Source organism: Streptomyces longwoodensis, assembly GCF_001514125.1.
Taxonomy (GTDB): Bacteria; Actinomycetota; Actinomycetes; order Streptomycetales; family Streptomycetaceae; genus Streptomyces; species Streptomyces longwoodensis.
The window spans coordinates 361,401-588,918 of sequence record NZ_KQ948552.1 but is presented as its reverse complement, the minus strand read 5'-3'; the positions used below and the strand labels follow the sequence as shown (position 1 = coordinate 588,918).

The window sequence follows — 227,518 nt, the reverse complement described above, 5'->3', positions numbered from 1 at the left end:
GCTTCCCGCCCACGTTCCCGCCCCAGTTCTCGCCTCCGCCTCACTCCTGGTCAGGTCCCGCACCGCTGTCCTGACCTGGGCCTCGGCCGCCGCGCTCGCGGTCGCCACCGTCCTGGCCACCGCCCCGGTCGCCGCCGCCGAACCGGCCACCACGGCCGCCTACCCGGCCGGCGCGACCGCCACCCGGTACTCCGGGCTCGCCTTCGACGCCTGCACGGCGCCGCCGCTCACCACGATCCGCGCCTGGACCGCCTCGCCGTACCGCGCCCTCGGCGTGTACCTCTCCGGCGTCAACCGCACCTGCGCGCAACCGCAGCTGACCGCCTCCTGGGTGGCCTCCGTCTCCGCGCTGAAGTGGCGCCTGCTGCCCGTCCACAAGGGTCTGCAACCGTCCTGCGGCGCCCGCGCGAGCGACGCGAAGATCAGCACCAGCGCCACCACCGCACGCTCCCAGGGCACGGCCGCCGCCACCCAGGCGGTCACCGCCGCCAAGGCGCTCGGCATGCTCCCGGGCAGCGCCCTGTACAACGACATCGAGAACTACTCCCAGACGAACGCCACCTGCCGCACCAGCGTGCTGAGCTACGTCTCCGGCTGGACCAAGGAGCTGCACCGCCTCGGCTGGCTGTCCGGCGTGTACATGAACCTCAGCCTCGGCGCCAAGCAGCTCGCCGACGTCTACACCTCCACCGGCTACGCCCGCCCCGACGCCCTGTGGGTCGCCCGCTACGACGGGGTCGACTCGCTCAAGGGCTGGGCCGGCGTCGCCGACGGCAAGTGGGCGGTCCACCAGCGCGCCAAGCAGTTCCGCGGCGGCCACGACGAGACCTACGGCGGGGTGCGCGTCAACATCGACACCGACCGCCTCGACACCCCCGTCGCCACGGTCGCGTACCCGTACCGGACCACCGCCGCCGTCACCGCCCGCTCCGGGCCCACCACGACCGCGGCGGCCGTGACGTCGTACGCCCGGGACGCCACGGTCCGGGTGGTGTGCCAGACCAGCGGACCCAAGGTCGGCACCTCGACCGTCTGGGACAAGCTGAACACCGGCGCCTACGTGGCCGACCACTACGTCGACACGCCCTCCACGACCAGTTGGAGCCCACCGCTGCCGCGCTGCACGTACCCGTACCAGATCGCCTCGGCCACCGGGGTGACCGAGCGCGGCGGACCCGGCACCTCCTACACCGCGCTCGGCACCGCGCCCAACGGCGCGCTGGCCTGGGTGACCTGCCAGAAGTCCGGGACGGCGGTCGGCGGCACCAAGGTCTGGGACCGGCTCGACAACGGCCACTACGTCAGCGACCACTACGTCTCCACGCCCAGCGGCACGACCTACAGCAAACCGGTGCCGCGCTGCTGACCCGGCACCCCGCCGCTCAGGGGGGTCTCGTCGGTGGCCCGCCCGCTCACTCCGTCAGCCAGCCGCGCAGCTCCTGGCGCAGCGACCGCTGGAAGGTCGTCAGCAGGGCCTGCACCACCAGCGGGTGCATGTGGGCGGAGAGCGAGCGCACGTCCTCGGCGGCGCGCTCGGCGACCGCGTCCCGCAGCAGCCGGGACAACGCCTGCGCCGCCGCGCGGGAGTGCTCCAGCAGCACCTCCCGCGCCGCCAGGACGACCTCCTGCGACAGCGGCACATCCAGCAGCTCCACGCCCAGCCGCAGGAGACCGGCGTCCACGCGGTAGGAGTCGCCGTCGGGCGCGAGCACGTCCATGGCGGCGAGCCGGTCCACCTCCGCGTCGGTCAGCTCCCGCCCCGCCCGCCGGTGCAGCTCCGCGCGCCCGACGGTCTCGGCCGCCTCCGGCGCCCAGGACGCCACCACCGCGCGGTGCACGGCCAGGTCGTGCGCGGTCAGGTCCGGCGGCAGCCCGCGCAGGTACCGCTCGATCGCCGCGAGCGTCATGCCCTGCCGCTGGAGCTCCTCGATCAGTTCGAGACGCGCGAGGTGCGCGGGCCCGTAGTGGCCGACCCGGCGCGGACCGATCACCGGCGGCGGGAGCAGGCCCTTGGTGCCGTAGAAGCGGACCGTGCGCACGGTGACGCCCGCGCGGGCGGCCAGCTCGTCCACGGTGAGGACCGGCTCCTCGGTCTCGATCGTCATGAGCAGCAGTATCGCTGTCCCACCAGTGCGGTGACACTCCTGGTGCCACCGCGCCCCGCGTGTGAGAAGCGACGCTCTGTGACATGAGCCATCGCGAGCGGGGCAGGAGGTCTGGGAGACTGCTGCCTTGGTCTGTGCCCCCACCGGGTGCCGCGGGCCGCGACTGTACGGACCCGGGCGTGACCCGCCCGGGCGCACCAGAGAGTGGAACGACCCGTGAGCAAGGACGCCGTGCACACGGCCCCGGCCGCTGCCCCCGCGCAGACGGCCACGTCGCCCGCGGACGCGGGCGACGCCGGCTACAGCAAGGACCTCAAGCACCGCCCCGGAGATCGCCACGATCGCCTTCCTGCTGGCCTGCCTCGGCATGATGGCCAACGACCCGGAGGTGGGCCGCAAGACCCTCCTCCTCATCCCCGTGATCGCGCTCGCGCTGGTCGTGGGCTGGTTCGGTGTGCGCCGCCGGGTCACCCGCACCGAGAACGAGGAGCTGACGGACCTCACCCGGTAGCAGGACCCGTGCCGGAGGGGTGGTCCGGGGAGCACGCTCCCCGGACCACCCCTTGGGCCGTTGCCGGGCGGTTCCTACCGGACCGCGCCGTGCACGTCGTTCGTCGCCGCGATCCGCTTCCAGGACTTCGGCTGCACCGGCGCCGCCCCCCGGGCCGACGGCGCGACGGACGCCGCGCGCGCCGCGGGCGCGGCCGGCTTCGACGGCTGGAACAGCCAGGTGTCGAACAGCGCGGCCAGCGGCTTGCCGGACACCTGCTCGGCGTACCGCTGGAAGTCGGCCACGGACGCGTTGCCGTAGGCGTACTTCTGCGGCCAGCCCTTGAGGACCGCGAAGAACGCGTCGTCGCCGATCGCGTTGCGCAGCGCCTGGATGGCCAGTGCGCCCCGGTCGTAGACCGCGCCGTCGAACTGGTTCTCCGGACCCGGGTCACCGGGCTTCACGGTCCAGAACGCGTCGTCGGCCGGGTGCGAGGCGTAGACGTAGTCGGCGAGCTGCTGCGCCGTGCCCTCGTCCTCGTGCTCGGACCACAGCCACTGCGCGTACCGCGCGAAGCCCTCGTTGATCCAGATGTCCTTCCAGCCCTTGACCGACACGCTGTCGCCGTACCACTGGTGGGCCAGTTCGTGCACGACCACGGAGGTGTTGGCGCCGTTGGCGAACTGGCGCGGGCTGTAGTAGACGCGGGTCTGCGTCTCCAGCGCGTACCCGGTCGTGGTGTTGGGGACGTAGCCGCCGGCACTGCTGAACGGGTACGGCCCGAAGTAGCCGCTGAGCCAGTCGACGATCTCCCCGGTGCGCTCCACGCTGGCGCGCGCCGCGCCGTCGTTGTCGCCCAGGTCCTTGCTGTAGGCGTTGATCACCGGGACGCCGCCCTCGGAGGTGCCGGTCGTCACGTCGAACCGGCCCACGGCGAGCGTCGCCAGGTAGGTGGTCTGCGGCTTGTTCTCGCGCCAGTTGTACCGCGTCCAGCCCAGCTTCGAACTCGTCGACTGCAGCGTGCCGTTGGAGATCGCCTGGGTGCCGTCCGGGACGAGCACCGAGACGTCGTAGGTCGCCTTGTCGAGCGGGTGGTCGTTGCTCGGGAACCACCACCAGGCCGACTCGGGCTCGTTGGCGCCGATCCCGCCGTCCGGGGTGCGGTGCCAACTGGTGAAGCCGTACGCCTGCTTGGACGACGGCACCCCGTGGTAGCGCACCACGACCGTCAGGGCCGTGCCCTTGGGCAGCGGCGACTTCGGCGTGACCACCAGCTCGTGCTCGCCCGAGGCGGAGAAGGCGGCCGCCACGCCGTTGACCCGCACCTCGCTCACGTCGAGGAGGAAGTCCAGGTCGAAGCGCGACAGGTCCTGCGTGGTCTTCGCGAGGAGGGTCGCGGTGCCCTCCAATTCGTCCGTCGCGGGCTGGTACTTCAGCCGCAGGTCGTAGTGCGAGACGTCGTAGCCGCCGTTGCCGTAGGCCGGGTAGTAGGGGTCGCCGATGCCCGGCGCGCCGGGGGTGAAGCTCGCGGCCGACGCCGGGATCGCCAGCAGTACGGAAGCCGCGGCGAGCGCGCCCGGTGCGATGAGTCTGCGGTGCACGAATGCTCCAAGTCGTCGGAACAGCAGATCCGTTCGAAGCCTATTGACTCCCCGTGCGCGGAACCTGTCCACGGCCGCCCCTGTCACACGATCGCCATTCGGCCGTCACGAGCCCACCCTCCCCAGGGGTGCGATCCGGCCACGGCGGAACCACGCGTGCCGCACCGGATGCCCTCTTCTGCACGGGAGTTGGCGGCGGTAGCGTCCCGCGCATGCCGACACGCACGCGCTTCACGACCTGGAGACCGCTCGCGACCGCCGCCGTCACCCTCCTCCTGGCGGCCTTCCTCACCCCGGCGACCGCGAGCGCGGCGGGAACCGCCCGCACCCGCGAGAGCCTGCCCCGCTACTCCTACGCCGACGCGGTCCGTGAGGCCGTCTGGGTGGACACCGGCCTCGACGGCGACGGCGACGGGCGCACCGACCGCGTCGCCGTCGACATCGTGCGCCCCCGCGAACCCGCCGCCCAGGGCCGCAAGGTGCCCGTCATCATGGACGCCAGCCCCTACTACTCGTGCTGCGGACGCGGCAACGAGAGCCAGAAGAAGACCTACGACGCCGACGGCCACGTCGTGCAGATGCCGCTGTTCTACGACAACTACTTCGTGCCGCGCGGCTACGCCGTCGTCGGCGTCGACCTCGCCGGCACCAACCGCTCCGACGGCTGCGTCGACGTCGGCGGCCGCTCCGACGTGCTGTCCGCGAAGGCCGTCGTCGACTGGCTGAACGGCCGTGCCCGCGCGTACACGACCCGCACCGGCACCGAACGGGCCCGCGCCACCTGGACCGACGGCCGCACCGGCATGATCGGCAAGAGTTGGGACGGCACCATCGCCAACGGTGTCGCCGCCACCGGCGTGCGCGGCCTGCGCACCGTCGTGCCGATCAGCGCCATCTCCTCCTGGTACGACTACTACTTCCAGCAGGGCGCCCCGCTGTACGACTCCGGCCCCGAGTGGCTCTCCGACTACGTCGACAGCCCCGAGGCCCGCGCCCGCTGCGCCGCCGTGCAGCAGCGCCTCGTCGACGGTGCCCCGCGCACCGGCGACCTCACCGCCCTGTGGGCCGAGCGCGACTACGTCAAGGACGCCGCGAAGGTCAGGGCCAGCGTCTTCCTGGTGCACGGCATGCAGGACCTCAACGTCCGCACCAAACACCTCGGCCAGTGGTGGGACGCCCTCGCCGACCACGGCGTGCGGCGCAAGATCTGGCTCTCCCAGACCGGCCACGTCGACCCGTTCGACTTCCGCCGCGCCGCCTGGGTCGACACCCTGCACCGCTGGTTCGACCACGAACTGCTCGGCTACGACAACGGCATCGACCGCGAGCCGATGGCGGACGTCGAGCGCCACCCCGACCAGTGGGTCACCTCCGCCACCTGGCCGCCGCGCGGCACCACCGCCACCACCCTGCGCCCCGCCCCGGGCGGCGAGCCGGGCGTCGGCACCCTCGGCCTGCGCCGCACACCCGGCACCGAGACCTTCACGGACGACCCGGCGCTCGACGAGACCGACTGGGCCGCCCACCTCGACCGGTCCACCCCGGAGAAGGCCGGCTTCCTGACCGCGCCGCTCACCCGGGACCTGCGCCTCGCCGGTTCCCCGCGCGTCACCGTCACCGCCACGCCCACCACGGCGACCGCCCACCTGTCCGCCGTCCTGGTCGACGTCGGCCCCGACACGATCCGCGACTACGCGGCGAGCGGCGAGGGCATCACCACCCTCACCGACCGCACCTGCTGGGGCGCGAGCACCCCGGGCGACAGCGCCTGCTTCAAGGCGGCCGCGGCGAAGACCGTGGACGTCGGCGCCACCGTGGTCAGCCGGGGCTGGGCCGACCTCGGAACCTCCGCCGACCCCGGGCACGGCGTCCCGCTGACACCGGGCCGGGCGTACACCCTGACCGTGGACCTCGCGGCCACCGACCACGTCGTGCCGAAGGGCCACCGGCTCGCCCTGGTCGTCGCGGGCACCGACCGGGACCTCATCGACCCGCCCGCCGACCGGCCGACCCTGACCCTGGACCTGGCCCGCACCTCGGCCCGCGTCCCGCTGGTCGGCGGCCCGGCCGCCTTCGCCCGCGCCACGTCGGGCAAGCAGCAGGCGACGCCCGTCGCGCCGACCGGCGTGGCGGGGCCGCGCACCGCTCCCCGCGTGCCGTAGGCGTGCCGTAGGGCACGCGGTCCAGGAGACGACCAGGTCACCGGACCGCTCCCTGATCCGCCCTGATCGACGAGACGCCCCCTAGGAGGCGGCCGGGCCCACCAGCCCGGCCGCCTCCTCGGCGCAGCCCCACGCCACCGTCACCCCGGCGCCGCCGTGGCCGTAGTGGTGCACCACCGGGCGCCCGTCCGGCAGGGTCCCGCGCTCCAGCCGTACCGCGGGCCGCGCGGGCCGCAGGCCCACACGGTGCTCCAGCACCCGCGCGCCCGCCACCTCCGGGCGCAGGGCCGCGCACCGCCGGACGATCGCCTCGGCCACCGCCGGGTCCGGCTCCGTCGACCACGCGTCCTCCTCGGCGGTCCCGCCCAGCAGCAGCCGGCCCGGCTGCGGCAGCAGGTACGTCGGCTCGCCGTCCGCGCCGGTGGAGACCAGCCAGGTGCCGACCCCCGGGTTCTCCACCACGACCAGCTGGCCGCGCACGGGCCGCACCGCCGGGTCGGCGGCCAGCTCGCGGGCGCCCAGGCCGGAGCAGTTCACCACCACCGGGGCGTCCGCCTCGGCGAGGTCGCCCACCGCGCGCACCTCCACCGTGCCGCCGGCCGCCGCCAGCCGCTCCCGCAGCCACGGCAGGTGCGCCGGCATGTCGACGAGGGGCAGCCGCGCCCACAGGCCCCCGCCGCGCGGGTACTCCCGGGCGGTGGCCGCCCGCAGCCCGGTCAGCCGTCCGGCCGCCCACCCCTCCACCTCGGCCGGGTCCGTCTCGCCGAGCACCCCCTCGACCAACCGGACGCCGGTCCGATCAGGCCGCGCGGCCAGCTCCTCGTACACCTCCAGCGAGCGCAGCGCCCACGCCCGCGCCGACTCCACCGGCTCGATGTGGTACGGCCACCACAGGCCGCCGGCCACCGCGGACGTGGTCCGCTCGGCCGGCTCCCGGGTCCACACCCGCACCCGGTGGCCGCGCTCGGCGAGCACGACGGCCGTCGTCAGCCCGATCACCCCGCCGCCCACCACGATCACTCCGCCGCTCATCCCCGCTGCCTCCTGCCGGCCAGGTGCCCCGCCCGTCGGGACTCCCACTAGGATCTACCGTCTGTGACCGCCACCCTCGTCGCCAAGAACCTCGCCGCCGGCCACGGCGACCGCTCGCTCTTCTCCGGGCTCGACCTGGTCGTCGCCCCCGGCGACGTGATCGGGCTGGTCGGCGCCAACGGCGCCGGGAAGTCCACCCTGCTGCGGCTGCTCGCCGGGCTCACCGCGCCCGAGGAGGGCGAGCTGCGGCTCTCCCCGCCCACGGCGGCCGTCGGACACCTGCCGCAGGAGCCGGAGCGGCGGCCGGGGGAGACCGTGCGGGAGTTCCTCGCCCGGCGCACCGGCGTGGCCGACGCCCAGCGCGCCATGGACGAGGCCACCCAGGGCCTGGTGGACGGCACCCCGGGCGCCGACGACGCCTACGCGGCGAGCCTGGAGCGCTGGCTCGGCCTCGGCGGCGCCGACCTGGACGAACGGGCCGAGGAGACCGCCGACGCGCTCGGCCTGCGGGTGGACCTCGACCAGCCGATGACCGCCCTGTCCGGCGGCCAGGCGGCCCGCGCGGGCCTCGCCTCGCTGCTGCTCTCCCGCTACGACGTCTTCCTGCTCGACGAGCCCACCAACGACCTCGACCTGGACGGCCTGGAGCGCCTGGAGCGGTTCGTGACCGGGCTGCGCGCCGGCACCGTCGTCGTCAGCCACGACCGCGAGTTCCTCACCCGCACGGTCACCAAGGTCCTCGAACTCGACCTGGCCCAGCAGGCGGTCAACCTCTACGGCGGCGGTTACGCCGCGTACCTGGAGGAGCGGGAGGTCGCCCGCCGGCACGCCCGCGAGGACTACGAGGAGTACGCCGACAAGCGCTCCGCGCTCCAGGACCGGGCCCAGACGCAGCGGTCCTGGATGGACAAGGGCGTGAAGAACGCCCGCCGCAAGGCCGGCAACGACAACGACAAGATCGGCCGCAAGTTCCGCAGCGAGGCCAGCGAGAAGCAGGCCGCCAAGGCCCGGCAGACCCAGCGGATGATCGAGCGCCTGGAGGTCGTCGAGGAGCCGCGCAAGGAGTGGGAACTGCGCATGCAGATCGCCTCCGCCCCCCGCTCCGGCGCGGTCGTGGCGACCCTGCGGGACGCCGAAGTGCGGCGCGGCGCCTTCACGTTCGGCCCGGTGTCCCTCCAGGTCGACTGGGCCGACCGGATCGCGGTGACCGGGGCCAACGGCGCCGGCAAGTCCACCCTGCTGGCCGCCCTGCTGGGCCGCCTCCCGCTGGACTCCGGCCACGCCGCGCTCGGTTCGGGCGTCCTGGTGGGCGAGGTGGACCAGGCCCGCGCCCTGTTCCACGGCCCCGTCGCGCTGCTGGACGCGTTCCAGGCGGCCGTCCCCGACACCGAACCGGTCGAGGTCCGCACGCTGCTGGCCAAGTTCGGCCTGAAGTCGGACCACGTGCTGCGCCCCGCGGCCGGCCTGTCACCCGGTGAACGCACGCGGGCCGCCCTGGCGTTGCTCCAGGGCCGGGGCGTCAACCTGCTGGTCCTCGACGAGCCCACCAACCACCTCGACCTGCCGGCCATCGAGCAGCTGGAGTCCGCCCTCGACGCCTACGAGGGCACCCTGCTGCTGGTCACCCACGACCGCCGCATGCTGGACGCGGTCCACGTCACCCGCCGCCTGGAGGTGGCCGACGGCAAGGTGACCGAGCGCTGAGGGACCCACGGCGCACGGCTCCCGGCCGGGTCACGGGCTCGGCCGGGCCACGCCTCAGTCCAGCCGCGCCGCCAGCTCCGGGTAGTCCCGCACGAACCCGTCCGCGTCGAACACCACGTCGCTGCGGAAGTCGCCCGAGGCGAACCGCACCCGGGTGCCGCCGGCCCCGTCACCGAGGTGGGTGTACGTCTGCCACGACGGCCGGACCGTCAGGGCCGGCACGGACACCCAGGCCGTCAGCAGCCGCCGCTCGCCGGGGCGCCGGTGCAGCCCGTGCCGCAGGACCGGCATGGTGTTGGTGAGGGGACACCGCCCCAGGTCGCAGTCGAAGGCCGCGTCGAAGCCGGGGAGCCGTTCCCCGTCGGCCGTCCAGCCGCCCCCGTCGCCGCGCCGCAGGTCCAGGGAGCGGGTGCGGGCCGCGGTGTCCACCGTGACCCGCAGCCGGCGGGTCACGTAGCCGGGGCCCGTGTCCAGCTCGTAGGTGACCCAGTACGGCTCCGGTACGGTCCCCACCGCCCGGCCCCGGGCCCGCAGTTCATCGTCGCCGACCTCCGCCCAGGCGGTCTCGTACCCGTTGCTCGCCGTGACGTCCCAGGTCAGTACGCGCGAGATGGTCATACGGCCACTGTACGGGCGCGGCGCCGACGGGTCCGGGCCGTGACCCGGACCCGTCGGCGGGTGTCAGCCCCGGCCCTTCTTGGGGTCGAGCAGGCCCGCCCGGCGCAGGGCGTCGGCCATCGCGCCGTTGGCCGGGGCCGCGGCCGCCTGGCGGGAGCCGGAGCCCGAACCGCCCCGGCCGCCGCCGCCCTGCCGCTGCTGCGGGGGCCGGCCGCCACCGCGCCGCGGACGCTCGCCGCCCGCGGCCGGGCCCTGCGGCGCCGCCTCGTCGTCCAGCCGCAGCGTCAGCGAGATCCGCTTGCGCGGGATGTCGACGTCGAGGACCTTCACCTTCACGATGTCGCCCGGCTTGACCACGTCCCGCGGGTCCTTCACGAACGTCTTCGACATCGCGGAGACGTGGACCAGGCCGTCCTGGTGCACGCCGACGTCGACGAACGCCCCGAACGCGGCGACGTTGGTCACCACACCCTCCAGGACCATCCCGGAGGACAGGTCGGAGATCTTCTCGACACCCTCCTTGAAGGTGGCCGTCCTGAACGCCGGCCGCGGGTCGCGCCCCGGCTTCTCCAGCTCCTTGAGGATGTCCGTCACGGTCGGCAGGCCGAACGTCTCGTCCACGAAGTCCGTGGCCCGCAGCGAGCGCAGCACCCCGGTGTTGCCGACGAGGGACGCCACCTCCTGGCCGGTGGTCTTCACCATGCGGCGCACCACCGGGTACGCCTCGGGGTGCACGCTGGATGCGTCCAGCGGGTCGTCGCCGCCGCGGATGCGCAGGAAGCCCGCGCACTGCTCGTAGGCCTTGGGGCCGAGCCGGGGCACCTTCTTCAGCTCGGTGCGCGAGCGGAACGGGCCGTTGGCGTCGCGGTGCGCCACGATGTTCTCGGCGAGGCCCGAGGTGATGCCGGAGACCCGGGCGAGCAGCGGCGCCGAGGCGGTGTTGACGTCCACGCCCACGCCGTTCACACAGTCCTCCACCACCGCGTCCAGGGAGCGCGACAGCTTCACCTCGGACAGGTCGTGCTGGTACTGGCCGACGCCGATCGACTTGGGGTCGATCTTCACCAGCTCGGCCAGCGGGTCCTGCAGGCGCCGCGCGATGGACACCGCTCCGCGCAGCGACACGTCGAGGCCGGGCAGGTCCTGGGAGGCGAACGCGGACGCCGAGTACACCGACGCGCCGGCCTCGGAGACCATCACCTTGGTGAGGTTCAGCTCCGGGTGCCGGGCGATGAGGTCGGCGGCGAGCTTGTCGGTCTCGCGGGACGCGGTGCCGTTGCCGATGGCGACCAGCTCCACCGCGTGCTCCTGCGCCAGCCGGGCCAGCTTGGCGATCGCCTCGTCCCACCTGTTGGCCGGGACGTGGGGGTGGATGACGTCGGTGGCGACGACCTTGCCGGTCGCGTCGACCACGGCGACCTTCACGCCGGTGCGGAAGCCCGGGTCCAGGCCGAGCGTCGCGCGCGTGCCCGCCGGGGCGGCCAGCAGCAGGTCGCGCAGGTTCGCCGCGAAGACGTTCACGGCCTCGTCCTCGGCGGCGGTGCGCAGCCGCAGCCGCAGGTCGATGCCGAGGTGCACCAGGATGCGGGTGCGCCAGGCCCAGCGGACCGTGTCCAGCAGCCACTTGTCGCCCGGCCGGCCCCGGTCGGCGATCCCGAAGCGGTGCGCGACGATCCCCTCGTACGACGACGGCCCGTCCGTGGGCTCCTCGGGCTCCAGGACGAGGTCGAGGACCTCCTCCTTCTCGCCCCGCAACATCGCCAGGACCCGGTGCGAGGGCAGCGCGGTGAACGGCTCGGAGAAGTCGAAGTAGTCGGCGAACTTGGCGCCCGCCTCCTCCTTGCCCTCGCGCACCTTCGCGGCGAGCCGGCCACGCCCCCACATGCGCTCGCGCAGCTCGCCGATGAGGTCCGCGTCCTCGGAGAACCGCTCGGTGAGGATCGCCCGCGCGCCGTCCAGGGCCGCCTGCGCGTCGGCGACGCCCTTGTCCGCGTCGACGAACGCGGCGGCGGCCGCCGCCGGGTCCACGCCGGGGTCGCCGAGCAGCCCCTCGGCGAGCGGCTCCAGGCCCGCCTCGCGCGCGATCTGGGCCTTGGTCCGCCGCTTCGGCTTGTACGGCAGGTAGATGTCCTCCAGGCGCGCCTTGGTCTCCGCGCCGCGGATCCGCGCCTCGAGCTCCTCGGTGAGCTTGCCCTGCTCGCGCACCGACTCCAGGATCGCGGACCGCCGGTCCTCCAGCTCCCGCAGGTAGCGCAGCCGCTCCTCGAGCGTGCGCAGCTGCGCGTCGTCGAGCATCTCGGTCGCTTCCTTGCGGTAGCGCGCGATGAAGGGCACCGTCGAACCGCTGTCGAGCAGCTCGACGGCGGCCTTGACCTGCCGCTCCCTGACGCCGAGCTCCTCGGCGATCCTGCCTTCGATGGACCCTGCGCTGGACCCGGGTGTCGTCACGATCCCGTACCGCCTTCTCCACTGGGGTTGCGCGGCAATTGTGGCAGGCGCCACCGACAGCCCGGGACCAGGCCACGGACCCGGCGCGGCGGACCGCGCAGGTCCGTGCGCCGGGAGGGGAGGGGGCCGGGGTGAGGGAGCTAGGCGCGGCGCCCCCGGGCCGAGCCGGAGGCGCCGCCGAACAGGCGGCCCAGGGCCCGGAAGGGCAGCGTGACGACGGTGGCCACCGCGCCGCCGATCTGGCGCAGGACGTCGGCGATCGCTCGGAACATGGGACTTCCTCTCTCCGTGGCTTGCGTGAGGGCTTCCCGTCAGGGCTTCCCGTGGGGGTTTCCCGTGGTGGGCACTCCCTCCCTCCCGCATACCGCGCACCGCGCCGGACATGCCTGCGTACCGCGGCGCCCCGGGCCGACGGCAGGAAAGGTGGGGAACCCGTCATTGCGGCCATGAACGCCCCGCCCGAAGAATCGGGGCATGCCCCAGCGAACCGTCCTCGTCGTCCTCTTCGACGGCGTGCAGAGCCTCGACGTCACCGGCCCCCTGGAGGTCTTCGCGGGCGCCGAGCGGCACACCCCGGGGACGTACCGGATCCGCACCGCCTCCCTGGACGGCGCCCCGGTGCGCACTTCCAGCGGGCTGACCCTGGTGCCCGACGGCCCGCTGGCCGGGGCCCGCGACCCGCACACCCTGCTGGTGCCCGGCGGGGAGGGCACCCGGACCTCCGACCCGGAGCTGACCGCGTGGCTGCGGGCGCACGGCCCCCGGGCCCGGCGTCTGGTCTCGGTCTGCACGGGGGCGATCCTGCTGGCCGGGGCGGGCCTGCTGGACGGCCGCCGGGTCACGACGCACTGGAGCTACTGCGCCAAGCTGGCCCGCGACCACCCGTCCGTCACGGTCGAGCCGGACCCCGTCTACGTCCGTGACGGCCACGTCGCCACCTCGGCCGGCGTCACCGCGGGCATCGACCTCGCACTGGCCCTGGTCGAGGAGGACCTGGACCGGGACGCCGCGCTGACCGTCGCCCGCCACCTGGTGGTGTTCCTGCGCAGGCCGGGCAACCAGGCCCAGTTCAGCGCCCAGCTCGCCGCGCAGACCGCCCGCCGCGACCCCCTGCGGGAGGTGCAGCGCTGGATCACCGAGCACCCCGCCGACGACCTGTCCGTGGAGGCGCTCGCGGCCCGCGCCCGCCTCTCCCCGCGCCACTTCGCCCGCGCCTTCCGCGACGAGACCGGCACCACCCCCGGCCGCTACGTCGACCGGGTCCGCCTGGAGCACGCGCGCCGGCTCCTCGAGGACACCGCCGACGGCGTCGAGGAGGTCTCCCGCGCCAGCGGCTACGGCACCCCCGAGGCCATGCGCCGCGCCTTCGTCAAGGCCCTCGGCACGCCCCCGGCGGAGTACCGCCGCCGCTTCCGCCCGGCCCACTGATCCGACCCGTACACCACCCCTGGGAAGGGACACCCATGCAGATCGCGATCGTGCTCTACGACGGCTTCACCGCGCTCGACGCCGTCGGCCCCTACGAGACCCTGGGCCGCCTCCCGGGCGCCGAGACCGTCTTCGTCGCCGAGGAGACCGGCCCCGTCCGCACCGACACCGGCGCGCTGGCCCTGGTCGCCGACCGGACGCTCGCCGAGGTGCCGCACCCCGACGTCCTGGTCGTGCCGGGCGGCCCCGGCCAGTCCGCGCTGATGACGCACGCCCCGCTGCTGGACTGGCTGCGCGCCGCCGACGCCGGAAGCACCTGGACCACCTCGGTGTGCACCGGCTCGCTGCTGCTGGCCGCCGCCGGACTGCTCCGCGGCCGCCGGGCCACCTCCCACTGGCTCGCCCTGGACGCGCTGCACGCCCACGGCGCCGAACCCACTGGCGAACGGGTCGTCACCGACGGCAAGTACGTCACCGCGGCCGGCGTCTCCGCCGGCATCGACATGGGCCTGACCCTGCTCGGCCGGATCGCGGGCGACGAGCACGCCCGGGCGGTCCAGCTGCTCACCGAGTACGACCCGCAGCCGCCCTACGACGCGGGCTCCCCGCACAAGGCGCCGGCCCACCTGGTGGAACAGCTGCGCGCCCGGAGCCGTTTCATCCTCACCCGGGGCCCGGCACCGTCCAGGTGAAGCGCGGCCCGCGCCGCTGGAGGAACGCGGTGACGCCCTCCGCGGGGTCGTCGCTGCCGCGGGCCTGCTCGGCCCAGTGGGCGTCGCGGTCGGTGCGGCCGTCGGCGAACTCCTTCGCCGCGGCCTGCGTCAGCTGCGAGCGCGAGACCAGGACACGGGTGAACTCGGCGACGCGCTTGCCGAGTTCACCCTCGGGCAGCACCTCGTCGACCAGGCCGGTGCGCAGCGCGCGCGGCGCGTCGATCAACTCGCCCGAGAACAGCAGGTACTTCGCGGTCGCCGGACCCACCAGCGTCACCAGCCGCCGGGTGGCCGCCGCCGGGTACACCAGCCCGAGCTTCGCGGGCGTCACCCCGAACAGCGCGCCCTCCTCGGCGAACCGCAGGTCGCAGGCCGCCGCCAACTGCGCCCCGCCGCCCACGCAGTGGCCCCGGACCGCCGCGAGGGTCGGCTTGGGGAACGCGGCCAGCGCCTCCTCGGCGCGCTGCGCCAGGCGCTGCGCCTCGTCCGGCGACCCCTGGAGCGAGGAGATGTCGGCCCCCGCGCAGAACGTGCCGCCCTCCCCGGTCAGCACCAGCGCCCGTACGCCGGGATCGGCGGCGAGGCCGTCCAGCAGCGGCGGCAGCGCGCGCCACATCGCGGCGGTCATCGCGTTGCGCTTGGCGGGGTGGTGGATGACGACGGTGGCGACCGAGTCGGTGACACCGTGCAGCAACTGGGGCTCCATGGGCCGGATGCTAGCCGCCGTGGGGCGCTGACGATCACGGCGGGCGATGTGAGCGTTACGACACCACGGGGCAGGGGACCCGCAGGGGCAGGACGACGCCAGGAGGTGCGCCATGACCGCGGCAACCCCGCCCGGGGACACGACGACCCAGCTCAAGCGGGGCTTCGGCTGGCTCGCCGTGCTCGGCGCCGTCCTGGTGGCTGCGGGCCTCGTCGGGCTCGTCTACGCCGGTGTGGCCACGCTCACGTCGATGCTGCTGTTCGGCTGGCTGCTGCTGATCGGCGGCCTGGTCGGCCTGCTGCACGCGATCCAGGCGCGCGGCACCAACTTCTTCTGGCTCGGCGTCATCGTGGCCGCGCTGAACATCGCCGCGGGCGTGGTCGTCGTGCGCCGCCCGGACGCGACGGCCGCCGCGCTCAGCATGTTCGCCGCCCTGCTGTTCCTGTCCGCCGGCGTGTTCCGGCTGGTGGGCACCCTGGTCGTGCGCGGCACCCACTTCGGCTGGACGCTGGTGCTGGGCGCCTTCGACCTGCTGCTCGGCGTGCTGGTGCTGGCGAACTGGCCGAGCAGCAGCCAGTACGTCATCGGCACCTTCTTCTCCCTCGCCCTGCTGTTCGACGGGCTGGGCCTGGTCGCCACCGGCTACGGCGGGCGGCGCATCGTCGGCATGGTCTCCGAGCGGCTCGCCGGGGACACCCGTCCCGGGGACGGGCCGGGCGACGCCCACGTGAAACCCGTACAACCGGAATAGATCGCGAACGCGGCCCGCCCGGAACAGAAGCGGTCACCGGGGCGACCGGGCCGGACAGGGCGGGTCGGAAACGCTCGATACCCGCTGACTTGTGTTCAGTCGGGTGGGGGGCGGAGGCTCGTTCCCAACACTTCAGGCGTGGTGACAACCGAGCGCGAGGGTGGCGGACTGACGATGGACAACCAGGGGCGAGGGCCCGGCCCACGCCCGGAGGACGGCACGGACGGACCCCTCGGTCCGGTGGGCGACCCGGTGCCCCGGCCGCTGCCGTACGAGGGCGTCTGGCGGTTCACCGCCCCCGCCGTGGACGCCTCGGTGCCCCAGGCGCGGCACGCCGTACGGGACCTGCTGCACCGTCAGGGGGTGCCCGTCTCGGAGGACCTGGTGCAGGCGCTGTTGCTGATCGTCTCCGAACTGGTGACCAACGCGGTGCGGCACGCGGCCCTGCTGTCGCCCACGCTGGCCGTGGAGGTGGCCGTGGGGGCGGAGTGGGTGCGGGTGTCGGTGGAGGACAACCACCCCTACCGCCCGACCGCGCTGGAGAACCCGCACAGCGCCACCGGCGGGCGGGGCCTGCTGCTGGTCCGGGAGATCACCCGGGAGGCGGGCGGGGTGTGCGACGTCGAGCACACCGCGAGCGGCGGCAAGGTCATCTGGGCGGCCCTGCCGCTCAAGCCCGCCGGGGCGCCCTGACACCGGGGCGCCTGACCGGGCTCACCAGCCCGCGGAGTGCCCCGTCAGCTCGCGGATCGCGGGCCGGGCCGCGTCCAGCACCGTCATGAACCAGGCGGAGAAGGGGTCCGCGGCGTGCCGCGCCTCCAGCGCGGCTGAGGTCACGTACGCCGTGTCGCCGACCTCCTCCGGGTCGGGCCGCAGCGGGGACTGCACCAGGCCGACGAACAGGTGGTTGTACTCCTGCTCCACCAGGCCCGAGGCCGGGTCCGGGTGGTTGTAGCGCACCGTGCCCGCCTCGGCCAGCAGCGTCGGGGAGACGCCCAGCTCCTCGAAGGTGCGCCGGGCGGCCGCCGCGAACGGCGCCTCGCCGGGGTAGGGGTGGCCGCAGCAGGTGTTGGACCACACGCCGGGGGAGTGGTACTTGCCGAGCGCCCGCTGCTGGAGCAGCAGCCGGCCGCGCTCGTCGAAGAGGAACACCGAGAACGCGCGGTGCAGCTGCCCCGGCGGCTGGTGGGCGGTCAGTTTCTCCGCGGTGCCGATCGTCACGCCGTCCTCGTCGACCAGTTCCAGCAGAATCGCGTCAGCGGTGCCGTTCGACGAGCTGTGCGTCGCGGTGGCAGGTGTGATCGGCATACCCATCCTTAGCTTCGGTCCTCGCGCACCCCAGTCTGCCGCACGCCTGCGCCAGTCCCGGCGTGTCACGGCGCCGGAAGCGGGGCCCGATGGGTGATCTTGCCCGGCCGGACCGGCGGGGAACCGCTACGGGAGGGTGGTGCGGGGGGCACGCGTGCGAGGGTGCCGGCCCGCGGTGCGACTCCGGACCGGCCCGCCCCGGGAAGGCCGGTCACCGCCTCAGTGGCAGAGCCGCGCCTCGTGCTCGGCGTGTCCCACCGGCTCCAGCTGGAAGGTGCAGTGCTCCACGTCGAAGTGGTCGCCCAGGCAGCCCTGGAGCTCGTGCAGCAGCTTCTCGTGGCCGATCGCGCTCAGCACGTCCGAGCGCACCACCACGTGCGCCGACAGCACCGGCATCCCGGAGGTGATGGTCCAGGCGTGCAGGTCGTGCACGTCCTCCACCCCGTCCAGGGCCAGGATGTGCGAGCGCACCTCCGCCATGTCGACCCCGCGGGGCGCCGCCTCCAGCAGGACGTCCAGCGTCTCCCGCAGCAGCTTCACCGTGCGCGGCACGATCATCAGGCCGATCACCAGCGAGGCGATCGGGTCGGCCGCGGCCCAGCCCGTGGTGAGGATCACCACCGCGGACAGGATCACCGCCACCGAGCCCAGCGCGTCCGCGGCCACCTCCAGGAAGGCGCCGCGCACGTTCAGGCTCTCCGCCTGGCCGCGCATCAGCAGCGTCAGCGAGACCGAGTTCGCGACCAGGCCGATCGCACCGAACACGATCATCAGGCCGCCCTCGGTCCCGGCCGGGGTGAAGAAGCGCTGGACGGCCTCGTACAGCACGTACCCGCCGACCCCGAGCAGCAGCAGGCAGTTGGCCAGCGCGGCCAGGATCTCCGCGCGGGCGTAGCCGAAGGTGCGGTGCGTGGTGGCCGGGAGGCCCGCGAAGTGGATGGCGAGCAGCGCCATGCCGAGGCCCAGCGCGTCGGTCGCCATGTGGGCGGCATCCGCGATCAGCGCCAGCGAGTCCGCGAGCACCCCGCCGACGATCTCGACGACCATCACGGTCAGCGTGATGCCGAGCGCGGCCCGCAGTCTGCCGCGGTGGGCGGCGGCCGCCGTCCCGCCGGCCGGCGCGTGCGTGTGTCCGTGGTCGTGCCCAGCCCCCATGGGAAAGCCGCCTCCAAAGGTCGCCGGACGGCGGGCGCGTGCCGTCCGGGCTCACAGTGAACTACGGGTGGGGGGTATCGGGCAACGCGGCACTGAACACCGTTGTCATTGCTGTGACCTGCGGAAACGAACGACGCACCCGCAGGCGGGCCGCGCCGCAGGTCAGCGCGTCGCCACCGGGGCGGCCGGCTCGCCGCCGTGGTGCAGCCGCCACCCCCGCCAGGCCGACTCGACCATCTCGCGCACCCCGCGCCGGGCCGTCCAGCCCAGCTCCCGGGCGGCCAGCGCGGCCGACGCCACGGCCCGCGGGGCGTCACCCGGCCGGCGCCCCTCGACCACCGCGGGCCGCCGGTCCCCGGTGACCTCGCCGATCAGCGTCACCAGCTCCCGGACCGAGACGCCCTCGCCCCGACCGATGTTCACCGTGAGGTCCCCGGACGCGTCCGGCGCGGACAGCCGGCGCGCCGCCGCCAGGTGCGCCTCGGCGAGGTCGGCCACGTGGATGTAGTCGCGCACGCACGTCCCGTCCGGCGTCGGGTAGTCGTCGCCGAAGATCCGCGGGGCCTCGTCGCGGGTGAGCCGGTCGAAGACCATCGGGACGATGTTGAACACGCCCGTGTCGGCCAGCTCGGGTGCGGCCGCGCCCGCCACGTTGAAGTAGCGCAGGCAGGTCGTCGCGACGCCGTGCGCCTGTCCCGCAGCCCGCACCAGCCACTCCCCGGCCAGCTTGGTCTCGCCGTACGGGTTCACCGGCGCGCACGGGGTGTCCTCGGTGATCAGGTCCACGTCCGGGTTGCCGTACACCGCGGCGGACGAGGAGAACAGGAACCGCCCGATCCCCGCCGCGGCGACCGCGTCCAGCAGTGTGGCGAGCCCGCCGACGTTCTCCCGGTAGTAGCGGGTCGGCTGCGCCACCGACTCGGCGACCTGCTTGCGCGCGGCCAGGTGCACCACGCCGGTCACCGCGTGCTCGGCGAAGGTCCGCTCCAGCAGCGCCCCGTCCGACAGCGGGCCCGGGACCAGGGGGACGTCCGCCGGGAGCCGCCCGGGGACCCCGGTCGACAGGTCGTCCAGGACGACGACCCGCTCCCCGGCGCCCGCCATCGCCCGCACCACGTGCGCCCCTATGTATCCGGCCCCGCCGGTGATCAGCCACGTCATGGTCGTCCACCCTATGCGCGCGCACCCGGCCGGTGCGCAATGTCCCCGATGTCGGGTCCGGGGCCGCACGGTTTGTGGCGGGGACCACCGATCACCGATGATGATCGCGGCGGAGGCCGGTGCAGACGGTCTTGATCGGGACTGAACGGCCGGTGAACGACGGTTTCCCGGCATCCGATAGCCTCTGCCGACATGCCGCCCGCCGGGAGTCGCCCAGGGGCGCCCCCACCACGCAGACGACCGGCGTGCCACGCGCCGCACAGGGAGTGAGTTCGGTTGCCGACCGCCATCCTCACCGGTCAGCCGGTGCCCGGATCGTCGATCGAGTCGGACCTGCGGGACCTCGGCTTCGACGTCCGCACCGCCTCCGACCCCGCCGACGCCGAGGCACTGCTCGCCGCGGTGCCGGGCGAGGAGCGGGTCGCCCTCGTCGACGCCCGCTTCGTCGGCCACCCGCACGCCCTGCGCCTCGGGCTCACCGACCCGCGCTTCCCGCTCGCCGCGGTCCCCGGCGCCGTCACCGCCCGGGCCGAGGGCCGCCAGGCACTGACCCGCGCGCTGGCCCGCGAGACCTCCGCCGCCGGCGGCACGGCCCACGCGGGCACCCCCGCGCGGACGACGCTGAGCGTGGGGGACCCGGCGGGGGTGGACAGCCTCGCCGACCGGATCGTCACCGCGCTGGACGCCGACGGCGTCACGGTGCACCGCCCCGAGCTCGGCAGCCTGGTCGCCGCGGTCCCCGCCGACCCCCAGGCCCGCAACGAGGCGCGGCAGGCGGTCGCCGCCCTCGACGACGAGGCCGTACGCCTGAAGTCGGCCGTGAAGGCCCGCGACGGCTTCTTCACCACCTTCTTCATCAGCCCGTACTCCCGCTACATCGCCCGCTGGTGCGCCCGGCGCGGCCTGACCCCCAACCAGGTCACCACCGCCTCCCTGCTCACCGCCCTGATCGCGGCGAGCTGCGCGGCCACCGGCACCCGGGCGGGCTTCGTCGCGGCGGGCGTCCTGCTGATCGTGTCCTTCGTGCTGGACTGCACCGACGGCCAGCTGGCCCGCTACTCCCTGCAGTACTCCACGCTCGGCGCCTGGCTCGACGCCACCTTCGACCGGGCCAAGGAGTACGCCTACTACGCGGGGCTCGCGCTGGGCGCGGCCCGCGGCGGCGACGACGTGTGGGCCCTCGCGCTCGGCGCGATGGTCCTGCAGACCTGCCGGCACGTGGTCGACTTCTCCTTCAACGAGGCCAACCACGACGCCACGGCGAACACCAGCCCGACCGCCGCCCTCTCCGACAAGCTCGACAGCGTCGGCTGGACGGTCTGGGTGCGCCGGATGATAGTGCTGCCCATCGGTGAACGATGGGCCATGATCGCCGTTCTGACCGCGGCCACCACCCCGCGGATCACCTTCTACGCACTGCTGGCCGGCTGCGCCCTCGCGGCCACGTACACGACGGCCGGCCGGGTGCTGCGGTCGCTGACCCGCAAGGCGCAGCGCACCGATCGCGCAGCGCGCGCCCTGGCCGACCTGGCGGACAACGGCCCCCTCGCCGAGCTGCTGGCGCGGGTCCTGCCCGCGGGGCGCTTCCCGGCGCTGCTGTGGGCCGTGGCCGGAGCCGTGCTCCTGCCGCTCGCCGCCTGGATCGACGGACCGGGCTGGTCGGTCGTCCTGTGCGCCGTCGTCTACGTGCTGCTGTCCTCCGAGGCCGTCGCCCACCCCCTCAAGGGCGCCCTCGACTGGCTCGTCCCGCCCCTGTTCCGCGCCGCCGAGTACGGCACCGTGCTGATCCTCGCGGCGAAGTCGGACGTTAACGGAGCGCTACCGGCGGCTTTCGGACTGGTGGCCGCCGTCGCCTACCATCACTACGACACGGTGTACCGCATCCGCGGTGACGCCGGAGCGCCGCCGGCCTGGCTGGTGCGCGCCGTCGGGGGGCAGGAGGGGCGGACGCTGCTCGTCACCGTCCTCGCCGCACTGCTCACCGCGGCGCAGTTCAAGGTCGCGCTCACGGTCCTGGCCGTGGCCGTCGCCCTCGTGGTGCTCGTCGAGAGCATCCGCTTCTGGGTCGCCGCCCACCAGGGTGGCGCCCCGGCCGTACACGATGAAGGAGAACCCGCATGATCGGCCTCGTGCTGGCGGCCGGCGCCGGACGGCGTCTGCGCCCCTACACCGACAGCCTGCCCAAGGCGCTGGTGCCGGTGGGGCCCGCGGGCATAGAGGGCGAGCCCACGGTGCTCGACCTGACCCTCGCCAACTTCGCCGAGGTCGGCCTGACGGAGGCCGCGATCATCGTCGGCTACCGCAAGGAGGCCGTGTACGCGCGCAAGGCGGCGCTGGAGGAGAAGTACGGGCTGCGGCTGACCCTGATCGACAACGACAAGGCCGAGGAGTGGAACAACGCCTACTCCCTGTGGTGCGGCCGTGACGCCCTCAAGGACGGCGTGATCCTCGCCAACGGCGACACCGTGCACCCGGTCTCGGTGGAGAAGACCCTGCTCGCCGCCCGCGGCGAGGGCCGGCGGATCATCCTCGCCCTGGACACCGTGAAGTCCCTCGCGGACGAGGAGATGAAGGTCGTCGTCGACCCGGCCCGGGGCATGACGAAGATCACCAAGCTGATGGACCCCGCCGAGGCCACCGGCGAGTACATCGGCGTCACCCTCATCGAGGGCGACGCCGCCCCGGAACTGGCCGACGCCCTCAAGACCGTCTGGGAGACCGACCCCCAGCAGTTCTACGAGCACGGCTACCAGGAGCTCGTCCACCGCGGCTTCCGCATCGACGTCGCGCCGATCGGCGACGTGCCGTGGGTGGAGATCGACAACCACGACGACCTCGCCCGCGGACGGGAGATCGCGTGCCAGTACTGACCCGGCTGATCCCCTCCCCGCTCGTCGTCGACATCCGCCCCGGCGCCCTCGACGACCTGGGCTGCGTGCTCGCCGACGAGCGCATCTCCCACTCCGGCCGCCTCGCCGTCGCCGTCAGCGGCGGCTCCGGCGCCCGGCTGCGCGAGCGGATCGCCCCCACCCTGCCCGGCGCCACCTGGTACGAGGTCGGCGGCGGCACCCTCGACGACGCGGTCCGCCTGGCCGGCGAGATGAAGGCCGGCCACTACGACGCGGTGGTGGGCCTCGGCGGCGGCAAGATCATCGACTGCGCCAAGTTCGCCGCGGCCCGCCTCGGCCTGCCCCTGGTCGCCGTGCCGACGAACCTCGCGCACGACGGCCTGTGCTCGCCGGTCGCCACCCTCGACAACGACGCGGGCCGCGGCTCCTACGGCGTGCCCAACCCGATCGCGGTCGTCATCGACCTCGACGTCATCCGCGAGGCCCCGGTCCGCTTCGTGCGGGCCGGGATCGGCGACGCCGTCTCCAACGTCTCGGCGATCGCCGACTGGGAGCTCGCCCACCGCGTCAAGGGCGAGAAGATCGACGGCCTGGCCGCCGCGATCGCCCGGCAGGCGGGCGAGGCGGTGCTGCGCCACCCGGGCGGGGTCGGCGACACTGACTTCCTCCAGGTGCTGGCCGAGGCGCTGGTGCTCAGCGGCATCGCGATGTCGGTGTCGGGCGACTCCCGCCCCTGCTCCGGCGCCTGCCACGAGATCAACCACGCGTTCGACCTGCTGTACCCGCGCCGGGCGGCGGCCCACGGCGAGCAGTGCGGCCTGGCCGCCGCGTTCGCCATGTACTTGCGCGGAGCCCACGAGGAGTCGGCCCACATGGCCGGGGTGCTGCGCCGGCACGGACTGCCCGTGCTGCCGGACGAGATCGGTTTCACCACCGAGGAGTTCGTCCGGGTCGTGGCGTACGCCCCCGAGACCCGACCGGGCCGCTACACGATCCTCGAACACCTCGACCTGAAAACCGAACAGATCAAGGACGTCTACGCCGACTATGTCAAGGCCATCGGTAGCTGAACTCCGTCCGGTCGTCCACCCCGCCGGGGTGAAGGACCGGCGCAGCGGCGAGCACTGGATGGGGCGCCTCTACATGCGTGAGGTGTCCCTGCGGGTCGACCGCTACCTGGTGAACACCAGGGTCACACCCAACCAGCTCACGTACCTGATGACCGTGTGCGGCGTGCTCGCGGCCCCGGCCCTGCTGGTGCCGGGGATCGCGGGCGCGCTGCTCGGCGTGCTGATGGTCCAGCTGTACCTGCTGCTGGACTGCGTCGACGGCGAGATCGCCCGCTGGAAGAAGCAGTACTCGCTCGGCGGGGTCTACCTCGACCGGGTCGGCGCCTACCTGACCGACGCGGCCGTGCTGGTCGGCCTCGGGCTGCGCGCCGCCGACCTGTGGGGCAGCGGACGCATCGACTGGCTGTGGGCCTTCCTCGGCACCCTGGCCGCGCTCGGCGCCATCCTGATCAAGGCGGAGACCGACCTGGTCGGCGTCGCCCGGCACCAGACCGGCCGGCCGCCGGTGCAGGAGGCCGCCGCCGAGATGCGCTCCTCCGGCATGGCGCTGGCCCGCCGCGCCGCCGCCGCGCTGAAGTTCCACCGGCTGGTACTCGGCATCGAGGCGTCCCTGCTGATCCTGGTCCTGGCGATCGCCGACGCGGCCCGCGGCGACCTGTTCTTCACCCGGCTCGGCACCGCCGTGCTCGCCGGGATCGCGCTGGTGCAGACCGTGCTGCACCTGGTGTCCATCCTCGCGTCGAGCAGGCTGCGGTGAGTGCGATGGCTTCCTCCTCCCTGAAGGTCGGCGCGGTCGTCATCACCATGGGCAACCGCCCCGACGAGCTGCGCGCGCTGCTGGACTCGGTCGCCAAGCAGGACGGCGACCCCGTCCAGGTGGTCGTGGTCGGCAACGGCTCGCCGGTCCCCGACGTCCCCGAGGGCGTGCGGACCGTCGAGCTGCCCGAGAACCTCGGCATCCCCGGCGGCCGCAACGTCGGCATCGAGGCGTTCGGGCCGAGCGGCCGGGACGTCGACGTCCTGCTGTTCCTCGACGACGACGGGCTGCTCGCGCACCACGACACCGCCGAGCTCTGCCGGCGGGCCTTCGCCGAGGACCCCAAGCTCGGCATCATCAGCTTCCGCATCGCCGACCCGGACACCGGGGTCACCCAGCGCCGGCACGTGCCGCGGCTGCGCGCCTCGGACCCGATGCGCTCCTCCCGGGTCACCACCTTCCTCGGCGGCGCCAACGCGGTGCGCACCCAGGTGTTCGCCGAAGTGGGCGCCCTGCCGGACGCGTTCTTCTACGCGCACGAGGAGACCGACCTGGCCTGGCGGGCCCTCGACGCCGGCTGGATGATCGACTACCGGTCCGACATGGTGCTGTACCACCCCACCACCGCGCCCTCGCGGCACGCGGTCTACCACCGCATGGTCGCCCGCAACCGCGTCTGGCTCGCCCGCCGCAACCTTCCCGCCGTGCTGGTCCCCGTCTACCTCGGGGTCTGGATGCTGCTCACGCTGCTGCGCCGCCCCTCCCGGCCTGCGCTGAAGGCCTGGTTCGGCGGGTTCCGCGAGGGCTGGGCCACGTCCTGCGGCCCACGCCGGCCCATGAAGTGGCGCACCGTATGGCGGCTGACCCGGCTGGGTCGGCCCCCGGTCATCTGACAGGCTGCGTCCGACGGCTTCCCCCCGGTGTCCCAGGACGCCCCCGGCGTCCGACGGCGTCCTCCCGGCGTCCCCGGCAAGACGAAGGTTCCAGCTGTGAGTGAGACCCTGACCCCGGCGCAGCTCGCCGCGAAGCACGGCCTGTCCGTCAGCGGCGCCCGGCCCTCGGTCCCCGCGTACGTGCGTCAGCTCTGGGACCGGCGCCACTTCATCCTGGCCTTCTCCTCGGCGAAGCTGGCCGCCCAGTACAGCCAGGCGCGGCTCGGCCAGCTGTGGCAGGTGGCGACGCCGCTGCTGAACGCGGCCGTCTACTTCATGATCTTCGGGCTGATCCTGGGGGCCGGCCGCGGGATGCCCAAGGACGTCTACATCCCCTTCCTGGTCACCGGGGTCTTCGTGTTCACCTTCACGCAGAGCTCGGTGATGTCCGGGGTGCGCGCGATCTCCGGCAACCTGGGCCTGGTGCGCGCCCTGCACTTCCCGCGCGCCGCACTGCCCCTGTCGTTCTGCCTCCAGCAGCTCCAGCAGCTGCTGTACTCGATGATCGTGCTGTTCCTGGTGGTCGTGGGGTTCGGCAGCTACCCGGACCTGTCGTGGGCGCTGATCCTGCCGGTGCTGGCCCTGCAGTTCTGCTTCAACTCCGGACTGGCGATGATCCTCGCGCGGGCCGGGGCGCACACCCCTGACCTGGCGCAGTTGATGCCGTTCGTGATGCGCACCTGGATGTACGCCTCGGGCGTGATGTTCTCCATCCCGGTGTTCCTCGCCGACAAGCCGCAGTGGATCGCGAACGTCCTGCAGTGGAACCCGGCCGCCCTGTACATGGACCTCATGCGCTTCGCGCTCATCGAGGGGTACGGCGCCGAGAACCTGCCCGACCACGTCTGGGCCGTCGCCGGCGGCTGGGCGGTGCTCGTCGCGCTCGGCGGCTTCCTGTTCTTCTGGCAGGCCGAGGAGAAGTACGGCCGCGGCTGACCGCACCGGGTCCCCGGGCGCGTGGCCGGCCGCCGCACCGACACGCCCGGGGCCCCGCCGGAACTGCCCGGCGCGGCTCCGCGTCTGCAAAGGAAACGTCAACTCCCGCCGTCCATAGGAATCTTGACGTCAATCGGTGTGTTGTTGTGATGTGCGGGACACCCCTGCGATCACCGATGCGTTGTACAACGTAAGCTGTACCGGTCCCGAAAGGCGGCAAGTGGGGCGATAATGCGCGACACCCTCGGGCCGGGCTGCCCGGCGGGCGGCCGGGCGGCGTGTCCGAAATAGTGTGTATTGGGTCGGCGGTGTAGAACGGGAGATGTGACGGCAATGGCTACGGAGACTCCCCAGCTCGACACAGCACGTGCCGTCCCTGCCCCGGGCAGCGCACCATGACGGGACCCACCACGCGCACCGGTGACCCCGAGCGGGACACCCTCGACAAGGCCGCGCACGAGAACTTCCCCGTGGCCCCCTTCTTCCTGCCCCGCGACTGGCGCGACGACCTCATGGCCGTCTACGGCTTCGCCCGCCTCGTCGACGACATCGGCGACGGCGACCTCGCCCCCGGCGGCGCCGACGCCGCCCTGCTCGGCGTGCCCGCCGACCGGGCCGGGGACCGGCTGGTCCTGCTGGACGCGTTCGAGGCCGACCTGCGGCGCGTCTTCGACGGCACCCCCCGCCACCCCCTGCTGCGCCGCCTCCAGCCGACCGTCCGGCGCCGTTCGCTCACCCCGGGGCCGTTCCTCGGCCTGATCGCCGCGAACCGCCAGGACCAGGTGGTCTCCCGCTACGAGACCTACGACGACCTGCTGGCCTACTGCGAGCTGTCCGCCAACCCCGTCGGCCGGCTCGTGCTCGCCGTCACCGGCACCTCGACCCCCGAGCGGGTGCGCCGCTCCGACGCCGTCTGCACCGCGCTGCAGATCGTCGAACACCTCCAGGACGTGACCGAGGACCTCGGCCGCGACCGCATCTACCTGCCCGCCGAGGACATGAAGCGTTTTCACGTCCAGGAGGCGGATCTCGCCATGGCCGGCGCGAGCGCATCGGTGCGCGCCCTGGTCGCGTACGAGGCGCAACGCGCCCTCGATCTCCTGAATGAAGGCGCCCCCCTGGTGGGTAGCGTCACCGGCAGGCTCAGACTGCTGCTCGCGGGGTTCGTGGCGGGGGGAAGGGCGGCGGTCCACGCGATCGCCGCCGCCCAGTACGACGTCCTTCCCGGCCCGCCGAAGCCCGGCAAGCTCCGGCTGCTGCGCGAGGTGGGCGTGACCCTGCGAGGAAAGGGGTGATCCGGACCGTGGAGTCTCCGCCACCCGCGTCCGCACCGGTACTCGCCGCCTACAGCTACTGCGAAGCCGTCACCGGGCAGCAGGCCCGCAACTTCGCGTACGGCATCAGGCTGCTGCCCACACCCAAGCGCCGGGCGATGTCCGCGCTGTACGCGTTCTCCCGGCGCGTCGACGACATCGGCGACGGCGCGCTCGCCGCCGACGTCAAGGTCGCCCGGCTCGAGGACACCCGGACCCTGCTCGACCGGGTCCGCGCGGGCAAGGTCGAGGAGGACGACACCGACCCCGTCGCGGTCGCCCTCAGCCACGCCGCGAGCGCCTTCCCGATCCCGCTCGGCGGCCTGGACGAGCTGATCGACGGCGTCCTGATGGACGTGCGCGGCGAGACCTACGAGACCTGGGACGACCTGAAGGTCTACTGCCGCTGCGTGGCCGGCGCCATCGGCCGGCTCTCCCTCGGCGTGTTCGGCACCGAGGGCAGCGCGCGCGGCTCCGAGCGCGCCGCGGAGTACGCCGACACCCTCGGCCTCGCCCTGCAGCTCACCAACATCCTGCGCGACGTCCGCGAGGACGCCGAGGGCGGCCGCACCTACCTGCCGTCGGACGACCTGGCGAAGTTCGGCTGCTCCGCCGGATTCGACGGGCCCACCCCGCCCGAGGGCTCCGACTTCACGGGCCTCGTCCACTTCGAGGTGCGCCGCGCCCGCGCCCTGTTCGCCGAGGGCTACCGGCTGCTGCCGCTGCTCGACCGGCGCAGCGGGGCCTGTGTCGCCGCCATGGCCGGCATCTACCGCCGCCTGCTGGACCGCATCGAACGCGACCCCGAGGCCGTCCTGCGCGGCCGGGTCTCGCTGCCCGGCCGGGAGAAGGCCTACGTCGCCGTGCGCGGCCTGTCCGGCCTGGACACCCGGCACGTCTCCCGCCGCTCGCCCGCCCGGCAGGCCGCCCGGAGGCGGACCTGATGGGCGCGCCGGGCGACGCAGCGGGCCCGGACGGTCCCACCGGCGCGGCGCGGCACGCAACCCCGCGCTGCGGCGCGGCGTCCCTGAGGACATCGGTCGGTCGTGCAGGGTGTCCGCAGCACGACCGGCAGGCAGGGGAGGACGCACGATGAGCGACGGCACGCAGTCGCCCGGGGCACCGATCGCCGACGCCTCGGCGCGCGCGGGCCGCGGCGGCCCGGGCGACGGGACCACCGGCCGCGACGCCGTCGTGGTCGGCGGCGGGCTCGCCGGGATCACCGCTGCGCTGGCCCTCGCCGACGCCGGGGTGCGCGTCACCCTGCTCGAGGGCAGACCCAGGCTCGGCGGCCTGGCCTTCTCCTTCCGGCGCGGCGACCTCACCGTCGACAACGGCCAGCACGTCTACCTGCGCTGCTGCACCGCCTACCGGTGGTTCCTGGACCGGATCGAGGGCAGCGCGCTGGCCCCGCTCCAGGACCGCCTGGACGTGCCCGTGGTCGACGTGGCCAAGCCCGAGGGCCGACGGCTCGGCAGGCTGCGGCGCGACGCCCTGCCCGTGCCCCTCCACCTGGGGCGCGGTCTCGCCACGTACCCGCACCTCTCGCTCGCCGAACGCGCCCGGGTCGGCCGGGCCGCACTCGCGCTCAAGGCCCTCGACCTCACCGATCCGGCGCTGGACACGCAGGACTTCGGCAGCTGGCTCACCGCCCACGGCCAGTCCGCGCGCGCCGTGGAGGCCCTGTGGGACCTGGTCGGGGTCGCCACCCTCAACGCGGTCGCGGGCGACGCCTCGCTCGCCCTCGCCGCGATGGTGTTCAAGACCGGTCTGCTGTCCGACCCGGGAGCGGCCGACATCGGCTGGGCCCGCGTGCCGCTGGGCGAACTGCACGACCGGCTGGCCCGCAAGGCGCTCGACTCCGCGGGCGTGCGCACCGAGGTCCGTACACGCGTCACCTCCCTCTCCCGGAACGAGAACGGGCGCTGGAGCGTTCAGGTTCCCGGCGAGACGCTGCACGCCGACGCCGTCGTCCTCGCCGTACCCCAGCGCGAGACGCACGACCTGCTGCCGGCCGGGGCCCTCGACGCCCCCGAGCGGCTGCTCGCCCTCGGCACCGCGCCCATCCTCAACGTGCACGTCGTCTACGACCGCAAGGTGCTCGCCGCCCCCTTCGTCGCGGCCCTCGGCACCCCCCTGCAGTGGGTGTTCGACCGCACCGACGCCTCCGGGCTGCGCGAGGGCCAGTACCTCGCGGTGTCCCAGTCGGCCGCGCAGGACGAGATCGACGCCCCCGTGGCCGTCCTGCGCGAGCGCTACCTGCCGGAGCTGGAGCGGCTGCTGCCCGCGGCCCGCGGCGCCGGGGTGCGGGACTTCTTCGTCACCCGGGAGCGCACCGCGACGTTCGCCCCCGCCCCCGGCGCCGCACGGCTCAGGCCCGGCGCCCGCACCAAGGCACCCGGCCTGTACCTGGCCGGGGCGTGGACCGCCACCGGGTGGCCCGCGACCATGGAGAGTGCGGTCCGCAGCGGCGTGAGCGCGGCCGACGCCGCGCTCGGCGCCCTGGGCCGGTCCCGCGACCGCCTCCCGGAGTTCTTCGGGGAGGCCGCATGACAGCCGATCTGCGTGGGCCCGGCCCCCGTACCTCCGGCACCGCAACAAGAGGAGAAACAGTGCCCCCTGTGCCCCCGGCCACGACTGCCGCGGTGGACGTGTCCGCGCTGCTGGAGCGCGGCCGGACCCTGGCCACCCCGGTGCTGCGGGCGGCCGTCGACCGCCTGGCGCCGCCCATGGACACGGTCGCCGCCTACCACTTCGGCTGGATCGACGCCCAGGGCAACCCCGTGCACGGCGACGGGGGCAAGGCGGTGCGCCCCGCCCTGGCCGTGCTGTCCGCCGAGGTCACCGGCGCCCGGCCGGAGACCGGCGTGCCCGGCGCGGTCGCCGTCGAGCTGGTGCACAACTTCTCGCTCCTGCACGACGACCTGATGGACGGCGACGAACAGCGCCGCCACCGCGACACCGTGTGGAAGGTGCACGGCCCCGCCCAGGCGATCCTGGTCGGCGACGCCCTGTTCGCCCTCGCCAACGAGGTCCTGCTCGAACTCGGCACCGTCGAGGCCGGCCGCGCCACCCGCCGGCTGACCAGCGCCAGCCGCGCCCTGATCGACGGCCAGGCCCAGGACATCTCCTACGAGCACCGCGACCGCGTCAGCGTCGAGGAGTGCCTGGAGATGGAGGGCAACAAGACCGGCGCCCTGCTGGCCTGCGCCAGCTCCATCGGCGCGGTGCTCGGCGGCGCCGACGACGCGACCGCCGACGCCCTGGAGAAGTACGGCTACCACCTCGGCCTGGCGTTCCAGGCCGTCGACGACCTCCTCGGCATCTGGGGCGACCCGGAGTCCACGGGCAAGCAGACCTGGAGCGACCTGCGCCAGCGCAAGAAGTCCCTGCCGGTGGTGGCCGCCCTCGCGGCGGGCGGCGGCGCCTCCGAGCGGCTCGGCGACATCCTCGCCGCCGATGCCAAGAGCAGCGACTTCGACACCTTCTCCGAGGAGGAGTTCGCGGCCCGGGCGCGGCTCATCGAGGAGGCCGGCGGCCGCGAGTGGACCGCCGGGGAAGCCCGCCGTCAGCACACCATCGCCATCGAAGCCCTCGACGCCGTCGACATGCCCGGCGAGGTCCGGGCCCGGTTCACGGCACTCGCCGACTTCGTCGTCGTACGAAAGAGATGATCACTATCGGTCGAATAACCCTCGCGTAGTCGCCGGCCGGTGCCCCTGGGCGCCGACCCTCAGCACCGGCCGACGGCGGACCCACAGCAGCACGACTTGCACGACTGCACGAAGGGGAAGCCATGACAGCGACGACCGACGGAAGCACCGGGGCCCTCCCGCCCCGCGCTGCCTCGGCCAGCGACACCACCCGCATCACCACTGACGAGACGGCCGGGGTCCCCCGGGCCGCCGAACGCGCCATGCGGCGCGCCACCGACTTCCTGCTCTCCCGCCAGGACGACCAGGGCTGGTGGAAGGGGGACCTCGAGACGAACGTCACCATGGACGCCGAGGACCTCCTGCTGCGCCAGTTCCTCGGGATCCTGGACGAGGCGACCGTGGGGGCCGCCGCCCTCTTCATCCGCGGGGAGCAGCGCGAGGACGGCGCCTGGGCCACCTTCTACGGCGGCCCCGGTGACCTGTCCGCCACCGTCGAGGCCTACGTCGCCCTGCGCCTGGCCGGCGACACCCCCGACGCCCCCCACATGGCGAAGGCGTCCGCCTGGGTCCGCGAGCGGGGCGGTATCGCGGCGGCCCGCGTCTTCACCCGCATCTGGCTCGCGCTGTTCGGCTGGTGGAAGTGGGAGGACCTGCCCGAACTGCCGCCGGAGCTCCTCTACTTCCCCAAGTGGTTCCCGCTCAGCATCTACAACTTCGGTTGCTGGGCCCGCCAGACGATCGTGCCGCTCACCGTCGTCTCGGCCAAGCGCCCGGTGCGCCCGGCCCCCTTCCCGCTGGACGAGCTGCACACCGACCCGGCCCGTCCCAACCCGCCCCGGCCGCCGGCGCCCTTGGCGAGCTGGGACGGCGTGTTCCAGCGGCTCGACAAGGTCGTGCGCGGCTACCGGTCGGTCGCGGTGCGCCGGCTGCGCAGGGCGGCCCTGAACTCCGCGGCCCGCTGGATCATCGAGCGGCAGGAGAACGACGGCTGCTGGGGAGGCATCCAGCCGCCCGCGGTGTACTCGGTCATCGCGCTGTACCTCCTCGGCTACGACCTCGAACACCCCGTGATGCGGGCCGGTCTGGAGTCCCTGGACCGCTACGCGGTGTGGCGCGAGGACGGCGCCCGGATGATCGAGGCGTGCCAGTCGCCGGTGTGGGACACCTGCCTGGCCACCATCGCGCTCGCCGACGCCGGCCTGCCCGCCGATCACCCGCAACTGGTCAAGGCCGCCGACTGGATGCTCGGCGAGCAGGTCGTCCGGCCCGGCGACTGGTCCGTGCGCCGGCCCGAACTCCCGCCGGGCGGCTGGGCGTTCGAGTTCCACAACGACAACTACCCGGACATGGACGACACCGCCGAGGTGGTCCTGGCGCTGCGCCGGGTGCGCCACCACGACCCGGAGCGCGTGGAGAACGCCATCGCGCGCGGGGTCCGCTGGAACCTCGGCATGCAGTCCAGGAACGGCGCGTGGGGCGCGTTCGACGTCGACAACACCAGCCCGTTCCCCAACCGGCTGCCGTTCTGCGACTTCGGCGAGGTCATCGACCCGCCCTCGGCCGACGTCACCGCGCACGTCGTGGAGATGCTCGCCGTGGAGGGCTACGCCCACGACCCGCGCACCCGGCGCGGCATCGAGTGGCTGCTCGCCGAACAGGAGCCCGAGGGCTCGTGGTTCGGGCGCTGGGGCGTCAACTACATCTACGGCACCGGCTCGGTGGTGCCCGCGCTGACCGCGGCAGGACTGCCCACCGACCACCCGGCGATCCGGCGCGCGGTGACCTGGCTGGAGCGGGTGCAGAACGACGACGGCGGCTGGGGCGAGGACCTGCGCTCCTACCAGGACCCGGGCCGGTGGAGCGGCCGGGGCGCCTCCACCGCCTCGCAGACCGCGTGGGCCCTGCTCGCGCTGCTGGCGGCGGGGGAGCGGGAGTCCCGGGCCGTCGAGCGCGGCGTCGCGTGGCTGGCGCGCACCCAGCGGGAGGACGGCAGCTGGGACGAGCCGTACTTCACCGGCACCGGCTTCCCCTGGGACTTCTCCATCAACTACCACCTCTACCGTCAGGTCTTCCCGCTCACCGCGCTCGGCCGGTACGTCCATGGCGAGCCGTTCGCCAACCAGGCCGTCAAGCCGAGGACCGCTCAGCAACCGGCGGCGGCCGCCACGTCCGTCGCAGAGGCCGAGGCCGGCTGATGGGAGCGCTGCCCGCCCCGGTCCCGCCGCTGCTGGTCGCCTGCGCGCTCGGCATCGAGCACCTCGCCCTGCGCACCGGCGACCGCGACGGGGCGGGCGGGCCCGTCACGGTCCTGCGCACCGGCATGGGGCCGAAGGCGGCCGAGCGGTCCGTCACCCGGGTCCTCGCCGACCCGGCGCTCCAGGGGGCGGCGGTGCTCGCCACCGGCTTCTGCGCGGGCCTCGCCCCCGGCATGCACCCCGGCGACCTGGTGGTCGCCGAGGAGACCCGTGACCCGCGCGGGACCGTCCCGTGCGTCGCCACCGAGCTGCTCGTCAAGGAACTCGGGCGCACCCTGCCCGGCCGCACCGTCCACACCGGCCCGCTGACCGGCTCCGACCACGTGGTGCGCGGTCCCGAGCGGTCCGCGCTGCGGGCCACCGGCGCCATCGCGGTGGACATGGAGTCCGCGGCCACGCTGCTGACCGCCGTGCGCGCCGGCGGGCGCCCGGTTGCGGCCGTCCGTGTGGTCGTGGACGCTCCAGAACATGAACTCGTCCGGATCGGCACGGTACGCGGTGGAATATCGGCTTTCCGCGTCCTTCGATCCGTGCTTCCTACTTTTTTCGAATGGCACCGTAATGTGCTGCTCCCCCGGAGGTGAGCCCGATGGCCATGCCGCTGCGCCAGTCCATCAAGGTCGCTACATACCTTGCCGAACAGAAGCTCCGCAAGCGCGACAAGTTCCCGCTGATCGTGGAGCTCGAGCCGCTCTTCGCCTGCAACCTCAAGTGCGAGGGCTGCGGCAAGATCCAGCACCCCGCCGGGGTGCTCAAGCAGCGCATGCCGGTCGCCCAGGCCGTGGGGGCGGTGCTGGAGTCGGGTGCGCCGATGGTGTCCATCGCCGGCGGCGAGCCCCTGATGCACCCTCAGATCGATGAGATCGTGCGCCAGCTGGTGGCGAAGAAGAAGTACGTCTTCCTGTGCACCAACGCCATGCTGCTGCGCAAGAAGATGGACAAGTTCACGCCCTCGCCGTACTTCGCCTTCGCCGTGCACATCGACGGGCTGCGCGAGCGGCACGACGAGTCGGTGGCCAAGGAGGGCGTGTTCGACGAGGCCGTGGCGGCCATCAAGGAGGCCAAGCGGCGCGGCTTCCGGGTGACCACCAACTCGACCTTCTTCAACACGGACACCCCGCAGACCATCATCGAGGTGCTGAACTTCCTCAACGACGACCTCCAGGTCGACGAGATGATGATCTCGCCCGCCTACGCCTACGAGAAGGCGCCCGACCAGGAGCACTTCCTGGGCGTGGAGCAGACCCGCGAGCTGTTCAAGAAGGCCTTCTCCGGCGGCAACCGGCGCCGCTGGCGGCTCAACCACTCCCCGCTGTTCCTCGACTTCCTCGAGGGCAAGGTCGACTTCCCCTGCACCGCCTGGGCGATCCCCAACTACTCCCTCTTCGGCTGGCAGCGCCCCTGCTACCTGATGAGCGACGGCTACGTGCCGACGTACCGCGAGCTGATCGAGAAGACCGACTGGGACAAGTACGGCCGCGGCAAGGACCCGCGCTGCGCCAACTGCATGGCGCACTGCGGCTACGAGCCCACCGCCGTCCTCGCCACCATGGGCTCACTCAAGGAGTCGCTGAGGGCCATGCGCGAGACGGTCTCCGGGAACCGGGAGTGAGGCCGTGACCGCCGTCCCCCTCGGCGTCCCCGAGGTACCGGCCCGGCCGATCGCCGCGCGGCGCGTGTCGCGGCGCATCCACGTCGGGCCGGTGGCGGTCGGGGGCGGGGCCAAGGGGCGGATCTTCGTCAAGGGCGAGGTCATCGCCACCGTGCCCGAGTCGAGGATCGTCGAGACCCTGCTCGGCGAGGCGATGCGCATCGCCGAGCAGGGGGAACAGGACGGCGTCGCCCCGGGGGAGCCGGCCGTCACCGTGAGCTGAACAGCACGGACCGAAGGGGGCCCGAGCGTGACGATTCTGGAGAGCATCCGGCAACCACGCGACCTGAAGGCGCTGTCCGACGCGGAACTGCGTGAACTGTCCACGGAGATCAGGGAGTTCCTCGTCCAGGCGGTGGCCAGGACCGGGGGACACCTCGGGCCCAACCTGGGGGTGGTGGAGCTGACCCTCGCGCTGCACCGGGTCTTCGAGTCGCCGGCCGACCGCATCCTGTGGGACACCGGCCACCAGAGCTACGTGCACAAGCTGGTGACGGGACGTCAGGACTTCTCCAAGCTGCGCGGCAAGGGCGGCCTGTCCGGCTACCCCTCCCGCGAGGAGTCCGAGCACGACGTCATCGAGAACAGCCACGCCTCCACCGTCCTCGGCTGGGCCGACGGCCTCGCCAAGGCCCGCCAGGTGCGGGGCGAGGAGGGGCACGTCGTCGCGGTCACCGGCGACGGCGCGCTGACCGGCGGCATGGCCTGGGAGGCGCTCAACAACATCGCGGCGGCCCGGGACCGGCCGCTGGTCATCGTCGTCAACGACAACGAGCGCTCCTACGCGCCCACCATCGGCGGCCTCGCCAACCACCTGGCGACCCTGCGCACCACCGACGGCTACGAGAAGGTGCTCGCCTGGGGCAAGGGCGTCCTGCTGCGCACCCCGGTCGTCGGCGCCACGGTCTACGAGTCCCTGCACGGCGCGAAGAAGGGCTTCAAGGACGCCTTCGCACCGCAGGGCATGTTCGAGGACCTGGGCCTGAAGTACGTGGGGCCCATCGACGGGCACGACATCGGGGCGCTGGAGTCGGCGCTGCGCCGCGCCAAGCGCTTCCACGGCCCCGTGCTGGTCCACTGCCTCACCGAGAAGGGCCGCGGCTACGAGCCCGCCCTCGCCCACGAGGAGGACCACTTCCACACCGTCGGCGTGATGGACCCGCGCACCTGCGAGCCGCTCACCCCGGCCACCGGACCGTCCTGGACGTCGGTGTTCGGCGAGGAGATCGTGCGCATCGGCGAGGAGCGGGACGACGTGGTCGCCCTCACCGCCGCCATGCTGCACCCCGTCGGCCTCGGTGCCTTCGCCGAGCGGTTCCCCGACCGGGTGTGGGACGTGGGCATCGCCGAGCAGCACGCGGCCGTCAGCGCGGCCGGCCTGGCCACCGGCGGGCTGCACCCCGTCGTCGCGGTGTACGCCACCTTCCTCAACCGTGCCTTCGACCAGCTGCTGATGGACGTGGCGCTGCACAAGTGCGGCGTGACCTTCGTCCTCGACCGGGCCGGGGTCACCGGCGTCGACGGGCCCTCCCACAACGGCATGTGGGACATGTCCGTGCTCCAGGTGGTGCCGGGCCTGCGGATTGCCGCGCCGCGCGACGCCGACCAGCTGCGGCTCCAGCTGCGGGAGGCCGTCGCCGTGGACGACGCGCCGACGCTGGTGCGCTTCCCCAAGGAGTCGGTGGGCCCCCCGGTCCCGGCCGTGGACCGGGTCGGCGGCCTGGACGTGCTGCACCGCGCCGAGCGGCCCGAGGTGCTGCTGGTCGCGGTCGGCGTGATGGCGCCGGTCTGCCTGCAGGCCGCCGACCTGCTCCAGGGCCGGGGCACCGGCTGCACCGTCGTCGACCCGCGCTGGGTCAAGCCCGTCGACCCGGCCCTGCCCCACCTCGCCGCCGAACACCGCCTGGTGGCCGTCGTGGAGGACAACAGCCGTGCGGCCGGCGTGGGCTCGGCGGTGGCGCTGGCCCTCGGCGACGCCGAGGTCGACGTCCCCGTACGGCGGTTCGGCATCCCCGAGCAGTTCCTCGCCCACGCCAAGCGCGGCGAGGTGCTGGCCGACATCGGACTCACCCCGGTCGAGATCGCCGGCCGGATCAGCGCGAGCCTCGCCCTGCGGGCCGACGGGACCGACGGCGCCGAGGCCGCCGACGGCCCGCCCGCGACCCCCGCCCCGCTCGCACACCCCCCGGCGCAGCAGCCCCCCGCCGACGCGAAGCCCTCCAAGGAGACCCACGCATGACCACCGCGGAATCCGCGTCCCCGTCCCCCTCGTCGCCGTCGGCGACCCCCGGGGACTTCGACCTCGGCGCGCTGCTGGCCGACCGCGGAGCCGAACGCTACGAACTGCACAGCAAGTACCTCAATCCGCAACTGCCGCGCATGCTGCGCACCATCGGCTTCGACAAGGTCTACGAGCGCGCCGAGGGCGCCCACTTCTTCGACGCCGAGGGCCACGATTACCTCGACATGCTCGCCGGCTTCGGTGTGATGGGCCTCGGCCGCCACCACCCCGTCGTCCGCAAGGCGCTGCACGACGTCCTCGACCTGGGCCTCGCCGACCTCACCCGGTTCGACTGCCAGCCGCTGCCCGGCCTGCTCGCCGAGAAGCTGCTGGCGCACAGCCCGCACCTGGACCGCGTGTTCTTCGGCAACAGCGGCACGGAGGCGGTCGAGACCGCGCTGAAGTTCGCCCGCTACGCCACCGGCAGGCCGCGCGTGCTCTACTGCGAGCACGCCTTCCACGGCCTGACCACGGGCTCGCTGTCGGTCAACGGCGAGTCCGGCTTCCGCGACGGCTTCGCGCCGCTGCTGCCCGACACCGCCGTACCGCTCGGCGACCTCGACGCCCTCGCGCGCGAGCTGCGCAAGGGTGACGTGGCCGCCCTGATCGTCGAGCCGATCCAGGGCAAGGGCGTCCACGAGGCCCCGCCCGGCTACCTGCGCGCCGCGCAGGAGCTGCTGCACCGGCACAAGGCGCTGCTGATCGCCGACGAGGTGCAGACCGGCCTGGGCCGCACCGGCGACTTCTACGCCTACCAGCACGAGGAGGGCGTCGAGCCGGACCTGGTGTGCGTGGCCAAGGCCCTGTCCGGCGGGTACGTGCCCGTCGGCGCCACGCTGGGCCGGGACTGGATCTTCAAGAAGGTCTACTCGTCCATGGACCGGGTGCTGGTCCACTCGGCGAGCTTCGGCTCCAACGCGCAGGCCATGGCGGCGGGGCTGGCCGTACTGACCGTCATGGAGAACGAGCAGGTCGTCGCGCACGCGCGTGCGGTGGGCGAGCGGCTGAAGGGGCGGCTCGCCGCGCTGACGGAGAGGTACGAGCTGCTGGCCGACGTGCGCGGGCGGGGCCTGATGATCGGCATCGAGTTCGGCCGGCCCACCTCGCTGAAGCTGCGCAGCCGCTGGGCGATGCTCCAGGCGGCCCGCAAGGGCCTGTTCGCGCAGATGGTCGTGGTGCCGCTGCTCCAGCGCCACCGGATCCTCACCCAGGTCTCCGGCGACCACCTGGAGGTGATCAAGCTGATCCCGCCGCTGGTCGTCACGGACCAGGACGTCGACCGCTTCGTCGAGGCCTTCACCGACGTCATGGACGACGCCCACACCGGGGGCGGGCTGATGTGGGACTTCGGCCGGACCCTGATCAAGCAGGCGGTGGCGCACCGCTGACCATCCGGTCCAGTTCTTGCCTCTGGGGCAAAAAATTTGCCCCAGAGGCAAGAAGTGGGCTGAATGGACGTATGAGTACGCCCGAGTCCCCCTCCGGCGCGGACGACCTGACGGCCGTGGCCCCGCAGCTGCGGGCCCTGCGCCGCCGCGCGGGCCTCACCCTGGAGGCCGCGGCCCGCTCCGCCGGGCTGTCGCCCGCCCACCTGTCCCGGCTGGAGACCGGACAGCGCCAGCCGTCCCTGCCGATGCTGCTCGCGCTCGCCCGCATCTACGGTACGACGGTCGCGGAACTCCTCGGCGAGTCGGTCGCCGACCGGGACGCCGTCGTGCGGGCCGGCGACATGGAGCCGACCCGGGCGGGCGGCTGGACGTACTGGCAGGCCGGTGCGGCCGGGCGCGGGATGCAGGCCCTGCGCGTGCACGTCCCGTACGGCTCCCAGGGCGACATCGTGCGCGTGCACCCGGGGGAGGAGTGGCTGCACGTCCTGCGCGGGCGGCTGCGCCTGCGCCTGGGTGACAGCGCCCACCTGCTCGGGCCGGGGGACGGGGCGCACTTCGACTCGCTCACCCCGCACCGCCTCGCCGCCGAGGACCCCGACGGGGTCGACCTGCTCTTCGTCCACACCCTGCTGCAGAGCCCCACGGCCACGCTGTGCCTGGGCCCCACCCCCGGAGAGACGCCATGACCGAACGCCAGGACAGCCGCGAGGAGCGGTTCCCCCGCGCCCTGTGGATCCGGCTGATCATCTACATCGCGGTGGGGCACGTCCTCGCCGCCTTCATCTGGCTGCTGTTCGAGGTGGGCGCCAAGCAGTAGGGCACCCACGCGCGCGCCACCGGGAGCGCCGGCTCAGTCGAGCAGCCGCTCCCGCAGCCGCTCGCGGGTCTGCGGAGTGATCCCGAGCCCCTGTTCCAGGTAGGCGTCCACCCCGCCCCAGGTCTCCTCGATCGTTTCGAACGCCGCCATGAGGTACTCGGCGCGGGCGTCGAACAAGGGGCTGAGCAGCTCCATCACCTCGGGGGAGTAGGCGGAGCCGTCGCCGCTGCTGCGCCGCACCCGGTAGCGCCGGTGCTTGGCGTTGGACTCCAGGTAGTCGGCGAGGATGGCGTCGCGCTCCACGTCGAGCGCGAGCAGCGTCACCGCGACGGACAGCCCGGCGCGGTCCTTGCCCGCCGCGCAGTGCATCAGGGCCGGGACGCTGTCGTCCGCCAGCGCGTGCAGCACGCGCGCGTGCTCGGCAGTGCGCTGCCGGATGATCGAACGGTACGAGGCGATCATCCGGCCCGCTGCCCTGCCGTCCCCGAGCAGGACGCGCAGCTGCTCGATGTCGCCGTCGCGGACCATCTTCCAGAACTCCGCGCCGTCCGCCGGGTCGGACAGCGGCAGGTTCACATTGCACACGCCCGGCAGCTCGACGTCCGGGCCCTCCAGCTTCTGGTCGGCCGCGTTGCGGAAGTCGAAGATCGTGTGCAGCCCCAGGGAGGACAGGAACACGGCGTCCTCGGCGGTCGCGTGCGCGAGGTGGCCGCTGCGGAACAGCACGCCCGGGCGCACCCGCCGGCCGTCCACGGTCGGCAGGCCGCCGACGTCACGGAAGTTGCGCACGCCGGCCAGTTCGGGCTCGGTCGACGGTATCTGCTGCGTCACGGGGGCTCCCTCCCGGTCGGTCTCCGCCCACGCGGCTCGTGGTGTGGTCGGCGGGACGTCCCCCGACCCTACGACATGGATACCTCGGGCAACGGTCCGTCCAACCTGCGACAAGAAGGCTCCCCGGGCATTGCCGGGCGGCCCGTCACCCCTGATGATGTCGGAACTTGATCGTGCCTGTTGGATTCAGTGGGGGTTTGATGCCCGAGACCGTCGCCACCGGCCGTACCTGGCTCCTGTCGGGGCCCACGAGCAGCTACGCGCTCCACGTCGCGGAGGACGACGTGCTCGTGCACCTGCACTGGGGCCCGCGCATCGTCCCGGCCGACGCCGAGGCCCTGGCCGCCGCGCCGCCGCCGTCGTACTGGCCCTTCGAGTCCCCCCTCGACGGCCGCGAGGAGTACCCGGTGGAGGGCGGTCCGCGCTTCGTGCGGCCCGCCCTGTCCGTGCGCGACGAGGAACGCCGCGGCACGGAGTGGCGCTTCGAGGGCCACACCGTCGTGGACGACGGCGACGGTGAGGGCCACAGTGGTGACGGCGAGCTGCGGCTGCGCTTCCGTGACGCCGGACTGGCCGTGACGCTGCACTACCGCATGCGCGGCGACGTCGTGGAGCGCTGGACGACCCTCGCCAACGACGGCGCGACGCCCCTGGAGCTGCTGCGCGCCGACTCCGCCACCTGGACCCTGCCGCACCGCGAGGACTGGCGGCTCTCCCAGCTGCACGGCCGGTGGGCCGCCGAGTCCCGGCTGGTGCGCTCCCCGCTCACCTACGGCGAGAAGGTCATCGGCAGCCGCCGCGGCCACACCGGTCACCAGCACCTGCCGTGGGTCGCGCTGGACACCGACGCCACCGAGGAGAGCGGCGAGGTGTACGGCTGCGCGCTCGGCTGGTCGGGCTCCTGGCGGATCGCCGTCGCCCAACTGCCCGACGCGCGCGTGCAGATCACCGGCGGCGCCGGGCACGACGACTCCGGCCTGCTGCGCCTCGCGCCCGGCGAGAGCTTCACCACGCCCGTGTTCGCCGGCCTGTGGACCGACGCCGGCCACGGCGGCGCGAGCCGCGCCTGGCACGCGTACCAGCGCGCGTACGTCGTCCCCGACGCCGACCGGGACCGGCCCGTGCTGTTCAACTCCTGGGAGGCCACCACCTTCGACATCTCCGAGGAGCAGCAGCTCGCCCTGGCCCGCCGGGCCGCCGCGATGGGCGTGGAGCTGTTCGTGGTGGACGACGGCTGGTTCGGGGCGCGCACCAGCGACCGGGCCGGGCTCGGCGACTGGACGCCCAACCCCGACCGCTTCCCCTCCGGTCTCACGCCGCTCGCCGACCGGGTGCACGAACTCGGGATGCGGTTCGGCATCTGGGTCGAACCCGAGATGGTCAACCCGGACAGCGACCTGTACCGGGCGCACCCCGACTGGGTGCAGTACCAGCCGGGACGCAGGCGCACGGAGCTGCGCAACCAGCTGGTGCTCAACCTGGCCCGCGAGGACGTCCAGGAGTACCTCTGGCAGCGGCTCGACGCGCTGCTGTCCGGCGCCCCGATCGACTACGTCAAGTGGGACTTCAACCGCTGCTTCACCGACGCCGGCTGGCCCGGCGACCCGTACCCGCAGCGCCTGTGGGTGGACCACGTCCACGCGCTGTACGCCCTGCTGGACCGGCTGCGCGCGGCCCACCCGCACGTGGCCTTCGAGTCCTGCTCGGGCGGCGGCGGGCGCATCGACCTGGGGATCCTGAGCCGTACGGACCAGGTGTGGACCTCCGACAACACCGACCCGCTGGACCGGCTCGCCATCCAGCACGGCTTCAGCCAGCTCCACCCGGCGCGGGTCATGGCCGCATGGGTCACCGACAGCCCGAACACCCAGCTCAACGGCCGGGTCAGCTCCCTGCGCTTCCGCTTCGTGAGCGCCATGGCCGGGGTGCTCGGGGTCGGTGGCGACCTCACCGGGTGGAGCGAGGAGGAGCTGGCCGAGGCCGCCGGATGGGTCGCCCTCTACAAGGAGATCCGGCCCGTGGTGCAGCACGGCGACCTCTACCGGCTGCGGCCCCCGGGCCTCGCGCAGGGCGGCCCGAGCGCCGTGCAGTACGTCCGTGGCGACGAGACGGTGGTGCTCGCCTGGCTGGAGGCCCAGCGGTACGGCGAGCCGGTACCGGCGGTCCGGCTGCGCGGACTCGACCCGAGCGCGTCGTACGAATGCCGCGAAACGGGCGAAGTGCACCGGGGTGCGCTGCTGCTGCACCACGGCGTGCGGACCGGGCTCCGCGGCGATCTGGATGCGACGGTTATACGGCTACGCCGTATCTAGTCCTTCTGTCCGAATTGGCGGGCTTCCTTCCAACTCGCTGGGAAATGCGGAGTGCTGGGGCGGAGCCGCGTGAGCATCGTCATATCCGTGACGGTGCGTCGTCCGTCATGTTCACGTAATGCCGGGAGTTCGCGCGGGAATTGACGGGGGAAATGGTCTTTCCGTCGACGCTGGGTGACGGGGAATTCCGGAAAGGGATCAAGGGAAAAGCCCGGTCCGTGCAACCACCGCTTGTTTCGGTGCGTCCGGGTCGCTTACGTTCCAGACCAATCCGGACGGACGCCTAATCCTGCCGCCGTCCGGGGCCCGCACACCCACCCGTGCACGGCAGGAGCGGGGGACCCACAGGTACGACGCCTGTTCCGGTTCCCGGAACGGCTCGGGGTAAAGCCGTGTGCCCGCACACGGCCGGACATCTCCAGTCCGCACCCGACAGCTCACCTCGTAGGCGCCGGAGAGGAATTCGCCATGCCCGCGAAGGGTAAGCACCGCCGTCCCAAGATGCAGCGTTTCACCCGTTCCCTCGCCGTCGCCGGAACCGGCGGCGCCGCGCTCGCCCTCCCGCTGATGGGGGCCACCGGCGCCCACGCCGCTCCGGCCCAGTCGGCCGCGCAGTCGGTCTCCGCCGCGCCGCAGCAGGCCGACGCGCACCAGAAGTCCGCCGCCCGCACGACCTACACGGTCCGGTCCGGCGACTACCTGTCGAAGATCGCCGCCGAGCAGCACGTCTCCGGCGGCTGGCAGAAGCTGTACCAGGACAACCGCGAGGCCATCGGCGACAACCCGTCGCTGATCCACCCGGGTCTGAAGCTGTCGCTCGGCAAGAAGGCCGCGACCGGCTCCTCGACCGGGTCGAAGGGCTCCGCCCCGAAGTCCTCCGCCCCGAAGTCCTCGGCCAAGTCCTCGGCCCCCGCCGAGAAGCCGGCCGAGCAGAAGACGGCCACCCAGGCCGCCGACACCACCGGCAGCTCCTCCGGCTACACGCTCCCGGTCGCCGGCGGCACCGTCGGTACCGCCTACCACACGGCCGGCAGCATGTGGTCCAGCGGCTACCACACCGGTGTCGACTTCGTCGTCCCGACCGGCACGTCCCTCAAGGCCGTCGCCGCGGGCACCGTCGTCTCCGCCGGCTGGGGCGGCGCGTACGGCAACCAGGTCGTCATCAAGCTGAACGACGGCTACTACGCCCAGTACGCCCACCTCTCGCAGCTCTCCGTCTCGGCCGGCCAGACCGTGACCGAGGGCCAGCAGGTCGGCCTGTCCGGTGCCACCGGCAACGTGACCGGCCCGCACCTGCACTTCGAGATCCGCACCACGCCGGACTACGGCTCCGACGTGGACCCGGTCGCCTACCTGCGCGCCCACGGCGTCACCGTCGGCTGACCCGCCGGGTCGCACCACCCCCACGCCACCGAAGGCCGGGCCCCATCCCCTGGGTCCGGCCTTCGGTGTATCCACGTCAGGAAACGCAGCTTTCCGTCCGGGTCGCTTATTCCCCGGTTGGCAAACTCTTTAGGGGTGTCTTATCTCACCGCCCGTCAACCCCCGCTTACGGTCGCGTAGGTCACATTCGAAGGAGGATCATCACCTGACGTGGCAGACGATTCGAAGAGTGACAGCAGATCAGTGATCGGGTCGTACGTGGCGGTGGGCGACAGCTTCACCGAGGGCGTCGGCGACCCCGGACCCGACGGTGCGTTCGTCGGCTGGGCCGACCGGCTCGCGGTGCTCCTCGCCGACCGGCGGCCCGAGGGCGACTTCACCTACACCAACCTCGCCGTGCGCGGGAAGCTGCTCGACCAGATCGTGGCCGACCAGGTCCCGCAGGCGGTCCGTCTCGCGCCCGACCTGGTGTCGTTCTGCGCGGGCGGCAACGACATCATCCGCCCGGGCACCGACCCCGACGAGGTCGCCGAGCGGTTCGAGCGCGCGATCGCGGCCCTGACCGCCGTGGCCGGCACCGTCCTGGTGACCACCGGCTTCGACACCCGTGGCGTCCCGGTGCTCCGGCACCTGCGCGGCAAGATCGCCACTTACAACGGACACGTGCGCGCCGTCGCCGACCGCTACGGCTGTCCGGTGCTCGACCTGTGGTCGCTGAGGTCGGTGCGCGACCGCCGGGCCTGGGACCACGACCGGCTGCACCTGTCCCCGGAGGGGCACACGCGCGTGGCGCTGCGCGCCGGACAGGCCCTCGGCCTCCCGGTGCCGGCCGACCCGGAACAGCCCTGGCCGCCGCTGCCGCCCCGCGGCACCTTCGAGGTCCGCCGAGACGACGTGCACTGGGCGCGCGAGTACCTGGTGCCGTGGATCGGGCGCAGGCTGCGCGGCGAGTCCTCGGGCGACCACGTGACCGCCAAGGGAGCGCTGTCGCCGGACGACATCAGGGTGCGGATCGCGACGGTGGCCTGAAGGCCGCAGGGTACGGCTCGCGGACGTGTGGCCCTCTCCGCCGGGGGAGTGCCACGCGTTCCGGGTCGCTCCCGCCGGCGACGCCGCCGATGCGCTTCTGAGCGCCACGCGTCACGGGCAGCTCCCGCCGGGGAGTGCCACGCGTCCTGGGCAGCTTCCGCCGGGAGTGCCACGCGTCCGGGCTGCTCAGCCCTCCCGGCTGCCCGACGCCGTTGCGGCCAGGCCGAGTTCGCGGGCCAGCGCCTCCTCGACCCACTCCTGCGCACGGGTGCGTGACACCGCGCCGCCGTAGGACGTCAGCTGGACGGCGAGGCCGTCGAGCAGCGCCGTGAGCCGCAGCGCGGTGGCGGCCGGGTCGGGGCAGGTGAACTCGCCCGCCGCGACGCCCTCGGCGACCACCTCGGCGAGAGCCGCCTTCCACGCCCGGTCCAGGTCCTGGGCCACCTCGCGCAGCGCGGGCTCGCGCAACGACACCGCCCACCCCTCGATCCACAGCCGCCAGCCCTTGGCCGGGCCCGTGGGCGCGTACCAGCGCACCGCCGCCCGCAGCCGCCGCAGGGCCGTCGTACGACGCCCGAGCAGCCCGCGCAGATGGGCGAGGTCGTCCTCGGCGGCCTGGGCGAACGCGGCGGCGACCAGCTTCTCCTTGGTCGAGAAGTGGTAGAGCACCAGCGCGTTGCTCACGCCGAGCGCCGAGGCCACGTCGGCGATCCTGACCGCCGCCGCACCCCGCTGCTCGATCTGCTCGATGGCCGCCCGCAGCAACTCCCCACGCCGCTCGGCCACGCTCAACCGGACCCTCGCCACGGCGTCACCCTACACAGCGTCGCTTATCCGGCCACTCTCGCGCTGGCCGACTTCTACGTCCGCAACCGCATCATCAAGAAGAATCGCTACGTGGCGTGGGTCAAGTAGCAGGAACTCCGACGAAGGGATGCGCATGAGCGGCGAGGTCGAACGGGGCAATAGGCAAGTCCCAGTCCACTACCACCAGTTCAAGATCAGCGATTAGGAGGGACCCGTCGCCGCGGATCTGGCATGCGAGCACAACGGGGCTCGTCGAGGTCGCGGACGGCGCCGCGTACATCCGCACCGGCATCCACACCGGCGACGTGGAGGTCACCGTCACCCTGCACGAGACCGCCCCTTCCAGGTGTGGCCGGCAGCTGCGGCCCCCGTCACCGTGCTCCGCCAAAGCGACGACTACGGCGCATCGCTACGCTCCAGCTGAGTACTTGCGGCTTGCCGGCCCATGGAGTGGTGCGCGGCCAGAGCCGTGCTCAGTGTGTCGGAGTGACGACCGGTGGTCCGGCTTCTTGTAACTGTGTCGTCTGGATGACGAGAGCCGGCCGGTCGGCACGCGCTCCGACTTCGTGCGCGGAACCGACGGCAAGATGCAGGGGTGGCGCGACCACGGTCGGCTCTACCGCTACAGCGCTGTGACATGAGCAGGTGTCAGCCCCGCGGTCGGTACTCGCTGGGCAGGGGCGTGGGGTCCGGCATCGCGCGGCGACTTCGCCGATGATCGCGGCCGTCGGCAGGGTGAAGGCCCGTGTTGACACGGAGGAGGCGGGCGCCGGGTTCACCGCGCCCGCCGTTGTCACGCGGTGGGTGTCACGGGTGCCGTATATGTCGCTGGGCGCTCGGCCGAGTCCTCGATGAAGGCCTGTGCTGCCGCCAGTTCGGCGGTGCCCGCGGCCTCGGCCGCTTCCAGGAAGGTGTAGGCGTCCGCGCCGATCGGTACGCGCAAGGGGGCCGTGGGTGACGCCACCAGGCGTAGGACGTGGTGGGCAAAGACTTCGGGGTGGGTCAGGTCGGGGTTGGTGGACATGCCGCGTAGGCCCGCCTCGACGTCTCCGGTGCTTTGCGCGTAGGCCGGGATGCGGTGGGCGGCCTCGGTCAGTGAGGTGCCGTAGCGGGTGGCGAAGCCGCCGGGCTCGACCGCGTGCACCCGGATGCCGAAGGGGGCGACCTCCGCCGCGAGGGCCTGGCTCATGCCCTCCAGTGCGTACTTGCCCGCCACGTAGGCGGAGAGGCCCGGCAGTCCTATGCGGCCGGCGATCGAGGAGACGTTGACGATGTGGCCGTAGCCCTGACGGCGCATCAGGGGGAGCGTCAGGCGGGTGAGTCGCCATGGTGCGACCGTCAGTACTTCGAGTTGCTCGCGTAGTTCGTCGTCGGATACTTCCTCGACCGCGCCGAACAGTCCCGATCCGGCGTTGTTCACCAGTACGTCGACGCCGCCGAAGCGGTCCACCGCGTGGGCGACCGCCGCTTCGCACTGGTCGGCGTCGCACACGTCCAGCGCCACCGTCGACAACCGGTCGGGGTAGCGGTCGACCAGGTCGTTCAGGGTGGCGGGTCTGCGGGCCGTGGCGATCACCAGGTCGCCGGCCTCCGCGGCGGCGTCCGCCAGCGCCCGTCCGAGCCCCGAGGAGCACCCCGTCACCAGCCATCGCCGCGTCATGCGTCCCCCCCCCGTCGCCGTGGCCGTCAGCCGAGCAGGGTGATGGTGGCAGCTTCGCGCTCCGGGCAGGAGGGGCGCGCGGAAGCACGAACGGCGCGTATCCGGGTTAAGGGGAGGCGGGCCGGTCCTCGCTGCGCCCTGCATCCGGTGGCTGGTTCTCGCCGGTGTGTGGTCCTCGCCCGGTGCGCCACAATGACCGTTCCGTCCTGTTGTCGTACGGACCGAGGGGCCGGACGTGACGAGCAAGCGTTACCGGCCGCGTGCGGCGAGGGCCACGGGCGCCGTCGTTGTCGTCTCGGCCGCCCTGGTGTTCGGTCTGTCCGCTTGTTCCAGCGGTGAGTTGGACACCGAGTGCACCGGTGGCGCCTACGAGGTGGAGTGCCATCCGGTGGCGCCCCGGCCTTCGGGTACGGCCACTGAATCCGGATCGCCGGCCGTCGCGGCGCCGACGCCTTCCCTCTCGTGCCCGACGGACTGGGCAGAGGTGTGGCAGCGGATGGAGGCCCGGACGTGGGACCTCGCCTGCCCTCTCCCGGCTTCACTGGAGACCGTCCTGCCGACTCCGAGCCTTTGAGACGCGGACGTTGTCGGTGGTGGCCGGTACGTTGCGGTCATGGGTATCTATCTGGTGAGTGTCGCCGCGCAGGACTGGTCGCAACCGGGGGAGGACGGGTACGGGGACGTCGCCGCCGCGCTCGACACCGAGTTGGAGCGGCGCGGGCTGCCCCCTTACGAGCCGCAGGAGGCCGTGCGGGAGGCGCCGGGCTGGTTCGAGGAGAAGGTGAGCCCGTCCATGGACGGCTTCGTGGCGCTGTGCACGACGCACCTGACCGACGCAGAACTGTCGACCCTGCTCGACTGGAGCGTGCTGGTGCCCCTCGCGCTGGAGGAGGAGATCGTCCTCCCCGTCGGCACCGCGTACTCCGGCGACGAGACGACGGTCGCCGGGGCCGCGCGGGTGCTCGCCCTGGCCGAGCGGTTGGCCGCTGCCATCGCACTGCCCGTGGACGCGATACCGGCCGGCGAGAACCTCGCCCTGAGCCTGTGGTTCCTCGAGGGCGAGGCCGAACGGGCCGCGCAGGTGTGGCCGGGACCCTGGGCGGAGGACCTGGACGCGGCCTTCTACGTGGCGTTCTACCTGCGCGCCGCGCAGTACTGCCTGCGGAACGGCTGCCCGATGACCTACTCCTGAGCCGGCCAGGGCCAGGGGCAGGGGCAGTGCGACGGCGGTGGTCCAGGGCCCTCCCCGCGGGCGTGGTTCAGCAGGCGCCCTCGTCCTGCCACGGGCCCCACTGCGAGGCGCCGGGCACCTCGTTCTGGGTCCACCACTTGGCCTTCCAGTTGTGCTTGCCGTAGGAGACCTCGTTGCCCGCGGTGTACACCGCCGATGCACTCCATGCCGTCTTGCAGGAGGTGGAGGTCGGCGTGGGCGTGGGCGTCGGCGTCGAGGTGGGAGGGGTGGTCGGCGGGGTGGCGCCCGCGAACTTCACCGAGTACGCGGCGAAGTCCCAGGAGTTCTGGGCGACGCTCGAGCAAGTGCCGGACGTACGGCCGCCGTTGTCGGGAGGACTGCACTGCCGGTCCCGGTTCAGCGACCAGAACGTGAACCGGTCCATGTGGTGGCTGGTGGCGTAGTCCAGCACCGTCTGGAAGTCGGCCTGCGTGAAGATCTCGCCCGTGTCGCTGCGGCCGTTCATGCCGGAGAAGCCCTCGTGGGCGTAGGCGGTCGCCTGGTCCCAGCCGAACGTCGACTGCAGGATCGAGTTGAAGTTGGTCAGCGCGCTGGTCTGGCTCGCCGCGCCGTTGAAGCCGCCGTCGAACGGCATGATCGAGAAGTTGTTCGGCGTGAATCCCTGGGACTTGGCCTCCAGCAGCATCTGCTTGCCGAACCAGCCGGTGCCGTCCGCGGTGCCGGCCGTCGTCACGGAGACGTACAGGCCGGGGTTGTTCTGCTGGAGGATCTTGGCGGCGCCGATCTCGTTGTGGATGGCCGCGGTGTTCTCGTACTCCGGCTCCTCCAGGTCGAAGTCGATGGCGTGCAGCCCGTACTTGGTGATGACCTGCTGGTAGGCCGCCGCCGTGGACGCGGGGTCGGAGCAGGCCTGGCCGAGCTTGGTGCCGCCGTAGCCGCCGATGGAGACGGAGACGTCGCCGCCCTTGCCGCGGATCGTGTTGATCACCGACTGCACGGCCGTGTCGGAGGAGACGGGGGCCGTACCGTCCCAGGTCGGCGAGCAGCCGCCGCCGTTGGGGGCCAGGACGAAGGCCAGTTGGAACGCCTTCAGGCCGGTCGCGTCCATGATGGCGGCCGGGTCCGGCGGGTTGTTGTCCAGCGGCATCAGGTACGGGGCGGCGGCGTACCAGCGGTTGGCGAGCGCGGTGGTCGCGCCCGAAGCGCTGCCCGCGACGAAGGCGGTCGCGCCGGCGGCGGCCAGTGCGACGGCCGCCGCCGCGCCCAGACAGGCCCTAAGGGGTCTCATGACGTGCCTCCCGGAGGGGTGGGGTGGAGGGAGCCGCCCCAGGCTCTGGGAGGTGTTGGGGTCACGTCAATGAGTTGGACTAGACCAACCGTCACTTTGGACTAGACCATGCGATGTCTTTGCCTGCCGTCGACCGTCGACCGTCGACCGCCGCAGGGCAGGGCGTGGTGTCACCCGGCCCGCTGGGTCGTCTCCCCGGCCTGGGCGGGTACCGCGGGCAGCGCGACGGTGCAGGAGGCGCAGCGTCGGGCCTCGGCCGGGACGGGGCTGAGGCACTCGGGGCAGTCCCGCTTGGGAGCCTGGACGTCGTGGTGGGGAGCGAGGCGTTCGTGCAGCTTGTTGATGGGGAGGACGACGAGGAAGTACAGGGCGCTGGCGACGAGGAGGAAGCTGATCGCCGCGTTGAGGAAGGCCCCGTAGGGGAACTTGGTGGCGCCCACGGTGAAGGTCTTGCGGGCCATGTCGCCGGTGGCGCCGGTGGCCAGTCCCACCAGCGGGGTCAAGAAGGCGCTGACGAAGCCGTTCACCACGGCGGTGAACGCCGCTCCGATGACGATGCCGACCGCCAGGTCGACCACGTTGCCGCGCAGGATGAAGCTGCGGAAACCCTTCACCTCTCACCCCTTCTCCGCCCGTGACGTCGACGGACGCATCCCGACCTGTCGCCCCACCCCGGATGCCCTACCGCGTCGCACCCATGCCTGCCGGGCCGGCGGCACCGCGGCCGCCGGCCCGGCGAGGCGGTCGTCCGGATCGGCAAGACACCCCCTAGGGCGCCGGTGCCTGCGGCGGAACGCCTCGCAGGCCGGCGTTCGGGGCTTGGTCCGGTAGTGCCGACAGAAGGGTCGGCCACCACGCGGGATGTTCGTGCAGCAGATGACGCAGTACCGGGCTGCTGCGGATGGTGTGTCGGCAGTAGTCCGCCCATGGGCCGGCGCTTTGGCTGTCCGGGATGCGTTCGTGGACGTGCACACCGCTGGCGAGTACGTCGGCGAGGAGCTCGCCCAGGGTGAGGACCTGGTCGCGCTCGGGCCCGTCCCCGGGCAGCGGCTTGTCGCTGTAGAAGTAGGCGCGCATCCCCTCGTGCTGAAGCATCATGGCGTGAACCTCGCGCAAGGACCGCAGCACGGTGTCGTTCGCGGCGGCAGCCGCCACGGCGTTGCTGACCTTGGCCTGCTCCATGGCTACGACGGTCTGTCGCGTGGCCGTTCCGGTCTGCCGGGCCAGGTAGAACATCGACCACGCGTTCAACGCCGGCGCCAGACCCGCCACCAGTGCGCCCACGGCCTCCGCCGACACGCCGCTCCCCTCGCCGCACCTGTGCGAGGACAGTACCGCCGAGTGCCCGGCGTCGTCCGTGACCCGGGCCCATTCCCAAGTCACGGCCGAGGCGGGGCGCCGGTTTTCAGTCACGTGACCCGCGTGATGGTTGGGGTGACGGCCCGCGCTCATGCGCCAGCCGGCCGCTCCCTGCGGGCAGTTGTCGGCTCACCGCTCCCGCGGGATGGAGCGGGACAGGCGGACCGCTGACACCAGGAAGAAGATTCCGCCGAGCGTGGCGTACCCCGCGAGGGCGGTCAGTGTGGGGTCGTCCTGGGCCGCGCCGCGGAGGAAGCTCGCGCCCGCGAGGACCGAGATGCCGCCGCTGAGGATCATGGCCCACTGGCCGCCCATCGACCGGCGCGCCAGGCCCACCAGGAGCTGGACGAGGCCGGAGACGATCGCCCATGCGCCCCAGACCCGCAGCACGTCCGCGACGCTCGACGTGCCGGCGACGGCGACCCCGACCGCGGCGAGCGCGCTCACCGCCATGTTGGCGTACAGGCCCTTGAGCGGTCCGGCTGCGCGCGCCGACCTGGCGTCCACGACGGCCGCCGCCACGTCGAACGCGGGGTACAGGGCCAGCAACAGTTGGACGCCCAGGGTGAGTTCGGACCCGCCGAGCAGGAGGAGCGCGGCCCATGCCACGGCGAAGACGAAGCGGACGACGTACAGCCTGCGCAGGGCGGGCGTGGTGCCGGCCGGCTCCGCGGGGGCCGGGGCGGGAGCGGGTGCGGTGGATGCCATGGGGTCCTCCAGAAGCGCATGACGAGTGGTGGGTGTGGCGGGTGGTCAGTGGCGAGGTGCACGTGACGACTGCGGACTTCGCTAGTAGAGAGAACGGTCTCTCTACCTTGATCTCCCGACAGCCTGGCACAGCACCCCCCTCCAAAACAAGAGAGAGCGTTCTACCCGCTACGATGGCCGTATGACGAGGACGGAAGCCGGCGCAGGTACCGGCAGGCGGGTCTCCGAGGCCCGGGAGCGACTGCTGAGGACCGCCGGGCAGCTCTTCTACGCGGAAGGCATCCACACCGTGGGCGTGGACCGCCTGGTCGCCGAGGCGAAGGTCACCAACGCGACCTTCTACCGCCACTTCCGCAGCAAGGAAGACCTCGCGGTGGCCTACCTCGGCAGCGTCGACCAGGCGATCCGCGGCCAGATCGCCACCCTGACGGCCGAGGACGTGCCGACCGACGCCATCCTGCGGGGCATCGGGGAGTCGTTGGTCGAGCAGATCCGTTCGCCCGGTTACCGCGGGTGCGCCTTCCTCAACGCGGCAGCGGAGTTCCCCGACCCGGGGCACCCGGTCCACCGGGCCGTCGTGGAGCACCGCGCGTGGTTCCTGCAGACGGTCACGGGGCTGTTCGCCGACATCACCCCCGCGCAGGCCGAGCACGCCGGACGGCACTTCGTCATGCTCCGCGACGGCGCGATGAGCGCCGGTTACCTCGGCGACCCGGTGGCGGCCGGCGAGACCCTGCTGCGCGGCATCGAAGGGCTGCTGCGGGTCCACATCGCGCGCCGGGCCGACCAGGGCTCCGCCACACCGGCGCCGTCCGACCGCCTCCCCGCCGAGGCCGCCCCCGTCTCCGGCATCGACTGCTCACCTCCCCGCGCTTGAGCCCAGCGGACGGCACTCGGCGTCCCCACCCACCGTGCTCACGGTGAGTGGCGGGTGGCCGGGCCCAGGGTGAAGCTGGAGGTGGCCGGCGGGCGTCGGCGTCCAGGAGCGGTGCCCGTGCATCCGTGCGGCTGCCCTTTCCGCTCCACCCCTCGGATGCGGTCGGGGTGACTCGAAGGCCCGGATTGGGGAACCGGAAGGGGTGCCCTGACCCACGAGGAAGCCGGGTGCCCGGCTCTCCCCCGGAAGAAGGACAAGGATGGCGCACGAAGAGGACGATGGGCGCACCGGCGGCGACGGTGTCGTACGCCGCCGTCCGCTGCGCGAGCGGCACGTCGAGGAGACGGTCGAGATCGCGGTGCCGGTCCGCACGGCCTACAACCAGTGGACGCAGTTCAAGACGTTCCCGCGCTTCTCGGCCGTGGTGCAGGGCGTCGAGCAGGTTCGGCCCACCGTCACCGCGTGGACCATCGGCTACGGCCCCCTGCGCCACCGTTTCTCGGTGGAGATCCTGGAACAAGACCCCGACGCCTACCTGGCCTGGCGCGGCCTGGAGCAGCACCCCACCCACGAGGGGGAGGTCGAGTTCCGGCCGACGGAGTCCGGCGGCACCGCGATCACGGTCCGGATGTTCCTGCGGCCGCCCGGACCCGCGAAGGCCCTCATCCGCTCCTCCCGGGTCACGGAGCTGACCGCCCGCCTGGTGCGCGGGGAACTGGTCCGCTTCCAGCACTTCATCGAGGGCCTCGGGCAGGAGGGCGGTGCCTGGCGCGGCACCATCCGCAACGGCCGGGTCCAGCACGACACCCCGGAACCGCCCAGGAGCCGTGTCGCCCAGTGGCCCGTCGGCTGACCCGCGTACCGCACACGGCAACAGAAAGGCCAAGCGATGCAGAACCCGCCCGGTGAGGAGCCGGAGACCTCCCTCTCCGTGACACCGCCGAAGAAGTGGGCGGCCGGGGTCCCCGCCGTCGTGCACGCGCTGGAGTACTCGCTGGAGCAGACCTCCCCGCGCAAGACCGGCGTCGACCTGCTCACCATGAACCAGGTGGGCGGGATCGACTGCCCCGGCTGCGCGTGGGCGGACCCCGCCCCGGGCCGGCGCCACCGCAACGAGTACTGCGAGAACGGCGCCAAGCACATCAACGACGAGGCCACCACGCGCCGGATCACCGCCGACTTCTTCCGCGAGCACAGCGTGTCCGACCTGGCGGCCCGTTCCGACATGTGGCTCAACCAGCAGGGCCGGCTCACCGAGCCGATGTTCAAGCGGCCCGGGTCGGACCACTACGAGCCCATCGGCTGGAACGACGCCCTGGGCGTCCTCGCGCAGGAACTCAAGGGCCTGGACTCGCCCGACGAGGCGGTCTTCTACACCTCCGGCCGGGCCAGTAACGAAGCCGCCTTCGTCTTCCAGCTCTTCGCCCGCGCCCTGGGCACCAACAACCTGCCCGACTGCAGCAACATGTGCCACGAGTCCAGCGGCTTCGCCCTGAACGAGACGCTCGGCGTCGGCAAGGGCACCGTGAGCCTCGACGACCTCCACCACGCGGACCTGATCTTCCTGGTCGGGCAGAACCCGGGCAGCAACCACCCGCGGCAGCTGTCGGCCCTGGAGGAGGCCAAGCGCAACGGCGGCCGCATCGTGGCGGTGAACCCGCTGCCGGAGGCGGGCCTGCGACGCTTCAAGAACCCGCAGAAGCCGCGCGGGGTCGTCGGGCGCGGCACCCAGATCGCCGACCGCTTCCTGCACATCAAGCCGGGCGGGGACCTCGCCCTGTTCCAGGCCCTGAACCGGCTGCTGCTGGAGGCGGAGGACGCGCGTCCCGGCACCGTCCTGGACCACGACTTCATCGACGCCCACACCTCCGGCTTCGAGGAGTTCGCCCGGCACGCCCGCACCGTCGACTGGGACGACGTGCGCGCGGCGACGGGGCTGACCCGTGAGGAGATCGAGAAGGTCCGCGACGAGGTGCTGGGCAGCGAACGCGTCGTCGTGTGCTGGGCGATGGGCATCACCCAGCACAAGCACGGCGTGCCCACGATCCGGGAGATCGTCAACTTCCTGATGCTGCGCGGCAACCTGGGGCGCGCGGGCACGGGCGTCTGCCCGGTGCGCGGCCACAGCAACGTCCAGGGCGACCGCACCATGGGCATCTGGGAGCAGATGCCGGACAGCTTCCTGGACGCCCTGCAGGAGGAGTTCGGCTTCGACCCGCCGCGCCCGCACGGCCTGGACTCGGTGAAGTCGATCAAGGCGATGCTGGAGGGCCGCGTCAAGGTCTTCCTGGCCCTGGCCGGCAACTTCGTGCGCGCGGCGCCCGACAGCGACGTCACCGAGAAGGCGATGCCTTCGTGCCGGCTGACCGCCCACATCTCCACCAAGCTCAACCGCTCGCACACCGTCTGCGGCGACACCGCGCTGATCCTGCCGACGCTGGGGCGCACCGAGCGCGACGTGCAGGCCGATGGCGAGCAGTTCGTCACCGTCGAGAACTCCATGAGCGAGGTGCACACCTCCCAGGGGCGGCTGGAGCCGGCCTCGCGCATGCTGCTGAGCGAGGTCGCCATCCTGTGCCGGCTCGCCCGGCTGAGCGTCGACGGCGTGGGGGACATCCCCTGGGCGAAGTTCGAGGGCGACTACGGCACCATCCGCGACAGCATCTCCCGGATCGTGCCGGGCTTCCACGACTTCAACGCCCGGGTGACCCGTCCGGGAGGCTTCCAGCTGCCCAACCCGGTCAACGAGGGCGTGTTCCGCACCGAGACCGGCAAGGCCCGCTTCACCTGCAACGACCCGGTGGTCCCCCGGGCCCCCGAGGGGCACCTGCTGCTGCAGACCCTGCGCTCGCACGACCAGTGGAACACCGTCCCGTACACCAACAACGACCGCTACCGCGGCATCCACGGCAGCCGCCACGTCGTCCTCGTCAACCCGGCCGACCTGTCCGCACTCGGTCTCGCCCAGGGGGACCGGGTGGACCTGGTGAGCGTCTGGGAGGACGGCACCGAGCGCCGGGCCGAGAACTTCGAGGTCGTGCCCTATCCGGCGGCCAAGGGCTCGGCCGCCGCCTACTACCCGGAGACCAACGTCCTGGTGCCGCTGGACAGCGTCGCCGACATGAGCAACCAGCCCACGTCCAAGGGGCTCGTGGTCCGGCTGGAGCCCGTCGGCGACCGGGTCAGGGACGTTCGTACAACTGGAGCAGGCCGGCCACGCTGAAGCACCCGGCGCCCAGCAGCGTGCCCCAGTCGGCGATGTCGGCGTTGACCAGGCTGCCGGTGGCCGGGCGGGTGTAGGCGGCGACCGCCGAGACCATGAAGAGGACGGAGCCGAGCTGGTTCACGGCGGTGATCCACCAGCCGAGGCTGCGCGAGCGCAGGCAGGGCCGGGCGCGGTGGCAGATCTCGACGAACGCGAGGTGGCCGGAGATCAGGAACAGCAGGCAGCCGATCACGTCCGGCGCCCAGACGAGCCGGTTGACCTCCTGGACACTCAGTCCGCGCAGGAAGGAGTCCAGCAGGTCGACGGCGAACACCAGCGTTCCGGCGAACAGGACGAAGGTGCTCAGCCAGTCGACCCGCGCCGGCTCGTAACTCCACCAGCGCCAGCCGCGGGTGACCAGGCGGCCCTCGCCGCCGGGTTCGTGGCGGGGCGCGTTGACGACCTGCAACAGGGAGACGTAGCCGCCGGTGTTGAAGAACAGGCCGCCGGCGAAGTAGATCGAGGCGCAGGTGGTGGCGTCGCCGGAGCCGAACTGGGCGACGGCGGCACCCGCCGCGAAGAGCGCGCCGCCGAGGACGAAGGCGGTCGCGGCGAGGGCGTTGAGCCGGCGCAGCCGGCCGAGCGTGACATCGTCGACGCTGACGTTCCGTCCGGCCGGTGCGCCGGACGGGCGGACCGCGATGACGCCGCGGCGCCGGGCGGGCCGTGACTCCCACACGGCGGTGCCCCCGCCGGGCGGCTGCCAGGTGAGCCGGGTGGTGAAGGGCCCCGCGCCCTCGGCGCGCGGCTCGGCGGACGTCATGCGACTGTCCGGGGCGCCGTGCTCCGCGTGGCGGCCTGGGCCGCCTCGTGCGTCACTCATGACAAGTCCTGGTTCTTCAGGCCGATGGGCGTGCAGGCTTCGTGCGTCCCTCCCCACACGCGTCGACTCTGCCAGAGCACACCGCGCACGACGGCCATTGCCCGAGCGTCGGTCCGCGGTGTCCGCTGCGGACCCGTCCCGCGCGGGCGCCGGGCCGGTGCTGTCAGAGGGGCGGACCATAATGGGAACCCTCGGCGATTCCCCTGGAGGTACCGTGGCCGGTTTCCGTTCCCTGAGCTCCGGGCTCCGCGCGCTGGTGCCCGAGGCCTTCGGCGCGGACCCGAGCGGTGAGCGCCTGGCGCGCATCCGCAGATCCCCCCACTTCGCAGACGGTGTCTTCCAGAACCCCGGTGGTCTCGCGCGCACCCGCCCCTCGGGCTCGGCGCTCGAGTTCGCCAAGGTGTTCTTCGACCGGGAGACCCGGCCCCGCCGCGTGCCCTCGGGCACGGTCCCCGTGCACCCGACCACCGTCGCGGACCTGGCGGAGCCGCCCGCGACCGGGCTGCGGCTGACCTGGATGGGGCACTCCAGCGTGCTGGCGGAGATCGACGGTCAGCGCGTGCTGTTCGACCCGGTCTGGGGCGAGCGCTGCTCGCCGTTCCCGTTCGCCGGGCCCCGGCGCCTGCACCCGGTCCCGCTGCCGCTGGCCGCCCTGGGCGAGGTAGACGTGGTGGTGATCTCCCACGACCACTACGACCACCTGGACTGGCCCACGATCAAGGCGCTGGCCGGCACGGACACCCTGTTCGCGGTGCCGCTCGGCGTCGGCGCCCACCTGGAGCGCTGGGGCGTGTCCGAGGGCCGGGTGCGCGAGCTGGACTGGCACGAGGAGACCAAGGTCGGCGGCCTCACCCTGACCGCGACGCCGGCCCGCCACTTCTGCGGCCGCGGCCTGCGCAACACCCAGCACACGCTGTGGGCGTCCTGGGTCGTCGCCGGCGCGGAACACCGGATCTACCACAGCGGCGACACCGGCTACTTCGACGGCTTCCGGGAGATCGGCGCCGCGCACGGCACCTTCGACGCGACGATGATCCAGATCGGCGCGTACAGCGAGTTCTGGCCCGACATCCACATGACCCCCGAGGAGGGCCTGCGCGCCCACCTCGACCTCCAGGGCGGCGAGCCCTCGGGTGTCCTGCTGCCGATCCACTGGGGCACGTTCAACCTCGCCCCGCACGCGTGGGCCGAGCCGGGGGAGTGGACCAAGGACGCCGCCGAGGCCGCCGGGCAGGCGGTGGCCCTGCCCCGGCCGGGCGAGCCGTTCGAGCCGGCCGGGAAGGTGCCCGCGGAGGCGTGGTGGCGCGGGGTGTCCGCGCCCGTGGTGCGTTCCTGGGACCGTGCGGAGCGGTCGCCGCGTGCCGCGTCCGAGGTGCGGGAGGGACTCGACCTCGCCGGAGAGCGCTGAACGTCCGTCGGTCCCCGGTCCGAGCGAAGGCCACACCCCATACGCTGAGTGACGGGCGTGGGTGTCCTGACTCCTCGCAGGCACCCTCGCGCGGCCCCACCCCGCCCGACAGCGGCCCCGTCGCGCCCGGCAACAGGGCCGCCGCAGCGTGCTCGGTCTCCCGTTCGAGGCGTCATACCAGAGCGGGACGCCGTGCGGGGGACTTTGTCAACTGCCCGCCGCACATGAGGCGTACGCGACTACCGTGAGTGTCCGTCGGACCACTCGGCGCCGTGTTCCGCGGTCCCGTCGGCCCGACACCACGAAGCCGCACACCCGGCTCGCGCCCCCACGCGCGGGGACCGGGCCCGACGGACCAGTACGAGGACACCGATGTCTCACCTCCGCGCACCGGCCGCCCGCGCAGACCGCCGCGAGGGCGGGCGGCACGGGCGACCGGTCGCCCGCCCCGCCCCCGCGCCGGCCGAGACACACATACGGCCCCAGCTGATGCGGCTCGCCCTGTTCCCGCCCGTCGCGGTCGCCCTCGCCGCGGGAGCCGCCGTGCTGGTCGCCCTGCGCGCCGGGCGCCCGCAGGGCGGCCCCACCCTGTGGGCGGTGCTCGGCTGCGCGGTCGGTGTGAGCCTCGCGGGCATCCTCATCGCGGCCGTCGCCGCCGACCGCACCGCCCGCTCCATGGGCGACCGCATCACCACCCTGCGACGGCACAGCGCGCGCCGCGAGGCCGACCTCCACGCGCTGGTCGAGGCACTGCGCCGCGGCGACACCCCGCCCCGGCGCGGCACGCGCGGCCGCCCGCCCGCCGACGGCGACGAGTTCGACGCCCTCGCCGCCGACCTGGCGAGCGCCCACGACGGGGCCGTCGCCGCCGTCGTACGCGCCGCCCAGCTGTCCAGCCAGGCCGGGAGCGAACAGAAGCTCGAGGTGTTCGTCAACCTCGCCCGCCGGCTCCAGTCGCTGGTGCACCGCGAGATCTCCCTGCTCGACGAGCTGGAGAACGAGATCGAGGACCCCGACCTGCTCAAGGGGCTCTTCCACGTCGACCACCTGGCCACCCGCATCCGCCGCCACGCCGAGAACCTCGCCGTGCTCGGCGGCGCCGTCTCCCGGCGCCAGTGGAGCAACCCGGTGTCCATGACCGAGGTGCTGCGCTCCGCCATCGCCGAGGTCGAGCAGTACTCGCGGGTCAAGCTGGTGCCGCCGGTGGACGGCGAACTGCGCGGGCACGCCGTCGCCGACGTCATCCACCTGCTCGCCGAACTCGTCGAGAACGCCACGGTGTTCTCCGCCCCGCACACCCAAGTCCTGCTGCGCGCCAACCTCGTCACCTCCGGGCTCGCCGTCGAGGTCGAGGACCGCGGCCTCGGCATCCCCGCCGACGAACAGCAGCGGATGAACGCCCTGCTCGCCGACCCCGACCAGGTCAACGTGGGCCGCCTGCTCGCCGACGGCCGCATCGGGCTGTTCGTCGTCTCCCAGCTCGCCCGCCGCCACGGCATCAGGGTGCGCCTGCAGAACAACATCTACGGCGGCGTCCAGGCCGTACTCGTCGTCCCCCAGGCCCTGTTGGGGCCGACGCCCGGGATGCCGGCGCCGACGGCGCGAGGTGCCGCCCCCCGACAAGCCGTGGCGCAAGGAGACATCTCACAAGGTGCCGTGGCGCAGGGGCCCGTACCGTCGACGGCGCCGCGCCGGGAACCTGACCCGACCGGTGCCCACCACCTGACCCCACCCGCGCCGCCCGCACCCGCTCACGCACCCGCCCCGGCTCCGGTCCCGGTCCACGACACGACCGGCGCCCACGCCACCGTCGTCCCCCTCCCGGCGCCGGACCCGGCCGGCGGGCACGACGGGCCGGCCACCCCGGCCGAACCGCACACGCGGCCGGCGCCGCTGCCCCTCCGTGGCGCGCACCGCGACCGGCCCACGCCCGCCCACGCCCTGCCCGGGGTGCGGGCCGACGACCGGCAGGCCGCCGAGGGCGCCGCCGGGCACGTGTCCGTCCCCCGGACCGGCGCGGTGCGCGGCACCATGGGGCGGCCCCAACTCCCGCGCCGCCGCGCCCAGGAGCACATCGCGCCCCAGCTGCGCGGCGGCCCGCTGCCCCGCCAGGACGGCGAACCCGCCGGGCACGACCCCGGGTTGATGGCCGCCTTCCAGCGCGGCATCGGCCTCGCCGAGTCCCGGCTGGGCCTGGAGGACGGCTCCCCGCCGCCGGCCCCCGCCCCCCTGTCCGAGGCGTACCCGGCGCACACGGCCGCCGCCGTCGAGGCGTACGGCGTGCGCGGCGTCCCGGCCGCGCCCGGACCCGACCACCCCACCCCCCGGCACGACGGGAGCGCACCCGCCGGATGACCACCCCACCCCCCAGCGCTTCCGCGGACCCACGGACCCCAAGGAGTCGATCCACCATGCCGAGCGACGCGCCGACCGGCCACGTATCCGACCTCGACTGGCTGTTGGGCGGCCTCGTGCAGCGCGTACCGCACACGGCCAGCGCGGTGCTGCTGAGCTGCGACGGCCTCGTGAAGTCCGTCCACGGCCTCGATCCCGACAGCGCCGACCACATGGCCGCCCTGGCCTCCGGGCTGTACTCCCTGGGCCGCAGCGCCGGCGTCCGCTTCGGCGACGGCGGCGAGGTGCGGCAGGTCGTCGTCGAACTCGACTCGACGCTGCTGTTCGTCGCCACCGCCGGCTCCGGCACCTGCCTGGCCGTGCTGGCCGGCCGGGAGGCCGACGCGGCCGTGCTCGGCTACGAGATGGCGATGCTCGTCAAGAGCGTGCGCCCCTACCTGGCCACCGAGCCCCGCCGGCCCGCCGTCGAACCCCCGGTGATGAGGTCTTGAGCGTGGCGGCGGCCGGGGACGGCCCCTGGCTCGACGAGGCGGCCGGCCGGCTGGTGCGCCCGTTCACGGTCAGCAACGGCCGGACCCGGCCCAGCGTGGCCCTCGACCTGCTGTCCCAGGTGCGGACCACCGGTGCCACCCCGCCCGGCCCCCTCGGGCCCGAGCACGCGCAGGCCCTCGACCTGTGCCGCTCACCGGTCCCGGTCGCCGAGGTGGCCGCCCACCTCAAGCTCCCGGCGGTGGTCACCAAGGTCCTCCTGTCGGACCTCGTCGACTGCGGCGCCCTGACCACCAAGCCCCCCGAGTACCAGCACAACCCCACCGACCGGGCCCTACTGGAGGCAGTGCTCGATGGACTACGACGACAGCTCTGACCACGCGGGCCACGACGACCCCGAACTGTTCCCCACCGCGCTGAAGATCCTGGTCGCGGGCGGGTTCGGCGTCGGCAAGACCACCTTCGTCGGCGCCGTGAGCGAGATCGCGCCGCTCAGCACGGAGGAGCTGCTCACCACGGTCGGCGCGGCCACCGACAACCTCGACGGCATCGAGAACAAGGTCGAGACGACCGTGGCCATGGACTTCGGCCGCATCACCCTCGACCCCCGGCACGTGCTGTACCTGTTCGGCACGCCCGGACAGGAGCGGTTCTGGTTCATGTGGGACGAGTTGTCCGAGGGCGCGCTCGGCGCGGTCGTCCTCGCCGACACCCGGCGCCTGGAGGAGTGCTTCGCCGCCGTCGACTTCTTCGAGGAGCGCGGACTCGGATTCGTCGTCGCCGTCAACGAGTTTGACGGCGCGCACCGCTACGGCCCCGAGGAGGTGCGCGCCGCGCTCGACCTCGACCCGGCGATCCCCGTCGTGCGCTGCGACGCCCGGATCTCCGCGTCCGGCGTGCAGACGCTGCTCACCCTCGTCCGGCACCTCATCGCCCACGCGCCCGTCGTGCCCGAGCCGACCCGCGGCGCGCGCCGGTGACTCCCGACCCCCGCCCGCGCGTGCCGGTGACCCCCGACCTCCCGCCCCCGGAACCGCGCATGCCGTACGACCGCACCGAGGGAGCCCGGACATGAGCTACGACCCGCCCCGCCCGGCCGGGCGGCTGCTGCTCACCCCGCAGGACCAGGAGGCCCCCGCCCGCGCCGCCCGGCTGCGCCGGCTCGGCCTCGGCGGACGCCCCGAGCCCGCCCTGGACGCCTTCGCCGACCGCGTCGCCCACCTCACGGGCGCCCCCTACGCGATGGTCAACTTCATCGGCGAACAGGGGCAGTTCTTCGCGGGACTGCACATCGGCCCCCACGTCGCGCGCGGGGGCAAGCCCGAGCTGGGACGCCACCTCCCGCGCGACTACGGCTACTGCCCGCACGTCGTCGTACGGCGCCGGGCGCTCGTCCTGGACGACGTGGCCGACTTCCCGCGCTTCGCGTGCAACCCGGTCGTCGACGAGTACGGCGTCCGCTCCTACCTCGGGGCACCGCTCGCCGACAGCACGGGCATGGTGCTGGGCACGGTCGGTGCCGCGGACCTCGCGCCGCGGGCCTGGGGGAGACCCGGCCTGGAGACCATCAAGGCCGCGGCGGCCGACCTGGTGGCCCGCATCGAGGCGGGCGCCCGGGACGGGCTGCCGCTGTAGCGGCCGGCGGTCCTGGCCGGCGTCAAGCGGAGCTGTGGCACCGTGTGAAGCGGAGCTGTGGCGGCGTTTAAGAAAACCTCGATGGACCGCGGTGGGGGACGTACGGCAGATTGCTCGTCGAATCCACCCCTCTCCCCGGCTGCGGGCTCCTTCGGCCTGCCCGCGCGCCCGGGACCTCACCACAGGAGCCGTCGCGTGAAGGCGCTGGTCAAGGAGAAGGCGGAGCCCGGGCTCTGGCTCGCGGACGTCCCGGAGCCGCAGATCGGCCCCGGTGACGTACTGATCAAGGTGCTGCGCACCGGCATCTGCGGCACCGACCTGCACATCCGGTCCTGGGACGGCTGGGCGCAGCAGGCCATCCGCACCCCGCTCGTGGTCGGGCACGAGTTCGTCGGCGAGGTCGTGGAGACCGGGCGGGACGTCACCGACATCGCCGTCGGCGACCGGGTCAGCGGCGAGGGCCACCTGGTGTGCGGCAAGTGCCGCAACTGTCTGGCCGGGCGCCGCCACCTGTGCCGGGCCACCGTCGGCCTCGGCGTCGGCCGCGACGGCGCGTTCGCCGAGTACGTCGCACTGCCCGCGTCCAACGTGTGGGTGCACCGCGTCCCCGTGGACCTCGACGTGGCCGCGATCTTCGACCCGTTCGGCAACGCCGTGCACACCGCGCTGTCCTTCCCGCTGGTCGGCGAGGACGTGCTGATCACCGGCGCCGGACCGATCGGCCTGATGGCCGCCGCCGTGGCCCGGCACGCGGGCGCCCGCCACGTCGTCGTCACCGACGTCAGCGAGGAGCGCCTGGAGCTGGCCCGCAAGATCGGCGTCAGCCTGGCCCTGAACGTCGCCGGTTCCTCGATCGCCGACGGCCAGCGCGCCCTGGGGCTGCGCGAGGGCTTCGACGTCGGCCTGGAGATGTCCGGCCGGCCCGAGGCCCTGCGCGACATGATCGCCAACATGACGCACGGCGGCCGGATCGCGATGCTGGGCCTGCCGGCGGAGGAGTTCCCGGTCGACTGGGCCCGGATCGTCACCTCCATGATCACCCTCAAGGGGATCTACGGCCGCGAGATGTTCGAGACCTGGTACGCGATGTCGGTCCTGCTGGAGGGCGGCCTCGACCTGGCCCCCGTGATCACCGGCCGCTACGGCTACCGCGACTTCGAGACGGCGTTCGCCGACGCGGCGAGCGGCACCGGCGGCAAGATCATCCTCGACTGGACGGCGTAGGCCTGTCGGACAGGCCCCAGTTCTCGTGGCCCGGTTCGCCCGGCCCTGACGTACCCCTTTGGAGTCCCCATGTTCGACACCGTGCGCGACGACCTGCGCGCCACCCTCGACGAGATCCGTGCCGCCGGGCTGCACAAGCCGGAGCGGGTGATCGGCACCCCGCAGTCCGCCACCGTCAACGTCACCGCGGGCGGGCGTCCCGGTGAGGTCCTGAACTTCTGCGCCAACAACTACCTCGGCCTGGCCGACCACCCCGAGGTGGTCGCCGCCGCCCACGAGGCGCTGGACCGCTGGGGCTACGGCATGGCCTCCGTGCGCTTCATCTGCGGCACCCAGGAGGTGCACAAGGAGCTGGAGGCGCGCCTTGCGGCCTTCCTCGGCCAGGAGGACACGATCCTCTACTCCTCCTGCTTCGACGCCAACGGCGGTGTCTTCGAGACGCTCCTCGGCCCGGAGGACGCGGTGATCTCCGACGCCCTCAACCACGCGTCGATCATCGACGGCATCCGGCTGTCCAAGGCCCGCCGCTTCCGCTACGCCAACCGCGACCTCGCGGACCTGGAGCGGCAGCTGAAGGAGGCGGCCGGGGCCCGCCGCAAGCTGGTCGTCACCGACGGCGTGTTCTCCATGGACGGCTACGTGGCGCCGCTGCGCGAGATCTGCGACCTGGCCGACCGGTACGACGCCATGGTCATGGTCGACGACTCGCACGCCGTCGGCTTCGTCGGTCCCGGCGGCCGCGGCACCCCCGAGCTGCACGGCGTGATGGACCGCGTCGACATCATCACCGGCACCCTCGGCAAGGCGCTCGGCGGGGCCTCCGGCGGCTACGTCGCCGCCCGCGCGGAGATCGTCGCCCTGCTGCGCCAGCGCTCCCGGCCGTACCTGTTCTCCAACACCCTCGCCCCGGTGATCGCGGCGGCCTCGCTGAAGGTCCTCGACCTGCTGGAGTCCGCCGACGACCTGCGGGTCCGGCTGCGGGAGAACACCGCCCTCTTCCGCCGCCGGATGACCGAGGAGGGCTTCGAGGTCCTCCCCGGCGACCACGCCATCGCCCCGGTGATGATCGGCGACGCGGCGAAGGCGGGCCGCCTGGCCGAGCTGCTGCTGGAGCGCGGCGTCTACGTCATCGGGTTCTCCTACCCGGTCGTCCCGCAGGGCCAGGCCCGCATCCGCGTCCAGCTGTCGGCCGCGCACTCCACGGACGACGTGAACCGCGCGGTGGACGCCTTCGTGGCGGCCCGGGCCGAGCTGGAGGGCTGAGCGGGAGCACACGGGGGCATTTGAGACAATCGATCGCATGATCGAAGCGCGGCGGCTCCACATCCTGCGTGCGGTGGCCGACCACCGTACGGTGACCGCGGCTGCCGCCGCGCTGTACCTCACCCCCTCCGCGGTCTCCCAGCAGCTCGCCGCCCTGGAGCAGGAGACCGGCCACCGCCTGGTCGAGCGTGGCGCCAAGGGCGTGCGCCTCACCCCGGCCGGGGAGATCCTGCTCAGCCACACCAACGCCGTCCTCGCCCAACTGGAGCGGGCCGAGGCCGAGTTGGCCGCCTACAGCTCGGGCCAGGCCGGGACCGTCACGGTCGCCGCCTTCGCGACCGGCATCGCCCTGGTCGTGGCCCCGGCGGTCGCCCGCCTCGCCGGGACCGCCCCCGGCATCCGCATCCGGGTCCAGGACGCCGAGGGCGACGCCAGCCTGCCGATGGTCCTGGACCGGCAGGTCGACGTCGCGGTGGCCGTCGAGTACCGCGGGGCGCCGCCGGCCGACGACCCGCGCCTCACGCACGTCCCGCTCTACGCCGAGCCCTTCGACGCGGTCGTCCCGGTGCGCCACCGGCTGGCCGACCTGGCCGAGGTGCCCCTGGCCGACCTGGCGAAGGACACCTGGATCGGCCCCTACCCCGGCAACCCCTGTCACGACGTCGTCGTCCTGGCCTGCGAGCACGCCGGCTTCCAGCCCCGCCTGGAGCACTCCTCGGACGACTTCCGCGCCGTTGTCGCCCTCGCCTCGGCAGACGCCGGCGTGGCCCTCGTCCCGCGCTCGGCCCTGCGCGGCATGGACCTCACCGGCGTCGTCGTGCGTCCGGTGGACGGCGTCGCCCCGACCCGCCGCGTCTTCGCCGCCGTGCGCCGCGGCGCGGAGGACCACCCGCTGATCCGTCCGGTGCTGGACGCGCTCGGCGAGGCGGCGGGCACGGAACGCGCGGAGAGCTTCCGTTAACACGGGCGTCTCATATCAGGGATAGGTTCCCGGATATGAGAACCGAGGAACTCGCGGACCCGCCCGCGGACAACGACGACAGCGACCCGGACCCCGACGCCGTCGACGCCCGACTCGCCGCCCGGCTGGCCGAGTTGCGGGCCGAACGGGGCTGGACGCTGGAGGAGCTGGCCGACCGCAGCGGCGTGAGCCGGTCCACCCTGTCGCGCGCCGAGCGGGGCGAGACCAGCCCGACCGCCGCCCTGCTGAACCGCCTGTGCCACGTGTACGGGCGCACCATGTCGCGGCTGCTCGGCGAGGTCGAGGCCGCCTCCGCTCCGGTGCCGGTGCTGCGCGCCGCCGACCAGCGGGTCTGGGAGGACCGCGCCTCCGGCTTCGTACGGCGCTCGGTGTCGCCGCCGCACGCGGCGCTGCGCGGGGAACTCGTGGAGGGACGGCTGCTCCCCGGCGCCGACATCGCCTACGACCGGCCGCCCGTGGCCGGGCTCGAGCAGCACGTCTGGGTGCTGGACGGGACGCTCGCCGTCACCGCCGACGCCACCGAGCACCGCTTGGACGCGGGGGACTGCCTGCGGCTGCGGGTGTGGGGCCCGACGCGTTTCCGCTGCCTCGGGGACACCGGGGCGCGCTACGTGCTGGCGGTGGTGCTGCCGTGAGGGTGACCCGGCTGCACGGCGACCGACTCCGGTCCGCCGTGGGTGCGTTGGCCGACCTGCTGGTCGACACGGTGGCCGGCGGCGCCTCGGTCGGCTTCCTCGCGCCGCTCGACCGCGACGGGGCCGTGGCCTGGTGGACGGAGCGCGCGGCGGCCGCGGCCGACGGACGCCTCGCGGTGTGGGCCGCGTACGACGGGGACCGCGTCGTCGGCACGGTCGGCCTCGCCCTGCCGGACAAGCCCAACAGCCGCCACCGCGCCGAGCTGGTCAAACTGATGGTGCACCGGGACGCCCGCGGCCGGGGCCTCGGACGCCGGCTCCTGGCCGTGGCCGAGGAGGCCGCCGCCGCGGACGGGTTCACCCTGCTCCACCTGGACACCGAGACGGACAGCCCCGCCGAGCACCTGTACCGCGGGGCCGGCTGGACGCGGGCCGGGGTCATCCCCGACTACGCGGCCGCCCCGGACGGGGTGCTGCGGCCCACCACCCTGTACTACAAGCGCCTGGTGGGCGCCGGCGGGTGAGTGTCAGTGGCAGGGGCTACGGTGCGGGACATGCCGGACGCCGAAGACGTACGCCGTATCGCCCTGTCCCTGCCGGACACGACGGAGAAGACCGCCTGGAACATGCCCACGTTCCGGGTGGCGGGCAAGATGTTCGCCACGCTGCCCGAGGACGAGACCTCCCTCGCCGTGCGCTGTCCCAAGGAGGAGCGCGACGAACTGGCGCTCGCCGAGCCGGGGAAGTTCTGGATCGCCGCCCACGAGGCCCAGTTCGCCTGGGTCCGGGTCCGGCTGGCGGCGCTCGACGACGAGGCGGAGCTGCGCGACATCCTCGCCGACTCCTGGCGGCAGGCGGCACCGCAGCGGCTGCTGGAGGCGTATCCGGAGCTGGGCGTGACCGGCGGGCGGTGAGCCGTCACCGGTCGGTCCGGTCCGCGGCGTCACCCGGCCACCGGCACCCGCCCCCCTGCGAGGAACGCCCCGATCCGCTCCCGCAGCGATCCCGCGTCCAGGCCGTGCGCGGCGACGTGTTCCTCCACGGTGCCGTACCGCCGGAGCTCCCGGCGGCCGACGCCGAGGCCCAGCACCCGGTGGGGCACGTCGGCGAGGGCGTCGTTCGCGGCGGCCGTCGAGGTGCCCGCGAGGTACGGCTCCACCAGTACGACGTCCGCCGTGGCGTGCTCGGCGGACCAACGCAGCGCGGCGGCGTCGAAGGGGCGCACGGTCGTCGCGTACAGCACCGTGACGTCGAGGCCCTCCGTCGCCGCGAGCACCGCGTCGAGCATCGGCCCGACGGCGAGGACCACCCCGCAGCGGCCCTCGCGCACGACCAGGAACCGCTCCCCGTCCACGGGCAGCGCGGTGCTGTTGGCCTGCACCGACAGCCGCACGTACACCTTGCCGTCGGCGCTGGGGTCGCCCGGCCGCACCGCGTGCCGCAGCAGCGTCTCGGCCTCGTCCGGATGCCCTGGCACGTGCACGGTCCAGCCGTCGAGCGTGTCCAGCAGGGCCACGTCCCCGGGTGCCATGTGCGTGAAGCCGCCGGCCGGCCAGTCGAAGGACGCGGCGGCGCTGACCAGCACCGCGCCCGCGTCCTGGTGGCCGAGGTCGAGCTTGACCTGCTCGAAGGGCCGCTCGACGAGGAAGCTGGCGAACGTGTGCACGACGGGCCGCATCCCGGTGAGCGCCAGCCCGGCGCCCGCGCCGATCAGCAGCTGCTCGCGGATGCCCACGTTGATCACCCGGTCGGGATGGCGGGCGCGTGCCCCGTCCAGGGCGGCGGCGCCGATCTCGGCGACCACGACGGCGACCCGGGGGTCCTCGTCGAGCATCCGGGAGACGGCGGGGGCGAAGCGGTCACGCATGGTGTCCATGGAGGGCCTTTCGGAGCCGGTCGACGGTGGAGGAGGGGGTGGAGGAGGTGTCGTCAGTCGGACTTGGGCTCGACCCGGGCGACGACCGCGTGCGGGCGGCCCGGGTGCGGGGCGGTGAAGGCGGCGTACAGGGCCTCGTGGTCGCGGCCGTCGACGGGCGCCGTCGACCACCCCGCCGCCTCGAAGCGCGCGACGATGCCGCCCGGCCGGGCGTACGTGGCCGAGGAGTTGTCGACCACGACGGTGTGCAGCCGCTCCAGACCGGCCGGGCCGGCGAAGGCGATCGCCTCGTGGTTGCTGCCCTCGTCCAGCTCCGCGTCGCCGACGAGCACCCACACCGCGGGCCCGCTGAGCCCCTGGGCGCGCAGCCCCAGCGCCGTGCCCACGGCGATCGGCAGCCCGTGCCCGAGGGAACCGCTGCCGATCTCCACGCCCGGCACGAGGGTCCGGTCCGGGTGGTGACCGAGGGGCGAGTCGTAGGAGCCGAAGCCCGGGAGCCAGGCGGCCGGCACGAAGCCCTTGGCGGCGAGGACCGCGTAGTAGGCCATCGGGCCGTGGCCCTTCGACAACAGGAACCGGTCACGCTCCGGGTCGTCCACGCGCTCGGGCGCGACCCGCAGCACCCGGTCGTGGAGCACCCACAGCACGTCGAGCGTGGAGGTGGCGGCGGGGCCGTGCTTCTCGTCGCCGGTCATCCTGCGCATGAGGTCCGGCAGGTCCGCGTAGCTGTACGCCCGACGGCGTTCCTCGGTGATCGTCATGCGGTCGATCGTGCAACCTCGACCAAACTTGAGGTCAAGTGCGGCACGGCCGAAACGGGTGCGCGACCACCGACCCGAGTGCGGTATTGTTTCCCTGCGCGTTCGGCCAGGGGAAACCCCAGGTCAGACGGCACCGGGACGTGGCGCAGCTTGGTAGCGCACTTGACTGGGGGTCAAGGGGTCGCAGGTTCAAATCCTGTCGTCCCGACGGTGTGGTCCGGCGGGCCTGTCGACAACGACAGGCCCGCCGGACTTTTTCGTGCCGCCGCTGGCCATGGTGGCGTCACCGTCCGCGGCGCAGCCGCCGCAGCTCGTCCAGTCGCCGCCCCCCGCCAGGTCGGGGTCGGTCGCGAAGCCTGCCGTGTCCGGTGGACTACGAGGAGGCGGGCGGCGGTCCGGTCTCCGTGCGGCGTCGGGTGGCGTGCAGGGAGCCGAGGAGGCCGAGGGCCCGGGCGCTGGGGCTGCCCGGTTCGGCGTGGTAGATGACGAGTTGCTGACCCGGGGCGTCGCGGACGTCGAAGGCCTGGTAGGTGAGGGCGAGCGGACCCACCTCGGGGTGGTGCAGGTTCTTGGCGTCCCGGCTCTTGCCGCGCACGCCGTGGGCGCTCCACAGGCGGCCGAACTCGGTGCTGTGAGCGGTGAGTTCCCCGACCAGCCGACGCAGGTGAGGGTTGTCCGGGTCGAGGCCGGCGCCCTCGCGCAGATTGGCCACGGCTGCCTGGGCCGCCCGCTCCCAGTCGGCGTAGAAGTGCCGCCCCGCGGGGTCGAGGAAGATCATGCGGGCCAGGTTGTCCGCCGGGTCGAACGGGATGAAGAGCGCGTCGGCCAGGGCGTTGGTGGCCAGGACGTCCAGGGTGCGGCCCAGGACGAAGGCCGGGGTGTGCGGGTAGCCGTCCATCAGCTGGCGCAGGGCCGGACTCACCCCGGCCGCCGTGTGGACGGAGGCTTCCGCACCGGACGCGCCGCCGGCCAGGCGGAACAGGTGCGTGCGCGCGTCGCCGTCCAGTCGCAGGGCGCGGGCGAGGGCGTCCAGGACCTGGGGGGAGGGGTTGCGTTCGCGGCCCTTTTCCAGGCGGGTGTAGTAGTCGGCGTTCACCCCGGCGAGGACCGCGACCTCCTCCCGGCGCAGTCCGGCGACCCTGCGCGTTCCGTGGCTGACCATGTCCACGTCCCGTGGCGTGAGGCCGGCCCGGCGGGCGCGCAGGAAGGCCCCCAAGTGGTTGTCGTCCATGCACCACAGGCTAGGCGGCTGTCCGCCGCGTTGCCTGGGTGTGCCGCACCCAGGCGACGGGCGTCCTGGTCCGGTGCGGGCCGTCCGCACAGACTCGGTGGCGCAGTCAGCCGACTGCGGAGCCACCCCATGGAGGACATCGTCATGACGCAGACCACCAAGGTCGTCCTGGTGACCGGCGCGAGCAGCGGGATCGGTGAGGCGACGGCCCTGCGCCTGGCCGCCGACGGCCACCGGGTGTTCCTGGGCGCGCGCCGCACCGAGCGCCTGGAGAAGCTGGCCGGGCGGATCGCCGCCGACGGGGGCACCGCGGACTTCCGGCGGCTCGACGTCACCGACGCGGCCGACGTACGGGCCTTCGTCTCGGCCGCGACCGAGCGCTGGGGACGCGTGGACGTGATGGTCAACAACGCCGGAGTGATGCCGCTCTCGCCCCTGTCGGAGCTGAGGGTGGACGAGTGGGACCGGATGCTCGACGTGAACGTCCGCGGCGTGCTGCACGGCATCGCGGCGACCCTGCCGGTCATGCGGGAGCAGGGCGGCGGCCACATCGTGAACGTCGCCTCGGTCGGCGCGTACGAGGTGGTGCCGACGGCCGCCGTCTACTGCGCCACCAAGTTCGCCGTGCGCGCCCTGTCCGAGGGACTGCGCCAGGAGTCGGCCGGGGACATCCGGGTCACCGTGGTCTCCCCGGGCGTCACCGAGTCCGAACTCGCCGACTCCATCTCCGACCCGCGTGCACGCGAGGACATGAAGACCTACCGCTCGGTGGCCGTCCCGGCGTCCGCGATCGCCGACGCCATCGCCTTCGCCGTCTCCCAGCCCGCCGAGGTCGACGTGAACGAGCTCGTGGTGCGCCCGGCCGCCAGCGCGCAGTAGCGGCGGGCGTGTACAGGGCCTCCGTACCGTCGCCGAATGGGGTTCGGCAGCAACTCGAGCGCTGAGGTGGGGTGTTGCCCTGGCCCGCGGTGATCACTAAGGTCGGTCGCGTGACTGCCGGGTCGGCCTTGGGCCATGCACGAGGGGTACTCCCGGCCTCGGCGTGAGCCCGAGGCGGGCCAGAGGCCCGCCCCCTCCTCCGCGTCTTTGCTCCCGGCGCCCACGCAGGGCGCCTTCCGCACGGAACCCGAGACCGGAGACCCGCCACTGATGTCCTCCCACCAGCCCTACCCCCATGCCGGCGTCCAGCTGAACCACACGGCTGTGTACGCGAGCGACCGCCACCTGTCCGCCGAGTTCCTCGCCGCGATCCTTGGCCTGCGGGTCGGCGCGCCGTTCGGGCCGTTCCTGCCGGTCGACCTGGGCAACGGCGTGACGCTCGACTACTGCGAGAAGAGGGACGAGCCGATCCAGCCGCAGCACTACGCCTTCCTCGTAGCCGACGGGCAGTTCGACGCCGTGATCGCCCGTCTCGAGGCGGTCGGGGTCACCTACTACGCGGACCCCGGCCATACCGACCCCGGCCGGGTGAACGATCTGTTCGGTGGCCGAGGCGCCTACTTCGCCGACCCGGACGGTCACAACATGGAGGTGATGACCCGGCCGTACGCCCGCCCGTAGAACGGGACGATGCCCCTGGCGATCACCAGCGTGATCACCAGGGGGCACCGGGGCCGGTGTCAGCCCAGGCCCACATGGGCCAGGGCCTGGCGGAGGAGGAAGCCGTGGCCGCCCGGCATCTCGCTCAGCACCTCGGGCGAGGCCGCCTCGTGCGGGCTGAACCACACCAGGTCCAGCGCGTCCTGCCGCGGCCGGCAGTCACCGGTCACCGGCACGATGTACGCCAGCGACACCGCGTGCTGGCGCGGGTCGTGGTACGGCGTGATACCGACCGTCGGGAAGTACTCGGCGACCGTGAACGGCTGGAGCGAGGTGGGCACCCGGGGCAGCGCGACCGGACCGAGGTCCTTCTCCAGGTTGCGCAGCAGGGCGTCCCGGACCCGCTCGTGGTGCAGGACCCGGCCGGAGACCAGCGTGCGGCTGACCGTCCCGTCCGGGCCGATGCGCAACAGCAGTCCGATGCTGGTGACTTCGCCGCTGTCGTCGACGCGCACGGGCACGGCCTCGACGTACAGGATCGGCATGCGGGCACGGGCCAGTTCCAGCTCGTCCTGGCTCAGCCAACCGGGCGTGGTCTCGGTCATGTCAGACATTGCTTGATCATACTTTCAGTGTCCGGAAGGGAGCCGGTAGACCCGGCGGGCGTTGTCCGCTCCCGCCCAGCGCGCGAGGCGCAGCGCGTCGGACAGGTGCAGTTCGTCGGCGTCGACCCGGTCCTGGAGCAGGTCGCCCAGTCCCCGGCGGAACGCCAGCGCGCCGAGGTGGTAGAACTCGGCGACACCGTAGGCGTCGGAGCTGTACAGCAGTTTGCGGAACGGTGTGATCTCCAGCGCCTCCTCCAGCACCGCCCGCGCCCGCGCCGGACCCACGTGGTGCAGGGTGAGCCCGACGTCCAGGTACACGTGCTCGAACACCGCGGCCAGGTACGCCGCCCGGCGCTGGTAGGGCCAGCAGTGCAGCAGCAGCACCGGGACGGCGCCGCCGGTCGCGTGCAGCCAGTCGGTGAGCAGGCTCGGGTCGGCCCGGTGCAGCCGCAGGTCGGCGTCGCCGAAGCCGGTGTGCAGCTGCAGCGGCAGCCCCAGGTCCACGGCGGTCCACAGCAGGTGCCGTACGAGGACCGGGTCGTCGAGCCGGCCGCCGCGCGCCAGCCAAGTACGGGCGGCCCGGGTGACCTCGGCGTCCGAGGGACGGGCCGGGTCCAGGTCGAAGCCGGTGCGGTAGGCGGCCACCGACTTCACCCCGACCACGCCCGGGCGGCGCACCGCCTCCAGCGCGGCCGCGCGGAAGGCGTCCGCGTACGCCCCCGCGTCCACGCCCCGCGCGGCCACCGCCTCCCCGACCCCCTCCAGCCGTACGACCTCGTGGGCGGTGCCGCCCCCGGCGCGGGCCAGGGCGGCGGGCGGGGTCAGGGGGAGCGGGGCGTACCCGGTGTCCACGCAGAAGACGCCGGTGCGGGCGGCCGACAGGAAGCGCCGGGTCACCTCCCGGGCGCCCAGCTCCGCGCGCCGGGCGACGTAGTCCTCGGGCGGCGCGTGGCGCGGCAGGTCGAGCACGGGCGCGCAGTGGCGGCGGACGGCCACCCCGGCGGGCGTGTCGAAGGGGGACAGGCCGGGCCACCGGTCGCCCTCGGTGAGCAGCGACTCGAACCCCGGCCCGTCGAGGTCGCCGGCGGCCACCCCGTGGCAGTGGTGGTCGACCAACTCCAGCGCGGCCAGCGCCTCGTGGACCGGTCCCTCGGGGGCGCCCACGTCAGTACCGCCAGCGGTAGGCCGCCGCCACCCGCTCGTCGTCCAGCCCCGCCACGCCGGCCGACTCGCCCTCCCGTACGGCGCTCACCGCGTCGGCGAGCACCGGGCCGAGCGCGGCCCGCAGCACCTCGTCCCCGCGGAACGCGGCCACGGCCTCGTCCAGCGAGGCCGGCAGCCTGTGCACGCCCCGTTCCGCCGCGCGTGCCGCGTCGAGCCGCACCGGGTCGCCGGTCGTCTCCACGGGGAGCCGCGCGCCCGACCCGACGCCGTCGAGTCCGGCGGCGATCAGACAGCCCAGGGCCAGGTACGGGTTGGCGGCCAGGTCCACCGGCTTGACCTCCAGGTTGGCCTGTTCCTCGCCGTGGCCCGCGGTCCCCGGGACCAGGCGGATCGCCGTCTCGCGGGTCTCCAGGCCCCACGCCGTGAACACCCCGGCCCACTGCGACGGCTTCAGCCGCAGGTAGCTCGCCGGGCTGGGCGCCGTGACGGCGGTCAGGGCGGGCAGCCGGCCCAGGATCCCGGCCGCGAACGCCTCCGCGTCCGCCGTCAGACCGTGCCGGCGGTCGCCGCCCGTGTGCAGGCTGCGGCCGTCGCGCCAGGCCGACAGGTGGACGTGGCCGCCGTTGCCCACCCCGCGCGCGGACACCGCGGGCGAGAACGACACGCGCAGGCCGTGGCGCCGGGCCACCGCCCGGATCGTCTGGCGCACCAGCACGCTGCGGTCCGCCGCCGCCACCGGGTCCAGCGCCCCTACCGACATCTCGAACTGCCCGGCCGCGTACTCGGGGTGGAGCTGGTCGACGTCCACGCCCTGGGCCGCGCACGCGGCGAGCAGGTCGGCGAGGCAGTCGCTCAGCTCGACCTGCCGGGTCGCGCCGTACGCCGGGCCGGCCGCCGCGGGCACGAACGCGCCCTCGGGCGCCGTGTCCAGGCCCACCGACCACTCGATCTCCAGCGCCGCCCGGAAGGTGAGTCCGTGCAGCTCCGCGGCCCGGGCGACGGTCCGCCGCAGGAACGTCCGCCCGCACCCGGGGTGCGGGGTGCCGTCCTGCGCGATCCGGTCGACGGGCGCCCACGCCCAGCCCGGCTGCGCGGCCAGCACCGTCAGGTGGTCGAGGTCCGGGTACAGCCGCAGGTCGCCGTCCGGGCCGCCGAGCACGTCCGTGGTGACGCTGCGGTCGTCGGCCAGGAAGGTGTCGAACACCGGGGACATCCCGACGCCCCACGCCGCGGCCGACGCCAGCTTCGCGGTCGGCACCGTCTTCACCCGGGTCACGCCCGCGGTGTCGACGTAGGCCAGCACGATCCCGTGCACGCCCCGCCCGGACAGCTCCCCGCCCAGTGCGGTCGCCCGCTCGACGTCGCCGGGGCGCCCGCCGGGCACCGGGTCGGCCAGGGTGGTCATGGGCACGCGCCCCCTTCCGGGCTCCCGTCCACCGGGTTCCCGCCGGTCACGCGGCCCATTGTGCCCCCGGATGATCGGCATGTCCGGGAAATCGGGCGAGGCGGATGGTCCGGGGCCCGGGGCAGGGGGTGGCCACCCCTCGGCGCCCCCCGGAGGCCCCGGGTCGCCCCGGTAGGGTGGCGAGGGCCCTCAGGGGCCGGCCCGTACCGAAAGCTCCGCGCCCGTCACGCCGCGGCCCGGGCCCGCACAGAAGGCAGGACATGCCCTACTCCTCCTCGCCCCTGGACCCCGTGGACGCCCTGACCGAGGCCACGCCGTGCGCCGCGCCGCCCGCCGACATCCGGCTGGTGGTCACGGACATGGACGGCACGCTGCTCGACGACGACAAGCGCGTCCCCGCCGGGCTGTGGGACGCGCTGGCGCGGCTGCGGGAGCGCGGGGTGCTGTTCAGCCCGGCGAGCGGACGGCAGTACGCCACCCTGGCACGGGAGTTCGCCGAGGTCGCCGACGGCATGGTGTTCATCGCGGAGAACGGCACCTACGTGGTGCGCGACGGCGAGGAGCTCAGCTCCGACCCGATGGACCGCGCCGTCGCGGCCGACGTGGTCCGGGCTGTACGAGGCCTCGCGGCGGGCGGCGTCGACGTGGGCGCCGTCGTCTGCGGCAAGCGGTCCGCGTACGTCGAGCGGTCCGACGAGCCCTTCCTGGCCGAGGTGCGCCGCTACTACCTGCGCCACGAGGTCGTCGAGGACGTCACGGCCGTGGACGACGACGTCATCAAGGTGGCCCTGTTCGACTTCGGCTCCGCCGAGCGGACCACGGCCCCGGCCCTCGCGCCGTTCGCGGGCACGCACCAGGTCGTCGTCTCCGGCGAGCACTGGGTGGACGTGATGAACCGCACCGCGAACAAGGGCGCCGCCCTGCGCCGCCTCCAGCGCGAGCTCGGCATCACCCCCGCCCAGACCATGGTCTTCGGCGACTACCTCAACGACCTGGAGATGCTGGACGCCGCCGACTGGTCCTTCGCCATGGCCAACGCCCACCCCGAGGTGATCCGCCGGGCCCGGCACCTCGCGCCGTCCAACAACGACAACGGCGTCCTGCGCACCCTCGCCCGCGTCCTCGGCCTCCCCCTGGACCCGCCGCTGGACCCGCCGCTGGACGGCGCCGGGACGGACGCCGCGTGAGCGCCCCGTCCGCCGTCGCCCGCCTCACCCGCGACCTGACCGACGGGCTGGACGGCGCGGACCTCGAGGACTTCTACCGCGACCTGCACCGCCACCCCGAACTGGCCTTCCGGGAGCACCGCACCGCCGCCCGGCTCGCGACACGCCTGCGGGCCGCCGGGTACGAGGTCACCGAGGGGGTCGCCGGGACGGGCGTGGTCGGCGTGCTCGCCCACGGGGACGGCCCGGTGGTGTGGCTGCGCGGCGACATGGACGCGCTGCCGGTGTCCGAGGCGACCGGGCTGTCGTACGCCTCCACCGTCGACGGGGTGATGCACGCCTGCGGGCACGACCTGCACGTGACCTGGCTCGCGGCGGCCGCCGAGGCGCTGGCGGCCGGCCGGGACGCCTGGTCGGGCACGCTGGTCGTGGTCGGGCAGCCCGCCGAGGAGGCCGGCGGCGGTGCGGCGGCGATGGTCGCGGACGGCCTGCACGAGCGCTTCCCGCGCCCCGACGCGCTGTTCGGGCAGCACGTGGCCCCCGGCCCCGCCGGGTTCTACCCGCACCGGCCCGGCCTGGTGATGTCCGCCTCGGACGACATCGACGTGGTCGTGCACGGACGGGGCGGCCACGGCTCACGCCCCGAGGCGGCCGTCGACCCGGTGGTCACCGCCGCGTACGTCGTCACCCGGCTGCAGACCGTGGTGGCCCGCGAGGTCGCCGCGCGGGAGCAGGTGGTGCTCACGGTGGGCCGGTTCCACTCCGGCACCACGCACAACACCATCCCCGCCGACGCCCGCCTCGCGCTCAACCTGCGCACCCAGGACCCCCAGGTCCGGGCCCGCGTCCTGGACGCCGTGCGGCGGATCGTGGAGGGGGAGTGCGCGGCGGCGGGCTGCCCCCGGCCGCCGGAGGTCACGGTGGCGTCCGGCTACCCGACCACCGTCAACGACGCCGCCCTGGACGCCCGGGTGGCCGCCGTCCACCGCGAACTGTTCGGCGACGGCACGGTGTTCGACGTCGGCCCGGTGATGGGCAGCGAGGACTTCTCCCTGCTGGCTCCCGCGGGCGTGCCCTACGACTACTGGCTCGTGACCTCGACGCCCACGGCGGTGTGGGACGCGGCGCCCGGCGAGGACCTGCTGACCCGGCTGGACAACGTCCCCGCCAACCACAGCCCCCTGTTCGCCCCCGACCCGTCGGTCCTCCTGCCGGGCGTACGCACCCTGGTGTCGGCGGCACTGGCCCGGTGGGCGGAATGACATCGCACGGCGGGCTGACATCCGGCGGCTGAGCCGTACCTGGCGACCCCTCAGGACGACCCCTCAGGCAGCGGCTCTCCGCGCCGCACCGCGGGCCCGGCGTCCGCCCGCCGCGCGCAGCAGGTCCGCGCGCTCCGCCTCGTCGGTGCCGCCCCAGACACCCGTCGTCTGGGCATGGGCCAGGGCGTAGGCCAGGCAGTCCGCGATCACCGGGCACCGCGCGCAGACCCGCTTGGCGGCGGCCACGTCCTCCAGGGCCGGTCCTGTCGAGCCCACGGGGAAGAACATCTCGGGGTCCTCGCCCACGCAGGCAGCTTTGGTCAACCACATCATGCGGGCGCGGGTGTCCCGGGCCGACGGGTGCAAACACCCCCGTGCGCCATGACTCCCGCGAGCCGGGAGGCGCGCCGCCCCGGATCTTCCCAGCACCCCGGTGGGCGGTCTATAGTCCGAAACTAGCAGCGCTAATTAATCACGGCCGGCCCCCGGGCCGGGCAGCGTCGGTAGGAGTCCTGTCGTGCGTCCCGTCCACTTCGCGGCCGCCCGCCGCACCCCCATCGGCAGACTGCGCGGAGCCCTGTCGTCCGTGCGGCCCGACGACCTGGCCGCGGGCGTGATCCGCGCCCTGGTCGCCGACGTCCCCGCGCTCGACCCCGCCCGCATCGACGACGTGTACTGGGGCGCCGCCAACCAGGCGGGCGAGGACAACCGCAACGTCGCCCGCATGGCCGCCCTGCTCGCGGGACTACCGGAGTCCGTGCCGGGTGCCACGGTGAACCGGCTGTGCGCCTCCGGCCTGGAGGCGGTCACCACCGCGGCCCGCACCGTCGCCGCCGGCGAGGCGGACGTCGTCCTCGCGGGCGGCAGCGAGTCGATGAGCCGCGCCCCGTTCGTGCTGGCCCGCCCCGACGAGGCACTGCCGCACCGCGTCGAGACCGTCGACACCCGGCTCGGCTGGCGGCTGGTCAACCCGGCGATGAAGGAGCTGCACGGCCTGCTGGCCATGGGCGAGACCGCCGAGGAGGTCGCCGAGCGGTACGGCGTCTCGCGCGAGCGGCAGGACGAGTTCGCCCTGCGCAGCCACCGGCTCGCCGCCGAGGCGCGCAAGAACGGCCACTTCGACGACGAACTCCTGCCCGTCGAGCGGCCCGACGGGGTGGTCGTCGACGCCGACGAGGGCATCCGCGAGGACACCTCGTACGAGAAACTGGCGTCCCTCAAGCCCGTGTTCCGCAAGGGCGGCACGGTCACCGCGGGCAACGCCTCGCCGATGAACGACGGTGCCGCGGGCCTGCTCCTGGTGAGCGAGGAAGCGCTGAACGACCTGGGCCTGGAGTCGCTGGGCCGCTACGTGGCCGGTGCCTCGGCGGGCGTCCACCCGGACGTCATGGGCATCGGGCCGGTCCCGGCGACCCGCAAGGCGCTGGCCCGCGCCGGGTGGGGCGTCGACGACCTTCAGGAGGCCGAGTTCAACGAAGCATTCGCCGCGCAGGCGCTCGCCTGCGTCGACCAGCTCGGCATCGACCCGGACCTGGTCAACCCGACCGGCGGCGCGATCGCCCTCGGCCACCCGCTGGGCTGCTCCGGCGCCCGCATCCTCACCACCCTCCTGCACCGCATGCGCCGCACCGGCGCGGAGCGCGGCCTGGCCACGATGTGCGTGGGCGTGGGACAGGGGAGCGCGGTGCTGGTCGAGCGGCACTGACCCCGAGCGGTTCAGGGACGGGCCTCCTCGGGCTTCCACCCCCACGCCGTGAGCATCCCGGCCGACAGGGCGGCACAGTCCGCCGAGCCGAGGTAGCGGACCGCCTCGTCGACGGCCGCCGCGTCGACCAGTCCTGTGGCCAGCATCGCCGGCCGGCTCCGCTCCCAGGTGTCGGCCCAGAACCGGCTGAGGGGAGAGCCCGGCACCAGCGGCGGTACGTGCACCTCGGCGGCGACGGACCGGAGCCCGGCCTCCCGCAGCAGCTGCGGGTAGGACGGCACCCAGGTGACGTCCGTGCCGATGGTGTTCCTCAGCCCTTGCCACATCGCCGCCATCGCCGTGGTGTACGGCGTGGCCGGCGTCCGGTCGCCGGTCAGGTCGACCGCGTCGCTGAGGACCAGGACGCCGCCCGGTTCGACGAGTGCGGCCAGGGCGGCGATCACGCGGCGGTACTCGGGCAGGTGCATCAGCACGAAACGGGCGTGGACGAGCCGGAACCGTCCGGTCACGAACCCCTCGGTCGTCACGTCGGCCTCGCGGACGTCGAGCCCGGGCACACGCCGTGCGGTGAGGAAGCGCGCGTCGCGGTCCACGGCGACCACGCTCGCCACCCCGCACTCCTGAAGGAGCCGCAGGGACACGGTGCCGGTGCCCGCACCCACGTCCAGGCAGCGCCATCCCGGGCCCACGCCGAGGGCCCTCAGCCGTGCGACGGTGATGTCGTCGTAGGCGAGGGCACCGAAGTCGATGCGTTCCCCCTCGCCGCCCTGGTCGGGACGGAAGACGGCCTCGCCGTAGCGGCCGGCGCCCGGCGCGCCCGCGCCGCCGTCGGCGGTCACGGGGCGACCGCCACGTCGGAACGGCCGTTCCACCGTCCGGACGGGAGTCGGGCCGGGGCGCCGTGCAGGGCGTCGTCGAAGGAGTTCAGCACCGGACCTCCAGGCGCGGGGGAGCGGGAGCGGACGGCCCGGAGCGAGGCCGTCCGCCGCCGATCCTCCCCCGGCAGCCGCCCGCACCGTCGAGGCGCGCCGCTCCGCATCGGAACGGCCGACCGGGTGTGCCCCGACGAGCCGTAGGAAGGGGTCACTGGGCGGGACGGTGCTGACCCCGTGGATGCGTGCGCATAGCATCGGTGCCCGCATGAACATCATCTCCTCGTGGCACATCACCGGCTGGGAGTTCGCCGCCCTGGCCTTCGCGGCGCTGCTCGTCGGCTTCTCCAAGACCGCCGTCAGCGGCGCCAACACGGTCAGCCTGGCGATCTTCGCGGCCGTGCTGCCCGCCCGCGCCTCCACGGGCGTGCTGCTGCCGGTGCTGATCGCGGGGGACGTCCTGGCCGTCCTCACCTACCGCCGGCACGCCCACTGGCCCACGCTGTGGCGGCTGTTCCCGGCGGTCGCGGCCGGGGTGGTCGTCGGCACGCTGTTCCTGGTGTGGGCCGACGACGCGGTCGTACGGACCTCGATCGGCGCGATCCTGCTGCTGATGGCGGGCGTGACCGTCTGGCGGCGCCGCACGGCCGAGCGGACCGACGACCCCGACGCCGTGGTCACCCGCGCCGGCCGCGTCAAGGCCCGCTCCTACGGCGTCCTGGGCGGCTTCACCACCATGGTCGCCAACGCGGGCGGCCCGGTGATGTCGCTGTACCTGCTGTCGGCGGGCTTCAGGAAACTGGGCTTCCTCGGCACGTCCGCGTTCTTCTTCCTCATCGTCAACGTCTCCAAGGTGCCCTTCAGCGCGGGACTCGGCCTCATCGACGGCCGCTCACTGCTCCTGGACGCCGCACTGGTCCTGTTCGTCGTCCCCGGCGCGCTCCTCGGGAAGTGGGCGGTGCACCGCATCAACCAACGGCTGTTCGAGCAGCTGGTGATCGCCGCGACGGTGGTGGGCGGACTGCAACTGCTGCTCCGCTGACGTCCGTCGGGCAGGTCAGTTCCGGCGGGCGTCGCGGATGCGCTCCAGCCACTCCCGGGCCAGGCGGTGCCCGTCGGGGTACTGGTCGTCCCGGTCCCAGCGCCATGCCGTGACCATCGCCAGGACCAGGGTCCGGCAGGCGCGCAACAGCCCCTGGTCGAGCCCGCCGTAGTGCGCGCCGACCTCCTCGGGGGCGTGGGCGACGTCGAACGCGACCGGCCCGCGGCAGCACGTCTCCAGGTCGACGAACAGCGGCCCGTCCCCGGTGGCGAGCAGGTTGCCCGGGTGCGGTTCGCCGTGCAGCAGCTGCTCGGCGCCGCCGTGCCCGACGATCGTGCGCCGCAGGTCGCGCAGCGTGCCGGCGAGCAGCGTCCGGTCGGCGTCGGCGAGGGCCGGGGTGCGGTCGCGGTCCGCCACGAGGCGCTGCGCCTGCGCGACCCGGTCGGTGAAGTGCGGCACCGCCACGTCGAGCGTGCGCATGCCTCCGTGCAGCCGTTCCAGCGCGCGGGCGTAGTCGGCCGGCGCGACCTGGCCCGGCGCCACGGGCGCGTGGTACGTCCACAGCGTGACCACGAAGCCGTCCCGCTCCAGGACCCGCGGCCCCACCCGGGGGTCGGGCACGGCCACCGGGCACACCGACGCCGCCAGCCGCCCGGCGAGTTCGACCTCGAACCGGGCGACCTGCTGCGCCTCGGGCGCCACCCGGGCCAGGACGTCGCACGGCAGCAGTCGCAGCGTGAGCTTGTTGGAGTCGTGCAGGACGACCGCGTCCCGCACCGCGAGCCCGCACGAGACGGCGGCCGCCCGGGCCGCGGCGACCGCGCGCCGTCCCTCCGCAGTGTCCACGCCCCTCCGCCCCCTTCCTCGCCGGACCTGAGCCCCGGACGTCCCGTGCCTCAGGCGGTGGCGGGAGCCGGTGCGGGGACCTGGGCGCCCGTGCGGAAGGCGGCGGCCCAGTCGGACGTGGCTCCTATGCCGCCGAACGTGTAGAAGTGCAGGCCCAGTTCGCCGTGGCGGCCGGGGTCGTGGCGCTCGGCCAGCGCGTGCACGAACCGGTCGGGGCCGGCCGTGCCCATCAGGTTGGTGAGGGAGAAGCCGTACTTCTTGGCGATGCCCGCGCTGGTGCCGACGCCGAAGCGCGCCGCGTACCGCAGCAGCCGCCGTATCCCGGCCGGGCCCGGCACGCCGACCCGCACCGGCAGGTCCACGCCCCGGTCACGCACCGCCTCCAGCCAGGCGAGCACCGGCTCGGGGTCGAAGCCGAACTGGGTGATCACGCTGCCGGTGAGGCCCTCCTCGCGCAGGACGGCCGCCTTCTCCTCGATCGCCGACCACAGCGCCGGCTCGCTGATCGCCGGGTGGCCCTCCGGGTAGCCGCTCACCCCGACGTGCCGCACGCCGTACTCCTGCAGCAGGCCCGAGCGCAGGACGGCGAGCGCGTCGTCGTACGGGCCGAGCGGCACGGACGGGTCGCCGCCGACGACGAAGACGTGGTCGGCCGCGCCGGCGTCCCGCAGGGCGGACAGGAACGCCTCGAGCTCCGCGCGGGAGCGCAGCCGGCGCGCGGACAGGTGCGGTACGGGCACGAGCCCGAGCCGCCGCACGGCCCGTACGGCGGCCAGGCGCAGCTCGGTGTCCTCGGTGCCGAGGAAGGTGACGTTGACGCGGGTGCCGTCCGGGATCGCGGGCCGGGCCGCCTCCAGCGCGGCCACGTCCTTGCCGGTCATCTCCAGCGAGTAGCCGTCCAGCAGGTCACCGGCGGCCGGGCGGGGGAGAGGGGCGACGACGTCCATCGGTGTGCGCTCCCCGTCCCTCGTGTCGTGTGCGTGCGGCCGTGACCGCGGTCCCGCTCCGCTGCCGGACCGCGCCGCACAGGGTAACAACCGGCCCCGCACGGCCCTTCCCCCGCGTCCGGTGACACGGGCCGCCCCCGCGGCGGCGAAAGGCGCCCCCTAGGCTCGGCGCCATGTCCCCGCACGTCCTGATCCTCGGCGGCACGACCGAGGCCCGTGAGCTGGCCGCCGTCCTCGCGGCCCGGCCCGGCGTCCGTGTCACCACCTCGCTGGCGGGCCGGGTGTCCCGGCCGGGGGCGCTCGACGGCGAGGTGCGGACCGGGGGGTTCGGCGGGGCCGGGGGACTGGCCGCGTGGATCCGCGACCAGGACGTGGCCACCGTCGTGGACGCCACGCACCCCTTCGCCGCCGGCATCACCGCGAACGCGGCCCGCGCCGCCGCGGACACCGGACGCCCGCTGGTGGTGCTGCGCCGCCCCGGCTGGTCGCCCGGGCCCGGCGACCGCTGGCACGACGTCCCCTCCCTGGAGGCGGCGGCCGCCCTGCTGCCGTCCCTGGGCCGCCGCGCCCTCCTGACCACCGGACGCCTGGGCCTGGCCACGTTCGCCCACGTCACGGGCGTGCACTTCGTCGTCCGCTCGGTCGAGCCGCCCGAGCCGCCGCTACCCCCGGACACCCGGCTCGTGCTCGCGCGCGGCCCGTTCACCCTCGACGACGAACTGGCTCTGCTGCGCACCCACCGCGTGGACGTCCTGGTCACCAAGGACAGCGGGGGAGCGGCCACCTCGCCCAAGCTGACGGCCGCCCGCACCCTGGGCCTGCCCGTCGTGATCGTCCGCCGCCCCGCCCTCCCGGACGGCGTGACCGCCGTACCGGACGTGGTAGGCGCCCTGGACCGCCTGGGCCTTGCCGCGCCGTGACCGGACGGCCCGCGGCAGGCGCCCCTACGGGCGGTCCGGGTTGCGGCGCAGCAGGTAGGTGTCCATGATCCAGCCCTTGCGCTCCCGGGCCTCCGCGCGCAGCCGCTCGATGCGGGGCGCGGCCTCGGCGAGCGGACCGGCGACCAGGATCTCGTCGGGCGTGCCGATGTACGCCCCCCAGAAGATGTCCATGTCCTCGTCGGCGTACCGCCGGAAGGTCTGGTGGGCGTCCAGCATCACCACCACGTCGTCCACGCCGTCCGGGAAGCCCTCCGCGAGCCGGCGCCCGGTGGTGATCTGCACCGGCCGCCCCACGCGGTTCAGCCCCGTGCGGTGCCGGGCGACGAGCGCCGAGACACTGCTGATGCCCGGCACGACGTCGTACGCGAAGTCCACCGTGCCGCGAGCCCGGACCTCCTCCAGGATGCCGATCGTGCTGTCGTACAGCGCAGGGTCGCCCCACACCAGGAACGCGCCGGTCTCCTGCTCGCCCAGCTCCTCGGCCATCAGCCGCTCGTAGATGTCCGCGCGGGCGCTGCGCCAGTCCCCGACGGCCGGCGAGTACGCCGTGCCGCCCGCGGTGCGGTCGCGCTCCGGGTCCCGGGCCTCCACCACCCGGTACGTGCCCTCCGGCACGTGCGTCGCGAGCATGTCCCGGCGCACCTGCGTGAGGTCGCTCTTCACCTCGCCCTTGTCCAGGACGAAGAACACGTCCGTGTCGCGCAGCGCCCTGACGGCCTGGAGGGTCAGCTGGTCCGGGTCGCCCGCGCCGATGCCGATGACATGAATGGTTCGCACGCACCGAGTCTGCCGTACGGCACCGACCGTGACCGCACCGGTCCCGCACGCGCGCGGGGACGGCGCCGGGACGGGTCAGCGCAGGTGGGGCGCCCGGGCCCGGGCGTCCACGGGGGCGTCCGTGCGCTCGACCTCGTCCGCCAGCGCCCGCGCCCAGGCGATCACCCCGGGCAGGTCGATCCCGTACGGACGCGCCTCCCCGTCCCGCGCGGCCCACTCCTCGGCCGCCCCGGCGCCCCGGCGCAGCAGCCGGGCCCCACCGGTCCGGTTGCCGCGCGCCGCGTGCGTGAGGCCGACGGCCAGCTGGGCGAGGCCCCGCCACAGGGCCCGCTCCTCGTCCGGGCCCGACTTCCAGGCGTCCTCGAACACCTCGTGCGCGTGGAACGGCTTGCCCGCCGCGAGCAGGTCCTGTGCCTCGGCGACCGTCTCGTCCGGGGTGCGCACCACCCCCTCCGGCTGGCGCTCCACCCCGGGCGCGCCGTACGGCAGGGGCCGCCCGAGCCCGTCCCGGGGCCGCGCGTTGCGCGCCCGGCCCTCCTGGTCCCGGTCCCGTGCCTCGCCGTCCGTCGCCCTCGTGCCGCTCATACGGCGATTGTCCCGCCCGGCGGCCGCTTTCGGCGCACCGCCCGGTGTGGGGTAGAGTTCGGTACGCGCGATCACGCGGCTCCGGCCGCGGAAGCGCACCGGGACGTGGCGCAGCTTGGTAGCGCACTTGACTGGGGGTCAAGGGGTCGCAGGTTCAAATCCTGTCGTCCCGACGGTGCGAAGGGTCTTCGCGGGCAGCAGCCCGTGGGGGCCCTTTTTGCATGTGCGATGTGCGGGCAGTGGCCCGTGGGGTCCTTTCCGCATGTCGGCCCAGCTGGTGGACCGATTGGGGCCCGAGACCCCGTCGCGTTCAGCCGAGCGGAACGCCCGTGTGCTGCTCCAGCGCGTGCAGCAGGCGGGCCTGGAACTCCTCGTCCAGGGCCGCGGGATGGGGAGCCCGGGTCTGCCGGTGGTACCAGTAGCCGCCGGTCGCCGGGGTCACGTCGGGGTGGGTGGCCAGCCAGACCTGGGTGCGGTGCCCGGCGACCAGGTCGTCCGGCGCGCTCGCGCCGCCCATGCGCGTGGGCACCCAGCCGGGGTCGACCGCGTGGCTGGTCGTCCCCGGCCAGCGGGCCGCGCACGCCTGCGACAGGGCGGTGACCCACAACTTGGTGTCGCTGTAGGAGGCCGTGCCCCGCGTCAGCCCGCGCAGGTCGGTGGAGCCGGAGCGGTGCATGCCGCTGCTGAGGTGGATCAGCCGGGACGGCTTCTCCAGCAGGGCGGTCAGCAGGTACGGCGCGACCGTGTTCACGGTGACCGTCTCGGGGCCGCTCAGGACACCGGCGTTGTGGACGACGACGTCGAAGCGGCCGAACGCGGCGGCCTGGCGGGCGACGTCCTCGATCTCGGCCGGCACGGAGAGGTCGCCGAGGACCACGCCCGCCCACCGGTCGGCCTGCGCCGGGTCGCCGAGCCGGGACCGGTTGCGGGCGTGGACGACCACGTCGTGCCCCTCACCCGCCAGTGCCTCCGCGGTGTCGCGGCCGAGGCCGGTGGAGGCCCCGGTCACCAGGATCAGAGCCATGTTCGTTCTCTCCCGTTTCTTCAGGGGCCGGGCGGAGTGGGGCGTAGCGCCAGGAGGGCGATGTCGTCGGTGCTCCCGGCGCCGAGGCCCAGGATCAGCTCGTCGCAGAAGACGTCGAGGGGTGCCCGGGCGAGGGCCGCGGTGTGCCGGCGCAGACGGGTCATGGCGTCGCTGAGGGATTCCCCCGGGCGCTCGATCAGGCCGTCGGTGAACATCAGCAGGGTGGAGTGGGCCGGCAGGGCGTCACGGGCGGTGGGCCTCGGGAAGCCGCTGTCCACGCCGATGAGGAGACCGGAGGCGGTGTCCAGGTAGCGGGTGTCGCCGTTGGGGCAGGTCAGCAGCAGGGGGAGGTGCCCGGCGGAGGAGTGGTGCACCTCCCACGGGCCGTCGCGGGGACCGGTGACGACGGCGTAGGCGCACGTCGCGGTGGAGTGCGGGTAGAGCGTGAGGGTGGCGAGGTCGAGGCGGCCCAGCACCTCCGAGGGCCGGTCCTGGAGGTCGACGGCGATCCCGCGGAGCATGTTGCGCAGCTGGCTCATCGTCACCGCCGCGTTCAGGTCGTGCCCGGACACGTCCCCGATGACCAGGGCCGTGTCGCCGTCCGGCAGGGTGAAGGCGTCGAACCAGTCGCCGCCGACCTGGGCGGTCGTGCTGGACGGCGCGTAGCGGGCCGTGATCTCCATGGACGGGATGTGCGGGAGGCGGGGCAGCAGGGAGCGCTGGAGGCGTTCGGCCGCGGTACGGGTGTGCTGGTGCAGGCGCGCGTTGTCGACACTCAGCGCGATGCCCTGGACGAGGTCGGCGACCAGGAGCGCGTCCTGCTCGGTGAAGGGGGCGTCGTGGCCGGTGCGCACGACGATCAGGGCGCCCAGCACCTCGCGGCGGGCCCGCAGCGGGGCCATGATCGTGCTGCCGGCGCCGAGCTGCTGGAACAGTTCCAGCTGCCGGGCGTCCAGGGCGCTCTCCGCCTGGTCCGGCGGGGGGACGTCGGTGATCAGCAGGGGCCCGGCGCCGTTCAGCACCCGGGCCAGCGGCCCCCGGGCGTTCTCGGACACCGGGGGCAGCCTGCCGAGGTCCACCCCGGCGCTGAGGGCCTGCGGCTCACGGTGGACGACGCAGACCCGTTCGGCGTCCCCGTACTCGTCGAGCAGGTCGACCACGCACCAGTCGGCCAACTGCCGGGTGAGGACGTGGCACACCCGGCGGAGCCCCTCGCGCAGGTCGAGGGTGCTCGACAGGGCGCTGGTGGTGTCGGCCAGCAGGCTCAGCCGCTCCCAGTCCCGGGCCGCCCCCGCGTCGCCGGCCCGCGGCGCCGCAGCCGGACCGGTGTGCAGCCGTGGCGAGGCCCCGGTACCGGGACGCGGCACCGGCCTCTCCTCCCCGGGAGCCGTGGCCCGGGGCCTGAACTGGCCGACGTGCACCGTGCGGCCGTCCACCGCCTCCTGGCTCTGGACGTGCAGGCGCACGGGGACCAGGCTGCCGTCGCGGTGCAGCCCCGGCAGCGGGATGGACCGGCCCATGATGCGGGACCGGCCGGTCAGCTGGAGCGCGGTGAACCCGGCCTGATGGCGCTCGCGCAGGTGCTCGGGGATCAGTACGGTCAGCGGCCGGCCGATCAGTTCGTCGGTCTGCCAGCCGAGCAGGTCGCCCAGGGCGGCGTTGGCGGCGATGATCCGGCCGGCGTCGTCGGCCGCGACCGTCGGGACGGCGCTGTCCTCCAGGTCGCCGGCGTCCCACGGCGCCAGTTCGGCGGAGGCCGCGTCCGGCACACCGGGCAGCAGGGTCCACGCGGTGGGCGCGCTCCCGGCGAGCTGGGTGGCCAGTTCGTCGAGCACCCACTGGTGGTGGCCGCGCACGTGGGGCGGGGCCGGGAGGGTCAGCAGGGCGCCCAGCTGGGCCGCCGCGTCGCCGTGTTCGAGCACGTGCCGCAAGGTGTCCACGGCCGGCGCGGCGTCCACCGGGAACGCCACGTCGAGGGTGACCGTGGCGCCGCCGGTCACCGTCTCCTCCAGAGCGGAGGCCGTGCACGCGTTGAGGGCGCCGGACACGTCGGCGGCGGCCACCAACTCGGCCCGCGAGATCCCGGCGCGGTCCTCGAGGCCGGTGGTGAGGGCCAGCTCGCGCAGCATCTCGTCGCCGTGCTGCTGGGCCGCGCGGAACAGGACGAGCGGCACGTCGACCAGCTTCACGGTCGTGGTCCGGCCCCGGACCGGCGCGGACTCCCACCCGGACGTCGGCGGCGCCGGGGCCTGGGGCCACAGCTCGAACCAGACCGTCTTGTGGCCCTCGCCCGGGTGGGCGCCGTGGCTGGACGCCAGTTCCTCGACCACGGCGAGGCCCCGTCCGGCACCGGCGTACGGCCTCGGCTCCCGCGGCACGAGCGGGCGGTCCGGCCGGCCGTCGTCCACCCGCACCCGTACGTGTCCCTCGTGCGACCAGACGCGCACCTCGACGTCGGTCCGCGCGTGCAGCACCGCGTTGGTCACCAGCTCGCTGGTGAGCAGCTCGGCGGTGTCCACCACCTCCGGCGCGTCCGCACGCAGCGCCGACCGCACGAACCTCCGGGCCAGCGGCACACTGCGTGCCTCCGGGGGGAAGCACTCGTAGAGGGCCGCGGGGGGACGGGAACGATCCATGACGCTATCCATCCCGCCGTGCGGCGCGGATCTAACGCACCGGACCTGGTGGAGGGGCGGGGCCCCGGCCGAGGGCGGCACCCGGCGAGCGACCGAACCCGGTGACGTGACCGGCCACGGATCGCGGCGACGGATCGCGGTGAGGGAACGCGGTGACGAAACCCGGCGACGCGATCTTGCCAAGCCGCTCGCCGCCCACGGACCCTGGTGCCGGACAGGGCACGTGCCGACCGGCGAGAGGACGCGATCAGGGTGTCGAGCAGGCCCGCGACGGGCGCCACCATCACCAACCCCGTGATCCCCGGCTTCTACCCCGATCCGAGCGTCTGCCGGGTGGGCGAGGACTACTACCTCGCCTGTTCCAGCTTCGAGTACTTCCCCGGCGTGCCCCTCCTGCACAGCCGGGACCTGGTGCACTGGACCCAGATCGGCAACGTCCTCGACCGGCCCGGCCAGCTCCGGCTGCCGCTGGACGCGCCCTCCTCCGGCGGCGTCTACGCGCCGACGCTGCGCCACCACGACGGCCGCTTCTGGCTGGTCGTCACCAACGTCAGCGGCGGCGGCAACCTGCTGGTCACCGCCACCGACCCGGCGGGCCCCTGGTCCGACCCGGTCCCGCTGCCCGGTGTCCCCGGCATCGATCCCGACCTCGCCTGGGACGAGGACGGCACCTGCTGGTGCACCGTCGCCGGCGTGGGGCAGGTCCGCCTCGACCCGCGCACCGGGCGCACGCTCGGGCCCTTCCGGCGCATCTGGTCCGGGACGCCCGGCGCCAAGGCCCCGGAGGCGCCCCACCTGTACCGGATCGGCGACCACTGGTACCTGCTGATCGCCGAGGGCGGCACCGAACGCGGCCACGGGGTCTCGGTGGCCCGCGGCCGCACCCCCGACGGACCGTTCGAGCCGTGCCCGGCCAACCCGGTCCTCACCCACCGCGGCACCGACCACCCCGTCCAGAACACCGGCCACGCCGACCTCGTCCAGGGCCCGGACGGCTCGTGGTGGATGGTGCTGCTCGGGGTCCGGCCGGGCGGCGGCACCCCCGGCTGGCACGTCCTCGGCCGGGAGACGTTCCTGGCGCCCGTCACCTGGGTGGACGGCTGGCCGGTCGTCGGCGAGGTGGCGCCGCAGGCACCCGCACCCCCGTGGCCGCTGCGGCCGGGTCCCGCCCTCCCGGTCCGGGACGACTTCGACCGGACCGGACTGGCCCCGCACTGGGTCTCCCTGCGGCACCGCCCGCCGGAGGACTGCACGACCGGGGAACGGCCCGGGTGGCTCACCCTGCGTGCCCGCGGCGCCTCGCTCGACGCCACCGACGTGACCTTCGTCGGGCGCCGCCAGCAGCACCCGTCCTGCCGGGCCCGCGTCCTCGTCGACGTCGCGGACGGCGACGGCGGCCTGGCCGTACGCCTCGACGAACAGCACCACTACGCCGTCGAGGCGACCTCCGGCGAGGTGCGCGTGCGGGCCCGCATCGGCCCGCTGGGCACGGTGGTGGCCACCCGGCCCGTGCCGCCCGGACCCGTGGTCCTGCGCGTGGAGGTGACCGCCTCCCGCGACCTCACCGACCCGCGCACCGGCCCCGACACCGTCACGCTCGGCGTGGAGGAGCCCGACGGCACCTTCGCCGCCCTGGCCTCCCTCGACGGCCGGTACCTGTCCACGGAGGTGGCCGGCGGCTTCACCGGCCGCGTCCTCGGCGTGTACGCCGCGACCGGCTCCCTGCACGTCGACTGGTTCGACTACGAACCGCTCGACGCCTGACCACTGCTCGACGTCTGACCGCTCGACGCCTGACCGCCGGCGCGGCGGGGGCCGCGCCGCCGGGGCCCACCGCGGTCTCACAGGCGCGGCCCCTGCGTGGCGAAGCGGTCCAGCAGGGCGTCCAGGCCGGCCGCCAGACCCTCCTGGCCGGCCGGGTCGGCCAGGGCGGCGGCGGCCGAGCGCAGCAGGGGCAGCTCCCGGGGCGGCATCCGGTGCAGCCCGAGGCGCAGGGCCGGGTCGGTCTCCTCGGGGTTGTCCACCATCGCGCCCAGCTCCACCAGGACGTAGCCCAGCAGCCAGGCGGTGTACGCGTCGAACACGGCGACCGTCCGCTCCTCGTCCAGGCCCGCCGCGGTGAGCAGCGCCAGGACGCGTTCGTGCAAGCGCAGCACGGCGAGGGGGCGGCGGGCCAGCGGCACGGCCAGCATCCGCGTGGCCAGCAGCGGCACCGCGCGCGGGTGCGCGAGGCACACGTCGTGGAAGGTGCCGGCGATGCGGTGCAGTTCGGCGCGCCCGGTGCGGGGCTCCCCGGCCGCCAGGCGTTCCTCCAGCTCCAGGTGCAGTGCCTCGACCAGGCCGTCCAGCAGGGCGTCCTTGCCCTCCGCGTACCGGTACAGGGCCATCGCCTCGACGCCCAGCTCGGCGCCCAGGCGGCGCATGCTCAGCGCGGACAGCCCCTCCCGGTCCACCAGGCCGAGCGCGCTGGCCAGCACCCGCTCCCGGCTCAGCCGGCCGTAACGGCCCCGGTCGCTCGCCCGCCGCGCGGGTCCCGTCCCGCCACCGTCCTGCCCCTCGCCGCGGCCCGGATGCGGTCCGTCCGCGTGCTCGGGTCCGTCCACGTGCTCCGGTCCGTCCGCGTGCTCCGCCATGCCGTGCCCGTCCTCCCTGCCGGTGAGGCCCGCGGCCTCCGCGCGGTTGACTGTACGTTCCCCGGGGCGCAAGGTGTACGTATACGACGTATATATACGCCAAATGGACGCACTGCCGCCACGCGGTGCGTCGGTGCGGACGTCGACCCTGGGGAGCACCCATGACGATTCACCGGCTGCGGCCCCGGCAGGAACGGGCGACCCGCCAGGCCCCCGCGGACGCCCCCCGCGCCCCGCGCACCGCGGAGCGGGGGGACGCCGCCCCCGTCGCCGTCCCCTTCGCCGTGACCCGCATCAGTCCCGAGGCCCGGCGCGCGGCCGGGCGGGTGCTGGCCTCCGGGTGGGTGACCGGCGGGCCCGAGACGGAACGGTTCGAGACGGAGTTCGCCGCGTACGTTGGCGCGCGGCACGCGGTCGCCGTCAGCTCGTGCACGGCCGCGCTGGAGCTGTCGTTGCGCGCCCTGCGGCTGCCGGCCGGCGCGCCCGTGCTCGTGCCCGCCCTCACCTTCTGCGGCGCGGTGCAGGCGGTGCTGCACGCCGGACTGCGGCCCGTGCCGGTCGACGTCGACCCGCGCACCGGGATGCCCACCCCCGCCACCGTCTCCCGTGCGGCCCGCTCCTGCGGCTGCCCGCGCGCCATGACGGCCCTGCACTACGCGGGCGCCCCCGCCCCCGTCGAGGAGTACGCGCGTGCCGCGCGACTGCCGCTGACGCACGTCGTCGAGGACGCGGCCCACGCCCTCGGCACCACCGTCGGGGACATCCCCGTCGGACACCTGTCCCGGGCCGCCTGCTTCAGCTTCTACGCCACCAAGAACCTGCCCATCGGCGAGGGCGGCATGGTCACCACCGACGACGCCTCCCTCGCCGACCGCGTCCGGCGGGCCCGGCTGCACGGCATGTCCGCCGACGCCTGGCACCGCCACCAGCCGGGCGGCAGCTGGCGGTACACGGTCGAGGAGGCCGGGCTGAAGGCCAACATGACCGACGTCCAGGCCGCCGTCGGCCGTGCCCAGCTGCGCCACTTCGACCACTGGCAGGCCCGGCGCGCCGCCCTGGCCGCCCGCTACACCGCCGCCCTCGCCGAGGTGCCCGGCATCGTCCCGCTGGAGCCCGCCGCCGCGGGCCGCCACGCCCACCACCTGTACGTGGTGCGGGTCCTGGACGCCTACGGCACCTCCCGCGACGACCTGGTGGACCTGCTGGCCCGCGACGGCATCGGCACGTCGGTCCACTTCGTGCCCCCGCACCACCTGCCGTACTTCCGCGACCTGCTCACCGCCCCGCCCGGCGGGCTGCCCGGCACCGACGCGCTCTTCCCGCAGCTGCTGTCCCTGCCGCTGTACCCGGACCTGGCCGAGGCGGCGGTCGACCGGGTGTGCGGCGCGCTGGCGGAGCACGCCCGCGGGGGCGGCGCGGCCGCCGGGAGTACCGGGACCGCGGGGAGCGCAGTGACCGGCGGGAGCCCCGGGACCGTCCCCGCCGCTGCGGACGACCGGTCCGCCGACCGACCGCTCCCGCCCCCCACCCCGCACCCCGGCCTGCGCACCCTCGTCGTCGGGGCCGGTGAGGCCGGGCGGGCGCTCGCCCGGGACCTGGCCCGCACCCCCGCCTACGGTCTGCGCCCCGTCGGCTTCCTGGACGACGACCCGGACAAGCACCGCGCCGGCCGCGTCGGCGACCTGCCCGTGCTGGGCGACCTGGGCGCCGTACGGGCGGCGGTGCTCGCGCACCGCGTCGAGGCCGTCGTCGTGGCGATCCCCGGTCTCGACCCGGACCGCTTCCGGCGGGTCGCCCGGGCCGCGGAGGCCGCCGGGGCCAGCGTGCGCTACCTGCCGTCGTTCATCGCCGCCCTGCGCCGGGACGTCGTCGGCGGCGACATGTGCGAACTGGACGTACGGGCGCTGATCGGCCGTCCCGAGATGCACGTCGTGGGGCCCGAGGCGCGGGCCGTGATCGCCGGCCGGCGGGTCCTGGTGACCGGCGCGGGCGGCTCCATCGGCAGCGAACTCTGCCACCAGCTGCGGGCGTTCGGGCCCAGTCGACTCATCCTGCTCGACCACGACGAGTCGAACCTGCACCGGCTGCAACTGGAGCTGTACGGCGACGCCCTGCGCGGCGACGACATCGTCATCTCCGACATCCGCGACCGCCCCCGCATCGACCAGGTCTTCCGGGACTTGCGCCCCGAGGTGGTCTTCCACGCGGCCGCGCACAAGCACCTGCCGCTGCTCGAACTCCACCCCTGCGAAGGCGTGAAGTCCAACGTGCGCGGCACCGAGAACCTGGTGCGCGCGGCGGCCACCACCGGCACCCGGCGGTTCGTGCTGATCTCCACCGACAAGGCGGCCGACCCCGTCTCGGTGCTCGGCGCGACCAAGCGGCTGGCCGAACGCGTCGTCGGCGCCGCCCAGGACACCGCGCCCGCGGGCACCGTGTTCACCGCCGTGCGCTTCGGCAACGTCCTGGGCAGCCGCGGCTCCCTGCTGTCGGTCGTCGCCCAGCAGCTCGGCAGCGGCGACCCGGTGACGGTGACCCACCCCGACGTCACCCGGTACTTCATGACCGTCGAGGAGGCCGTGGGGCTGGTCCTGGAGGCGGCCCGGATGGCGCGCGGCGGCGAGGTGTTCGTGCTCGACATGAACCGGCCGGTGCGGATCGTGGACCTGGTGCGGGAGTACGCCCGCTCCGTGCACGTCCCCGACGTCGACATCCGCTTCACCGGCCTGCGCCCGGGCGAGAAGCTCAACGAGACCCTGTTCTCGGCCGACGAGCGGCACACCCCGACCGCGCACCCGCGCATCCTCGCCGCGATCCCCGCGGACCACGAACCCGCCTTCGGCCCGCACCTGTCCGGCCTCTACGCGACGGCCGAGGACAACGACGGGGACGGCGTGCGCCGCGCCCTCGCCGCGCTGCTGCCCGGCTTCCCGGCCGCGCCGTCGGGCCTCCCGCCCCGGGCCGCGCTCACGGCCCCCTACCCGGACGACTTCTGATGTGCGCGGCCCCGACGCACCCCGGACCGGCCGACGAGCCCGCGCACCCCGACCGTGTCCAGGACTGCGGGCCCGCGCCGGACCCCGACTCCGGGCCCGCGCCGGACCCCGCACACCCCGATCCCCACGGAGCCCCTTCGCCGCCCACGCCGCCCACGCCCTGGCGCGGCTGGCCCCCCAGACCCCCCGTCCCCGGCTCCCGTGCCCGGCTCGTGCGGCGGCTCGTCGTCCTCGGCCTGGTCGGGGTGCTCGCCGCCGTCGGCGTGGCCGCCGGGGCCGTGTGGTGGGGCACCGAGCACTACGGCGGGCAGGTCGCCCGCATCCCGGACGCCTTCCCGACCGGCGTGCGCCCGCCCGTGCCGCCCGGCCACGACGGCGGGACGACGTTCCTGCTGGCCGGCGTGGACAGCCGCTCGCGCCGCCCCACCACCGGCAACGACGCCACCGCGCCGCTGTGGCGCGTCGGCGCGCAGCGCAGCGACACCCTCATGCTGGTCCACCTGGACGCCGACGGGCGCGACGCGTTCACCCTGTCCATCCCGCGCGACAGCTGGGTGCCCATCCCGGGCCACGGCTCCGCGAAGGTCAACGCCGCGTTCTCCTGGGGCGGTCCGGCGCTGCTCGTGCAGACCGTCGAACAGCTCACCGGCACCCGTGTCGACCACTTCGGCATCATCGACTGGTCCGGTTTCCGCCGGCTCACCGACACCGTCGGCGGCGTTCCCGTGACCGTCGCCGCCGACACCTACGACCCCGAGCAGCACCACGGCTTCACCGCGGGCACCCACCTCATGGACGGCACCGAGGCCCTGGCGTACGTGCGCCAGCGGCACGGACTGCCCGGCGGTGAACTGGACCGCATCGAGCGGCAGCAGGAGTACCTGCGCTCGCTGGTGGGACGGATCGAGGAACGGTCCGGCCTGAGGAACCCGATCGGCACCGCCCGCACGATCGACGCGATCACCGGCACCCTCAGCGTCGACGACCACCTGACCGACGCCGACCTGCTCGGCCTGGTCCTGGGCCTGCGCCGCCTGGACACCGCCCACGCCGTCTTCGACACCGCGCCGATCGTCCGGTCGCAGATGATCCACGGGCAGTACGCACTGATCCTGGACCGGGGGCGGCTGCGCGGCGAGTGGCACGCGGTGGAGACGGGGCACGCGCCCGGCACCGGGAGGTGAGCCGTGCGCACCCCGCACCGCCAGGGGCCCGCGGCCGCCCCCGCCGCCCCGGCCGCAGGCCGGTTGCTGCCTGCCGTCGGCTTCAGCGCGGCGGCCCAGGCCGCGCCGCAGGTGACGAACCTGGTGCTGACGCCCTACCTCGTCGCCCACCTCGGTCTCGACCGGTTCGGCGTGTGGTCGCTGGTCCTGGTGCTGCTCGCCACGCTGACCGTGCTGGACGGCGGCGTCGGCGCCTCCCTGGCCCGCTTCCACGCCCACCGCGCGGCGCGCGGGGACCGGGACGGCGCCGGCCGGCTGGTGCTGGCCTCCCTGGCCGTGTTCGTCTGCCTCGGCGCCCTCGTCACCGGCCTGTGCGTGCTGCTCGGCCCCGCCCTCGTCGCCGCCGTGCACCTGCCGCCCGGCCTGCGCCCGGAGGCGCAGCGGCTGCTGGTCGTCCTCGGCCCGCTGCTCACCCTGGCCCTGGCGTCCAGCTCGGCGTCCGCGCTGCTCCAGGCGCACGGCCGGTTCCGCACCCTCGCGGCGGTCAGCGGCGGCTCCTGCCTGACCTACGCCGTCGCCGTCACCGCCCTCGTGCGCGACGGCGGCGACCTCACGCTGCTCGCGCTGCTCACCGCCGGGCGCTACCTGCTCATGACGGTCGGCGGACTGGCCGCCGGGGCGCGGCACCTCAGGCTGCGCCGGCCGCTGTGGCCCCCGCGCGCGGAACGCCGCGAGTTCGGCGGGTACGCCCTGCGCATGCAGCTGTCGGGTTTCACCGTCTTCCTGAACGGCGAGATCGACGCCCTGGTCGTCGCCGCGCTGCTGCCGGTGCGCTACGTCGGCGTCTACGCGGCCGGCTACCAGGCGGCGATGGGGCTGCGCAGCCTCCCGCTGTTCGCCGTCCCGCCGATGCTCACCCGGGTGACGCACGTCTTCGCCCGCGACGGACTGGCGGGCGCCGTACGGGAGTTCCACCTGCTGGAGGCGCGCTGGCGGCCGGCCGTGCTCACCTACGGCGTGGTCACCACGGCCGCCGTGGGGCTCGCCGTACGGGCCTGGCTCGGGCCCGAACTGGCCCTCGCCGGGGCCGTCGCCGCCGTGCTGATGGCCGGGTACACCGTCCAGGTCGCCCTCACCGGCGTCCGTACCTGCTTCGTGCGGGCCGTCGGCAGGCCGGGCCACGAGACGCGCTACTCGTGGTGCGCGACCGTCGTGAACCTGGCGCTCACCGTGCCGCTGGCGCTGGCCCTCGGGGTGGTCGGGGTGGTCCTGGCCACCGCCGTGGGCGTCACGGTGGGCTCGCTGTACTTCGTCGTCCTGTGCCGCCGCAGCGCCGGCCTGCGCGACCGGCCGCTGCCCGCGCGCTGGCTGCCCGCGACCGCCCTTGCCACGGCCGTGGCCGTCGCGGGGGACCTGCTCGTGCTGTGCCTGGGCCGGCACGGGGTGCTGCCGCTGCTGCTGGCCGCCCTGCCGGTCCTCGCCGGCCTCGCCGTAGCGGCCGCGCTGCTCGCCCAGCCCCTGACCGGGGGGCCGAAGGAGGAACCCGTATGAACCCCGCCCGCGGTACGACCCCCGTCGCCCACCCCGCTCCCGACCCGGACCTCGTGACGGGCGCCGACACCGGCACCGACGGGGTGCCACCGCGCGCCGCGCGTCCCCGCCGGGTCCTGGTGGTGGCCCAGCTCGACGGGTTCGCCAACAGCGTCAAGCCCCTGGCCATCCAGCGGTTCCTGCGCGAACGCGGCCACCACGTGCGGCTGGTGGACACCAACTGCCTGGCCCGCGCCTCCTCCGCCCCCGGCTCGCTCGGCCGGATGCTGCCCGGCTCCGCCCGCCCCGCCCGGCTCGCGCTGTACGCCAACGACGTCGCCTCCCGGCTCCTCACCCGGCGCTGGGAGTTCGGCCGCCGCCACCTGTCGTACCACGTGCTGCGCACCGACCACCGGCTGCGCCGCCGCATCCTCGCGGACGACCTCGGCCTGGACGACTACGACCTGGTGATCTGCGAGACCCCGTACGACGCGGGCGTGCTCACCACGCCGACGACCGCCGACACCCTCTACGACTGCCCCAACCCGTGGGCCGACGAGGTCTGGTACGAAGGCCGCCTGACACCCCGTCAGCACCGCAGGTTCCGCGCCTGGGAGACCCGCTTCCTGGAGGACGTGCCCCACCTGTCCTTCTCCTGGGAGTCCTACGGCCGCTACGCGCAGGACCGGTACGGCATCAGCGGGCGCAACGTCGTCCAGCTGAACTGGGGGTGCACCCCCGCCCCGCGGCGGGCCCGGTTCGCCGACCCGCCCCGGGTCGCCTACCTCGGCTCGCTCAGCTCCCGGTTCATCGACCTGCCCCTGCTCGCCCGGCTGAGCCGCCGCTTCCCCTTCCTCGACGTCTACGGCGGCCCCCCGCCCGACCCGGCCCTCGGCATCAACCACCGCGGCTACGCCTCACCCGAGGTGCTGGCCGACTACCAGTTCGGGCTGATCACCTGCACCCGCGACCTGCTGCGCCAGGAGGGCTTCTCCGCCAAGCACCTGCACTACCTGGAGCAGGGCCTGCCCGTCCTGGTGCCCGCCTGGCGGCGCCACCTCGACCTGCTGCGTGGCTCGGTCCCCTACACCGAGGACACCTTCGGCGACGTCGTCGCCGGGCTCAGCGACCCCGGGCGGTGGCAGCGGGCCGCGGACGAGGCGTACGCGCAGGCGCGGCGGCTCGACTGGCACCGGACGCTGGAGCCATTGCGGCGGCTGCTCGAGGAGCCGGGACCGGCAGCAGCACCGCCGCGACGAGCAGGAACGTGAGCGAGTTGCTGATGCCGAACGACCAGGGCCGCTCCAGCACCGAGCAGATGAGCACCGGCAGCAGCACGCACGCGGCCACGGGCAGCCCGGTCACCCCGCCGCGCAGCGCCAGGTACAGCAGCAGGAGCACGAACAGCGCGAGCCCCAGCAGGCCTCCCGCGAACAGCACGTCGATCCACTGGTTGTGCAGCGACGGGGACACCGCCGCCGGGATCTCACCGGCCGGGTACTTCGCCGACCAGGCCGTGCCGCCCAGGCCGGTCAGCGGCGACCGGGACAGTTCCGCGCGGGCCATGTCCCAGATGACGGCGCGGTCCCCGAGCCGGGCCGGCCCGGGGTGGTGGAAGGGCAGCACCAGCCCCACCAGCGCCGTCGCGGCGAGCAGCGGAAGCGCCAGCAGCGTCCGCCAGGCGGCCGGCCGGGTGGCGGCGCCGTCGAGCCGCGGACGCAGCAGCACCAGCAGGGCCAGCGTCGCCAGCGCGGCGACCCCGGCCAGCCGGCTGCCGGTGACCACGGCCAGGAACGCGAGGTAGCAGACCAGCAGGACGCGCACCCCGCCGCGCAGCCCCAGCCACACGAACGGCATGCCCAGCACGAGGACCAGGCTGAGGATGTTCTCGTTGGTGAAGACGCCGGCGTAGTGGATGCCGAGCAGCCCGCACGGATTGTCGGGCCGGCACGGCCGCAGCACCGCCGCCGGGGACAGCAGCGCCTCGGCGCCGCTGAGCACCGAGAACAGCAGCACGGCGGCCGCCGCCCCGACGAACGCCGGCCGCCCGGGCCGGGCCACCGCGGCCGCGCACAGCACCGCGATCAGCACCAGCTGGCGCGGCACGAGGAACGGCTGGCCGTGCAGCCCGTCGGACAGGGCGAGCACCACGACCAGCGCGCACGCCAGCAGGGGCGCGAGGAGCACCCGCAGGCGACGCAGCAGGAGGCGGTGCGCCACGAACGCGACGCACACCACGAGCAGCAGCCCGTTGGCGAGGGTGCCGACCCGGTCGACCCAGCCCGGGAAGCCGATCTCCACGTCACCGAACGCGTCGACCTGCTCCTGGCGGCCTCCGCGCAGGATGTACACGACCGACGGCAGCGAGGCCAGCAGGCCCGTGGCGCACACCAGGGACGCGCTCAGGTCCCAGTCGCCGTGGGCGCGCGCCCGCCGCAGCGCCACCACCAACGGCCCGACCGACAGCAGCGCCAGCACACCGAGGCCCAGGACCACGCCGGACTGCCCGGAGACCATCGCGGGTCCTCCCCCCTAGTCCCGGCGCGGCCCGGCCGCGGCCCGGTCCTCGTGCCCCGCGGCCCCGGCGCCGTGCCGGGCGGGGAGGGACACGGAGTGCTCCGGGTCGGCGGGGGGCGGGGGCCCGGCGCGATCCGGGCGCCGACGGGCGGGCGAGGGCTCCTCGTCCCGCGGTGGCGACGGCTCGTCCCGTGGTGGCGACGGCTCCTCGTCCCGCGGTGGCCGCCAGTCGGCGAGCCGTCCGGCCCGGGTCCCGGTGAGGACGGCACCGAGCACGCGCGCGTGCACCGCGGCGAGCGTGTCCAGCGCACGCCGCGCCTCGCCCTGCCGGGTCCGCCCGGCCCGTACGACGAACAGCACGCCCTCCACCGCCGGGGCCAGCGCCGCCGCGTCGGCGTACGACAGCAGCGGCGGGCTGTCGACGAGGACGAGGTCCGCGTCGGCGGCCAGGGTGCGCAGCAGCCGCGGCAGGGCGGGGGAGGACAGCAGCGTGGCCGGGTCGGCGGAGGAGCGGCCCGCCGTCAGGACCCGGACCGGCGGGTCGCCCACGCTGCGCAGCGAGCGCTGCACGGGCACCTCGCCGGTGAGGACGTCGGTGAGTCCGGGCGCGCGGGCCAGGCCCCACTCGGCGGCGATGCGCGGACGGCGCAGGTCGGCCTCCACCACGACGACGCGCAGGCCGGTGCGGGCCACGCTGCCCGCCAGGTCGAGCACGGTGCGGGTCCGGCCCTCGCCGCGCCGCGGCCCGGCCACCAGCAGGGTGTGCGGCGGGCCGTCCGGGACGCCGAAGCGCAGCCGGGTGCGCAGCAGGCTCAGGGCCTCCGCCCGCCGGGTGGTCCCGGCCGGAGGACCGGCGCGCAGCCGGCGCCGGCGCGGCGGCGGGACGGCGCCGAGCACGCCCGGGCCGAGCCGCTCGGTGACCTCCTCGGCGGTGCGCAGCACGGTGTCGGTGGCGTGGCGCAGGACCGCGCCGCCGACGCCCGCCACGACACCGGCGAACAGCCCGATCGCCAGGTTCACCTCGGGGCGCGGGCTGGACGGCGTCGTCGGCGGCTCGCTGCCCTTGACGACGCTGGCCTTGACCAGCGGGTTGCCCCTGGCGCCCTCGATGGTGGTGATGTACCGGGTCAGCTGGACGGCCGTGGCGTCGGCGACGGCCTGGGCGCGGGCGGCGGACGGGTCGGTCACGCTGATGTCGACCAGGGTGGTGTCGAGCGGTGCCTGGGCGCTGATGTGGCCGGCGAGCCGGCCGGGCGTCGTGTCCAGGCGGAGCGTGTCTATGACGCCGTTGAGAACGGCGGGGCTGGTGACCACCCGGGTGTAGGACTTCACCCGCTCCTCGGTGAACAGGCCGCCCTGGTAGGCGGTGTCGCTGCGGGTGTCGCCGGTGCTGACGAAGAGCTGGGCGGTGGCCGTGTAGGTGCGCGGCATCAGCGCCGTGGCCAACAGGGCCCCGGCGACACCGAGCAGCACGCACGCGAGGACGGACCGCCAGCGGCGGCGCAGGGCGGTGGCGTAGTCGTGGGCATCCATGGGACTCCCTCCGTCCGCGGCCGTTCCGGGTGCTCTTGACGTCGTCCGGCCGGGGGCGCACTGTGGGTTTCCTGGATTTACGTTGTAAACATACGCCATCAGCTCGCACGGGGCATTCCGGGCAGGAGCGGGGAGCGGCGGGACGTCCCGTGCGCGCACCCCCGAGGTCCGGGCCCCGCGCGCACGCCCCCACGAAGCTCACGAGGGGCCGCACCATGGACCGTCACCCCGCCGCTCCCGTCGAACGCTGCGCCGTCACCCCCTACGGCCGGGGAGCGGGCAGCTCCCGGGTGCGGGTCTTCGGCTGGCTGGACCGGGTGGACGCCGAGTTCACCGTCGGCAGCTACCTCTCGCAGCCGGACGCCTCGCCCGCCCGGCTGGCCCGCCACCCGCTGGCCGTGGCCCGCGCCGAGGCCCGGCTCGCGGCCCTCGCCCGGTCCCGCCCCCGGCGCCTGCTGCTGCACCGCGAGGCCTCGCCGCTCAGCCGCGGCTGGTGGGAGGAACGGCTGCTGGCCGGCGCCGAGTTCGCCGTGTACGACTTCGACGACGCCCTGATGTGGGACCACGGCGAGGGCGGCGCGCTGCGCCGGCTCGCGCCCAAGTCCGCCAAGGCCCGCCTGGCCGTCCGGCGCGCCGACCGGGTCGTCGCCGGCAACGCCGTCCTCGCCGACTGGGCCGCATCCCACCAGCGGGACGTGGTGGTCGTCCCGAGCTGCGTCGACCTCGCGGACTACACACCCAAGTCCCGCTACGCACTGCACGATCCGCCCCGCCTCGGCTGGATCGGCTCGCGCGGCAACGAGGCGTACCTGCTGCCGGTCGCCGCCGCCCTGACCGAGGTGCACCGCCGCACCGGCGCCCGCCTCACCCTCGTCGGCACCACCACGCCCACCCTGGGCGCCCTGGAGGCGATCGTCGACCGCGTCCCCTGGAGCACGGCGGCCCAGCGCACCGCCCTGGCCGGGATGGACGTCGGTCTCATGCCCTTGCCCGACACCCCCTACAGCCGCGGCAAGTGCGGCTACAAGCTGCTCCAGTACGCCGCCGCCGGACTGCCCGCCGTCGCCAGTCCGACCGGCGTCAACGCCGAGCTGCTCACCCGCTTCGGGATGCCCGCGCCCCGCACCCCCGACGAGTGGACCGACGCCGTGCTGGGCCTCCTCGGCGCCCACCCGGACACCCGCGCCCGGACCGGCCGCGCCGCCCGCGCGACCACGGCCCGCGCGTACAGCTACGACGCGTGGCTGCCGGCCTGGACGGCGGCGCTCGAACTGGACACCGGGGCGCGCGCGCCCGCCGGGCGCCCCGCGCCCGAACCCGCCGGACGGGGGCGGACGCGATGAGCGGGCCCGCGGTCCCCACCGATCCCGTCGTCCCCACGGATCCTGCCGTCCCCACGGCTCCGGCCGTTCCCACCGATCCCGCCCTCCCCGCCGTCGACGTGGTCGTCGTCAACTGGAACACCGGACCGCACCTGCGCGCGTGCCTGCGCTCCCTCGCCGCCGCCGACCGCTCGCGGCTGCGCGTCGCCCGGATCGTCGTCGTCGACAACGCCTCCACCGACGACTCCCTGGACCGCCTCGCCGCCCCCGGCATCCCCCTGCACGTCGTGCGCAACGCGGACAACCGCGGCTTCGCCGCCGCCTGCAACCAGGGCGCCCGGCACGGCGACAGCGACCTGCTGCTGTTCCTCAACCCGGACACCGAGCTGTACCCCGGCACCCTGCGCGCCGTCGCCGGCTTCCTCGGCAGCCCCGCCGCCCGCGGCGTCGGCATCCTGGGCGGCCACATGGTCGACGCCGGGGGACGCCCCGCGATCTCCTGCTCGCGCTTCCCGACGCTGCGCACCTTCGCCGGCAAGGCGACCGGCCTGGACCGCCTGGCGCCCGGCCGGTTCCCGCCCCACCACCTGACCCCGGCCGAGACCACCGGCTCCGGACCGGTCGACCAGGTGATCGGCGCCTTCTTCCTGCTGCGCCGCGGCCTGTTCGAGCGGCTGGGCGGCTTCGACGAGGGCTACTTCCTGTACTTCGAGGAGACCGACCTCGCCCGCCGGGCCCGTGACGCGGGTCTGCGCAGCTACCACCTGCGCCCCGCCCTGGTCCACCACGTCGGCCAGGTCAGCTCCCGCCAACTGGGCGGCGCACGCCTGCGCCACTCCCTGTGCAGCCGCACCCGGTACGCCGTCCGGCACTGGCCCCGCGGCCACGCCCGGCTGCTGGTGCTGCTCACGCTCACCGTCGAACTCGCCGCCCGCCTCGCCCGCGCCGCGCTGCACGCCGACCCGGGCGGTGTCCGGGACGTCCTCGTCGGCTACGGCGGGTACCTGCGCCGGCTCCTGGCCACCCTCGCCCGGGCCCGCACCGACGGCCCCGTCCGCACGCCCCCCGCACCCGCGACCCCGCCCTGCGCGCCCCCGACCGCCCCCTCCCCGCCGCGGACCACGCCCTCCGCGCCAGCCCCGCCCCCAGCGCCCTCCCCGCCCCCGGACCCGAAGGACCCCCGCCATGCGCACCGCCGACCGCTCCCGCGGCACCCCCGCCCCGCCGCACCGGACCCCACCGCGGAACCCGTCCCCGCCGGGCCCGGCGCCGAACCCGCCGGTGGCGGTCCCGCACCCGCCCCCCGCACCCCTCCCGCCGATGACCCCCGCCGCCCTCGCCCCGGCCCGCAGGGCGCTGGACGTGACCCTCTCCGCGGTCCTGCTCCTCCTGCTGGCCCCGCTCCTGGCCCTGGTGGTGCTGCTGGTGCTGTGCGGGAGCGGGCCGCCGGTGCTGTTCCGGCAGCGGCGGATCGGGGAGGGGGCACGGGAGTTCACCCTCTACAAGGTCCGCACCATGCGCACCGGCAGCACCGGACCCGGGGTGACGGGCGGTCATGACGGCCGGGTCACCCCCGTGGGACGCCTGCTGCGCCGGCTGAGCCTGGACGAGCTGCCCCAGCTGTGGAACGTGCTGCGCGGCGACATGACGCTGGCCGGCCCGCGCCCCGAGGTGCCCGGCCTGGCCGGCCGCTACCCGCCCTCCTGCCGCTGGGTCTTCGCCCACCGCCCCGGGCTCACCGGGCCGTGCCAGCTGCGCTCGCGCGCGTACGCCGCCGACCTGGACGGCCGCGCCGACCCGGAGCGCCACTACCTGACCGTGCAGGTGCCCGAACGCACCGGTCTGGACGCCGTCTTCCTGCACGAGGCCACCGTCCGGGAGGTGCTCCGCCTGACCGGCCGCACGGTGCTGTACGTGCTCGCCTCGCCGTTCGACCGGGGGGCCTGCGAAGGGGGCGGTGCCTGATGCGCGCCGTCGTCACGGGCGCCGCCGGCTTCATCGGCTCCCACCTGTGCGCCCACCTGCTGTCCCGGGGCGACGAGGTACTCGGCGTCGACGCCCTCACCGATTTCTACGACCCGGCGCGCAAGCGCCACAACCTCGCCGCGCTGGCCGGCCGGGAGGGCTTCCGGTTCCTCCACGGGGACCTCCTCGACCTGCCGCCGGAGCCGCTGTTCGCGCACGCCGACGCGGTCTACCACCTCGCCGGGCAGCCCGGTGTGCGCGGCTCCTGGGGCGAGGAGTTCGCGGTGTACCTGCGCCGCAACGTCCTGGCCACGCAGCGCGTCCTGGAGGCCGCGCGGGACGTCCGCCTGCCCCGGCTGGTCTTCGCCTCCAGCTCGTCCGTCTACGGGGACGCGGAGACGTACCCGACCCCGGAGGACGTGCGCCCGCGCCCGGTGTCGCCGTACGGCGTGACCAAGCTGGCGGCGGAGCACCTGTGCGAGACGTACCGCACGGTGTTCGGCGTGCCCGTCGTCTCGCTGCGGCTGTTCAGCGTCTACGGGCCCGGGCAGCGGCCCGACATGGCCTTCGCCCGGCTGGTCGCCGCCGCCTGCACGGGCCGGCCGTTCCCGTTGTACGGCGACGGCGGCCAGAGCCGGGACTTCACCTACGTGGGCGACGTGGTGACCGCGATGCGCGCCGCGGCGCTGTCGTCCTGGACGGGCGTGGCCAACCTGGGCGGCGGCAGCGAGGTGACGCTCGGTCAGGTCGTCGAGCTGGTCGGCCGGCTGGCCGCCCCGGTGCGGCTGGTGCCCGGCCCGCCGCGCCCCGGGGACGCCCGGCGCACCGCGGCCGACATCGGCCTCGCCCGCGCCGCCTTCGGCTACCGCCCCGCCACCGGCATCCGGGAGGGCCTGGCCGCCATGGTCCGCGCGGAGCGGACGCCCGCGGTGACGGCGCGGTGACGGGACCCCGCCCGGTCGCCGGGAGCCTTCCCCGGGCGGCGGGCGGCCGCCCTCAACCGCCCCGCTGGGCCCCCCGGTAGTAGGCCACCGCCTCCCGCGCCGACATGCCCCCGTCCCGCCTGCGACCGAGGAAGTACACCGCCGACGCGTCGTCCTCGGCGTAGGCGGCGGGTACCGCGCGGTCCAGGGCGGGCAGCCAGCACAGCAGGCCGCGGGCGGCGCGGCCGGCGAGCGCGGAACGGGTGACCCCGCGGACCGCGTGGTCGACGCTCCACAGCAGCTGGGTCCCCGGGCCGGCCACGGCCCCCGCCGCCAGTTCCTCGAAGCGGCGGAAGAGCCAGCGGTGGCCGCTCGCCGTGAAGCGGGTGAAGTCGTGGGCGCCGGCGTGCACTTGCTGCAGGAACGGAGTCTCCGCGTAGACCAGCCCGCCGTCGCGCAGCACCCGGTGGATCTCGGCGACGACCCGGGGCGGGTCCAGCACGTGTTCCAGTACGGCCTGGACCAGGACCGCGTCGACGCTGCCCGTCGGCAGCGGGATGCGGTGGGCGTCCGCGACGAACTGGGTGACCGGGCTGGGCGCGAGGTCGAAGGCGACGACCCGCACCCGGGGGTCCCGGTACACGGCCGACACGCCGTTGCCGACGGTGGCCCCGCCGACCACGAGCAGGCGCGGCGCGGGCCCCGGCAGGGCGCGCAGCAGCAGGTCGACGTTGCGGGCGGCCACCCGGTTGGGCGGCTTGACCAGACGGCGCAGGGGAGCGGGCAGGGCGTCGGCCCGCCCGGCGCGCGGCAGTCCGGTGGCACGGCCGGCCGGAGAGCGGCGGGCCCGGACGGCGGGGACACGGTGGCGCCGGGCGGCGGCGGGGCGCGGACCGGTGGGCGTGGCGGGGTGCGTGAGGCGGTCGGCGGCGGCCGCCACCGACCGCCGGTCCAGCACGGTGTCCTCGACGTCGACGAGCACCGGCCAGCGCCCGGCCACCGGGTAGGCGCCGGGTGCCCGGCCGGCGCACTCCGGCGCGGTGCAGCGAAGCCCACCGGGCCCGCCGGCGAGCTCGGAGTGACAGCGCGGGCAGACCAACAGCCGCTGGACGTCCGCGGGTTCGGCCAGGGTCATGTGCGCCTCCCTGCGGCCCGCCCCGGTCCGGCGACGCCCGGATTGACCGACGCGGACCCTGGGGTCAAGATGTACGTATACGTCGTAAATATACGTCTTACGGCCCAAGGTGGCGCGAGAACGCGCGAGAACGGCGGTGATCGACGATGCGCAACGGGACGCTCGCCCCCGCAGTCCGGCGACCCCGCCCCCACGTCACCTCGTGGCCGGCGTCCCCGCGCAGGGTCGTCCCCGCGGCCGTGCTGCCGACGGCCCCGGCACCGTCCCGCATCAAGGTGCTGCACGTCATCACCCGCCTCCAGGCCGGCGCCGGCGGCAACACCCTGCTGTGCGCCACCGGCATGGACCCCGGCCGCTACGACGTCTGGATCGCCGGCGCGCCCGGCGGCGAGCTGTGGGCCGCCGCCCGCGACGCCGGGCTGCACACGGTCGAACTCCCGGGCCTCAAGCACACCCTGGGCCCGGCGGACGCGCTCGTGCTGTGGCACCTCGTGCGCCTCGTGCGCCGGGAGCGGTTCACGGTCGTGCACACCCACTCCGCCAAGGGCGGCTTCCTCGGCCGGGTCGCGGCCCGCGTGTGCCGCACGCCCGTCGTCGTGCACACCTTCCACGGCCTGAGCTTCCACCCGTACCAGTCCCGCACCCGCCGGGTGCTCTACCGCTGGCTGGAGCGCTCGACCCGCCGCCTCGCCCACCACTACCTGGCCGTCGCCCCCCGGGTGGCCCAGGAGGCGGTCAGCGAGCGGCTGGCCCCGCCGGGACGCGTGCGCGTGGTGCCCTCGGCGGTGGACCTCGGCCACATCCCCGCCCAGTTCGACCCACCGGCCCGCCGGGTGCTGGGCGTGCCCCGCGCGACGGCCCTGGTCGGCACCGTCGGCCGGATCGACGCGCAGAAGGCGCCCCTGGACTTCGTCCGCATGGCCGCCGCGCTGCGGGCCGACCACCCCGGCACCGCGTTCGTCATGGTCGGCGACGGACCGCTGGCGGCCGAGGTCCGCCGGCTCGCCGCCGACCTCGGCGTCGAGGTGATCCTCACCGGGCACCGCCCGGACGCGTCCTGGCTGGTCTCCGGCCTCGACATCTACGTGGGCACGTCGTTGTACGAGGGGCTCGGCCGGGCCCTGACGGAGGCACTGGCCTGCGCCCGCCCGGCCGTCGCCACCGCCGTCAACGGTGTGCCCGACCTGGTCGAGCACGGCGCCACGGGCCTGCTGACCGCGCCCGCCGACCCCGAGGGCGCGGCCCGCGCCGTGGGCTGGCTGCTCGACCACCCGGCCGCGGCGGCGGAGATGGGCCGTCGCGGCCGGGCCCGGGTGCGCGCCGCCTTCGGACCCCACGCGATGTGCGCGGCCGTCGACGCCTGCTACCGCGACCTGCTGGGCCTGCCCCTGCCACCGCCCGGGCGGTGACACCGGCGGGCGCCGCCGCCTCCCCACCCGCGCCCCGACCACGGAGAACACCATGCGCCTCACAGTCATCGGCACCGGATACGTCGGAGCGGTGCACGCCGCCTGCATGGCGGACCTCGGCCACCGGGTCCTGGGCGTGGACACCGACGCGGAGCGGATCGCCGCGCTCGCCTCGGGGCGCCCGCCGTTCTACGAACCCGGTCTGGGCGCGCTGCTGCGCCGCGGGGTGGACAGCGGGCGCCTGACGTTCGCGGCGACGCTCGCCGACGCGGCCCGCTTCGCCGACACGCACTTCGTGTGCGTCGGCACCCCGCAGCTCCCCGGCACCGGCGCCGCCGACCTGCGGCACGTCGAGGCGGTCGTCGACGGCCTCGCCCCGCACCTGGGCGACGACGCCCTGGTGGTCGGCAAGTCGACCGTGCCGGTCGGGACGGCCGGGCGGCTCGCGGTGCGCCTGGGGGGGACCGCGGAGGTCGCCTGGAACCCGGAGTTCCTGCGCGAGGGCCACGCCGTCGAGGACACCCTGCGCCCCGAGCGCGTGGTCGTCGGCGTCCGCTCCCGGGCGGCCGAGGACCGGCTGCGCGCGCTGTACGCGCCGCTGCTGCGCGAGGGCCCCCCGTTCGTGCCGTTCATCGCCACCGACACCGCCACCGCCGAACTGGTCAAGGTGGCCTCCAACTCCTTCCTCGCCACCAAGATCTCCTTCATCAACGCCATGGCGGAGATCTGCGACGCCACCGGCGCCGACGTCCTCACCCTGGCCCGCGCCCTGGGCGCCGACCCGCGCATCGGACCGCGCTTCCTCGCCCCCGGGCTCGGCTTCGGCGGCAGCTGCCTGCCCAAGGACATCCGGGCCTTCGCCGCCCGGGCCGAGGAACTGGGCCTGGCGGAGTCCGTGGGCATCCTGCGCGAGGCGGACGCCGTCAACACCCGTCAGCGGCGGCGCGTCGTCGACCTCGCCGAACGGCTCACCGGCGGACACCTCGCCGGGCGGCACGTCGCCGTCCTGGGTGCCGCGTTCAAGCCGCTCAGCGACGACGTGCGCGACTCGCCCGCGCTGGCCGTCGCCGAGGCCGTACGCGGGCGGGGCGCGCACGTGCGCGTGCACGACCCCGAGGCCGTCGACAACGCCCGCGCCGCGCACCCGCAGCTGTCGTACGCCCTGGACGTCGCCAAGGCGTGCGAGGACGCCGATGTCGTGCTGCACCTGACCGAGTGGCCGCAGTACCGGGAGCTGGACCCGCGGGCCCTGGCCGCGGTGGTGCGCCGCCCGGCCCTGGTCGACGCCCGCAACGCCCTCGACGCACACGCGTGGCGCGCCGCCGGCTGGACCCTGTGCGCACCGGGCCGCCCCCGGCTGCCCTGACCGGGAGGGGTGAGCGGACATGCGCGTGGTGGTCTCCGGCGGCAGCGGCTTCCTCGGCTCCCACCTGTGCGAGGCGCTGCTCGGCCGCGGCGACGCCGTGTGCTGCCTCGACGACTTCTCCACCGGCCGCGCCGCCAACGTCGCCCACCTGCGCACCAGGCCCGGCTTCGCCTGCGTCCCCTGCGACGTCACCGAGGGGGTCCGGGTCGGCGGCCGGGTGGACGCCGTGATGCACCTGGCGAGCCCCGCCTCGCCCGCCGACTACGCGCGCCGCCCGCTGCAGACCCTCGCCGCCGGCAGCCGCGGCACCGAGCACCTGCTCGACCTCGCCGTCCGGCACCACGCCCGCTTCGTGCTCGCCTCCACCAGCGAGGTCTACGGCGACCCGCTGGTCCACCCGCAGCGCGAGGACCACTGGGGGCACGTCAACCCGGTCGGCCCGCGCAGCGCCTACGACGAGGCCAAGCGCTTCGCCGAGGCCCTCACCACCGCCTACCGCACCGCCCGGGGTGCCGACACGGGCATCGCGCGGATCTTCAACACCTACGGTCCCCGCATGCGCCCCGACGACGGGCGGGTGGTGTCCACCTTCGTCTGCCAGGCGCTGGCCGGACGGCCGCTCACCGTGTTCGGCGACGGCCGCCAGACCCGCAGCTTCTGCTACGTCGACGACCTGGTCCGCGGCCTGGTCGCCCTGCTCGACTCCGGCCTGGACGGCCCGGTCAACCTGGGCAACCCCGCCGAGTGCACGGTGCTGGCGCTGGCCGAGCTGGTGCTGGAGCTGACCGGCGCGCCGGGCCCGGTGCGCCGCGCGCCGCTGCCCGTCGACGACCCGGTGCGGCGCCGCCCCGACATCGGCCGGGCCCGCGCCCGGCTCGGCTGGGAGCCGCACGTGCCCCTGGCGGAGGGACTGCGCCGCACCATCGCCCACTTCACGGCCGCGCGGGGCGCCCCCGAGCCGGCCGTGGGCCGGCCGTCGTGAGCGCCCCGGGCGCCCCGGCCGTCGCACCCGCTCCCCGTGCCGCCCGCGCGGCCAGCAGCACCATCCCCGTGTCGCCGTAGTCCGGCAGGGTCGGGTCGGCGTCGATCCGCGTCACCGCCAGCCACTCGGTCAGGGGTGTGAACACCTCCCGCACCACGTCCGGGTCCACCGGACAGCCGGGCCAGCACGAGTCCCGGCCGATCCGGTAGGTCGGCATGTTCTCCATGAACGCCGCGACCAGGTGCCCGCCCGGCACCACCGACCGGGCGAACGCCCCGCAGAACGCGGTGAACTCGGCGAAGTCCTCGGTGACGCCCTCCGCCACGAAGTGCATCGACGCGAGCCCGTAGCGCCCGGCCGGCAGCGTCCGCGCGTCCCCCCGCACCACCCGCACCCGCTCCAGCGGACGCTCCGGCAGGGACGGCAGCAGGGCCCGGATCCGCTCCTCGAACGGACGCCAGCTCGCGTCCGCACCCGCCTCCAGCTGGCTCCTGAGGTAGGCCACATTGGCCGCGCCCGCCTCCACCGCGTCGATGCGGCGGCTGACGGCCGAGGCGAGCATCAGCGGGTAGAGGTTGGGTCCCGCGCCGAACTCCACCGAGCGCGCCACGCCGTCGGGTTCGAGGGTGCGGTAGTGGGCGGCGTGGTGGTCGATGACCGCGGCGTCCGAGGGGTGCAGCAGGCGGTAGTTCTCGGCGAGGTAGTCCTCCACCGGCCAGGAGTCCCAGTCGACGTCGTCGTTGCGGGTCGGCATCGGCGCCTCACCCCTCGTGCCGCAGCGCGGAGCGTTCGTCCAGGGCCGTCAGCGCCTCGCACAGCCGGTCCACGTCCCGGTCGGAGTTGAGCGCGGTCAGCTGGACGCGGAAGCCCACCCGGTCGCGCGGCACCAGCGGGTACGCGGCGAGCGTCACGTACACCCCCCGGTCCCACAGGAAGGCGGCGACCGCCTCCAGGTCGTCCGCGTCGGCCAGCGGGAACTCCACGATCGGCAGCTCGTTGGACCCGGGCGTCTCCAGGTGCAGCGCGTGGACGTGGTCCAGCAGCCGCACGGTCTTGCGGTGCAGGTCGGCGCGGATCGCGTCGCCCCGGCGGTCGTTGACGTCCAGCCCGGCCCGCGCGGTGGCCAGCGAGGCGGTGGGGGAGGGGCCGGAGTACAGGTAGGGCCCCGCCGCGACCTTCAGCCGGTCCTTCAGCGCCGTGGGCAGCGCGAGGAACGCCAGCAGCGACGAGTACGCCTTGGAGAAGCCCCCGGCCAGCACCACACCCTCGTACGACGCCCCGGTGTGCCGCACCACGCTGTTGCCGCGCACGCCGTACGGGCAGGGCTCGTCGGGCGACCGCTCGCCGATGACGCCGAAGCCGTGCGCGTCGTCGACGTACAGTGTCGCGCCCCGCCGCCGGCAGATCCCGGCGAGCGTCGGCACGTCCGCGATGTCGCCGCTCATGCTGTTCACCCCGTCCACGCACACCAGCCGCGGCCCCTGCGCCGGCAGGTCCCGCAGCAGGGCGTCCAGCTGCTCGGGCCGGTCGGCGCGGAAGCGGCGCAGGGTGGCTCCCCCGGCACGGGCCGCCACGCAGCCGTCGTAGACCGTGCGGTGCGCGGTGGCCTCGACGAGGACGTGCCCGTGGTCGGCCAGGACCGGGATCACCGACTGGTGGATCAGGGTCAGCGTCGGCAGCAGCAGGGTGTCCGGCGCCCCCAGCAGCGCGGCGAGCCGCTCCTCGAGGTCGGGGTACAGCCGGGGGCTGCCCAGCAGCCGCGACCAGCTCGGGTGCGTGCCCCAGCGGCGCACGGCGGGCTCGACCGCGGCGACCACGTCCGGGTCGTGGTCCAGGCCGAGGTAGTTGCAGGAGGCGAAGTCGATCAGCCAGTGGTCGCCGGAGCGGATGTGCCGGCCGCGCACCTCGTCCAGGACGGCGTCGCTCATCGGGCTGGTCCGCCGCAGCCGCTCCAGGTCCGCCCAGCGGTCCCCGGCCGGGGCCCGCCGCGGGGCGCCGGAGCCGTGCGGGGCGGACGCCCGGCTCAGCGCGGCCGCTCCCTGCTCCAGCGTCAGCGGGCGCGCGAACAGGTAGCCCTGTCCGTACCGGCAGCCCATCGACGTCAGCAGGTCGCGCTGCGCCTGCTCCTCGATGCCCTCCGCGATCACCTGCAGGCCGAGCGTGTCCGCGATGTGCACGATCCCCTCGACCAGCGCCACCTGCCGCGCGTCGCGCGGGATGCCGTCGATGAATGTCTTGTCGTTCTTCAGCACGTCGAGCGGGAACTCCCGCAGGTAGCGCAGCGAGGAGAACCCGGTGCCGAAGTCGTCCACGGCGATCCGCACGCCCAGGTCCTTCAGGTCCCGCACCACCCCGTCCAGCCGGTCGTCGCGCTGCATCAGCACCGACTCGGTCAGCTCCAGCTGGAGCGAGCCCGGCGCCAGCCCGGGCGTGTCCAGCGCCCGGCACACCTCGCCCAGGAAGCCCTCGTCGCGCCACTGCCGGCCGGAGACGTTGACGCTGACGAACGGCGGCGCCGCGCGCGCCGGGCCGCGCTGGAGGCGGGCCATGTCGGCGGTGGCGCTGCGCAGCACCCAGGCGCCCAGCGGGGTGATGTGGCCGGTCTCCTCGGCGAGCGGGATGAACTGGCAGGGCGGCACCGGCCCGTGGGCGCGGTGCGGCCAGCGCGCCAGCGCCTCGAAGCCGACGATCTCCCCGGCGGTGAATTCCACGACCGGCTGGTAGCGCAGCGCGAACTCCTCGTGGGCGACGGCCGCGTCCAGCCGGGCCCGCAGGTCGTGCCGTTCCGCCATGCGCGTGCGCAACTGGGGCTTGAAGCGCCGCCACTGGCGTTTGCCCGCCGCCTTCGCCGCGTACAGCGCCAGGTCGGCCAGCGCCAGCAGCTCCTGGGCGTCGGCGCTGTCCCGGGCGGTGGCCACGCCCACGCTCGCCGAGACGCCGTACGTGCCGCCCGCCAGGGAGAAGGGCCGGCTCAGCGTCTGGATCACCTGGGCGGCCAGCAGCTCGGCGTCCAGCGGCCGGCGCGCGTCCTCCATCAGCACCGCGAACTCGTCACCGCCCAGCCGGGCCGCGGTGTCGGTGCGGCGCAGCGTCCCCGCCAGCCGCTCGGCGACCGCGCACAGCAGCCGGTCGCCGACGGGGTGGCCCAGCGTGTCGTTGACGATCTTGAAGTCGTCGAGGTCGATGAAGAGCAGACACGTCAGGCTCCCCTCCCGGCGGCCGCGCAGCAGGGCGCGCCCGCTGCGTTCGAGCAGCAGGGTGCGGTTGGGCAGGCCGGTGAGGGAGTCGTGGAACGCCCGCTGGGTCAGCTCGTGCTCCAGCTGGCGCTGTTCGGTGACGTCCCGCAGGGTGATCACCAGACCGCCCACCGTGTCGTCGCCGCGTAGGTCGCGGCAGCGCACCTCGACCTCGATCCGGCCGCCGTCGCGCGCCACCCACCAGTGGTCGTGCGTCTCCTGCCGCCCGGGCCGGCCCAGGGCCCGCAGCGCACGGTCCACGCGGTCGCGGTCGCCCGGGTCCACCAGGTCGCTCAGCGCGGTGCCGGTCAGGTCGGCGCTGCCGAACACGGCCCCCGCGGAGGGGCTGGCGTAGCGGACGGTGGAGTCGTCCTCGACGATCAGGATGACGTCGGAGGCGTGGCGCACCAGCGTGCGGAAGTACGCCTCACTGCGCTTGCGGATGATCTCCTGGCGCAGCATCACCCGGTCGACCGCCAGGGCCGCGTGCGAGGCGAGGATCTCGACCGAGCCGCGCACCTCGGTCAGCCGCCGCGACGGTCCGGCCGCCACCAGCGTCCCGGCGCCCTCGGCCCCCGCCGCACGCTCGGGCCGGGCCATGGGGCACAGCAGCGCCGACGGCAGCCCGCCGAGCCGCCCGGCGAGTGCCGGTTCCAGCCGGGAGACGGGCACGAGGCGCGGGGCCGGCCCGCCGGGCGCGGGCGACGGCCGTCCGGGTGGCGCGGGCGACCCGGCGTCCGGGGCGCGGGGGGCGGGGCGGGCCGCCTCGGGTGACAGCAGCAGCGTGCGGTGCGGCACGTCCGGGCCGATCAGCTCGGCGACCGCCCGCTCGCAGGAGCGGGTGACCTCCTCCGTGTCGGTGGCACCCACCAGGGACGCGGTCGCCCGGCGCAGCACCTGCTCGCGCGTGATGGCCTTGCGGTGCGTCACGACGATCCCCGCCAGGCGCAGGATGACCAGCAGGAACAGGGCGCTGGAGACGCCGGCGAGCACCGTGGCGTCGTGGACGTGACCCAGCCGCTCCTCGGCCAGCAGCACCGCCGGCGCGGTCAGCGTCGCCGCGGCCAGCAGCACCAGCCGGCCGCGCGGCGGCATCAGCGCCGGGGCCAGCGGCTCGGGCTCGGTGAGCCGGGACATGGACGGGTGCAGCGCGGCCAGGCCCCAGGACGCGTAGAACACCACCCAGCCGGTGTCCAGCCAGGTGCCGGTCTGCCAGGACCCGTTGAGCTGCAGGATGCCGTACGCGATGTCGAAGCACAGCAGGGTCGCCGTGCCGACGCACAGCAATTGCACCGCCCGGTTGCGTCCTTCGACCGGTCCGCGAGCCAGCAGCCGGGCCAGCATCGCCAGCACCAGCACGTCGCCCAGCGGGTAGGCGATGCTGATGGCCCGCTGCTCCCAGGTCAGGCCGTCCAGGGTGGCCAGCGGCTGCACCAGGTACACCCACACCGGCAGCGCCAGGCCCGCGGTGACGATCATCGCGTCGAGCAGGCTCGGCAGGTCCCGGTCCACCCACCGGTAGCGCACCAGCCCGAACAGCCCGGCGGCGAACAGCGGGTACACGGCCAGGTAGGCCGCGTCCGAGGGCGACGGGAAGGGGTTGGCCGCCGCGAAGTACTGCTCCTGCACGTTGTAGTACGTGTCACCGGCGCAGAACGCCAGCAGGCCCGCGGTGAGCACCAGCCAGGGCCAGCGGTGCGCCGGCCGGTTCACCCGGATCCCGACGGCCATCGCGCAGGCCGCCTCCACGCCGATCAGCGCCCACAGCGGGGCCAGCAACGGAGGCAGGAGCAGGTACAGCACGGTGAGGATCCCGACCAGGGTCAGGTGCGCGGCCATCAGCCGGCGGGTGAGCTGCACGAGCGGTCGCCTCCCCCGAGTCGGCGGACACCGGGGGGCGGAACACGTCGGCTTGGGTCGCTACCCGACAGATCGTAGGCACGTGCGGGCCCGCCCGCATCTCGGACCGGCGGGTGCCGTGCCGTGCGGGGGCCGCCCCGCTACGCCTCCGCCAGGCCGGGCCGGCGCGGGGAGCCCGCGTAGCCGTGCGGGTTGAGCCGCTGGAAGCGCCAGGCGTCCCGGCACATCGTGTCCAGGTCGCGGCCCGCCCGCCAGCCCCACGCGCGCGCCACCGCACCCGGGTCGGCGACGAGCGCGGCCACGTCGCCGGGACGCCGGGGCGCGATCTCGTAGGGTACCGGCCGGCCGCAGGCCCGGGAGAAGGCGCCGATCACCTCCAGCACCGTGCGGCCCTCCCCGAGGCCCAGGTTGTACACGTGCAGCCCGGACGCGTCGGAGAGGTGGTCCAGGGCCACCCGGTGCGCCTCGACGGTGTCCATGACGTGCAGGTAGTCCCGTACGGCGGTGCCGTCGCGGGTCGGGTAGTCGGCGCCGTGGACGCGCAGCCGGTCGCGCCTGCCGACCGCGACCTGCGCGAGGTGGGGCATCAGGTTCTCGGGCGTGCCGTTCGGGTCCTCGCCCAGCAGGCCGCTGGGGTGGGCGCCGACCGGGTTGAAGTAGCGCAGGCACAGCACGGTGTACTCGGGGCGGCGCCGGCAGACGTCGGCGAGGATGCGCTCGCAGTGCCACTTGGACGCGGCGTAGGGGTTGGTGGGGCGGGCCGGGACGGACTCGTCCAGCGGGCCGGGGCCCGCCTCGCCGTAGACCGAGCAGGACGAGGAGAACACCAGCCGGTGCACCCCGTGTTCGTGCATGGTGCGCAGCAGCGCCGTGGTGCCGCCGACGTTGGTGTCGTAGTACTCGACGGGGGAGAGGGTCGACCCGCTCACCGACTTCAGCGCGGCGAAGTGCAGCACGGCGTCCACGGTGTGCCGGGCGAACACCGCCGACAGGGCGTGCCGGTCGCGCACGTCCAGCTCGTAGACGGCCCCGACGAAGCGGCCGGCGACGCGCTCCACGCGCGCGTAGACCCGCGGGGTGCTGTTGGAGTAGTCGTCGACCGCGATCACCTCGTAGCCGTGGTCCAGCAGTTCCACGCACGCGTGGCTGCCGATGAAACCGGCCGCTCCGGTGACCAGGACGGTGGACGGTGCGCTCATGGGCTGCCCCGCTCCTGAGGTGCTGCCACGTGCAGACGACGTACGTTTACGACGTAAACTCCTGCTCCGTACGACTCTGCTCCCCTCGCGCGCCCCCGTCAAGGCCGGGGCCGGGCGCCCTTCCGGGCGCGGATAGGCTGGGACCATGCCGTCCCCCCGCCGTACCGCCCGCCAGGCCGACCTGCTGGAACGACTCGTGGCACTGCTGACGGCCCAGGGCTTTGCCGACCTCACCCTCGACGACCTCGCCGAACGGCTGCGCTGCTCCAAGACGACCCTGTACCAGCTCGCCCGCAGCAAGCAGGGCCTGGTCGTCGAGGCGGTCAAGCACTACTTCCGGGGGGCCACGGAGGCGGTGGAGAAGAGGGTCGCCCAGACCGCCGACCCGTCCGACCGGGTGCGCGCCTACCTGACCGCCGTCGCCGAGCAACTGCGGCCGCTCTCGCGCCGCTTCCTGGACGACGTGGCGGACTTCCCGCCCGCCCGCGAGGTGTACGAGGCCAACACGCGCATGGCGGCGGAGCGGGTGCGGCAGCTGATCGCCGAGGGCGTCTCGGACGGTGCCTTCCGGGACGTGCACACCGCGTTCGTGGGCGAGGTCGCCGCGGCCACCATGCGGCAGATCCAGCAGGGCGAGCTCAAGGCGCGCACCGGGCTGAGCGACGCCGAGGCGTACGAGCAGCTGGCCTCGCTGATCGTGCACGCCGTCTCGTCCTGACGACCCGGCCCTCTCGGCTCCCGGAAGGACCGGGGCCCCTACTGTGCCGGGCCCCCTTGCCGTACGCTGAATGATACTGTCGTACTCCTTCCAGTATCGTTTCGTGGAGGTCACCATGCCTGCCACTCGTGCCCTGCCGACCGAGGAAGCCGTCGAGCTCATCCAGCTCACGCGCATCCTCGCCGCCAAGGAACTCGCACCCCGGGTCGCCGAGGCGGAGGCCGACGAGGCGTTCCCCCGGGACGTCTTCCGCACGCTCGGCCGCAGCGGGCTGCTCGGACTGCCCTTCGCCGAGGAGCACGGCGGGGCGGGCCAGCCGTACGAGGTCTACCTCCAGGTGCTGGAAGAGATCGCCGCGGTCTGGTCCAGCGTCGCCGTCGGCGTCTCCGTGCACGCGCTGTCGTGCTTCCCGCTGTCCCGCTTCGGCACCCCCGAGCAGCAGGCCGAGTGGCTGCCCGACATGCTGGGCGGCGAGTTGCTGGGCGCCTACTGCCTGTCCGAGCCGCACGCCGGCTCCGACCCGGCCGCGATGCGCACGCGCGCGGTGCGCGACGGCGACCACTACGTCCTCGACGGCGCCAAGGCGTGGACCACGCACGGCGGGCACGCCGACTTCTACACGGTGATGGCGCGCACCTCCGAGGACCGCACCCGGGGCGTGTCCTGCTTCCTCGTCCCGGCCGGCACGCCCGGCCTGAGCGCCGACCCGCCCGAGCGCAAGATGGGCCTGACCGGCTCCGCCACCGCCACCATGCGGCTGGACGGCGTGCGGGTGCCCGTTCAGCGGCGCGTCGGCGAGGAGGGCGAGGGGCTGAAGATCGCGCTGGCCTCGCTGGACTGCGGCCGGCTCGGCATCTCCGCCGTCGCCACCGGCCTCGCCCAGGGCGCCCTGGACCACGCCGTGCGCTACGCCCGCGAGCGCGAGACCTTCGGCAAGCCGATCATCGAGCACCAGGGGCTGGCCTTCGTCCTGGCCGACATGGGCGCCGCCGTGGAGTCCAGCCGGGCCATCGCGCTGGCCGCCGCCCGGCTGAAGGACCAGGGGCTGCCCTTCACGCGCGAGGCGTCGATCGCCAAACTCGTGGCGACCGACAACGCGATGAAGGTGACCACGGACGCGGTGCAGGTGCTCGGCGGGTACGGCTACACGCGCGACTTCCCCGTCGAGCGCTACATGCGCGAGGCCAAGGTCATGCAGATCTTCGAAGGAACCAACCAGATCCAGCGCATGATCATCTCTCGTGCGCTGGACCGGAGCGAGGGCGGTGTGCTCACCGTCCTCGGCAAGGAGTGATGATGCAGCTCGACAACACCGCCGCCCTCGTCACCGGCGGTGCGTCCGGCCTGGGCGCGGCCACCGCGAAGGCCCTCGCCGAGCGCGGCGCGCGGGTCTTCGCCCTGGACCTCAAGGACGCCGTGGACGGGGCCCCCGAGGTGGCCGGCGTCACCTACCTGGCCGCCGACGTCACCGACCCCGAGCAGGTGCGCACCGCCGTCGCCGCGGCGGCCGGCGCGGGCGTCCCGCTGCGCACGGTCGTCAACTGCGCGGGCATCGGCCCGTCCATGCGCATCCTCGGCAAGAAGGGGCCACACGACCTCGCGCTGTACGCGAAGGTGATCCAGATCAACCTGATCGGCACCTTCAACGTCATGACGCTCGCCGCCGAGGCCATCGCGCAGACCGAGCCGGTCGACGAGCACGGGCAGCGCGGCGTCGTCGTCAACACCGCCTCCATCGCCGCCTACGACGGCCAGATCGGGCAGGCCGCCTACGCCTCCTCCAAGGGCGGCGTCGTCGGCCTGACCCTGCCGGCCGCGCGCGACCTGGCGCAGTACGGCATCCGGGTGTGCACCATCGCCCCGGGCATCGTGGACACCCCGATGATGGCCACGGTCTCCGAGGAGTTCCGCACCTCCCTGGCCCAGGGCGTGCCCTTCCCGCACCGGTTCGCCCGGCCGGAGGAGTACGCCGAGCTGGCCCTCGCCATCGTCGGCCACGACTACCTCAACGGCGAGACCGTCCGCATGGACGGCGCCCTGCGCATGGCGCCGCGCTAGGACTCGTCCCCCGGGCCCGCTGCTGGTCCCCCCTCACGGCCGGACCAGCAGCTGGAACTCGAAGGCGTACCGGGACGCGCGGTACACGTGCGTGCCGTACTCGACCACCCGCCCGGTGTCGTCGTACGCCGTGCGCCGCATGGTCAGCAGGGCCGCCCCCTCCGCCTCGTCGAGGCGGGCGGCCTCCTCGCCCGTGGCCGAGCGGGCCCCGATCGTCTGCCGGGCGCTGTGCAGGGTGATGCCCGCCGCCCGCAGCATCCGGTACAGACCCGTCGACTCCAGCCGCCCGGTCTCCAGCTCCAGCAGCCCGGCGGGCAGGTGGTTGCGCAGGAACGCCACCGGCCGGCCGTGGGTGCTGCGCAGCCGCTCCAGCACGACCACCTCGGCGCCCTCCGGCACGGTCAGCGCGGCGGCGACATCGGCGCTCGCCGGGACGCGCTCGTTGCGCAGCACGCGCGTGCTCGGACCCTGCCCCGCGGCCTCCAGGTCGTCGTAGAGGCTGCTCAGCTCCAGCGGCCGTCGCACCTGGCTGTGCACGACCTGCGTGCCCACTCCGCGGCGCCGCACCAGCAGGCCCTTGTCGACCAGCGACTGGATCGCCTGGCGCACCGTCGGCCGGGACAGGCCCAGCCGTGTCGACAGGTCGATCTCGTTGCCCAGCAGGTCGCCCGGGGCCAGTGCCCCGTGCTCGATCGCCGCCTCCAGCTGCTGGGCGAGCTGGTAGTACAGCGGGACCGGGCTGCCGCGGTCCAGGACGAAGCGCAGGGCGTCGACCGCGGAGCCCGGCAGGGCACGCGCGCGGCCACCGGTGCTCGGCATCGGGGCACCTCCTCGGACGGGGGCGGTGAGGGGTACGTGCGTGCGCCGGGGGTAGAGATCATCCGCGCCGAGGGTGCGGACCCGGCCCCCCAGGTGTAGGCCCCGCCCACCGGGACTGTCAATGGTTTGTACTTACATTCTGACCTTGTTGTGAAATGATGTCCTAACAAAGTATTGACAGGGGGCGCCCCAGGGAATTGGATTCCGTCCCAACAGCGCACGAGCGCACCGGGCCCCGGATCCCCGCGATCCTCATCGGAACCCGCCGTTTCTCTCCGTCGCACAGTGAGGTGCAGGAAGATGGACCGCTCTTCTCCCTCCCGCTCCCGCAGAATCGCCCCGGTCGTGGCCATGGCCGCGGCGGTGGCCCTGACCCTCGCCGGCTGCTCCAGCAGCTCCGGCGGGAAGAAGGCCGAGGAGGGAGGCGCCGACGCCTCCGCGGGCAAGGCGAACACCCCCCGGATGACCGTCGCCCTGGTGACCCACCAGTCGCCCGGCGACACGTTCTGGGACATCGTCCGCAAGGGCGCCGAGGCCGCCGCGGCCAAGGACAACATCAAACTCGTCTACTCGGCCGACCCCAACGCCGGCAACCAGGCCAACCTGGTGCAGAACGCGATCGACCAGAAGGTCGACGGCATCGCGGTCACGCTCGCCAAGCCCGACGCCCTCAGGAGCGTCGCAGGCAAGGCCAAGGCGGCGGGCATCCCGGTCGTCGGCCTGAACTCCGGCGTGAGCGACTGGAAGAAGCTCGGCCTGCTGGAGTTCTTCGGCCAGGACGAGACGGTGGCCGGCGAGGCGCTCGGCAACAAGCTCAACTCGGTCGGCGCCAAGAAGGCCGTCTGCGTCGTCCAGGAACAGGGCAACGTCGGCCTGACCCAGCGCTGCGACGGGGTGAAGAAGACCTTCTCCGGTTCGCTGGAGAACCTCTACGTCAACGGCACCGACATGCCCTCGGTGAAGTCGACGATCACCGCCAAGCTCAAGCAGGACTCCTCCCTGGACCACGTCATCGCCCTCGGCGCCCCCATCGCGCTGACCGCGGTGCAGTCGGTGACCGACGCCGGCAGCAAGGCGAAGGTCGCCACCTTCGACCTCAACAAGGACCTCACGGGCGCGATCTCCAAGGGCACCATCGAGTTCGCCGTCGACCAGCAGCCCTACCTCCAGGGCTACCTGGCCGTCGACTCGCTGTGGCTCTACAAGAACAACGGCAACTACATGGGCGGCGGTGAGCAGCCGGTGCTGACCGGCCCGGCCTTCGTCGACAAGTCCAACGTCGACTCGGTCGCCCAGTTCGCCGCGAAGGGCACCCGGTGATGAGCATGACCCAGCAGGCTGGGCCGGCGGTGGGCACACCGCCGGCCCCCGGCCCCCGGGAGAAGGACGGCCGGACCACCCGACGCCCGCTCGCCCTGCGCCTGTTGGGCCGCCCCGAGGTCGGGGTGTTCCTCGGAGCCGTGGCGGTGCTGGTCTTCTTCCTGATCGCCGCCCCGACCCTGCGCCAGGGCAGCTCCATGGCGACGGTCCTCTACCAGTCGTCCACCATCGGCATCATGGCGCTGCCCGTGGCCCTGCTGATGATCGGCGGCGAGTTCGACCTGTCGGCCGGCGTCGCCGTCATCACCTCGGCGCTCACCGCCAGCATGCTCAGCTTCCAGCTCACGGTGAACGTGTGGACCGGCGTCCTGGTGGCGCTCCTGCTGTCCCTCGCCATCGGCTGGTTCAACGGCTGGATGGTGGTCAGGACCGGACTGCCGAGCTTCCTGGTCACCCTCGGCACCTTCCTGATCCTCCAGGGCGTCAACCTCGCGGTGACCAAGCTGGTCACCGGCAACGTCGCCACCGACGACATCAGCGACATGGACGGCTTCGACCAGGCCAGGAAGGTCTTCGCCTCCTCCTTCGACGTCGGCGGGGTCCAAGTGAAGATCACGGTGGTGTGGTGGCTCGTCTTCGCCGCCCTCGCCACCTGGGTGCTGCTGCGCACCAAGTACGGCAACTGGATCTTCGCGGTCGGCGGCAACAAGGACAGCGCCCGCGCCGTCGGCGTCCCGGTGACCTTCACCAAGATCACACTGTTCATGACCGTGGGCTTCGGCGCCTGGTTCATCGGCATGCACAACCTGTTCTCCTTCAACACCGTCCAGTCCGGCGAGGGCGTCGGCCAGGAGCTGATCTACATCGCCGCGGCCGTCATCGGCGGCTGTCTGCTCACCGGCGGCGCCGGCTCGGCCATCGGCCCGGTCTTCGGCGCGTTCATGTTCGGCATGGTCAACCAGGGCATCGTCTTCGCCGGCTGGAACCCCGACTGGTTCAAGGCGTTCCTCGGCGTGATGCTGCTCGGCGCCGTCCTGATCAATCTGTGGGTCCAGCGCACGGCGACCCGGAGGTGACCGCGATGACGAACGACGACACACACGGCGCGATCCTCGCCGACGACAGCGTGCCCGGCAGCGCCGACGGCGCCCTGGTCGAACTGCGCGGCGCGGGCAAGTCGTACGGCAACATCCGTGCCCTGCACGGCGTCGACCTGACGGTGCACCCGGGCCGGGTGACGTGCGTGCTCGGCGACAACGGCGCCGGCAAGTCCACCCTCATCAAGATCGTCTCCGGGCTGCACCAGCACACCGAGGGCGAGTTCCTCGTCGACGGCGAGCCGGTGCGCTTCAGCACCCCGCGCGAGGCCCTCGACCGCGGCATCGCCACCGTCTACCAGGACCTGGCGACCGTGCCGCTGATGCCGGTGTGGCGCAACTTCTTCCTCGGCTCGGAGATGACCAAGGGGCCCTGGCCCGTACGGCGTCTCGACATCGCCCGGATGAAGAGGACCGCCGACGAGGAACTGCGCAACATGGGCATCGTCCTCGACGACCTCGACCAGCCCATCGGCACCCTCTCCGGCGGCCAGCGCCAGAGCGTCGCCATCGCCCGCGCCGTCTACTTCGGCGCCCGCGTGCTCATCCTGGACGAGCCCACCGCCGCCCTCGGCGTCAAGCAGTCCGGTGTGGTCCTGAAGTACATCGCCGCCGCCCGCGACCGCGGCCTCGGCGTCATCTTCATCACCCACAACCCCCACCACGCCTACATGGTCGGCGACCACTTCAGCGTGCTGCGCCTGGGCACCCTGGAACTGTCCGCCGCGCGCAGCGACGTCAGCCTGGAGGAGCTGACCAACCACATGGCCGGCGGTGCCGAACTGGCTGCGCTCAAGCACGAGTTGGCGCAGGTGCGCGGCGTCGACACCGAAGGGCTCCCCGAGGAGGCGGACCTCACCGCGCCCACGGCGACCCCATCGGCGCCGAAGGCGACCACCGCGGCCCCGACGGCGACCGGATCCGAGGGAACCGCCTGACAGCGGCCGGGGACCGCGGTGCGGGGCAACGCCCGTGCCGGGGCCCCGGCGGCAGCGACGACGCGCCCCGCGCGCTCCCGACAGGACGGCGCGCGGGGGCACTCCTATGCTGGTCGGTACGGGAATCGTCCGGCGTTTCGCCGCCTTCCGTCCCGCCGCCCTCCATGACGACGCGGGACCGGCCCTCACGCGTCCAGCCAGGGAGTGCACCCATGTCGCCTGCGTCCGTACGACTGCGCAGGGGGATCGTCGTCGCCGCCGCGGTGGGAGCGCTCGTGGTGCCCCTCGCGGGGGCCACCGCAGCGCCCCAGTCCCCGCCGGGGTCCCTCGCCGCGGCCGGCCGGTCCTCACCGTCCCCGTCCCCCTCCCCGTCCGGGGGCGTCGTCGAACTGACCCCCGCCGTGCAGCGGCAGCTCGACGACGCCGTCCAGCAGGTGATGAAGGAAGCGGGCGTCCCCGGCGTCAGCGTCGGCGTCTGGACCCCCGACAAGGGCGAGTACGTGAAGTCCTTCGGCGTCGCCGACAAGAACACCGGCCGTCCGATGACGCCCGACCTGTACCTGCGCATCGGCAGCGAGACCAAGACGTTCACCGTCACCGCGCTGCTGCAACTCGTCGACCAGGGCAAGGTCGGTCTGGACGACACCATCGGCAAGTACGTCGAGGGCGTCCCGAACGGCGACAGGATCACCTTGCGCCAGCTGGCCGGGATGCGCAGTGGACTGTTCAACTACTCCCAGGACGAAGCCTTCTTCAAGGCCCTCACGTCCGACCCGCAACGCCACTTCAGCCCGCAGGAACTGCTCGACTACGCCTTCAAGCACCCCGTGCTCTTCCCGCCGGGCGAGAAGTTCTACTACTGCAACACCAACCTGATCCTGCTCGGCCTGGTGGTCGAGAAGATGTCCGGGCAGCAGCTCGCCGGTTACATCCACGACCACATCCTCGAGCCCGCCGGCCTGGACCACACGTCCTTCCCGGCCGGCGCCGAGTTCCCCGATCCGCACGCGCAGGGCTACACGGACCAGACCGCCACCGGCCAGGTCGAGGACACCGCCGACTGGAACCCCTCCTGGGCCTGGGCGGCCGGCGCCATGATCTCCCAGCTGCAGGACCTGCGGGTGTGGGCGCGCACCGTCGCCACCGGCCAACTGCCCGACGGAGACCGGATGGTCAGCGAGGCCACGCAGAAGCAGCGGCTCGCCACGCCCCCGACGTCCATCCCCGGCGCGGGTTACGGCCTCGGGATCTTCGACGTCCAGGGGTGGATCGGCCACAACGGTTCACTGCCGGGCTACGAGTCGCTGACCGTCTACCTGCCGTCGGCGCAGGCCACGTTGGTGGTCATGCTGAACACCGACATCAACTACAAGGGCCAGGAGCCCAGCACCGTGTTCGGCGACGCGATCACCCGGATCATCTCGCCGGACCACGTGTTCGACCTGCCGGCGGAACCGGCGGCCCACTGAGGGCCGTACCGGCTCGCCGTCGGCACACCGTCAGGCGCCGCGCACCTCCGCGATGGTCACCGGCCGGTGCTCGTGCAGCGACAGCGTGCACGCCTCCGCGATCCAGCCCGCCTCCAGCGCGTCCTCGATCGTGCACGGGGAGGGCGTGCCGGCCACCACCTCGGTGAACGCGGTGAGTTCGGCGCGGTAGGCCGCCGTGAAGCGGTCCATGAAGAAGTCGTGCGGGGTGCCCGCCGGGAAGGTCACGCCGGGCTCCACCGAACGCAGCGGCAGCTTGTCCTCCAGGCCGACCGCGATGGAGTCCCGGAAGCCGTGGATCTCCATGCGCACGTCGTAACCCCGGCCGTTGTGCCGGGAGTTGGACACCACCGCGAGGGTGCCGTCGTCCAGGGTGAGGACGGCACCGGTGGTGTCGGCGTCGCCGGCCTGCCGGATGAAGTCCGCTCCCCGGTTGCCGCCGACGGCGTACACCTCGGTGACCTCGCGGCCGGTGACCCAGCGGATGATGTCGAAGTCGTGCACCGAGCAGTCCCGGAAGATGCCCCCGGAGGCGGCCACGTAGGCCGCGGGCGGCGGCGCCGGGTCGAGCGTGGTGGACCGCACCGTGTGCAGCGTGCCGAGTTCACCGCCGCGCACGGCGGCCCGCGCGGCGACGAAGCCCGCGTCGAAGCGGCGGTTGTAGCCGATCTGGATCGGCACGTCCGCGTCCCGCACGGCCCGCAGCACCTCGACGCCCTCGCGCATGGTCCGGGCGACGGGCTTCTCGCAGAACACGGGGACGCCGGCCGCGACGCCGGCGCGGATCAGGGCGGGGTGGGCGTCCGTGGCCGCCGCGACGACGATGCCGTCCACGCCGGCGGCCAGCAGGGCCTCGGGGGAGTCCGCGACCTCGGCGCCGAACCGTTCGGCGGCGGCCTTGGCGGCGTCCGCGAAGGGGTCGGCGACGACGAGCGAGTCGACGGCGTCGAGTCCGGAGAGGGTCTCGGCGTGGAAGGCGCCGATGCGGCCGAGGCCGAGGATTCCGATGCGCATGGGGTGCGGCTCCTGGGTGCGGGGTGAACGGGGTTCAGCAGGAGGAAGGGAGGGGCGCGGGGGCGCGGTCCGGCGGGGGCGGGCTAGTCGAGGCCGCCGAGGACGTTCTGGTCCCAGTCGATCACCGAACCGGTGACCACGCCCGACCGGTCGGACAGCAGGAACACCACGAAGTCCGCGATCTCGTCCGGCCGGCCCAGGGTGCCCATCGGCAGCGCGGCGGCGGCCCGCTCGCGCCAGTCGTCGCCCGCGCCGTGGAACGCCCGCTGGGTCGCGTCCTCGCCCTCGGTCGCCGTCCAGCCGATGTTCAGGCCGTTGATCCGGACCCGGTCCCAGCGGTGCGCGTGGGCCGCGTTGCGGGTCAGGCCCGCCAGCCCGGCCTTCGCGGCGACGTACGGCGCCAGGAAGGGCTGGCCGCCGTGCGCCGACGAGGTGATGATGTTGACGATCGTGCCCGGGGCCCCGCGGGCGACCATGTCGGCCACCGCCGCCTGCATCGCGAAGAACGGCCCCCGGAGGTTGACCGCCACGTGCTGGTCGAACAGCTCGGGCGTGGTGTCCAGCAGGGTGCCGCGTGCGGTGAGCCCCGCCGAGTTCACCAGGCAGTCGATCCGGCCGTGGGCCTCGACCACCCGGGCCACGGCGGCCTTGGCCTGACCGGCGTCGGCGAGGTCGGCCCGTACGTACGTCGCCGTGCCGCCCGCCGCCGTCAGCTCGGCCACCAGCGCCTCGCCGGGCTCCGGCCGGCGCCCGCTGACCGCGACCGCGGCGCCCTCGCGGACGGCCGCACGGGCGATCGCGGCGCCCACGCCCTGGCTGCCGCCGTTGACCAGGACGACCTTGTCGTCGAGAAGTGCCATCCGTGTCCCCAGTCCCTGTCTCCTGTACGTCCTGTACGCCGTGTACGTCTGTATGGGCTGTGTGGCCTGCATGCGCCGTGCGGGGTGTGCCGGCCGTGCGGGCGACGCGCCCGCGTCGCTCAGGCGGTCGGCCGGCTCCTGCGGCGCCGCGCTCCCGCGCGCAGCGCGTCCCGCAGGACCTCGGGGGTCCAGCGCTCCCGCAGGGCCCGCCGTACGGTGTCGGCCTGGGACGGCGGGGCCAGTCCCTCGACGGGCGGGTCGCCGTCCAGGTTGGTCGGGAAGGGGTAGCCCTCCGCGCAGGCGGCGACGACCCGCTCCAGCCAGGCCGGGTCCGCGCCCTCGTCGGCACGCTTGAGCAGCACCGGGTAGACGGCGTTGCCGACCGCCTCCCGGTCCACGGTCTCCATGGCCCGCCCGAACGCCGAGGACACCTGGAGCAGGTTGGCCGTGCGCCGTACGTCGGCGGTGACGTTGCTGCCCGCGGCGTGGAACACCGCCGGGTTGAAGAAGGCGGCGTCGCCCTTGGCCAGCGGCAGCTGGACGCGGTGCGCGTCGAAGTACTCCTGGAACTCGGGCAGCCGCCAGGCCAGGTAACCGGGCTCGTAGCGCTGGGAGTGGGGCAGGTACAGGGTGGGGCCCGACTCCAGCGGCATGTCGCCGTGGGCCACCGCGCCCTGGAGGGTCAGCACGGGGGACAGGCGGTGCACGTGCGCCGGGTAGGCGGCCGCGGCCTCGTCGGAGAGGAACCCCAGGTGGTAGTCGCGGTGCGCGGTCTGTGCCGCGCCGCCCGGGTTGACCACGTTGACCTGTGAGGTGACCTGGTAGCCCGGGCCGAGCCAGGCCGTGGAGACCAGGGCCAGGACGTCGTTGGCGTAGTAGTCGGCGAACGTCTCGGCGTCGTACAGGGCCGCCTTCTCCAGGGCGTTCCACACGCGGTCGTTGGCGCCCGGCGTCGCGAAGTGGTCGCCGGCCGTGGCGCCCGAGGCGTGCTGGTCGGCGATCAGCGCGTCGAAGACCGCCGACATCCGGTCCACCACCACCGGGTCGGGGAAGGCGCCCCGGACGACCACGACACCGGGGCCGTCGGACAGCGCCCGCACCAGCTCGGCGGAGGCCGCGTCGGGGTCGGCGGACCGCAGCCGCCCGCCGTCGTAGACGAGCACGTTCCGCTCGGCGGACTCGGCGTGCGGGTAGTCGGCGGGTTCGGTGGTGCGCTCGACCAGCGACCGGAAGGCGTCGAGGGAGCAGTCCTGCCGGGACAGCCGGGCGCCGGGGGCTCGGGACATCGTCGTCCTTTCGGTCGGGGGAGCGGAGCCGGAGCGGTGCGCTCACGGCGGCGGTCCCGTCACGCGGCCCGTACGGCCGCGGGACCGTGCGGGCTCTGTCATTCTTGTCAGTACAAACCCCTCGAACAACCGGCAGCGGGCCGTCAAAAACCCCTCAAGCCGACGGACCACACCGCCGAGGAGACCGCCGTGGGCCACCCCTTCCCCCTCCGCGAGATCGCACGTCAGGCGGGTCTCAGCGAGGCCACCGTCGACCGGGTGCTCAACGGCAGGGGAGGGGTCCGCCCCTCCACCGCGCAGGAGGTGCACCGGGCCATCGCCGACCTCGACCGCCAGCGCACCCAGGTCCGGCTGGTGGGCCGTACGTTCATGGTCGACATCGTGATGCAGGCGCCGGAGCGGTTCTCCACCGCCGTGCGCGCAGCCCTGGAGGCCGAACTGCCGTCGCTGCACCCGGCGGTGCTGCGCTCGCGCTACCACTTCCGCGAGACCGCCGAGGCAGCGGATCTGGTGCGCGTCCTGGACCGGATCGCCCGGCGCGGCTCCCAGGGGGTGGTCCTCAAGGCCCCGGACGTGCCCGAGGTGACCGCCGCCGTCGGCCGGCTGACGGCGGCCGGCATCCCCGTCGTCACCCTGGTCACCGACCTGCCGGCGAGCGCCCGCGTCGGCTACGTCGGCATCGACGACCGCGCCGCCGGGGCCACCGCCGCCTACCTGATGGGACAGTGGCTCGGCGACCGGCCCGGCCATGTGCTGACCAGCCTCAGCAGCGGCTTCTTCCGCAACGAGGAGGAGCGCGAGATGGGCTTCCGCGCGGTGATGCGCGCCCGGCACCCCGAGCGGGCCCTGGTCGAGATCGCCGAGGGGCAGGGCCTGGACGCCACGCAGTACGACCTCGTGCGGGCCGCGCTCGCCCGCGACCCGGAGATCCGCGCCGTCTACTCCATCGGCGGCGGCAACATCGCCACCCTGCGCGCCTTCGCGGACGTCGGCCGCGCGTGCGCGGTGTTCGTCGCGCACGACCTCGACCACGACAACACGCGGCTGCTGCGCGAGCACCGGCTGTCCGCGGTGCTCCACCACGACCTGCGCCAGGACCTGCGGGAGGCGTGCCACATCGTGATGCGCGCCCACGGCGCGCTGCCGCAGGCCGGGCCGTCCCTGCCGTCCGCGATCCAGGTGGTCACGCCGTACAACATGCCGCCGACGGCACCTGCCTGAGCCGCCCGTGCGGGCGGCCGGGACCCGGCGCTCAGCGGCGGGTGCGGACGCCGTCCAGGGCGATGGCCAGGACGCGGTCGCGCTGCTCGTCGTCGCTGAACTGGGTGGCGCTGATGCCGGCGACCATGCGCAGCAGGTCACCGAAGTCCATGTCCGGGCGGGCCTCGCCGGCCTGCTGGGCGCGCTCGAAGAGCGGGCCGCCCGCCGCGTACATCGAGTCCCGGCACGCGCCGAGGATCTCCGACTCGCCCTCCAGGGCCTCGCGCACCGCGCGCTTGGTCACCATGTAGCCCGCGAACCGGTCCAGCCAGGCGGTCAGGGCCTCCCAGGGCTCCCGGTCGGCGACCTCCACCGCCGCCTGGCACAGGGCGTCCACCTCGTCGGCGTAGACGCTCTCGAAGAGGGCGCGGCGGGTGGGGAAGTTGCGGTACAGGGTGCCGATGCCGACGCCCGCGCGCCGGGCGATGTCCTCCAGGGAGGCGTCCGCGCCGTTCTCCGCGAACGCCTCGCGGGCGGCGGCCAGCAGCGCGTCGAAGTTGCGGGCGGCGTCCTTCCGGTGCGGACGCTGGGCCGCGACGATCGCGCTGACGGGGAACGACGGGGTCGTCACGGTGCCTCCCAGGGGCGGTGCGAGTTGAACCGGAGGGGTGCCTCCGTTAGAGTGGAGGGGTACCTCCACTTTAGCAGTGCGGGAGGGCCGGCGCGTCCTGCGCGGCCCCCGCGCGTCCGGAGAGGCCCCTCATGCCCCGCACCTCCACCCGCCTCACCTTCGCGGTCCTCGCGACCGGTGCCGGCGTGTTCTCCATGCTCCAGTCGCTGATCGCGCCGGCCCTGCCGACCGTCCAGCACGCCCTGCACACCTCGCAGTCCACCGCGACCTGGGTGATGACGGCCTACCTGCTGTCCGCCTCGGTCTTCACCCCGATCCTCGGCCGGGTCGGCGACCTGATCGGGAAGAAGCGCACCCTCGTCGCGGTGCTGCTCGCCGTCCTGGCCGGCTGCCTGCTCGCCGCGCTCGCCCCGAGCATCGGCGTCCTCATCGTCGCCCGTGTCGTCCAGGGCATCGGCGGCGCGCTGTTCCCGCTGTCCTTCGGCATCATCCGGGACGAGTTCGCGCCCTCGCGCGTCCCCGGCAGCATCAGCAACCTGTCCGCCGTGATCGCCGCCGGCGGCGGTGTCGGCATGGTGGCCGCCGGTCCCATCGTGTCCGCGCTCGACTACCGCTGGCTGTTCTGGATACCGGTCGCCATCGTGGCCGCCGCGACCCTGATCGCCGTGCGCTACGTCCCCGAGTCCCCGCGCCGCACCGGCGGCCGGGTCAACTGGCTCGGCGCCGTGCTCCTCTCGGGCTGGCTGGTCGCCCTGCTGCTGCCGCTCAGCCAGGCGGGCGTGTGGGGCTGGGGCTCGGCCCGTGTCGTCGGCCTGTTCGCCCTCGCCGCCGCCCTGTTCGCGCTGTGGCTGACCGGCGAGGCCCGCTCGCGCACCCCGCTGATCGACCTGCGCGTGATGCGGCTGCCCGCCGTGTGGACCACCAACCTCGCCGCGCTGCTGTTCGGCGCCGGCATGTACGCCATCTGGTCGTTCCTGCCGGGCTTCGTGCAGACGCCGTCGGCCGCGGGCTACGGCTTCGGCGCCAGTGTCACCGCCTCCGGGCTGCTGATGCTGCCGATGCTCGTCGCGATGTTCGTCTCCGGCGTGCTCAGCGGCCGCCTCGAACCCCGGCTCGGCGCCAAGACGTTGCTGGTCTCCGGCGCCGCGTTCGGTGCGGTCGCCCTCGCCTTCCTCGCCCTGTGGCACGACGCGCAGTGGCAGATCGCCGTCGTTGCGGGCCTGTTCGGCTTCGGGATCGGCCTGGCCTTCGCCTCGATGGCCAACCTCGTCGTGGGCAGCGTCCCGGCCGAGCAGACCGGCGCCGCGACCGGCATGAACGCCAACATCCGCACCATCGGCGGCTCCATCGGCGCCGCGGTGACCGGCGTCCTGGTCACCGGCCGGCTCCAGCCCTCCGGCCTGCCCTACGAGTCCGGCTACACCCACGGCTTCATCCTGCTGGCCGTGCTGTGCCTGGCCGCGGCGCTGGCCGCGCTGCTGGTCCCGGTGCGCCGTGGCGCCGGCGGCCCGGCCGGGAAGGCGCCGCGCGCCGCCTCCGGGGCCACCGTGCCCCGACTGGCGGTGCCGGTGCGGTCGTCGCGGCCGGCGGAGACCGGTGAGCCGGTGGGTCCCACGCCCCGCGGCTGACTCCTACGAGCCGCCTGCCGGGACCGCCGCACGGGCCCCACCCGTGAAGAGAAGGGGCTCCCCGTCCCTCACCGCTCGTGAGGGACGGGGAGCCCCTGCCGTACCCGTCGGGGCCCGCCGCATCGGGCCCCGCCGTGCGGTCAGGCCCCGCCGCGCTCCCGCGGGATCTTCTGGCCGGCCTCGATCGCCACGGGCAGGCGGTTCTCCGCCGGGGGCAGCGGGCAGGTGGCCAGGTCCGTGTACGCGCACGGCAGGTTCGCGGCGCGGTTGAAGTCCAGGACCACCGTGCCGTCGGCCGCGGGCGGGTCGAGCGACAGCGACCGGTTGGCCGCGTAGGTGGTCACCCCGGAGGTCGCGTCGGTGAACAGCACCGACAGCCGGCCCTCGCCGTGCCCCGGGAACGCCGTCAGCGACAGCGGACGCCCCTCCCACTCGAACTCGACCCGCCCCGGCGCCTCGTACACGTGCTCCAGGCCCTCGACGGCGGCGCCCACGGTGGTGGGGCGGGGCGTGTCGAACGGGACGTAACGACCCGTCACCACCCAGCGCGGGTCGGGCGCGTAGGCGGGCGTCCCGGTGAACGCCGTGCGCAGCGGCGCGTCCGGGTGCCGGGGCCGCACGATGTCGTTGCCGCCGCGCCGGGCGACCTCGATGACGGCATCGCCCCAGACCGCGTCGACACCGCCGCGCTCGGGCAGCACGCCGAAGCGGTGCTCGCCGCGCACGGGGACCCCGTCGACGACCAGTTCCTCCTCGTCGTCGAGCCGGACGACGACTCCCTCGGGGCCGGTGTGCCAGGCGCCGGGCGCGTCCGGGAAGCGCTGCGGCCGCTCGTCCAGCCAGTGCAGGCTGGTGATCGCCAGGAAGCCGTGCGGCGCGGCGAGCCGGGCCTCCTGGGCGCGGTACCACTCCAGCCAGGTCTCGGTGAAGGTGTGCAGGTCCGTCGTGGTCGCTTCGGTGGTCATGCGTTCTCCTTCGTCGGGTGTGGTCAGCGGGCGGCCAGGTCACCGAGGAGGTCCCAGGTGCGCCGGCGGCCCGCGTCGCCCGCGGTCTCGGTGCCCGCGAACACGACCTCGGTGGCACCGGCGTCGCGGTAGCGCCGCACCTCGGCCTCGACGGTCCGCTCGTCGCCGATCACGGCGACGTCGGCGGCCCGGCGGGCCCCCGAGAGCTCGATGACGCGGGCGTAGGACGGGAACTGCTCGTAGAACGCCAGGCGTTCCAGGGCCTCGGCGCGCACCGCGTCCGCGTCGTCCGTGACCACGCCGAACACCAGCGCCACGACCCGGGGCGCGGGACGCCCCGCCGCCTCGGCCGCCCGGGTCAGCGCGGGCACGATGTGGTCGGCCAGGGCGCGCGGGCCCGCCAGGTACGGCAGGATCCCGTCGGCCAGTTCACCGCTGGCCCGCAGTGCCTGCGGGCCCATCGCGGCGACCAGCAGCGGCACCCCGCCCTCGGCCCCCGGCACCCGCGCCGGCAGCGGGGTGCGGGCGGTGAGCAGTTCGCCCTCGAAGTCCGCCGTGCCGTGCTCGGTCAACTGCCGCAGCGCGGTGAGGAACTCGCGCAGCCGGGCGATGGGACGCTCGTAGGGCAGGCCGAAGCCGGTCTCCGTGAGCGGCTTGGTGCCCAGGGCCAGCCCGAGGTGGTAGCGGCCGTGGGTCGCCGCCTGCGCGGTCTGCGCCTGGCTGGAGACCAGCAGGGGGTGGCGGCCGAAGATCGGGACCGCGGAGGTGCCCACGTGCAGCCCGGGCACCTCGCGCCCCACCAGCGCCGCCAGTTGGGGCGAGTCCGCCCCGAAGGTCTGGCCGAACCAGGCCGACCGCAGTCCCGCGGCCGCCGCCTCCTTGGCCAACTCCACGGTCGCGTCCACCTGGTTGGGCGCGTCGGACGCGTTGAGCGCCACTCCCACCGTCACGCCGCTCACCCGGCCTGACGTCGGTCGGCCGCCGACCGGTGGGTGAGGGGCTCGCGCAGGCCGAGGTGCTCGCGCAGCGTGGTGCCGGTGTACTCGGTGCGGTACACGCCGCGTTCCTGCAGCTCCGGGACGAGCAGGTCGACGATGTCGTCCAGCCCGTCGGGGATCAGGTACGGCGTGATGTTGAAGCCGTCGACGGCGCCGTGCCGCACGTAGTGGGCGAACGTGTCGGCCAGGCCCGCGGGGGTGCCCACGTGCCCGCGCTGCGGGCCCAGGGCGATGACCGTCTCGCGCAGCGACCAGCCGTGCGCCTCCGCCTCGGCCCGCCACCGGTCCACGACCGTGCGCGGGTCGGCGATGCGCCGGGAGCCGAAGGAGCCGTCGTTCTCGGCGACGACCGGGTCCTCCTTCGGCAGCGGACCGTCGGCGTCCCGGTCGGACAGGTCGATGCCCCACAGCAGTCCGGCGATCCCCAACGCCGTGGCGGGGGTGACCTGTTGCAGGCGCACCCAGCGCTTCTTCTCCTCGGCCTCCTCCTCGGTATCGCCGATGATGATCTCGGTGCCGGGCAGGATGCGCAGGTCGTCGTCGGGTCTGCCGACCGCCCGCAGCCGGCGCCGGATGTCCTCGGCGAAGGCCAGCGCGTCGTCGAAGTCGCCGCCGTGGGCGGAGAAGATGACGTCCGCGTTGCGGGCGGCGAAGTCGCGTCCGTCACCCGAGTCGCCGGCCTGGAAGATCACCGGGTGGCCCTGGGCGCTGCGCGGCAGGGTCGGGGCGAGGTCGACGTCGAACTGCGCTCCGCGGTGGCGGACCCGGTGCACGGCGCCCGGCCGCGACCAGGCGGGCGCGCCCGCGGAACCGGCGACCGCGTCGTCCTCCCAGCCGTCCCACAGCGCGCGGGCCACCGTCAGGAACTCCTCGGCGCGCCGGTAGCGGTCGGCGTGGTCCAGGTAGCCGCCGCGGCGGAAGTTGGCGCCGGTCCACGCGTTGTCCGTGGTCACCACGTTCCACCCGGCGCGCCCCTCGGAGAGCAGGTCGAGGCCGGACAGGCGGCGGGCGAGGTCGGCGGGCTCGTTGTAGGTGGAGTTGGAGGTGGAGACCAGTCCGATGCGCCGGGTGACCGCGGCCAGCGCGGCGAGCTGGGTGACGGCGTCCGGCCGGCCGGCCACGTCGAGGTCGTGGATGCGGCCGTCGACCTCCCGCAACCGCAGCCCCTCACCGAGGAAGAACGCGTCGAACAGGCCCCGTTCGGCGGTCTGCGCCACGCGGCGGAAGGAGGCCGGGTCGATCTGGGAGCCGCTCTCCGGGGCGGACCAGACGGTCCAGTGGTTCACGCCCTGGAAGAACACCCCGAAGTGCAACCGGGCGTCCGGCCGGGGGACGTCGAGGGGGTCGGTGCGGGTCATCGGGCGTCCTCCAGGGCGGCCGCGGTGGCGAAGCGGTTGGCGGGGCGCTCCAGACCGAGGGTCGAGCGCAGGGACGTGCCGGGCAGCGGGCGGGCGACCAGGCGCCGCTCCGACAGGGCCGGCAGGACGAGGCGGGAGAGCACGGGCAGGTCCTCGTCGAGCACCAGCGGCCGCAGCCGTACGCCGTCGACGTGGCGGCCCAACTCCGCCAGCAGGGAGACGAGGTGATCGGCCGGTCCGACGTGCCGCAGCCGGCCCCGGTCGGTCCACGGCGCGTGCCGCTCCAGGTCCGCGACCCGCTCGGCCCCGGTGGCGTCCGGCGTGTCCAGCGCCACCTCGACCTCGGCGAAGACCCGGGGCGTGCCCGCAGCCGCGGCGGCCGAGGCCACCGCGGCCACGTCGCGCCCGTCCACGAGGGCGACGTCGAGCAGGTCGGCGGACACCCGCTCCGGGCGGCCCAGGACGACGAGCTGGCCCTGCGGCGGGCGCGGCACGATCGCCGGTCCCTTCACGGCGTAGGTCTCCCCGGTGAAGTCGACGTAGTGCAGGCGGTCGCGGTCGAGGTAGCGGCTGGTGGCCACCGACCGGACGACCGCGTCGTCCTCCCACGAGTCCCACAGGGCCCGCGCCACCGTCACCCCGTCCCGCGACTCCCGGGCCCGTGCCTCGGCCCCGTCGACCGGCGGACGTCCCCAGGCGCGCGCGGCGCCGGGCTGCTCCTCCTCCGTCACGACCCACCCGGCACGCCCGGCGGAGATGTGGTCCAGGGACGCCAACTGGCTGGAGACGTGGAAGGGTTCGGCGTACGTGACGGGTACGACGGGCGCGATCCCGATGGTGCTCGTGGACGCGGCGACGAACGCCGCGCGCTCGACCGCGCCGATCCGGCCCACCGGGTCCGGGGAACCGCCGGGCGGCAGCACGCCGTCGTCGAGCGTGATCAGGGTGAACCCGGCGTTCTCCGCGACGGCGGCGACGCGGGCCACGCGGCGCGGGGTGAGCAACTGGTCGGGCGAGTGGGCGGCGCGGCGCCAGGCCGCGGGGTGGGCGCCGTCGCCGTCGAGCTCGACGGCGAGGTGCAGGGCGGGTCCGGACAAGGCGGTTCCTTCCGGGAACACGAGTCGCGCCGGTGCGGGCGGGGGACTCGGCGGTACGGGGCCACGGCGGGACGGCCGGCCGGTCGTCGGGACGTGCCGGCGGCGGGACGGACGCGACGGGGCGGGGTGGGAGAAGCCGGAGGCGTCAGGCGTCAGGCGTCAGGTGCCAGAAGCCGGACGCGGACGCGTGAGGTCGGGCGCGGCGCGTCACGCGCACGCGGTCAGACCCGGGCGGAAGGACAGACGGCGGACGAGGTGCGGCAGTAGTCGACGTGCCGCCGGATGATCAGCCGCGCACCCGTGCACGCACCCCGCGGTGCCGCGCCAGGTACGTCCATCGAGGGCCTCCACCCGCCAGGAACTTGTGGTTTCAACGTACGTGCTCGGCCCCGGCGGATGTCAAGGGCGCCCGCGGGGCGGGCACGCCCTCCCCGGCCGGCCGCCAGCCGAGTTCCGGTGCGACCAGGTGGCGCACGTCGTGCAGGATCTGCTCGTAGTCGGCCCGCCGGAACTCGTACGGCAGCTCCAGGCGCAGCTCGGACACCGTGCCGACCACGGGGTCCGCGGCCAGCCGCTCCAGGATCTGCTCGGCGGTGCCCACCAGGTCCGGGGCGAAGAGGGTGCCGCGCGGCCCCTGCGGCGCGAGGGTGCGCTCGTGGCGGCTCGCGGCGTAGGCGCGGTAGCGGGCCCGGGTGGCGGCGTCTGCGCCGTCGGTCGGCACGATCACCCGGCCCAGTGCCACCCGGGCCGCGGGGCGGCCGTCGCCCGGCGCGCTCCGGTAGGCGTCCAGCAGCGCCGCCTGGGCGGTGGTGAAGTCGTCGCCGCCCTCGCCGGCGACGATGTTGCCGGTGAGCAGGTTCAGGCCGTTCTCGCCGGCCCAGCGGGCCGAGCGCAGGCTGCTCGCGCCGTGCCAGACCCGGTCCACGAGCCCGGGGGCGTGGGGCTGGAGCCGGGGCCGCTGGACGTTGCCGGGCGAGTGGATCACCGTGTCCGGGTCGCCGAGGTAGTCGCCGCGCAGGTGGTCGACGACGCGGGCGATCCTGCCGTACGACAGGTCCAGCGAGCGCCAGTCGCCGTCGTGCACGACGTCGCCGAGGAGCTCGGCGTGCGGCATGCCGGTGCTGAACCCGGCCTGCAGCCGGCCGCGGGACAGGACGTCGGCCAGCGCCAGGTCCTCGGCCAGGCGGAACGGGTTCTCGTACCCGATGGGGATGACCGCGGTGCCCAGCTCGATCCGTGCGGTGCGCTGGCCGGCGGCGGCCAGGAACACGGCGGCCGAGCCGACGCCGTGCTCCAGGTGGCGCTGGCGGATCCAGGCGCCGTCGTAGCCGAGCCGCTCCCCGTACGCGAACAGCTGGAGCGTCTCCTCCAGGCCGGTGTACGGGTCGTCGTCGGCGAAGTTGCCCGGTGTCAGGAAGGCCAGGGAGGTGATCTGGGGTGTGCTCATACGGCGTTCGTCCTCACGGCGTGGTGGCCTCGGCGCGCGGAACCGGCGGCGGACCGGGCGTGCCGGGCCGGGGTGGCTCCCTGCGGCGGGGGAGGAGGGGCAACGGGAGCGCGGGGACCGTATGTGACGGAGTGTCGGATGCCGGTCGGTCGCGCGGAGACCCGGGTGCGGGGTCGCGGGGTGATCAGTGACTGGTGGCGCGACAGAGCGCGGCGGCGACCCGGACCAGGTCGACGCAGCGTCGGCAGGTCAGCGACGGGCGCGGCATGGGTCGATGCAAACACGGCCGGTCGCGGTCGTCAACGCGCCCTAGGCAAGGGAGACGTGCGGGGCGGGCGGGTCCCGCACCCCGAGATGCGTGGTGGACGCACCTTCCCGGGTGTGCTTTGATCCGCCCAGGGCGATCGTTGGTCGGTCCCTCCCGGCGCCGCTCGACCCGTTCTGGGCGAGCCGCCGTGCCGACCAGTTCGACCAGGTCTGTCGCTGACCCCGTCGACGGTGCCGCTGATGATGTGTCCGTCGACGACCGATCCGGCCGTGGCGCGCGGCTGACTGAAGCGAGGGTGCCGAAGTGCGCCGATCTGCGTGGTGGCGTGCCGACCGCCAGCTCCGCTTGCCGGATGGCGGTGGGCCGCGGGGCCACGAGCGGAGGCGGTTCGCTTCGTCCGGACAGTACGGGCGGCTGGTGCCAAAAGGATGGCGTCATGACGTGGCGAGACCGCCTGACCCGCGCGGAACTGGCCTCCGGCTCGTGCCGGAGGCCAGTGCGCTGGGGGCATCGGCCGGGTGAACGGGAGCGGGTCAGCTCACGTCGATGGCGTTCAGCATCGCTTCTTCGACGTGGTCGGCAGCGTTGCGGTGGCCGAGGGCGTTGGCGTGGACGAAGGACAGCTGGTCGGGGAGGGTGACGACGCCCTCGACCCACTTGCTGTCGTCGCAGACGCTGTGGTTCTGGGAGGGGGTGTAGAGGTCGACGAAGCCGGCCGCGTCCTGGGTGCCGGTCGAGTTGTCGATGGCCTCGTTGAGGGGTTTCAGGACGTCCTCGCGCAGCCAGTCCAGGTCGCCCTGGGTGATGGTGCCGAACTGCGTCAGGTCGCCGTAGCTGCACTTGGAGGCGTCGCGGGGGACGATCGTGGGGTAGCCGACGGCCAGGATCTTGGCGTGCGGGGCGCGCTCGTGGAGCACTTCGAGCATCCGGTCGTAGTCCTGGCGGACCTTCGTCAGGCGGGCCGGGATGCCGGCGCCCAGGGCGTCCTTGCAGGGGGTGCCCTTGCCGTCGCTTTCACCGCCCAGCTGCGGGCACTTCATGACGAGGTCGGCGAAGCCGAGGGTGTTGCCGCCCGCGCCGACGGTGATGACGTCGGTGTCGGCACCCACTGCCTCGGACTGGGGCGCTACCGCGGGGAAGGGGTAGTCCGGGTCCTCGGAGATCGGGGGCAGGTGGCGGCCGATCGGATGCTGGGGCGTGTCGGTGATGTCGTCGATGGTGGCGGCGCCGCAGCCAAACGACGCGGCTGTCTCGTTCTCGCCCTGCACCACCCACCGCTGGTCGGCAGGGGCCCCTCGCTCACCTGCTTCCGCGCCCAGCTCGCCGTGCACAGCCCGGGACCAGCATCGCCCGAGCCGCTGCAGCAGCCGTGGAAGCCGGGCCCTGCGGAACTGCGTCGTCGCAGGCTCTCGCCGCCCTGCCGAGTGCTCCAGGTGCCCGGTGTCCGATCGGGATCGCCAACGGCGGCGTCGGCCCTCACCGGCTCGTGCCGTGCGGACTGGCCGCAGGGGTGGGTGCGCGCCCCGACCCGCCCGTGCCCGTCCCCTTCCCAAGTGGGCCAGGACCCGCCGGCTCGGGGCGGGCGGTGGCGTGCGTGCCCTGGCCGGCTCAGGCCACGCCCCGGGGCCCAGCCCGCCGGACGACCGTCTAGCCGCTTACCGTGGCCGCGTGCGGCCGGCCGAGGCCTGCCGCGTGTCCGCGCCGGAGCTGACGTGCCGCAGGGTCTGCTGGGGCCCGTGCCAGTCCAGGCACATCACGGTGGCGTCGTCCGCGAGCCGGCCCCCGGCTGCGTCCAGGACCGCGGAGGTCAGCGCGTGCGCCGCCTCCCGCGGGTGCAGGTTGCGGGTGCGCTCCAGCAGGGCGGCCAGGTCGACCGTCTCCCCGTGGCGTTCGAGCATCCCGTCGGTCACCAGCAGCAGGCGGTCCCCGGCGCGCAGATCGAGGTCCTGGACCCGGTAGGGGTGGGGCATGGACACGGACAGCCCGAAGGGGTGGTCCGCCGCGCAGGCGACCGCTTGCGCCGTCCCGCCGCGCAGCCGCAGTGGCCAGGGATGGCCGGCGTTGACCATCTGGGCGCGGCCGGTGCGCAGGTTGATGCGCAGCAGCTGCCCAGTGGCGTGGCCGCGGCCGTGACCGGCCAGGGCCTGGTCGGCGCGGTGGGCCTGCTCCGCCAGGCCGGCCCCGGCGCGGCGGGCACCGCGCAGGGCGCCCACCAGCACGGTGGCGGCCAGGGCGGAGTCGATGTCGTGGCCCATGGGGTCGGTCACCGACACGTGCAGAGTGTCGCGGTCCAGGACGTAGTCGAAGGTGTCGCCGCTGAGGTCTTCCGAAGGCTCCAGGCTCCCGCACAGGGTGAACTGCGCCGCCTCGCACGACAGCGACGCAGGCAGCAGCTGGTACTGGATCTCAGCGGCCAGGGTAGGAGGCCTGGAGCGTTTGCCCCAGGTGTAGAGGTCGGTGAAGCGTCCGTTGGCGATCACGACGTAGGCCAGGATGTGGGCGGCTTCACCGACCTCCTCGAGGATGCCGGCGCCGGGATCGGCGGGCAGGAGCAGTTCCAGCAGCCCGATGGCGTCCCCCCGGTTGGTGACCGGCACGATCACTCGCTGCCCTCGGCCGGCCGGCTCCTGGAACAGCCGCTGGGTGCGGATCACCTGCTCGTAGACACTGCCGAACAGAGGAATCCGCTCCGCTTCCCGCCCGCCCTCCGCACCGGCGGCGGTGATCAGCCGCGCCACTGCCTGTCCCGTCAGGTCCACGATGAGGAAGGACACCTCCCTGGCCCCGAACCGCTGCCGCAGGTCCTCCGCGACCACCGCAACGGCGTCCACCGGTGCCGCCCTCTCCGCAGCAGTCAGCAGCCGCGAAAGCCCACTCTGCCCACCACTCACGATCACGGCCCCTTCCAGCGGCCCCGTCTCCAGCTTGGAAACCCTCACCCCATACGTCAATCCACGCGGACTACGCACAGGGCCCCACGTGTCCGAACCCGGGAGGACTGCCTGACGGCGGGAGGTCGTGGGGACGAACACAGCGGCCTGAAAGCAGCCGACCGGCGCGGTGCGGTCCGGCGGGCCGGCGACGGACAGCGGAGGCGTGGTCGGTGGGCGGGCCGGGACCGGCGTGGAGGCGGGTACGCCGTGCCTCCACGCACCCGCAGCCGTCGTGCAGTGGCGATGATTTCCGGGCGTGGGCGGAGTCGTACCCCCGTAGTTTCCCCGCCCACCGGAAGGTCGAACGATGAGCAGCACGCTGTACAAGACGCTGCGGCGACGTGTCGACGACGGGACCGTCCCCGGTGCTGTCGCCCTGGTCGCGCGCGGGGACGACGTCGAGGTGGTCACGGTGGGGTCGGCGGACACCACCGGCAGCGCCCCGATGACCCGGGAGTCGATCTTCAGGATCGCCTCGCTCACCAAGCCGGTCATGGCGGCCGGCCTGCTCACGCTCGTCGACGAAGGCCGCATCGCGCTGGACGACCCGATCGCCGAGTGGCTGCCGGAACTGGCGAAGCCGCTGGTGGTCCGCACACCGGACGGACCCGTCGACGACGTGGTCCCGGCGGAGCGGGCGATCACCGTGGAGGACCTGCTCAGCTCGCGCCCCGGCTGGGGCATCGCCCCGGACTTCTCACGGCCGGCCGTCCAGGCGCTGCTGACGGTTCAGGACCACAGCCGCCCCATGCGCAACTGGCCGGCCCCGGACGTCTTCCTGGCCCGGCTCGCCGAGGTGCCGTGGCGGTCATGCTCCGGTCGGGACATCTGACGGGGGACGCAGTGCCGCCACGCGACGGGGTTCGGGCCACGGCCAGCGCCTCCGCCCCGGCCGATTCGACACACCGCCCCCTTGCGCTGACACGCGGTCCCCTGCACCCCGGTCTGCTGCACCGCCCCCAGCCTGCCTCGCTGTGGGACCGTGTCCGTACGCGTGCCGGTCGCGTCATCGGTTCGATCATGTGGCAGGGCACTGCCCGCAATCAGCAACCAGCAACCAGCAACCAGCAACCAGCTCTGACAGGAGTCGGCCGTGAAGCGCATGGCATACCCGGTCCTCGTCGTCCTGACCGCCGTGGCGGGCACAGCTACCCAAAGCGTGCCGGCGGCCGCGGGAGGTGTTCTGCCGGTGGGCAACCCCGCGTTCGGCAACACCTGCCTGAACCACTCCCGCGCTTCGACCAGCGCCGTGTCAGGCACTTCGCACGCTTCGGGCGGCGGGAACGTGGGCCAGGTTCCTGCCGCTGCCCCTCACCAGTCCTGCGGTGGCAGCGACCTCGCACCGGCCGCCGGTCTCTTCAACCTCCTGAACGACGCGCAGTAGCACCTCAGCCCCCTCCACGTCGGCACGGTGGAAAGCCGCCGCACGGCCGGACGGCCGGCCAGGTCGGTCCCGTCCGCGCGGCCCTCCGTCACCAGGGCAACGGGCCGTTCACGTCGACGTACGTGCCGGTCGGACCGTCCGGGCCCAGCAGGGCCATGCGGACGATGACCTCGGCGCCCTCCTCGACGGTCTGGGTGCCCGCGTGCCCGTTGAGGTCGGTCGCGGTGAAACCCGGCTCCACGGCGTTGACGCGCAGCTCGGGGAACGCCTTCGCGTACTGGACGGTGATCATGTTCACCGCCGCCTTCGACGCGGGGTAGGCCACGCCCGGGTAGGCGAAGGCCGGGTCGCCCTCGGTGGTGACCCGGGTCAGCGAGGCGAGTCCGCTGCTGACGTTCACCACGACCGGCGCCGCGGACCGGCGCAGCAGCGGCAGGAAGGCGCGGGTCACCCGGACCACGCCGACGACGTTCGTCTCCAGCACGGTCCGCAGGGTGTCGGGGGTCAGGTCCGCCGGGCCGACGAACGCGTGGCCCTCGCCCCGCTCCTCGATGCCGGCGTTGTTCACGAGGACGTCCAGCCCGCCGCTCTCCGCCTCGACGGTCTTGGCCGCGGCGGCCACCGACGCGTCGTCGGTCACGTCCAGCAGGACGGCCCGCGCGCCCAGCCGTTCGGCCGCTGCACGGCCGCGCGCGGCGTCCCGGCTGCCGATGTAGACGGTGTGGCCCTCGGCGACGAGCCGGCGGGCGGTCTCGAAGCCGAGACCCTTGTTCGCTCCGGTGATCAGTGTGGTCGTCATGCGTCCAGCCTCGCGCCGGACGGCGGCCCGCGGCAGTGCCCCCGTGTTCCTGGGGGTGACAGGACCAGGCACGTCCGGCCGCGCGGAGACCTGGGCGCGGCCCGCGCGCAGAGGCGCCCTGCAACCAGCTGGTGGATGACCCCTTGACGGGGCCTGGAGGCGGATCGACACTCGGAGGCGGGAATCCTAGTGAACAGGTAGGGAAACATGAGCCACGTGGAGCCGGTCACCACCCGGGCGAGCCGAACCGGCCGTACGACGTGGTCGTCACCCCTGCTCACCTCCCGCCGCCACATCGACCTGCAGCGCGTGTGCAGCGCCATCAGGGCCGCCCGGGGCTGACCCGGGCCCGGCCGGCCACCCCCTGAGCGGGCGGAGCCGCGCGACGCGGGTCCGACGGTCCGGGACCGCGAGGCCCGCCGTGCGTCCGGACGACGGCGCCGGCCGGGGACCGCATCCGCGGTCGACCGCCAGGGACCTCCCGCGGTACGCCCCCCGGGGACCTGCCGCGGTACGCCCCCGGGATCCGCCCGGCGGTGCGCCCGCGGGACCCGCCCGCGGTGCGTCCGGACCTCCCGCCCCCTCCCGCAGCCGCTCCCGTCACGCGCCCGCGCCGTCCCGGGCGCTCGTGCCCCGCGCCGGTGCCGTCCGGGGCCGACCGTGTCCGCGTCCCGCCGCCCACGCGCCGTCCGCCGCCCACAGCCGCCTGCCCCTCGTCGCCGCCGGCCCTGCCGCCGAAGCCGTCCGCAGCCGCCGTGCCGCGACAGCCGCCGTAGCCGTCCGCAGCCGCCTCCACCGCGCGTACCTCGCGTCGCGCCCGCCTCCCGGGAGAGACATGTCCGTCACGCCACTGGCCGCCCACCACCCGTCCGACCGGCCCGGCCCCGCCTTCCGCGGGCGCATCGGCCGCGACGCGCGCAGCGGCCACTACGCCGTACCGCGCCGCTACCGCCTGCACCTGTCGCCCGCCGACCCCGACGGGCTGCGCATCGCCGTCACCCACAGCCTGCTCGGCCTCGACACCGCCTGTCCCGTCACGGTCCTGCCCGCCGTCCCCGACTGTCCCGACGGCGGCCACTCCGCGCTGCGCCCGCTCTACGAGGCCAGCGCCCACCACTACACCGGGCCCGCCCTCGGCCCCGTCCTCAGCGACGACTGGTCCGGACGGATCGTCTCCACCCACGGCCCCGACATCGCCCGCGACCTCGCCCGGCGCTTCGGGGGCGGCCGGCCCTCGCTGTACCCGTGCGGCGCCGAGTCCGAGATCGAGGCCGTGCAGCGTATGTGCGCCCAGGGCGTCGAACAGGCCGCGCAGCGTGCAGGATCGGCCGACGCCGACCCGGGGGAACGAGCCGGGGCCCTGGACACCCTGCTCGACACGCTCGACGTGCTGGAGCGCGGACTCGCCGCGCAGTCGTACCTGATTAGCAATCAGATCACAGCGGCAGACGTCGAGTTGTGGGTGACGCTGGTGCAGCTCGACACGGTGCACCGTCACCACCTGGACGCCTCGGCCGTGCGCCGCGTCGCCGGGCACCCCGCCCTGTGGGCGTACGCGCGACGCCTCACCACCCACCCCGCCTTCGGCCGGCACCTCGACCTCGACGGCATCGCCCGCCGCCACGAGGCCCGTTGCCAGGGCCTGGAGGCCGCCGGCGCCGCCGTCCAGATCCTGGACTGGACGGCCCTCGCCCTGGACGCCGACCGCGCCCGACCGCAGGTCGAACGCCCCTGAGCCGGTCCAACCCGTGGACCGGCGTTGACATCACGGGCGGGGACTGTCTTAACTTACGGCCCAGAACGGTCAAGAGCGTCAGCGACAAGCCCTGGCTTGCTGACCGGCAACCCTCGCGCCGCGGTGGGGTGCCCCAGGTGACGACCGGACCGGACGACGGATTCGGTAAGCGCGAGAGCCCCGCACGGGGCCGGGACAGCCCCCTCGCCAGGGGGCCGGAACAGAGACGGTGACCACGATGTACGCAGCCGACAGGACGGCCCCCCGCCGCTCCCACGGCTGCGTACGGCCGTCCGCCGACCAGCCCGCCCCGCTCGTGGCCGACCGCGCCGTCGATCTGCTCCGGGTCAGCAGCGCACTGTGTACCGCACCGGGCCGCGCCCGCTGTCGGGGCTGACACCACCCCCGAGCCGCGTACCCGACGAACACCGCCCGAGCGGTGTGCCGTTGTCCGCCCCGCCCCGGTCGCCTCCATCCCACCGTGCGCCGCGTCCACCGCCGCGCCGTCCGAGCGGTCCCCGCCGCCCGGCCGGCGCTCCGCGACCGTCCACGGTGACCCTCGACCGGGGTGTCCGACTCCCGCCGGAGCCCCTCCATGAGCGAATCCCCGGCCGCCGTGTCCCTCGTCACGGCGCCACCCACCGACACACCGTCAAGACCGCTGGCGGCCCAGCGCGTCCAGCCGCTGCGCCGCCCCGGGCGCTGGATCGCCACCGCCGTGGTCCTCGTCCTGGCCGCCCAGTTCGTGCACGGCCTGGTCACCAACCCCTTCTACCAGTGGGACCGGTTCGGCTACTGGTTCCTCCGCCCGACCATCCTCGACGGGCTGCTGATCACCCTCGAGGTCACCGCCTGGAGCGCGGTCCTCGGCCTGCTCGGCGGGATCGTGTTCGCCCTGGCCCGGCTCTCCGGCAGCCCGGTGCTGCGGGCGGTCAGCTGGACCTACGTCTGGGCGCTGCGCTCCGTCCCGCTGATCGTGGTGCTGCTGTTCCTCTACAACTTCAGCGCCCTGTACCAGACGTTGAGCATCGGCGTCCCCTTCGGACCCGCGTTCGTCCGCTTCGACGAGTCCCGGCTCGCCACCGACATGGCCATCGCCGTCGTCGGCCTGAGCCTGCACGAGTCGGCGTACGCCGCCGAGGTCGTCCGCGGCGGCATCCTCTCCGTCGACCAGGGCCAGCACGAGGCGGCCGCCGCCCTCGGCCTGCCGAAGGGCTACCAGTTCCGCAGGATCGTCTTCCCGCAGGCGCTGCGCTCCATCACCCCGAACTACGTCAACCAGCTGATCAACCTGATCAAGAGCAGCTCGCTGGTCTTCTACGTGTCGCTGCTCGACCTGTTCGGCACGGCGCAGTCGATGGGCTCCACCTACCCCGGCGACATCGTGCCCCTGCTGCTGGTGGTCACCGTCTGGTACCTGATCCTCACCAGCGTCGTCTCCGTCATCCAGTTCTACGTCGAGCGGTACTACGCCCGGGGCGCCACGCGCACCCTGCCGCCGACCCCGCTGCAGAGGCTGCGCGCCGGCCTCACCGACGTGCGGGACCGCATCCGCAGGGAGGCCGCCGTATGACCACCGGGACCCTCGACCGGACGGCCGCGGCCGTCGAGGTGCACGACGTGCACAAGTGGTACGGCGCCCACCGGGTGCTCAACGGGATCGACCTGACCGTCCGGCCGGGCGAGGTCACCGTCATCCTGGGCCCGTCCGGCTCCGGCAAGTCGACGCTGCTGCGGGTCGTCAACCACCTGGAGAAGCCCGAGGTCGGCTACGTCAGCCTCGACGGCGAGCCGATCGGCGTCCGCCGCAACGGCGACCGGCTGAAGGAGCTGAGCGAGCGCGCCATCCTGGCCCAGCGCAGCCGGATCGGGTTCGTCTTCCAGAACTTCAACCTCTTCCCGCACCTGACGGTCCTCGACAACGTGGCCGCCGCCCCCGTGGCGACCGGCAGGCTCAGCCGGCCCGGGGCCGTGGCCCTCGCCCGCGACCTCCTCGCCCGGGTCGGGCTCGCCGACAAGGCCGCCGCCTACCCGCGGCAGTTGTCGGGCGGCCAGCAGCAGCGCGTGGCCATCGCCCGCGCCCTCGCCCTGCGGCCGGGGGTCATCCTCTTCGACGAGCCGACCTCCGCCCTCGACCCCGAACTCGTCGGTGAGGTCCTCGCGGTCATCAAGGACCTGGCGACCAGCGGCACCACCCTGCTGATCGTGACCCACGAGATCGGCTTCGCCCGCGAGGTCGCCGACCGGGTCGTCTTCATGGACGGCGGCCGCATCGTCGAACAGGGCCCGCCCTCCGAGGTCCTCGACCACCCCCAGCACGAGCGGACCAGGGACTTCCTCAGCAAGGTCCTCTGACGGCACACCCCCGCCGACTCCGCTCGACCCCCCCTTGCCACCCCCCTTCTTCACCCCTCTCTCATCACGCAGCACGAACGACAAGGAACAGCCATGCCCCGCCACTTCACCCGACGCAGCCTGATACGCGGCATCACCGCGGCCACCGCGGTCGCCACCCTCGCCACCGGGCTCGCCGCCTGCGGTGGTGACAGCGACGCCGCCACCACGACCGGCGCCGCGGGCACGGTCACCGTGGGCAGACTGTCCAACGGCGCCGCCAAGGAGACCACCCTGAAGGTCTCCGAGGTCAAGTCCATCAGCGCCGAACTGCCCGCCGCCGTCCGGAAGAGCGGCAAGCTGGTGATCGGCTCGGGCACCCTGCCGGCCGGGGCCCCGCCGCTCGGCTTCACCGGCAGCGACCAGAAGACCCTCACCGGCTCCGAGGTGGACCTGGCCCGCCTGGTCGCCGCCGTCCTCGGCCTGGAACCCGAGGTCAAGCGGTTCACCTGGGAGAACCTCTTCGTCGGCATCGACAGCGGCAAGGTGAACGTCGGTTTCTCCAACATCACCGACACCGAGGAGCGCAAGCAGAAGTACGAGTTCGCCTCCTACCGCAAGGACGACCTCACCTTCGAGACGCTCAAGAAGTCCTCGTGGACGTTCGACGGCGATTACCGCGCCCTGGCCGGCCAGACGGTGTCGGTCGGCGCCGGCACCAACCAGGAGCGGATCCTGCTGGAGTGGAAGGGCAAGCTGGAGAAGGAGGGCAAGAAGCTCACCATCAAGTACTTCCAGGACTCCAACAGCACCTACCTGGCCCTCAACAGCGGCAAGATCGACGCCTACTTCGGGCCCAGCCCCAACCTCGCCTACCACGTCACCCAGAGCGCGGGCACGCCCAGCCCGACCCGCCTCGCGGGACAGTTCTCCGGCGCCGGCGCCACGCTCCAGGGCCTGATCGCCGCGACCGCCAAGAAGGGCAGCGGCCTCGCCAAGCCGCTCTCCGACGCGATCAACCACCTGATCGACAACGGCCAGTACGCGAAGTGGCTCACCGCCTGGAACCTCACCAGCGACGCGGTCACCAAGTCCGAGATCAACCCGCCCGGGCTGCCGCTCGACAACGCCTGACCCGCACCTGCGACCCGTCCGAGCAGAAGAGAGGAACTCCGCCTCCGTGGACCAGCCGACCGACCTCCGCGGGGGCGGAGCCCTCCCCGTGACCGGCCCGCACCCCCTCGACAACGCCGTCTGGGCGGCCCTCACCGGCCCCCACGCACACCTCGCCGAGCGCCTGGGCCGGGCCGCCCGCTACCCGGCCGACGTCTACGCCTTCGCCGCGCTCGCCGACCCCGCGGACCCGGCCGCGTGGGCCGACCTGCACGCGCTCGCCGGGCCGGGAACCACCGTACGGGTCAAGCCCGTCGACGACGTGCCCGACGGCTGGGAGGTCGTCGGCGCCGGCTGCGGCGTCCAGCTCGTCGACACCGCGCTGCGGGCCGAACCCGCCCCCGAGGCGGTACGGCTCGGCCCCGCCGACGTCCCCGAGATCCTCGACCTGGTCGCCCGCACCCGTCCCGGCCCGTTCCTCGGGCGGACCGTGGAGCTCGGCACCTACCTCGGCATCCGGCACCACGGCCGGCTGGTCGCCCTGGCGGGCGAGCGGCTGCGGCTGCCCGGCTGGACGGAGATCAGCGCGGTGTGCACCGACCCCGAGCACCGGGGGAGGGGCCTGGCCACCCGGCTGATCCGCGCCGTCGCCGCCGGCATCCGGGCCCGCGGCGACGTGCCGTTCCTGCACGCCGCCGCCGACAACGCCCCCGCCATCCGCCTCTACCGGTCCCTCGGCTTCGAGCTGCGCCGCAGCTCCCGGATCGTCGTTCTGCGCACCCCGAGAACACCCGCCGCCCGCACGGATGTTGCACCCTACGACGCGCTGAGCGAGGCCGCGCCGGACGGCTCCAACGCCCCGAGGACGGAGGTGACGGCATGACCGGTGTCCCGCTCGCCGCGCACCCGCTCACCCGGCCGCACCCCGCCGCGCCCCGCGTCCCCGGCGTCCTCTGTCGCCGCTGAACCGGACTCCCCCCGCCCCGCCGCCCCGTCGCCGCCCCGAGCCGGCACGCGGCCCGGCGACCCCCGTACGGACCTCCAGGAAGGCACTGACGTGTCCCCCTCCGCCGCGAACCCCGCGACCCCTGCGACCGATTCCGAGAAGCCCGCCTCCGCCCTGCACCTCGCCGTCGCCCTCGACGGCACCGGCTGGCACCCCGCCTCCTGGCGCGAGCCGGTCGCCCGCCCCCGTGCGCTGTTCACCGCCCGCTACTGGGCCGACCTCGTCACCGAGGCCGAGCACGGACTGCTCGACTTCGTCACCCTCGAGGACGGCCTCGGGCCCCAGTCCTCCCACTTCCTGGACCCCGACGACCGCACCGACCAGGTGCGCGGCCGGCTCGACGCCGTCCTCGTCGCCTCCCGCGTCGCCCCGCTCACCCGGCACATCGGCCTGGTGCCGACCGTCGTGGCCACCCACACCGAGCCCTTCCACATCTCCAAGGCGATCGCCACCCTGGACTACGTGAGCACCGGCCGCGCCGGCCTGCGCGTGCAGATCACCGCCCGGCCGAACGAGGCCGCGCACTTCGGCCGCCGCACCGTCGAGCGCATCGACTCCTACGACCCTCCGGTCCCCCCGTCGGTGAGCGACCTCTTCGACGAGGCCGCCGACCACGTCGAGGTCGTGCGCCGCCTGTGGGACAGCTGGGAGGACGACGCGGAGATCCGCGACGTGGCCACCGGCCGCTTCATCGACCGCGACAAGCTGCACTACATCGACTTCGAGGGCCGCCACTTCAGCGTCAAGGGCCCCTCCATCACGCCCCGCCCGCCGCAGGGCCAGCCGCTGGTCACGGCCCTCGCCCACGCCACGGTCCCGTACCGGCTGGTGGCCCGCGCCGCCGACGTCGGCTACGTCACCCCGCACGACGCCGGCCAGGCTCGCGCGATCGTCGCGGAGATCCGCGCCGAGCAGGACGCCGCCGGCCGCTCCGCCGAGCCGCTGCACGTCTTCGGCGACCTGGTGGTCTTCCTCGACGACGACCCCGGCGCCGCCCGCGCCCGCCGCGAGCGCCTGGACGCGCTCGCCGGTGAGCCGTACACCAGCGACGCCCTCGTCTTCACCGGCACCTCCGCGGAACTCGCCGACCTGCTCCAGGAGTTGCAGTCGGCCGGGCTGTCCGGTTTCCGGCTGCGCCCCGCCGTCGCCGGTCACGACCTGCCCGCGATCACCCGGGGCCTGGTGCCCGAACTCCAGCGCCGCGGCGCCTTCCGCCGCGCCTACGAGGCCGACACCCTGCGCGGCCTGCTCGGCCTCGCCCGCCCCGCCAACCGCTACGCCGCAGCCTGAACGGGCCGGAGGACCACGGACCATGAGCAAGCCGCTGAAGCAGATCCACCTGGCCGCCCACTTCCCCGGCGTCAACAACACCACCGTCTGGAGCGACCCGCGCGCCGGGAGCCACATCGAGTTCGACTCGTTCGTGCACTTCGCGCGGACCGCCGAACGCGCCAAGTTCGACTTCCTGTTCCTCGCCGAGGGCCTGCGCCTGCGCGAACAGGGCGGCCGGATCTACGACCTGGACGTGGTCGGCCGCCCCGACACCTTCACCGTCCTGGCCGCGCTCGCCGCCGTCACCGACCGCCTCGGCCTGACCGGCACCATCAACTCCACCTTCAACGAGCCCTACGAGGTGGCCCGCCAGTTCGCCAGCCTCGACCACCTCTCCGACGGCCGTTCCGCCTGGAACGTCGTCACCTCCTGGGACGCCTTCACCGGCGAGAACTTCCGCCGCGGCGGGTTCCTGCCGCAGGACGAGCGCTACTCCCGCGCCAAGGAGTTCCTGGCCACCGCCCACGAGCTGTTCGACTCCTGGCAGGGCGACGAGATCGTCGCCGACCAGGCCACCGGCACCTTCCTGCGCGACGCCCGGGCCGGCGCCTTCGTCCACCACGGCAAGCACTTCGACATCCACGGCCGGTTCAACGTGCCCCGCTCGCCCCAGGGCCGCCCGGTGATCTTCCAGGCCGGGGACTCCGACGAGGGCCGCGAGTTCGCCGCCGCCGAGGCCGACGCCATCTTCAGCCGCTACGGCACCCTGGAGGCGGGCCAGGAGTTCTACACGGACGTCAAGTCCCGCCTGGCCACGTACGGCCGCCGCCCGGAGCAGTTGCTCATCCTGCCCGCGGCCACCTTCGCCCTCGCCGACACCGACGCCGAGGCGGAGGAGCTGGCCCGCGAGGTGCGCCGCCAGCAGGTGAGCGGAGCCACCGCGCTCAAGCACCTGGAGTTCGTCTGGAACCGCGACCTGTCCGGCTACGACCCCGAGGGCCCGCTGCCCGACGTCGACCCCGACGTCGACACCGACCACATCGCCCGCGGCCGGGCCCAGGTGCGGATGTACCGCGACCCGCTGGCCACCGCCCGCGAGTGGCGCGAGCTGGCCGAGGCGAACAACTGGTCCATCCGCGACCTGGTCATCCACACCGGCAACCGGCAGAACTTCGTCGGCTCCCCGTCGACCATCGCCAAGACCATCAACGAGTACGTGCAGGCCGACGCCTCCGACGGCTTCATCCTGGTCCCGCACATCACCCCGACCGGCCTGGACGAGTTCGCCGACAAGGTCGTCCCGCTCCTGCAGGAACAGGGCGTCTTCCGCACCGACTACGAGGGCACCACCCTGCGCGACCACCTCGGCCTCGCCCACCCCGACGAGACCCGCGAGCACCGCGCGGCGTCCTAGGACCACGCACCCGGCGCGGGCCGGGGCCCGTCCCCCTCCCCCGAAGGCGACGGACCCCGGCCCTTCCCCCGTCGGACAGTGGTCCCGGTCCGCGGGCCGTCACCAGCACATGACGGCGGTCTCGCCCGAACCCCAGCCGGAGTACAGGCGCACGCGGACGACATAGCGGCGGCCCTTGACGAGCCGCATCCGGAGCGTGGCGTTGTCCGGGGTGCCCGCGTCGTCGTGGCCGGCGAGGAACCGGGGCTCCCCGTCCCGCTCCTCGAAGACCACGACCACGCAATCGCCCTCCCCGAACGTGCCGACGGTGTACGCGCGCGTCTCGGGCGGCTCCACGGTGAACTCGGCCTGCTCGCCCGGCCCGAGGGACAGCGGCACGGAACGGAACGGCACCAGCGCCGGCGGCGCCCCCGGCGGCAGCGGCGGGTACCAGCGCAGCACGAACTCCTTGTCCTGCGGAGACAGTCCGCCCGGCGGACGCACACCCCCGCGGAACTGCTCCGGCTCCAGGATCAGCCCCGGGTCGAAGGGGAACTGCATCACCGACTGCGGGTCCCACACCGACCCGTTGACCTCGGCCGCGTCCAGCTTGCGCAGCACGTTGGCGTCGGTGCGCTCCCGGCTCCAGTGGTTGGGCGGGCCCGCCAGGTCGGCGTACACGGCCTCGTCGTCCCAGTGGATCCCCGCGTAGGGGCTCTGGTGCTCGTGCCTCATGCCCAGCACGTGCCCGATCTCGTGCAGGGCCGTGGCCCGCTCGCCGGGCGCCGTCAGGTCCCAGCCGAAGTTCATGGTGCGCTCGCCCCGCCCGGCCGGCAGCGCGTCCCGGCCGATCGCCGACCAGGACCCGCCCCCCTGCTGGAAGCCGATGCGCAGCTCCGCCTCCGACCGGTCGGCGACCTCGCGGAACTCCAGCCCGATGCCCAGCTCCCGCCACTCGCGGAAGGCCTCGCGCACCACGGCCCGCTGCTCCTCGCCCCCAACCCACGACACCCACCGGCTCCGCCCGCAGCCCGGCACCGCGATGACCGAGCCGTCGTCGTCCCCGTCGAAGAAGCAGTAGTGCAGGACGGTGCCGTTGACCCACATCCGGCGCCCGCTGAGGAACGCCCCCAGCCGTTCGGCGGCCAGCCCCGGCGCGACGGCCGGGTCGGGCGCCGGGACGAGGGAGCAGTAGCGGGCGGTCATGCGGCCCGCCCCGGCCGCTCGACGGGAGTCCTCGGGACGCGTGCGTAAATCGTCACGACAGCAAGAGCCCGTCCGCCCCGGTCTGATACAGCACGGCGTGGGCGGCCCCCGGACCCGCGGCCGCCCAGCCCCAACCGGGGTCGGCTCACGCCGCGCCGAACGCCGTGAACGCCCACCCGGTCGCCTGGTGCGTGGCGTCCGACGGCAGCGCCGCGCGCGCGTCGCGCAGGGCCTCCGCGAGCGACAGCCCGTCGCCCAGGCCCTTGTGCAGCGCGAGCATCAGCGGGACCACCGCCTCGTCGTTCACCGGCGCGCTGCTGGCCACCACCCCGGCCGTGCCCAGCGGCAGCAGCGCGGTGACCAGGCCGAGGAGTTCGTCCGCGCCGACGGAGGCGAGCCGCGCGGTGTCGCAACTGGACAGGATGATCCGGTACGGGCTGCGGGCCAGGCGCTCGAAGTCGTGCACGATCAGCGGGCCGTCCACCATGCGCAGCGAGGAGAACAGCGGACTGTCGGCCCGGAAGTCGCCGTGCGCGGCGATGTGCGCCAGGGCCGCGCCGTCGAGTTCCTCCAGCACGCGCGGTACGCGCGCGTCGGCGTCCTCCAGCACCGTGGCCCGGCCGTACCGGTCGGCGACCTCCGGCACCTCCGCGCCGCCGGTCGCCAGGCCGGGCCCGCGCACCAGGACGTGCCGGCCGCCGGCCGGCGGCTCGGTCTCCCGTGCGCGCAGCCAACTGCTCGCGGACGGCGACACGCTGACGACCCGCTCGCGCAGCGACGGCAGCAGCGCCCAGGGCACGCTGTGCAGCCGGGCCGGCGGCACCACGACGACCGGGCCGGAGCCGAGGTGGCGGGCCGCCGGGCCCAGCAGCACCTCCTCCAGGCGGCGGCCCATCGCCTCCACCAGCGGCAGCCGGCCCTCCGCACGGGGGTGGGCGAGCCGCCGCAGCGTGGCCTGCACGTGCTCGGCCTCCCGCTCCGCCCGCTCCACCTGCCCACCCGCGAACCGGCGCACCCGTCCGCCGCCGCACAGCAGCACCTGCACCCGCCCGTCCAGCACGGCGAGCGCCACCAGCCGCCCGTCGCCGAGCCGCTCCAGCAGCCCGGCGACGTCGAAGCGGTACCCGCCGCCCGGCGCGTCCCCGCGCATGTGCAGGGTCCGCGACCGCACCTCCCGCTCCAGGCGCCGCTGTTCGCGCTCCAGCGCGGGAACCGGCCGGCCGTCGCGGCGGGCCTCCTCCGCGCGGGCGGCGATCTCACGGAAGGCGGTCAGCCCGCTCTGCAGCACCGGGTCGGCGGGCGGCCGGGTCGGCGGTGCCGTCAGCACCGTCGCCCGCCAGCGCTCGCTCCACTCCAGCAGCCGCCGCGGCCCGCCCCCGGCCAGGCTCACCGCCTGGGCCAGCGCGGCCAGTTCGGCGCCCTGCGCGGTGGCCCGGGCGCGCAGCTCGGAGGCGCCGAGCGTCATCCGGTGGTCGTCCAGGACGGCGAGGCCGCACCGGCACGCCTCCAGCACGCCCCGCCCCGACCCGGCGGCCCGGGCCCGCAGCGCCTGCGCGGCCCAGCCGGTGATCCGGGCCAGCGGCGGCCCGCTGCGCCGACTGCGCGCGGCCACCCGCAGGTAGCGTTCGGCGTCCGCCGTCCAGTCCAGGTGCAGCGCGATCCGGCCCGCCAGCAGCCACGCCTCGGGCGCGGCCGGCGCCCCGGACGACTCCAGCCGCTCGGCGACCCGGGCCGCGTCCGCCACCAGCCGCCCGTAGCCGCGCCCGGACGCGAACCGCGCCTCGATCAGCACGAGTCGCGCGTGCGCCTCCCACCAGCCGCGCCGCTGCCCCGAGAACAGCCGGACGGCGACCGCCGCACGCGCGATGGCGGTGCCCGGGTCGCCCGCCAGCCGGGCCGCCCGCGCGGCCACCAGCAGCAGCTCCGCCTTGCGCGTGGACTGCCCGCCGATCCCGTCGAGGACGGCGATCGCCGCGTCCGCCTCGGCCAGCGCCTCGGGCGCCAGCCCCGCCGCCATCAGCACCTCGCAGCGCCGGATGGTGAGCATGAACGTCGGCGTGCCCAGCTTGGCGTACCGCTCTTGGGCCTCGTCCAGCAGCCGCAGAGCCGCCGGGATGTCCCCGGCGCGGAACGCGGCGAGGCCCCGGCTCTCCACGGCGTCGGCCTTGTCGTGCTCCTGGCCGGTGGTGTCCCACAGCGCCTCGGCCGCCGTGAAGTCGGCCTCGGCCCGCTCCACCGCGCCGAGCGCCAGGTGCACCGTGGCGCGCAGGGTGAGCGCCCGCGCCGTCCAGATGACGTCACCGGTCTGCCGCAGCACGGGGATCGCGCGCCGCACGTCCTCCAGGGCCTCGCGGTGGTGGCCCAGCACCCACCAGACGTACGCCCGCCGGTACAGCACGCGCGCGCGGGTGTGACCGCTGCCGCGCCGCACGCCCTGCTCGAACGCGGCCAGGCCCTGCCGGGTGCGGCCCGCGTGCACCAGGGCCACACCGAGGGTGGCCAGGACGTCCGCCTCCCGCTCGGGGGACTCGGCCCGGGCCGCGAGGTCACGGGCCCGCCGCAGGTGCTCCAGGGCCAGGCGCAGGTCGCCCCAGTCGCGCTGCCAGATCCCGATCACCTGGTGGGCGACGGAGGCGTGCGACGGCGGCGGGTCGGAGTCGAGGAGGGCCCGCGCCCGCGCGAGAGCCTCGTTGGGGGCGGCGAACACCATCGGCAGCAGTTCGGGCACCGAGTCGTTTCCCGCTGTCACTCGAAGGATGGTAACGGCCTGCGGAGGCGGTCACACCGGTTCGTGCCGGATCCCTGCCGGTTCGTGCCGGATCTTCACGGTGCGGGCCCGATCCGCACCGGTTCGTACGGCGTACGGTGCCCGTGGCGGGCGTTCGTGCGGTGGCCGGGGTGCGCGGCGGGCGTTCCGTACGGCGACCGGGGCGCGCGCCGGGAACCGCACCACCCCGCCGTACCGTCGCACCACCTGTATCAGGCGGCGGTTCCGCGGCTCTGAATGACAACCACCGCCTCAGGGGGAGGACCACGCGATGGCACCACAGCGATTCCACGAGCAGTTCGACCACATCCAGCGCGCACTGCCGGGTGTGCCGCTGGCGCTGGGTCCGGACGACTCCGCCGAGTTCATCTACGAGCGGGGCGTGGTGCTGGCCCGCGACGGCGAGGAGGCCGCGCTCGTGGAGGACACGGTGCGCTCCCACTTCACCGAGGCACCCGAGCTGGTCGCCGACCACGTGCGCCGCGCCGGCCCCGAGACCAACCGCTCCGGCATCACCCGCATCCAGGTCGGCGACCCGTCCGACACCGACCGGCGCGGCGACCACACCGTCGCGGGCGCGCTGCGCGCCCTGCGCCAGGCCGAGGGCCGCTCCGGCCGGCGCCTGGTCAGCCGCAACCACGTGGTGTCCATCGCGGTCAACGCCTGCCCGGGCGACGAGCCCGTGCCCGCCCCGCGCACCGAGGCGCCCAACCCCGCGGCCGCCGAGGGCGCCCACGACCCGGACGGCGCGGTGCAGGTGCTGGTGATCGACACCGGACTGACCAGCGACTACCGCTCCTACCCGCAGTTCGCCCACACCGACGGCGACCTCCAGACCCGCGAGCGGGACGACGACGGCGTGCTCCAGCAGTACGTCGGCCACGGCACGTTCATCGCCGGCATCGTCACCGCCATCGCCCCCAACACGGACGTCACCGTCCGGGGCACCCTCAACGACGCCGGGGCGATCCTGGAGTCGGAGTTCGGCGACAAGCTCTTCGACGCCGTCGAGCAGGGCGGCTGGCCGGACGTCCTCAGCCTCTCCGCGGGCACCTCCAACGGGCGCGTGGACGGCCTGCTGGGCCTGGACGCCTTCATGCGCGAGCTCAACGACCGCGGCACCCTGCTGGTGGCCGCCGCCGGCAACAACGCCAGCGCCACCCCGTTCTGGCCCGCCGCCTACGCCGCCCTGCCCGAGTACGCCGAGGCCGTCCTGTCCGTCGGCGCGCTGCGCGGCGACGGCGAGTTCGGCGCCTGCTTCTCCAACCACGGGCCCTGGGTGCGCGTCTACGCCCCCGGGGAGCGCCTCGTCAGCGCCCTCACCGGCTTCGACGCGCCCGTGCCGTACGTCTACCAGCACTCGACGTACGACGCCTGCCGCTACGGCTTCACCTACACCTGCACCTGCCAGTCCCCGCGCCACACCGGCGTGTTGAGCGACGACGGCAGCGCGGACGAGCCGGACCGGGTGACGTTCGACGGCCTGGCCTCCTGGAGCGGGACGTCCTTCGCGACACCGGTGGCCGCCGGCCTGGTCGCCTCCTGGATGACGGCGCACAAGGAGCGCGACCCCCGGGTGGCCGCCCGCCAACTGCTCGACTCGTGCGCCGAGTTCGCCGAGGTGCGCGGGGCGCACGTGCAGGCGCTGCGGCCGCCCACCTGGCGTCCGGTGCCGGTCCAGCGGCCCGTGCGGACCCTGTGAGGTCCGCCGTGGCGCCGCCCACGGCGTACGATGACAGGCCGTACACGAGGGGTGGGGCCGTGGACCGTACTGATGTCGGCGCGCTCGTCCAGTCCGCCGTCGACGGCGACGCGGCGGCCTGGAAGGCGCTGGTGGAAGGGCTGAGCCCGCTGGTCTGGTCGGTGGTGCGCGCGCACCGGCTGTCCGACGCCGACGGGCACGAGGTCTACCAGACGGCGTGGTTCCGGTTCGCCCAGCACCTGGGGCGCATCCGGGAACCCGACAAGGCGGGTTCGTGGCTGGCGAGCACCACGCGCCACGAATGCCTGAAAGTGATCAAGAGCGCCAAGCGGCTGACCCCCACGGACGACCCCCAGTTGCTCGACCGGGTCAGCGAGGACCGCACACCGGAGCAGTCGGTGCTGGACTCCGAGGAGGCGGCCGCGCAGAGCGAGCGCGTCCGCTTCCTCTGGCAGGAGTTCGAGGCACTGGGCGAGCGCTGCCGGCAACTGCTGCGGGTGCTGATCGCCTCGCCGCCGCCCAGTTACCAGGAGGTGTCCGCGGCGCTGGGCATCGCCGTCGGCAGCATCGGCCCGATGCGGCAGCGCTGTCTGCGCCGCCTGCGGGCCCGACTCATCGCACGGGGAGCGTTGTGAAGGACATGAGGGACGACGAGGCCGGCGGCTCCGGCGAGCTCTTCGACGGGGGGCCCTTCGACCGGGGCACCGCCGACGAGGACGCCGCCGAGCAGGGCCGGACGGAGGACGAGCTGCGCCAGGCCGCCGCCATCCTGGACCCGGTGCCGCCCGAGCTGCGCCGGATCGCCGTGGAGGCCTACGCGCTGCACGACCTGGACGCGCGGATCGCGGAGCTGACCTTCGACTCGCTGGTGGACGCCATCCCCGTGCGGGGCGTGGCGGACCCGCCGCGGATGCTGACCTTCCACACCGGCGAGCTGACCGTCGACGTGGAGGTCACCCCGCACGGCCTGATGGGCCAGCTGCTGCCACCGCAGGAGGCGTCGATCGAGGTGCTCAGCGGCCCCCAGGCCGGCGCCCGCCTCACGGCCGACGACCTGGGCCGCTTCATCGGCGACCCCCCACCGGCCGGCCCGTTCGCCCTGCGCCTGCGCACGGGCGACGAGACGGTCGTGACGGAGTGGCTCCGCGCCTGAGCCGGTTCAGGCACCCCTCGCGCCGTCCGCGTGCCCGCGCACGCCCCGTTGCGCCCCTTCCGGGACGCGGCGTCGGCGCGCGAGGCTCGGCGCCACGGCCGGTGTCCTCCGGGGGCCCGGTACGACAGGGAGGGGAAGAACGATGGGGATCACCACCGGCAGACGCCGCGCCGCGGTCGCAGCCGTCCTCGCACTGCTGGCGGGGGCCGGCGCCGTCGCGGCCTCGGCGTCCCCGGCGGCGGCCGCCACCGGGGACGTGCTCATCGTCCAGAAGGGCGCCACGGGCATCCTGGTGAGCCTGCAGACCTTCGTGTTCCTGCCGGGCATCGCCGAACAGGGCGACGGGGTCCAGGCCGGGGCCACCCAGTTCGCGGTCACCAATCTCACGAACCGGACCCTCACGCTGACGGAGAGGACCGCGTCGGGCACGGTCGTCCACAGCGACACGGTCGCCGCCGGCCAGAACGGCACCTTCGCCGTGACGGGTGGCGACACCGTGGTGCTCACCGTGCCGGCCGACTAGCACCGTACGGCTGTGGGGCGGCCCCCCGGCCGGACGGCGAAGCCCCTACAGCGCCCCGGCCGCGTCCACCAGCGCCGCCAGGGACTCCGCCAGCCGCTCCAGGCCCGGGCCCGCCGGGCCGCCCGGCTCGGTCATGTAGGTGTCGCGCCGGATCTCCACCATCAGGGCCCGCACCCGGGCGTCCGACCCGTAGTACTCCAGCGGTACGTACGTCCCGCTGAACGGGCTGTCCAGGCCCACGTCGCCCCACGCGCCGAACGCCTCCCGCGCGGCGGCGAGCAGCGGCCCGGGGGTGTGGAAGGCGTCGGTGCCCAGGCAGATCGCGGGCCGCGGGCCCTGGCCGTGCAGCTCGTAGGGGAGCGGCCGGGTCGGGTAGGAGTGCACGTCGACGATCACGGCCCGGCCGGCCGCCGCGAGCCGGTCGGCCACGGCCTCGGTCATGGCCCGCGCGTACGGCGCGAAGTACCGCTCGACCAGCGGTCCCGGGTCGGTCCCCGCAGCGCGCAGCACCTCGCGGTGCGTGGTCCGCGTGTACACCGCCCCCATGCCCACGGCGAGCATCTCCTCACGCTCGTCGGGGAAGCGCTCGGGGTCGACGACCAGCCGGGAGAGCCGGTTCACGAACCGCCACGGCACGACCCGCGCCAGCCCGGCGGCCCGTTCGGCCAGCTCGGCGGTGTGCGCGTCGACGATGTGGTCCAGCTCCCGTTCCAGCGCGCGGTCGTCGAGCACGATCCCGGCGCGCACCTCGGGCGGCACCGCCCGCGCCGCGTGCGGGACGTGCAGGATCACGGGTGACGTCCCGGCTCCGGGCAGCAGCTCGAACGACGGCACGGCAGGGCTCATACGGCGGCTCCGGGGGACGGGGCGGGTGAGGGATCGGGAGGGGCGGACGCGCGACCGCCCCGGCCGGGAGGTCCGGCCGGGGCGGGCACGAGGGGCGCCCCGCGGGAGCCGCGGGGCGCCGGCGTCAGCTCAGGGACGCCAGCAGCTCGTTCCAGGTCGCCGACGGGCGCATGACGGCGGCGGCCTTCGCCGGGTCGGGCTGGTAGTAGCCGCCGATCTCGGCCGGCTCGCCCTGGACGGCGTTCAGCTCGTCGACGATCTTCTGCTCGTTGGCGGCCAGCGCCTCCGCGAACGGCTGGAAGGCCTTGGCCAGCTCCGCGTCCTCGGTCTGCCGCGCCAGCTCCTGCGCCCAGTACAGGGACAGGTAGAAGTGGCTGCCGCGGTTGTCGATGCCGCCGACGCGACGGGTCGGGGACTTGTCCTCGTTGAGGAAGGTCGCCGTGGCGCGGTCCAGGGCGTCGGCCAGCACCTTGGCGTGGCTGTTGCCGGTGGCGTCGGCGTACTGCTCCAGGGACGGCACCAGGGCGAAGAACTCACCGAGGGAGTCCCAGCGCAGGTAGTTCTCCTTGACCAGCTGCTGGACGTGCTTCGGCGCGGAGCCGCCGGCGCCGGTCTCGAAGAGGCCGCCGCCCGCCATCAGCGGGACGACCGACAGCATCTTGGCGCTGGTGCCCAGCTCCAGGATGGGGAACAGGTCGGTCAGGTAGTCGCGCAGGACGTTGCCGGTCACCGAGATGGTGTTCTCGCCGCGGCGGATGCGCTCCACCGACAGCTTGGTGGCCTCGACCGGGGCGAGGATGCGGATGTCCAGGCCCTCGGTGTCGTGCTCGGGCAGGTAGCGGCGGACCTTCTCGATGAGCACCGCGTCGTGGGCGCGGGTCTCGTCCAGCCAGAACACGGCCGGGTCGCCGGTGGCGCGGGCGCGGGTGACGGCGAGCTTGACCCAGTCGCGGATCGGGTCGTCCTTGGTCTGGCAGGCGCGGAAGATGTCGCCCTCGGCGACCGGCTGCTCGATCAGGACGTTGCCGGCGGTGTCGACCAGGCGGACGGTGCCGGCGGCCGGGACCTCGAAGGTCTTGTCGTGGGAGCCGTACTCCTCGGCCTTCTGCGCCATCAGGCCGACATTGGGGACCGAGCCCATGGTGGACGGGTCGTAGGCGCCGTGGGCCTTGCAGTCGTCGATCACGGCCTGGTAGACGCCGGAGTACGAGGAGTCCGGCAGCACCGCGAGGGTGTCGGCCTCCTGGCCGTCCGGGCCCCACATGTGGCCGGAGGTGCGGATCATGGCCGGCATGGACGCGTCGACGATGACGTCGGACGGCACGTGCAGGTTGGTGATGCCCTTGTCGGAGTCGACCATCGCCAGGGCCGGGCCCTCGGCGAGCTCGGACTCGAAGGACGCCTTGATCGCGTCGCCCTCGGGCAGCGACTCCAGGCCCTTGAGGATGCCGCCCAGGCCGTCGTTCGGGGACAGGCCGGCGGCCGCCAGGGTCCGGCCGTACTGCTCGAACGTCTTCGGGAAGAAGGCGCGCACCACGTGGCCGAAGATGATCGGGTCGGAGACCTTCATCATCGTGGCCTTCAGGTGCACGGAGAACAGCACGCCGTCCGCCTTGGCGCGGGCGACCTGCGCGGTGAGGAACTCGCGCAGCGCGGCCACGTGCAGCACGGAGGCGTCGACGACCTCGTCCTTGAGGACCGGTACCGACTCTCGCAGCACGGTCGTGGTGCCGTCCTCGGCGACCAGCTCGATGCGCAGCGCGCCGTCCTCGGCGATCACCACGGACTTCTCGGTGGAGCGGAAGTCGTTCTCGCCCATGGTGGCCACGGTGGTCTTCGACTCGCCGGTCCAGGCGCCCATGCGGTGCGGGTGGGTCTTGGCGTAGTTCTTGACCGAGGCGGGGGCGCGCCGGTCGGAGTTGCCCTCGCGCAGGACCGGGTTCACCGCCGAGCCCTTGACCTTGTCGTAGCGGGCGCGGATCTCGCGCTCCTCGTCGGTCTTCGGCTCGTCCGGGTAGTCCGGCAGCGCGTAGCCCTGCGCCTGGAGCTCGGCGACCGCGGCCTTCAGCTGCGGGATGGACGCCGAGATGTTCGGCAGCTTGATGATGTTGGCCGCCGGCGTCTTGGCCAGCTCGCCCAGCTCGTGCAGGGCGTCCGGGATGCGCTGCTCCTCGGCCAGGTACTCCGGGAAGACGGCGATGATGCGCCCGGCCAGCGAGATGTCCCGCGTCTCCACGGCGACACCCGCCTGCGACGCGTACGCCTGGACCACCGGCAGGAAGGAATACGTTGCCAGGGCCGGGGCCTCGTCAGTGTGCGTATAGATGATGGTCGAGTCAGTCACCGGGTGCTCCGCTCCACGTCTGCAACATTGCTCGACATCAAGATATCTCGTGACCGGGGTCCGCTCGACAGGGGTGGGGTGCAACCGGATCGCCCGCCCCGGCGGTCATGGAGGGTGATCGTCACCAGTGGACGGCGGCCGGCGTGACCACCCGGCCGCCCCGACGGAAGCGGACCATGAGATATCGCAGCAGAGTGACCGGACCGGCGGCCGCCCTCATCGGCGCCACCGCGGTCCTGGCCGGGGGCAGGAGCGCGTACGCGGCGGGGACCGGCGACGGCCCCGCCCCGGGCCCGGAGACCCTCGGCGACCCCGTCTACCCCACGCTCGGCAACGACGGCTACCGCGTCGGCGCCTACCACCTCGACCTCGCCTTCGACCCCACGACCGCCCTGGTGGAGGCCACGGCGACGCTGCGGGTGCGCACCACCCGGGCGCTCAGCCGCTTCTCCCTGGACGCCCTCGGCCTGGACGTGCGGTCGGTGCGCGTCGACGGCCGCACGGCCGCCTTCGAGCAGGCCGACGAGAAGCTGAGGATCACCCCGGAGCGCCGGCTGCCCGCCCGCGCCCACGTCACCGTCTGCGTCGCGTACGGCGCCGACCCGCGCCGCGCCCTGCCGTACACGGGCTGGGTGCCCACCCCGGACGGCTTCGCGGTGGCCTGCCAGCCGAACCTGGCGCACACCGTCTTCCCCTGCAACGACCACCCCTCCGACAAGGCGGACTTCACCTTCCGCCTCACCGTCCCGGACGGTCTGACCGCCGTCGCCAGCGGCACGCGCACGCGCACCGAGCGGCTGCCCGACGGGCGGACGGCCGTCACGTACCGGTCCCGCTCGCCCCTCGCGACCGAGCTGGTGCAGATCACCGTCGGCGACTACGTCGTCAAGGAGCGGAGCGGGCCGCACGGGCTGCCGCTGCGGGACGTCGTACCGAAGGCACGGGCCGAGGCCCTGGAGCCCGCGCTGTCCCTCACCCCCGGCCTGGTGGAGTGGATCGAGGGGCGCCTCGGCGCGTTCCCGTTCGAGACGTACGGGCTGCTGCCGTGCAACTCCGACCTGGCGGAGCCGTTCGACTTCACCGGCCTGGAGACCCAGACCCTGACGATCTACCGGCCGAACTTCCTCCTCCAGGAGGAGAAGAAGATCGGCTCGCACATGATGCACGAGCTGGTCCACTCCTACTTCGGCAACAGCGTCTCGCCCGCGACCTGGGCCGACCTGTGGATCAACGAGGGCCACGCCGACTTCTACGGGCTGCTGTACCGCTACGAGCGCGGCTGGCCGGACTCCCTGGGCCTGACCAGCCTCGAGGCCCGGATGAAGGACACCTACGCGCGCGGCGACCAGTGGCGGCACGACTGGGGGCCGGTCGCCGCGCCCACCGCCGCGAACCTCTTCGAGTCGCAGCGCTACCTGGGCGGCGTGCTCGTGCTGTACGCGCTGCGGCAGCTCATCGGCGAGGACGCCTTCCACGCCGTGGAGCGGGCCTTCCTGGACCGGTACCGCAACGCGTCGGCGTCCACGGAGGACTACGTCCAGGTGGCCAGCGCGGTGTCCGGCCAGGACGTGTCCGGGTTCCTGAAGGACTGGCTGTACGGCACGACGACGCCGCGCATGCCGGGCCACCCGGACTGGACGGTCGCACCGGTCACGCCGTCCCTGGCCACCCCGCACGGCCGCAGGGACACGCGTCCCCACGACCACTCGGCGACGCTGTGACCTGAGCCGGTCACACCGGGCGGGCGGGGGAGACCCCGTCCGCCCCGTCGCCGGCCCCGCCCCGGGTGAGTTCCCGCTCGATCCAGCGGCAGATCACCTGCACCGCGTACACGTGCTCGGCGCGGCTCAGCTCCCGTCCCTTCGGGATGCCGTGCCACCGCTGGAGGCAACCGCGGCAGCAGGTCGCGGTGGCGTGCTGGGCGACGAACACCGGATGACCGCGGTACGGGGTCTGCTTGCCGTCCTTGTACGGCTCGGCGGGGGCCAGCCGGCGGGCCAGCAGGTCGTAGGCGTGCCACCGGATCGTGGCGGGCCCGCGCTCCACGGCGAGGGCCCGCTCCCGCCCGGCCAGCCGGAACCGCGCCCGGAACGGCCGGCGCGCGATCGCGTCCAGCCGATCGTCGAGCGCGCGGACCGAGGCGGGCGGCGGGACGTCGGGGGAGGAGCTCATGGTCCTCCCAGCGTACGGCGCCGCGCGCGTGGACCGGTCAGCCCCCGAACGCGGGGTCGGCCGCCAGGCCGTCACCGGTGCGCTGGTGCGGGATGGACGGCACCGCGCCCTGCTGGAGCGTGACGTTGCGGGCCGGGGCCGGGATGCGGATGCCCTCGGCGCGGTAGCGCTTGTGCAGGCGCTTGATGAACTCGTGCTTGATCCGGTACTGGTCGCTGAACTCGCCCACGCCCAGGATCACGGTGAAGCCGATCCGGGAGTCGCCGAAGGTGTGGAAGCGCACCGCCGGCTCGTGGTCGGGGACCGCGCCGCTGATCTCGGTCATCACCTCGGCGACCACGTCGGTGGTCACCTTCTCCACGTGCTCCAGGTCGCTGTCGTAGGCGACGCCCACCTGCACCAGGATCGTCAGCTGCTGCTCGGGGCGCATGAAGTTGGTCATGTTCGCCTTGGCGAGCTGCCCGTTGGGGATCACGATCAGGTTGTTGGACAGCGCCCGCACCGTGGTCTGGCGCCAGTTGATGTCCTCGACGTACCCCTCCTCGCCGCTGCTCAGCTTGATGTAGTCGCCGGGCTGCACGGTCTTGGAGGCGAGGATGTGGATGCCCGCGAAGAGGTTGGCGAGCGTGTCCTGCAGCGCGAGCGCGACCGCGAGACCGCCCACGCCCAGGGCGGTGAGCAGTGGCGCGATGGAGATGCCCAGGGTCTGCAGCACCACCAGGAAGCCGATCGCGAGGACCAGGATCCGGGTGATGTTGACGAAGATCGTGGCCGATCCGGCGACGCCGGAGCGCGAGTGGGTCACGCTGCGCACCAGTTCGGCGACCACCCGGGCCGCCGACAGGGTCACGACGAAGATCAGCAGCACCGTCAGGGACTGGTTGGCGGTGCGCTGCAGGGCCCTCGTCAGCGGCAGCACCGCGGCCGCGGCGGCCGCTCCGGCGGCGATCGCCGCCCACGGCACGACCGTGCGCAGCGCGTCCACCAGCACGTCGTCGCCGCCCCACTTGGTGCGCTTGGCGTGCTTGGCGAGCCAGCGCAGCAGCCCGCGGGAGAGGAAGGCGGCCAGCAGGCCCGCGGCCAGGGCGATGCCGGCGAGGAGGGAGTCGTCCAGGGTCAGCGCGCGGTTCACCGGTCACCTCCGGGGAGATGATCCGCGGCTCGGGGGGCCGCCGACGGCCGGATGTGCAATGTCGTCACGTGGTCCACCTGCTCGGTTCCGGGAAGTGCGATCACGCGGGCCCCGCCGGGGTGTTGGGCCCGGCCGGCCCGCGCGATCACTCATCCTGCCGCATTCCGGACGGCAGTTCGTACCCGGCCGGGTCCGTCACACGATGCCTTCGGCCAGTTCGGCCTGTTCCCGGTCCGAGCCGTACGCGGCCGTGGTGGGCGTCCCGTACGAGCGGCGGGCGACGAACCACCACACCGTGGCCAGGACCAGCACCACGGCCAGCGCGACGGAGGCGTAGTTCATGGTGTCCGCCGTCACCGGCGACGACTGCGGCAGGCAGAACAGCACCGTCACGCACGCCACCCACACCACGGCGATCCAGCCGATCGGTCTGCTCCACCGGCCCAGGCTCCACGGACCCGGCGTGAACCGGTCGCCCGCGCGCAGCCGCAGGAACACCGGGATGGCGTACGCGGGCGTGATCCCGATGACGTTGATCGCGGTGACCGCGCCGTACGCGGTCGCCGAGTACAGCGACGGCAGGGCGAGCACGCAGGCCACGACGACCGACAGCCACACCGCGGCCACCGGCGTCTGGGTGCGGGCGCTGACCTTGCGCCACAGGTGCGAGCCCGGCAGCGCCCGGTCCCGGCTGAACGCGAACACCATCCGGCTGGCCGCGGCGACCTCGGCGTTCCCGCAGAACAGCTGCGCCACGATGACCACCAGCAGCAGCGCGCTCGCGCCGTCCGTGCCGAGCCCGTCGAGCAGGATCTGCGCGGGCGGCACCCCGGTCGCGGTGGCGAGCGTGCCGTCGTAGTCCTGGATGGCGAAGGTCAGTCCGGCGAGCAGCACGAAACCCGCCAGCCACGACGCCCAGATCGAGCGCACGATGCCGCGCGCCGCCGACACCGAGGCGTGCGCGGTCTCCTCCGACAGGTGCGCCGAGGCGTCGTAGCCGGAGAACGTGTACTGGGCGAGCAGCAGTCCGATCGCCGCGACGTAGACCGGGTTGTCCCAGCCGGTGTTGTTGACGAACTCGGTGAACACGAAGGACGGCGAGCGGTGGTGGTCCGGCACGATCCACAGCGCCCCCACGATCACCGCGACGCCGGCCAGGTGCCACCACACGGATATCGAGTTGAGCACGCTGACCAGCCGCACGCCGAACAGGTTGAGCACGGCGTGCAGCAGCAGGATCGCCATGAAGATCAGCATCGTCTTCCCCGGGGTGGGCGTGAAGCCCCACTGGAGGTTGGCGAACGCGCCCGCGAACAGGGCGGCGCCGTAGTCGATGCCGGCGATCGCGCCGAGCAGGCCAAGCAGGTTCAGCCAGCCGGTGTACCAGCCCCAGCGCCGCCCGCCGAGCCGGTCGGCCATGTAGTACAGGGCGCCCGAGGTCGGGTACGCGCTGGTCACCTCCGCCAGCGCGAGGCCCACGCACAGCACGAACAGCCCGACCCCGGCCCAGCCCCACAGCATCACCGCGGGCCCGCCCGCGTTCATGCCGAAGCCGTACAGCGTCATGCAGCCCGACAGGATCGAGATGACGGAGAAGCTGATCGCGAAGTTGCCGAAGCCGCCCATGCGGCGGGCCAGCACCGGCCGGTAGCCGAGTTCGCGCAGCCGCTGCTCCTCGTCCGGCCGGGGGACCTCGACGGGAGCCGGTGGCTCGGGGGTGCGGGACATACGGGGACCTCCGGGGGAGAGGGGGGTGGGAAAACTGGGGGGAACCGGGGGCGCGCGGACCGGGTCAGGGCGTTGCGCCGCTGCGGGCACGCGCCCGCAGGAACACCTCCACCGCCTCGGCGGGTTCACCCGGCCGTCCGGCGCGGCCGGTCCACGGCACGGGCGTGTAGTACGGCCCGATCGCGTCGAACACCCGGGCCGCCTGCGGGAAGCGCTGGGCGCCCCACAGCGCGTGGGCGAGGTGGTTGAGGTCGAGCGGGGAGCGCTCGGCCGGGTCGGACCGCTCGAACCACGCCTCGTACGCCCGCAGCGCCTCCCGGGTGGCGTCCTCGGCCACCCAGAACAGGTCCAGGGCGGTGTCCCGCCCGCCCTCGCGCCGGTAGCGCTCGACCCGTACGTACAGCGGCAGCAGGTGCAGCGCGGAGCCGGGCGGTGCCGTCTGGCCGACGAGCTGGGCGAAGCCCTCCGCCTCCGCGGGCCGGGGGGAGGCCGCGTGCGCGTAGAGGAACTGGAGCATGCGGTGGTGGGCCTCGCGGTTGCCCGGGTCGCGCTTGTCGGCCTCGGCGAGCAGCCCCCACGGCCCCGGCGGCAGCGTCGGTTCCGGGGCGGCCACCCGGTGCTCGTCCCACAGCCGCCGGCGGTCGAGCTGGGCCAGTGCCAGCAGGCACACCCACGGCACCGGGTCCGGGGGCGCGGAGCGGGCGGCCTCCTGGCTCATGTCCCAGGCCTCGATCCACAGTTCGTGCGTACGACGGTGACCCTCGCGCCGCGCCCGCAGGGCACGTTCCACCCCGACCCGGGCGCGCATCACCACGGCCGGGACGCTGTGCGGCTCCTCGGCCAGCCAGGCGCGCACCACGTCCGTCCCGGCGGCCGCGGTGGCCAGGACCTGGGTGCGCCGCGTCCAGGCGGCCCAGCCGGCCGTGTCCTCCAGCAGGGTGCGCATCGCCAGCCAGCGCCCGGTGCGCAGCTCCTGCAGGGCGGACCGCAGCGCGTCGTCGGGGCCGGCGGGGTCGTAGGCCGGCCGTGCTCCTTCGCGTGCCATCAGCCGTCCGCGCGGGGACGCCGAAGGTGCAGGTCGGCGGGGTGCAGTAACAACAGCCCTCCTCTGGGCGGTTGATGAGGAGATCGCGTCGGTCGGCGGTCACTATAGAGGGGGTCGTACGACCGGACGAAGCAAATCAAGTCCGTTATTTTTCAACCATCTTGGCTGGTGGCGGGCCGGAGGCGGCCGGGGACCGGGCGCGCTTGACGCGGCGCGGGGCCCGACGGCAGGCTGTCGGACCGTGATCACCGGGACGCGGGCGGCCGCGGGGAGGGTGCGATGACAGGCCCCGTGCTCGCCGTCGACCAGGGAACCTCCGGCACCAAGGCCCTCGTGGTCTGCCCCGAACGCGGGGTCCTCGGCACCGGATTCGCCGCGGTGCGCCCCCGCCACCTGCCCGGCGGCCGGGTCGAGGTCGACCCCGCCGAGCTGTACGGATCGGTCCTCGAGGCCGGCCGGCGCGCACTCGCCGAGGCCCGCGAACCCGTCGTCGCGTTCGGCCTGGCCAACCAGGGCGAGACCGTCCTCGCCTGGGACCCGGCCACCGGACGCCCGCTCACCGACGCGATCGTCTGGCAGGACCGCCGCGCCGAGGACGTCTGCGCCGAACTCGCCCCGCACGCGGACGAACTGCGCGAACTGACCGGCCTGCCCGTCGACCCGTACTTCGCGGCACCGAAAATGGCCTGGATCCGCCGTCGGCTGACCCGCGAGGGCGTCGTCACGACGAGCGACGCCTGGCTCGTACGGCGCCTCACCGGAGCCTTCGTCACGGACGCGGCGACCGCCGGCCGCACCCAGCTCCTCGACCTCGACCGCGCCGCCTGGTCGCCGCGCGCCCTCGACCTGTACGGCCTGTCCGGCGAACGCCTGCCGGACGTCGTCGACAACGCCCGTCTCGTCGGCGCCACCCGCGCGTTCGGGCCCGAGGCCCCGGAGATCCCGCTCACCGGGCTCGCCGTCGACCAGCAGGCCGCCCTGCTCGCCCAGCGCGTCACGGCCCCGGGCACCGCCAAGTGCACCTACGGCACCGGTGCGTTCCTGCTCGCGCACACCGGGGAGAGCCCCGGGCGGGGCACCTCCGGGCTGGTGTCCTGCGTCGCCTGGCGCCTGGCGGACCGCACGCAGTACTGCCTCGACGGCCAGGTGTTCGCCGCCGCGTCCGCCGTGCGCTGGCTCACCGACCTCGGCGTGCTGCGCGACGCCGCCGACCTCGACGCCGTCGGCGGCGGCGTGCCCGACAGCGGCGGCGTCACCTTCGTGCCCGCCCTCGCCGGACTCGCCGCCCCCTGGTGGCGCGGCGACCTGCGCGGCTCCCTGACCGGGCTCGGCCTGGACACCACGCCCGGCCACCTGGTGCGCGCCCTCTGCGAGGGCATCGCCGCGCAGGTCGTCGCCCTCGCCGACGCCGCCGAGGCCGACCTCGGCACCGCGCTGACCGCCCTGCGCGTCGACGGCGGCCTGACCCGCTCCGAGCTCCTCATGCAGACCCAGGCCGACCTGCTCCAACGCCCGGTGGAGGTGTCCGCGCTGCCCGACGCGACGGCCCTCGGCGTGGGTGCGCTGGCCCGGCTCGGCGCCGATCCCGGCCTGGGCGTCGAGGCCGCGCTCCCGGACGCGGCGCCCGCCGCCGTGTACGAGCCGCTCCTGACGGCCGACGAGGCCGCCGAGCGCCTGGCGCGCTTCCGGACGGCCGTGGGGGCCCTGCTGGAGGGGCGCGCCGCATGACGGCTCCCGGCCCGCGCGAGGGTTCCGTGACCGCCGGCCCTGGCGAGGGTTCCGTGACGGTCGCCGGCCCGCTGCCCGTGCGGCCGTACGACGTCACCGTCGTCGGAGCCGGGGTCGTCGGCGCCGCCCTCGCCCGGGAGCTCGCCCGCCACCCCCGCCTGCGGGTCGCCCTGGTGGAGGCGCAGGACGACGTCGGCCAGGGCACGTCCAAGGCCAACACCGCCATCCTGCACACCGGTTTCGACGCCGTCCCGGGCTCCCTGGAGGCCCGGCTGGTGCGCGAGGGGCACCGGCTGCTGTCGGCCTACGCGGCCGAGTCCGGCATCCCCGTCGAACCGGTCGGCGCCCTCCTCGTCGCCTGGGACGAGGACCAGCTGGCCGCCCTGCCCGGCCTCGCCGACAAGGCGCGGCGCAACGCCCACGACGGCGTCCGCCCCCTGGACGCGGCCGAACTGTATGCCCGGGAACCCCACTTGGGCCCCGGCGCGCTCGGCGCCCTGCACGTGCCCGGCGAGAGCGTCATCTGCCCGTGGACGACCCCCCTGGCGTACGCCACGCAGGCCGTGCGGCACGGGGTCGACCTGCACCTCGGCTGCCGGGTGGAGTCGGTGACCGGCGGCACGGGCGGCGGTCATCAGGTGCTCGGCACCACCCGCGGTCCCCTGCACACCCGTTGGCTGGTCAACGCCGCCGGGCTGCACGCCGACACCCTCGACCGGATGCGCGGCCACGAGGACTTCACCGTGACCCCGCGCCGCGGCCAGCTCCTCGTCTTCGACACCTTCGCGCGCGACCTCGTCCGCCACATCCTGCTGCCCGTGCCCACCGCCCTCGGCAAGGGCGTCCTGGTCGCGCCCACCGTCCACGGCAACGTCCTGCTCGGGCCCACCGCCGAGGACCTGGACGACCGGACCGCCACCGGCACCACCGCCGAGGGACTGGCCGGCCTGCGCGAGAAGGGCCGCCGCGTCCTGCCCGCGCTGCTGGAGGAGGAGGTCACGGCCGTCTACGCCGGTCTGCGCGCGGCCACCGAGCACGACGACTACCGCATCACCGCCCACCCCGGGCAGGCGTACGTCACCGTCGGCGGCATCCGCTCCACCGGCCTGACCGCGTCCCTCGCCATCGCCGCGCACGTGCGCGACCTGCTGGCGGACTCCGGCCTCGCTCTCGGGCCCGCCCGCGACCTGGAACCGGTCCACATGCCCCGGCTGGGCCGGACCACCCCCCGCCCCTGCCGCGTCCCGGAACGGGTCGCGGCCGACCCCGAGTACGGCGTCGTCGTCTGCCCCTGCGAGCAGGTCTCGCGCGGCGAGATCCGCGACGCGCTCGCGACGACGGTCCCGCCGCGCTCCCTGGACGGGCTGCGCCGCCGCACCCGCGCCCGGGCCGGGCGCTGCCAGGGCGACACGTGCGGCGCGGCCGTGCGCGAGCTGTTCGAGCAGGCCCGCCGGTGAGCGCGCGGGAGGTCGACGTCCTGGTGGTCGGGGCGGGACCCGCCGGACTGGTGGCCGCCGCCCGCCTCGCCGCCCTCGGCGCGGGCCGCGTCGAGGTGCTGGACGGGGACCAGGGGGCCGGGGGAGCGCCCCGGTACGGCGCGCACCGGGGCTACGGCACCTGGCCGCGCGTGGTGACCGGACCGGCGTACGCGCGCCGGCTGGTGGCGGTGGCCCAGCGCGCCGGGGCGGTCGTGCGCACCGGCGTGACGGCGCTCGACTGGGCGGGCCCCCTCGCCCTGGAGACCGCCGGACCGCTCGGCGTCGAGACCGTCAGCGCCCGCGCGGTCGTCCTGGCCACCGGCGCCCGCGAACGCCCCCGCGCGGCCCGCCTGGTCCCCGGCACCCGCCCGGCCGGGGTGTACACCACGGGCGAACTCCAGCGGGCGGTGCACCAGTTCGGTCAGCACATCGGGACCCGGGCGGTGATCGTCGGCGCGGGAGGCACGGCGCCCGCGGGGGAGGCGACCGGCCCCGAGGACGCGACCTGCGCGCAGACCGCGACCGGCGCGGAGGACGCCGTGGCCGCCGCGTACGCCGAGCACGCGGCCGTCACCACCGTCCGGGCCTCGGGCGCCTCGGTCGTCGCGCTGGTCACCGGCCTGTCCCGGGCCCGGACCGGCCGCGCCCCGGTCGCCGACCTCCGTCCGTGGCGGGGCGTTCCGCTCCTGACGGGCGCCACGGTCACCGAACTCCTCGGCCAGGGGCGCCTGTCGGGCGTGCGGGTCCGCCACCGCGACGGAGGGACGGCCGTCCTGCCCTGCGACACGGTCGTGTTCACCGGCGCGTTCGTCCCCGACCACACGCTCGCCCGGCGCGGCGGCCTCACCCTCGCCACCGGCGTCCGGTGCCCCGCCGTGGACGCGGCCCTGCGCACCTCCCGCCCCGGCGTCTTCGCCACGGGCGCCCTCGTGCGCCCCACCGCCTCCGCCCCGGCCGCGGCCCGCGCCGGTGCCCGGGCGGCCCACGCGGTCCTCGCCCATCTGCGCGACACTTGTTAGGCCTTGACCTCAAGTCCGGTTGAGTTCCTAGCGTCGGTGGCGTCCGAACGACCCAGGCGCACCCCGGAGGCACCGGCCATGGAGTACTCGCACAGCGACGCGGACCTGCTGCGGCAGCCGATCGGCTACTGGAGCTGGGCGGCCTACGACGCCGTCGTCACCCGCATCCGCTCCGCCCTCGCGGAGCTGGGGACCACCCAGCCGCAGTGGTGGGTCCTAGGGGGTGTCTCGTCGATCATGCCGGGCTCGCGGTGTCCGGCACCGCGCCTCGCCGCGTTGTCGTCGGTTGGCGATGCTCCGCATCGCCGCCCTCCTCCGCCTTGCGATGCACGGCACCGGACACCGCTCCCTGATCCGGCCTGATCGACGAGACACCCCCTAGGCCAGGTCGCCGGCGCCGAGCCGGCCAAGAGCCGGGACGAGGTGTCCCGGCTGCTGCGGAACTACCTCGACACCGGGCCCGAGGTGATGGAGGAGGAGATCGACCACACCATCGCCCGCGGCTGGGTCGACCAGGACGCGGCGGGCCGCCTGCACCTGACCGCCGACGGCCGGGCGTTCTTCGACAAGGTGGCCGCCGTCCAGCAGCAGCTCCAGGAGGAACGGCACGCGGGCATCTCCGACGAGGAGTACCTGACGACCCTCAAGGTCCTCCAGCGCTTCATCCACAACACGGGCGGCACCGCCTGGCACCACTGAAGCGACCCGGGCCGGCCGGGCGCGCGGTGGAAGCGCCCACGCCCCGACAGCGGGGCCCCTGGTGCGGTTCCGGTCCGGGCCGGGTGCCCGGACCACCAGGAGGCCCCGCTGTCGAGGCGGTGCTGTCGAGGCGGCGGTGTCAGGGGTGGGGCCCGACGTCAGCGCTGCGCGCCCTGGGTCTCCCGCGCCTGCGAGGTGAGCCCCCGGGTGTCCGGGGTCTCGGGGGCGGAAGCCGGCGCGGGCTCCGGCCGGTCGGCCAGCTTGAGCCAGACGACCCCGGCGATGATCACGCCCAGCCACACCGCCTGGGTGACCGTGAGGCTCTCGTCGAAGAAGAACGGGCCGAGCAGGGCGGCACCGGCGGCCCCGATCCCCGCCCAGACGGCGTATCCGATCCCCACGTCGATGGTCCGCAGGGCGACGCTCAGCGCCCACAGCGTCAGGAGGAAGAAGACGACCGCGACCAGCGACCACGACAGGCGGGTGAAGCCGTGGCTGCCGCCGACGGAGAGCGCGTAGCCGATCTCGAAGCCTCCGGCGAGGAGGAGCATGAGCCAGGAGTTGGCCGAGGAACGGTCGGTGTGGGACATGTGCCTGGGTCCTTTCGAGGGAGTGAGAGGCAGGGCGGGCAGGCGGGCAGGTGCGGCGGGACGGCTCAGGCGGCGCCGCTGAGCTGGAGTCCGACGACCCCGGCGATGATCACGGCGATGCCGAGGGTCTTGCGCCAGTTCAGCCGCTGACCGAAGAGCACCACGCCGAGGACGGTGATGCCGACACCGGCGATCGACGTCCAGATGGCGTAGCCGACGCCGACGTCGAAGGTCAGCAGGGCCCTGCTGAGGAAGTAGGTCCCGAGCGCACCGCTGACCAGGGTGATGGCGGTCCACCGGCGGTTCTTGAAGCCCTCTGCCTTACCGGCCGCGATGGCGACGACGATCTCGAAGATGTCCGCGATGGCGAGGTAGAGCCACTGCATGGCGGTCCTTTCGAAGGAATCGGCCCTCTGTTTGCTTGTACGTGCATGTTCATTCCGGCGACAGTTCTGCACGTCAGCTCTGAAGGGGAACGAATAAAGCTTGCATGAACATGTATCTGGCTGTCAATCCCGCAGGGCCCGTACGGAGGCTGCCGTACGGGCCCCACCGGTCAGCCGGCCGCTCCGGCCAGGCGCCGCTGCGGTTCCCCGGGGGCGAAGGACGGGGCGGCCTCGCTGCCGTGCGCGTAGCGGCGGAAGCCGGGGACGAGCTCCGCCTGGCGCAGCGAGCCGCGGTGGAGGACCAGGCCGTGCACGCCGGTTCCGTCGTCGCGCCAGCAGACCAGAGGCAGGCTGTAGGAGTCGCCCTCGGGGGTGGTGAACAGGGCGACGTGGCCGTCGGCCGCGACCAGGCTCATGACCTGCCGCCCTGCGGTGCCGTCCCGAACAGCCGCCCGTAGCCGGTGATCCGGCTCGCTGCCTCCCCCGCCCCCGCCAGGTGCAGGGCGTGCCAGAACAGCACCTGGTTGGCGGTCAGGACGGCGAAGTCCAGCTCCTTCTCCAGGGCCTGGATGACGCCGACCGCGCGGATGCCGTTGCCGGCGACCAGGACCGCGTCCGGCCGGTGGTCGGCGACCGTGGTGCGGATCCAGTCGGACAGGGCCTTGGGCGTGATCAGCTTCTGGTTGCTGGGCAGGCCGCAGGGTCCGTGGTGGACGACCGTGAATCCTTGCTCGGTGAAGTAGTCGGCGCCCAGCCCGGAGAGCCGGTCGTCGAACCACGGCGGGTTGACGACTGCCACCCTGCGGGCGCCGAGGGCGGTGAAGCCGGTGACCGCGGCCGCGGTGGTGGCCGTGAGCGGGATGCCCCTGGTGCGCCGCGCCAGCCGGTCGAACAGCTCCTTCTCCCCGCTCGCGCCGAGCACGTAGGCGGAGCTGGTGAAGCCGAGGGCGATCACATCGAGCGGGGACGCCGCGAGCAGCTCGACCGCGTCGTCGATCAGCGGTGGTTCGACGAAGGCGCGCACCGGGTCGTGCGGGATCTTCGGGTCCATCTCCCCGCCGGCCCGCATCGCCGCGAAGTGCACGCGCGACGCGTGGATGAAGACGTCGTCGGGGGCGATGGCCTGGAACTCCGACTCCGGGCCGACGTCCGCGTGCGGGACGACCACACCGACCCGGGCCTCGGCCTCCCAGCCGTCCCTCTCGGCCTGAACGTTGGGCATGGTGGTTGCTCTCCTCACTGGGTCAGCCCGTTGCCTCGGCGGCCAGCGACCCGCCCCGGACCGTGCCGTCGCCGTCCAGGAAGCGGGGGTGCTTGCGGCGCATCTGGGACATGACGAACGTGTAGGGCACGTCGTCGAAGTCGCCGTGGTCGGCGACGAACTCCATGTTCTTGTTGCCCTGTTCGTCGAAGGGGTGGTGCACGCTGTCGGCGGTCCCGTCGAACTCCAGCGGCTTCATCCCGTACAGCCGGCACAGGATCTTGTTGAAGACCGGGGTGGCCTTCACCCAGGTGCCGTTCAGGTACACGGTGTTGAGGCCGTGGAAGAAGACGTCGCCGCCGATGTGGGACCGCAGCCGGTCCGAGGCGAGGTGGTTGCGCACGTCGCCGTAGTGCAGCCGGGCGGGGATGCCCACCGCCCGGCAGGCCGCCGCGTACAGCACGGACTTGTGCAGGCAGAAGCCCTTCCTGCCGGTCGCGACGCTGCTGGCCCGCAGCCCCTCGGGGGACAGGTCGGCCCCGTACACCTCGTAGAAGACGTCGTCGCGGACCGCGTAGTACAGCTCGACGGCCAGGCGGCGCTCGTCGGCCGCCCGGTCGGCGACCGCGTGGTCGATGAAGGCCTGGACCGCGTCCGTCTCGTAGTCCAGGAACTCGGTGGGCGCGGTGAGCCGGACGCGCTCGGCGCTCGTGATGGCGTTCATGGTCAGCCTTCCGTCAGCGCTGCCCGCTCACAGCCCCAGCAGGGCGGCGATGCGGTTGCGCTGGATCTCGCTGGTGCCTGAGTAGATGGTTCCGCCGACGGCGTTGCGCACGTCGCGCTCGATGCCCGTGCCGGTCAGGTAGCCCTGGCCGCCGAAGATCTGGACCGCGTCCAGGGCGGTGGACTTGTTCGCCTCGCTGACCACCGTCTTGGTCGCGGCGATGTCGATCGCCGTGTCCTGGCCGGCCTCGACCTTGGCACCGGTGTCGGTGAGCCACTTGCGTGAGGTCTCCACCGCGATCTTCATGTCGGCGATCCGGTGCGAGACGGCCTGGAACCGGCCGATCGGCTGGTCGAACTGGCGGCGGGTCCTGGCCTGGTGGATCACCCGCTCCAGCCGGTGGCTCATCTCGCCGAGGGTGAGGGAGAAGGAGAACAGGATCTCCCGCTTCATCACGTGGTCGAGGATCAGGAAGCCGGCGCCCTCCTGCCCGACGCGGTGGGTGGCGGGCACCCGCAGCCGGTCGAAGGTCACCTCGCTGAGCGGGGAGGTGCGCAGCCCCATCTTGGCCAGGGGTTCACCGACGACCAGGCCCGGGGTGTCCCGCTCGACGAGGAACACGCTCAGGCCGAAGGGCCCGGGCTCGCCGGTGCGCACGTAGAGCAGGAACAGGTCGGCTATGGGGGCGTTGGTGATGAACATCTTGCCCCCGTCGATGACGTACGCGTCGCCGTCGCGCCGGGCGGTGGTGCTGATGTTCATGGCGTCCGAGCCGTGGTCCGGCTCGGTGATGGCGTGCGCCGTGATCAGTTCGCCCGAGACGATCCGCGGGAGGTACCGGGACTTGAGTTCCTCGCGGGCGAACGCCTGCAGGGGCACGCCGACGCTGACGATCTGGGTGGAGGCGGAGAAGCCGAGACCTGCGTCGCGGCAGGTGTACCCGAGTCCTTCGAGGGCGCGCATCGTGTCGGTCAGGGTGCCGCCGCGGCCGCCGTAGCGGGTGTCGAACGGGACCGTGAGGATGCCCGACCGCCGGATCGTCTTCCACTTCTCCCACGGGAACTCGGCGCGGGCGTCGAACTCGTCGACGTCACGGTTGAGTTCGTCGGCCCAGGGGGTGGCGAGCTCGTAGGGGTCGAGGTCGGGGGCGGGGGCGTGCGGGGCGGACTGCACGGGTGCGGTTGTCATGGCTGTGTCGGCCTTCCGGTACGCGGTGCGGGGGAGCACCGGGGCCCGTGGCGGCACGGGCCCCGGTGATGACGGGACTCAGTACTGGGAGAAGCCGTCCGCCGTCAGCGTGTGCTTCTCGTCCCCGCGCAGGGCCGGGCTGAAGACCGACACGAGTCTCAGGTCCTCGTAGTCGGAGGCCACGAGGTGGTGCGCGTCGTTCTGGTCGAGGGCGTAGATGGTGCCCTCCGTTATCTTGAAGCGCGTTCCGTCCGCGGTGACCACCTCGCCGGAACCCCCCGTGCAGTAGCAGGCCTCCAGGTGGCGCCGGTACTGCAGCGAGCTCGTCGTGCCCTTGCGGACCAGCGTCTCGCAGACGGTGAAGCCCATGCCGTCGGCCTCGGTCAGAAGGCGGTGGCTGGTGCCGTTGCCCCACTCGACGGGAACGACGTCACTGAGACTGCGAACGATCATGACTGAACTCCTTCGGGTGTGTGCGGAGCGCATCCGCGGGATGCGTTCCGTGGGATCGGGCGGGGGTCAGACGACAGCGGGGCGCGCGCTCTCCACGAAGCCGGCGATGGCGGCGATGCTGCGGAAGTGCTCCGGCTTCAGCGGGATGTCGTCGACCGGGATCGCGTAGGCGCGGGAGAGGTGCGAGACGACCCGGACCAGACCGAGGCTGTCGACGACGCCGTTCGCGATGAGGTCGAAGTCGGGCGTCAGGTCGGAGGTGTCCTCGCCGTCGAGGAATTCGGTGACGACGTAGCTGCGGATCTCGTCCACGAGCGTGCTCATGCGTGGTGTCCCTTCTGGCGCAGTGCCTTGATGAGGTTGCGGTCGGGTTTGCCGGTCGCGGTGCGCGGCAGGGGTGTGTCGCCCACCTGGACCGAGGAGGGGAGGGCGTGCCGGGGGAGGTGCGCGGCGCCGTGGGTGCGCAGGCGCAGGGAGGTGAGCGCGGTGCCGGGCCGCCGGGTCACCTGGGCGTGCAGCCGGTAGCCGGCCTCGGGGTCGGGCAGGGCCACCACGGCGGCCTCGGCGACGTCCGGGTGGGCGGCCAGGACGTTCTCCACCTCCTGCACGTTGGTCCGCACCCCGCGGACCTTGACCTGGAAGTCGGTCCGCCCTTCCAGCCAGTGCAGCCCCTCGGCGTCCCGGGAGACGACGTCGCCGGTGCGGTAGAACACCCCTTCGCTGCCGTCGGGGGCGGGCACGAACACCCCCTCGTTGCGCCGGCGTTCCAGGTAGCCCGCGGTCTGGAACGGGGTCGACACGTACAGCTCACCCGTACCGGGTCCGTCCAGCACCTGTCCCTCGTCGTCGAGGACCAGGGCGCGCACGCCGGGCAGCGGGCGGCCGATCGGCGTCCTCTCCCCGGCCGCCCCGGGGTCGACCTCGTGGACGAAGCTGTCGTTGGTCTCGGTGCAGCCGAACACGTTGTGGAAGCGGGCGCCGGGGAAGGCCGCGCCGAGCCGGGTCAGCAGCGGACGCGGCACGGTGTCGCCGGTGAGGACGACCGTACGCACACCCGGGTACCGGGCGTCGTCCCCGGTGAGCAGCCGGTGCAGCATGGGGACGCCCTGCACGAAGGTGATTCCGTGCGCCGTGACCAGCTCCCGCAGGTGGCGGGCGTCGGTGCTCGAGTCCTCCTCGACGAGCACGACGGTGGCGCCGAGCCGAAGGCCGGTCCAGACGTCGAGCAGGGACAGGTCGAAGTTGAGCGGGGCGTAACTGAGCAGCGCGTCCTGCTCGGTGAGGTGGAAGTGCGAGCCGGCCCAGGCGGCGAAGCGGTCGAACGCGTCCGCCGCCACCGGCACGATCTTGGGCGTTCCGGTCGACCCGGAAGTGGTGAGCAGCAGGCGGGAGACGGAGGGATCGACGGTGTCGAAACCGTCCGCGGCCGCCTCGTCCTGCGGGACGTCGTCGTGGTGCAGCGCTCCCCGGTCGTCGACGGTGAGGACCGCGGAGCACCTGGCCTGCGCCGTGAGCGTCCCCAGGACCGCGGCACCCAGCCCGGGCGACGGGGTGAGCACGGTGTGCCCCGACCGGAAGGCCGCGATGAGCAGGGCGATCGTCTCCGGCGTCTTGTGCGCCGGTACGCACAGCGGACGACGCCGGTCGAGGTCCAGGCGGTCCAGGGCCGAGGCGAGCTCGTCGGCCAGGTCCGCGAGACGGCGGTAGGTCGTGCGCCGTCCGCCCCACACCAGGGCGACGGCTTCGGGCCGCTGTCGGGCGTGCCCGGCCAGCGCGTCGCAGAGACGTAAGGATGGCATGGTTCCCCTCGTTCGTCCCGAATCGGACTGGAAGAGTGCGTTCGGGGGTGACGGCGCAGAGCGCACCGGGGAACGTCGTCCGGAGCGCCACGGCCTACCAGAGAGAGCCGGCTCCGACCATCCCCCGTAGTCGTTCGGTCATTCACCGTAGCGTGAGTGCATGCAGAGTCAAGCATGTACTTGCGAAGACGTGTGTGATGGATTTCACTTCACGCTGAAATGGGGGTGGGAGTTCGCGAACAATTCATTCGAAGGTGGACATTGGCTGCGGCCCGCACTTCCAAGGCTCAAGTGAGGCTCTACCTCGAGTGTGGCGGGCGGCGCGGAGTCTTGCGCCGCGGCGCCCGTACAACGCCGAAGAGCCGCCCGCGGGGCGGGCGGCTCCTGGCTCGGCCCCCACGGGGGCGTGAACGGGTCTTTGGCTCAGCCCCCGCTACGGAGGGCCTGCACCGTGCGCGTGAGCTCCGGGACGGCCCCCGCGGCGTTCAGGGCGGCGCTCAGGACGTCGCCGTACGTGCCGCGGGCGGCGGCGTAGCGTTGCCGGCCTTCGTCGGTGATCACCGCGTAGACGCCCCGCTTGTCGTCGGGACACAGGTCGCGGAAGGTGAAACCGGCCGTGTTCAGGCGCGCCACCAGGCGCGTGACCGAACTCTGGCCGAGACCCACCTTGTCCGCCAGGTCCTGCATGCGGAGTTCTCCGTCGGCGGCCTGGGCCAGGCACTCAAGGGCGCGGTATTCGGACAGACCGATACCGTGCTTGCGCTGCAGCGTCTGGGTGAGCTGTCGTTCGACGTGAGCGTGCAGGGTCAGCACCCTGCTCCACATGGCCTGGTCAGAGGACGCCGTGGGCGCCTGGGGGATGGTCGTCATACCGGGTTCTGGCTCCTCCCGAGCAGCGTTGACAACAAGATACATGTTCATGCAATCTTCTGTCCCGGTCTTTTTGTTCCCTCCGAGTTCTCCATCGGAGCAATAAGTTGTCAGTACAAGCAATCAACGGGCGATGAGCGGGGGAGTGCCATCCCGGCCGGGACCGGCCGCCCCGTCGGCGGTGACCTCCGGCCGACGCCCCCCGCTCCGCCCCGCCGTCCTCCGACAGGGATGAAGCCATGACACCCACCGAGAGCCGACTGGCCGACTATGTCCGTGAAGCGGTGAGAATCAGCAGGGAGCACGTCGCCCGCGGCGGCATCCCCTTCTCCGGGCTCGTCGTCAACCACGGGCAGATCCTGGCCAGCGGGTTCAACCGCGTCCGCGAGGACAACGACCCCACGGCCCACGCCGAGGTCGTCGCGCTGCGCCGGGCCACGGCCGAACGAGGGGTGTGGGCGACCGCCGGAGCCACCCTGATCGCGTCCGGAGAGCCGTGCGCCCTGTGCTACATGGCCTCGCTCCACTTCGGTGTCAGCAGGATCGTGTACGCGGTCGACCGCGGGACGGCCGCCGAGTACGGCTTCGACTACGCGAGCTCGTACTCGATCTTCGCGAAGGACCCGGCCGACTGGCCGGTGGAAGTGACCCACCTCGACGTGCCGGGAGCGGTCGAGCCGTTCGATGAGTACCGCTCGGTCAACAGGAGGCTCGGATGAACCAGGTGACCACCGGCCGGATCAGCGTCAAGGTCTGGTCCGACTACGTCTGTCCGTACTGCATGCTCGCCGAGGGGCCGCTGCACGAGGCCACGCACGACCTGGACGTCGACGTGCAGTGGATGCCGTACGAACTCAGGCCCCACCCCAAGCCGACGCTGCGCCCCGAGGACCCCTACCTGCCCACCGTGTGGGAGCGTTCGGTCTACCCCATGGCCCGGCGGATGGGGGTCGACATCACCCTCCCCACCGTCTCGCCGCAGCCGTACACCCGGCTCGCCTTCGAGGGGTACCAGTACGCCGCCGAACACGGCAGGGCGGCCGAGTACACCCCGCGGATGCTCAGGGCGTTCTTCCAGGAGAACCAGGACATCGGCCGGCTGGAGGTGCTCACCGGCATCGCCGCCGAACTCGGTCTGGACGCCGACGACTACGCCCGGGCCCTGACCGAGGGGACGTACCGGAAGGCCCACGAGGAGGCACTGCGCACTGCGGAGGCGTACACCATCTCGGTCGTCCCCACGATCATCGTCAACGAGCGGTACCGCATCGAAGGGGTGCCCGACGCGGCCCGGCTGCGCAAGGCCGTCCTCGAGGAACAGGCCGCCTCGCCCGCCGCCCCGGGCAACGCCTGCGGGATCGACGGCTGCTGACCCCCGGCGGCCGGCCGCCGCCGGGGCGGGGAGGGGGCGAAGGCCCGGGACGACCGCCGTCGTGCCCCTCCCGCGCCCGGCCGGTCAGATCACCTTCCACCGCACCAGCGCGCCCAGCGTCAGCGCGCCGGGCACCAGCGGCAGCCAGACCGTGATGATCCGGTACGCGAGGACCACCGCCGTCGCGGCCGGCACCGCCCCGCCGGCCGCCACCAGGGCCACGACCAGCGCGGCCTCCACCGAGCCGATCCCGCCCGGCGTGGGCACCAGCGCGACCGCCGCGGTCGCCGCCAGGTACGCCAGCGCCAGGTGCCCGGCCGGCACCGGCAGCCCCAGCGCCCGCCCCACCAGCACCAGACCGGCCGCCTGGAGCGCCGGGAACGCCAGCGACCCGCCCCACAACGCCAGCGCCCGCGCCGGACGGGCGTGCACCGAACGGGCCTCGCCGAGCGCCGTGCGCAGGAAACCGCACACGGCCGCGCGCAGCCGTCGTACGAGGAGCAGCGCGAGCCCCGCGAGGAGCACGGCACCGGCCAGCCCGGCCAGCAGCGGACCCACCGCGCCGGACGGCACCAGCGTGCCCGGCCGCAGGGCGTGCGGGAAGGCCAGCAGCAGCCCGGCCAGCAGGCCCAGCCGCGCCACGGCCTCCGCCAGCAGGTACAGCGCGAGCGCCGCCGACGAGCGGGCCAGTGGCACCCCGCACAGGGCCATGAAACGCAGGTTGACCGCGCTCGCGCCGAGCCCGGTCGGCAGCAGGTGGTTGGCCGCGCCCGCCGCGAACTGCACGGCCAGCAGGCGTCGTCCGGGCAGCCGTTGCACCACGGCGCCCTGTCGGGTGACGGCCGCCGCCACCCAGGTCAGACAGGTCGCGCCGACGGCACCCAGCAGCCAGGGCCACTCGGCCGAGCGCAGCTGCGCGAGGCCCTCGGCGAGGACCGAGCGGTGGCGCACCGCGACGACGGCGACCAGCAGGACCGGCAGCAGGCACAGCACGTGCCGGACCTGCCGCACGGGGAGGTACCGCGCACGGGGGAGGCGCGCGGACCGGACGGGGGAGCGGAGCGGGCCCGGGGGACGGGGCCCTTCGGGGAGGATTACCGCGGTCACACCACGGAAGGTTCTCCCCGCCGCGCCAACACCGGGTGGCGGGATCACGGACTGCGGCTTACGGACGGGCACCGACCGCGCCTTGACCTCAAGGACGGTCGAGGTCCTACCGTCCTGCACATGAGCATGGAGACCACCGCGTGGATGCAGCTGCACAGCGTCCTCAACGCCCAGCAGGACCGCCGCCCCTTCGACCGCGCGACACTGCGCCGCATCGGCGCCTTCGCCCGCCCGCACCGCCGCCGCATCGCGGTCTTCGTCCTGCTGGGGACGGTGACCGCGCTGCTCGCCGTGGCCACGCCCGTGCTGGCCGGGCGGGTCGTCGACGCGATCGTGTCGCGGGGGGAGGAGCGCACGGTCGTCGGGCTGGCCCTGCTCATCGCGCTGATCGCGCTGCTGGAGGCGGGGCTCGGCATCCTCGGGCGCAGGCTGTCGGCGACGCTCGGCGAGGGACTCATCCTCGACCTGCGGACGGCTGTGTTCGATCATGTGCAGCGCATGCCGGTCGCGTTCTTCACACGTACCCGTACGGGCGCGCTGGTCTCCCGGCTCAACAACGACGTGATCGGCGCCCAACGCGCCTTCAGCAACACCCTGTCCGGCGTGGTCGGGAACATCGTGACGCTGGTGCTCACCCTGGCCGTGATGCTCACCCTGTCCTGGCAGGTCACGCTGCTCGCGCTGGTCCTGCTGCCGGTGTTCGTGGTGCCCGCCCGCCGGATGGGCGGCCGCATGGCCCGCATGCAGCGCGAGGCGGCCACGCTGAACGCCGCGATGGGCACCCGGATGACCGAGCGGTTCTCCGCGCCCGGTGCCACCCTGGTCAAGCTGTTCGGCCGGCCCGAGCAGGAGTCCGTCGAGTTCGCCGCCCGCGCCGCACGCGTACGGGACATCGGCGTCCGCACGGCCACCGCCCAGTCGGTGTTCCTCACCTCCCTCACCCTCGTCTCCGCCCTGGCCCTCGCCCTCGTCTACGGCCTCGGCGGCCGGCTCGCCCTGCACGGCGCCCTGGAGCCGGGCGCGGTGGTGGCGCTCGCCCTGCTGCTGACCCGGCTGTACGCGCCGCTCACCGCGCTCGCCGGGGCGCGCGTGGAGGTGATGAGCGCCCTGGTCAGCTTCGAGCGGGTCTTCGAGGTCCTCGACCTCGAGCCGCTCATCGAGGAGAAGCCGGACGCCCGTGACGTGCCGGACGGCCCGGTCGCCGTCGAGTTCGACGACGTCCGCTTCGCCTACCCGTCCGCCGACCGCGTCTCCCTCGCCTCCCTGGAGGAGGTCGCCTCCCTCGACACCCGCGGCGGCGAGGAGGTCCTGCACGGCATCTCCTTCCGCGCCGAACCCGGGCAGACCATCGCCCTCGTCGGCTCCTCCGGCGCCGGCAAGTCCACCGTCGCCCAGCTCCTGCCGCGCCTGTACGACGTCGACTCCGGCGCCGTCCGCATCGGCGGCGTCGACGTCCGCGACCTCACCGCGCGCTCGCTGCGCGCCACGGTCGGCATGGTCACGCAGGACGGCCACCTCTTCCACGACACGGTCCGGGCCAACCTGGTGATGGCCCGCCCGGACGACGGGGGCGGGGCGGCCGACGTCGAGGCCGACCTGTGGGACGCGCTGCGCCGGGCCCGCCTCGAGGACCTCGTCCGCGCGCTGCCCGACGGCCTCGACACCGTCGTGGGCGAGCGCGGCTACCGGCTGTCCGGCGGGGAACGCCAGCGCATGACCATCGCCCGGCTGCTGCTGGCCCGCCAGCGCGTGGTCGTCCTCGACGAGGCCACCGCGCACCTCGACAACACCTCCGAGGCGGCCGTGCAGGAGGCGCTGACCGAGGCCCTGGCGGACCGCACCGCCGTCGTCATCGCCCACCGCCTGTCCACGGTGCGCTCGGCCGACCGCATCCTGGTCGTGGAGGCCGGCCGCATCGTCGAACAGGGCACCCACGAGGAGCTGTTGACGGCCGGCGGCCGCTACGCGGAGCTGTACCGGGCGCAGTTCGAGCAGTCGCAGCCGGGACAGCCCGGGCAGCCGGGGGCGCCGGAGGTCGCGGTGGGGGTGTAGGACCGGCGGCGCCCTTTGCAGCACGGGTGACGGACGGCGGGGGTGCCCCGCACGTCAGGGGCAAGTCCGTCAGGCGGAGGCCGGGGTGGGTCCGACCGGTGTGTCCCCGCGCAGCGTGATGCGGTGCATGACGCGGTGCTGGTCGCCGTAGTCCCGGTTGGCGTAGTGCGCCGTGCTGCGGTTGTCCCACAGCGCGACGTCCCCCGGCCGCCAGCGGTGCCGTACGACGTGCTCGGGCTTGGTGAGGTGGGCGTAGAGGATGTCGAGGAGTCCGCGGCTCTCGTACTCCGAGACGCCCACGATGTGCGAGGTGAAGCCGGGGTTCACGAACAGGCCCTTGCGGCCGCTCTCGGGGTGGACCCGGACCACGGGGTGCTCCACCGGGGTCAGTGCGGTGAACACCTCGCCCTCCCACACGTTCCCGCGGCCCTGGCGCCGCTGGGCGAGGTAGTAGCCGAACTCGCGGCTGCCGTCGTGGACGGCGGTGAGCGTGTCGACGTACGCCCGCAGCCCCGGCGACAGCGACGCGTAGGCGAGCTGGCTGTCCGCCCAGTTGGTGTCGCCGCCGTGGGGCGGCAGCACCACAGCGCGCAACACGGAGATCGCCGGCGGCCGCTGGACGAACGTCACGTCGGTGTGCCACACGTCGGCGAACCCGTTGTCCTGGCTGTCCAGCGCGTACACCTCGGGCGCCACGTCACCGGAGTCGTGGACCGGATGGCCGACGGTGACCTCGCCGAGGCGCCGGCCGAACTCGATCTGCGCGGCGTCGTCGAGGCCGTGCTGGTCGCGGACGAACAGCACCTTGTACGCCACGAGTGCCTCGCGCAGGGCGAGGACCTCGGCGTCGTCGAGGCGGGCGAGGTCGACGCCGTGGACCTCGGCGCCGAAGTGCGGGCCGAGCGCGGTGACCGGGAGGGTGGCCGGGGCCGGCCGTTCGCTGAGGATGCTCACCTGTGTGTTTCCCTTCTCTGTACGGCGTTTCTCTGGTCAGGCCGCCGCGGCGGCCTTCACGGCGTGCGAGACCTGGGCGCGCAGCTCCGCGAACTCCCGCGAGCCGCGCAGTTCTTCGGCGTCCACGTCGTCCCGCGGCAGGCCGATGGGCAGGTCCAGGGCGACGGTGCCGGGGCCCTTGGTCAGCACGACGATGCGGGAGCCGAGGAACACCGCCTCGTCCGCCGAGTGCGTCACGAACACCGCGGTCCGTCCGGTCCGCCGGGTCACCCGGCGCACGTCCTCCTGGAGCCGTTCCCGGGTCAGCGCGTCGAGCGCCGCGAACGGCTCGTCCAGCAGCAGGAGGGGGTTCTCGGCGGCGAGGGCCCGGGCGATGGCGACGCGTTGCTGCTGGCCGCCGGAGATCTCCCAGACGCGGCGCCGCTCGGTGCCCTCCAGGCCGACCCGGGCCAGCAACTCCGCGCGCCGCTCGGGCCATTGGGAGCGGCTGACGCCCGCGTACCGCAGCGCCAGGTCGATGTTGCCCCGCACCGTCCGCCACGGGAACAGCCGGGGCGTCTGGAACACGACACCGGCCGCCTCGCCGGGGCGCGGCTCGGTGCCGGAGACGCGCACCGCACCCTGTGTGGGCCGCTCGAAGCCGGCGATCAGCCGCAGCAACGTGCTCTTGCCGCAGCCCGACGCGCCCACCAGCACCAGGAACTCGCCCGCCGGGACGCTCAGGTCGACCGGGCCGACGGCGGTGAACTCCTCGCCGCCGCGCCCGTACCGGTGGGTGACGTGCTCGATGCGGACGGAACCGGCGGCCGAGGTGTCCACCTCCGCGGCGGCCCCGGCGGCCGCAGTGACCTCACTGGAGGACATCGGACAGCCCCTTCGAGTAGAACGCCTTGCGGACGGCGTCCTGCGACGGTGCCGCGTCGATCTGCTTCTGCTCGGCCAGGAACGCGGCGGTGTCGGACACGTAGGTGAGCAGCTTGCCCGGACTGCCCTCCGTGCCCAGCCAGTCGGCGGACACGACCTGCTCCGGGGTGAGGAACACCCCCTGCTTCAGCTGCGCCGCGGCGTCCTCGGCGCTGATGCCCAGTTCGGCCGCGACGGCCTTCACCGAGCCGTCCGGGTCGGACTTCAGCAGCCGCAGCGCCTCGGCCTCCGCCTTGCGCCAGGCGTCGATGGCCGCCGGGTCGCGGGCGATCAGCTCGTCGGACACGACGGCCAGGTCAAGGGTCGGCTTGCCCGCCGCGCCGATCTCCTTGCTGCTGGTGAGCTGGGTGCCGGTCGCGCGCAGCTCGTCCAGGGTCGGCAGCCACACGTACGCGGCGTCGATGTCCCCGCGCTGCCAGGCGGCCAGGATCGGCTGCGGCTGGAGGTCGATCAACTGCACGTCGGACGGCTTCAGACCGGCCGACTCCAGCGCCGCCAGGAGGCTGTAGTGCGAGGTGGAGGCGAAGGGGGTCGCGATCTTCTTGCCCCGCAGCCCGGCGACGTCGGTGATGCCGGTCTTTTTGCGCGCCACCAGCGCCTCGTTCTCGCCGGCGACGTCCAGGATCCATGCGACCTTGTACGGGATGGGCGAACTCCCCGACACCCCGCGGGCGAACGGGCTGGAACCCAGCGCGGCGATGTCCAGGGACTTGCCGAGGAACGCCTGGTTGACGCTGGCGCCGGAGTCGAACTTGATCCAGGAGATCTTGTGGTCGGGCAGCGCCTTCTCCAGCAGCTTCCTGTTCTTCACGATCAAGTCGCCGCTGGGGAAGGCGAAGTAGCCGATGCGCAGCCGCTTGGAGCCGCCGGACGACGCCGCCTCGCTGTCGGAGGAGCAGCCGGTGACGGCCGCGGACACGGCGGCCAGGGCACCGGCGAGGAGGAGACGGCGGGACGGACCGCGGGAGGCAGGAGACATGACGGAGCCGTTTCTGTATGCGGGCAGACGGTGCGAGGGGAGAAGGAGGTGCAAGGGGGGAGGGCGGGGCAAGGGGGGAGGGAGGGGAGCGCGGGGCTCAGGTGCGGCCGCGCCACGGCACGGCCACGCGTTCCAGCCGCAGCAGCAGGCCGTCGATGACGAGCCCGGAGACGCCGATGGCGATGATGCCGACCAGCACCACGGGGGTGTTGTTGTAGTTGGCCGCGTCCTTGACCATGCCGCCGATGCCCGGCAGACCGTTCACCAACTCCGCGGCGACCAGGGAGGAGTAGGCCACGCCCACGGCGAGCCGGACCCCGGTGAGCGTCTCGGGCAGGGCGGACGGCACCACGACGTCCCGGACGGTGTCCCACCGCGACGCACCGAGCGCGCGGGCGGCCTCGACGAGGGCCTTTGGCACCGCCGCGACGGCGGTCGTGGTGGACACGGCCACGGGCGGGAACGCCGCCACCGCGAGCAGCGTCACCTTCGGCTCCTCGTCGATCCCCAGCCAGATGATGAGCAGCGAGAAGTACGCCAGGGGCGGCAGCGTCCGCAGGAAGGTGATCCACGGCTCGAACAGCGAGCGCAGCCAGCCCACGGTGCCCATGAGCAGCCCGAACACCACCCCGGCCAGGATGCCGAGGCCGGCGCCGAGGGCGATGCGGCGCAGGCTGATGCCCAGGTGCTCGACGAGGGTGGTGCCGTTGTAGCCCCGGACGCCGTCGTGCGTGGTGGACACGTCGACGAACGCGTCCCACACCTTGGCGGGCGGCGGGACCAGCGTCTCGCTCCAGGTGTGGCTCGCGGCGAGCACCTGCCACAGGACGAGGAACAGCAGCAACGAGCCCAGCGGCAGCGCGACATGACGCACCCGCGGGAGGACGCGGTGCCGGGGCGGGCGGCGGCCGGGCGGCGGGGCGTCGGCGGGATCGGCGGGCTTCGCCAGGGACGGGGTCGTGGACACAGCGGGTTCTCCAGGGGACGTCGACGGCGCGCGGCAGCGGTCGACCGACCACGGGGCGGGTGGCCCCGGGTCAGGACAGGGAAGGGGGACGTCCTGGTGCGGGTGGCGTCACCGCACGGCAGGGCGCGCAGGGGAGAGGGCTGGGATCAGCGACAACACGAGCCCGGGCGTCGGCACAGGTCGATGACCAGGCGTCGCACGAGGGGCTCGGGATTCATGAGGCACATTTGTACAGGAGCGGGGGCTCCGTACCAACAGGCGTCCCACTTTCTGGTACGCGATGAGACGGCGCCGGCCTCCCGGGAGTTCCCGGAAGGCCTGCACCGCGCACGAGGGAACGGGTCAACTGCGCAGGACGACCGCCGCGTTGATCCCGCTGAAGGCGACGCTGTGGCACAGCGCGGTGCGTACCGCTCCGGGGACGGCGGTCCGTCCCACCAGGGGCAGCCCCTCCTCCAGCGGCTGTTCGGTGTTGGGGTTGCCGTGGCGGAAGCCCTCCCGCATCTGCAGCAGCGTGGCCACCAGCTCCAGCAGTCCCGCCGAGGTCAGGCAGTGACCCAGCAGCGGCTTGGTGGAGTTGACCAGCGCGTGGCGGTCGGGGCCGAAGACGTCCAGCAGGGCGCGCGCCTCGGCCGCGTCCCCGGCCACGGAGCCGGTGCCGTGGGCGTTCACGTAGTCGACGTCCCGCGGTGCGACGCCCGCGTGCGCGAGCGCCGCCCGCAGGGCCGCCGCCTGGCCCAGCGCGTCGGGGGCGGTACCCCGGCGGCCGTCGAGGCGCTGGCCGTGCCCGGCGACCCGGGCCCGAACGCGCGCACCGCGCCGACCGGCGTGCTGCGCGCTCTCCAGGACGACCGCGGCGGCGCCCTGCCCGTAGACGAAGCCCCGTCGCCGCCGGTCGAAGGGACGGCACAGCCGCCAGGGCTCCGCGGCCCCGTCGGTGTCGGCCATGGCGCCGCTGTCCCGGAAGGCGCGCAGCTCCACTGCCGAGAGCTCGGTGGCGGGGGCGACGACCAGACAGACCGGGGCCTCCCCGGAGCGCACCAGCCGGCTGCCGAGGATGACGGCGACGGTCCCGCTCGCGGAGGCCGCGCCGGCCGTCCAGCCCTCGCCGTTGACGCCGGTGACCTCGCTGACCACGCCGACCGTGTCGGTGTCCATGTGGGTCAGCGCGTACGACGGGCGCAGCCGCCCCGGCCGGGTGGCGAACGTCCGGACCGCTTCGGCCTGGTGGGACAGTGCCAGGTTGTTGCCCGCCACGATCAGCGCGGCGCCGTCGAGGTCGGACGCCCGCAGCCCGGCGTCGCGGACGGCCGCGAGCGCGGCACACGCCGCCGTCCGCGCCGGGAGGGCCGCCCGGCCCGCGACGCCCCGCAACCGCGCGACGGTTCCCGGATCGTCCGGGAGCAGGCGCGCGGCCCAGTCCGCGAGCGAGAAGTGGTCCAGCCGGGCACCGGCAGGCGGCGCGCCGTCCGGTGCCCCGGGCTCCCCCCGTTCGCCGGCGGCCCGGACGGCGCTGCGCCCCGCCCGCAGCGCGGCGGCGAAACCCGCCAGGTCGTCGGCAAGGGCGTGCAGCACACCCGCGCCGGTCACCACCGCCTCCGTGCGACCGCCGTCGGTCATCCCGTCCTCCGGTGCGCGGGGAGCGGGCGCGGTACGGGGGCGAAGCCCAGCGGCACCCGCCGGAAGGCGTACCCGGGCAGCCGGACCCGCCGGGAGGGCGGCCGTTCCCACAGGTCCGCCCAGGCCACGGGAGCACCCTCCAGCCAGGCGCGGCCGGCCTGCACCGTCCCTTCAGCCGCGTCGGCCGGGTGCGCCGGTCCGGCCGGTCCGCGGGGCGGGCCGCCGCGGGCCAGGTCGGCCAGTGCCGACCGCAGTCCGGGCAGGTCGCGGGCGTACAGCAGGGCGCGGCACGCCAGGTGGTCACGCCCCGACTGCAAGGTCCAGGCGAGGGGGGCCAACTCGGTGCCGGCGGCCGGGGTGGACAGGTGCTCACCGAGCCGGGCGGCCTGTCGGCGCAGCGACTCCTCGTCGGCGGCGCTCAGCGGTACGGCGAGCGGGCCCCGCGTCCACCGGCCGCCACCGGACTCGCGGGCCGCGGCGGGCGGCTCCTCCAGTACCAGGTGGGCGTTGGAGCCGCCGATGCCGAAGGAACTGACCGCTGCCCGCCGCGGCCGGGCGGGGTCGCGCGGCCAGGGCACGGGCTCCGGTCGCGGCGGGAGGCGTTCCGCCTCCAGGCCGGGGTCCAGGCTCAGCAGGCCCCTCGCGCCGGGGATGGCGCCGTTGACCAGGACGAGCACGGCCTCGGCCAGCCCGACCGCGCCCGCGGCGCCCTCCAGGTGGCCGACCGCGGCCTTCACCGACCCGATCCACAGGCGGCCGTCCGGTCCGCCCAGCGGCCCGGCGCGGCCGTCGGCTTCGGGGTGCAGCAGGGCGCGCAGCGCGTCGATCTCCAGGCCGTCCGCGCTGGTGCCGGGGGCGTGCGCCTCCAGATAGCCGATCGTGCGGGGGGACAGTCCGGCCTGGGACAGCGTCCGCCGCAGCAGCCGGGTCTGTGAATCCGCGTCGGTCCGGGTCAGGCCCCCCGCGCGCCCGTCGTGGTTGGTGGCGGACCCGACGATCACCGCCATGACCGGGTCGCCGTCGCGCAGGGCGTCGTCCAGGCGTCGCAGGACGAAGCAGAGCGCGCCCTCGCCGCGTACGTAACCGTCGGCCCCCGGCGAGAACGGACTGCACGAACCCGAGGGCGACAGCGCCCCCATGTAGGCCATGGCGGCGGGCATCCAGCCGGCGACGCACACGTTCGACGCACCGGCCAGAGCGGTGTCGAAGTCGCCCGCGCGCAGCCCCGAGACAGCCGCCGCCACCGCGGTGAGACCACTGGAGCAGGCGGTGTCCACGGTGACGCTGGGGCCCCGCAGGTCGTAGTGGTGGGAGATCCGGTTGGCCAGATAGGACTGGATGGTGCCGACGGCCGAGTAGCGGTCGAGCGTTCCCGTGATCAGCATGCGGTCGCGGAAGTCGCTCGTGGCGCAGCCGACGAAGACGCCGACCTCCTGGCCGCGCAACGAGCCGGGCGCGATCCCCGCGCTCTCCAGCGCCTGCCAGCTCGTCTCCAGCAGCAGACGCTGCTGGGGGTCCATCCACACCGCCATGCGACGTCCGATGCCGAAGAAGTCCGCGTCGAACGCGTCGACGTCCTCCAGCACGGCGGCGCGCAGGCCGGCCGGACCGGCGACCTCACGGTCGTACCCGGTCAGGCGGTCGGCCGGGACCTCACCGATCATCCCGTCCCCGGCGCACAGCGTCCGCCACAGGTCCTCCGGGCCGTCGCCGCCGGGTACGCGGCACGCCATGCCGATGACGGCCACGGGGTCGCGCGGTGCGGGCTGCGGGGTGGCCCGGGTCGGGGCGTCGTTCACGGCCATACCTCCTCGGGGCGCCCGTACCGGTCGGCGACCAGACGGCGCAGGTCGGGCGAGTTCCAGGCCTCCAGGTGGGGGCCGAGCTCCACCTCCACCGCCGCGTCCCCGGCGGCGAGCAGCTGGGTGGCCAGCTGGCCCTTGAGCAACTCCAGGGACCGGCGCGGTGCCCGGGCGATGCGTTCGGCGATCTCCAGGGACCGTGGCAGGACCTGCTCGTGCGGGACGACCTGGACGGGTGCGGACCGGCGGCGCAGTTCGGCCCCCCGGTAGCCCCGCGCGGTCCACAGCATCTCGGCGCCCAGTGCGTGCCCGAGCCGGGCCGGCAGCAGCCAGGTGGTCCCGTACTCGGGGACCAGGCCGTAGTTGAGGAAGTTGGCGGCGTAGACGGACCGTTCGCTGAGCACCGGCACGTCCGCGTAGAGGCCCTGCGTCAGCCCTCCGCCCAGGGCGTGGCCGCGCATGGCCGCGACCACCGGCAGCGGGCACCGGGCGAAGGCCCGCACGAACGGCTCCAGTTCTCCGCGGTCCTGGTCCATCAGGTAGTCCCGGGCGGCGCCCGAGGAGAAGACGTCGGGCAGGCCCGCGGCCACCACGACGCGGACGGCGGGGTCGGCCGTGACGCGCTCCAGGACCTCGCCCAGCGCGGCGACGAGGGCAGGGGTCATGGCGTTGCGCCGCTCGGGGTCGCACACCGTGACCAGGGCGACCGGCCCGGTCCGCTCCGCCGTCACCGGCCCGGCGGAGGGGGTGGACGACCGGGCGTGCCCGGTGGGCTGGGTGTCGCTCATGGCAGCAGTCCCTCCTCGCGCAGTGCCGCCACCCGGGCGCGCACCAAGGGGTCGGCGAGCGAGTCGGCGAGCAGCCCGCGGGCGTACCCGGGGTAGCCCTCGGGCGTGCCGCGCAGCAGGTCCCTGCACCGCTTCAACTCGGCGACGGCACCGGGCCGCGGAGCCCTGCGCAGGGCCAGCAGCAGCCGCCGCACGTCCTGCTCGGGCAGGTCCCCGACGGTGTCCGCGAGCCCCAGTTCACCGGCGGCGGTGGAGTCGATCTCCTCCGCCAGCAGGGCGGCGCGGAAGGCGGCGCGCTCTCCCATGCGGGCGGTGAGGAAGGGCAGGACGGTGGCGGGGACGAGGCCCAGGAGCGCCTCGGTGAGACGGAACGACGCGTCGGGGCCCGCGAAGACGAGGTCGCAGGCGCTGACCAGTCCGACGCCCCCGCCCGTGACCCGGCCCGTCACGACGGCGGCGGTCACCAGCGGCCCGGTCGCCAGCGCGGTCAGCAGCTCCCACATCCGGTCGCCGACGGTGGCCCACTGCGCGGCGTCCGCCGTCACGACGGCCGGATCGAGGCCCGAGCAGAACACCGGCCCGGACGCCGAGAGGACCGCGGCGCGGCAGCCGGGTGTCCGTTCGGCGGTGCGCAGGGCGGTGTGCAGGGCCTCGACCGTGGCGGCGTCCAGCGCGTTGCGCCGCTCGGGCGCGGTCAGCCGCAGCCGCGCGCAGGCGCCCTCGATGCGCAGGTCCACCGGGCCCGGGAGCGGGTCCCGCGCGCCGGGCGTCACCGCTGGGGGAACCATGCGTACTCCCGGCGGTAGCCCTCGACGCCGACGAGCACGGCGCGTGGCCGGTCGGCCGCCCCCCGGACGAAGCGGCGCCCGGGGTCGACGACGGCGTCGGGGACGGCGAACATCGTGGTGGCGGCCTGCGCGGTCAGGGCGTCGTACTCCGCGACCGTCAGCCGGTGGCGCGCCGTGAGCTGTTCCTCCAGCCCCGCCGCGGCGACCCGCCGCCGGGCCCCGGCGGGCATCCGGCCCGCGAAGAACTCCGACGAGCACCCCGAGCCGTAGCTGAACACGCCGAGTTCGGCGCCCTCGTCGTGCGGCGCGTGGGCGACGGCGCTCAGCACCGCCAGCAGGGTGGTGGCGGAATACACGTTGCCCACCTGCTCGGGCAGGCGCAGTGAGGGGGCGACGCGGCGTTCGAAGTCCTCCTGCACCGCGGGCCCGGTGCGGGAGGCCAGCTTGCGCATGGCGTTGCGATGGGCGCCGCGGACCATGCCGGGGAAGGGGGTGTGCATGGCCAGCAGGTCGTAGGAGGTGGCGAAGTCCGCTCCCGCGCGGCGGGCCGCGTGGTCGGTGAACGAGCCCAGGAGGCAGTCCAGGTAGGACATCAGCGACAGGTCGGTGTCCACCACGTCCACGTCGTGGCGCGGCCGGGCGAAGTCGGCGATCTCGTAGCTGTAGGCGCCGGCGCCTACGTGGTCGACCTCCAGGATCCCCGGCCGGGCGCCCACCAGCGCGGCCACCGCGCCCAGGCCCTGGCTCGGCTCCATGTACGTGCCGCGTTCGGGCAGGGAGAGGTCGGCGGCGACGACCAGGACCCGGCTCGCGGGGTCGGCGCGCACCAGCGCCACGGCGGTCTGGAGCGCGGCCACCCCGCCGTAGCAGGCCTGCTTGACCTCGAAGATGCGGCAGGTGCGGGGCAGGTCGAGCAGCCGGTGGAGGTAGGTGCCGGTCGACTTGGACAGGTCGAAGGACGACTCGGTGGCCACGACGAGGGCGCGCAGGCCCGCGCGCTCGGACACGCTCATGGCGTCCACGACCGGCCGGGCGGCTGTCGCGGCGAGGGTGACCACGTCCTCGCCCGGGAGCGGGGCCGCCCGCCGGACCATGCCCAGGTTGGCCAGCCGGGAGCGGTCCAGGCCGCGGGCGTCGAAGAGGTCGCCGGCGTCGACGAAGGCGTCCCCGAAGTAGCCGCCCACCGCCTCGATGCCCACGGCCGGCTCCGCGGCGTGCGGTGCGGTCATGGACGCCTCACCGCACCCGCCAGCAGGGCGTCCACGAGGCCGCCGATGCCCGTCACGCCGTCCAAGCGCTCGGCCCGCAGGTCCAGGTCGCAGGCGTCCAGGCAGCCGACCACCACGTCCAGGCGGTCGAGCGAGCTGCAGCCCAGTTCCTCCATGGTGCGGTCCTCGCGGATCTCGGACGGGTCCAGGTCCGGCCGCACGGCCAGGATGTTCTCGCGGACGACGGCGGACACCTGGTCCCTGGTCATACGGCGCCTTCCCGGCCTTCTCGGTGCGGCCCGTGGCCCGCGCCGGTGCCGGCCGGTGCCTGCCGCACGCGTGCGGCCAGGGCGCCGGGGGTGCCGAGGTCGTGCAGCTCTTCGAGCGTGACCTTCACCCCGAGCGCCTCGTGGACCTGGGCGAGGTACTCGACGGCGAGGATCGAGTCCAGCCCCTGTGCGGTGAACTCGGTGTCGGAGCGCACGGTGTCGCGCTCCACGTAGAGGATCTCGGCCAGCAGGTCCAGGACGGTGTCCTCGACTCGCTGGTGGTCCGGCTCCGGCCGGGTGTCGTGCTGTGGCATCGCTGCCCTCCTGTGGCAGGGGCGGGGGAGAACGGGGCTGAGTACGGCGGTGTCGGCGGTGTCACGGTCGGCTGCCCCAGCGGATCGCCGCCGCGGAGGCCATCTCCCCCGCGCCGGCGAAGCCCGCCAGCACCACCAGGGCGCCGTCCGGGACGGCTCCGTCGCGCACGGCGTGGTCGAGGCTGACCGGAATGCCGGCGCCGAAGAGGTTCCCGTAGGAGTCGAACGTGTCGTAGTGGCGTGCGGGGTCGAGGCCCAGGTCCCGTGACCAGTTCCGCAGCAGCAGCCGGTTGGGCTGGTTGGTGACCAGCAGTCCGATGTCCCCGGGGGACGACCCGACCTCCCGGCACAGGTCGGCCACCACCTCGGGGACGATCTTGCTGCCGCGTTCGATGATGTTCTGGGCCTTGAGGTTGTCGAAGGCCACGTCCATCTCGGAGGTGCCGGGCTCCCAGTAGAGCCGCCCGTCGTCGAGCCTGAGGCCGACGTCGGGCGCGTACTCGGGGTGGTGGTGCACCCGGGTGCCCAGGACCGGGCGCTCACCGCCGACGGTCAGCAGAGCCGCCGCCGCGCCGTCACCGGGCACCGAGGCGTGCGCCGACTGCCGCACCCCGGGCTGGGTGAAGATCTTCCCCGCGGTCTGCGCGGTGCACAGCAGCGCCGTGCGGCCCTCGCCGGACGCCAGCAGGGACCGGGCGACGCCGAGCATGTACGGGAAGACCGCGCAGTGACCGTTGTGCAGGTCGATGATGTGGTCGGGGCGGCAGCGCAGGCGACGCGCCAGCTCGGCGCCCGAGCCCAGGAAGGGCACGTCCGGCAGGGCGTTGTGGGTCACCAGGACGTCGACACCGGCCAGCGCGTCGGCGCCGTGCCGCTCCCGCAGCGCCGTCGCGGCCCGTTCCATCAGGTCCGCACCGGTCTCCTCCCGCGAGGCGTAGCGGCGGTACTCGGGTGCGCGGAACATGGGGTTGCGCAGCAGGGGGTCGTCCGGCCGGGAGTACCGCTCGAAGTACTCCCGGCCCACCCGCTGTTCCGGCAGGGCGCTGGCGACGTCCAGCAGGCTCACCTGCGCCATCTCAGGCCCCCGAGGCGGCGGAGGGGGTGATGGGGATGCCCCGGTGGTGCCGGTGCTCCATGATCGCCTTGATGTTCTCCAGCTCGACCTTGTGACCGGCGTAGAACTCGCGCCAGAAGTCGCCGACCCAGGGGCGGTCCGGCGACGGCGCCAGCTCGGGGTAGGGGTTCTTCTCGTAGTAGGGGTGGTGGCAGTTCGTCCACAGGATCACCGAGCCGGGGCGCTTGAGGACCGTCCGGGCGTCCACGACCCGGAAGAGGTAGATCATCCACAGGTCTTCGCCCTGGTCCCAGGCCGCGTGGTAGTCGACCGTCAGGGCCTGCGGGTTCGCCTCGATGCGGACGTAGATGCGGGTGTTGCCGGACAGCCGGTCCCAGCCGACGTACAGGCCGGTGTCGTCGACCGGTTCCAGGTCCCGGACGCTGTAGGTGTACTCCTCCTGGCTCTTCATGTCGGCCAGGTACTCGTACACGTCGCGCGGCGGCGCGTCGACGTACCCCTGCAAGGTGCAGTAGTCGCCGTAGACCTCCTCGTGCGTGTAGGAGTCCTTGGTGTTCTCCTTCACCGAGCGGAGCACCTCGCCGACCGGTGCGTTCTCGACCCTGACCAGGCCGTCGATGGTGGACAGTTCGGTTTCTGACGCCCTCATCGCGGTGTGACTCCTTCGGTTCGTTCTGCGGATCGGATGGAAGCGGTGGCCGGTGCCGCCGGCTCCCCCGGACCGTCGGCCGGGGCTGTCGCGAAGGGGACGAACGGCAGGTACGGCGGCATCTCGTCGTGGCGCACCTCGACCGAGACCACCGCCGGTCCGGCCGAGTCGGCGGTGGCGGCCAGGAAGTCCCGCAGTTCGTCCAGGCGCCGCACGGTCGCGGCCCGCAGGCCGGGGAACATCGCGGCGACGCCCTGCCCGAGGTCGCTGGGACGGAAGACGTTGTACGGGCGCCCGCCGCCGTAGAGGAACTCCTCGCGGGACAGGCAGGCGGCGTGCGCGTTGTTGTTGAACAGCACGAAGGTGATGGGCAGTCGGTGCTCGACGGCGGTGTGCACCTCCATGCCGTGCATGAAGAAGGAGCCGTCACCGGCGAGCACGACGGTGCGCCGGCCGTTCGCCAGGGCGGCACCGATGCCCGCACCGAAACTGAAGCCCATGCCCCCCATCCCCAGCGCCAGCAGGTAGCGGCCGCGGCGGGGAGCGGGCAGGAAGTGCATCACGCCGCACCCGGTGTTGCCCGCGTCGGAGACGACGTTGGCGTCCTCGGGCAGTGCGCGGGCGATCGTCTCCACGATCTCGCGGAGCGCGATCCTCTCCCCGTCGCTGCGTTCGTGCGGCAGGTACCGGAGGCCCTCGTGCGGCGGGAAGGGCGGCCCCGGGCGGGGCGGGGACGCCTCCAGCCGTGCGGTGACCGCGCGCAGCCCCTGCCGCAGTCCGCCGCCCAGCGGCAGTGCCAGCGCCGACGGCGGGTACGCGGGCTCCCGGTTCAGGCAGACCAGCGTCCGTCCCGGCAGGGCGTCCTCCAGCCCGGCCGCGGCCGTCTGGGGGAACCGGGTGCCGACCAGGACGCACACCGCCGCCCGCTCCAGGCAGTGCCGCACGCTGGGGTGGCCGATGACCCCGGCCACGCCGACGAACCGCGGGTCGTGGTTGTCGAAGGCGTCCTTGGCGTCCGGCTCGACGGTCACCCACGCGCCGAGGGCGGTCACGAACCGGGCCAGCTCGCGCCGGGCGTCCGACCGCACGACCTCGGCCCCCGCGACGACGAGCACCGGGGCCCCGGCGCGGCGGGCCTGCTCCAGGGCGTCGGCCCCCGGGCCGGCGCAGTCGGCCGGCTCGCGGCCGCGGGTCGTCTCCGCAACGGTCTCCCCGCCGGTCGGCCCCGGTGCGCCGACGGCCGGGGAGCGGGTGGGCCGCAGCGCCGTGGTGGCCTGCTGCACGTCCTTCGGCAGCAGCAGGACCGCGGGGCCGCGGGGCTCGCCGAGGGCCGCCTGCACCGCCAGCGGCAGGAGCTTCTCGGCGGCCTCGGCACTCTCCACGCGCGCGCAGAACCGGGAGACACCGGAGAACACGGCGCCGGCGTCCACCGAGCCGCCCAGCCCGCTCTGGTCCTGGAAGGCGCCGCGCCCCTCCGACGCCCTGGGCGGCTGCCCCACCAGGGCGAGCACCGGGACCCGGGAGGCGTACGCCTCGCCGAGGGCCGGCACCAGGTTCAGGGCACCACCGCCGGACGTGGCCGCGACCACGGCCAGCCGGTTGCCCGCCCGGTGGTAGCCGTCGGCCATCGCGGCGGCGGAGAACTCGTGCTTGGCCAGCACCGCCTCGATGCGCCCGGCGCGGAAGACCGCGTCGAAGACGTCCTCGATGTTGGCGCCGTGCACGCCGAACAGGTGCCGTACGCCGACCTCGTCGGCCAGGTGCCCGACGATGTGGTCCACCACTCGGTACGGCGGCACCGTCGGTGCGCCGGCCCCGTGGGCGGTCGGGTCAGCCGTGGGCATTGGCCACCTCCGCGAAGATCTCGACACCCCGCTCGAGTGCGGGACGGGGCGCGGTCACCCCGATCCGCAGACAACGCCGCGCGTGCGGGTCCTCGCGCAGTTGCGGCAGGTAGAACGGGGCCGAGGGGGCCACGAGCACGCCCGCGTCGGCGAGGACGGGGAACAGTTCGGCGGTGGAGCCGGGCAGACCGGGCAGGCACACCCACTGGAACTGGCCGCCGTCCAGGCAGTGCACGGCGAACTCCACGGTGAGCAGGTCCTCCAGCAGGCCCCGCACCAGGCGGTGGCGCTCGCGCACGGAGGCGCGCAGCGGACCGGCGCACAGCGCGGTGTAGCGGTCGTCGGAGAGCAGTTCGGCGGCCACCAACTGGATCACCTGGGGCGGGAAGACCACCGCCCGGGCCTGGTACTCGGCCAGGGTGCGCAGCACGGGCTCCGCGGCGAGGACGAAGCCGAGGCGTTCGCCGGCCAGCGACGCCTTGGAGAAGCTCTGCACGAGGACGACGTTGTCCCCCCACGGCAGTCCGGGCTCGCCGAACGCGAGTCCGGGCAGGATCGGGCCGTAGGCGTTGTCGACCACCAGCAGGGCACCCACGGCGGCGCACTCGCGGGCGAGTTCCTCCAGGTGTGCGTCGGGAACCACACTGCCCGTGGGGTTGCCGGGCCTGGAGAGCACGACGGCGCCGACGTCCGGGCCGAGGGCGCCGCGCGGCGGCAGGTAGCGGAACTCGTGGGGTCCCACGTCACGGACCTCGGGCAGCAGCATGTCGTACCGGGCCCCGGGGTGGGTGCGGTAGCCGGGGTACTCCGGCCCGGCGAAGACGATGCGGCGCCCCTGTCCGGCGACGTGTGCCGACAGGTGGTGGAAGGCGGCCTGGGCGCCGGGCGTGACCAGCACGTTGTCCCGTGAGAGGGGCAGTCCGAAGTGGTTCCCGTACAACGCCGCGAGCCGCTCGCGCAGTTCGCCGTCGCCCATGACGTCGTGGTACCTGCCGATGCGGTCGGGGAAGTCCGGGCGCTCCACGACGGTGCGGTAGGCGCGGCGCGCCAGTTCGGCCAGGGACGGGTTCTGCATCGGCATCCCGGCGGCGAGGTTGTGCCACCTGCCGTCGTCCGCCCGCAAGTAGGGCACGAGGTCCTGCCACTCCGAGACGGCGGCCGTCGGGGGCGCGGTCATTCCACGGCCCCGTCCCGCAGGAGGCCGTCGCGATGGCGGTCGGCGATCCCGCCCGGCAGGTCCAGACGGCCGATCGGGGAGTAGTCGTAGCGGTCGACCGGGTCCACGGAGGGCGATTCGATGCGTTCGTTCGCCGCCAGCACACCGGCGACGACCTCGTCGCTGGCGAAGGTGTGGCCGATGCCGTCGACGAAGGCGCAGCCCAGGTCGGTGAGGTTCACGGCGGTGCCGTCGGTGTCCAGCAGTCCCAGCTTCTGGAGGTTCTCCACGTGCCCGGCGAACAGTTCCACGGCGTCGATCCCGTACTGCCGGCCGCGGGCCGCGAGGTCGGCGCCGCCGCTGCGGATGCCGAACATCAGCGAGCGTCGCAGCCGCTCGGCCGGAGGGAGTGAGTGCCCGCGCCACACCGGGGACGAGCCCGCCGCCGTCCTGTCGAGGTACTCGCGGTTGTCGCAGACGTTGTAGTACTGCGTGCCGCCGATGTAACCGAAGCTGCTGACGCCCAGACCGACGAGGTTGTCCTCCTCGATGGAGTCGAACTTGTTCTGCTGCTGGCGGGAGTGGACCGAGTCCTTGGCGTAGTAGAACACCGGGCCGCGGCGGAACCCCGTCGAGAAGAGCAGGAACTCCGCCATGAAGTGCATCCGCAGGCGGTCCCGTTCGTCCGGGAAGTCCTGCGGCCTGTTGATGTACTGCCGCGTGATCGGGTCGGAGCGCTTGAACATCAGGGGGAAGATGTTGAACTTCCGTAATCCGGCGTCCATCAGCTCGGTGAGGGTGTCGTACCAGTTGCGCAGGGTCTGCAGCGGCAGACCGAAGATCAGGTCGACGTTGAGGTTGTCGATGTTCCGGTCGTCCAGCAGGCCGATCAGCCGGTACACCTCGGCCCGTCCGTGACCGCGGTTGAGCCGGGCGAGCACCTTCTCGTCCATCGACTGGATGCCGAACACCCAGCGGTTGACGCGGTGTTCACGGATCGCGTCGAGACGGTCCTCGTAGTCCGGCTGCCGCACGACGCCCGGGTGCAGTTCGAAGGTGATCTCCGTGTCGGGTGTGGTGCGCACGGTGCTCCACAGATGACCCATCAGCGACTGGATCTGGTGCGCCTTGAGGTACGAGGGCGTGCCGCCGCCGAAGTAGACGGACGAGGCGGTCAGCCCGCCGGGGGTCTGCGCCGAGACGCGTTCCGCGGTGCCGCTGATGTCGTCGCGCAGGGCCGAGACGTAGCGCTCCACCATCTGGTCGGGAGAGTTGATCTCCTTGTAGAAGTGGCAGAACGTGCAGTACTGCTCGCAGAACGGGATGTGCAGGTAGAGGTTCTGCGACGGGGTGATCCCCCGGAAGACCTCCTCGGCCTCCATGTCGTGCAGGAACTTCAGCGGCGGGTACGTACCGACGAGGTAGTACTCCAGCGGGGTCCGGTACACGCCCGCTGCGCGCAGACCGGGCAGGTCGAGTTCCGCGACCCTTCCCTCGGCGTAGTCGAGGGCGTCCTGGAAGGACGGCGGCCTGGGCCCGCCGTCCGGACGGGGGCCGTTCGAGGGTGGTGTCGTCTCCATGGGTTTCCTCCTGGCTGGCCGGCGACCGTCGACGGGCCCGGCCCGTGGCACGCCGGAGGTCACCCGGGTGCCGGCATGGGCCGTGGGACGTCGCAGGACGGGCGGGCGGTGCGGGACGTCCCGGATGGGTCGTGGACGGGCCTGCCGTCACACGAAGGGGCGGAGGGATCCCGCCCGGTGGGGGAAACGCCGGAGGCGGCGAGCCGCGATCGGACCGGGAAGACCGGCGGCGGCCGTTCTGATCCTTTTTCTGGACGGGCGCAGCGCGGCCGTCGGCCTAGTCGGCCATAACGGCAGGTCACCAGCGTATTTCGACATCCTGCATCCCCCGTGAATGCTTGCGAAATGTGGTCCGGCGAAGCTATGCCAGCCGAACCGGCACCGTCAAGGGCGAAATAAATTCTTCCCGTAACGCCGGAACGAACGCTCCCGACGTTTTCCTACCTGCGCAGGAACGATTCTTTTACCCGATGCGCCTCATCTGGAGGGCGATACGGCAGCGGATACACCGACGAAGGCGAAGGAAATCGGAAAATGACGGCGAATGAGCGGTGAAGTAACACATGGGATGTGATCTGCGTCACAATCCGGTAGGTGAGTCAACCGAAATAAATGCTTGACACGCGGCGGCCGTCGCCCAAAAAATGCGTAGTCCGAGCGCGCCGTAATGCCTGCTCGCGTCTTTTCGCCCAGGAATCGCCGGCCCCTGTTCGAGCCGGTCCCGCATTCTTCCGGAATAGTTGACTCCGCGACTTTCCGCGACCGCTCTCCACCGCGCCCGGATCCGAATCCTGCCGATGCGTCCGTACCGAACGGGGGAACGTTCAGGTGGATCACCGCTCCGCCCGCACCGCCCAGTCCACCGACGGCTGTCCGGTGGCCCACGCCGCCGACGGGTTCGACCCGTTCGGCGACGACTACCAGCAGAACCCGGCCGCCGCGCTGGCTGCCGCCCGAGCACACGAACCCGTCTTCCACAGCCCGGAGTTGGACTACTGGGTGGTCACCCGGTACGCCGACATCAAGGAGGCGTTCCGCAACACCCGGGACTACTCAGCCTCGCTGGCCCTGGACCCCATCACGCCCTTGGCGCCCCAGGCCCGCGAACGGCTCGACAGCTACGGTTTCGCACCCGGGCCCGTCCTGGTCAACGAGGACGAGCCGCTGCACATGCGGCGCCGCAAGCAGCTCGCGCCGCCGCTGGCCGCGGCCGAGGTCGGTCTCCTGGAGAACCGGATCCGCGCCTTGGTCACCCGGTACATCGACGCCTTCGCCGACCGTGGCCGCGCCGACCTCGTGGACGACCTGCTGTGGGAAGTGCCGGCGATCGTGGGGCTCCTCGTCATGGGCGTCCCCGACGAGGACATCGAGACGGCGCGCCACTACACCATCAAGATGGGCCTGTTCACCTGGGGACGCCCCTCCGTGGAACACCAGGTCGAGACGGCCGACCAGGTCGGCCGCTGGTGGCGGCTCTCCGGCGAGCTCGTCGAACGCCTCAAGCGCGAGCCGGGCCGCGGATGGATGCCCCACGCCATCGAGGTGCACCGCCGGGACCCGGAACTGGTCGACGACAACCACCTGCAGAACATGATGATGAGCGGGTTGGTCGCCGCCCACGAAACGACCACCAACGCCACCGCCAACGCCCTGCGGTACCTGCTGGCCGACCGCGAGTCCTGGCAGGCGCTGTGCGAGGATCCCGCGCTGGTCCCGAACGCCGTCGAGGAGTGCCTGCGCTACGCGCCGTCGGTCCTGTGCTGGCGCCGCCGGGCCCTGAAGGACGTCGTCCTGGGCGGCACGACCGTCCCCGCGGGCGGGCGGCTCCTGCTGATGACGGCTTCGGGCAACCACGACGAGCGCGTCTTCCCCGACCCCGGCCGGCTCGACATCCGCAGGGCCAACGCCAAGCGCCACCTCACCTTCGGTGCGGGAGCCCACAGCTGCATCGGCGCACCCCTGGCCCGGCTGGAGATGAGGATCATCCTGGAGGAACTCACCCGGCGCCTGCCGGACATGGGTCTGCTCCCCGGCCAGACGTTCTCCTACCTGCCCAACGCCTCCTTCCACGGCCCCCGGCACGTCCTGGCCCAGTGGCCGGTACCGGCGCCGTCCGGCCCGGCCCCGGCCCCGGTTCCCGGCACACCGTGAGGCTGACGTGCCGCGCCCCACCACCCGTCCCGTCCCCACCGAGGAGTCCCCTTGAGTGACCGAACAGCCGTCGTCGGCGCCGGGATCGCCGGACTGAGCACGGCCCTCCTCCTGTCCCGCGCCGGCCTGCGGACGGAGGTCCACGAGCGCGACCCCGCCGCACCGGACCACCCTGCCGAGGCGGCGGCACACACCAGAGCGGGCGCCCCCCAGTCCCGCCATCCGCACATCTTCCTCGGCCTGTTCCGCAGGCAGCTGCGCGAGCACCTCCCCGACGTCCACGACGACCTCCTGCGCCACGGGGCCGAGGAGGTCCCGCTGCAGTCGCCGGGCGCCGGGCCCGACCAGGTGATGATCGCCGCCCGCCGCGGCCTGGTGGAGTGGGCCCTGTCCCGGGCGCTCGACCGGGACGGCGTCCCGCGCCGGCACGGGGTGACGGTACGGGATCTCGAAGTGGCCGACGGCGCGGTGTGCGGCCTGCGCACCGACGACGCCGTGCACCCCGCGCGCCTGGTCGTCGACGCCTGCGGGAGCCGCTCGCAGCTGGCCCGGCGGTACACCACCACGGTGGCCGACGTCGAGTGCGGGAAGGTGTACAACAGCCGGTTCTACCAGTTGGCCGAGGGCGTCCCCAGGCCGCCCACCCGGTACGGGTCGGTCACCGTCGTCGACGGACTGGGCTTCGGTGCCGCCCTGTTCAGCCACGACAACGGGTCGTTCTCCGTCGACGTCGGCCGACTGCCCGAGGACGGGGACCTGGGGGACCTGCGCGACACCAGGGCCTTCGAACGCGTGCTGGCCCTCTTCCCGGACTTCCGGCCCTGGCTGCGGCCCGGCGCCGGAACGCCGGTGAGCGAGGTGGTGCCGATGGCGGGCCTGCGCAACGTGCTGCGCGCCCTCTCCCCGGACGCCCCGCGCGGATACGTGCCGCTCGGCGACGCGCTGTGCGTCACCGACCCCACCTTCGGCCGGGGTGCCTCGCTGGCCCTCGCCCAGGCGGTCATCCTGTCCCAGGCACTCGCGGGGGCCGAGGACCTGCCCCGGGCGGCCCTGCGCGCCACACGCGACACCGAGGCGTGGCTGCGTCCGTGGTTCGACGACGTGGTGGCCCAGGACACCGCCCGCACGACCCTGTGGCGGGCGGCGGTCGCGGACGAACCCCTGGAGGCCGTTCTCGCCCAACTGCCGCCCAACCCCTTCATGTTGCTGGACGCCGCGCCGCACGACCCCGAGCTCGCCGATGCCGCCGGACGGTACGTCAGCATGCTGGACACCACCCTCGACACCCCCGACCTGCGGCAGCGGGTCGCCCGTCTCGTCCCGGTGCTGATGACGGCCGCACCGGCCGCCGCACCGCCGCCCTCGCGCTCCGAGGTCCTCAAGGCGCTCGCCGGGGACTGACGACGCCCCGATGCGCCCGGACGCCCCGGCGGGGACGCGTCCGGGCGTGCCCGCCCGCCCCGGCGGTGCGGGGCCTTCGACGTAGGATCAGCCGGTGTCCCGTCCGGCACAGCCCCGTCCGCACCGTCCCACCGCAGCGAGGTCAGGTGTCCCAGTCGTCCTCCTCCCTTCCCGCGGCCCCCGACGACGTCCTGCGGGCGGCCGGCGTGACCTTCCGCGTCCACCCCCATCCGCCCGTGCGGACCGCCGAGGACGTGCGGCGCGAGACCGGCCTGTCCGTCGCGGACTCGGTCAAGACCCTGGTCTTCACCGCTGACGACGACCGCGTCTTCCTGGTGGCCTTCCCCGGCCTCGCCCGACTCGGCTACGGGCGTCTCGCCCGTGCCGTCGGTGTGCCGCGTTCGCGGCTGCGGCCCGCGGGCGAGGAGGTGCTGCGGAGCCTGGGCATGGAACCGGGCGGGGTGAGCCCGGTGTGCGGCGCGCCCGGTGTCACGGTGGTGTTCGACGCGGCCGTCCCCGGCATGGGCACCGTCTACTGCGGCAGCGGGCGGGCCGACCGGAGCCTGGAGGTCGCGGCCGCCGACCTGCTGCGACTGGCGGGCGATCCGCTGGTCGCGGACGTCGCGGACGTGGCCGACGCCCCCGTCGGGCCCGGCGCGCGGACCGAAAGGCCCGACAAGACCGAAAGGCCCGACAAGGACGAAGAGCCCCGCCCCGGAGCCCGGACGCCGTCATCCGGGTGACGCCTCCGCCATCCCGTTCTGGCACGAGGCCACCGAGGTCACCCGGCACCACCTCCGGAGCGTGGCGCGGGCGGACTGATGCGCCGGGGGCCCACGAGGCCCGTTTCGTGGCCGGAGCTGCGTCTGTGTTAGCGTCAGGGGTTTGCGTGGTCGTCGCGGTGGGCCGTTCCGTCTGCTCGGTTCCGCCGTGGTGACCCGTGCCGACCTGCCGGGCCTTCCTCGGTACGTTCCCTGCTGCGGAAGGCTCTTCATGAAGCACCCCGACGACTCCGGCACCGCCCACGGCGGTCCCGCCCCGGCCGCCTCCTTCGCCGACCTCGCCCTGCCCGCGCCGGTGCTGCGGACGCTCGACGAGTTGGGGGTGCGCGAGCCGTTCCCCATCCAGGCCGCGACCCTGCCCGACGCCCTGGAGGGACGCGACGTCCTGGGGCGCGGGCGCACCGGATCGGGCAAGACGCTCGCCTTCGGTCTGCCGCTGCTGACCCGTACGGCCGGACGGCGCGCCGAACCCAAGCAGCCCCTCGCGCTGATCCTCGTACCCACCCGGGAACTGGCCCTGCAGGTCACCCAGGCGCTCCAGCCCTACGCCGACGCACTGCGGCTGCGGACGGCCACGGTCGTGGGCGGCCTGTCCATCGGCCGGCAGATCGCCGCGCTGCGCGAGGGGGCCGAGGTGGTCGTCGCCACCCCCGGCCGCCTGCACGACCTGATCGAGCGCAACGCCTGCCGACTGGGACGGGTGCGGACCACCGTCCTCGACGAGGCCGACCAGATGTGCGACCTCGGCTTCCTGCCGCAGGTCAGCGAGCTGCTCGACCAGGTGCACCCGGACGGCCAGCGCATGCTGTTCTCGGCCACCCTGGACCGCGACGTCGAGCAGCTGGTCGACCGCCACCTCCACGACCCGGTCGTGCACTCGGTCGACCCGTCCGCGGGCGCGGTCACGACGATGGAGCACCACGTCCTGGTCGTCCACGGCCCCGACCGCTACGCCGTCACCACGGAGATCGCCGCCCGCGACGGGCGCGTCCTGCTGTTCCTCGACACCAAGCACGCCGTCGACCAGCTCACCCGCCACCTGCGGGCCAACGGGGTGCACGCCGGGGCCCTGCACAGCGGCAAGTCCCAGCCGCAGCGCACGCGGACGCTGGCGCAGTTCAAGGACGGGCAGATCGGCGTCCTGGTGGCCACCGACGTCGCCGCCCGTGGCCTGCACGTCGACGACCTCGACCTCGTCGTCAACGTCGACCCGCCCACCGACCCCAAGGACTACGTGCACCGCGCGGGCCGCACCGCCCGCGCCGGTGGTTCCGGCCGCGTGGTCACGCTCGTGCTGTCCGCCCAGCGCCGCGAGACCAGCCGCGTCCTGGCCGAGGCCGGGGTCGGGGCGACCGTCACCAAGGTGCGCTCGGGCGAGGCGGAACTCAGCCGCATCACCGGCGCCAGGACCCCCTCCGGCGTCCCGCTGGACGGCGCGCCCGCCACCCCCCGGGCCAAGAACACCAACGCCCCGTTCCGCGGCCTCGGCACGACCAAGGACCCCTCCCGCGGCGCCGGCGGCAAGTCCCGGAAGGCCGGCGAGGCCCGCAAGCTCGCCGAGGCCCGCAAGGCCGCCCTGGTGCGCCGCAACCGGGCGGGATGACGGAGCCGGCGCCGCGCACCGGGCCCGGCATGACAAGCTGTGCCTGCCCAGCCCACCCCCGAACCCAGGAGGTCACCATGACCGCAGAGCCCGCCACCCCGGAAGGTTCGGAGACGGCCGCCCCCGAGACGTCCGCGCTCGCACCGGACAGCGACGGCACCTACGACCTGAAGGCCAAGTTCCGCGAGGCCCTGGCACGCAAGCGCGGCGCGCAGGCGGCGGCGGCCGACGCGGCCGCCGGCCCGGACGCCTCGAAGGTGCGCGCGGCGCACGGCCCGGCGTCGAGCCAGCGGTCGTTCCGGCGCAAGAGCGGCGGCTGAGCCGACGGCACGGTGGTCTCACGCAGGCGCACCTGTGCGTGACCACCGCCGCCGCCCGGATCAGTTCCCGCTGCGGAGCACCAGCAAGGTGATCTCGCTGGGGGCGAAGACACGGAACGGCGGACCCCAGAAGCCCGTGCCGCGGCTCGTGTAGAGCACGGTGCGGGCACCGTGGTGGCTGAGGCCGGCCAGCGCGGGCTGGTCGAGGCGGACCAGGTGGTGGAACGGCCAGATCTGGCCACCGTGGGTGTGCCCGGAGAGCTGGAGGTCGACGCCGGCGGCCGCGGCCCGGTCGACGAACGCGGGCTGGTGCGCCAGGAGCAGGACCGGCAGGCCGGGGTCGGCGCCGTCCAGGGCCCCGGCGAGGTGGGCGCGGTGGCCGGGCAGCCCGGAGGACTCGGCCGTGACGTCGTCCACGCCGGCCACCACCAGGGTGTCGCCCCCGCGTTCCAGCAGCAGGTGGCGGTTGCGCAGCGGCTCCCAGCCCAGCCGGTCCATCAGGTCGACCCAGCCCTGGGCCTCGCTGTAGTACTCGTGGTTGCCGGTGACGTAGACCCGGGCGTGGGTCGCCCGCACGGTGCCGAGCGGGGCGGCCTGGGCGCGGCGGCGTTCGGCCGTGCCGTCCGCGATGTCACCGGTGTGGCAGACCAGGTCGGCCTCCAGGGAGTTCACGGTCTCGCACACCCGGGCCGACCAGCGGGCGCGGTCGAGGGGCCCGTAGTGGGTGTCGGTGACGAGGACGACCCGCAGGCCGTCCAGGCCGGCGCCCAGCCGGGGGAGCCGTACGTCGAGCCGGCGCACGCGCGGGACGCGGCGGGCCTCGGCGTACCCCCAGGCCAGCAGGACGGCGCTGACGCCGAGGACGGCCCAGGTGACGGCGCGGGCGCGGTCCTGGCCGTCGCCGACGCCGGCCACGGCCAGGGCGAGCCGCAGCAGTACGCCGAGCAGGACGGACCAGGTGAACAGGACCCAACTGACGCCCAGCAGCGTGTCACCGAGGATCGCCGCCGCGTCCTGCTGGCGCCGGCCGTGGCCGCGCGCCATCCCGAGGGGCATCGCGACCAGGCCGAGGACGAACAGGGCGGTGCCGCCCGCGGTGACGGGCGCCGGCCAGTGCTGGCCGGCGTACAGGAGCACCCAGCAGGGCACGGCCCACAGCAGGACGGGGGCGACCAGGGGGAGGTAGCGCATCAGGCGGTACAGCGCCCTGCGGCGCGGCGCCTGCGCCTCACCCCGGGCCTGCCCGGTGCTGCTGGTGTCGGTCACGTGTTCCTCCCTGACCAGGCTGCCGTTCCGCGCACTGTATCCCCCGGCCACGGCGCGCGGCACCCGAGTCCCCGCACGGCCGCCCGGACCCGGCCCGGACACGGCCTAGGGGTGCCCGTCAGCGCCGGTTAGGGGTTATCGAGGGCAGCGCGTGTCCGTACCGTCGGGAGTCCCGCAGCCTTCGGAGGTGGCCGTCGTGATCTGCCGTTGCTGGAGCCCCGCACCGAGCACGCCGACGGGGGCGTGATGGGGGCCCCGACCGAGCACCGGGCCGTCGGCATCCTGGGGACCGGGTCGTACCTGCCCGCCGAGGCCGTCCCGAACCACCTGGTGGCCGAGCGGGCCGGTGTCACCGCCGACTGGATCGAGGCCAAGACCGGTATCCGCAGCCGCCGTTACGCCGCCGAGGACGAGGCCACCTCCGACCTCGCGGCCGCGGCGGCGCGCCACGCCCTCGACGCCGCGGGCGTCGCGCCCGGCCGGGTGGACTGGGTCGTGGTGGCGACGTCCACCCCCGACCACCCGCAGCCCGCCACGGCCTGTCTGGTGCAGGAGCGCGTCGGCGCGGTGAACGCGGCGGCCTTCGACGTCAACGCCGTGTGCAGCGGCTTCGTGTTCGCGCTCGTGGTGGCCGCGCGGCTGCTGCAGTCGCCGGGTGCCGCGCCCGGCGGCCACGCCCTGGTGATCGGCGCGGACGTCTACTCACGCATCATCGACCGCTCGGACCGCCGTACGGCCGTGCTGTTCGGGGACGGCGCGGGCGCGGTCGTGCTGGGCCCGGTGGGCGCGGGCCGCGGCCTGGTGGGCGCGCACGCGGCCAGCCACGGCGCGCTGCACGACCTCATCAAGGTGCCGGCCGGCGGCAGCCGGGAGCCCGCATCGGAGCAGACGGTCGCCGAGGGCAGGCACTCCTTCCGGATGAGCGGCCGGTCGGTCACGGAGTACGTGATGACCGAACTCCCCGCGGCGGTCCGCGCCACGCTCGCCGAGAACGGCGTGGACGGCGCGAGCGTCGACCACTTCGTGCCGCACCAGGCCAACGGCGTCATGCTGGACAGGGTCCTGCCCGGCCTGGGGCTGCCGCGGGCGCGCGTGCACCTGACGGTCGCCGAGCACGGCAACACCAGTGCCGCGTCGATACCGCTGGCGCTGGACGCGGCCCGCAGGCAGGGCGCGTTCTCCGACGGCGACCTGCTGCTGCTCGCCGGGTTCGGCGGCGGGATGTCACTGGGCACGGCACTGGTCAGGTGGCAGGGGAGCGAGAACGGCGCCCGCTGAGGCGGGCTTTCCCGGCCCGGGCCGACGCGCTCGCGCCATCGAATTACGCACCCTGTAAAGAGGTGGTTAAAAACTGGTGCACGCACGGGTGTGCCGCGGTGCGCCCCGTGCGGAGATCCGGGTCCGCGCCGGACGGGCCGCCGTATCAAGGCCGCCCTACGGTAGGGGGATACCCCTATCTTTCAGCGCGCACGCGTCCGTTCATCGGGCCATCACCCCGTCGCATGTGAGAGGTGGCCGACCGCTGCTTCGTCAGCGGGCATTTGGCGAGAATTCAGCCCTGTTCAACCTCCGCGGCTTACAGCGGAATGAGAGGTTCCCATTGGAACGGCATCGTTCACTACGGTATGAATTGGCAGATTGTGGTCGCGGTATACGGGTTTCCCCCCGCGACCGGGCGGAGGGATCTCGTCCGGGGGATGGTTGACAGTCGGATGAGCCCGAGGGTTTCATCGATCTGTGGACACGGGCGGGGGATTCTGCCGTGCGGACCTCCGGCTCGAGGAGGCGTGGCGGCCGGAACCGTCGCCGAAGCAGAAGGCATCGACGGTCTGGTCAATGCCGCCGGTCCATCGGTGAAGGGGGATCCGGATTCCGTATGCTGATAGCCAGGGAATTAGAACTCACCGCATTAAGAATAGCTGTGCGTGACAGTGCCGCGGGACGGGCGAGAACCATTTTCGTCGAAGGGCCCGTCGGATGTGGCAAAACCGAGCTTTTGGAAGCCCTGGCAGCGTTGTCGAGTGACGCGGGGGCGATCGTCCTCCGGGCCACCGGAATGCCGTCCGAGGAAAGCGTTCCCCTGGGACTGGTGCGGCAACTCGTCCACAGCGAGGCACTGCCCGCCGAAACCAGGAACTGGCTCGAACGCGTGGTGGACGAAGAGGGGACGACCGGCCCCGGACTGCCCGACGCGACGGCCCAGGGCAGGGGCGCGGGGATGCAGAGGTTCTGGGCGGCGCTGCGCACCGTCGCGCGCGACCGGCTCGTCGTCATCGGGATCGACGACCTCCAGCACGCCGACAGCGCCTCCCTGCAATACCTCCTCCACATAGCGGGCCGCTCGCGCACCAGCCGGCTGCTGATGGTGTTCACGGAGGCCCTTTACTACCGCCAGCAGGACACCGCGTACCGCACGGAATTCCTGCGCCAGCCCAACTTCCGCAGGATCCGGCTGGAATGCCTCGGTCCCGACGCGGTGGCCCGGTTCCTCGCCCACCACCAGCCCCGGCTGCCCGTCGGCGAGGACACGGCGGAGGAGTTCTACGCCGTGACCCGGGGCAATCCGCTGCTCCTGCGCGCCCTGCAGGAGGAGCGCGGGACGACCGCGGGCACGTCGTCCGGCGACTGCCTCGACCCCGGGCCCGGGGAGACGTTCGCGCACGCCGTCCTCACCTGCCTGGACCGCAGCGGGCCCACGGCCGCCAAGGTCGCCGAAGGGCTCGCCGTCCTCGGTGCGACCGCCACCCTCGACCTGCTCAGCCGGCTGTGCCGGCTGCCCCGCACCACGGCCGCCCAGGGCCTGCGCGCCCTGCACGCCGCCGGCGTGGTCGACGAGTGCCACTTCCAGCACCCGGCGGTCTGCAGCCAGGTCCTGGACGGCATGGACCCCGAACACCGCCAGCAGCTCCATCGCAGGGCGGCCACCCTGCTTTATGCCGACGGCGCCCGCGCCTCGGCCGTCGCCCCCCACCTGCTGGCGCTGGAGCGGATCAGCGAGCCGTGGGCCGCCGCGGTCCTGTGCGACGCCGCGGAGGAGGCCCTCGCCGACGACGAGGACGGCGTTGCCGTGGCCTGTCTGGAGCTGGCCCACCGGGTCTGCGAGGACCCCGGCCGGCGCATCGAGATCAAGGTGCGCACCTCGGTCGTCCTGCGGCGCAACCACCCCTCCGCGGCGGAGACGGCCGCCGAGGAACTGCTCGCTGCCGTGCGGGCGGGCCAGGCACCGCCGCGGTACACGACGGCGATCGCGGACCTGTTCCTGGCCCACCGGCGGCTCGAGGAGGCGTACGAGGTGCTCGTCCGCGGGCCCCAGGCCACCGCCGTGGCGCCCGCGCCCGCCGGGCCCGTCCGTACCGCCGGAGCCGGAGCCGGAGCCGCCGGAGCCGCCGTGCCCGCCGGTCCGTCCGCCGCCGTACCGGACCGGGGCACCGGAGGTGCCCTGATGACCTCGATCGTGGAACGCCGCTTCCCGTGGGCGGACGGCCGCCTGGCCGCCGTCCCGCAGCAGGGCGGCGAGCTGCGGGCCCTCCCGGCCCGGCCGGGCGGCGAGGCGCTGACCTCCCGGGGCGGCCAGCCGTGGCGGCTGCTCCTCGGCCCCCGTCGCGGCGACTTCGCCACCGCGGCCGAGGAGATGCTGCAGCGCTCCGCGCTCACCGACGCCACGATGGAGCCCCTCACCAGCGCCATCAAGTGCCTGCTGTTCTCCGGGAAGACGAAGCGGGCCCGCTACTGGTGCGACGTGCTCCTCCAGAACACCGCCCGCCGCGGCGCGGGCGGCTGGTACGCCATGATCGCCGGGCTGCGCGCCGAGGTGGCCCTCGCGCAGGGCAACCCCGAGGAGGCCGAGCGCTGCATCGACGCGGGTCTTGACCGGCTCACCGAACGCAAGCGGAGTGTCCTGGCCTGCGGCCTGATCGCCGTCCAGGTGATGGCCCAGACCGCCATGGGCAAGTACGAGGCCGGCGCCCGCAAGCTCAACGAGCCCGTCCCGGAGGCGGTGTACGCGAGCGCCTACGGCATGACGTACATGCGGGCCCGCGGCCACTACCACCTGGCCACCAAGCGTCTCGACGCGGCGCTGGACGACTTCATGGCCGTGGGCCGCACGGCGCAGCGCTGGGGCCTGGACCAGCCGGTGTGGGTGCCGTGGCGCAGCGACCTGGCCGAGGCGCTGCTCGGGACCGGCGAGTGCAAGGAGGCCGAGCGGCTGCTCCTGGAGCAGATCTCCCGCCTCGACGACGCCAACCCCCGCATCCACGGCATCTCCCTGCGGCTGCTCGCCGAGGCGTCCGCGCCGGGTGAGCGGCTGGGCCTGCTCACCCGGGCCGTGGCCCAGCTGCGGCTGTCCGGGGACCGCCTGGAGCTGGCGCGGGCCCTGTGCGACCTGGGGGAGACCCACAAGCGGCTCGGGGACCTGGCGCAGGCCGCGATGGCGTCCCGGCGGGCCTGGGAACTGGCCAGGGAGTGTGGCGCCGAACCGCTCTGCGCGCGGATCCGGCTCGAACACGGGGAGGCGGGCTGGGGCACCGGCCCGGAGAAGACCCTGGTGGACACCCGCGAGGCCAAGCTCAGCGACTCGGAGAAGCGGGTGGCGGCCCTGGCCGCCTGCGGCTACACCAACCGCGACATCTCCTCGCAGCTGTACATCACCGTCAGCACCGTCGAACAGCACCTGACCAGGGTCTATCGGAAGTTGAAGATAGGCGGTCGCCAACAGCTGCCGATCGACCTGCAGTTCGACCTGCCGGAGACCGCGTGACACGGGCGGGCCGGGCGTGAGGCCGCGTGACGTGAGGCCGTCTGACGCATGACCGTGTGGCGTGAGGCCGCGGTGACGGTTCCCCCTCGGCGGGGGCACCGTCACGGCGGCCCGCGCCGACCCGGCGCGGTGGGCGCTCAGCGGCCCGCGTGGACCCGGAACCCCTGCCCCGACTTGCTCCCCAGGTGGCCCGCCCGCACCAGGTGCTCCAGGTAGCGGGCGGGCGCCAGCGACGGGTCGAGGAACGTGTCGTGCAGCGTCCGCTGGATCTGCAGCGACACGTCCAGTCCGACCACGTCCAGCAGCTTCAGCGGGCCCATCGGATAGCCGTGCCCGCCCGTCATCACGTCGTCCACGTCGTCCGGCGTGATGGCCTGCTCCTCCACGAGCCCGATGGCCCGGTTGAGGTAGGGGAACAGCAGGGCGTTGACGATGAACCCGGCCCGGTCCGCGCAGCCCACGGGCCGCTTGCCCATCGCCGCGGCCGCGGCGTGCGCGGTGCCGGCCGTCTCGTCGGAGGTGAGCGCCGTGCGCACCACCTCCACCAGCCGCATCACCGGGGCCGGGTTGAAGAAGTGCATGCCGACCACGTTCTCCGGGCGGCCCGTGGCCGTGGCGCACTCGATGATCGGCAGCCCTGACGTCGACGAGGCCAGCACCGCGTCCGGCCGGCAGGCCCGGCCCAGCTCCGCGAACAGCCCCCGCTTGACCGCCAGGTCCTCCACCACGGCCTCGACCACCAGGTCGCACTCGTCCAGCGCCTCCAGCTGGGAGACGGCCACCAGCCTGCCGAGGGTGGCGTCCGCGTCCTGCCGGGTCACCTTCCCGCGGCCCGCGGCCCGCTCCAGGGACCGCTCGACCGTCAGCACCGCCCCCTTGGCCTTGGCGTCGCTGCGCGCCACCAGCACCGTGGGGTGGCCGGCCTTCGCGGACACCTCGGCGATGCCCGCGCCCATCGTTCCCGACCCCACCACGCCCACCGTGCGCACCGGCCGCGCGGGCAGGCCGCCCCGGCCGGAAAGGGGGCCGCCGGCCGCGGCCGCGGCGGCCGCGCCGCCGGGCCCGTAGTCGTAGAAACCGCGCCCCGTCTTCCGCCCGAGCAGCCCGGCCGCCACGTAGTGCGACAGCAGGGGGGCCGGCGCGTAGGCCCGGTCACCGGTCCGCTCGTACAGCAGCTCCAGGGTGTCCCGGGCCACGTCGAGGCCCATCACGTCGAGCTGCGCCAGCGGCCCGAGCGGCAGCCCGCAGCCCAGCGTCATCGCCGTGTCGATGTCCTCCCGGGAGGCGTAGCGCTGCTCGTACATCGTGACCGCGCTGTTCAGGTACGTCATGGCCAGCGCGCCGCCGATGAAGCCCGGGCGGTCCGCGACCTGGACGGGGGTGTGGTCCAGGCGCCGCGCCAGCTCCACCACCGCGTCCCGGACGGCCCGTTCGGTCAGCGGGGTGCTCACCACCTCCACCGCCGTGGTGGGCACCGCGGGGAACAGGTGCAGGCCGACCGTGCGGGTCATCGTGCCGCACAGCGACGCGATCTCGGTGACCGAGTGGCCGCTCGTGGTGGTGGCGAACACCGTGTCCGGTCCGCACACCCCGACCGCCTCCGCGAGGACGGCGGTCTTGGCGTCCAGCCGTTCCGGCACCGCCTCGATCACCAGGTCCGCCCCGGCGGCGTCCGCCACCCGGGTGGTCCAGCGCACGCCCGCGGGCTCGGTGCCGTCGGCGCCCCGTCCCGCCACCCGCCGCCGGCCGGCCGCGAGCGCCCGGTCGTCCGCCTCCACGGCGGTGACCGGCAGCCCCGCCCGGGCCAGCAGGTCCACGAGCGCGGCGCCGACCGCGCCCACCCCTATCACCGCTGTCCGCGTGAACGTCTGAGCCATGGTGGTTGGGTCCCTTCGGGTTCCGTCGTCCGGTCGGTGCGCAGACAGGGGGACCACGGCTCGGCCCTGCGACCGTGCGGTGAGGGCGGCGGGGATCCCCTGCGCCCGAGTGGGTCAGCCCTTGTCGATGACGGTGGCGTCACCGCGGCCGTAGAAGGCCTGCATCTGGTCGACCAGGCCGTCGTCGTTGACCCGGATCACCATCACGATGTTGACCCGGATCATCTTGTTCTCCGGGTCCGGCGGCGGTTCCGGCGGCAGCAGGCCGGTCTGCGCCATCGCGGGACCGGCGAGCGGCAGGTAGTTGAACGTCGACACCATGGGGACCGCGGCATAGCGGCCGCCCTCGGCGGTCACGGGCGACGCCGCGTCCTCGTACGCGCCGGAGAAGATCGCGGCCGCGGCGCGCTGGCTCAGCGCCTTGAGCCCGTACTGCTTGCCGTTGCCGACCGGGTCCTCGAAGCTGCAGTCCTCCGCGTACAGCTTGAGCAGGCCCTCCACGTCCCCCTCGTTGATCTTCCGGCAGTGGTCCAGGATGAGCTGCTTGGCTGTCGCCTCGTCGGGCATGGGTTCTCCGGTGCCTCTCGCAGTGAGCCTCGGGTCCGAACGGTTCGGTGCTTCTCCGATGGGGCGCGTGTCCGGGACGCCCCCGAGGGGGTGTCTAGGCGTGCTTCACGGACACCGGCAGCGACGTGACGCCGAAGAAGTTCTGCTCGTGGAAACGCAGCGGCACCTCGCGGTCGAGCCGGATGTCGGAGAACCGGTCGAACAGCAGCTCCAGGGCGACCCGGCCCTCCAGGCGGGCCAGCGGGGCGCCGATGCAGAAGTGGATGCCCTTGCCGAACGCCACGTGCGCGTTGGGCGAGCGGTGGATGTCGAACACGTCCGGATCGGCGAACTGCCGCTCGTCGCGGTTCGCCGACACCAGCCACGGAATGACGATCGAGCGCTCCGGGATGGTCACCCCGGCCAGTTCCACGTCCCGGGTCGTGTACCGGCCGGTGATGGTGAACGGCGGCCGGTAGCGCATCACTTCCTCCAGCGCGCCCGGGATCAGCGAGCGGTCCGCGCGCAGTTGCGCCGCGGCCCCTGGGAACTCGTCGAAGGAGAGGATGGAACTGCTCAGCATCATCGTGGTGGTGATGTGCCCCGCGATCAGCAGCAGCCGCGCGAAGTTGACCGCCTCGGCGCCCGTGATCGGCTCCCCGTCGAGCTCGCTCGTCACCATCCGGCTCAGCAGGTCGTCCCCGGGCCGGGCCCGCCGTTCCTCCAGCTGCCCCTCGAGGTAGTAGTCCATCTCCTCGATCGCGGACCTGAGCCGCTCGTACGTCTCCGGGTCGTCCACACCGGCGATCTTCGCCGCGATGATCCGGTCCGCCCAGTGCCGGAACACGGGCCGGTCCTCCGCCGGCACGCCCAGCAGCTCGGCGATCACGATGACCGGCAGCGGATGCGTCAACTGCCGCACCAGGTCCAGTTCCCCGGCGTCCCCGGCGGCGTCCAGCAGCCCGGTGCCTATCTCCCGGATGCGCGGCTCCAGGCCCGCCACCATCTTCGGTGTGAACACCCGGCTGATCTGGCGCCGCAGGTGGTGGTGCACGGGCGGGTCGATCTGCGCCAGGTCGCCCTTGGCCACCTCGGCCGCCTTGGGTGAGACCGGCGTCGGGTCGGAGGAGAAGTCGGCGTACTCGGACAGCACCCGCTGCACGTCGGCGTAACGGAACACGTACCAACTGCCGTTGCTGCCCTGGACGACGGGAGCCTCGTCGCGCATCACGCGCAGCCAGTCGAACAGGGCCGCTCCACCGTCGGCAGCCGAAGGGGGAGTGAGGGGAAGAGCCTGTTCGGACATCTAGGACTCCTTGCGTCCGGACGGAAAGGCAGGGAAGGGCCGGCGACGGAAGAAGGAACAGGGTGCGAAAAAAGGAGCGGAGGAGGAGGGAAGGCGGAGGGGAAAGCCGCGGGGAGGGGTGATCGACCCGTGGTTGACCCTTTTCCCCTTGCTTTCCCTTCGCCCGGAAATGCAGGGTGATTTCCCCGTGCCCGTACGGGACGCACCCGCAGCACCGGAACGCACGAACCGTATCCGAGCCGGAACGCGCCCGGCATCCCCAGATTCCCCGTAGGGGGACACCCGGACGACATAGGGGTGGGGGCCACCGGAGCTAGGGGCCCGCGAGCACCAGGAACCGGTCGACACACGCACCGCCGCCCTGCTGGGATTCGGGGAAACCAACGCATCACCTCGACACCCACCCGTTCGGATTCCCACTTCCATCCGGCCCGATCGCGGTCTCGACGCAATTCCCGGGGAGCTCTGGAGACAGTGTTGGCGGACAACAAGGCGCGCGAGAATTCCATGACCCCGTCCGGCGACGGGCCGGCCGGCGGTGACGAGGCGATCGCCGTCGTGGGGCTCGCCTGCCGCCTGCCCGGGGCCCCCACCCCCGCCGCCTTCTGGGAGCTGCTGCGCGCGGGCGGCCACGCCGTCCGCGAGGTCCCCGCGGAACGCCTCGGCACCACGGCCCCCGCCGACGAGCAGGACACACGCCCCTCTCGCTACGGCGCCTTCCTCGACCAGGAGCAGATCGAGGGCTTCGACGCCGCGTTCTTCGGCATCTCGCCGCGCGAGGCCGCGCTGATGGACCCCCAGCAGCGCCTGGCACTCGAACTCGGCTGGGAGGCCCTGGAGGACGCCGGACTGCCTCCGGCCCAGCTCGCCGGGCAGCGCTCCGGCGTGTTCGTCGGTGTCATCGCCGACGACTACGCCGCGCTCTCCGCCCGGCTCGGCGCCGACGCCCTCGGCCCCCACTCCATGACCGGGCTGCACCGCAGCATGATCGCCAACCGGGTCTCGTACGTCCTCGGCCTGCGCGGCCCCAGCATGACCGTGGACACCGGCCAGTCCTCCTCCCTGGTCTCGGTCCACCTCGCCTGCGAGAGCCTGCGCACCGGCGAGAGCACCGTCGCGCTCGCCGGCGGCGTCAACCTCAACCTCCTCCCCGAGACCACCGACCGCGTCGCCCGCTTCGGCGCCCTCTCCCCGGACGGCCGCTGCCACACCTTCGACGCCCGTGCCAACGGCTACGTGCGCGGCGAGGGCGGCGCCGTCGTCGTCCTCAAACGCCTCTCCCGGGCCGTCGCCGACGGCGACACCGTCCACTGCCTGCTGCTCGGCAGCGCCGTCAACAACGACGGCGGCGGCGAGTCCCTCACCGCCCCCCTCCGTGCCGCCCAGGAGGACGTCCTGCGCCTGGCCCACCAGCGGGCCGGCACCGACCCCGCGGACGTCCAGTACGTCGAACTCCACGGCACCGGCACCAAGGTCGGCGACCCGGTCGAGGCCGCCGCGCTCGGCGCGGCCGTCGGCACGGCCCGCGAACCCGGCGACCCCCTCATGGTCGGCTCCGTCAAGACCAACGTGGGCCACCTGGAGGGCGCCGCCGGCATCACCGGCCTGCTCAAGGTCGTGCTCAGCCTCCGGCACCGACTGCTCCCCGCCAGCCTCAACTACGAGACGCCCAACCCCGACATCCCCCTCGACGAGCTCAACCTCAGCGTCCAGCGGACCACGGGCCCCTGGCCCGCCGCCGACCGGCCGCTGCTCGCCGGCGTCTCCTCGTTCGGCATGGGCGGCACCAACTGCCACGTCGTGGCCGCGGAATGGACCGGCGCGCACGAGACCGCCGCCCCGGGGAGCGACACCGCGCCCTTCGCCCACGCCCCCGTGACCTGCTGGCCGCTCTCCGGCCGGGACCGCGCGGGCCTGCGACGACAGGCGGCACGGCTGGCGGCGTTCGCGGCCGGGCACACGGACCTGTCGCTGCCGGACGTGGGCTGGTCGCTGGGCACGGGCCGGGCCGCGCTCGATCACCGTGCGGTGGTCCTTGCGGGTGAGCGGGATGCCGCTGTGGAGCCGTTGCGGGCGGTGGCGGAGGGTGTGCCGTCGGCGGGTGTGGTGTCGGGTGTGGTGTCCGGTGAGCCCGGGCGGGTGGTGTTCGTGTTCCCGGGTCAGGGGTCGCAGTGGGTGGGGATGGGGGCGGGGCTGTGGGAGTCGTCTCCGGTGTTCCGGGAGCGGCTGGGGGAGTGCGCGGCGGCTCTTGAGCCGTTGGTGGACTGGTCCGTGGTCGACGTGGTGCGGGGTGTGCCCGGTGCTGCGTCGCTGGATGACGTGGTGGTGGTGCAGGCGTCGTTGTGGGCGGTGATGGTCTCGCTCGCGGCGGTGTGGCGTTCGGTGGGTGTGGAGCCGGGGGCGGTGATCGGTCACTCGCAGGGGGAGATCGCCGCCGCTGTGGTGGCCGGTGGGCTGTCGGTGCAGGACGGCGCCCGGGTCGTGGTGCTCCGGGCGAAGGCCATCGCCGAGAGCCTGTCGGGCAGTGGTGCGATGGTCTCCGTCGCGGCAGGCGCCGACCGGGTGCGGGAGCTGATCGCCCGGTGGGACGAGCGGATCTCGATCGCGTCCGTCAACGGCCCCTCGTCGACGGTGGTTTCGGGTGAGCCGGATGCCCTGGACGAGCTGATGGGGGTCTGCGAGGCCGACGGGGTCCGGGCGCGTCGTATCGCCGTGGACTACGCGTCGCATTCCCCGCAGGTGGAGTCCATCCGCGAGCAGGTCACCGAGGCGCTGGCCGGTATCGAGCCGCGTCCCGCGCAGGTGCCGTTCTACTCGACGGTGACCGGCTCGGTGATCGACACGAGCGGTCTGGATGCCACGTACTGGGTGACGAACCTGCGTCAGGAGGTGCGTTTCGACGCCACCGTCCGTGGGCTCCTGGACGATGGCTTCGGCTACTTCGTGGAGTGCAGTCCCCATCCGGTTCTGACGGTGGGGATGCAAGAAACGTTCGAGGACCACGCAGAGGTCCCGGCCGTCGCCTTCGGCACCCTGCGCCGTGACGAGGGCGGGCCCGAGCGGTTCCTGACCTCCCTCGCGGAGGGCTACGTCCGCGGGCTCACCGTCGACTGGAACGCCGTCTTCGCCGGCACCGGCGCCCAGCGCGTCGAGCTGCCCACCTACGCCTTCCAGCGGCAGCGGTACTGGCTCGACACCGTCGTCTCCGTGGACGCCCTCGCCGCGCCCCAGGTGCGGCCGGCCGTCGTGCCGGAGGCGGACGCGGCAGCCGACGTGGACGGCCACGCGCTGCGCCGCGAACTCGCCCCCCTCGACGAGGCCCAGCAGGAGGCAGCGCTGGCGCGGCTGGTGCGGACCCATGCCGCCGCCGCGCTCGGGCACTCCTCGGTGGACGCGGTGGACGCCGGTGTGTCGTTCAAGGAGCAGGGCTTCGACTCGCACCTGTCCGTGCAGCTGCGGAACACGCTGAGCGCCGAGACCGAGCTGCCGCTGCCCACGGCCCTGCTCTTCGAGCACCCGACCCCGGACGCCCTCGCGCGCCACCTGCGGGCCACCCTGTTCGGCGCCGCCACCCCGGCTGTCGAGGAGGCCGTCGCCGGGCGGGCCGAGGACGACGAGCCCATCGCCATCGTCGGGATGGCCTGCCGCTTCCCGGGCGGCGTCAGCTCTCCCGACGAGTTGTGGGAGGTGGTCGCGGGCCGCCGGGACGTGATCGGCGACTTCCCGGACAACCGGGGCTGGGACCTGGAGAACCTCTACGACCCCACGCTGGAGCGGCCGGGCACGAGTTACGTGCGCAGCGGCGGATTCCTGCGGGAGGCGCCCGACTTCGACCCGGCGTTCTTCGGGATCTCGCCGCGCGAGGCCCTGGCCATGGACCCCCAGCAACGGCTGCTCCTGGAGACCTCGTGGGAGGCGGTCGAGCGGGCCGGACTCGACCCGCTGTCCCTGCGGGGGAGCCGGACCGGTGTGTTCTTCGGGGCGATGTTCCAGGAGTACGGGCCCCAGCTGAAGGACGGGGCCGAGGGCGTGGACGGGCACCGGCTCACCGGGGGCACGACCAGCGTGGCCTCCGGCCGGGTGGCGTACACCCTGGGCCTCGAGGGCCCCGCCGTCACCGTGGACACCGCGTGCTCGTCGTCGCTCGTGGCGCTGCACTGGGCAGTGCGCTCCCTGCGGTCAGGGGAGTGCTCCATGGCGCTCGCGGGCGGCGTCACCATCATGTCCACGCCCGGCATGTTCGTGGAACTCAGCCGGCAGGGCGCACTGTCGCCCGACGGGCGCTGCAAGGCGTTCGCGGCGTCGGCCGACGGCACCGGGTGGGCCGAGGGCGTGGGCACGCTCCTCGTGGAACGGCTGTCCGACGCGCGGCGCAACGGGCACCCGGTGCTCGCGGTGGTCCGGGGCTCGGCGACCAACCAGGACGGCGCCAGCAACGGCCTCACCGCCCCGCACGGGCCCTCCCAGCAGCGGGTGATCCGCGCGGCCCTGGCCGACGCGGGCCTGTCCGCCGCCGAAGTGGACGCCGTCGAGGCGCACGGCACCGGGACGACGCTGGGCGACCCGATCGAGGCCCAGGCGCTGCTGGCCACCTACGGCCAGGACCGGCCCGCCGGCCGTCCGCTGCGGCTGGGGTCGGTGAAGTCCAACATCGGCCACACGCAGGCCGCCGCCGGCGTCGCCGGTGTCATCAAGATGGTCATGGCCCTGCGGCACGAAACGCTGCCCGGCACCCTGCACGTCGACGAGCCGTCCCCGCACATCGACTGGTCCCAGGGCGCGGTGGAACTCCTGACCGAGCCGGTGGAGTGGCCGCGCAACGGCCGCCCGCGCCGGGCCGGGGTGTCCTCGTTCGGCATCAGCGGCACCAACGCCCACCTGATCCTGGAGGACCCGCCCGAGGAGCCGGCCGCCGCGGTGGTCGCGGGTCCCGGCCGGACGGGCACGTCGGCCGGCGCGGAGTCGCCGCAGGCCGGTCCGAGGCCGGGGCGCGGTGGTACGGAGCCCCAGCAGGGCGGTACGCAGCCGCACCAGGGCGCAGCGGAGTCGCCGGCCGGACGGCAGTACGAGGAGCCCGGCCTCGCCGTGGCCGCCGGGCTCGTCCCGTGGCCGCTGTCGGGACGCAGCGAGGCGGCCCTGCACGCCCAAGCGCGGCGCCTCGCCGACTACGTCGGGGATCGCCCCGAGCTGTCACCGGCCGACGCGGCCCTCTCCCTCGCGACCACCCGGTCGGTGCTGGAGCACCGGGCCGTGGTGCTGGCGGAGGGCCGCGACGAGGCCCTCTCCTCGCTCTCCGCGCTCGCCGACGGCGTACCCATTCCCGGGACGGTGTCGGGTGTGGCGGATGTGCGGGGCCGGGTGGTGTTCGTGTTCCCCGGTCAGGGTTCGCAGTGGGAGGGGATGGCGGTCGAGCTGCTGGATGCGGCGCCGGTGTTCGCTCGTCGGTTCGCCGAGTGTGATGCGGCGTTGGGTGAGTTCGTGGACTGGTCGGTGGCGGATGTGCTGCGGGGTGTTGCGGGTGCCCCGAGTGTGGAGCGCATCGAGGTGTTGCAGCCGGTGTTGTTCGCGGTGAACGTGTCGCTGGCGGCGTTGTGGGAGTCGGTGGGTGTGGTGCCGTCGGCTGTGGTGGGTCACAGCCAGGGTGAGATCGCGGCGGCGTTGGTCGCGGGGGCGCTGTCCTTGCGGGATGCGGCGCGGATCGTCGTGCTGCGCAGTGCGCTCTTCGCCGAGCAGTTGGTAGGGAACGGGGCGGTTGCTTCGGTGGCGTTGTCGGCGGGTGAGGTGCAGGAGCGGCTGGACCGGTGGGAGGGCCGGCTGGTGATCGCCGGGCGCAACGGCCCCGGGGCGGTGACGGTGGCGGGGGAGGTACCGGCGCTGGAGGAGTTCGTGGCGTCGTGCAAGGCGGACGATGTCCGGGCCCGGGTGGTCGGGTCCACCGTGGCCTCCCATTGCGCTCAGGTGGACCCGTTGCGTGAGCGGATCCTGGAGATGTTCGCGGACGTGGTGCCGGTGCGGGGCAGGGTGCCGTTCTATTCGACGGTCACGGGTGGGGTGCAGGACACGACGGGGCTGACGGCGGAGTACTGGTTCGCCAACGCGCGCCGGCCGGTGGACTTCGAGGGTGCGGTGCGGGCGCTGCTGGAGGACGGGTACCGGTTCTTCGTCGAGTCCAGCGCGCATCCGGTGCTGGTGATGGGCGTCGACGCCACCAGCGACGACGCCGGTGTCACCGCTGTGGCCCTCGGCTCGCTGCGGCGTGACGAAGGTGGCCCCGCGCGGTTCCTGACCTCGGTGGTCGAGGGCTTCACCCGCGGTCTGCCGGGCGTGGACTGGCGGGCCGTGCTCGCCGGTACCGGCGCCCGCACCCTGCTGGACCTGCCCACCTACCCCTTCCAGCGCCGGCGGTACTGGCTGGAGCCGGCCTCCGCGGGCGCGGGCGACCCGGCCGGGCTCGGGCTGCGCGCCGCCGACCACCCCCTGCTGGGCGCCGCCGTGGAGGTCGCCGGCGGTGGGCAACTGCTGCTGACCGGACGGCTCTCCCTGCGCTCCCACCCCTGGCTGGCCGACCACGCCGCCCTCGGCACCGTCCTCCTGCCCGGCGCCGCCTTCACCGAACTGGCCCTGCGCGCGGCCGAGTCCGCCCACTGCGACCGGCTGGAGGAACTCACTCTGGAGGCCCCGCTGGTCCTCCCCGCGGACGGGGCGGTCCAGCTCCAGGTCACCGTCGCCGCCCGGGACGACGACGGCCGGCGCGCCGTAGAGATCCACTCCCGGCCGGAGGCCGCCGACGGGGACGACGATGCCGGGACGTGGACGCGCCACGCTTCCGGCACCCTCACCGGCCTCGGCACCGACGCCCCCGCCGTGCCTGCCGCCGTGGAGTCGGGGCTCGGGGTGTGGCCCCCGGTGGACGGGGTGCGGGTCGACGTGGAGGACTTCTACGAGCGCGTGGGGGACGCGGGGTACGAGTACGGACCCGCGTTCCGTGGCGTGCGGTCGGCGTGGCGTGTGGGCGGGGAGGTGTTCGCCGAGGTCGCGCTCCCGGAGGAACAGGCCGGGGACGCGGGCGGGTTCGGTATCCACCCGGCCCTCCTCGACGCCGCGCTCCACCCGGCCCTGCTCGCCCGGCTCGACCGGCTCGACCGGTCCGGCGGCACCTCCGGGGAGGACACCTCCGTCAGCCTGCCGTTCGCCTGGAGCGGCGTCACGCTGCACGCCGTGGGAGCCACCGTCGTCCGCGTCCGCGTCACCCCGGCGGAGTCCGCGGCCGACACCGTGACCGTGACCGTCGCCGACACCACCGGCACACCCGTCGCCACCGTCGACGCCCTGAGCCTGCGCCCCGTCTCCGCCGACCGGCTGCGCACGGCGGGCTCCGGTCATGACATGAAGCTGCGCAACGCGCTGTTCCGCACCGAGTGGAAGGCGCTACCGGGCGATGCGGTGGCGGCCGGCACCGTGGACACCTCCTCCTGGGCCCTGCTCGCCCCCGGGGCCGGCGAAGAGGCCGGAGGTGTGGTCGCCGTCGATGCCATCGGCCATCTGGAGGCACTGGTCGCTCTCGACGGGACCGCCGACGAGACGGTTGCTGATCCCGAGATCGTCGTCGCGGACCTCACGGTTCCGTCCTCCGAAGCGGGGTCGGACGAGGCCTTCGACGTCGTGGCGGCCACGCATCGGGCCACGGCGGCCGCCCTCGACCTGCTGAAGTCCTGGCTCGCGGACGAACGGTTCGCGTCGGCACGCCTGGTGGTGGTCACGCGCGGTGCCGTCTCCACGGGCCCCGGCGACCCGGTCACCGACCTGGTGTACGCGCCGGTGTGGGGTCTGGTGCGGTCGGCGCAGTCGGAGAACCCGGGCCGGTTCGTGCTGGTGGACGTGGACGGCCATCCGGCGTCGGCGGCGGCATCGCCCTCGGTGGTGACGGCGGCTGTGGCGGGTGCGGTGGCGGCCGGTGAACCGCAGGTGGCGGTGCGCGAGGGCGCTGTGCTGGTGCCGCGGCTGGCTCGTGTCGCGCCGGTGGGTGGCGATGCGGGCCAGGAGGTGTGGGATCCGCGCGGGACGGTGTTGATCACGGGTGGTACGGGGACGTTGGGTGGTCTGCTGGCGCGGCATCTGGTGGTGGAGCGGGGCGTACGGCACCTGCTGTTGACCAGCCGTCGTGGGCTGGAGGCCGCGGGGGCGCAGGAGTTGGTGGAGGAGTTGCGGGGGCTGGGTGCGCTGTCGGTCGAGGTGGCGGCGTGCGACGTGGCGGATCGTGGGGCGCTGGCCGAGGTGTTGGGCAGTGTTCCTGCGGAGCACCGGCTGACGGCGGTGGTGCATGCGGCCGGGGTGCTGGACGACGGTCTGGTGGGCTCGCTGGACGGTGAGCGGTTGGAGCGGGTGCTCCGGCCGAAGGTGGACGCGGCGGTCCATCTGCACGAGCTGACCCGGGACTTGGGCCTGTCGACGTTCGTCCTGTTCTCCTCCATCGCCGGCACCCTCGGCAACCCCGGCCAGTCCAACTACGCCGCCGCCAACGCCTTCCTCGACGCCCTCGCCTCCCACCGCAGGGCATCCGGCCTGCCCGCGCAGTCCCTCGCGTGGGGCCTGTGGGAGCAGTCCACCGGGATGCTCGACCACCTGGACGGCGACGACCTCGCGTGGATGCGCCGTGCGGGCATCCACGCCCTGCCCGCCGACCTCGGTCTCGCACTCCTCGACACCGCGACCGCCCTGGACGACGCCCACCTGGTGCCGGTCCTCCTCGACCCGGCCACCCTGCGCGGCGAGGCCGCGTCCGGGATGCTGCGCCCGCTCTTCCGCGACCTGGTGCGCACCGGCTCCCGCCCCCAGGCGGCAGCGGCGGCGAACCCGGCCGACGGCTCGGCCCTGGCGCAGCGCCTCGCCGGCCTCACCGAGGAACAGCAGGAACGCGAGGTCCTCGGACTCGTACGCACCCAGGTCGCCACCGTGCTCGGGCACGCCACGCCGGAGACTGTCGCCCTCGCACACCCCTTCAAGGAGTTGGGTTTCGATTCCTTGACGGCGTTGGAGTTGCGGAACCGGTTGAACGCGGTGACGGGGTTGCGGCTGCCGGCGACGTTGGTGTTCGACTATCCGACGCCGTTGGCGTTGGCGGGGTTCGTGCGGGGTGAGGTGCTGGGGACTGGTGTGTCCCCGGAGGCCGCGGTGGCCGGTGGT

At 74.0% G+C, this 227,518-nt stretch carries 190 protein-coding genes, 2 tRNA genes, 5 pseudogenes and 2 riboswitches (1 of these 199 running past the window's edge); of the genes and pseudogenes, 106 read left to right on the top strand and 91 right to left on the bottom strand.

Translation table 11 applies throughout. The features are described 5' to 3' along the window. Positions 1-1,366 carry the 3' portion of a glycoside hydrolase domain-containing protein gene (locus tag AQJ30_RS14860; protein ID WP_079084040.1) on the top strand. 20 nt of this gene lie to the left of the window's left edge, so only the last 1,366 of its 1,386 coding nucleotides appear in the window; its start codon lies beyond the left edge, outside the window; it ends in the stop codon at positions 1,364-1,366. Positions 1,367-1,412: 46 nt separating this feature from the next. On the opposite strand, the gene AQJ30_RS14855 is transcribed toward AQJ30_RS14860, so the two are convergent. After that, a complete protein-coding gene (locus AQJ30_RS14855; RefSeq protein ID WP_079084039.1) occupies positions 1,413-2,105 on the bottom strand; it encodes a MerR family transcriptional regulator in 693 nt (230 codons plus the stop codon). A gap of 316 nt (positions 2,106-2,421) precedes the next feature. Here AQJ30_RS14855 and AQJ30_RS36910 point away from each other — a divergent pair. Then, positions 2,422-2,616, top strand: a pseudogene (locus AQJ30_RS36910) (amino acid permease); the annotation flags it as partial. Positions 2,617-2,690: 74 nt separating this feature from the next. Here AQJ30_RS36910 and AQJ30_RS14850 read toward each other — a convergent pair. Further along, positions 2,691-4,196: a M1 family metallopeptidase gene (locus AQJ30_RS14850; protein WP_067233505.1), complete on the bottom strand. Its 1,506-nt coding sequence runs from the start codon at positions 4,194-4,196 to the stop codon at positions 2,691-2,693. A 212-nt stretch (positions 4,197-4,408) separates the two neighbouring features. Here AQJ30_RS14850 and AQJ30_RS14845 point away from each other — a divergent pair, with 212 nt between their 5' ends. Beyond that, a complete protein-coding gene (locus AQJ30_RS14845) occupies positions 4,409-6,358 on the top strand; it encodes a Xaa-Pro dipeptidyl-peptidase (protein ID WP_067233503.1) in 1,950 nt (649 codons plus the stop codon). A gap of 81 nt (positions 6,359-6,439) precedes the next feature. Here AQJ30_RS14845 and AQJ30_RS14840 read toward each other — a convergent pair whose 3' ends face one another. Further along, on the bottom strand, positions 6,440-7,390 hold the full coding sequence (locus AQJ30_RS14840; RefSeq protein WP_067233501.1) for an NAD(P)/FAD-dependent oxidoreductase: 951 nt from the start codon (positions 7,388-7,390) through the stop codon (positions 6,440-6,442). A 63-nt stretch (positions 7,391-7,453) separates the two neighbouring features. Between AQJ30_RS14840 and AQJ30_RS14835 the strand changes: the two genes are divergently transcribed. Continuing rightward, on the top strand, positions 7,454-9,094 hold the full coding sequence (locus AQJ30_RS14835; protein ID WP_067233499.1) for an ABC-F family ATP-binding cassette domain-containing protein: 1,641 nt from the start codon (positions 7,454-7,456) through the stop codon (positions 9,092-9,094). 54 nt (positions 9,095-9,148) lie between these two features. Here the strand turns inward: AQJ30_RS14835 and AQJ30_RS14830 are convergent, their stop codons facing one another. The 3 genes from AQJ30_RS14830 to AQJ30_RS39810 form a co-directional block, all read right to left on the bottom strand. Continuing rightward, positions 9,149-9,712: a putative glycolipid-binding domain-containing protein gene (locus AQJ30_RS14830; protein WP_067233497.1), complete on the bottom strand. Its 564-nt coding sequence runs from the start codon at positions 9,710-9,712 to the stop codon at positions 9,149-9,151. 63 nt (positions 9,713-9,775) lie between these two features. Next, positions 9,776-12,160, bottom strand: coding sequence for a Tex family protein (locus AQJ30_RS14825; protein WP_067233496.1), 2,385 nt, complete (start codon positions 12,158-12,160; stop codon positions 9,776-9,778). A 140-nt stretch (positions 12,161-12,300) separates the two neighbouring features. Further along, complete coding sequence (locus tag AQJ30_RS39810; RefSeq protein WP_268253509.1) at positions 12,301-12,432, bottom strand: LPFR motif small protein; 132 nt, start codon at positions 12,430-12,432, stop codon at positions 12,301-12,303. 202 nt (positions 12,433-12,634) lie between these two features. On the opposite strand from AQJ30_RS39810, the gene AQJ30_RS14820 reads away from it, so the two are divergent. Then, positions 12,635-13,588, top strand: a complete 954-nt coding sequence (locus AQJ30_RS14820) for a GlxA family transcriptional regulator (protein ID WP_067233494.1) — start codon at positions 12,635-12,637, stop codon at positions 13,586-13,588. Positions 13,589-13,623: 35 nt separating this feature from the next. Beyond that, positions 13,624-14,280: a DJ-1/PfpI family protein gene (locus AQJ30_RS14815; RefSeq protein WP_067233492.1), complete on the top strand. Its 657-nt coding sequence runs from the start codon at positions 13,624-13,626 to the stop codon at positions 14,278-14,280. On the opposite strand, the gene AQJ30_RS14810 is transcribed toward AQJ30_RS14815, so the two are convergent. Next, positions 14,252-15,007, bottom strand: a complete 756-nt coding sequence (locus tag AQJ30_RS14810) for an enoyl-CoA hydratase/isomerase family protein (protein ID WP_067233491.1) — start codon at positions 15,005-15,007, stop codon at positions 14,252-14,254. The two genes, AQJ30_RS14815 and AQJ30_RS14810, sit on opposite strands and share 29 nt — an antisense overlap. 112 nt (positions 15,008-15,119) lie before the next feature. On the opposite strand from AQJ30_RS14810, the gene AQJ30_RS14805 reads away from it, so the two are divergent. Both AQJ30_RS14805 and AQJ30_RS14800 read left to right on the top strand, forming a co-directional pair. Continuing rightward, positions 15,120-15,758 carry an HdeD family acid-resistance protein gene (locus tag AQJ30_RS14805; RefSeq protein ID WP_067233489.1) on the top strand — a complete coding sequence of 213 codons (639 nt, stop codon included), beginning with the start codon at positions 15,120-15,122 and terminating at the stop codon, positions 15,756-15,758. A 174-nt stretch (positions 15,759-15,932) separates the two neighbouring features. Beyond that, a complete protein-coding gene (locus AQJ30_RS14800) occupies positions 15,933-16,451 on the top strand; it encodes an ATP-binding protein (RefSeq protein WP_067233487.1) in 519 nt (172 codons plus the stop codon). A 21-nt stretch (positions 16,452-16,472) separates the two neighbouring features. Here the strand turns inward: AQJ30_RS14800 and idi are convergent, their stop codons facing one another. The 3 genes from idi to galE (AQJ30_RS14785) all read right to left on the bottom strand — a co-directional run bounded on the left by idi (position 16,473) and on the right by galE (AQJ30_RS14785) (position 19,382). Continuing rightward, on the bottom strand, positions 16,473-17,066 hold the full coding sequence (idi, locus tag AQJ30_RS14795; protein ID WP_067233486.1) for an isopentenyl-diphosphate Delta-isomerase: 594 nt from the start codon (positions 17,064-17,066) through the stop codon (positions 16,473-16,475). A gap of 219 nt (positions 17,067-17,285) precedes the next feature. Next, on the bottom strand, positions 17,286-18,221 hold the full coding sequence (locus AQJ30_RS14790; protein WP_067233484.1) for a cation diffusion facilitator family transporter: 936 nt from the start codon (positions 18,219-18,221) through the stop codon (positions 17,286-17,288). Between the two features lie 162 nt (positions 18,222-18,383). Beyond that, a complete protein-coding gene (gene galE / locus AQJ30_RS14785) occupies positions 18,384-19,382 on the bottom strand; it encodes a UDP-glucose 4-epimerase GalE (protein WP_067233482.1) in 999 nt (332 codons plus the stop codon). A gap of 276 nt (positions 19,383-19,658) precedes the next feature. Here galE (AQJ30_RS14785) and AQJ30_RS14780 point away from each other — a divergent pair, with 276 nt between their 5' ends. The 19 genes and pseudogenes from AQJ30_RS14780 (at position 19,659) to AQJ30_RS14695 (ending at position 39,287) form a co-directional block, all read left to right on the top strand. Further along, entirely contained in the window at positions 19,659-21,503 is a 1,845-nt protein-coding gene (locus AQJ30_RS14780) for a DUF5941 domain-containing protein (RefSeq protein ID WP_079084038.1), read from the top strand. Continuing rightward, entirely contained in the window at positions 21,500-22,252 is a 753-nt protein-coding gene (locus AQJ30_RS14775; protein WP_067233480.1) for a phosphocholine cytidylyltransferase family protein, read from the top strand. Before AQJ30_RS14780 ends, AQJ30_RS14775 begins: the two co-directional genes overlap by 4 nt. Further along, positions 22,240-23,301 carry an iron-containing alcohol dehydrogenase family protein gene (locus AQJ30_RS14770; RefSeq protein WP_067233479.1) on the top strand — a complete coding sequence of 354 codons (1,062 nt, stop codon included), beginning with the start codon at positions 22,240-22,242 and terminating at the stop codon, positions 23,299-23,301. The genes AQJ30_RS14775 and AQJ30_RS14770 overlap by 13 nt, the downstream gene beginning before the upstream one ends. After that, a complete protein-coding gene (locus AQJ30_RS14765; protein ID WP_079084037.1) occupies positions 23,279-24,058 on the top strand; it encodes a CDP-alcohol phosphatidyltransferase family protein in 780 nt (259 codons plus the stop codon). Before AQJ30_RS14770 ends, AQJ30_RS14765 begins: the two co-directional genes overlap by 23 nt. A 5-nt stretch (positions 24,059-24,063) precedes the next feature. Then, positions 24,064-24,951 carry a glycosyltransferase family 2 protein gene (locus tag AQJ30_RS14760; RefSeq protein WP_067233477.1) on the top strand — a complete coding sequence of 296 codons (888 nt, stop codon included), beginning with the start codon at positions 24,064-24,066 and terminating at the stop codon, positions 24,949-24,951. A gap of 96 nt (positions 24,952-25,047) precedes the next feature. Then, entirely contained in the window at positions 25,048-25,926 is an 879-nt protein-coding gene (locus AQJ30_RS14755) for an ABC transporter permease (RefSeq protein ID WP_067233475.1), read from the top strand. A 395-nt stretch (positions 25,927-26,321) separates the two neighbouring features. Continuing rightward, positions 26,322-27,221, top strand: a complete 900-nt coding sequence (gene hpnC, locus AQJ30_RS14750; protein WP_067233473.1) for a squalene synthase HpnC — start codon at positions 26,322-26,324, stop codon at positions 27,219-27,221. Further along, positions 27,218-28,183 carry a presqualene diphosphate synthase HpnD gene (gene hpnD / locus AQJ30_RS14745; protein WP_067233471.1) on the top strand — a complete coding sequence of 322 codons (966 nt, stop codon included), beginning with the start codon at positions 27,218-27,220 and terminating at the stop codon, positions 28,181-28,183. The genes hpnC and hpnD overlap by 4 nt, the downstream gene beginning before the upstream one ends. Continuing rightward, the gene (locus tag AQJ30_RS40120) at positions 28,183-28,335 is read left to right on the top strand and encodes a DUF6380 family protein (RefSeq protein ID WP_356399132.1); all 153 of its coding nucleotides are present in this window, start codon (positions 28,183-28,185) and stop codon (positions 28,333-28,335) included. Before hpnD ends, AQJ30_RS40120 begins: the two co-directional genes overlap by 1 nt. Next, on the top strand, positions 28,332-29,792 hold the full coding sequence (gene hpnE, locus AQJ30_RS14740) for a hydroxysqualene dehydroxylase HpnE (protein ID WP_079084035.1): 1,461 nt from the start codon (positions 28,332-28,334) through the stop codon (positions 29,790-29,792). Before AQJ30_RS40120 ends, hpnE begins: the two co-directional genes overlap by 4 nt. Then, complete coding sequence (locus AQJ30_RS14735) at positions 29,789-30,913, top strand: polyprenyl synthetase family protein (protein ID WP_079084034.1); 1,125 nt, start codon at positions 29,789-29,791, stop codon at positions 30,911-30,913. Before hpnE ends, AQJ30_RS14735 begins: the two co-directional genes overlap by 4 nt. Before the next feature lie 122 nt (positions 30,914-31,035). Next, on the top strand, positions 31,036-33,090 hold the full coding sequence (gene shc / locus AQJ30_RS14730) for a squalene--hopene cyclase (protein WP_067233468.1): 2,055 nt from the start codon (positions 31,036-31,038) through the stop codon (positions 33,088-33,090). Beyond that, a complete protein-coding gene (locus AQJ30_RS14725) occupies positions 33,090-33,734 on the top strand; it encodes a phosphorylase family protein (RefSeq protein WP_067233466.1) in 645 nt (214 codons plus the stop codon). The genes shc and AQJ30_RS14725 overlap by 1 nt, the downstream gene beginning before the upstream one ends. Before the next feature lie 5 nt (positions 33,735-33,739). Next, positions 33,740-34,762 carry an adenosyl-hopene transferase HpnH gene (hpnH, locus tag AQJ30_RS14720; RefSeq protein WP_067233465.1) on the top strand — a complete coding sequence of 341 codons (1,023 nt, stop codon included), beginning with the start codon at positions 33,740-33,742 and terminating at the stop codon, positions 34,760-34,762. Next, positions 34,758-35,024, top strand: a pseudogene (locus AQJ30_RS14715) (flavodoxin-dependent (E)-4-hydroxy-3-methylbut-2-enyl-diphosphate synthase); the annotation flags it as partial. The gene hpnH and the pseudogene AQJ30_RS14715, both read left to right, overlap by 5 nt. Positions 35,025-35,051: 27 nt before the next feature. After that, positions 35,052-37,040 (top strand): 1-deoxy-D-xylulose-5-phosphate synthase, encoded by a 1,989-nt coding sequence (gene dxs, locus AQJ30_RS14710; protein ID WP_079084033.1) that lies wholly within the window; start codon positions 35,052-35,054, stop codon positions 37,038-37,040. Then, a complete protein-coding gene (locus AQJ30_RS14705; protein ID WP_067233463.1) occupies positions 37,037-38,470 on the top strand; it encodes an aspartate aminotransferase family protein in 1,434 nt (477 codons plus the stop codon). The genes dxs and AQJ30_RS14705 overlap by 4 nt, the downstream gene beginning before the upstream one ends. A gap of 71 nt (positions 38,471-38,541) precedes the next feature. Then, positions 38,542-39,156: a helix-turn-helix domain-containing protein gene (locus AQJ30_RS14700; RefSeq protein ID WP_067233462.1), complete on the top strand. Its 615-nt coding sequence runs from the start codon at positions 38,542-38,544 to the stop codon at positions 39,154-39,156. Then, positions 39,153-39,287 carry a DUF6126 family protein gene (locus AQJ30_RS14695; protein ID WP_067233460.1) on the top strand — a complete coding sequence of 45 codons (135 nt, stop codon included), beginning with the start codon at positions 39,153-39,155 and terminating at the stop codon, positions 39,285-39,287. Before AQJ30_RS14700 ends, AQJ30_RS14695 begins: the two co-directional genes overlap by 4 nt. 33 nt (positions 39,288-39,320) lie before the next feature. On the opposite strand, the gene AQJ30_RS14690 is transcribed toward AQJ30_RS14695, so the two are convergent. Beyond that, on the bottom strand, positions 39,321-40,118 hold the full coding sequence (locus tag AQJ30_RS14690; RefSeq protein ID WP_067233458.1) for a tyrosine-protein phosphatase: 798 nt from the start codon (positions 40,116-40,118) through the stop codon (positions 39,321-39,323). A 200-nt stretch (positions 40,119-40,318) separates the two neighbouring features. Between AQJ30_RS14690 and AQJ30_RS14685 the strand changes: the two genes are divergently transcribed. The 3 genes from AQJ30_RS14685 to AQJ30_RS14675 all read left to right on the top strand — a co-directional run bounded on the left by AQJ30_RS14685 (position 40,319) and on the right by AQJ30_RS14675 (position 44,842). Then, positions 40,319-42,430 carry an alpha-galactosidase gene (locus tag AQJ30_RS14685; RefSeq protein ID WP_067233456.1) on the top strand — a complete coding sequence of 704 codons (2,112 nt, stop codon included), beginning with the start codon at positions 40,319-40,321 and terminating at the stop codon, positions 42,428-42,430. A gap of 305 nt (positions 42,431-42,735) precedes the next feature. After that, positions 42,736-42,894, top strand: a riboswitch (cyclic di-AMP (ydaO/yuaA leader). A gap of 4 nt (positions 42,895-42,898) precedes the next feature. Next, positions 42,899-43,813: a M23 family metallopeptidase gene (locus AQJ30_RS14680; protein WP_067233454.1), complete on the top strand. Its 915-nt coding sequence runs from the start codon at positions 42,899-42,901 to the stop codon at positions 43,811-43,813. A gap of 243 nt (positions 43,814-44,056) precedes the next feature. Next, positions 44,057-44,842 carry an SGNH/GDSL hydrolase family protein gene (locus tag AQJ30_RS14675; protein WP_067233452.1) on the top strand — a complete coding sequence of 262 codons (786 nt, stop codon included), beginning with the start codon at positions 44,057-44,059 and terminating at the stop codon, positions 44,840-44,842. A gap of 186 nt (positions 44,843-45,028) precedes the next feature. Here the strand turns inward: AQJ30_RS14675 and AQJ30_RS14670 are convergent, their stop codons facing one another. Both AQJ30_RS14670 and AQJ30_RS14660 read right to left on the bottom strand, forming a co-directional pair. Beyond that, the gene (locus AQJ30_RS14670; protein ID WP_067233451.1) at positions 45,029-45,649 is read right to left on the bottom strand and encodes a TetR/AcrR family transcriptional regulator; all 621 of its coding nucleotides are present in this window, start codon (positions 45,647-45,649) and stop codon (positions 45,029-45,031) included. A gap of 793 nt (positions 45,650-46,442) precedes the next feature. Further along, complete coding sequence (locus AQJ30_RS14660; protein WP_067233448.1) at positions 46,443-47,309, bottom strand: SDR family oxidoreductase; 867 nt, start codon at positions 47,307-47,309, stop codon at positions 46,443-46,445. Positions 47,310-47,922: 613 nt separating this feature from the next. Here AQJ30_RS14660 and AQJ30_RS14655 point away from each other — a divergent pair. Continuing rightward, positions 47,923-48,501: a hypothetical protein gene (locus tag AQJ30_RS14655; protein ID WP_067233446.1), complete on the top strand. Its 579-nt coding sequence runs from the start codon at positions 47,923-47,925 to the stop codon at positions 48,499-48,501. A 67-nt stretch (positions 48,502-48,568) separates the two neighbouring features. Here the strand turns inward: AQJ30_RS14655 and AQJ30_RS14650 are convergent, their stop codons facing one another. From AQJ30_RS14650 to AQJ30_RS14635, 4 genes are all read right to left on the bottom strand, one after another. After that, on the bottom strand, positions 48,569-49,789 hold the full coding sequence (locus tag AQJ30_RS14650; protein ID WP_067233444.1) for a chitinase: 1,221 nt from the start codon (positions 49,787-49,789) through the stop codon (positions 48,569-48,571). Positions 49,790-49,959: 170 nt separating this feature from the next. Further along, entirely contained in the window at positions 49,960-50,403 is a 444-nt protein-coding gene (mscL, locus tag AQJ30_RS14645; protein WP_067233443.1) for a large conductance mechanosensitive channel protein MscL, read from the bottom strand. A 154-nt stretch (positions 50,404-50,557) separates the two neighbouring features. Continuing rightward, complete coding sequence (locus AQJ30_RS14640) at positions 50,558-51,088, bottom strand: hypothetical protein (protein ID WP_159052326.1); 531 nt, start codon at positions 51,086-51,088, stop codon at positions 50,558-50,560. 189 nt (positions 51,089-51,277) lie between these two features. Beyond that, the gene (locus AQJ30_RS14635) at positions 51,278-51,856 is read right to left on the bottom strand and encodes a hypothetical protein (protein WP_067233440.1); all 579 of its coding nucleotides are present in this window, start codon (positions 51,854-51,856) and stop codon (positions 51,278-51,280) included. A gap of 181 nt (positions 51,857-52,037) precedes the next feature. Here AQJ30_RS14635 and AQJ30_RS14630 point away from each other — a divergent pair, with 181 nt between their 5' ends. The 3 genes from AQJ30_RS14630 (at position 52,038) to AQJ30_RS14620 (ending at position 55,956) form a co-directional block, all read left to right on the top strand. Further along, positions 52,038-52,733: a TetR/AcrR family transcriptional regulator gene (locus AQJ30_RS14630; protein WP_067233438.1), complete on the top strand. Its 696-nt coding sequence runs from the start codon at positions 52,038-52,040 to the stop codon at positions 52,731-52,733. A 259-nt stretch (positions 52,734-52,992) separates the two neighbouring features. Beyond that, entirely contained in the window at positions 52,993-53,586 is a 594-nt protein-coding gene (locus AQJ30_RS14625; protein WP_067233436.1) for an SRPBCC family protein, read from the top strand. Between the two features lie 36 nt (positions 53,587-53,622). Then, entirely contained in the window at positions 53,623-55,956 is a 2,334-nt protein-coding gene (locus AQJ30_RS14620) for an FdhF/YdeP family oxidoreductase (RefSeq protein ID WP_067233435.1), read from the top strand. On the opposite strand, the gene AQJ30_RS14615 is transcribed toward AQJ30_RS14620, so the two are convergent. Next, complete coding sequence (locus AQJ30_RS14615) at positions 55,916-56,761, bottom strand: hypothetical protein (protein WP_067233433.1); 846 nt, start codon at positions 56,759-56,761, stop codon at positions 55,916-55,918. The two genes, AQJ30_RS14620 and AQJ30_RS14615, sit on opposite strands and share 41 nt — an antisense overlap. Before the next feature lie 274 nt (positions 56,762-57,035). On the opposite strand from AQJ30_RS14615, the gene AQJ30_RS14610 reads away from it, so the two are divergent. The 12 genes from AQJ30_RS14610 (at position 57,036) to AQJ30_RS14555 (ending at position 67,726) form a co-directional block, all read left to right on the top strand. Further along, positions 57,036-58,229 (top strand): MBL fold metallo-hydrolase, encoded by a 1,194-nt coding sequence (locus AQJ30_RS14610; RefSeq protein WP_067233432.1) that lies wholly within the window; start codon positions 57,036-57,038, stop codon positions 58,227-58,229. A gap of 372 nt (positions 58,230-58,601) precedes the next feature. Further along, a complete protein-coding gene (locus AQJ30_RS14605) occupies positions 58,602-60,584 on the top strand; it encodes a sensor histidine kinase (RefSeq protein ID WP_067233430.1) in 1,983 nt (660 codons plus the stop codon). Positions 60,585-60,640: 56 nt separating this feature from the next. Next, positions 60,641-61,075 (top strand): roadblock/LC7 domain-containing protein, encoded by a 435-nt coding sequence (locus AQJ30_RS14600; protein ID WP_067233429.1) that lies wholly within the window; start codon positions 60,641-60,643, stop codon positions 61,073-61,075. Between the two features lie 2 nt (positions 61,076-61,077). Further along, positions 61,078-61,449: a DUF742 domain-containing protein gene (locus AQJ30_RS14595; protein ID WP_067233427.1), complete on the top strand. Its 372-nt coding sequence runs from the start codon at positions 61,078-61,080 to the stop codon at positions 61,447-61,449. Further along, positions 61,427-62,053, top strand: a complete 627-nt coding sequence (locus AQJ30_RS14590) for a GTP-binding protein (protein WP_067233426.1) — start codon at positions 61,427-61,429, stop codon at positions 62,051-62,053. The genes AQJ30_RS14595 and AQJ30_RS14590 overlap by 23 nt, the downstream gene beginning before the upstream one ends. 91 nt (positions 62,054-62,144) lie before the next feature. Then, complete coding sequence (locus AQJ30_RS14585; protein WP_067233424.1) at positions 62,145-62,708, top strand: GAF domain-containing protein; 564 nt, start codon at positions 62,145-62,147, stop codon at positions 62,706-62,708. Positions 62,709-62,903: 195 nt separating this feature from the next. After that, a complete protein-coding gene (gene tdh / locus AQJ30_RS14580; RefSeq protein WP_067233423.1) occupies positions 62,904-63,932 on the top strand; it encodes an L-threonine 3-dehydrogenase in 1,029 nt (342 codons plus the stop codon). 69 nt (positions 63,933-64,001) lie between these two features. After that, positions 64,002-65,195 carry a glycine C-acetyltransferase gene (locus AQJ30_RS14575; protein ID WP_067233421.1) on the top strand — a complete coding sequence of 398 codons (1,194 nt, stop codon included), beginning with the start codon at positions 64,002-64,004 and terminating at the stop codon, positions 65,193-65,195. Between the two features lie 37 nt (positions 65,196-65,232). Next, positions 65,233-66,156 carry a LysR family transcriptional regulator gene (locus AQJ30_RS14570; protein ID WP_067233420.1) on the top strand — a complete coding sequence of 308 codons (924 nt, stop codon included), beginning with the start codon at positions 65,233-65,235 and terminating at the stop codon, positions 66,154-66,156. Between the two features lie 35 nt (positions 66,157-66,191). Beyond that, positions 66,192-66,812: a helix-turn-helix domain-containing protein gene (locus AQJ30_RS14565; RefSeq protein WP_067233418.1), complete on the top strand. Its 621-nt coding sequence runs from the start codon at positions 66,192-66,194 to the stop codon at positions 66,810-66,812. Next, entirely contained in the window at positions 66,809-67,336 is a 528-nt protein-coding gene (locus AQJ30_RS14560; RefSeq protein WP_211278983.1) for a GNAT family N-acetyltransferase, read from the top strand. The genes AQJ30_RS14565 and AQJ30_RS14560 overlap by 4 nt, the downstream gene beginning before the upstream one ends. A 30-nt stretch (positions 67,337-67,366) precedes the next feature. Beyond that, the gene (locus AQJ30_RS14555) at positions 67,367-67,726 is read left to right on the top strand and encodes an MmcQ/YjbR family DNA-binding protein (protein WP_067233414.1); all 360 of its coding nucleotides are present in this window, start codon (positions 67,367-67,369) and stop codon (positions 67,724-67,726) included. Positions 67,727-67,755: 29 nt separating this feature from the next. Here the strand turns inward: AQJ30_RS14555 and AQJ30_RS14550 are convergent, their stop codons facing one another. Together AQJ30_RS14550 and AQJ30_RS14545 are read right to left on the bottom strand one after the other, a co-directional pair. Beyond that, the gene (locus tag AQJ30_RS14550; RefSeq protein WP_067233412.1) at positions 67,756-68,688 is read right to left on the bottom strand and encodes a transketolase family protein; all 933 of its coding nucleotides are present in this window, start codon (positions 68,686-68,688) and stop codon (positions 67,756-67,758) included. A gap of 53 nt (positions 68,689-68,741) precedes the next feature. Next, complete coding sequence (locus AQJ30_RS14545; protein WP_067233409.1) at positions 68,742-69,449, bottom strand: thiamine pyrophosphate-dependent enzyme; 708 nt, start codon at positions 69,447-69,449, stop codon at positions 68,742-68,744. Positions 69,450-69,583: 134 nt separating this feature from the next. Here AQJ30_RS14545 and AQJ30_RS14540 point away from each other — a divergent pair. After that, a tRNA-Pro gene (locus AQJ30_RS14540) sits at positions 69,584-69,657 on the top strand. A gap of 165 nt (positions 69,658-69,822) precedes the next feature. Here the strand turns inward: AQJ30_RS14540 and AQJ30_RS14535 are convergent. Beyond that, positions 69,823-70,680, bottom strand: coding sequence for a helix-turn-helix transcriptional regulator (locus AQJ30_RS14535; protein ID WP_067233408.1), 858 nt, complete (start codon positions 70,678-70,680; stop codon positions 69,823-69,825). Positions 70,681-70,824: 144 nt separating this feature from the next. Here AQJ30_RS14535 and AQJ30_RS14530 point away from each other — a divergent pair, with 144 nt between their 5' ends. Then, positions 70,825-71,559, top strand: coding sequence for an SDR family oxidoreductase (locus tag AQJ30_RS14530; RefSeq protein ID WP_067233612.1), 735 nt, complete (start codon positions 70,825-70,827; stop codon positions 71,557-71,559). Between the two features lie 270 nt (positions 71,560-71,829). Further along, positions 71,830-72,240 (top strand): VOC family protein, encoded by a 411-nt coding sequence (locus AQJ30_RS14525; protein WP_067233404.1) that lies wholly within the window; start codon positions 71,830-71,832, stop codon positions 72,238-72,240. Positions 72,241-72,299: 59 nt separating this feature from the next. On the opposite strand, the gene AQJ30_RS14520 is transcribed toward AQJ30_RS14525, so the two are convergent. Genes AQJ30_RS14520 through AQJ30_RS14510 form a run of 3 tightly spaced genes read right to left on the bottom strand, consistent with a single transcriptional unit; the run spans position 72,300 to position 75,393 of the window. Continuing rightward, the gene (locus AQJ30_RS14520) at positions 72,300-72,824 is read right to left on the bottom strand and encodes an NUDIX hydrolase family protein (protein WP_067233402.1); all 525 of its coding nucleotides are present in this window, start codon (positions 72,822-72,824) and stop codon (positions 72,300-72,302) included. A gap of 24 nt (positions 72,825-72,848) precedes the next feature. Next, a complete protein-coding gene (locus AQJ30_RS14515) occupies positions 72,849-73,988 on the bottom strand; it encodes an amidohydrolase family protein (RefSeq protein WP_067233401.1) in 1,140 nt (379 codons plus the stop codon). 1 nt (position 73,989) lies between these two features. Then, the gene (locus AQJ30_RS14510; protein ID WP_067233399.1) at positions 73,990-75,393 is read right to left on the bottom strand and encodes a type I glutamate--ammonia ligase; all 1,404 of its coding nucleotides are present in this window, start codon (positions 75,391-75,393) and stop codon (positions 73,990-73,992) included. A gap of 260 nt (positions 75,394-75,653) precedes the next feature. Between AQJ30_RS14510 and AQJ30_RS14505 the strand changes: the two genes are divergently transcribed. Next, complete coding sequence (locus tag AQJ30_RS14505; RefSeq protein WP_067233397.1) at positions 75,654-76,580, top strand: Cof-type HAD-IIB family hydrolase; 927 nt, start codon at positions 75,654-75,656, stop codon at positions 76,578-76,580. After that, the gene (locus tag AQJ30_RS14500; protein WP_067233396.1) at positions 76,577-77,821 is read left to right on the top strand and encodes an amidohydrolase; all 1,245 of its coding nucleotides are present in this window, start codon (positions 76,577-76,579) and stop codon (positions 77,819-77,821) included. Before AQJ30_RS14505 ends, AQJ30_RS14500 begins: the two co-directional genes overlap by 4 nt. Positions 77,822-77,884: 63 nt before the next feature. Here AQJ30_RS14500 and AQJ30_RS14495 read toward each other — a convergent pair whose 3' ends face one another. Then, on the bottom strand, positions 77,885-78,154 hold the full coding sequence (locus AQJ30_RS14495) for a WhiB family transcriptional regulator (protein ID WP_067233394.1): 270 nt from the start codon (positions 78,152-78,154) through the stop codon (positions 77,885-77,887). A gap of 184 nt (positions 78,155-78,338) precedes the next feature. Here AQJ30_RS14495 and AQJ30_RS14490 point away from each other — a divergent pair, with 184 nt between their 5' ends. After that, positions 78,339-79,526, top strand: a complete 1,188-nt coding sequence (locus AQJ30_RS14490; RefSeq protein WP_067233392.1) for a thiolase family protein — start codon at positions 78,339-78,341, stop codon at positions 79,524-79,526. An 11-nt stretch (positions 79,527-79,537) separates the two neighbouring features. On the opposite strand, the gene AQJ30_RS14485 is transcribed toward AQJ30_RS14490, so the two are convergent. Then, complete coding sequence (locus AQJ30_RS14485; RefSeq protein ID WP_067233391.1) at positions 79,538-80,365, bottom strand: class I SAM-dependent methyltransferase; 828 nt, start codon at positions 80,363-80,365, stop codon at positions 79,538-79,540. A 301-nt stretch (positions 80,366-80,666) separates the two neighbouring features. Between AQJ30_RS14485 and AQJ30_RS14480 the strand changes: the two genes are divergently transcribed. After that, positions 80,667-81,440 carry a sulfite exporter TauE/SafE family protein gene (locus AQJ30_RS14480; protein ID WP_067233389.1) on the top strand — a complete coding sequence of 258 codons (774 nt, stop codon included), beginning with the start codon at positions 80,667-80,669 and terminating at the stop codon, positions 81,438-81,440. 15 nt (positions 81,441-81,455) lie between these two features. Here the strand turns inward: AQJ30_RS14480 and AQJ30_RS14475 are convergent, their stop codons facing one another. Both AQJ30_RS14475 and AQJ30_RS14470 read right to left on the bottom strand, forming a co-directional pair. Further along, positions 81,456-82,286: a phosphotransferase gene (locus tag AQJ30_RS14475; RefSeq protein WP_067233388.1), complete on the bottom strand. Its 831-nt coding sequence runs from the start codon at positions 82,284-82,286 to the stop codon at positions 81,456-81,458. Positions 82,287-82,336: 50 nt separating this feature from the next. After that, positions 82,337-83,233 carry a methylenetetrahydrofolate reductase gene (locus AQJ30_RS14470; protein WP_067233386.1) on the bottom strand — a complete coding sequence of 299 codons (897 nt, stop codon included), beginning with the start codon at positions 83,231-83,233 and terminating at the stop codon, positions 82,337-82,339. A gap of 173 nt (positions 83,234-83,406) precedes the next feature. Here AQJ30_RS14470 and AQJ30_RS14465 point away from each other — a divergent pair, with 173 nt between their 5' ends. Then, positions 83,407-84,153, top strand: a complete 747-nt coding sequence (locus AQJ30_RS14465) for a cobalt-precorrin-6A reductase (protein ID WP_067233384.1) — start codon at positions 83,407-83,409, stop codon at positions 84,151-84,153. 24 nt (positions 84,154-84,177) lie between these two features. Here AQJ30_RS14465 and cobF read toward each other — a convergent pair whose 3' ends face one another. Together cobF and AQJ30_RS14455 are read right to left on the bottom strand one after the other, a co-directional pair. After that, positions 84,178-84,951, bottom strand: a complete 774-nt coding sequence (gene cobF, locus AQJ30_RS14460) for a precorrin-6A synthase (deacetylating) (protein ID WP_067233383.1) — start codon at positions 84,949-84,951, stop codon at positions 84,178-84,180. A gap of 75 nt (positions 84,952-85,026) precedes the next feature. Then, positions 85,027-85,536 carry a DUF309 domain-containing protein gene (locus AQJ30_RS14455; RefSeq protein WP_067233381.1) on the bottom strand — a complete coding sequence of 170 codons (510 nt, stop codon included), beginning with the start codon at positions 85,534-85,536 and terminating at the stop codon, positions 85,027-85,029. Positions 85,537-85,635: 99 nt separating this feature from the next. On the opposite strand from AQJ30_RS14455, the gene AQJ30_RS14450 reads away from it, so the two are divergent. After that, positions 85,636-85,709, top strand: a tRNA-Pro gene (locus AQJ30_RS14450). Between the two features lie 137 nt (positions 85,710-85,846). Here AQJ30_RS14450 and AQJ30_RS14445 read toward each other — a convergent pair. Next, positions 85,847-86,560 (bottom strand): SDR family NAD(P)-dependent oxidoreductase, encoded by a 714-nt coding sequence (locus AQJ30_RS14445; protein ID WP_067233380.1) that lies wholly within the window; start codon positions 86,558-86,560, stop codon positions 85,847-85,849. Between the two features lie 20 nt (positions 86,561-86,580). Continuing rightward, the gene (locus AQJ30_RS14440; RefSeq protein WP_079084032.1) at positions 86,581-89,196 is read right to left on the bottom strand and encodes a SpoIIE family protein phosphatase; all 2,616 of its coding nucleotides are present in this window, start codon (positions 89,194-89,196) and stop codon (positions 86,581-86,583) included. A gap of 252 nt (positions 89,197-89,448) precedes the next feature. On the opposite strand from AQJ30_RS14440, the gene AQJ30_RS14435 reads away from it, so the two are divergent. Next, the gene (locus AQJ30_RS14435; protein ID WP_425424147.1) at positions 89,449-90,960 is read left to right on the top strand and encodes a glycoside hydrolase family 43 protein; all 1,512 of its coding nucleotides are present in this window, start codon (positions 89,449-89,451) and stop codon (positions 90,958-90,960) included. A gap of 77 nt (positions 90,961-91,037) precedes the next feature. On the opposite strand, the gene AQJ30_RS14430 is transcribed toward AQJ30_RS14435, so the two are convergent. After that, positions 91,038-91,829 (bottom strand): TetR/AcrR family transcriptional regulator, encoded by a 792-nt coding sequence (locus AQJ30_RS14430; RefSeq protein WP_079084031.1) that lies wholly within the window; start codon positions 91,827-91,829, stop codon positions 91,038-91,040. Positions 91,830-91,990: 161 nt separating this feature from the next. On the opposite strand from AQJ30_RS14430, the gene AQJ30_RS39375 reads away from it, so the two are divergent. From AQJ30_RS39375 to AQJ30_RS14410, 3 genes are all read left to right on the top strand, one after another. After that, positions 91,991-94,825 carry a DegT/DnrJ/EryC1/StrS family aminotransferase gene (locus AQJ30_RS39375; RefSeq protein WP_245726920.1) on the top strand — a complete coding sequence of 945 codons (2,835 nt, stop codon included), beginning with the start codon at positions 91,991-91,993 and terminating at the stop codon, positions 94,823-94,825. A gap of 212 nt (positions 94,826-95,037) precedes the next feature. Next, positions 95,038-96,009 (top strand): LCP family protein, encoded by a 972-nt coding sequence (locus AQJ30_RS14415; protein WP_067233602.1) that lies wholly within the window; start codon positions 95,038-95,040, stop codon positions 96,007-96,009. Positions 96,010-96,012: 3 nt separating this feature from the next. Next, complete coding sequence (locus AQJ30_RS14410) at positions 96,013-97,539, top strand: lipopolysaccharide biosynthesis protein (RefSeq protein ID WP_067233378.1); 1,527 nt, start codon at positions 96,013-96,015, stop codon at positions 97,537-97,539. Positions 97,540-98,640: 1,101 nt separating this feature from the next. Here AQJ30_RS14410 and AQJ30_RS14405 read toward each other — a convergent pair. Together AQJ30_RS14405 and AQJ30_RS14400 are read right to left on the bottom strand one after the other, a co-directional pair. Beyond that, positions 98,641-100,035 (bottom strand): O-antigen ligase family protein, encoded by a 1,395-nt coding sequence (locus AQJ30_RS14405; RefSeq protein ID WP_067233377.1) that lies wholly within the window; start codon positions 100,033-100,035, stop codon positions 98,641-98,643. Positions 100,036-100,050: 15 nt separating this feature from the next. Further along, a complete protein-coding gene (locus AQJ30_RS14400; protein WP_067233375.1) occupies positions 100,051-101,568 on the bottom strand; it encodes a tyrosine-protein kinase domain-containing protein in 1,518 nt (505 codons plus the stop codon). A gap of 215 nt (positions 101,569-101,783) precedes the next feature. On the opposite strand from AQJ30_RS14400, the gene AQJ30_RS14395 reads away from it, so the two are divergent. The 4 genes and pseudogenes from AQJ30_RS14395 to AQJ30_RS14385 all read left to right on the top strand — a co-directional run bounded on the left by AQJ30_RS14395 (position 101,784) and on the right by AQJ30_RS14385 (position 105,799). Then, positions 101,784-102,911, top strand: coding sequence for a glycosyltransferase (locus AQJ30_RS14395; protein WP_067233374.1), 1,128 nt, complete (start codon positions 101,784-101,786; stop codon positions 102,909-102,911). Then, positions 102,908-103,678, top strand: a pseudogene (locus tag AQJ30_RS39370) (glycosyltransferase family 2 protein); the annotation flags it as partial. The gene AQJ30_RS14395 and the pseudogene AQJ30_RS39370, both read left to right, overlap by 4 nt. 397 nt (positions 103,679-104,075) lie before the next feature. Further along, positions 104,076-104,855, top strand: coding sequence for a sugar transferase (locus tag AQJ30_RS37880; RefSeq protein ID WP_107119578.1), 780 nt, complete (start codon positions 104,076-104,078; stop codon positions 104,853-104,855). Further along, positions 104,855-105,799 (top strand): NAD-dependent epimerase/dehydratase family protein, encoded by a 945-nt coding sequence (locus AQJ30_RS14385; RefSeq protein WP_211278982.1) that lies wholly within the window; start codon positions 104,855-104,857, stop codon positions 105,797-105,799. Before AQJ30_RS37880 ends, AQJ30_RS14385 begins: the two co-directional genes overlap by 1 nt. Before the next feature lie 52 nt (positions 105,800-105,851). On the opposite strand, the gene AQJ30_RS14380 is transcribed toward AQJ30_RS14385, so the two are convergent. Further along, on the bottom strand, positions 105,852-106,913 hold the full coding sequence (locus AQJ30_RS14380; RefSeq protein ID WP_067233370.1) for a class I SAM-dependent methyltransferase: 1,062 nt from the start codon (positions 106,911-106,913) through the stop codon (positions 105,852-105,854). Between the two features lie 146 nt (positions 106,914-107,059). On the opposite strand from AQJ30_RS14380, the gene AQJ30_RS14375 reads away from it, so the two are divergent. From AQJ30_RS14375 to AQJ30_RS14365, 3 genes are read left to right on the top strand one after another with little or no spacing between them, the layout of a single operon-like run. Further along, positions 107,060-108,322: a glycosyltransferase gene (locus AQJ30_RS14375; RefSeq protein WP_079084026.1), complete on the top strand. Its 1,263-nt coding sequence runs from the start codon at positions 107,060-107,062 to the stop codon at positions 108,320-108,322. Between the two features lie 52 nt (positions 108,323-108,374). After that, positions 108,375-109,688, top strand: a complete 1,314-nt coding sequence (locus AQJ30_RS14370; protein ID WP_067233367.1) for a UDP-glucose dehydrogenase family protein — start codon at positions 108,375-108,377, stop codon at positions 109,686-109,688. A 19-nt stretch (positions 109,689-109,707) separates the two neighbouring features. Further along, positions 109,708-110,670, top strand: coding sequence for an NAD-dependent epimerase/dehydratase family protein (locus AQJ30_RS14365; protein ID WP_067233365.1), 963 nt, complete (start codon positions 109,708-109,710; stop codon positions 110,668-110,670). Here AQJ30_RS14365 and AQJ30_RS14360 read toward each other — a convergent pair. From AQJ30_RS14360 to galE (AQJ30_RS14350), 3 genes are all read right to left on the bottom strand, one after another. Beyond that, the gene (locus AQJ30_RS14360; RefSeq protein WP_245726919.1) at positions 110,621-111,424 is read right to left on the bottom strand and encodes a class I SAM-dependent methyltransferase; all 804 of its coding nucleotides are present in this window, start codon (positions 111,422-111,424) and stop codon (positions 110,621-110,623) included. The genes AQJ30_RS14365 and AQJ30_RS14360 overlap by 50 nt on opposite strands. A gap of 7 nt (positions 111,425-111,431) precedes the next feature. Next, positions 111,432-115,766 (bottom strand): aminotransferase class I/II-fold pyridoxal phosphate-dependent enzyme, encoded by a 4,335-nt coding sequence (locus AQJ30_RS14355; protein WP_425424146.1) that lies wholly within the window; start codon positions 115,764-115,766, stop codon positions 111,432-111,434. 140 nt (positions 115,767-115,906) lie between these two features. Further along, positions 115,907-116,965 carry a UDP-glucose 4-epimerase GalE gene (gene galE / locus AQJ30_RS14350; protein ID WP_067233363.1) on the bottom strand — a complete coding sequence of 353 codons (1,059 nt, stop codon included), beginning with the start codon at positions 116,963-116,965 and terminating at the stop codon, positions 115,907-115,909. Between the two features lie 145 nt (positions 116,966-117,110). Here galE (AQJ30_RS14350) and AQJ30_RS14345 point away from each other — a divergent pair, with 145 nt between their 5' ends. From AQJ30_RS14345 to AQJ30_RS14335, 3 genes are all read left to right on the top strand, one after another. Continuing rightward, the gene (locus AQJ30_RS14345; protein ID WP_067233361.1) at positions 117,111-117,683 is read left to right on the top strand and encodes a TetR/AcrR family transcriptional regulator; all 573 of its coding nucleotides are present in this window, start codon (positions 117,111-117,113) and stop codon (positions 117,681-117,683) included. A gap of 115 nt (positions 117,684-117,798) precedes the next feature. Beyond that, positions 117,799-118,977 (top strand): acyl-CoA dehydrogenase family protein, encoded by a 1,179-nt coding sequence (locus tag AQJ30_RS14340; RefSeq protein ID WP_067233597.1) that lies wholly within the window; start codon positions 117,799-117,801, stop codon positions 118,975-118,977. Positions 118,978-118,979: 2 nt separating this feature from the next. Then, the gene (locus AQJ30_RS14335; protein ID WP_067233359.1) at positions 118,980-119,741 is read left to right on the top strand and encodes an SDR family NAD(P)-dependent oxidoreductase; all 762 of its coding nucleotides are present in this window, start codon (positions 118,980-118,982) and stop codon (positions 119,739-119,741) included. A gap of 33 nt (positions 119,742-119,774) precedes the next feature. Here AQJ30_RS14335 and AQJ30_RS14330 read toward each other — a convergent pair whose 3' ends face one another. Then, positions 119,775-120,560: a GntR family transcriptional regulator gene (locus AQJ30_RS14330; protein ID WP_067233357.1), complete on the bottom strand. Its 786-nt coding sequence runs from the start codon at positions 120,558-120,560 to the stop codon at positions 119,775-119,777. A gap of 300 nt (positions 120,561-120,860) precedes the next feature. Here AQJ30_RS14330 and AQJ30_RS14325 point away from each other — a divergent pair, with 300 nt between their 5' ends. The 4 genes from AQJ30_RS14325 to AQJ30_RS14310 all read left to right on the top strand — a co-directional run bounded on the left by AQJ30_RS14325 (position 120,861) and on the right by AQJ30_RS14310 (position 125,384). Beyond that, positions 120,861-121,880: a sugar ABC transporter substrate-binding protein gene (locus AQJ30_RS14325; protein ID WP_067233356.1), complete on the top strand. Its 1,020-nt coding sequence runs from the start codon at positions 120,861-120,863 to the stop codon at positions 121,878-121,880. After that, positions 121,880-122,956, top strand: a complete 1,077-nt coding sequence (locus tag AQJ30_RS14320; RefSeq protein ID WP_067233354.1) for an ABC transporter permease — start codon at positions 121,880-121,882, stop codon at positions 122,954-122,956. The genes AQJ30_RS14325 and AQJ30_RS14320 overlap by 1 nt, the downstream gene beginning before the upstream one ends. A 5-nt stretch (positions 122,957-122,961) precedes the next feature. Further along, on the top strand, positions 122,962-123,915 hold the full coding sequence (locus AQJ30_RS14315) for an ATP-binding cassette domain-containing protein (protein ID WP_067233595.1): 954 nt from the start codon (positions 122,962-122,964) through the stop codon (positions 123,913-123,915). Between the two features lie 212 nt (positions 123,916-124,127). Beyond that, the gene (locus tag AQJ30_RS14310; RefSeq protein WP_067233352.1) at positions 124,128-125,384 is read left to right on the top strand and encodes a serine hydrolase domain-containing protein; all 1,257 of its coding nucleotides are present in this window, start codon (positions 124,128-124,130) and stop codon (positions 125,382-125,384) included. Positions 125,385-125,414: 30 nt separating this feature from the next. On the opposite strand, the gene AQJ30_RS14305 is transcribed toward AQJ30_RS14310, so the two are convergent. The 3 genes from AQJ30_RS14305 to AQJ30_RS14295 form a co-directional block, all read right to left on the bottom strand. After that, positions 125,415-126,416, bottom strand: a complete 1,002-nt coding sequence (locus tag AQJ30_RS14305; RefSeq protein ID WP_067233351.1) for a Gfo/Idh/MocA family protein — start codon at positions 126,414-126,416, stop codon at positions 125,415-125,417. An 83-nt stretch (positions 126,417-126,499) separates the two neighbouring features. Next, the gene (locus AQJ30_RS14300; protein WP_067233349.1) at positions 126,500-127,276 is read right to left on the bottom strand and encodes an SDR family oxidoreductase; all 777 of its coding nucleotides are present in this window, start codon (positions 127,274-127,276) and stop codon (positions 126,500-126,502) included. 119 nt (positions 127,277-127,395) lie between these two features. Beyond that, a complete protein-coding gene (locus AQJ30_RS14295) occupies positions 127,396-128,562 on the bottom strand; it encodes a phytanoyl-CoA dioxygenase family protein (protein WP_067233347.1) in 1,167 nt (388 codons plus the stop codon). 189 nt (positions 128,563-128,751) lie between these two features. Between AQJ30_RS14295 and AQJ30_RS14290 the strand changes: the two genes are divergently transcribed. After that, a complete protein-coding gene (locus AQJ30_RS14290; protein ID WP_067233345.1) occupies positions 128,752-129,783 on the top strand; it encodes a LacI family DNA-binding transcriptional regulator in 1,032 nt (343 codons plus the stop codon). A 31-nt stretch (positions 129,784-129,814) separates the two neighbouring features. Here AQJ30_RS14290 and AQJ30_RS14285 read toward each other — a convergent pair whose 3' ends face one another. Continuing rightward, positions 129,815-130,393: a TetR/AcrR family transcriptional regulator gene (locus AQJ30_RS14285; protein WP_067233343.1), complete on the bottom strand. Its 579-nt coding sequence runs from the start codon at positions 130,391-130,393 to the stop codon at positions 129,815-129,817. 131 nt (positions 130,394-130,524) lie between these two features. Between AQJ30_RS14285 and AQJ30_RS14280 the strand changes: the two genes are divergently transcribed. Beyond that, complete coding sequence (locus tag AQJ30_RS14280) at positions 130,525-132,021, top strand: MFS transporter (RefSeq protein WP_079084025.1); 1,497 nt, start codon at positions 130,525-130,527, stop codon at positions 132,019-132,021. 140 nt (positions 132,022-132,161) lie between these two features. Here the strand turns inward: AQJ30_RS14280 and AQJ30_RS14275 are convergent, their stop codons facing one another. The 7 genes from AQJ30_RS14275 to AQJ30_RS14245 all read right to left on the bottom strand — a co-directional run bounded on the left by AQJ30_RS14275 (position 132,162) and on the right by AQJ30_RS14245 (position 140,985). Further along, complete coding sequence (locus AQJ30_RS14275; RefSeq protein ID WP_067233341.1) at positions 132,162-132,986, bottom strand: DUF1684 domain-containing protein; 825 nt, start codon at positions 132,984-132,986, stop codon at positions 132,162-132,164. A gap of 23 nt (positions 132,987-133,009) precedes the next feature. After that, the gene (locus AQJ30_RS14270) at positions 133,010-133,936 is read right to left on the bottom strand and encodes an LLM class F420-dependent oxidoreductase (protein ID WP_067233340.1); all 927 of its coding nucleotides are present in this window, start codon (positions 133,934-133,936) and stop codon (positions 133,010-133,012) included. A gap of 5 nt (positions 133,937-133,941) precedes the next feature. Then, complete coding sequence (locus AQJ30_RS14265; protein WP_067233338.1) at positions 133,942-135,342, bottom strand: NtaA/DmoA family FMN-dependent monooxygenase; 1,401 nt, start codon at positions 135,340-135,342, stop codon at positions 133,942-133,944. Further along, a complete protein-coding gene (locus tag AQJ30_RS14260) occupies positions 135,339-136,439 on the bottom strand; it encodes an LLM class flavin-dependent oxidoreductase (protein ID WP_067233336.1) in 1,101 nt (366 codons plus the stop codon). The genes AQJ30_RS14265 and AQJ30_RS14260 overlap by 4 nt, the downstream gene beginning before the upstream one ends. A gap of 370 nt (positions 136,440-136,809) precedes the next feature. Continuing rightward, positions 136,810-137,886, bottom strand: a complete 1,077-nt coding sequence (locus AQJ30_RS14255) for an LLM class flavin-dependent oxidoreductase (protein ID WP_067233335.1) — start codon at positions 137,884-137,886, stop codon at positions 136,810-136,812. An 801-nt stretch (positions 137,887-138,687) separates the two neighbouring features. Continuing rightward, positions 138,688-139,425, bottom strand: a complete 738-nt coding sequence (locus tag AQJ30_RS14250; protein WP_245726918.1) for an SGNH/GDSL hydrolase family protein — start codon at positions 139,423-139,425, stop codon at positions 138,688-138,690. Between the two features lie 384 nt (positions 139,426-139,809). Further along, positions 139,810-140,985 (bottom strand): PP2C family protein-serine/threonine phosphatase, encoded by a 1,176-nt coding sequence (locus AQJ30_RS14245; protein WP_067233333.1) that lies wholly within the window; start codon positions 140,983-140,985, stop codon positions 139,810-139,812. Positions 140,986-141,394: 409 nt separating this feature from the next. Between AQJ30_RS14245 and AQJ30_RS14240 the strand changes: the two genes are divergently transcribed. Further along, complete coding sequence (locus AQJ30_RS14240) at positions 141,395-141,919, top strand: serine hydrolase domain-containing protein (RefSeq protein WP_079084024.1); 525 nt, start codon at positions 141,395-141,397, stop codon at positions 141,917-141,919. 261 nt (positions 141,920-142,180) lie between these two features. After that, the gene (locus tag AQJ30_RS38420; protein WP_159052324.1) at positions 142,181-142,471 is read left to right on the top strand and encodes a hypothetical protein; all 291 of its coding nucleotides are present in this window, start codon (positions 142,181-142,183) and stop codon (positions 142,469-142,471) included. Positions 142,472-142,559: 88 nt separating this feature from the next. On the opposite strand, the gene AQJ30_RS14235 is transcribed toward AQJ30_RS38420, so the two are convergent. Continuing rightward, the gene (locus AQJ30_RS14235; RefSeq protein ID WP_067233332.1) at positions 142,560-143,270 is read right to left on the bottom strand and encodes an SDR family NAD(P)-dependent oxidoreductase; all 711 of its coding nucleotides are present in this window, start codon (positions 143,268-143,270) and stop codon (positions 142,560-142,562) included. A gap of 207 nt (positions 143,271-143,477) precedes the next feature. Between AQJ30_RS14235 and AQJ30_RS39805 the strand changes: the two genes are divergently transcribed. From AQJ30_RS39805 to AQJ30_RS14195, 8 genes are all read left to right on the top strand, one after another. Continuing rightward, the gene (locus AQJ30_RS39805) at positions 143,478-143,612 is read left to right on the top strand and encodes a putative leader peptide (RefSeq protein WP_281200932.1); all 135 of its coding nucleotides are present in this window, start codon (positions 143,478-143,480) and stop codon (positions 143,610-143,612) included. A 493-nt stretch (positions 143,613-144,105) separates the two neighbouring features. After that, the gene (locus AQJ30_RS14230) at positions 144,106-145,005 is read left to right on the top strand and encodes a glutathione S-transferase C-terminal domain-containing protein (protein ID WP_067233330.1); all 900 of its coding nucleotides are present in this window, start codon (positions 144,106-144,108) and stop codon (positions 145,003-145,005) included. 67 nt (positions 145,006-145,072) lie between these two features. After that, a riboswitch (SAM riboswitch) is annotated at positions 145,073-145,183 on the top strand. 417 nt (positions 145,184-145,600) lie between these two features. Beyond that, positions 145,601-146,578, top strand: a complete 978-nt coding sequence (locus AQJ30_RS14225; RefSeq protein WP_067233329.1) for an amino acid ABC transporter permease — start codon at positions 145,601-145,603, stop codon at positions 146,576-146,578. After that, entirely contained in the window at positions 146,575-147,360 is a 786-nt protein-coding gene (locus AQJ30_RS14220; protein ID WP_067233327.1) for an amino acid ABC transporter ATP-binding protein, read from the top strand. The genes AQJ30_RS14225 and AQJ30_RS14220 overlap by 4 nt, the downstream gene beginning before the upstream one ends. A 93-nt stretch (positions 147,361-147,453) precedes the next feature. Beyond that, positions 147,454-148,473 carry a transporter substrate-binding domain-containing protein gene (locus AQJ30_RS14215; protein ID WP_067233326.1) on the top strand — a complete coding sequence of 340 codons (1,020 nt, stop codon included), beginning with the start codon at positions 147,454-147,456 and terminating at the stop codon, positions 148,471-148,473. Positions 148,474-148,519: 46 nt separating this feature from the next. Next, on the top strand, positions 148,520-149,335 hold the full coding sequence (locus AQJ30_RS14210) for a GNAT family N-acetyltransferase (RefSeq protein ID WP_211278981.1): 816 nt from the start codon (positions 148,520-148,522) through the stop codon (positions 149,333-149,335). Positions 149,336-149,509: 174 nt separating this feature from the next. Further along, complete coding sequence (locus tag AQJ30_RS14200) at positions 149,510-150,748, top strand: LLM class flavin-dependent oxidoreductase (protein ID WP_067233322.1); 1,239 nt, start codon at positions 149,510-149,512, stop codon at positions 150,746-150,748. A 22-nt stretch (positions 150,749-150,770) separates the two neighbouring features. Then, complete coding sequence (locus AQJ30_RS14195) at positions 150,771-152,144, top strand: NtaA/DmoA family FMN-dependent monooxygenase (protein ID WP_067233320.1); 1,374 nt, start codon at positions 150,771-150,773, stop codon at positions 152,142-152,144. A gap of 99 nt (positions 152,145-152,243) precedes the next feature. Here the strand turns inward: AQJ30_RS14195 and absR1 are convergent, their stop codons facing one another. Together absR1 and AQJ30_RS14185 are read right to left on the bottom strand one after the other, a co-directional pair. Beyond that, the gene (gene absR1 / locus AQJ30_RS14190) at positions 152,244-153,329 is read right to left on the bottom strand and encodes a beta-glucuronidase AbsR1 (RefSeq protein WP_067233318.1); all 1,086 of its coding nucleotides are present in this window, start codon (positions 153,327-153,329) and stop codon (positions 152,244-152,246) included. A gap of 145 nt (positions 153,330-153,474) precedes the next feature. Next, positions 153,475-156,039 carry a CHAT domain-containing protein gene (locus AQJ30_RS14185; RefSeq protein ID WP_211278990.1) on the bottom strand — a complete coding sequence of 855 codons (2,565 nt, stop codon included), beginning with the start codon at positions 156,037-156,039 and terminating at the stop codon, positions 153,475-153,477. A 328-nt stretch (positions 156,040-156,367) separates the two neighbouring features. Here AQJ30_RS14185 and AQJ30_RS14180 point away from each other — a divergent pair, with 328 nt between their 5' ends. The 4 genes from AQJ30_RS14180 to AQJ30_RS14165 all read left to right on the top strand — a co-directional run bounded on the left by AQJ30_RS14180 (position 156,368) and on the right by AQJ30_RS14165 (position 159,474). Then, a complete protein-coding gene (locus tag AQJ30_RS14180; protein ID WP_067233315.1) occupies positions 156,368-157,798 on the top strand; it encodes a S8/S53 family peptidase in 1,431 nt (476 codons plus the stop codon). Positions 157,799-157,857: 59 nt separating this feature from the next. Continuing rightward, on the top strand, positions 157,858-158,433 hold the full coding sequence (locus tag AQJ30_RS14175; protein WP_067233313.1) for an RNA polymerase sigma factor: 576 nt from the start codon (positions 157,858-157,860) through the stop codon (positions 158,431-158,433). A 5-nt stretch (positions 158,434-158,438) separates the two neighbouring features. Further along, entirely contained in the window at positions 158,439-158,951 is a 513-nt protein-coding gene (locus AQJ30_RS14170) for a hypothetical protein (RefSeq protein ID WP_067233594.1), read from the top strand. A gap of 142 nt (positions 158,952-159,093) precedes the next feature. Continuing rightward, positions 159,094-159,474 (top strand): hypothetical protein, encoded by a 381-nt coding sequence (locus tag AQJ30_RS14165; RefSeq protein WP_067233311.1) that lies wholly within the window; start codon positions 159,094-159,096, stop codon positions 159,472-159,474. A gap of 45 nt (positions 159,475-159,519) precedes the next feature. Here AQJ30_RS14165 and AQJ30_RS14160 read toward each other — a convergent pair whose 3' ends face one another. Both AQJ30_RS14160 and AQJ30_RS14155 read right to left on the bottom strand, forming a co-directional pair. Then, on the bottom strand, positions 159,520-160,320 hold the full coding sequence (locus AQJ30_RS14160) for an N-formylglutamate amidohydrolase (protein WP_067233309.1): 801 nt from the start codon (positions 160,318-160,320) through the stop codon (positions 159,520-159,522). Between the two features lie 124 nt (positions 160,321-160,444). Continuing rightward, complete coding sequence (locus tag AQJ30_RS14155; protein WP_067233307.1) at positions 160,445-162,664, bottom strand: NADP-dependent isocitrate dehydrogenase; 2,220 nt, start codon at positions 162,662-162,664, stop codon at positions 160,445-160,447. 176 nt (positions 162,665-162,840) lie between these two features. Between AQJ30_RS14155 and AQJ30_RS14150 the strand changes: the two genes are divergently transcribed. Then, positions 162,841-164,385 (top strand): M1 family metallopeptidase, encoded by a 1,545-nt coding sequence (locus AQJ30_RS14150; RefSeq protein WP_067233305.1) that lies wholly within the window; start codon positions 162,841-162,843, stop codon positions 164,383-164,385. A 10-nt stretch (positions 164,386-164,395) separates the two neighbouring features. Here the strand turns inward: AQJ30_RS14150 and AQJ30_RS14145 are convergent, their stop codons facing one another. The 4 genes from AQJ30_RS14145 to AQJ30_RS14130 all read right to left on the bottom strand — a co-directional run bounded on the left by AQJ30_RS14145 (position 164,396) and on the right by AQJ30_RS14130 (position 168,741). Next, positions 164,396-164,836, bottom strand: a complete 441-nt coding sequence (locus AQJ30_RS14145; RefSeq protein ID WP_067233303.1) for a DUF4186 domain-containing protein — start codon at positions 164,834-164,836, stop codon at positions 164,396-164,398. A gap of 37 nt (positions 164,837-164,873) precedes the next feature. After that, positions 164,874-165,968 (bottom strand): mechanosensitive ion channel family protein, encoded by a 1,095-nt coding sequence (locus AQJ30_RS14140; protein WP_067233302.1) that lies wholly within the window; start codon positions 165,966-165,968, stop codon positions 164,874-164,876. Between the two features lie 195 nt (positions 165,969-166,163). Continuing rightward, positions 166,164-167,696 (bottom strand): amino acid permease, encoded by a 1,533-nt coding sequence (locus tag AQJ30_RS14135; protein WP_067233300.1) that lies wholly within the window; start codon positions 167,694-167,696, stop codon positions 166,164-166,166. 64 nt (positions 167,697-167,760) lie between these two features. Beyond that, positions 167,761-168,741, bottom strand: a complete 981-nt coding sequence (locus tag AQJ30_RS14130; RefSeq protein ID WP_067233298.1) for a hypothetical protein — start codon at positions 168,739-168,741, stop codon at positions 167,761-167,763. 279 nt (positions 168,742-169,020) lie between these two features. Here AQJ30_RS14130 and AQJ30_RS14125 point away from each other — a divergent pair, with 279 nt between their 5' ends. The 5 genes and pseudogenes from AQJ30_RS14125 to AQJ30_RS14105 form a co-directional block, all read left to right on the top strand. Beyond that, positions 169,021-170,469, top strand: a complete 1,449-nt coding sequence (locus tag AQJ30_RS14125) for an FGGY family carbohydrate kinase (protein ID WP_067233297.1) — start codon at positions 169,021-169,023, stop codon at positions 170,467-170,469. After that, positions 170,466-171,926: an FAD-dependent oxidoreductase gene (locus AQJ30_RS14120; protein WP_067233295.1), complete on the top strand. Its 1,461-nt coding sequence runs from the start codon at positions 170,466-170,468 to the stop codon at positions 171,924-171,926. The genes AQJ30_RS14125 and AQJ30_RS14120 overlap by 4 nt, the downstream gene beginning before the upstream one ends. Beyond that, positions 171,923-172,966 (top strand): NAD(P)/FAD-dependent oxidoreductase, encoded by a 1,044-nt coding sequence (locus AQJ30_RS14115; protein WP_079084023.1) that lies wholly within the window; start codon positions 171,923-171,925, stop codon positions 172,964-172,966. Before AQJ30_RS14120 ends, AQJ30_RS14115 begins: the two co-directional genes overlap by 4 nt. A 78-nt stretch (positions 172,967-173,044) precedes the next feature. After that, positions 173,045-173,182: pseudogene (locus AQJ30_RS39365) on the top strand (MarR family transcriptional regulator); the annotation flags it as partial. A gap of 162 nt (positions 173,183-173,344) precedes the next feature. Beyond that, a pseudogene (locus AQJ30_RS14105) lies at positions 173,345-173,665 on the top strand (MarR family transcriptional regulator); the annotation flags it as partial. Positions 173,666-173,823: 158 nt separating this feature from the next. On the opposite strand, the gene AQJ30_RS14100 reads toward AQJ30_RS14105, so the two are convergent. From AQJ30_RS14100 to AQJ30_RS14055, 10 genes are all read right to left on the bottom strand, one after another. Further along, the gene (locus AQJ30_RS14100; RefSeq protein ID WP_067233292.1) at positions 173,824-174,255 is read right to left on the bottom strand and encodes a DMT family transporter; all 432 of its coding nucleotides are present in this window, start codon (positions 174,253-174,255) and stop codon (positions 173,824-173,826) included. 65 nt (positions 174,256-174,320) lie between these two features. Beyond that, positions 174,321-174,713: a DMT family transporter gene (locus AQJ30_RS14095; RefSeq protein ID WP_281200931.1), complete on the bottom strand. Its 393-nt coding sequence runs from the start codon at positions 174,711-174,713 to the stop codon at positions 174,321-174,323. A 98-nt stretch (positions 174,714-174,811) separates the two neighbouring features. Continuing rightward, complete coding sequence (locus tag AQJ30_RS14090; protein ID WP_067233289.1) at positions 174,812-175,057, bottom strand: DUF6253 family protein; 246 nt, start codon at positions 175,055-175,057, stop codon at positions 174,812-174,814. Next, positions 175,054-175,863, bottom strand: a complete 810-nt coding sequence (locus AQJ30_RS14085; protein ID WP_067233287.1) for a maleate cis-trans isomerase family protein — start codon at positions 175,861-175,863, stop codon at positions 175,054-175,056. The genes AQJ30_RS14090 and AQJ30_RS14085 overlap by 4 nt, the downstream gene beginning before the upstream one ends. Positions 175,864-175,885: 22 nt before the next feature. Then, positions 175,886-176,566, bottom strand: coding sequence for a transglutaminase-like domain-containing protein (locus tag AQJ30_RS14080; RefSeq protein ID WP_067233285.1), 681 nt, complete (start codon positions 176,564-176,566; stop codon positions 175,886-175,888). A 27-nt stretch (positions 176,567-176,593) separates the two neighbouring features. Then, complete coding sequence (locus AQJ30_RS14075) at positions 176,594-177,754, bottom strand: acyl-CoA dehydrogenase family protein (RefSeq protein WP_079084022.1); 1,161 nt, start codon at positions 177,752-177,754, stop codon at positions 176,594-176,596. A gap of 78 nt (positions 177,755-177,832) precedes the next feature. Then, complete coding sequence (locus tag AQJ30_RS14070; RefSeq protein WP_067233281.1) at positions 177,833-178,207, bottom strand: ectoine synthase; 375 nt, start codon at positions 178,205-178,207, stop codon at positions 177,833-177,835. 66 nt (positions 178,208-178,273) lie between these two features. Continuing rightward, positions 178,274-178,531 (bottom strand): acyl carrier protein, encoded by a 258-nt coding sequence (locus AQJ30_RS14065; RefSeq protein ID WP_067233279.1) that lies wholly within the window; start codon positions 178,529-178,531, stop codon positions 178,274-178,276. Further along, a complete protein-coding gene (locus AQJ30_RS14060; RefSeq protein WP_067233277.1) occupies positions 178,528-180,006 on the bottom strand; it encodes an AMP-binding protein in 1,479 nt (492 codons plus the stop codon). Before AQJ30_RS14060 ends, AQJ30_RS14065 begins: the two co-directional genes overlap by 4 nt. A 423-nt stretch (positions 180,007-180,429) precedes the next feature. Beyond that, positions 180,430-180,876 carry a MarR family winged helix-turn-helix transcriptional regulator gene (locus AQJ30_RS14055; protein WP_067233276.1) on the bottom strand — a complete coding sequence of 149 codons (447 nt, stop codon included), beginning with the start codon at positions 180,874-180,876 and terminating at the stop codon, positions 180,430-180,432. A gap of 239 nt (positions 180,877-181,115) precedes the next feature. Here AQJ30_RS14055 and AQJ30_RS14050 point away from each other — a divergent pair, with 239 nt between their 5' ends. Both AQJ30_RS14050 and AQJ30_RS14045 read left to right on the top strand, forming a co-directional pair. Then, positions 181,116-181,595, top strand: coding sequence for a nucleoside deaminase (locus AQJ30_RS14050; protein WP_067233274.1), 480 nt, complete (start codon positions 181,116-181,118; stop codon positions 181,593-181,595). Next, positions 181,592-182,248 (top strand): DsbA family oxidoreductase, encoded by a 657-nt coding sequence (locus AQJ30_RS14045; RefSeq protein ID WP_067233272.1) that lies wholly within the window; start codon positions 181,592-181,594, stop codon positions 182,246-182,248. The genes AQJ30_RS14050 and AQJ30_RS14045 overlap by 4 nt, the downstream gene beginning before the upstream one ends. Before the next feature lie 84 nt (positions 182,249-182,332). Here the strand turns inward: AQJ30_RS14045 and AQJ30_RS14040 are convergent, their stop codons facing one another. Continuing rightward, positions 182,333-183,259 (bottom strand): lysylphosphatidylglycerol synthase transmembrane domain-containing protein, encoded by a 927-nt coding sequence (locus tag AQJ30_RS14040; RefSeq protein WP_245726917.1) that lies wholly within the window; start codon positions 183,257-183,259, stop codon positions 182,333-182,335. Positions 183,260-183,481: 222 nt separating this feature from the next. Here AQJ30_RS14040 and AQJ30_RS14035 point away from each other — a divergent pair, with 222 nt between their 5' ends. Further along, positions 183,482-185,407 (top strand): ABC transporter ATP-binding protein, encoded by a 1,926-nt coding sequence (locus tag AQJ30_RS14035; RefSeq protein WP_067233590.1) that lies wholly within the window; start codon positions 183,482-183,484, stop codon positions 185,405-185,407. A gap of 69 nt (positions 185,408-185,476) precedes the next feature. Here the strand turns inward: AQJ30_RS14035 and AQJ30_RS14030 are convergent, their stop codons facing one another. From AQJ30_RS14030 to AQJ30_RS13955, 16 genes are all read right to left on the bottom strand, one after another. Then, the gene (locus tag AQJ30_RS14030) at positions 185,477-186,361 is read right to left on the bottom strand and encodes a TauD/TfdA dioxygenase family protein (protein WP_067233271.1); all 885 of its coding nucleotides are present in this window, start codon (positions 186,359-186,361) and stop codon (positions 185,477-185,479) included. Between the two features lie 36 nt (positions 186,362-186,397). After that, complete coding sequence (locus AQJ30_RS14025; RefSeq protein WP_067233269.1) at positions 186,398-187,225, bottom strand: ABC transporter ATP-binding protein; 828 nt, start codon at positions 187,223-187,225, stop codon at positions 186,398-186,400. Beyond that, entirely contained in the window at positions 187,212-188,264 is a 1,053-nt protein-coding gene (locus tag AQJ30_RS14020) for a taurine ABC transporter substrate-binding protein (protein ID WP_067233267.1), read from the bottom strand. The genes AQJ30_RS14025 and AQJ30_RS14020 overlap by 14 nt, the downstream gene beginning before the upstream one ends. A 97-nt stretch (positions 188,265-188,361) precedes the next feature. After that, a complete protein-coding gene (locus AQJ30_RS14015) occupies positions 188,362-189,231 on the bottom strand; it encodes an ABC transporter permease (RefSeq protein ID WP_211278979.1) in 870 nt (289 codons plus the stop codon). 342 nt (positions 189,232-189,573) lie between these two features. Continuing rightward, a complete protein-coding gene (locus AQJ30_RS14010; RefSeq protein ID WP_067233264.1) occupies positions 189,574-190,851 on the bottom strand; it encodes a beta-ketoacyl synthase N-terminal-like domain-containing protein in 1,278 nt (425 codons plus the stop codon). Then, complete coding sequence (locus tag AQJ30_RS14005; protein WP_211278978.1) at positions 190,848-192,650, bottom strand: polyketide synthase; 1,803 nt, start codon at positions 192,648-192,650, stop codon at positions 190,848-190,850. The genes AQJ30_RS14010 and AQJ30_RS14005 overlap by 4 nt, the downstream gene beginning before the upstream one ends. Continuing rightward, positions 192,647-193,441, bottom strand: a complete 795-nt coding sequence (locus AQJ30_RS14000; protein WP_067233261.1) for a polyketide synthase — start codon at positions 193,439-193,441, stop codon at positions 192,647-192,649. The genes AQJ30_RS14005 and AQJ30_RS14000 overlap by 4 nt, the downstream gene beginning before the upstream one ends. Then, the gene (locus AQJ30_RS13995) at positions 193,438-194,229 is read right to left on the bottom strand and encodes an enoyl-CoA hydratase/isomerase family protein (RefSeq protein ID WP_067233259.1); all 792 of its coding nucleotides are present in this window, start codon (positions 194,227-194,229) and stop codon (positions 193,438-193,440) included. Before AQJ30_RS13995 ends, AQJ30_RS14000 begins: the two co-directional genes overlap by 4 nt. Continuing rightward, entirely contained in the window at positions 194,211-195,458 is a 1,248-nt protein-coding gene (locus AQJ30_RS13990) for a hydroxymethylglutaryl-CoA synthase family protein (protein WP_067233257.1), read from the bottom strand. The genes AQJ30_RS13995 and AQJ30_RS13990 overlap by 19 nt, the downstream gene beginning before the upstream one ends. Then, complete coding sequence (locus AQJ30_RS13985) at positions 195,455-195,706, bottom strand: acyl carrier protein (protein ID WP_067233255.1); 252 nt, start codon at positions 195,704-195,706, stop codon at positions 195,455-195,457. Before AQJ30_RS13985 ends, AQJ30_RS13990 begins: the two co-directional genes overlap by 4 nt. After that, positions 195,703-196,020, bottom strand: a complete 318-nt coding sequence (locus AQJ30_RS13980; RefSeq protein ID WP_067233253.1) for an acyl carrier protein — start codon at positions 196,018-196,020, stop codon at positions 195,703-195,705. Before AQJ30_RS13980 ends, AQJ30_RS13985 begins: the two co-directional genes overlap by 4 nt. 61 nt (positions 196,021-196,081) lie before the next feature. After that, positions 196,082-197,095, bottom strand: coding sequence for a 3-oxoacyl-ACP synthase III family protein (locus tag AQJ30_RS13975; protein WP_067233251.1), 1,014 nt, complete (start codon positions 197,093-197,095; stop codon positions 196,082-196,084). 1 nt (position 197,096) lies between these two features. Continuing rightward, a complete protein-coding gene (locus AQJ30_RS13970) occupies positions 197,097-197,744 on the bottom strand; it encodes an SRPBCC family protein (protein ID WP_067233250.1) in 648 nt (215 codons plus the stop codon). After that, positions 197,741-199,588 carry a thiamine pyrophosphate-binding protein gene (locus AQJ30_RS13965; RefSeq protein ID WP_067233248.1) on the bottom strand — a complete coding sequence of 616 codons (1,848 nt, stop codon included), beginning with the start codon at positions 199,586-199,588 and terminating at the stop codon, positions 197,741-197,743. Before AQJ30_RS13965 ends, AQJ30_RS13970 begins: the two co-directional genes overlap by 4 nt. After that, positions 199,575-200,765, bottom strand: a complete 1,191-nt coding sequence (locus AQJ30_RS13960) for an aminotransferase class I/II-fold pyridoxal phosphate-dependent enzyme (protein ID WP_067233246.1) — start codon at positions 200,763-200,765, stop codon at positions 199,575-199,577. Before AQJ30_RS13960 ends, AQJ30_RS13965 begins: the two co-directional genes overlap by 14 nt. Further along, positions 200,762-202,324, bottom strand: a complete 1,563-nt coding sequence (locus AQJ30_RS13955; RefSeq protein ID WP_067233245.1) for a coproporphyrinogen-III oxidase family protein — start codon at positions 202,322-202,324, stop codon at positions 200,762-200,764. The genes AQJ30_RS13960 and AQJ30_RS13955 overlap by 4 nt, the downstream gene beginning before the upstream one ends. Positions 202,325-203,152: 828 nt before the next feature. On the opposite strand from AQJ30_RS13955, the gene AQJ30_RS13950 reads away from it, so the two are divergent. The 5 genes from AQJ30_RS13950 (at position 203,153) to AQJ30_RS13930 (ending at position 208,581) form a co-directional block, all read left to right on the top strand. After that, positions 203,153-204,475, top strand: a complete 1,323-nt coding sequence (locus AQJ30_RS13950; protein WP_067233243.1) for a cytochrome P450 — start codon at positions 203,153-203,155, stop codon at positions 204,473-204,475. 51 nt (positions 204,476-204,526) lie between these two features. Beyond that, on the top strand, positions 204,527-205,876 hold the full coding sequence (locus AQJ30_RS13945; RefSeq protein WP_067233242.1) for an FAD-dependent oxidoreductase: 1,350 nt from the start codon (positions 204,527-204,529) through the stop codon (positions 205,874-205,876). 146 nt (positions 205,877-206,022) lie between these two features. Next, the gene (locus tag AQJ30_RS13940) at positions 206,023-206,619 is read left to right on the top strand and encodes an aminoacyl-tRNA deacylase (RefSeq protein ID WP_067233240.1); all 597 of its coding nucleotides are present in this window, start codon (positions 206,023-206,025) and stop codon (positions 206,617-206,619) included. A gap of 250 nt (positions 206,620-206,869) precedes the next feature. After that, positions 206,870-208,261 (top strand): DEAD/DEAH box helicase, encoded by a 1,392-nt coding sequence (locus AQJ30_RS13935; protein ID WP_067233239.1) that lies wholly within the window; start codon positions 206,870-206,872, stop codon positions 208,259-208,261. 77 nt (positions 208,262-208,338) lie between these two features. Then, positions 208,339-208,581, top strand: coding sequence for a DUF5302 domain-containing protein (locus tag AQJ30_RS13930; RefSeq protein ID WP_067233237.1), 243 nt, complete (start codon positions 208,339-208,341; stop codon positions 208,579-208,581). A gap of 60 nt (positions 208,582-208,641) precedes the next feature. On the opposite strand, the gene AQJ30_RS13925 is transcribed toward AQJ30_RS13930, so the two are convergent. Next, on the bottom strand, positions 208,642-209,847 hold the full coding sequence (locus AQJ30_RS13925) for a metallophosphoesterase (RefSeq protein ID WP_067233235.1): 1,206 nt from the start codon (positions 209,845-209,847) through the stop codon (positions 208,642-208,644). A gap of 246 nt (positions 209,848-210,093) precedes the next feature. On the opposite strand from AQJ30_RS13925, the gene AQJ30_RS13920 reads away from it, so the two are divergent. Next, positions 210,094-211,125, top strand: a complete 1,032-nt coding sequence (locus AQJ30_RS13920; protein ID WP_067233587.1) for a 3-oxoacyl-ACP synthase III family protein — start codon at positions 210,094-210,096, stop codon at positions 211,123-211,125. Positions 211,126-211,723: 598 nt separating this feature from the next. After that, on the top strand, positions 211,724-214,606 hold the full coding sequence (locus AQJ30_RS13915; RefSeq protein ID WP_079084020.1) for a helix-turn-helix transcriptional regulator: 2,883 nt from the start codon (positions 211,724-211,726) through the stop codon (positions 214,604-214,606). A gap of 137 nt (positions 214,607-214,743) precedes the next feature. On the opposite strand, the gene AQJ30_RS13910 is transcribed toward AQJ30_RS13915, so the two are convergent. The 3 genes from AQJ30_RS13910 to AQJ30_RS13900 form a co-directional block, all read right to left on the bottom strand. Beyond that, on the bottom strand, positions 214,744-216,483 hold the full coding sequence (locus AQJ30_RS13910; RefSeq protein WP_067233232.1) for a 3-hydroxyacyl-CoA dehydrogenase family protein: 1,740 nt from the start codon (positions 216,481-216,483) through the stop codon (positions 214,744-214,746). A 114-nt stretch (positions 216,484-216,597) separates the two neighbouring features. Continuing rightward, complete coding sequence (locus tag AQJ30_RS13905) at positions 216,598-217,050, bottom strand: nuclear transport factor 2 family protein (protein ID WP_067233230.1); 453 nt, start codon at positions 217,048-217,050, stop codon at positions 216,598-216,600. Between the two features lie 94 nt (positions 217,051-217,144). Beyond that, a complete protein-coding gene (locus AQJ30_RS13900) occupies positions 217,145-218,335 on the bottom strand; it encodes a cytochrome P450 (protein ID WP_067233228.1) in 1,191 nt (396 codons plus the stop codon). Between the two features lie 507 nt (positions 218,336-218,842). On the opposite strand from AQJ30_RS13900, the gene AQJ30_RS13895 reads away from it, so the two are divergent. Next, positions 218,843-227,518: type I polyketide synthase (locus AQJ30_RS13895; protein ID WP_159052329.1), on the top strand; the 8,676-nt coding region annotated here is incomplete at its 3' end.

Bases quoted from the DNA above. Each gene is read 5' to 3' on its own strand.
- AQJ30_RS13980 (WP_067233253.1), bottom strand. From the start codon at position 196,020: ATGCCACAGCACGACACCCGGCCGGAGCCGGACCACCAGCGAGTCGAG.
- AQJ30_RS14590 (WP_067233426.1), top strand. From the start codon at position 61,427: ATGGACTACGACGACAGCTCTGACCACGCGGGCCACGACGACCCCGAA.
- AQJ30_RS14575 (WP_067233421.1), top strand. From the start codon at position 64,002: ATGTTCGACACCGTGCGCGACGACCTGCGCGCCACCCTCGACGAGATC.
- AQJ30_RS13920 (WP_067233587.1), top strand. From the start codon at position 210,094: ATGGGGGCCCCGACCGAGCACCGGGCCGTCGGCATCCTGGGGACCGGG.
- AQJ30_RS14495 (WP_067233394.1), bottom strand. From the start codon at position 78,154: ATGATGTGGTTGACCAAAGCTGCCTGCGTGGGCGAGGACCCCGAGATG.
- AQJ30_RS14305 (WP_067233351.1), bottom strand. From the start codon at position 126,416: ATGCGCATCGGAATCCTCGGCCTCGGCCGCATCGGCGCCTTCCACGCC.
- AQJ30_RS14065 (WP_067233279.1), bottom strand. From the start codon at position 178,531: ATGAGCACGCTCGTGGACGAGATCCGCAGCTACGTCGTCACCGAATTC.
- galE (WP_067233482.1), bottom strand. From the start codon at position 19,382: ATGACGTGGCTGATCACCGGCGGGGCCGGATACATAGGGGCGCACGTG.
- AQJ30_RS14370 (WP_067233367.1), top strand. From the start codon at position 108,375: ATGCGCCTCACAGTCATCGGCACCGGATACGTCGGAGCGGTGCACGCC.
- AQJ30_RS14215 (WP_067233326.1), top strand. From the start codon at position 147,454: ATGCCCCGCCACTTCACCCGACGCAGCCTGATACGCGGCATCACCGCG.
- AQJ30_RS14000 (WP_067233261.1), bottom strand. From the start codon at position 193,441: ATGAGCGACACCCAGCCCACCGGGCACGCCCGGTCGTCCACCCCCTCC.
- AQJ30_RS14470 (WP_067233386.1), bottom strand. From the start codon at position 83,233: ATGGACGTCGTCGCCCCTCTCCCCCGCCCGGCCGCCGGTGACCTGCTG.
- AQJ30_RS14325 (WP_067233356.1), top strand. From the start codon at position 120,861: ATGGACCGCTCTTCTCCCTCCCGCTCCCGCAGAATCGCCCCGGTCGTG.
- AQJ30_RS14530 (WP_067233612.1), top strand. From the start codon at position 70,825: ATGACGCAGACCACCAAGGTCGTCCTGGTGACCGGCGCGAGCAGCGGG.
- AQJ30_RS14075 (WP_079084022.1), bottom strand. From the start codon at position 177,754: ATGACAACCGCACCCGTGCAGTCCGCCCCGCACGCCCCCGCCCCCGAC.
- AQJ30_RS14265 (WP_067233338.1), bottom strand. From the start codon at position 135,342: ATGACCCGCACCGACCCCCTCGACGTCCCCCGGCCGGACGCCCGGTTG.
- AQJ30_RS14565 (WP_067233418.1), top strand. From the start codon at position 66,192: ATGAGAACCGAGGAACTCGCGGACCCGCCCGCGGACAACGACGACAGC.
- AQJ30_RS14655 (WP_067233446.1), top strand. From the start codon at position 47,923: ATGGGTATCTATCTGGTGAGTGTCGCCGCGCAGGACTGGTCGCAACCG.
- AQJ30_RS14855 (WP_079084039.1), bottom strand. From the start codon at position 2,105: ATGACGATCGAGACCGAGGAGCCGGTCCTCACCGTGGACGAGCTGGCC.
- absR1 (WP_067233318.1), bottom strand. From the start codon at position 153,329: ATGACCGCCCGCTACTGCTCCCTCGTCCCGGCGCCCGACCCGGCCGTC.
- AQJ30_RS14085 (WP_067233287.1), bottom strand. From the start codon at position 175,863: ATGCCCAACGTTCAGGCCGAGAGGGACGGCTGGGAGGCCGAGGCCCGG.
- AQJ30_RS14160 (WP_067233309.1), bottom strand. From the start codon at position 160,320: ATGAGCCCTGCCGTGCCGTCGTTCGAGCTGCTGCCCGGAGCCGGGACG.
- AQJ30_RS13900 (WP_067233228.1), bottom strand. From the start codon at position 218,335: ATGTCCGAACAGGCTCTTCCCCTCACTCCCCCTTCGGCTGCCGACGGT.
- AQJ30_RS13915 (WP_079084020.1), top strand. From the start codon at position 211,724: ATGCTGATAGCCAGGGAATTAGAACTCACCGCATTAAGAATAGCTGTG.
- AQJ30_RS39810 (WP_268253509.1), bottom strand. From the start codon at position 12,432: ATGTTCCGAGCGATCGCCGACGTCCTGCGCCAGATCGGCGGCGCGGTG.
- AQJ30_RS14145 (WP_067233303.1), bottom strand. From the start codon at position 164,836: ATGAGCTCCTCCCCCGACGTCCCGCCGCCCGCCTCGGTCCGCGCGCTC.
- AQJ30_RS13930 (WP_067233237.1), top strand. From the start codon at position 208,339: ATGACCGCAGAGCCCGCCACCCCGGAAGGTTCGGAGACGGCCGCCCCC.
- AQJ30_RS14345 (WP_067233361.1), top strand. From the start codon at position 117,111: ATGCCGTCCCCCCGCCGTACCGCCCGCCAGGCCGACCTGCTGGAACGA.
- AQJ30_RS14845 (WP_067233503.1), top strand. From the start codon at position 4,409: ATGCCGACACGCACGCGCTTCACGACCTGGAGACCGCTCGCGACCGCC.
- AQJ30_RS14570 (WP_067233420.1), top strand. From the start codon at position 65,233: ATGATCGAAGCGCGGCGGCTCCACATCCTGCGTGCGGTGGCCGACCAC.
- AQJ30_RS14695 (WP_067233460.1), top strand. From the start codon at position 39,153: ATGACCGAACGCCAGGACAGCCGCGAGGAGCGGTTCCCCCGCGCCCTG.
- AQJ30_RS14060 (WP_067233277.1), bottom strand. From the start codon at position 180,006: ATGCCATCCTTACGTCTCTGCGACGCGCTGGCCGGGCACGCCCGACAG.
- idi (WP_067233486.1), bottom strand. From the start codon at position 17,066: ATGCCGATCACACCTGCCACCGCGACGCACAGCTCGTCGAACGGCACC.
- AQJ30_RS14455 (WP_067233381.1), bottom strand. From the start codon at position 85,536: ATGAGCGGCACGAGGGCGACGGACGGCGAGGCACGGGACCGGGACCAG.
- AQJ30_RS14705 (WP_067233463.1), top strand. From the start codon at position 37,037: ATGACCACCGCGGAATCCGCGTCCCCGTCCCCCTCGTCGCCGTCGGCG.
- AQJ30_RS14055 (WP_067233276.1), bottom strand. From the start codon at position 180,876: ATGACGACCATCCCCCAGGCGCCCACGGCGTCCTCTGACCAGGCCATG.
- AQJ30_RS14605 (WP_067233430.1), top strand. From the start codon at position 58,602: ATGTCTCACCTCCGCGCACCGGCCGCCCGCGCAGACCGCCGCGAGGGC.
- AQJ30_RS14020 (WP_067233267.1), bottom strand. From the start codon at position 188,264: ATGTCTCCTGCCTCCCGCGGTCCGTCCCGCCGTCTCCTCCTCGCCGGT.
- AQJ30_RS14430 (WP_079084031.1), bottom strand. From the start codon at position 91,829: ATGGCGGAGCACGCGGACGGACCGGAGCACGTGGACGGACCCGAGCAC.
- AQJ30_RS14090 (WP_067233289.1), bottom strand. From the start codon at position 175,057: ATGAGCCTGGTCGCGGCCGACGGCCACGTCGCCCTGTTCACCACCCCC.
- AQJ30_RS13955 (WP_067233245.1), bottom strand. From the start codon at position 202,324: ATGGAGACGACACCACCCTCGAACGGCCCCCGTCCGGACGGCGGGCCC.
- AQJ30_RS14685 (WP_067233456.1), top strand. From the start codon at position 40,319: ATGCCCGAGACCGTCGCCACCGGCCGTACCTGGCTCCTGTCGGGGCCC.
- AQJ30_RS14480 (WP_067233389.1), top strand. From the start codon at position 80,667: ATGAACATCATCTCCTCGTGGCACATCACCGGCTGGGAGTTCGCCGCC.
- AQJ30_RS14165 (WP_067233311.1), top strand. From the start codon at position 159,094: ATGGGGATCACCACCGGCAGACGCCGCGCCGCGGTCGCAGCCGTCCTC.
- AQJ30_RS14550 (WP_067233412.1), bottom strand. From the start codon at position 68,688: ATGGACACCATGCGTGACCGCTTCGCCCCCGCCGTCTCCCGGATGCTC.
- AQJ30_RS14660 (WP_067233448.1), bottom strand. From the start codon at position 47,309: ATGACGCGGCGATGGCTGGTGACGGGGTGCTCCTCGGGGCTCGGACGG.
- AQJ30_RS14185 (WP_211278990.1), bottom strand. From the start codon at position 156,039: ATGGTGTTCGCCGCCCCCAACGAGGCTCTCGCGCGGGCGCGGGCCCTC.
- AQJ30_RS14440 (WP_079084032.1), bottom strand. From the start codon at position 89,196: ATGGATCGTTCCCGTCCCCCCGCGGCCCTCTACGAGTGCTTCCCCCCG.
- AQJ30_RS14050 (WP_067233274.1), top strand. From the start codon at position 181,116: ATGACACCCACCGAGAGCCGACTGGCCGACTATGTCCGTGAAGCGGTG.
- AQJ30_RS14405 (WP_067233377.1), bottom strand. From the start codon at position 100,035: ATGGTCTCCGGGCAGTCCGGCGTGGTCCTGGGCCTCGGTGTGCTGGCG.
- AQJ30_RS14180 (WP_067233315.1), top strand. From the start codon at position 156,368: ATGGCACCACAGCGATTCCACGAGCAGTTCGACCACATCCAGCGCGCA.
- AQJ30_RS14295 (WP_067233347.1), bottom strand. From the start codon at position 128,562: ATGTCCCGAGCCCCCGGCGCCCGGCTGTCCCGGCAGGACTGCTCCCTC.
- AQJ30_RS14320 (WP_067233354.1), top strand. From the start codon at position 121,880: ATGAGCATGACCCAGCAGGCTGGGCCGGCGGTGGGCACACCGCCGGCC.
- AQJ30_RS13990 (WP_067233257.1), bottom strand. From the start codon at position 195,458: ATGACCGCACCGCACGCCGCGGAGCCGGCCGTGGGCATCGAGGCGGTG.
- AQJ30_RS13965 (WP_067233248.1), bottom strand. From the start codon at position 199,588: ATGCCCACGGCTGACCCGACCGCCCACGGGGCCGGCGCACCGACGGTG.
- AQJ30_RS13970 (WP_067233250.1), bottom strand. From the start codon at position 197,744: ATGAGGGCGTCAGAAACCGAACTGTCCACCATCGACGGCCTGGTCAGG.
- AQJ30_RS14630 (WP_067233438.1), top strand. From the start codon at position 52,038: ATGACGAGGACGGAAGCCGGCGCAGGTACCGGCAGGCGGGTCTCCGAG.
- AQJ30_RS14335 (WP_067233359.1), top strand. From the start codon at position 118,980: ATGCAGCTCGACAACACCGCCGCCCTCGTCACCGGCGGTGCGTCCGGC.
- AQJ30_RS14395 (WP_067233374.1), top strand. From the start codon at position 101,784: ATGGACCGTCACCCCGCCGCTCCCGTCGAACGCTGCGCCGTCACCCCC.
- AQJ30_RS14625 (WP_067233436.1), top strand. From the start codon at position 52,993: ATGGCGCACGAAGAGGACGATGGGCGCACCGGCGGCGACGGTGTCGTA.
- AQJ30_RS14555 (WP_067233414.1), top strand. From the start codon at position 67,367: ATGCCGGACGCCGAAGACGTACGCCGTATCGCCCTGTCCCTGCCGGAC.
- AQJ30_RS14375 (WP_079084026.1), top strand. From the start codon at position 107,060: ATGCGCAACGGGACGCTCGCCCCCGCAGTCCGGCGACCCCGCCCCCAC.
- AQJ30_RS14620 (WP_067233435.1), top strand. From the start codon at position 53,623: ATGCAGAACCCGCCCGGTGAGGAGCCGGAGACCTCCCTCTCCGTGACA.
- AQJ30_RS39375 (WP_245726920.1), top strand. From the start codon at position 91,991: ATGACGATTCACCGGCTGCGGCCCCGGCAGGAACGGGCGACCCGCCAG.
- AQJ30_RS14150 (WP_067233305.1), top strand. From the start codon at position 162,841: ATGAGATATCGCAGCAGAGTGACCGGACCGGCGGCCGCCCTCATCGGC.
- AQJ30_RS14505 (WP_067233397.1), top strand. From the start codon at position 75,654: ATGCCCTACTCCTCCTCGCCCCTGGACCCCGTGGACGCCCTGACCGAG.
- hpnE (WP_079084035.1), top strand. From the start codon at position 28,332: ATGAGCGACGGCACGCAGTCGCCCGGGGCACCGATCGCCGACGCCTCG.
- AQJ30_RS14380 (WP_067233370.1), bottom strand. From the start codon at position 106,913: ATGACCCTGGCCGAACCCGCGGACGTCCAGCGGCTGTTGGTCTGCCCG.
- AQJ30_RS14310 (WP_067233352.1), top strand. From the start codon at position 124,128: ATGTCGCCTGCGTCCGTACGACTGCGCAGGGGGATCGTCGTCGCCGCC.
- AQJ30_RS14520 (WP_067233402.1), bottom strand. From the start codon at position 72,824: ATGACCGAGACCACGCCCGGTTGGCTGAGCCAGGACGAGCTGGAACTG.
- AQJ30_RS13995 (WP_067233259.1), bottom strand. From the start codon at position 194,229: ATGGTTCCCCCAGCGGTGACGCCCGGCGCGCGGGACCCGCTCCCGGGC.
- AQJ30_RS14240 (WP_079084024.1), top strand. From the start codon at position 141,395: ATGAGCAGCACGCTGTACAAGACGCTGCGGCGACGTGTCGACGACGGG.
- AQJ30_RS14650 (WP_067233444.1), bottom strand. From the start codon at position 49,789: ATGAGACCCCTTAGGGCCTGTCTGGGCGCGGCGGCGGCCGTCGCACTG.
- hpnH (WP_067233465.1), top strand. From the start codon at position 33,740: ATGGCCATGCCGCTGCGCCAGTCCATCAAGGTCGCTACATACCTTGCC.
- AQJ30_RS13985 (WP_067233255.1), bottom strand. From the start codon at position 195,706: ATGACCAGGGACCAGGTGTCCGCCGTCGTCCGCGAGAACATCCTGGCC.
- AQJ30_RS13935 (WP_067233239.1), top strand. From the start codon at position 206,870: ATGAAGCACCCCGACGACTCCGGCACCGCCCACGGCGGTCCCGCCCCG.
- AQJ30_RS39805 (WP_281200932.1), top strand. From the start codon at position 143,478: ATGAGCCACGTGGAGCCGGTCACCACCCGGGCGAGCCGAACCGGCCGT.
- AQJ30_RS14235 (WP_067233332.1), bottom strand. From the start codon at position 143,270: ATGACGACCACACTGATCACCGGAGCGAACAAGGGTCTCGGCTTCGAG.
- shc (WP_067233468.1), top strand. From the start codon at position 31,036: ATGACAGCGACGACCGACGGAAGCACCGGGGCCCTCCCGCCCCGCGCT.
- AQJ30_RS13975 (WP_067233251.1), bottom strand. From the start codon at position 197,095: ATGGCGCAGGTGAGCCTGCTGGACGTCGCCAGCGCCCTGCCGGAACAG.
- AQJ30_RS14195 (WP_067233320.1), top strand. From the start codon at position 150,771: ATGAGCAAGCCGCTGAAGCAGATCCACCTGGCCGCCCACTTCCCCGGC.
- AQJ30_RS14275 (WP_067233341.1), bottom strand. From the start codon at position 132,986: ATGACCACCGAAGCGACCACGACGGACCTGCACACCTTCACCGAGACC.
- AQJ30_RS14510 (WP_067233399.1), bottom strand. From the start codon at position 75,393: ATGACCACCCTGGCCGACCCGGTGCCCGGCGGGCGCCCCGGCGACGTC.
- AQJ30_RS14815 (WP_067233492.1), top strand. From the start codon at position 13,624: ATGCAGATCGCGATCGTGCTCTACGACGGCTTCACCGCGCTCGACGCC.
- AQJ30_RS14810 (WP_067233491.1), bottom strand. From the start codon at position 15,007: ATGGAGCCCCAGTTGCTGCACGGTGTCACCGACTCGGTCGCCACCGTC.
- AQJ30_RS14255 (WP_067233335.1), bottom strand. From the start codon at position 137,886: ATGAGCACACCCCAGATCACCTCCCTGGCCTTCCTGACACCGGGCAAC.
- AQJ30_RS14775 (WP_067233480.1), top strand. From the start codon at position 21,500: ATGATCGGCCTCGTGCTGGCGGCCGGCGCCGGACGGCGTCTGCGCCCC.
- AQJ30_RS14010 (WP_067233264.1), bottom strand. From the start codon at position 190,851: ATGACCGACGGCGGTCGCACGGAGGCGGTGGTGACCGGCGCGGGTGTG.
- galE (WP_067233363.1), bottom strand. From the start codon at position 116,965: ATGAGCGCACCGTCCACCGTCCTGGTCACCGGAGCGGCCGGTTTCATC.
- AQJ30_RS14800 (WP_067233487.1), top strand. From the start codon at position 15,933: ATGGACAACCAGGGGCGAGGGCCCGGCCCACGCCCGGAGGACGGCACG.
- AQJ30_RS14465 (WP_067233384.1), top strand. From the start codon at position 83,407: ATGTCCCCGCACGTCCTGATCCTCGGCGGCACGACCGAGGCCCGTGAG.
- AQJ30_RS14700 (WP_067233462.1), top strand. From the start codon at position 38,542: ATGAGTACGCCCGAGTCCCCCTCCGGCGCGGACGACCTGACGGCCGTG.
- AQJ30_RS14135 (WP_067233300.1), bottom strand. From the start codon at position 167,696: ATGTCCCGCACCCCCGAGCCACCGGCTCCCGTCGAGGTCCCCCGGCCG.
- AQJ30_RS13960 (WP_067233246.1), bottom strand. From the start codon at position 200,765: ATGACCGCGCCCCCGACGGCCGCCGTCTCGGAGTGGCAGGACCTCGTG.
- AQJ30_RS14535 (WP_067233408.1), bottom strand. From the start codon at position 70,680: ATGGACGACAACCACTTGGGGGCCTTCCTGCGCGCCCGCCGGGCCGGC.
- AQJ30_RS14045 (WP_067233272.1), top strand. From the start codon at position 181,592: ATGAACCAGGTGACCACCGGCCGGATCAGCGTCAAGGTCTGGTCCGAC.
- AQJ30_RS14545 (WP_067233409.1), bottom strand. From the start codon at position 69,449: ATGACGATCACCGAGGAACGCCGTCGGGCGTACAGCTACGCGGACCTG.
- AQJ30_RS14130 (WP_067233298.1), bottom strand. From the start codon at position 168,741: ATGGCACGCGAAGGAGCACGGCCGGCCTACGACCCCGCCGGCCCCGAC.
- AQJ30_RS14070 (WP_067233281.1), bottom strand. From the start codon at position 178,207: ATGATCGTTCGCAGTCTCAGTGACGTCGTTCCCGTCGAGTGGGGCAAC.
- AQJ30_RS14790 (WP_067233484.1), bottom strand. From the start codon at position 18,221: ATGGGGGCTGGGCACGACCACGGACACACGCACGCGCCGGCCGGCGGG.
- AQJ30_RS14400 (WP_067233375.1), bottom strand. From the start codon at position 101,568: ATGGATGCCCACGACTACGCCACCGCCCTGCGCCGCCGCTGGCGGTCC.
- AQJ30_RS14025 (WP_067233269.1), bottom strand. From the start codon at position 187,225: ATGTCCTCCAGTGAGGTCACTGCGGCCGCCGGGGCCGCCGCGGAGGTG.
- AQJ30_RS14300 (WP_067233349.1), bottom strand. From the start codon at position 127,276: ATGGCACTTCTCGACGACAAGGTCGTCCTGGTCAACGGCGGCAGCCAG.
- AQJ30_RS14735 (WP_079084034.1), top strand. From the start codon at position 29,789: ATGACAGCCGATCTGCGTGGGCCCGGCCCCCGTACCTCCGGCACCGCA.
- AQJ30_RS14035 (WP_067233590.1), top strand. From the start codon at position 183,482: ATGGAGACCACCGCGTGGATGCAGCTGCACAGCGTCCTCAACGCCCAG.
- AQJ30_RS14360 (WP_245726919.1), bottom strand. From the start codon at position 111,424: ATGCCGACCCGCAACGACGACGTCGACTGGGACTCCTGGCCGGTGGAG.
- AQJ30_RS14170 (WP_067233594.1), top strand. From the start codon at position 158,439: ATGAGGGACGACGAGGCCGGCGGCTCCGGCGAGCTCTTCGACGGGGGG.
- AQJ30_RS14830 (WP_067233497.1), bottom strand. From the start codon at position 9,712: ATGACCATCTCGCGCGTACTGACCTGGGACGTCACGGCGAGCAACGGG.
- AQJ30_RS14725 (WP_067233466.1), top strand. From the start codon at position 33,090: ATGGGAGCGCTGCCCGCCCCGGTCCCGCCGCTGCTGGTCGCCTGCGCG.
- AQJ30_RS14635 (WP_067233440.1), bottom strand. From the start codon at position 51,856: ATGGCATCCACCGCACCCGCTCCCGCCCCGGCCCCCGCGGAGCCGGCC.
- AQJ30_RS14125 (WP_067233297.1), top strand. From the start codon at position 169,021: ATGACAGGCCCCGTGCTCGCCGTCGACCAGGGAACCTCCGGCACCAAG.
- AQJ30_RS14315 (WP_067233595.1), top strand. From the start codon at position 122,962: ATGACGAACGACGACACACACGGCGCGATCCTCGCCGACGACAGCGTG.
- AQJ30_RS14340 (WP_067233597.1), top strand. From the start codon at position 117,799: ATGCCTGCCACTCGTGCCCTGCCGACCGAGGAAGCCGTCGAGCTCATC.
- AQJ30_RS14220 (WP_067233327.1), top strand. From the start codon at position 146,575: ATGACCACCGGGACCCTCGACCGGACGGCCGCGGCCGTCGAGGTGCAC.
- AQJ30_RS14805 (WP_067233489.1), top strand. From the start codon at position 15,120: ATGACCGCGGCAACCCCGCCCGGGGACACGACGACCCAGCTCAAGCGG.
- AQJ30_RS14230 (WP_067233330.1), top strand. From the start codon at position 144,106: ATGTCCGTCACGCCACTGGCCGCCCACCACCCGTCCGACCGGCCCGGC.
- AQJ30_RS14365 (WP_067233365.1), top strand. From the start codon at position 109,708: ATGCGCGTGGTGGTCTCCGGCGGCAGCGGCTTCCTCGGCTCCCACCTG.
- AQJ30_RS14760 (WP_067233477.1), top strand. From the start codon at position 24,064: ATGGCTTCCTCCTCCCTGAAGGTCGGCGCGGTCGTCATCACCATGGGC.
- AQJ30_RS14820 (WP_067233494.1), top strand. From the start codon at position 12,635: ATGCCCCAGCGAACCGTCCTCGTCGTCCTCTTCGACGGCGTGCAGAGC.
- AQJ30_RS13905 (WP_067233230.1), bottom strand. From the start codon at position 217,050: ATGCCCGACGAGGCGACAGCCAAGCAGCTCATCCTGGACCACTGCCGG.
- AQJ30_RS37880 (WP_107119578.1), top strand. From the start codon at position 104,076: ATGCGCACCGCCGACCGCTCCCGCGGCACCCCCGCCCCGCCGCACCGG.
- AQJ30_RS14385 (WP_211278982.1), top strand. From the start codon at position 104,855: ATGCGCGCCGTCGTCACGGGCGCCGCCGGCTTCATCGGCTCCCACCTG.
- AQJ30_RS14080 (WP_067233285.1), bottom strand. From the start codon at position 176,566: ATGAACGCCATCACGAGCGCCGAGCGCGTCCGGCTCACCGCGCCCACC.
- AQJ30_RS14680 (WP_067233454.1), top strand. From the start codon at position 42,899: ATGCCCGCGAAGGGTAAGCACCGCCGTCCCAAGATGCAGCGTTTCACC.
- AQJ30_RS14330 (WP_067233357.1), bottom strand. From the start codon at position 120,560: ATGCCGAGCACCGGTGGCCGCGCGCGTGCCCTGCCGGGCTCCGCGGTC.
- AQJ30_RS40120 (WP_356399132.1), top strand. From the start codon at position 28,183: ATGGGCGCGCCGGGCGACGCAGCGGGCCCGGACGGTCCCACCGGCGCG.
- AQJ30_RS14525 (WP_067233404.1), top strand. From the start codon at position 71,830: ATGTCCTCCCACCAGCCCTACCCCCATGCCGGCGTCCAGCTGAACCAC.
- AQJ30_RS14100 (WP_067233292.1), bottom strand. From the start codon at position 174,255: ATGTCCCACACCGACCGTTCCTCGGCCAACTCCTGGCTCATGCTCCTC.
- AQJ30_RS14445 (WP_067233380.1), bottom strand. From the start codon at position 86,560: ATGGCTCTGATCCTGGTGACCGGGGCCTCCACCGGCCTCGGCCGCGAC.
- AQJ30_RS14615 (WP_067233433.1), bottom strand. From the start codon at position 56,761: ATGACGTCCGCCGAGCCGCGCGCCGAGGGCGCGGGGCCCTTCACCACC.
- AQJ30_RS14280 (WP_079084025.1), top strand. From the start codon at position 130,525: ATGCCCCGCACCTCCACCCGCCTCACCTTCGCGGTCCTCGCGACCGGT.
- AQJ30_RS13910 (WP_067233232.1), bottom strand. From the start codon at position 216,483: ATGGCTCAGACGTTCACGCGGACAGCGGTGATAGGGGTGGGCGCGGTC.
- AQJ30_RS14585 (WP_067233424.1), top strand. From the start codon at position 62,145: ATGAGCTACGACCCGCCCCGCCCGGCCGGGCGGCTGCTGCTCACCCCG.
- AQJ30_RS14840 (WP_067233501.1), bottom strand. From the start codon at position 7,390: ATGAGCGGCGGAGTGATCGTGGTGGGCGGCGGGGTGATCGGGCTGACG.
- AQJ30_RS14600 (WP_067233429.1), top strand. From the start codon at position 60,641: ATGCCGAGCGACGCGCCGACCGGCCACGTATCCGACCTCGACTGGCTG.
- AQJ30_RS14120 (WP_067233295.1), top strand. From the start codon at position 170,466: ATGACGGCTCCCGGCCCGCGCGAGGGTTCCGTGACCGCCGGCCCTGGC.
- AQJ30_RS14765 (WP_079084037.1), top strand. From the start codon at position 23,279: ATGTCAAGGCCATCGGTAGCTGAACTCCGTCCGGTCGTCCACCCCGCC.
- AQJ30_RS14225 (WP_067233329.1), top strand. From the start codon at position 145,601: ATGAGCGAATCCCCGGCCGCCGTGTCCCTCGTCACGGCGCCACCCACC.
- hpnC (WP_067233473.1), top strand. From the start codon at position 26,322: ATGACGGGACCCACCACGCGCACCGGTGACCCCGAGCGGGACACCCTC.